Here is a 174,695-nt window from a genome sequence, read left to right as displayed (position 1 = left end):
TAAACAAGCAATCAATGCCGTACGTAACAAAATCATCAAAGTCCTTTATGCCTGCCTGGAAAAAGACACTATGTATTGCAAAAAGTATCATCAAAACTTGCAAGGACTATAGTAATCGGAGCAGCTCACTTCGTTCGACGGCTCCGAGGAGCGCTCCTTACTCCTTAGCCTTTGCCTCATCCTTAGCCTTACTCCTAAATCCTTAAGCCTAACTAACCTTACCTTCGCATCATGAGCGTACACAAGAAAGTGGAGGCCAAGCGGGTAACTACCCACACCCTCCAGGAGATGAAGGACGTTGGCGAGAAAATTGCCATGCTGACCGCCTACGATTACTCCATGGCCCGTATCCTCGACGCCGGGGGTGCCGACGTGCTCCTCGTGGGAGATTCGGCCAGCAACGTGATGGCCGGTCACGAGACCACGCTGCCCATCACGCTGGACCAGATGATCTACCACGCCAGCAGCGTGGTGCGGGCCGTGCAGCGAGCACTGGTGGTCGTGGACCTGCCCTTCGGCACCTACCAGGGAGACAGTAAGATGGCCCTAAAATCGGCCATCCGGATCATGAAGGAAAGCGGTGGCCACGCGGTAAAACTCGAAGGCGGCAGTGAGGTTGAAGACAGCATCAAGCGCATCCTGAGTGCCGGCATTCCGGTGATGGGCCACCTGGGGCTTACCCCCCAGTCGATCTACAAGTTCGGCACCTACACCGTCCGCGCCAAACAGGAACAGGAAGCCCGACGCCTGATGAAGGACGCCAAACTACTTGAGGAACTCGGTTGCTTCGCCGTCGTGCTGGAGAAGATTCCCGCCGACCTGGCCCGCAAGGTCAGTGAAAGCATCAGCATTCCCACCATCGGCATTGGCGGTGGATCGGACTGCGACGGACAGGTGCTGGTCACCCACGACCTGCTGGGCATCACCAAAGACTTCCACCCGCGCTTCCTGCGGCGCTACGCCGAACTCTTTGACGTGATCCAGGACGCCACGGAGCGCTACGTCAACGACGTAAAGTCCAAAGACTTCCCGAACGAGAAAGAACAATATTAGGGGTACGGCGATAGAGCATGGGGGCGTACCGGTTGGTAGATTCCGCCCCGTTAGTCTCAACGCCCCTGACCGTAATTGCGTTATTTGAATCTATGGTTAAGAAAATTATCCTCCTTCTGGTGGCCGTAGGTGTCCTCCTGTTCGGATACGCCTACTACACAATTTCGGCCTCTCCGGCGGTTCCGAATGACCTTGAGGGTCCGGTAACGATTGAGATCCCCACCGGCAGCAGCTACGAGGACGTCCTCGGGATACTGGCGACCGCCGGGATTGAGCCCGACCGTAAGCTCCTCGACCCCCTGGCCGAGCGGATGGCCTGGAAGCGACCGAAGATGCGCTCCGGCCGCTACAAACTGGAGCCGGGCATGAGTTATCTGGACCTGATTCGCAAGCTCCGCAACGGAAGCCAGGAGGCCGTCAAGGTGGTCCTCACCACCGAGCGGGAGCCCATGAACGTGGCCGCCAAGGTGGCCCGCTTCCTGGAGCCCGACAGCCTGGACTTCGTCCGGCTATTCCAGAACGAGGCCTACCTGGACAGCATCGGATTCTCCCCGGAGACCCTCCAGACCCTCTTCATCCCCAATACTTACGAATTGTACTGGAACAGCTCCCCGCGCGAATTCATCGCCCGGATGATCAAGGAGCACGACCGGTTCTGGAACACCGGCAACCGCCTGGAACGGGCCCGGGCGCTCAAGCTCAGTCCGGCCGAAGTGTACACCCTGGCCAGTATCGTGGAAAAGGAAAGTTTACGCCCCGACGAACGGCCCATCATTGCGGGCCTCTACCTGAACCGCATCCGCAAAGGCATGCGGCTGGAGGCTGACCCAACGGCGGTTTTTGCCACCCGGGAGTTCAGCGTCGGCCGGGTCCTCAACCGCCATACGCAGTTTGACAGCCCCTACAATACCTACAAAAATGCGGGTCTTCCGCCCGGCCCCATCACCATGGCCAGCGTGGGCAGTATCGATGCGGTACTGAATGAAGAAAAGAGCGACTACATTTTCATGTGCGCCAGAGGAGACGGTAGTGGGTACCACAATTTCGCCAAAACCATGGCGGGCCATTCCCGCAATATCGCCGTTTACGTGGCCAACCTCCGGGCCAGAGGCATCCGGTAAATAAACTACCTTTATTCTTTAGTTGTAGCACTCACCGACCCCAAACTGATTTAGCCATTATGAGAATTAGTCCGACGGCGCTTCCCAAGGCGCTATCCCTTACCCTACTTGCTGCTGATGATCCTGCGCACCAGGAAGACCTGAAGCCAGGCAGTTTTTTGCGGCAGCTGGGCGGAGCCGGCATTATGGTCCGTCTGCCCGATGACGCCACCCCCGCCAAGGCCAGAAACCTGGGGCACAGTCTGAGCCATCAGGAGGCCGAGTTTCTTGCGGCGAACCTCCAACTGACCGCTCAGGGTATCGCCCCCGAGCTCGTGGCCGACTTTATCGGAGGCCTCTGGTTGGGTACCTACCGGCCGGGGAAATGGAAATCCGATAAGAAAAGTCATGTTTTGGGCGAGGACGCAGGTGCCGTGTACCTCCCGGACGCCAACGATGAGCTGATCGCCGCCGCCGAGCGGGCGCTGGTCCTGGCGGACGTTCAGCAACGCATCATGGCCCTCGTTGATGCACCGGCCAACATCAAACGCCCGCAATTCCTCGCCCAGTGGGCCTTGGACTCCGGGCAACGCTACGGATATCACGTGCGGGTGCTCGACAAGGAGGCCTGTGAAGCCGAAGGCATGGGGGCCCTGCTGGCCGTCAACCGGGGCAGCGAAGACCCCGCCCGCTTCATCATCATGGAGTACTGCGGCGTGGGGGGTGGCTGCGAAGATGGCCCTACGGCCATCATCGGCAAGGGCATCACCTTCGATACCGGAGGACTCAGCATCAAGCCCAGTCAGAACCTTCACCTGATGAAGAGCGACATGGGGGGAGCCGCGGCTACTTTCGGGGCACTGGAGGCCTGCGCCCGGCTGGGGCTGCCCGTCCACCTGATCGGCATCGTGCCCAGCACCGACAACAGTGTGGACGCCCTGAGCATCAAACCGAGCGACGTCATCACGGGCTACAGCGGCAAAACCATTGAGATCATCGACACCGACGCCGAAGGTCGACTCGTGATGAGTGACGGGCTGAGCTACGCCAACCGGCACTACTCCCCCAAAACTCTCATCGACGTGGCTACCCTGACGGGAAGTGCCGTACGCACTTTTGGGTACGAATGCGCCGCTACGCTGAGCAAAAACGAGGAACTGATGCAGGAATTCCGGGAGGCCGGAACGGACAGCGGGGAACTGGTCTGGCCACTCCCCCCCTGGGACAGTTACCGCAGCAGCCTGGACAGTGACGTGGCCGACATCAAAAACTACAGCGGGCGTCCGATCGCCGGAGCCATTGACGCCTTCAAATTCCTGGAGTTTTTCACCGATGAGCACCCGCGCTACATTCACTTCGACATCGCCGGAGTAGCCCTCAAGCAGGGGCCTTTCGCCAAAGACCGTCAGGCTACGGGTTACGGTATGCGGCTGTTCGTTAGCTGGTTAGAGAAAAACGGATAACGAACCTCCCGGTGCATTTTTTTGCTGTAAAAAATAAAAAGTGCATCCCTATGGGACTATCAAAATCTACCCAGAATAAACTCTTCACCGCCGGCTACACGGCCAAGGGAGTTGTCTATTTACTCATTGGCTTTTTTGCTGTAGCCACCGTCATTGGTGCCGCCCGCTCTACGAGTGGGCCAAAGGACGTCATTGACTGGATTGGGGGGAACCCGCTCGGACAGTTTTTGCTTTTCCTGGTCGGTAGTGGCCTGCTGGCCTATTGTGCTTGGCGCTGGTACAAAGCCGTCAAGGATACCGAAAATGAGGGGTCCGACGCCAGCGGCACCATCAAGCGGATTGGCTGGGCGGTTTCCGGAACGGCCTACGGTATCCTGAGTGTCTACACCTTTAAAGAATTGTTCTCCAACGGCGGCAGCACCGGCGGCAAGGAAGACATGGTTGCCACCCTGCTGAACCAACCCTGGGGGCAAACGCTCGTTGCGGTGGTGGGCATCATCGTTGCCGGCGTCGGCATCTACCAGATTTACCGGGCAGTCACCGACCGCCATATGGACAACCTGGAGGGACAACATTTATCCTCCGAGCGCGAAGACTTGTTTCGGTATGCCGGGCGGGTAGGTCTAGCCGCCCAGGCAACGGTATACGCCGTGATTGCCTACTTCCTTTTCCGGGCTGCAGCGATGTCTGACGCCAGCCAGTTCAAGGGCATTGGGGAAGCACTTTCCTACCTCGAGAACGGCAGCTGGGGCGCAGCCCTGCTGGCCGTAGTGGGAGCAGGTCTGTTTGCCTACGGATTTTTCATGTTTGTGCGCGCCCGCTACGAGCACGTCTGATCCTGAAGAATTATTGACTGCTGGTCCAAGAGACATGACCACGCATAAAATAAGCCCATTGCCGCGGTGCGGCAATGGGCTATTCACTTTTGCAACCTCCCGGATGGTCCGGTAAGGGAAATTATTTTTTGTGGGTGTCGTCGCTTACGGTAAGCTTATAACGACCTTTGGCACGACGACGGGCCAGGAGCTTACGGCCGTTTTTCGTGCTCATGCGGCTACGAAATCCGTGCTTGTTTACACGACGGCGCTTGGAGGGTTGGAACGTTCTTTTCATGGTACTTTATTATTGGAGGTACCGGGGGTCCCGGACCGGAGGTTTTTAAAAGGAGGGCAAAGGTAAGACTTTGCCGGATATCATACAAATTTAGTATTTGCCAGATTAAGGCAAGCGGAAGATTGTACCTTGTGTACCTAATAACTAGTGAATCATCATCATGAGACTTTTCGTTTTTTGTCAGGCGCTACTCCTGACCCTGTTCCTTAGTAGTTCTGCCGAGGCACAATACGCACTCCCTCCGGCAACCTTTGAGAAGGTTCCCGTTCACACTCTCCCCCAACAAGATAATGACGCCCTGAAGCAGGCGGAGATGGCCAAACGTCGTCCGGGTCGCCCCGCAAAATTTGCCGTTTCCCTTCCGGTGGCCATCCGGCCCGGCAAGGTCGGACAGTGGACCAAGCAGGGCAGCACGAGCATCTGGCGGATGCGCGTACAGAGCGCCGGGGCAAAAACCCTGAACCTCGGGTTCTCGGAGTTCAACCTGCCTGCGGGAGCAGAATTTTATATTTCTTCCGCCACCGAGCGGTTTGGTCCCTTCACCGCCGCAGATAATGAGGTGCACAATCAGCTATGGACCCCGGTAATCATTGGTGATGAATTGCTGCTGGAGCTCCGCACGCCGGAACACCTGCGCAAGGGAGTACAACTCTACCTCACTTCCGTCAACCATGACTTTGTGGACATTACCAAGTCCGCCTCCGGCGCCTGTAACCTCGACGTAGTTTGCGGCGAAAATGATGGCTGGGGCATCGTTGAGCCTTACCGTGATATCATCCGCAGTGTGGCCGCCTACACCCTCAACGGTATTGATCAGTGTACGGGCTTTCTGATCAATAACGCCAATGAAGACGGACGGCCGCTGTTCATGACGGCTAACCACTGTAACGTTACGGCCAACAGCTCCCCCAGCCTGGTCGCCTACTGGAACTTCGAAAACAGCTTCTGTCGCCAGCCCAACTCGGGTGCCAGTGGCGGCAACGGCAACGGTCAGCGCAACGTATTCAATTCTGGCACGATCCATCTGGCCAGCTTCGCCAATTCGGACGTAACCATCACCGAGCTAGACGACCCCCTGAACCCCAATGCTGATGCCTTTTTCGCGGGATGGTCCAATGAAGCGGCGCTGCCCACGGATACCCTGATTGCCGTTCACCACCCCGGCGTGGACGAAAAAAGAATTTCCTTCTCCTTTCAGCAGGCGCGTCGGGTAAATAACGGAAACGGTCCTACGGTTGCCGACGGCAACCTTTTGGAAGTACCCTTCTGGGACATCGGCACCACCGAAGGAGGCTCTTCGGGATCACCGATTTTCGATAAAAACAAGCGGGTTCGGGGCCAACTTTTTGGTGGACAGGCAGCCTGCGGCAACCAGGCCTACGACGTCTACGGATACTTTCACGTAAGCTGGGAAGGTGGCGGCAGCGCCGGAACGCGGCTGCGCGACTGGCTCGACCCCTGCGGAACGGGTATGACGTCCATGGACGGCATTAACCAGTCGGACCTCAACACCATCGTTACGACGACGGACAACTGCCTGACGGCCTGCGCCAACACCGATCTTAACGTTCCCCTCACGCTCGGCACCGGATTCCCCGCCGGTAGCCCCGTGGTGGTCAGCAGTGCTCCGGACGTGTTCGGCACTTCCCTGTCGGCCAGTACCGCCGGCGGTGGAGAAACCATTACCCTCACGATCTCCGGCGACAATGGCACACCCACGGGTGTTTACTCCGTCGTTGTTACGGTGGGTAGTGGAAGCACCCAGGACGACATCACCCTGGTGGTCAACTTCACCAGCCAGGATTTCGCTGCGCCAACGCTGAGTACTCCCGCCAACGGAAGTACGGACGTTTCCCCCACTACGCTGCTAAGCTGGAGCCCCGTGGCAAACGCCGAGAGTTACGACATTGAACTGGCCGCCGACGAAAACTTTGAAACCATCCTGGGTTCCGGTTCCAACATTACGACCACCAGCGCCGGATTTACCAACCCACTCCCGGGTAACACGACCTTCTACTGGCGCATCCGTGCCGTGGGAGAGTGTGGTGCCAGTGAATGGTCCACGCCCTTTGTCTTCACGACGGCAGACATCTCCTGCGCCAACGCAGCGGCAACCGGACTTCCCGTCACGATTCCTTCCTCCGGAACACCTACCGTAGCGGCAAACCTGAACGTGGCCGCCAGCCTGCTCATCGAATCCATGGAGGTTTCCCTGGCAATCGCCCACTCCTTTGCGGGCGACCTGAGTGCGACCCTGACGTCTCCCGACGGGACTACGATCAACCTCTTCAACCAGGTAAATGGCGGCGCCTGTAGCGGCAGTAACCTTCAGGTCATCTTCACTGATCAGGCGGCACAGACCTCCACTGACTTCGAAAACGCCTGCACCTCCGACAATCCCGCCGTTTCCGGCACTTTCCAGTCGGCCGAAGCGCTCTCCGCCTTCAACGGAGAAAACGCCGTCGGCAACTGGGTCCTGAGGGTGACCGATAACGCAGACTTTGACGGCGGTTCCATCGTAGATTTTGAAATCCTGTTCTGCACCTCCGGTGGAGGCATTCAGGATTATGGCCTGACGACCTCCACCAGCGAGCTGGACGTTTGCCAGAATGAATTCCCCTCCGTGGAAATTCAGCTGGGTAACGCCTACGGAGAAAGCCCCACCGTCAGCGTAGACGCCGACGGGACTACACTCACCAACGTCACGACTGATTTCAATCCCAACACCTCCATCATGACGGTGAACATCGAGGGGTGGAATGGACTCAATCCGGGTAGCTACGACCTGACCATGACGGTAACGGCAACCGACGGTACGGTCAACAGCCTCGTTATTCCCCTACAGCTCGCCCTGGCTCCCGGGGTGGCTACGCTGGTGGGACCGGATAATGGTGCCCGGACCAGTCCGGAAGACGTCACCTTCGACTGGGACGCCGTGGGGGGCACCAATAACTATACGCTGCAGTATTCCTTCACTGAGGACTTCTCCACCATCGAATTCGAACGGGTCATGGGCCGTACGTCCTTTACCCTCGACTTACCGGAGAATACCACCATTTACTGGCGGGTACTATCCAACAACGACTGCGGTACGGCCATCAGTGAGGTCCGGGTTCTGGAGACCCGTCCCCTGAGTCTTCAGTCCTTTGGTGCCAACCGTTCCCTGAACATTTACCCCAATCCCGTGCGGAGGCTGCTGAACCTGGAAGCCAGCGGAAACTGGTCCAGCGATATTGACGCCACCTTACTGGACGCTACTGGCCGCCAGTTGAGAACCTTCCGCATCGCGAACCCCGCGGGCACCCTCACGCAGATTGACCTCGGACAACTCAGTGCGGGGGTCTACTACCTGCGCCTGACGAACGAAGGGGTAGAGCGGACCGAACGCCTCGTCGTGATGCCATAAACGACGGCATATCGTCCACTGATCTTCGAAAGGGCGGGGCAGTCATCTTGGTGGCTGCCCCGCTTTTTTATACTTTACAAATCCTTCCGTTTTCCCCTAAGGCCAACTGACCGCCCCAAAAATCCCCAAACCAATGACCCGCCACCTGATCCTGCTCCTGCTTCTCATCTTTTTTTCGGACCTCACCGCAACGGCGCAGGGTAGTATGAGCCAGGCCGTACGGGCCTTTGCCCTTGACGAAGACCTGGCCGGAGCGGTGGTGGCCATTGACGTGGTGGACGTCAGCACCGGACAGCGACTGGCCGCCCATCAGCCGGACCTGGCCCTGATTCCGGCTTCTACCCAAAAACTCATCACCACCGCCATCGCGATGGATGTTCTGGGAGCAGATCATACCTTTCGTACACGCCTGCTTTCCAGCGGCACCCTCGAAAAAGGGGTGCTTTCGGGAGACATCATCATTGAGGGGGGAGGGGACCCCAGTCTGGCCAGTCCCTATCTGGAGGGAGTTCCCAGACTCCCCGAGCTGCTGGATCGCTGGGTGGATAAAATCCGTAGGGCCGGCATCACCGAAGTCCGGGGAAGAATCATCGCGGATGACGCCTACTTCGGCACCGATGGCTCCGCTCCGGGGTGGCCGTGGGCGGATCTGGGCAATTACTATGGCGCGGGCGCCTACGGGCTTAACGTCCACGAAAATTTTTATTTCCTCGACCTGCTGCAGCGGTCTAGAGTCGGGGATCGTCCCGCCGTACAACGCTTGCGGCCAAGCGTCCCCGGACTGAGCCTCAGCAATGAATTACGTTCCGGGCCAAGGGGCAGTGGCGACCAGGCCTACATCTATGGGGCGCCCTACGGGTACGACAACTACGTGCGGGGGACCATCCCCGTCGGTACGGGAACCTTTACCATCAAGGGGGCCATCCCGGATCCGCCGTTGTTTCTCGCCCAGTTGCTGCGGGAGGCCCTGGCCGCGGAGGGTGTTGCCGTCCGCCTACCGGCGGTTACCACCCGGCAACTGGGGGCCGATGACCGTCCGTCCGTTAAGGTGCTGGATGAGCACCATTCTCCGAAATTGAGTAGCCTCGTTGACCGAACCAACCTGCGGAGTAATAATCTGTACGCCGAAGCGCTGCTGCGCGCGGTTAATAAGGAGCGGGGTCGGGAATTAGCCCTGTTGGCCAGCCCCGAATACTATCTTGAATGGCTGGAAGAGCGGGGGCTTCCCACCAAAGGACTACAATTTGAAGACGGTAGCGGCTTGGCGACCAGAAACTTTTTCTCGCCGGAGTTCATGACGGCCTTCTTACGCAGCCAGGCTGGGAAGTCCCGTTGGCGGCAGAGCATTCCGCTGGCCGGGAAGACGGGGTCCATGCGCTCCTACCTGAAGGGGACGGTGGCCGACGGCCGACTGTGGGCGAAAAGTGGCTCCCTGGGAGCAGTGCGTGCCTACGCCGGCTACATCCGAAGCGCCAAGGGGCGGGAGCTGGCCTTTTGCATCATGGTCAATAATCACACCATGGAGGGTCGTCCGTTACGCAACAAGATGCTCGCGCTGATGAAAGAATTATGCCAACTCGCCCCCTAGTAGTCTTCCCTTTAAGAATATCCTAGGATTCGTCCCGTACGTCTAAAAGTTGGGTTAAAAAGTCACCGATCGGGGAGCGGACAAATACCGGAACGGTTAATCACCCTATCTTACCCGCCAGTTAAAACCCGTTTCATGCGATTTTTTTTGTTGGCCATTCTTTCCTGCCTGATGATTGGGGCGTGCACGGAGCCTCCCCCACCACCGTCCGAAGACATTTTCGTGCCAACTTCAGATGAAGAAAATCGACAGCGCCTGATCTGGCAAAAGCCCGGTGCCGTCATCGACGCCATGGGCGACGTGGAAGAAAAGGTCATCGCGGACATCGGCGCGGGAGAGGGATTTTTCGCCCAACGCCTCGCCCAACTGGCCGACCGGGTCATCGCCATTGAGATTGACGAGCGCTACATCCAATATTTGGACACCCTCAAGCAATTTGAGCTCCCCCAGAAATTCCAGCCCCGGCTGGAACCCCGGCTGGCGACGGCCAACGACCCCAACCTGGAGGACCGGGAAGTGGACATCATCCTCATCGTCAACACCTTCCTGGAGATCAACAATCAGGTGGATTACCTGAAGAAACTATTCCCGGCCCTCCGGCCCGATGGCCGAATCGTCATCGTCGACTGGAAGAAAAAACGGACGGACATCGGTCCGCCTCAGGATAAGCGCGTTGCGCTCTATCAACTGGAAGAAATGCTCCGCAAGGCGGGCTTTCACCTGGTGAGCAGCGACGATCAGACGCTGGAATACCAGTACATCGTCGTAGCGGACAAGAAGGTTGAGAAGCGCTAATCCCGGTCCAGCCACTTGAGCAGCAGGGGGATCAGCAAGAGGTCGCTTACCACGGCACTGGCCAAAGTCAGGCTGATCAACAAGCCAATGGTAACGCTGGGTGGGTGGATACTGAACAGCATCACGAGAAAGCCAAAGAATAGCACCACCGAAGTGAGTACAATGGCTTTGCCCGCCTCCCGGTAGGTCTTGTGGATCGCCTCCGTGACGCCTACTCCCCTACCCCGAAGCAGTCGGTACTTGGCGAGAAAGTGTATCGTATCGTCTACGGCAATGCCGAAGATGATGGCAAATACGATACTGACGCCGGCCTCCAGTTCGATGCCCAGATAACCGAGCATGGCGCCGGCGAGCAGGAGGGGCAAAATGTTGGGTACCAGACTGACGACGAGCATCCGCCAGCTGCGGAAAAGCAGGGCCATCAGGCCACACACGATCAGTACGGCCAGTCCGAGGCCCTGCAAGAGGTTACGGCGGATATACTCCGCGTTTTTATCGATGATCAGCCCCGTCCCCGTGCTCCGGATATCGATCAGGGAGGTATCGATATTTTCGTTGATCCAGGTGTCGGTGCGCTGGAGGAATACCTTGATGCTGTCCGCGCCCAGGTCATCCATCCGGCTGGTGATCCGGGCCTTGGTCCGATCTTTACTCATCAGGACGTTCAGGTTCAGGGCGGGCACCCGGTCCGCCATGCGTTGGTAGCGCCGGTAGGTGGCGGGATCGTCGGGAAGTTCGTAGGCCTCCGGCCGGTTATTGTTGAACATCTGGTTGATGCTCCGGTAGACCGCCGAAATACTGGCGGTGCTCTGGACGAAGGGGAATTCTTTTACGTAATCTTCGATGGCCCCGATTTCCTGCATGACGGCGAAATCCGTAATCCGGTTCGTATCCCGGGCGGTGACGGCCAATTCGAAGGGGCGAAAGCCACTCAGTTCCCGCTCGAAGAAGAGGAAGTCTTCCGTGATCTTGCGGTCCCGGGGCAAGGTGGACTCGATGCGGTAATTGGTGGTAATCATGCTGATGCCAACCGCGCACAATACGGCAACCACGGCCGCACCAATTTTTATGGCACCTGGCCGCCGGCGCGTAAACTGATAGCCCGACTCCAGCAAGCGATCCCAGAACGCCTGTTGCCGCCCCAGCTTAACGATCTGATCCACGCTAAGAAAGCTCAGCAGGGACGTCGTGAACAAAATGACCGTGACGTAAGCCACCATCACGCCCAGGGCCGCGTTGATGCCGAAATTCCGGATGGGGTCGATCCGACTCGTCAGCAGGGTCGCAAAACCGACCGCCGTGGTGAGGGAGGTCAGCAGGGTCGCCAGACCGATTTCCTTGATGGCAATTTTGATGGCCGATTCCTTGTCCCGACCCGCCCGCAACTCGTCAATGTACTTGGACATAATGTGGATCACGTCGCTGGTGCCGACGATGATCATCAGCACCGGGTAGAGGGCCGCAATGGCATTCAGTTCCCGTCCGAGCAGGCCCAGCAGCCCCATAAAGAGCAGCAGGCCGAGACCGATGCTCGTCAGGGCCACGGCGATCCCGAGGGGCCGCCGGAAGAGCAGGAACATGATGAAGGCCACCAGCAATCCGGAGACGATGGCCGACACCGCCACTTCCCGCACCTGCATCTCCACCAGTTCCTTCTGAAAGTAGGCCGGACCGAGGTAATGATGATCGGGGAAATCGTACTGCTGGACCAGGTTTTCCAGCCCCGCCATCAAACTCCGACTTTCCTCCAGGCCAATCAAGCTCGGCGTCTTCAGGGCGATGACCAGGGCCGTTCCCCGTTTGTTGATCAGGTTGCCCACAAAGCGCTCGTCCTGCATGATTCTGGCGCTGTCGGAAGCGTAATAGGAGGGGTCATCCCGGTGAATGGCCGGAATCGTCGTAATGGCGAAGGGCGTTTTGACCGGGTAGCCGAAGGTCGTCAGGGACTGCATGCTTTCCACTTCGGGAAGCTCACGGGTAGCCAGGGCGAAATCGTGGGCCTGCGCCAGGAAGCTGCTGTCGAAGATGCTCGGCTCCCGCTCCAGGGCCACCAGCAGGAAATTGTCGTCTCCCTCAAACTCTTCGATGAACTCCAGGAAGAAGGCCAGGTCTTCGTCCCCGCGGGGAAAAAACTGCTGAAAATCGAAACTGAACTTCAGGTTGAAGCAGCCGTAAACCGCCGCGGCGGCAAAAAAGGCAAACAGGATTAGGACCGGGAGGCGGTACTGGCGCATGGGGATAAGGATTGGGTGAGCCACCGACTACGTCGGCCGCACAACTCCTCCCTAAAGCAGCGGTAGCGCAAATGGTTTTCCCGGCGGAAGACTTCCGGGCTATTTTTTACCTTTTCCGGACTGATCGCCCCCTTTTCCACCCCCGCGCTTGGGTCGGGGCTTCTTTTTGTACACCAGATGCATCCGGCTGGTAAGGGGATCGGCGGTATCTTCTTCGTAGCGTTCCCGGTTGAGGTAGGTCTCCCGGGCCAGGAAGAGGGCACTCAGGAATGAATCCGGACTGGCGGCGTTCTGCCCCACCAGATCGTAGGCCGTTCCGTGGTCGGGGCTGGTCCGGATGCCGGGCAATCCGGCGGTGAAGTTGACGCCCTTACCGAAGCTGAGGGCCTTGAAGGGGATCAGTCCCTGATCGTGGTACATGGCCAGTACGGCGTGGAATTTGAGGTGCTTTCCGCTGCCAAAGAAGCCATCGGCGGGGAAGGGGCCCATGGCCAGGATGCCTTCTTCCTTGGCGGCCTTCACGGCGGGACGGACGATGGTTTCGTCTTCCTTACCGATCCGTCCTTCGTCTCCGGCGTGGGGATTGAGGGCCAGCACGCCGATCACGGGGCGTTCGATGCCGAAATCTGCCCGCAGGCTGGCGTCCATGATGCGGAGCTTGTCCAGGATCCGGTTTTTGGTCACGGATTTCGCCACCTCCGAAACGGGGATGTGGTTGGTCACCACGCCCACCCGCAACTCGTCGGCGACCAGAAACATGAGGCTTTCCTTGACGTCCAGCTTCGCGGTCAGCATTTCCGTGTGCCCGGGATAGGGAAAATCGTCTTTGGGCATCACCGATTTATTGATCGGGGCGGTGACCAGGGCGTCGATGTTTTCCTCCTTAAGGTCCTCCACGGCGCGTTCCAGGGATTTGGCGGCGGCGCGGCCGCCGGCCTCGGTGGGTTGACCGGGGTTGAGGTCGATGCTGCCCTCCCAGGCCTCAATGAGGTTGATGCGGCCGTCTTCGGCCGCCTCTGGGTCCTGGATAATCTCAAAATTGAAGGCCCGATCCTCTTCCCCGCGGTAGTCCTTGAGGACTTGCGGGGTGGCGTAGATGACCGGAGTGACCAGGTCCAGCACCCCGGGTCTGCTCAGGGCCTTGACGACCACTTCCGGGCCGATGCCGTTCACGTCACCAATCGAAATACCAATGCGCAGCGGATCCATGCAACTAAGAGCTTGTTTGTTGGCGAAGGTAGCCCAACTATCGTAAGTTTGTGGCATGCGTCGTCATTACACCGTCATGCTTTCCCTTTTTGTGCTCCTTTTGGGCGGCAGCAGCTGTGGTGGCCCCGGCAACGAGGGCCTCAACGTGCGGCTGACGCTGGAGGAACGGGAGCAGGTGGACCGGATGGTCACCGCCCAGATGGACAGCCTCCGCCCCCTGATCGACAGCATCTGCCGGGTGACCTTTGACGACCAGGTGGCCCTGGCCACGGACAGCATCGTACAGCGACAACTGGAAGAAGAAGCCCGGCTGCGGGCCCGGATTCCCCAAACCCGCCGCCAATGATGCGCTCCGGCATTCATCCCGTCACCCTGGCGCTGATCCTACTGGTGATGGCCACCGCCTGCACGAACCGTTCCGTGGACTCCACCGCCCTGGTGGCCGAGAAGGTAGCCGAACGCGTCGCCGCCCTTTCGGACAAGCTGCGTAAGGACTGTCGGGAGGACGTAATCCAGACGGCCGCCCTGCGGGCCGACTCCCTGCTCATCGACCGTGCCCGCCGGATGCGCCGCATTGAGGGCCGTCCGCCAAAACCCACCCGGCCCGGGGCGCCGCCGGAGAAGGAGTTGTCCAATCCGCTGCCGCTGCGGCCGCTTTTCCCCTTCGAAATCCGCTTTGATCCCGAGTTGCGCGACAGCCTGCGGCTGGACAGCACTCTCCGCGACAGCCTGCTGCAACTCGGTATCCCCCAGGACAGCCTCCTGCCCATCATCCAGCAAATAATGCAGGATTCCACGATGGTGCGAGACTCGCTACCCTCGGTGGGTCCGTTGCGGGAGGAGTATTGAGAGGTTTTAGGATTGAGGACTTAAGAGGAAGGAATTGGTTTGGGCTAGGGACCGTGAAGCGCAGTGGAATACTTGGCTCAGCCGGTACAGGTACAAGGTCTAGCCTGCCTTAGCTCGGCCGACCACCCAGCTCGTGCTTCGCGTTTGGGCGGACGAGCGGGGAATCTCCCGGTCCTCGTAGCCGTCGCCGCTGGCCGCAGGTCGCGGTGCTGCTCCGAGGTCTCGGGAGAACGGGAGAACGACCCCGCGACACCTCGGAGCAGCTCACTGCGTTCGACAGCTCCGAGGAGCGCTACTTCCTTCTCTACTTATTTCCTTTGCCTAAACGACCGGCTTGCGGAGCAAGCCTTGTCCAAGGGTTTATCCTAAGCCTTAGCCTCCTCCTCAGCCTCCCTTCCTCCGGTCGGCGGACGAACCAGCTCGTGCCTCGCGGCTTGGCCGACAACCTGGCTCAACCTAAGTCCTGAAGCCTAAATCCTTCAACCTCAGCCTCCGCCTTAATCCTTAAACAACCCATACACCACCTTCCCCAAATACGCCCCTAACCCACTCTCCGCCAGCGCCAGGAAAGTAGTAAACTGGAGGAAGGTAATCGTACCTGGGCCCCGCAGGTTGAGTAGAAAAAGCAGCACCAGGGCATAGCCGATCACCAGCACGTAGGCCATGCGGGCGAAACTGGTGTTTACCCGTTTGTCTCCGGGCTTCAGGATGCCGCGGTGTTTGGTGGCATCCTGGACCATCAGCGTCAGGTGAGCGGCGAAGAGGGGCACCAACATGCCCACTACGGTGATGAATTGCTCGTTGGTGAAGGAGTTGGTACTCCAGAGCAGCGCGGCGAATCCGATGACCAGCCCCTTACCCAGGAGCAACATCCAGAACAGCCGTTTCTTCAGGCGATCTTCCGCCACGCCCTCGGGTTTCTTTTTTGCCGCGGCCAGCGCGGCGGCGTCGGGGAGCTGATCAATGAGGGTCAGTAATTTCAGGCTGATCGCGTTGCGGGTACGGGTCAGTTGTGCCGGATCGGCGGTGCCCATCACTTCCTGCTGGTGGTAGCCCGTGAGTTCTCCGGAATGGTTCAGTACCAGGCGGCGGTATTCCCCGTAGTCATCGCTGGCGGTGGCGTTGAGTAGTTTCTTACTGGCATCCTCCAGTCGGTTGGCCGCCACGAGGCGGCGGAGCTCGTCCTTAAATTCCTCCTGATTCATTATTGACAGTTGCGCAGCCGATTTTTCAGTTCCACGGTGAAGGCGTCAATGTAGCTTTTAATGGTCTCGTCGTAGTCCTTTTCCATACTGAGGTAGCCCCCCCGTTCTACGTTGGCGTAAAGTCCCGAGCCTACCTTGCCGTCAATATCTCCGGAAATGACGACGCCATTGGCGGATGGTAAATAGGTAAACAGGAAGGTCAGCAGCTCCCTTTTGGCCCAGGGACAATTGTAGCCACGCTTCTCCAGCCAGGGGCACAGCACGTTGGAGCCTTTAAGGACCTCCAGTCGCAGATCAATGATTTCGAAGCGAAGGTTTTCCTCGTCTTCCAGCACCCGAATCTCGGGCAATTTCCCGTTGTAGCCCGCATTCTCGTAGCGCTCGCGGGCGTAGTCCAGGATGCATTCGTAGGCTTTTTCCCGGTTGAGTTGCGCCTGGAAATCGGCGGTGCTGGGCGCCGCCCTTTCCCCAATGGCCCGGGGCATCAACTGAATTGGTTTGATGGGGGACTTTGGGTTGGACTCCTCCACCTGTACCCTACCGTCCTCGAAGTACGCTACCCGGGAAAAAAGGGGCTCCTTGCGCAGGTCGTAGGTATCGTACACCTGTACACTCAGGGCGGACTGCCGCACCTCCATCAGGTTGGCGGCCTTGTAGAACAGCTGTTGCTCCAGGCTGATCGCCGATTGTTCCTCAAAGCCTTCCTTGAGCGTTGTCCACTGATTGACGATCAGATCCAGATCGCTGGTTTTGAATTCCAGGTAAATGGCCAGTTCTTGTTCGCCGACGTCCAGTTCCCGGTACCGCAAATACTGTCCGATCCCCGTGTCGTCGAGCCATGCCTGGTAAAGGGCGGCCTGTTGCTCAAAAAAGGTGGAATCTTGCCGGAGGTCCTGATTTTTTTGGGCGCGAGCGCTGGTGCCAAGTAGCAGGGTGAAGAGCAGAAGAAGTGGGATGCTGCGCATGGTGGGTGGGTGTTGGTGTGATGAAATTACGGTTTTGGAAAGATATCCTTGTCTGTAGGGGATGTGACTGATGGCTACTCGCCGTGTTCGCGAGGCCCCAACGCGATGCAAAGCATCGGGTTGTGACCTCGCTCGGGTAGGAAGTCCCCTCCGGGGCCCCGTGCCAAACTTAGCGACTTAGTTGGCGTTGCGGGCGAGGCGGAAGCCGGCGGTATTGTTGCGTTGGGAGGGCCCGTTGTTAATACGATCAGCCACACGACAATACTGAGGGTTGCGGTACCAACTGCCGCCGCGAATAACGCGGAGAGAGCCCACTTTAGGCCCCTTAGGGTTTCTCCCCGGAGACTTGCCGTAATAATCCACGCCGTACCAATCCCAGCACCATTCCCACACGTTGCCGCTCATGTCCCCTAACCCTAGATTGTTGGCCCGCAGCATTCCCACCGGAGCCGTGCGGGCGTAGCCATCGGCCTCCCCGCTAATATTGGCGAACTGGGTCAGTTCCCCCTCGCTGGAGGTCCCCGCCCATTTTTCCCGCTTGCCGGCGCTGCGGGCCGCATATTCCCACTCCGCCTCCGTCGGCAGACGGTAACCGTCGGCCGTCCAGTCTGGGGTGACCGTGCTGCCACTCACCCGGTAGGCCGGCTTAAGTCCGTGCCGTTCACTCAGCCAGTTGCAGTAGGCCACTGCCCCGTACCAGCTTACCTCTACCACCGGGTGGTCGACCAGCTCTGCCTTGGGTACGTAGCTATTACCGGAGCCCGTTATACCCGCATCTTTGCTTCCAATTTCGTACCACTGAGTGCCACCCTGCTCCCGATTACCCAACGCGCTCAGGAACTCGGCGTATTCCCGGTTAGTCAATTCAGTCTTACTAAGGTAAAAATCAGATACCGTTACGGAGTGTAACGGTTTTTCATCCTCGTCTCCATCCCCAAACTGGTCCCCCATCTGGAAGGTGCCGCCGGGGATGAAGACCATGTTGTCGGGGGGTGGGTTACGAGTAGTAGTATTCCGTGCCGTACGATTTACAACCGGTGGTGGGGGTGGCGGCGGAACTATGCCCTTGGTCACAAACACAAAACTCCCCTCCTCGTGCCCGATCAGTCTCCCGTGGTGGGGTACCGGGCTGACGCGTTCCATCCGAGCCAAAAGGTCCTCGTAAGTAACCAGGCCATCGCCGCTACCGTAGGCAGCACGGAGAGTGTTTAGAAAACCCAGCGCGAAAGGGGAGCCACCAGACCGACTCGGCGTGCGTTCTTTAGCCCCGGAAGTTAGCAAGAGCCTAGATTTATTCCGTAGCTTCCGAGCGATCAGGTTTTGCCGCTCCGTATCCGCCGTCACGCCAGCCCGTGAAAAGGTCCTGCCCTTGAAGGCTATCTTGGCATCAATGGTGCCCGAATAGCAGGCGTCAATCGCCAGCAAAATATGCCGACAGGGTATCTCGGTCACAATGTTTCCGAGAGTTGTCAGGTCAATACTCCGACCAGCATAGGGCACGAAATACCCCTTCACTTCAAATTCATCGAATTCTCCGTGACCGGAGAAAAAGACGAGCAATTGATCGTCATGGCCAAAGGTCTTTCTCCGGTATTCGCGCAGCTTCTCGTAAATTTTGGTCCGGGAAGGATTTTTCACCACCTCCGTGGAAAAGCCATACATGTCCTTCAGCTCGGCGGATAGCTTTTCTGCACTGGCGATGGGGTCTGACAGATTATCGTATCCCGTGACCTGGGAGTAATTATCCACAGCAAAGAAGATGGCGTAGTCTTTGGCGGGCAGGGAAAATGCCAGGGCCATCAACGGGATCAAAAAACAAATTCTGGGGGAGATCATGGTGTGGAGGTGTTCCGGACAAAAATAGAAGAAAATGGAATATTTACCCGTCACCCGGGAACGGCCCCGGAATGAATGAAGGATTTAGCGTAGGGTAGTCCCATCAACGTTGAGCAGATCGGCAGCACTTGTCTTTTCCCTTCGCTGCCGGGAGCGCGATTCGACGTGCAACTTCTCCACCAGGAGGGGTTTACCTGTCTGGCCCCGGAGGGGTCCTCCTCCCTGAGTGTGGTCTGCAAGCCGATGCCTGGCATCGGCTCAGGGCCTCGCGACATTGACAGAGCCCCAAAACTCCCCAGCCCTATCCCGCCACCCGCCCAGCGCTGGCTACCGCCGCGCTCCGGCTCGGTCGGCGCCGGGCCGGCTCGTAGCTCATCGCGCTCACTTTGAACTGCGGGCGAGGCGGAAGCCAACGCTATTGCTGCGATTGGAAGGCCCGTTACTGAAACGATTGGCCGTGCGGCAACCCTGGGGGCTGCTGCCCCAGCTACCGCCGCGAATAACGCGGTAAGTACCCGTACTAGGTCCTCTGGGGTTACTGCCCGGTGATTTTCCGTAGTAGCCACTGGCGTACCAGTCCCAGCACCATTCATTTACGTTGCCGGTCATATCCGCCAAGCCATAATTTCCCTGAGGAAACTTTCCCACCGGACTGGTGCCGTGATACCCATCATTGTAGCCCGTGAAGATCACCGAGCCTTCTGACCAGTTGCCCGACTCATCCGCTACGTTACCGTTGGGTTCCCCGGTGCCCCAGGCATAGAGGTGGTCTCTGCCACCGCTGCGGGCCGCGTACTCCCATTCCGCTTCGGTGGGCAGGCGGTAGCCGTTGGCCCCCCAATCAGGCGTCACCTCATCACCCACTAGGGTGTACACTTCCTGCAGTCCATGTTCGCGGCTCAGCCAGTTACAGTAGCGTACCGCGTCGTTCCAGCTTACGTGAATCACGGGGTGATTGTAGTCGCTTTCCGGACGTTCCTTGAAAAAGGGTCCGTACCGCCAGTTGGTACCAGGCTGTTTTTCCCATTTTCCTCCCGTCCATTTGTAGCTACCCCCGTCACGCTCGGCCTCCGTTACGTAGCGGGTGGCATCCACGAAGGTGGCAAACTCAGCTACGCTCACCTCGGTGCGGGCCAGGTAAAAATCGGAAAGGGCTACGGTGTGGACCGGTTTCTCGTCATCCTCCCCCATCTCATCCTCTACCGTATCCCCCATCCGGAAAGTACCACCGGGTATGAAGACGAGAAAGTCCGGAATTTTTGTGCCTGTTCGGGTTGGGGCTGGAGCCGTCGGAATTTTATCCAGTGCCGTGCGGGCGGCCCCACGGTAGTGGCCATTGGGGAAGCTGTTCAGGTAGTACTGGTAGGCAGCCATACTTTTTTGCTGCCGGGCAAAATCCCAGGCCCGCTGGTCCTGGAGATCAATACTGGGACCGGTATTCTTACGAAAGAATAAGAACCGGGAAGCCGACTCATCCCCGCCAAACTCCCCGCCGCCGGGGATGGGACTGGCTTGCTTCAGGTAAGTCCCCAGCAGTACGTCATGGGTTAGATATCCCGTCTGGGAGCGGTGGCTGCGCAGGGCCAGCAGGAACTTCCTGGCTAGGGTGGAGTTATCGGGCGTCTCGTTGCCCTGGGCGTCGGAGGTGATAAATAGGCGGGCCCGATACGCCTGGTGATCCAGCAGAATCTGGTCTTTGGTGTTGTCCCCCTTCCGGGAGAAGTCCCGGCCATTTTTCCCGAAATCAGGGTCAAAGGTCGCCGAGTGGCAGGCATCTACCGTCACCAGAATATGCTGGCAGGCAAAGCCGTTGATCTCATCCCGCCAGTAATCGTATTCCAGTCCGGTGCGGTGCACAATACTGGGGTCTACGTCTCTAGGCATGAAGTAGCCATTGCGCCCCCTCATCGTGCCGTGTCCCGTAAAAAAGATCAGCAGCTGCCCCTTCTGGTCAAAGGCCCCGCTGGCAAATTTCGCCTTGTATTCCGCCAGTTTCTCCTCGATGGTCACCAGTGTTGGGTTCTCCACCACCTCGGTCCGGAAACCGTATTTGTCCCGCAGCTCCTTCGCAATTTCCCGTGCGTTCTGGATCGGGTTGCGCAGATTCGTCATCCGGTCGTAGTCATTGACGGCGAAGAAGAGGGCGTAGTCCTTGGCGGCGAGGGTCGCCGCCAATATCAGAAACACAAAACAGAAGAAAAATCGTGGAGAGGCCATGGTGTGGAGGTGTTTCGGACAAAAAAAGAAGAAAATGGAATATATCCTAGCGGCCAAAACGCCTCCTAATTTCACTTGCCCACTCCCGAGCGGGAGCATTTAAACACATTTGGGTAGCTGCCGATCCCTATTCTTTTCCCTTACTGCGAAAGCCAGTCGACGTGCAACGTCTCCACCAGGAGGGGTTTACCTATCTGGGCCCCGGAGGGGTCCTCCTCCATAAGCGTGGTCTGCAAGCCGATGCCGGGCAGCGGCTCAGGGCCTCGCGACATTGATAGAGCCCCAAAAACTCCCCAGTCCAATCCCGCCCCCACCGGGCGCTGGCTACCGCCGCGCTCCGGCTCGGTCGGCGCCGGGCCGGCTCGTAGCTCATCGCGCTCACTTTGAACTGCGGGCGAGGCGGAAGCCAACGTACCTGTTGCGATCGGAAGGCCCGTAATTGCTACGACGGGCCGTGCGGCAAATCTGGGGGTAGAAGTTCCAGCTACCGCCGCGAATAACGCGGAAAGTACCCGATCCCGGGCCTTTCGGATTACTGCCCGGTGATTTTCCGTAGTAGTCACTGGCGTACCAGTCCCAGCACCATTCCCAGACGTTGCCGCTCATATCCGCCAGGCCCAGGTTGTTCGCCCGCAGCATTCCCACCGGAGCCGTCCGGGCGTAGCCGTCGGCATCACCATCGTAGTTGGCAAACTGTCTCAAGTCTTGTTCACTGGAAGTCCCCGCCCACTTTTCCCGTTTACCACCGCTGCGCGCCGCGTACTCCCACTCCGCTTCCGTCGGCAGCCGGTAGCCATTGGCCGCCCAGTCGGGGGTGACCGCCGTGCCGCTTACCCGGTAGACCGGGGTCAGTCCGTGCCGCTCACTCAGCCAGTTGCAGTAGGCCACCGCCCCGTACCAGCTCACTTCCACCACCGGATGATCGTCCATACTCGCCTTGGGTACGTAACTGTTGCCGGAGCCGGTGATGCCCGCGTAACTACTTTCAATATCGTACCACTGGGCACCTCCCTGACGCTGGTTACCCACCGCACTCAAAAACTCCGCGTATTCCCGGTTGGTCAGCTCGGTGCGGCTCAGGTAAAAGTCGGAGACCGTTACGCTGTGTACCGGCTTTTCGTCATCCTCGCCATCGCCAAACTGGTCGCCCATCTGAAAGGTGCCGCCGGGGATGAAGACCATGTTGTCAGGTGCCTCCATTTCTATCTCATCCGGATCTACTTCTTCAATTGTAGGAGGCGACTGCGGCACCGAAGGGGGCGTCTCCTCCTTACAATTCATCATGAAGAGCTGCTCCCGCACGAGGTCTGCGTAAGGGCTATCGGGATAATCTTCGTTAAACTTCTTATAGGTACCACAATCACCCCGAGTCTTCGCGTTTTGCCAGGCGGCCAACATTCGCTCTTCTTTCTCGCATGAATTAATTTTCGTTCGGGCCATACTTGCGAAGTCCCCTCTGGGGTGTTTCTGTAAGTAGGTGCGGTAACCCGAACAGTTATCCTGTGCCTCCGCAATACGCCAGTCCGTTAAATCAGACTGCACTCCCGAAATATCACCCTGGGCCTGTTTCCGGAAAAACAGAAAGCGAGAAGCCGGTTCATCGCGACCAAAGTCGCCACCACCAGGAACCGGAGCAGCTGCCTTCAAATAACCCGCGTATAGCTCACTGGCAGAGAGGTAGCCGTTGGCGGTGCGGTGGGTCCGTAGGCCGAGTAAGAATTGCCGGGCCAGAGTGGAGCGGTCCGGCGTCTGGTCGTTGACCCCATCCGAGGTAAAGAACAGTCGGGCCCGGTAGCTTTGGTAATCCAGCCGTACCTGATCTTTGGCTTGATCACCCCGGCGGCCGAAGTTCCGATCGGTCTTATTGCGCCAGTTCGGATCGAAGGTGAGGGAGTGGCAAGCATCTACCGTCACCAGAATGTGCTGACAGGCGATTTGGTCAATTTCGTTACGCCAGTAATCGTATTCGATCACCCGTTCGTACAGCTTGCTCGGATTACCGTCTTTCGGAATGAAATAGCCGTTGTTCCCCCGTTGTACTCCGTGGCCACTGAAAAAGATCAGGAGTTGCCCCTTTTGATCAAAGGCCCCCGAGGCAAAGCGCTGCTGGTATTCCTGAATTTTCCCCGCAATCTCGGCAAAGGTAGGGTTCGGCACCACCTCAATCTGGAACCCATAATTGTCCCGCAATTCATCGGCGATCGCCGTAGCGTTGTCAATCGGGTTGGTGAGCTTTGTCATGTGCTGATAGTCCTCCACAGCAAAGAAGATAGCGTAATCCTTAGCGGGCAATACACCCACCAGCAGGAATAAAGCAAGGAAAAAGAAAAAGCGTGGCAAGGTCATGGCGCGGAGACGTTCCAAACAAATATAGTGGGAATGGAAGTATTTGCTCGCCCTCCGGAAACCACCTCCTAGTACTTGATTTTACCCCGAGTCGGAGCATTTGAACAAATTTTAGCGGGCTGCTGATCCCTATTCTTTCCCCTTACGGCGAAAGCCAGTCGACGTGCAACGTCTCCACCGAAGTAAACGCCGAAGGGCCTGTCCCCAAAAAATGAGCGGGTAGGACCTCGCGGTGCTGCTCATTAAAAATTACCCACCCTAGTAAACATTGCGGGCAATTCGAAACCCAAATAGGATACTGCCTGACAGGGGGTTGAAATCATAACGACTTGTCGTGCTACAATCCTGCAGGTAGTCCCAGTAGCTCCCCCCGCGCAAAGCGCGGTTTGTTCCCGTACTGGGTCCCCGGGGGTTATCTTGTGGAGACTGCTTATAATAATCCCCCGCGTACCGATCCCAGCACCATTCCCAGACGTTGCCAGACATGTCCGCCAGTCCCAGGTTATTGGCCCGCAGCATCCCCACCGGCCCCGGACCGGCTTCCTTGCCGCCATATTTGGCGAAATCCGCGATGTCTTCCTGACTGAAAGTACCCGCCCATTTTTCCCGCTGGCCGCCACTGCGGGCCGCGTATTCCCACTCTGCCTCGGTGGGCAAGCGGTAGCCGTTGGCGGTCCAGTCGGCCGTGACCGTAGTGCCACTGACCCGATACACTGGCTTTAGCCCGTGTTGCTCGCTCAACCAGTTGCAGTAGGCAATCGCCCCGTACCAGTTGACCGTGGCTACCGGATGGTCACCCATCCCTTCCTTTGGCGTAAAGCTGTTGCCCGATTCGTTGATGTTTGCATTTTCGGTGGTGAGACACCACTTCTTTCCTCCCTGCTCCTGGTTACCCACGGCACTCAAAAACTCGGCGTATTCCCGGTTGGTTACTTCGGTTAGGCCCAGGTAGAACTCCGTCAAGCTTACGGGGTGCACGGGCTTTTCGTCTCCAGATCCTCCACCGAATTGGTCGCCCATTTGGAAGGTACCACCGGGGATCAGGACCATGTTCTCGGGGGGTGGAATGACACTACTGCAGTTGAGCGCCCTTAGGCGATCCAGCAATAGCGACGCATAAGGACTTTCGGGATAATCAGCAAGGAACTGCAGGTAGGCTTCACAATCGTCCCGTCGCTTAGCGGTTTGCCAGGCGGTAAACATCCGCTCCTCCGCTTCACAAGGTTCCAGTTTTTGTCGGGCTGGCTCCACGAAATCACCGTTGGGGTGCTTTTCCAGATAGGCTTTGTATGCCGGACAGGAATCTTCGGATTGTGCCCGCTGCCAATCACTGAGGTCCGTCTTGATTTCCTCCGGATCACGCTCTAAATTTTGGTAGAAAAACAAAAATCGGGAGCCCGGATCATCGCTACCGAAATCACCCCCTCCAGGAACGGGGGCGGAGGCCTTGAGGTAATCCGCAAAAAGCACACTAGCCGATAGGTAGCCGTTGGCGCTGCGGTGCGTCCGCAAGCCATTCAAAAATTGCCGTGCCAGGGTCGAACGGTCGGGGGTTTCGTTGTTCTCTCCATCGGAGGTGAAGAACAGCCGGGCGCGAAAGCTTTTATGATGCAGACGCACCAAATCTTTGGCCTGATCCCCGCGTCGGCCGAAGTTGCGATCAGTTTTATTACGCCAATTCGGGTCAAAAGTGATGGAGTGGCAAGCGTCAATCGTGACCAGAATATGCTGACAAGCGATCTGGTCAATTTTGTTGCGCCAGTAATCGTATTCAATAACCCGTTCGTAAAGCTTGCTGGGGTCACCATCTTTGGGGATGAAGTAGCCATTGTTTCCCTCCTGTACCCCGTGACCACTAAAGAAGATCAGCAACTGCCCCTGCTGATCATATTCCCCGGAGGCGAAAAGCTGCTCGTATTCATGAATCTTACTCGCAATGTCCGCAAAGGTAGGATTGGATACCACCTCCGTACGAAACCCATAGCTATCCCGTAACTCGTCAGCAATTTTAGTGACGTTGTCAATCGGATTGGAAAGGGGAGCCATGTGCTCGTATTCCTCCACCGCAAAGAAGAGGGCGTAGTCAGTAGCCGTAACGGGCAGGGCCAGCAGTAGCCACGGGGCTAGGAGAAAATAAAACCGTAAATTCATTAGATAGGGGATAAGGCTACTAAAGATAGGGGATTCGCCGTACACCCTCAGTATATCAGCCTTTGGCGCGCGTCGACCTCGGCAAGTCCGGAGCTAAAACTATTACTTGGACGGTCCCAGCCCTTAGCGGTGGGTGTCGCTTGGATAATTGATCAATACAATCCCGGTGGCCCCTAATAACTTATGGGCGAGGGACCGTGAAGCGCAGCGGAATACTCGGCTCAGCCGGTACAGGTGCAAAGTCTTGCTTGCGGAACAGAATTTTAATTCGGCCGACCAAGCCGGTCCTTAGAAGAAAGGATGCTACATTTCGGGGCAAGGCATAGATATATGAAAACTTGAGGAACCGCCTCCAGTGGGAGGCATTTGACGTGGAACGTCTCAATCCGATTGGGCCCCGGAGGGGTCCTCCTCCATGAGCGAGGTCTGCAAGTCGATGCTCGGCATCGACTCAGGGCCTCGCGACAAAGAAAGTATCCAAGAACACTCCGGGCCAGCACATAGCCTTTTCTGCCTTAGCCTAAACGACCGGCTTGCGGAGCAAGCCTTTCCCGAAATCCCTCTCTCTGGATTTCGCTTTCCGGCTCCGAGGAGCGCTGCTTCCTTTTTCATTCTTTCTTCTTCCTCTTCCTTCTCCTCCACCTCAGCCCTATCCTTAATCCTGAAGCCTTCATCCTTAATCCTAAATTTTTTTAACCTTACTGTAACCTTTTCCGAAAACTACGGTACCCCCATCGAAACCACCGCAGAACAACCCCGTAAATGCGAACCGACGAAACCATTATGCAGTCCGTTGCCGACGGAGATCTCGCCCAGCTGGGGGAGCTCTACGGTCGCTACCGCGACCAGTTGTACGGTTTCCTGGTGCGCCGGACGCGGGACGCCGGAAACGCCGAAGACCTCCTCCAGGTCACCTTCGAGCGCATCCTGAAGTATCGCCAGTCCTACCAGTCAGAGAACAGCTTTCGGGCCTGGATGTATGCGGTGGCCCGTAACGCCCTGACCGATCAGCAAAAGCTGAATGGTCGGATGCCCCGACGCAACGGCGTCGACCTCGGGCAACTCCCCCTGGCCTCCCCCTCAGTCCAGACCGAGTGGATGGATCAGGAAACCCGCAACCAGGGCAAAGCCGCCCTGGCGGCCCTGCCGGCCAGCTACCGCGAGGTAGTGGACCTGGCGTGGAAACGCGGACTGAAATACCAAGAAATCGCCGAGGTTCTCGGCATCACGGAGGCTAACGTCAAGGTGCGCATGCACCGGGCCACGAAGCAACTCCGCGTGAACTACCAAAAATTAAACCACTGATGGACGTCTTTGACACCACGGATCTGATCGATTACCTCGGTGGGGAGCTCTCCACCGAACGCCACCGGGCCCTCGAAGCTCGGCTGGCTACCGACGAGGCACTGCGGGAGGAATTGGCCGACCTGCGGGCCCTGCAGTCCGACATCCGCGCCATCCCCGAGCCGCGGCCCTCGGCCGCGGCGGACACCCGCTTCGCCGAAATGCTGGCCCGGGAGCAGGCCAAACTGGCTACCACCAGCACTACTCCTAACCACGGGCAGCCCCCGGCCCGCGTACGCCGACTCCCCCAGTGGGCCGCGGCCGCCGCAATCCTCCTGCTGGCCTTCGCCGGGGGGTGGCTCCTGCGGGGTGCCGGACAATCCGATACCGAACGACAACTGGCCGCCGCCCGCGAACTGATGCTCGACCTGATGAAGGACGACCGCAGCAGCAAGCGCATGCAGGCCACTACCGTAACCCTTGACCTGCCCGTGGCCGACCCCACGGTCATCGAAAACCTCGCCTACCTGCTGCAAAACGACGAAAACCCCAACGTGCGCCTCGCCGCCCTCGACGCCCTGCGCCGATTTTCCGACCTCCCTCAGGTCCGGGAAGAACTGCTCCGGGCACTGGAAACGAGTCCGCCCGAAGTGCTCCGGTTCGAGCTGATCGAGACCCTGGTGCAACTGGAAGAAAAACGGGTACTCCCCATCCTCGAAGAAATGATTGACGCCGACAGCTTACCCCAACCGGTGCGGGACGCCGCCCAGATGGCCAGCTTCAAGCTGATTTAAACCGTGACCCTCGGTCACCCTCCTCAATAACCCCCCGTTCCCGAAAATTTGCGGGACGACAAAGTGAAATACCATGAAACTTCAAACGATTCTATTCTCCTGTCTTTTTCTCTTTTCCCTCGGCCTCGCGGCCCAGTCCGAATACAAGGTAGCCGCCTCCGGTAAAACCATTGAGTTCAGTGAACTGGACGATCTGACCATCGTCGGCGTCGCCGGCTCGGAAATGATCATCAGCCGCAGCATGGACGATGAGGGCGACAAAAAAGAAGACCCCCGCGCCAAGGGCCTGAAGAAAATCAGTGCTTCTGGCCGACAAGACAACACCGGTTTTGGCGTGTCCGTCCGCACGGAAGGGAACGTAGTCACGGTCGAGCAAGTCGGCAAAAGTAACGGGGCCATCGTGATTCAGGTTCCCAACTCGGCCGCCGTTAAGGTCAAGCAGTCCACCTACCGGGGGACGGACCTCAAGGTATCCGACTTCAGTGGCGAGCTGAACGTCAGTATGCACTACCATCAGGTGATGCTGGACAATTGCACCGGCCCCCTGGCCGTCAATACCATCTACGGCGGCATCAAGGCGATGCTCAACAAAGCCCCCACCAAGGAAATCCGCCTCCATTCCACCTACTCCAACGTGGAACTGCAGATGCCCAACAGCACGAAGGCCAACCTCCGACTGTCCACCAGCTACGGCAGCATGTACACCGACTTCGACGTACAGGTCAAGGGCGGTAGTGAGCTCGGCGACGATGAAGGCAACCTGACTGGCCTCATCAACGGCGGCGGAGAACTGATCTCCCTGCGGGCAACCTACAAAAACATCTACCTTCGTAAAGGGTAATACCCAGCGGGCACCGGGGGCATTCCCCCTGTCCCTGGTGCCTACTTGCTAATCCTCGACGGTTGATTGATTTCCGTCGGATTCTTTCCTCCCCGGTCGACGGATGATTATCCGTCGCAACCGCAAATAACCCAACCCATGTTTCGCCTCCTGTTCTCCGGCCTGCTGATGCTGGCCACTAGCTACTGCTTTGCCCAAACCGACCAGACCATTCCCCTGGAAGGTGCCACCAAAGTCCACATTTTTGCCGCCTTCAGTGGGGTAGAAATTACGACCAGCCCGGTTCGCGAAGTATCCCTCACCCACATCCTCTCCGTCGACGGAGAAGATCGCCCCGACCTCCGGGAACTGAGCGTTGAACGTTCGGGAAATACCCTGACCATCCGGGAAGTAAAACCCACGGCCAAGCTCATCAACCGGGAATCCGGCGGAGGTAACGTTACGACCTTCCACAGTGAAGACCGCAGCCAAAACTACTATCGATCGGGGCAGGACATGACCGTGGTGGAAGCCATTCTCAAGGTCCAGGTGCCAGCGGGCGTAGCGGTGACCGTAGAAACCGTCTACGGGGGCGTTAAAGCCACTAACGTGCGGGGATTGACCGAAGCGAAGGCCAAATACGGTGCCATCGACGTAGTCTTTACCGAAAGCACCCGCTTCGGCCAGCTCAAGCTGAACAGTGAGTACGGTGCCGTGGACCTGACGGTTCCCCGCGGTTTCAGCGGGGAGGTGGACCTCACCACCCAGTACGGCAGTCTACTGACGGACCTCGACATTGACGTCGACACGGAACGCAGCAAGGAAAAGAATTTTTACCAGCACGTAGTGGGAAGCGTTGGCGGCGGCGGTGCGCTGGTGCAGTGCAAAACCCCGTACGGCAATGTCTACTTGAGGGAAGCCCAGTAAGCACTTCCCACACCAACCCTATAAGGATTATTGGTCTCTATTAATTATCGGTATTTAGTTGTCCTCCTGGGCCTGGGTCTATTTCTGATTGCTGGAACCCGGTGGCCCAGGAGGTTTCGATTTTTCCGCTCGGCTAACCAGTCAGTGCGCCTCGCGCCTACCCGAACACACTTCTTCTCTCACGACCGGCCTGCGGAGCAGACCTCTTCCACGACCGAATCGTGTTTGCCCGACCAAGGAGGGCGCAGGGTTTTTATGGGAAGATATCCGGCGCCGTCATTGACTCGACGTGGAACGTCTCAACCATCGGGGTGCACCTCCCTCGGACCACGAAGCGTGCAACAAGCGCAGCGCGTTGCTCCTTTGTGTGTCCTTACCGGCTTAATTTACCCTTCTCTCACGACCGGCCTGCGGAGCAGACCTCTTCCACCTCCAGCTGGTGCTTGCCCGACCAAGGAGGGCGCAGGGTTTTTATGGGAAGATATCCCGCGCCGTCTTGGCTCGACGTGAAACGTCTCAACCATTTTGGGGTGCGCTGCCCCCGGACCACGAAGCGTGCAACAAGCGCAGCGCGTTGCTCCTTTGTGTGTCCCCACCGGCTTAATTTACCCTTCTCTCACGACCGGCCTGCGGAGCAGACCTCTTCCACCTCCAGCTGGTGCTTGCCCGACCAAGGAGGGCGCAGGATTTTTATGGGAAGATATCCCGCGCCGTCTTGGCTCGACGTGGAACGTCTCGACCGTTGGGGGAGCAAGCCTTTTCCGGTGTCTTCTCCTACACCGCAGCCTCCGCCACCTCGGCGTTGACCAGGCCATCTTCCCCGATCTCCCCCAGCTTCATGTCCACCAGGTGATTGATCCAGCTGTCTTCGGCGGGGAAGGACACCCGGACGTAATTATCCGTGAATCCCTGGAGAATGCCCTCCTCTTTGGATTTCTCCAGCAGCACGGGGCGAACGTCTCCGGCGTAGGCTTCGTAATGGGCGCGGCGCTTTTTCTCGCTGAGGATATTGAGCATTTTGTTCCGGCGCTTGCGTTCGGCCATGGGCACCGCGCCGTCCATTTCGGCGGCGGGGGTGTTGGCCCGCTCCGAATAGGTAAAGACGTGGAAATAACTGACGTCCAGCTCCTGCACGAAGCGGTACGTTTCGAGGAAATCTTCTTCCGTTTCTCCGGGGAAGCCTACGATGAGGTCTACGCCAATACAGGCATGTGGCATGACCTGCTTAATGTGGGCTACACGCTCGGCGTAGAGTTCCCGTTTGTAGCGCCGCCGCATCTGGGCCAGTTGCTTGTTGTTGCCGCTCTGGAGGGGCATGTGGAAGTGGGGCGCGAAGCGCTTACTCTGGGCGACGAAATCGATGATTTCGTCCGTGCACAGGTTGGGCTCGATGCTGGAGATGCGGAAGCGGGTGATGCCCTCCACCTCGTCCAACGCCCGGGCCAGGTCCACGAAGAGCGCCTCCTTACGGGGGCGTTGGCCTTCGATGACGGAGGTTCCGTTTCCGAAATCACCGATGTTGACGCCGGTTAGCACGATTTCTTTGACGCCGCGGGCGGCGATGGCCTCAGCGTCCGCTACGATTTGCTCCACGGTACTGCTCCGGCTTTTTCCCCGGGCCAGCGGGATGGTGCAGAAGGTGCATTTGTAGTCGCAGCCGTCCTGCACCTTGAGGAAGGAGCGCGTCCGGTCGCCAAAGCTGAAGGAGCTGATGAAGGTATCGGCTTCCTTGACTTCTCCGGCCCGCACCATACCCTTTCCGGCACCGGTACCGATGCCGTCGATGTACTCCAGGATGCGGAATTTCTCGGCCGCCCCGAGCACGAGGTCTACCCCTTCGATGTCGGCGATTTCTGCCGGCTTGAGCTGCGCGTAGCAGCCCACCACCACAATCTTGGCACCTGCGTTCGCGCCCAAAGCACGACGGACGATATTGCGGCACTTCCGGTCGGCAAAATCGGTTACCGAGCAGGTATTGATGACCACGACGTCCGCGCCCTGGCCAAAGTCTACCTCCTGGTACCCGGCGTCCGTAAACTGCCGGCCGATGGCCGAGGTCTCGGAGTAGTTGAGCTTACAGCCCAGGGTGTAGAAGGATACCGTGCCGATGGTTGCCATGTGGGGGAAGAATGAAGGAGGAAGTATAAAGAATGAAGTAGGAAGACAGAAGAATGAAGCGGTGACGGATACAGCCGTCGAAAGGGAAGAACTAACTTAACGCGCAGGAGTAAGGTCTGGTTTTGGCGGCGAAGCCTTTATGCGACTAGCACTTTGGGCAACGGCCCCGAGGTCCGTAACTCGTTGGGATCGTCGATTCAAAATGAATGCAACGGCGTGCGGGTGCAAAGATCGTTAGTATGGTCGGGGTGAACAAGGAATGTCAAGCCAACTTGGAGCGTACACTCTTAACTTCGGGCTAATTTTCCTTGAGTAACTTTGCGCGCCTATGTATAAAGGTAAGAAAGTCGTAGTGGTGATGCCGGCCTACAATGCCGCGCTGACCCTGGAGAAAACGTACGGGGAAGTCCCCCGCGATCTGGTGGATGAGGTCATCCTTTGTGACGACGCCAGCGGAGATGACACCTCGGCGCTCGCCAAACAACTCGGGGTGGACCACGTGATCACCCACAAAAGGAACAAGGGATACGGCGGCAACCAGAAATCGCTCTACAACAAGGCCCTCGAAATTGGGGCGGACATCGTCATCATGGTGCACCCCGATTACCAGTACACCCCCCTGCTGATCCCCTCCATGGTGAACATCATCGGCGAAGGGCTTTATCCCGTCGTGCTGGGGTCCCGCATTCTGGGCAAAGGCGCCCTGAAGGGAGGCATGCCACTGTACAAATACGTGGCCAACCGCTTCCTTACCGCCACCCAAAACCTGCTGGTCAACTACAAACTCAGCGAGTACCACACCGGCTACCGGGCCTTCAGCCGGGAGGTGCTGACGACCATCAACTTCAACGCCAACGACGACGACTTTGTCTTCGACAACGAGATGCTCTCCCAGATCATCTACCACGGTTTCGACATCGCCGAAGTGACCTGCCCCACCAAGTACTTCGAGGAAGCCAGCTCGATCAACTTCCGGCGCAGCGCCAAGTACGGCCTCGGCGTCCTGCGGGTCTCGCTGATGCACCGGCTGGCGAAGTGGGGGGTGGTGAAGCCGGGGATTTACCAGGATTGAGGATTAAGGCTTGAGGATTAAGGAAGAGATTGAAAACCCAACAGAGTGAAGAACACCTTCCACCACTTATTCATGGCACCTTTGGATGTACCTAAGAGTCGTCAGGAAATGATGGACCTGATTAAAATGACCATCGTTTCCCCAGAAATTGCATCCGAACTACCCGACTTGTCGGTGCTTGAATACGATGAACGGGGCCACTTAGCATCTGCTTATGAAGTAGATGACCTTATGGAGAAGCACTCGATATCACTAGCCGATGAAATTATCGGAATGCCTTATGAGGAACATCCCCCGCATGTCCCTCAAGTTTTAATTAAATCACCAGTACCTACTGGAATCACCATTGGAGGCACAAATGAAACCATCACTTTACCAAACTCAGGACCGATTAGCGTTCCTTTTCAGTACATCGGAAAAGTTAGGCGAAATACTCCGGAGCTTTTCTGGCTACCCTTTGAAGAGCTCGAAATAATTTATCCTCTACTCTCCACAATAGATGGCTATATCTTCCTTGACTATACCAAACCCGATGCCCCGGTATTACTTGAGGTAGCTGGAGCAATTTATAATGAAGACTACTACAAAGACTGGCCTATTTCCGCTAGACTCCAATACAAGGAGGTTCACCTACAATCAATCTCTCTGAAAATGGCTCAAGACGCTGAAGAAAGAGGAGAATACCTGGAAGAGTTTGGCAACCTTGGCATTCCCTACTGGCAACAAGACTATCAACTACCCTATTGTCCAAAATCAGGGAGGTTAATGAAACTCATTGCTTCCTTTACTACCTATGGGTCTATCCCTTTGTTACATAGCGATTACCAATTCAGTGACCCTTCTAAGAATAACAATATCGCCCACCTTTCCTTTTGGGGCAGCGGCACCCTGAACATTTTCATGGAGCCCGAAACCAAAATAGTGGGCATGATCGTACAGGGTAGCTAACCAGCAACTCAGTAACTAGCACCCAGCAACTCCTCAACCAGCAACCAGCAACCAGTACCTCCCATGATTCCACTCAAAGGTTTACTTTTCGACTTAGACGGCACCCTCGTTGACAACATGATGGTTCACCACCGCGCCTGGCAACGAAAGTTGCGGGAACTGGGCCTGGACTACAGCCTGGAGCGCGTGAAGGAGGAAATCCACGGCGTCAACCTGGAGATCCTGGAGCGACTCTTCGGGGATCGGTTTACGCTGGAGGAGTGCAAGCAGATTGCCTGGGATAAGGAAGCCGCCTACCGGGACATCTTCGCCAGCGAGCTGCACGACCGTACCGTGCCCGGCGCGCTGGACTTCATCCGGCGGGCGCACGAGTTGGAGGTGCCCATGGCCATCGGGACGGCCGGCCCGAAGGAGAATGCCTACTTCGTCTTAGATGGACTTGGTCTGACCGAACTGATGGGGCACGTCGTTCATTCCGGCATGGTGAGCCGGGGCAAACCGAACCCGGAAGTGTTTGCCCAGGGCGCGCACGCCCTGGGCGTGCCCCTGGAGGAATGCGTCATCTTCGAGGACAGCGTCACCGGTGCCCAGGCCGCCAATAATGCGGGCTCGCCGGTAATCGTGCTGACCACCACCCACCAGGAAGAGGAGTTCACCGCCCAGCGGGTGGATGCCTTCCGGCCCGATTTTCAGCAGCTGCGAGTCGTAGTCCAATCGGGAGCGTTCTTTCTTGAGTATTAGGTCCAATGGTCGGCAGGCGACACCGGTCGGGGCAACCTGCGGGGAAGCACGCCGTTAATTGTCCATGGTCTATACCTACACCGAACACCACACCACGGCGTATCTGGGGCTAACCGAAAAGGAGCCGAGTTTTAGTCGCTCCCTGGTCAGGGATCGGGGAAAGCCCTACCTCACCATCGCCTGGAATCGCGGCCCGGAGCAATCCGTGGTGGTTGATGAAGTGCGGTATACCCTGGAGGAGAACGACATCATTTTACTGGTCTACGGGGATACATTCACCTTCGAACGGGCCGAACAGATCACCGCCTGGCAATTCAACCGTGATTTTTACTGCATTGTGGATCACGATAAGGAAGTGAGCTGCGTTGGCTTCATTTTTTACGGCCTGCCGAGTCCGATGGTGGTCAAGCTCAGTCCGAAGGAGGTGCGGAGTTTTGACCTGCTCTATCAGGTCTTCCTGGAGGAGTTTGGCAACCACGACAACATCCAGGCGGAAATGCTGCGCATGTTGCTCAAGCGGCTCATCATCAAGCTGACCCGCATCGCCCGCGAACAGCACCTGGCCAACGAGATGCGGGACGAGGAGCTGGACATCGTCCGGCGGTTCAACCTGCTGGTGGAGCAAAATTTCCGGGAATTTCATCAGGTGCAGGATTACGCAAACATGCTGCACAAAAGTCCCAAGACGCTGAGTAATCTTTTCCGGCAGTCGGGGGCGGACAGTCCGCTGAAGATTATCCAGCAGCGCGTCGCCCTGGAGGGGAAGCGGTTGCTGTTGTATACGGATAAGGACGTAGCGGAAATCGCTTACGAAACGGGCTTCAAGGAGGCGAGCCACTTCAGCCGATTCTTTAAGAAATCAACCGGGCAGACGCCGGGGAACTTTCGGAGGAGGGAGTAGTGGGAGGATTTAGGCTTGAGGATTTAGGAGTAAGGCTGAGGTGAAGAAGGAAGATGAAAGAAGGAAGAAAAAATCAGCGCTCCTCGGATCTGTCGAGAGCAGCGAGCTGATCCGAGGTGTCGCGGAGTTAAGAAGAATTAGTTAGACAACTTGGTCGAGACGTTCTACGGTAAGTTCCTGCCCGAGACCTCGTAAAAGCAAAGACACCTACGAGGACCGGGCAGAGGTAGGTGTGGTTAAGGAGGGGAAAGCTGAAGAAGTTTCAAAAAATTTATTCTCCTCGGGCAACCATTCGGGTTGGTCGGCATCAAAGGGGCAAATCAGCTTCGCCGATGACCACGATGAACCGCCGCCGCTTTTTCCGGAACAGCCTGGCACCTGCGGCCCCTCGCCCCGAAAAAGAGTCCTCCTCCATTGCCCTACCTACCTTTTCAGGGTCGGGCCTGGCCCCCTACGCCGGTTCCTGGACGCGACAGGAGGCCGGGCACTTGCTGCGCCGTACCACCTTTGGCGCTCCCTACGCCATGGTGGGCGAAGCCGTGGATATGGGTATGGACGCTACGGTAGACCAACTCCTGGCCGATCAACCGCTGCCCGATCCACCGCTGACGACCAGTACCCGGGATGGCGGGTCGGCCGTGGGTGAAACTTGGGTGGACAAGCCCTACGGTGACGATCTGACGGCCTCCCAATTTAGTCGCCTCATCAACTTGTCGGCGTGGCTGACGGAACTCATGTACCAGGAAGGCATGAGCGTGCGCGAATCCATGACCCTCTTCTGGCACAATCACTTTGCCATTAACGTATTTGTGGAGCCCAAGTATGCCTACCGCAATGTGGCTACCCTCCGGGCACACGCGCTCGGCGATTTTCGGCAGTTGGTCAAGGACATTACCATTGACCCCCTGATGCTGGCCTTCCTCAACGGAAACGAAAATACCGTTGAAGCACCCAACGAGAATTATGCCCGGGAACTGATGGAATTATTTACCATCGGAAAAGGTCCGCAGGTCGGCCCCGGAGACTACACCAACTACACTGAAGACGACGTGGTGGCCATGGCCCGGCTACTGACGGGCTGGCGGAACTTCGGCGCCCTGCAACGGTCAACCGACGGAAGCTTCGGTTCCGTTTTCCGCCCCTTCCGTCACGACAACAGTACCGTAACTCTGAGCCACCGTTTTGGTAACCGCCAGGTGGCCAGTTCCGGCGAAGACACCTACGCGGACCTGGTGGACATCATTCTGGAACAGGAGGAAGTAGCGCGGTTCATCGTCCGTAAAATTTACCGCTGGTTCGTGTACTACGAAATTTCCGAACAAACGGAAGCCGAAGTCATCGAGCCCCTGGCCGCCGTTTTCCGGGACAATGATTATGACGTGAAGTCCGTGCTCAGCGTCCTGTTCCGGAGCGAGCATTTCTTTGACGTGCTGAGTCAGGGGCCCATGATCAAGCATCCGGTGGATTTTACGGTTGGTCTGTTTCGGCAACTTGAGATTCCGGTGGTCGGCAATCCCCGTCAGCGGGAGCAACTCTACGTTGGTATCATCAACTACGCCGACAGCATTGGCATGCGGTACTTTGACCCGCCCAGCGTAGCCGGCTGGAAGGCCTTCTATCAGGAGCCCCTGTATTACCGGACCTGGATCAACTCAACGACCCTGCCGCGCCGGCAGGAACTAAGCCAGGCGCTGCTCGCCACCAATCTGAACATCCGGGGCTACGGCCCGGTAAGCTTCCGGCTGCTGGACATCGTGGAACAGTTCCCCGAACCGGGAAGCCTTTGGCCCATGATCGAAGGCTGGACACAGCTGCTCCTCCCCCGCCCCATCACGGAAGGCCAACGGGAATTCCTCAAGGACGTGCTCCTGCCCGGTCTGCCGGATACGCAGTGGGCCGTGGAGTGGGCGGATTATCAATCCAACCCCGACGATGAGGCCATCGCGCAGGCCCTGGAAAACAAGTTGCGGGCCATGGTGCTCTCCATGCTCGAAATGCCTGAATACCAACTCAGCTAGTACCATGCCGTCCATCCCCGCATTCGATCCGAGCGTTTCGCCGCTTATCTTGAAGCGGATAAACCGGTAAGCCATGAAAAATCATCAATTCACCACCTATCGTACGGTACGGAACGGTCTGACGCCCTATTCGGGGCCCTGGACCCGGCAGGAAGCCGCACACCTGTTGCGGCGAACGACCTTCGGGGCGAGTTACGCCCAGGTGACTGAAACCGTCGCCAGCGGCCTCGCCGCTACGCTGGATGAACTCCTGCAGGACCAGCCGCTGCCAACGCCACCACTGATCGTCTCCGATCAGGACGGTGGGACCATCGGGGAGACCTGGGTAGACAAACCCTACTACGTGGAGGCGGGTATGGGGGGCGTCAACGCTCGGAACCAGAGCCTGACGGCCTGGATCAGCCGACTGATGACCGACGAAGCGTTCTCCATCCGGGAAACGATGGTGCTGTTCTGGCACAATCACTTCGCCATCCGCTCCATTCAGGAGCCCAAATACATTTACCGCAACCTGGACACCCTGCGCCAGCTGGCCCTGGGAAATTTCCGGGAAATGGTGAAGGCCATCACCGTTGACCCGGCCATGCTCCGCTTCCTGAACGGCAACGTCAACCGGGTCGGCTCCCCAAACGAGAACTACGCCCGGGAATTGCTGGAGTTGTTTACCATCGGCAAGGGGCCACAGGTCGGCCCCGGAGATTACACCCACTACACCGAAGACGACGTCCGGGAAATTTCCCGCATCCTGACCGGCTGGGTGGACTACGGTTACTTCAACACCCGCAACGGTGACTTTGGCAGCAGCTTCGTGCCGCAACGCCACGATACTGGTCGGAAGACACTGTCGCGTCGGTTCGATCTGGCCGTGATCAATAATGCCGGGGAGGAGGAATACGGTAACCTCATCGACGTCATTCTGGAGCAGGACGAGGTGGCGCGGTTCATCGTCCGCAAGCTCTACCGTTGGTTCGTGTACTACGAAATCACCGACGAGGTGGAGGCGACGGTCATTGAACCCCTGGCCGCCATCTTCCGGGACAACGACTACGAAATTAAACCGGTGCTGGCGGCTTTCCTGGGCAGTGAACACTTCTTTGACGTCCGGTCTCAGGGCCCCATGATCAAAAATCCGCTAGAATTTCTCTACGGAATGCTGCGCAGTCTGGAGTTGCCCTTCCGCACCAATACGCCGCTGCGGCAGGTAGCGGTGGACAACGCGGTGGCGCGCGCTGCGGGTGGACTGGGGATGTTCCACTTCAACCCGCCCGACGTGGCCGGTTGGAAGGCCTATTACCAGGCCCCGCTGTACTACCGGATGTGGATCAACTCCGTCACCCTGCGGGAGCGGGGGCGGATCGCCGACGTACTGGTCAACATCGGGGCCGACCTGGGGGAATTCGGTTTCTTCCGGGTGGAGCTGCTGCCGCTCATCAATCAGTTCCCTACGCCGGGGAACCTGACGGCCATGATCGACGAGCTGGCGGGGCATCTGTTCCCCCGCCCGATCACGCAGGCACAAAAAGATTACCTCAAAAACCTGGTGGTTCCCGGGCTTCCGGACTCGCAGTGGTCCATCGAGTACGCCGAATACCAGGCTAATCCCAACGACGAAAACATTATCGCGGCTCTGGAGACCAAACTCCGGCGCACGGTAGCGGCCATGGTGGCCATGCCGGAATTTCAACTCAATTGACAACCATGAAAAGAAGATCTTTCCTCCGTAAAGCTTCCCTGCTGCCGCTGCCGCTGATCCTGAACCAGTTCAAGCTCTCGGCGCTCTCCCAGCCCTTTCTGGCCGGAGAGATGAACGATGACGACCGGGTGCTGGTCCTCCTCCAGCTGAACGGCGGCAACGACGGACTGAATACCCTCATTCCGCTGGACCAGTACGACAACCTGGCGGCCGTCCGCAGCAACATCATCATCCCGCAGGGTGATCTGCTGCAGGTGGAAGACACGGCGGCTTTTCACCCCGCCATGAGTGGCATTCGTTCCCTCTACGACGAGGGGAAAGTAGCCGTTTTGCAGGGCGTAGGCTACCCCCAGCAGAACCGTTCTCACTTCCGGTCCACGGACATCTGGAACACGGCCTCCGACGCCGACACCGTGCTCACCACGGGCTGGCTGGGCCGCCACCTCGACGCCCGCTACCCGGGTTTCCCGGGTGATTACCCCTCGGTGGAGGAACCCAGTCCCTTCGCCATCGTGATGGGTAACTCCGTTTCCGAAACCTGCCAGGGCACCAGCGGAAACTTCAGCATCGCCATTGCGGACATCGACAACGTTGGTCAGCTGCCCTCCTTCGACGGAGGTGCCGACCTGAACACCCCCTACGGTCGGGAGTTGGACTGGCTGCGGATCACGATCGCCCAGAGTAACGAATACGCCACGGGCATCAGTGAGGCCGCCGAGATGGGCAACACCATGGTGCCCTACCCCGAGAACAACGAAGTCGCCGCCAAGCTGCAGAGCGTTGCCCGACTGATTTCGGGGGGGCTGCGCACCAAAGTGTACATCGTAGAGCTGGGCGGTTTTGACACCCACGCCGATCAGTCGGTAGCGGGAGAAACGGGCACGGGGGTACACGCCAACCTGCTCCGGACGCTGTCCGAAGCCGTGGCCGCATTCCAGGCCGACCTGCAGGCCCTCGGCCTCGAAGAGCGGGTGTTGGGGATGACCTTCAGTGAGTTTGGTCGGCGGATACGGTCCAACGCCAGTCAGGGCACCGATCACGGAGACGCCGCGCCGCTCTTCCTCTTCGGCAGCTGCGTGAGCGGGGGCATTACGGGAGAAAGCCCCGAGATCGACCCCGCCGTGGGCGTGCAGGAAGGCGTGGCCATGCAGTACGACTTCCGCAACGTATACGGATCGGTTCTCATGGACTGGTTTGGCGTCAGCGAAGAAGCCGTGGGGGAACTGCTGCTGGATGACTTCAGCTACGTTCCGGTACTTGCTGCCTGCAACGCCACGACGTCGATTGGGGCGAGGCCGCAGGTGCAGAGTCCAGACCTGACGGCAGCGCCCAATCCCTTCCGGGAATCCTTCACGGTGTCCTTCGTAACCGGCAACGAACGGGCTCGCCTGGCGCTCTTCAACGCCATGGGCCAGCAACTGCGGGTCGTTTCCGATCGGTCCTTCTCCGCCGGAGCGCATCAGCTCAACGTCGAAACCCACGGATTACCCGCCGGTGCTTACTACATCCACCTCACCCTATCAGGCGGCCGCCGCATCACGCGGCGGGTGGTCAAGCAGTAGGCACACCACTAATTAAGAGCTTGTTTGGAATTTAGTAATCGGCCTCCATTTGGCCTTTTTTGGCGCTAGCTTCGTTGGGGAAATCCTCATTTAGCGCTGCTAAACTCCGGGTTCCCCGCCTTGCTACCACCAAAAAAATCTCAAATTCGGCCAGACGACCAAAATCCAAACAAGCTCTTATATCATTATGCCCACTTGTGGAAGCTCCGTTGGCCAGTCGGCCAGCGGAGTTTTCTTTTAAAGTGGCCCCGCATCACCGTCGTAAAGCACCGATATTAACCCCATCTATACTTTAATGACTACCTTGTCGCCTTCCACGTTACGTTCAAGATATTTTTAATTAGTGTAGTAAGCTAGTTGCTCATGTTTGGATTTAACCATTACTCAATAAAAAAATCCACATGGCGGACAGCTTTAGTAAAAAAGAACGCGCAAAAAAGAAGCGCAAAAAGGCACAAGACAAAAAGGACCGAAGAGAAAGACGCAAGCAGGAGGGAAAGACCCAAATTGAGTTCATGTACGTGGACGAAAATGGCAACTTGACCACAGAACCTCAGGACCCATCAAAAAGGTCCGTCAAGCTTGAGGACGTCGAGATTGGTGTTCCGAAAAGTGAAGACACCGATGAATCTCGCTTTGAAAAACAAGGAAAGGTCAAATTCTTCAACGCAGAAAAGGGCTATGGCTTCATCCTCGACGTGGCCACCGACCAAAGCTATTTTATCCACGCAAATGACCTGGAGGTTGAGATTGATGCCGATGACGCGGTAACCTTTGAAGTAGGGAGTGGCCCCAAGGGGCCGATTGCGATTAAGGTAAAGAAGGTCGCGGAATAGCGGATCAACAGGGGGGAAGCACCCTTGAGTACCAACCTTCTGCTAGAATACTAACCCTGCCGCAGTCCATGCTGGTGGGGTGGCGGAGCCGTTCTTTGTCGGGAGAGAACCCCGGAAAACCGCCCCCCCTGTAAGGCATCACGTAGCCTGGAGAAAAGCTCCACTTGAAGCATTGTGGGTTAATCAACTGAACTTCCGTCTACAAGTAGGCTTAGTCGACGTGGTCAAATTTCTCAGCAAAAATTGTCACCATTTCACCCCCCATCAACCGGTAAGCTCAATCGACGAAAGCCCGGTTACCCGGCCCTACCCCAAGGAACTTTGCACCTGCGGTCCCTCGTCCGAATTCCCCCCAAAACCCTATTTTACCCCACGCCTTCGGCCCTCCCTTCCTAACCACACAACCCACCCAGCCATGCCCAGCCCCAAGCTGATCATCCTTTTCCTCCTTCTCTGCGGCTCCCTGCTGCTTTCCGCTCAGGATAAGCCCCCCTTCACCAGCATGGACGTTTTTGACCTCGAATGGGTGACCGCCCCCGCCATTTCCCCCAACGGCGACTGGGTCGTCTACCAACGCCGGGGCATGGACATCATGAAGGACCGCCGGACCTCCCGGCTGTGGCTGATCAAAGCCGACGGCACCGAACACCGAAAGCTCACCAGCAACGACGTCAATGAATCCGCCGCCGTGTGGTCGCCCGACGGCACCCGCCTAGCCTTCGTGAGCAGCGGGGAACACGGGTCCGAAATTTACGTCTACTGGCTCGCCGCGGGCACCATGGCCCGCCTGACCCAGCTCGAGCGCTCGCCCTCCGGGCTCAGCTGGTCCCCCGACGGTAAGCACCTCGCCTTCTCCATGCTGGTCCCCGGCCAGGAGTTGAAGCTGGTCAGCGGCCCCCGCGCCCCACAGGGGGCCGAATGGGCCGCCGCACCTCGGATCACCACCCGTGTGAAGCACGAAGCCGACGGATCGGGCTATATGGAGCCGGGCTTTGCCCACTACTTCGTCATTCCCGCCGACGGCGGGAGCCCCCGGCGGGTAACCTCCGGCAACTACCACCACCGCGGCGCCCCTCAGTGGACACCGGACGGGCAGCACCTCGTCTTTTCCGCCAACCGCATCGACGATTGGGAATACCGTTTCCGCAATTCGGAAGTCTACCGCCTCCACCTCGCCACCGGCGAGATCACGGCCCTGACCGAGCGCGACGGACCGGACCGCAGTCCGGCCGTATCCCCCGACGGTAAGCAAATCCTCTACCTCGGCTACCCGGACAAGATGCAGACCTACCAGATCACCCGCGTGTACCTGATGAACCTGGACGGCAGCGGGAAACGGGAAATCCCCCTCACCCTTGACCGGTCCGTGAGTGACCTGAACTGGAGTGCCGACGGCCGGGGCTTCTATTTCCAGTACGACAACGAAGGCTCCTCCCTGGTGGCCCACGCTACCCTGGAGGGTAAGCATACCGATCTGGTAGAAAACGTCGGGGGAACCTCCGTGGCCCGGCCCTACAGCGGAGGCTCCTATTCCGTTTCTAACGGCGGGAAGGTAGCCTACACCCTCACCAGTCCCTACCACCCCGCAGAGCTGGCGGTGCAGACTAGGGGTGGCCAACCGCAGCGGCTGACGCACGTCAGTCAGAGCTTACTGGACTACCGCAAACTCGGCCAGCTGGAAGAAATATGGTATACCTCTAGCGTCGATGGCCGCAAGATTCAGGGCTGGGTGGTGTATCCGCCGGACTTTACGGAGGGTGACTCTTACCCGCTGCTGGTCGAGAACCACGGCGGTCCTATCTCCAGCTACGGACCGCACTTCTCTCCCGAAGTGCAGCTCTACGCCAGTGCCGGCTACGCCGTTTTCTACCCCAATCCACGGGGCAGTACGAGCTACGGGGAGGAATTTGGCAACCTGCTCTACCACAATTATCCCGGCGAGGATTACAATGACGTCATGGACGGCGTGGACGAACTGCTCAAGCGCGCCTACTTCAGCGAAGACAGCCTCTTCGTGACCGGCGGCAGTGCCGGCGGCATCATGACCGCCTGGATGATCGGCAAGAACAACCGCTTCCGTTCGGCGGCCGTGATCAAGCCCGTGATGAACTGGATCAGTAAGACCCTGGTGGCCGACAACTACTACGGCTACGCCTACTCCCGTTACCCCGGGCAGCCCTGGGAGAACCCCATGGACTACTGGAAATTCTCCCCGATCTCCCTGGTCGCCAACGTGGAAACGCCCACCCTGGTGATGGTCGGCAGTGCCGACCTGCGCACGCCCCTCTCCGAAGCCAAGCAGCTCTACCACGCCTTAAAACTGCGCAAGATTGAAACGGCCCTGGTGGAGGTGCCCGGCGCCTACCACTTCATCGCCAACCGCCCCAGCCAGCTGATCACGAAGATCAACCACATCGTGGCCTGGTTTAACCGGTATCGGAAGTAGCTGGTTGCTGGGTAGGGAATGACTTTACAGCACCTCGAAGTGTGCGCAGCACCTTTGAGTGTGCGTCCGGGGGACCTAACCCAAGTTGCTGGTTGTCTAGTTGCTGGGCAGGGAATGACTTTACAGCACCTCGAAGTGTGCGCAGCACCTTTGAGTGTGCGTCCGGGGGACCTAACCCAAGTTGCTGGTTACTGGAGGCTTCATTGCTGGATAAACAATTCACCCTGCGCGCCATTCAGTCCGCGCCGTGGGGTAGTTTTTCTGGTTGAGGTCACGATTTTTTTGGCGAGGGATCGTGAAGCGCAGCGGAATACTCGGCTCAGCCGGTACGGGTGCCTTGCCTAGCCCGGGTGCCGTCTTTTTCGGAACGTCTTATTTTTGTTTTCAACTTCTGTGTACACCTAAACTATCGTCAAAAATGGAGCAACCTAATCTGACCAACCTCACGGACGAAGAACTGCGGAAAGAAGCCAAAAGGCTGAAAAAGAAGCCCGTCATTCACGCCTTTCTCATTGGCTTTTTGATCGGCATCATCGTCTTCAGCGTCGCGGTTAATTCCTTCGGCTTTTTGATGCTCATTCCGCTGTTTCTCATCTACCTGCTAACGCGTCCCTCCAAAGAAGATGAAGCGCTGCTGGCCCTGATCAAGGAGCGGAATTTGGATGCGTAGCTTTTCCCAACCAGCAACCAGCAACCGCGCCACCAGCAACTCCAATAAAGTCCCCCACCCGACACGCCAGTCCCGATGCGTCAGGCCGCTTTTTCCTACTTTTAGGGTCGCAAATCCCCCCATAACCAGTGATTAGTAAATCTAAGGCCGCCGTGATGGTCGGCTTGTTCAGTATTTTGTTGTTGTCCATGATGGCCTCCGTAACCCGCGCCCCCGGCGCGATGGGCGCCTACCTCAACGGGGTATTCCCCGACATTACGCCCGGCTTCGGCGGGGCCTGGTACCTGGAGAACAACCTGCCGGAAATCGATATCCTCGCGCCGCTAAAAGTCCTTGAATTCCCCAACTCCGAGGACGTGCTGATCCTCTGCAAGACGGGACAACTCTGGCGGGTTAACCTGGAAGCCCAGACGCAGGAGCTGGTGCTGGACATCACGGACCGCACCGTCAACTACAGCGAAGCCGGCGCTATTTCCATCGCCCTCCACCCCGAATTCGGCAACCCCGACTTCCCCGACAAGCAACTGGCCTTTATCTTCTACCGCTACAAACCGGAGCCGGAAGTTCACGACCACCTCGGGTACAACCGCCTCGCCAAATTCAGCTGGGACGAAGACGCCCAGCAATTCGACAAAGCCTCGGAAGAAATCCTGATTCAGCAGTACGATCGCTCCGCCTGGCACAACGGCGGCGGACTCTTCTTCCACGAAGGACTGCTTTATCTGGCCGTTGGGGATGAGGGCGAACCCGATCACCGGACTGAATCCAATCAAACGCTGGAAAGGGGGCTGTTTTCGGGCCTGCTGAGAATCGACGTCGACAACGACCCCACCCGCAGTCATCCCATCCGTCGCCAGCCCATCGCCAACGCCGCGCCACCCGAGGGGTGGCCCCAAGAAACCTACACCCAGGGCTACATGATCCCCAACGACAACCCCTGGCTCAGCGAAGCGGGGGACATCCTGGAGGAGTTCTACGCCATCGGCATCCGCAGTCCGTACTCCACCCACTTCGACCCCCAGGAAAATACCATCTGGATCAGCGACGTGGGCTCCAGCAAACGGGAAGAAATCAACCAGGTGGAGAAAGGAGACAACCTCCAGTGGAACTTCCTGGAGGGAGAAGACTGGGCCGGTGGCCGCCCCGACTCGCTGATCGGCAACGAAAAAGCCCCCCTCTTCCACTACGGTAATGACCTGGGCAACTGCGTCATCGGCGCCGGCATTTACCGCGGCTCGGAATTCATCTACCTCAACGGTCGCTACCTCTTCGCCGATTACGTGCGGGACAACATCATGGTCCTCCGCACCGATGTCAACAGCGCCCCCGAAGCCGAAATCCTGTTGACGGATTTCGGACCGGAGCCCGTCGACCTCCCCCAGTTCAGCAGCATCTCGGGGATGCACTACCTGTCCAACGGAGAAATCCTCGTCACGACCATCGCCTGGCCCTTCCGGGAAGGCGGACGAATATTGCACCTGCGGCAACGCCAAGCCGTTCCCGATCCTCCCGCAAAGCTCTCGGAACTCGGGGTGTTCACGGATCTGGAGCGCCTGGAAGTAGCGGACGGCATCATTCCCTACGAGGTCAACGCTCCGCTGTGGTCGGACCGCGCCATCAAGCGGCGGTGGATGGCCATCCCCAACGACGGGGAATTTAACCAGGCCAGCGAGCAGATTAAATTCAGCGAAGAGGAAGACTGGGAGTTCCCCGAAGGCACCGTCTTCATCAAGCATTTTGACCTGCCGACCTCCACCTCCAATCCGAACGAACGCGTGAAGCTGGAAACGCGCTTTTTCATCATGGCCAGGAACAACACGGCCTACGGTCTCACCTACAAATGGAACGAAGAGCAGACCGAAGCTTACCTCCAACTGGACAACTCCAGCGCGACTTACGACATCCAGGACGAGGGGCAGTCGGCGGGGACCCAACGGTGGGATTTCCCCGGTCGGGATCAGTGTATGTCCTGCCACAACTCCAACGCCAACTTTGTACTGGGCGTCAAAACCCACCAGCTCAATTCGGAGATGTATTATCCCTCGCTGGGCGTTTCCAAAAATCAACTCCAGTACCTGAGTGACCTCAACGTTATCGACCACGACGACAACGACTGGAGTGATTACCCCCGGGCCTACGACCTGAATGACTTCGTGAGTCTGGACCTCAGAATCCGTTCTTACCTCGACGCCAACTGCTCCTCCTGCCATCGTCTCGGGGGCATCAGTGGCGTCACGATGGACCTGAGGTTCCACACGCCGCTGGAATCCAAAAACATCATTGAACTGCCCACCCTGAGCCAGACCTCCGGTCACGACAACCTCCTCGTGGAGCCCGGCAATCACGCCGCTTCGGAGCTGTGGATTCGGGACCAGACTCGGGGAGACAACCAGATGCCACCCCTCGGCACCAACCTCGTGGACGAAGCCTACGTCGAGGCCCTCGCCGAATGGATCGATGCCATGGGAGAAGAGGAAGTGGACATCGAGCACTTCATCACCTTCCCCAATCCCAGTAACGGCTGGATGGTCGTGCGGGCCAACGCCAACTGGCAACTCCCGCTGCGGGTGGACGTCTTCAGCGCCGACGGCAAATTGGTCCACACCGAAGAGCACCGGGAACATACGATGCACCTGGGCCTGCAGCGCGTAGGATCCGGGGCCTTCATCATGAGCGTCACGGACGCGGCCGGGAATTCTCATGCCGAACGGATTGTGGTTCGGTAGGGTGTGGAGTAGCATAGCGGGGGGAAATTAGCCACAACGTATCGGCGTCTGCCGGATGCCTGCCACTATTCCTACGAGTTCCTGGGACGATTGGGCGCGGAGCGCAGGTGCAATGGAAAGAGAAGGAGGCAAAGAATAATTATCTTACCCGCGTTTTAGACTAGTAGTTACGCCCACTATGCCTGCATCCAACTCCCTGCGGCCTGCCCTTGCGGCGGGCTTGCTCCTGTGGTTATTCCTTCCTCTTTCCCTGGCCGCCACCGATACGGAACGTCCCGTAGCGCGGGCGATGGGCATCGACGCCGGTCCGGAAATTGACGGCGAGGTACGCCAGGACCCGATCTGGGCGAGTGTTCCCGCCTTCGGGGACCTGACCCAGGCCCAGCCCAGCTTTGGCCAGGCCGCCAGCGAGCCCACCGAGATTCGGGTGGCCTACACGGATGAAGTACTCTACGTGTCGGTGGTCTGCTTCGATACCGCCCCGGACGCCCTGGTCGTCTCCGACGCCCGGCGAGATGCCTCCCTGGACGACATGGATGCCTTCCTCTTCATTCTGGACACCTACAAAGACAACCAGAACGGCTTCGTCTTCGGCACCAATTCCGTAGGTATCGAATACGACGCCCAGGTGGACAATGAAGGGCAGGGCAATTTCAACGCCAACCGCCAGCAGGGAGGCACCATCGGGGGCTTCAACCTCAACTGGGATGGTGCCTGGGAGGTGAAAACCCAGGTCGGAGATTTCGGGTGGAGTGCCGAATTCGCCATTCCCCTGAGTACCATCCGCTTCCAGACGGGCAAGGACTGGGGCATCAACTTCCGCCGGAACATCCGTAAAACCAACGAAATTGCCTACTGGGCCCCCATGCCCATCGGTCTGGACCTGAACCGCCTGTCACTGGCCGGCACCCTGACGGGACTTGACCTGAAGAGCCCCGGCAACCTCAAAGTCATTCCCTACGTACTCGGTCAGGTAGCCCGGGACAACGAGGCCGCTAACCCCTCCACGGACTTCACCCCCGAAGTCGGTGGAGACATTAAATACAGCATTACCCCCAGCCTAACGCTGGACCTTACCTACAACACGGACTTCGCGCAGGTAGAGGTAGACGACCAGCAGGTGAACCTTGACCGGTTCAACCTCTTCTTTCCGGAGAAGCGTCCCTTTTTCCTCGAGAATGCCGGTCTCTTTTCGGTGGGGAGCCCCGGGGAAGTGGACCTCTTCTTCAGCCGGCGCATCGGCATCGCCGATGACGGCAGTCAGGTACCCATCATCGGTGGGGCCCGCCTTTCCGGCAAGCTCAACCGCACCAACGTAGGCTTTCTGTCCATGGTCACCGATGACGTAGATGCTGCGGGGATCGGGAAGAATAATTTTACCGTTGCGCGGGTAAACCACGAATTTCAGGGGCGGTCCGCCCTCGGGGCGGCCTTCATCAGCCGCACCGGCGTGGGCCACGCCGAAGACGACTTTAACCGCGTGATGGCGGTAGACGGCAAACTGGGCCTGGGAGATCGCGCCCGGATGAGCGGTTTTCTGGCCACCTCCAACGGACCGGGAGATGAGGAACAGCAACACGCCTTTAAGTGGGAAACCCGCTACAACTGGAACAATCTGGAGATGCGGCTGGGCTATACGGAGGTGGGAGAAGGCTTCAACCCAGAAGTGGGCTTCCTCCTGCGGGAAGCCTTCCGCAAACCCGAGGCCCTGGTGTTGTATCACCTGCGCCCGAAGAAAAAGAATTCCAAAATCCTGGAGCATCGCCCCCACATCTCCTACCGCTCCTACTGGGATTTTAACGGAAACCTGCAGACCAGCTTCCTCCACATTGACAATCACTGGGAATACAAAAGCGGCCTGGAGTTCCACACCGGGATTAACTTCCGCACGGAAGGCGTCGTCGATTCCTTTGAAATTTCTCCCGACGTCTTTGTCCCTCCCGGAACCTACGACCACGCCGAAGCGCAGTTGGTGTTTTTCACCAATCCCAGCAATCCGGTATCCATCAATCTACGGTCGGTCATGGGCGGCTCCTTCGGTGGAAGTCGCTACGTCAACAGCGGTACGCTGCGCCTTCGGTTCGGCGACAAGTTCAATTCTGAGTTTACCTACCTCTACAACATCTTCCGATTGCCCGGTGGCAACTTTAATGCCAACATTTTCCGCAGTCGGCTCTCCTACTCTTTCACTCCCAACCTCTTCGTGCAAAGTCTGATTCAGAACAACCAGGTGACGGACCTCTGGGCCGTCAACCTACGTCTGGGCTGGCTCCAGCGGGCCAACACCGGTCTTTTCATCGTTTATAACCACAACGTTCGGGAAGGAGGAACGCTCAACAACAGCATCGTTCTGAAGTTCTCCCGGATGTTTGACGTGCTGCGGTAACGGAAATACGGCGAAGGAACTTACCTTGGGAACAAACCGCTGCCATGTCCAAGACCCTCCTCTTCGTGATTGCCGCCCTCGGAATCCTCATTCTTCTGGGCACCATTGTCTACCAGGCCCGTACCGGGGAGAGTGCGTTGTTGATGGTGCCCGTTGGCCTGTTCCTGACGATGGGCGCGGCCATTGCCCTGATGCGGATGGGCAGTAAGCAGGAGCAGGAGTAATTGCCGGGCCAGAACACAATCCTTAGGGCGAGCGGCCGAAAGCCCTTATCTTCCCCCTCCACCACTGATCCTTTGCTATGCCTGCCGTTGGTCAAGGCGTTTTTCTAGCCGAACTTCCCCGTCACTTCCACACCCTGCGGAAGACCTTTCTGGCGTGGTCCGCCGCCTACCAGCGCCCCGAAGCGGAACGTTTGGCGCACTTTCGCCGGGCCCTGATTGGCTGGTACGAGGCACGCATCCAGCCGGAGAACCCCTACCAGGGAGACATCTTCAACTACGTCCAGGCCGTCACCGACCTCTACTTCCAGGGCAACCTGGGTTCCGCGCTGGCGGCCGCCGACCAGCGGCCGCTGGGACTGCTGGAAGAGGGGGTACAGAATCCCCTGGATTACCTCCCCCGCCCCATCCGGCTGAGTGAAACGCAACAGCTGATGCTACGGCAGTTCAACGAGATGGGCAAGGGGTGCCGGGACCTGATGCTGATGGCCGAATACCACCGGCTCAACAACGCCCGTATGGCCCAGGTGATGGGGATTGAGGGCCAGGTAGTGGAAATTGAGAGCCGCCGCCGGAAGTGCCAGATCATGGCCCGCGAATCCTGGCAGGCTGCGGGGATCGTGGACCCGATGTTCATCCCCAGTCCGGGAGACGAAGCCCTCATTGATCGCTACTTCCTCGGGCAGCTCGCCATGGGCGAGCGCTGGGAGGTGGAAGCCCGCCGGCCCGGGGATGACGTTTTCCGCCGGGCCATGGAAATCCGCGAAGACTGGGCGGAGGTGCTCGTGGTGGCCGGTCGGCAAGACCTCATGGAAACCCTGCTGCGCGAAGAAGAACGCTATGCCGTCGTGGCGACCCCGGCACCTGCGGCCACGCCCAAGGACGTCAAACTGAGTCCCCGCCGGCCCAACGGCATAAAACTCGGCAACCTGGAACTGCCCAGCCTCCAGACCCTGGTGGCCGTAGCCCTCTTCCTGGCCTTCGGCTGGCTCATCTGGGACACTTTCGGGGGCGGAGCACCCCAGCGAACCTACGTTGCGCACTTTGAACCCTTCCCCAACGTTTTTGAGCGCCGCGCCCCCCGCGACGCCATGGAAAAGGACCTGCAGGACATCCTGTATTACTACGACCGCAAGGACTACCGCAACGCCTACGAAGAACTACTTCCCGTCGCCCAGGCCTATCCGGCGGCACCGCTCTACCTGGGCGTTTGCGCCCTGGCGCTGGAGCAACCGAGCCGCGCCCTGGAGTGGTTCGAGCAAATTCCCCGGGGAGACTACTACCACCCCTTTTCCGAATGGTACGAAGCCCTCGCCTTCCTCGCCGAAGGTCGTCGGCCCGCCGCCCTGGCGATCCTCTCCGAGATCTCCGCCACCCCCAACCATCCCTACCGGAGAAAAGCCGAGCAGCTGCTGAATGAGCTGACGTGAGGTCGGTGGCGATTGACGACTGGCTTGGGGGGGCAAGGCTTTTCGGGGACCGCTCTTTTTCTCGTCGGACGATGGCATCGCCTGCGGCGATGCCATCGTCCGACGAATGCACCAGCGTTCATCTACTCTTTCGTGTAAGCCTCAGCCCCGGACAATGCTAACCGGAAGCTACCGTTAAAGCTTTCCGCTCGGCCGACCAGCCCGCTCGTGCCTCACGCCTGGGCGGACGAGCTTTCTTACCGTTTTTAGCGTAGCCTTAGCCTCAGCCTTCACGACCGGCTTGCGCTTGCCCGACCATTCATCGAGGGGGCGGGGAGCAAGCCTTTTCCGGAGCCTTCGCCTCTGGCTCGGCTCTTCTTCTTCAGACTAATATTACCTTTGCCGCATGAAACCGTCCATCCCCAAAGGCACCCGAGATTTTCTACCGCACGAAGTGCGGCGTCGGAACTACATTTTTGACGTGATCCGCAAGCATTTCCGGCGTTTTGGCTACCAGCCCATCGAAACCCCGGTGATGGAAAATCTGAGTACCCTGACCGGAAAATACGGTGAGGAGGGGGACAAACTCCTGTTCAAAGTGCTGAACAACGGTGACTTCCTGCGCAAAGCCAACGAGCAGGACCTGGCGAATCGCGACAGCAATAAGGTCGTCAGTCAGATCTCGAAGCGCGGCCTCCGGTATGACCTGACGGTGCCCTTTGCGCGCTACGTGGTCATGCACCAGAACGACCTCAGCTTTCCCTTCAAGCGCTACGCCATCATGCCCGTTTGGCGCGCCGACCGGCCCCAGAAGGGCCGCTACCAGGAGTTCTATCAGTGCGACGCCGACGTGGTGGGCTCCGACAGCCTGCTCTACGAAGCGGAGTTGACGCAGCTCCTGGACGGGGTCTTCGCGGAACTGGGTCTGAGTGTGGTGATCCGACTCAACAATCGCAAGATTCTGGCGGGATTGGCCGAGATCGCCGGACTGGGTGACCGCATGATGGACATGACCATCGCCATCGATAAGCTCGATAAGATCGGGGCCGACGGCGTGCGCAAGGAACTGGAAGAAAGGGGCGCGAACGCAGGTGCCGTGGACACGGTAATGCAATTTCTCGGGGTAACGGACCTGGAGAAAGTAGCCCCGCTACTCGCCGATAGCCCCGTCGGGATGCAGGGTATCGAGGAGCTACGGACCGTTTTTGATACCGTCCGCCAGCACACGGTCAGCAACCGGGTCGAATTCGACGTCACCCTGGCCCGCGGCCTGAACTACTACACCGGCTGCATTTATGAGGTGGCGGTCGATACCGACGTCCACACGGACGTCAAGATGGGCAGCATCGCCGGGGGCGGGCGCTACGCCGACCTGACGAGCATCTTCGGCATGAAGGACACCCCCGGGGTTGGCATCAGCTTTGGCGCAGAGCGGATTTATGACGTCCTCGAAGAAATTGATGGCTTCCCCGCCGACACCGCGCAGGACCTTGACGTCCTCGTGCTCGGTCTGGACGAGGACAGTCTCGCCCACGGCTTTGGGCTCGTGACCCGCCTGCGGCGGGCCGGCCACCATGCGGACCTCTACCCCAAGACCACCAAGCTCCAGAAGATGATGAAATACGCCGATCAGCGCAACGCGCCCCGGGTGCTCATCATCGGCAGTCAGGAGGTCGCTTCGGGACAATACTCCCTGAAGACGATGGCGACGGGCGAGCAAACGAAAGTCAGCGAGGCGGAACTGATGGCGTTGCTGGGGTAAATATCATTTCAAAAAAAAGCGAAGCCCCGCAGGATTGTCAATCCTGCGGGGCTTCGCTGTTGATGGAATCCGGCAATTACTTACTCTCCAGCTCCAGCATATCACCCAGGATGTTGATCGCCTCCCGGATGTACACGTCCTTGCTGACGTTCTTCTTGAATTCTTCGTTGCGCGCCACCTTGCTTTCGTCGATCTCGATTTCCTCCATGTCCAGCTCAAGGTTGTAGACGTAGGGGTTAACCACCTCGTCGAAAAGTCCTTTATACTGATCGGCTTCTTGCTGGGCAGCTTCGTCCATGGACTGGTAATCGGCCAGGCTGAGCGGGAAGGATTTGCGGTCGCTCTGACGCTTGACGCGCTTGGCATTTTCCTGAATCAGGCCAAAGGTTCCGTTGCTGGCCACCCGCGCGGCGGACCGGCGCTTCAGCTCTTCCATCTGACCAATCTGGTAGACGTCCTGTCCGTAGTCAGCGGGATCGATTTGCGTCCAGGCCAGGGGGCTGGTCTGCCGCTTTTCGCCGGTTTCGAGGAGGGAGCGGCTGTCCGGCAGGATGATGTCGGGCACTACCCCACGCAGCTGGGTGGAACCACCGTTGATCCGGTAGAATTTCTGCATGGTGAGTTTCAGCGTACCGAGGGGCTTGACGTCGGCCAGTCCGGCTACCGTCCGATCCAGGTCAAAGAACCGCTGCACGGTTCCCTTCCCGAAGGTAGACTCGCTACCCACGATGACGGCACGGTTGTAGTCCTGCAGAGCCGCGGCGATGATTTCACTCGCGGAGGCAGAACCCTGGTCCACCAGGACCACCAGTGGGCCATCGTACTGTACGCGGGGGTCTTTGTCGCGCAGGATCTGCTTGCGTCCTCCGCGTCCGGCCACCTGCACCACGGGGCCTTCGGGGATGAAGAAACCGGTCATGTCAACGACGTCCGAAAGGGAGCCACCACCGTTTCCGCGGAGGTCGAGGATGATACCGTCAACGCCCTTATCGTTCAGTTTCTCAATTTCTGTCTTCACGTCCTTGGCGCTGAAGCGGCCATCTTCGTTGTTGAAGTCGGCGTAGAAGCTGGGCAGGTTGATGTAGCCTACCTTATCGCCTTCTTCCTCACCGCCGATGATGAGTGACTTCGCGTAACGTTCGTCGATCACGACGATATCCCGCACGATGGAAATTTCCTGAATGGAGCCATCGGGCTTCTTCACCTTCAGGGTTACCGTAGTGCCTTTATCGCCGCGGATGTGTTGGACCACGTCCTCCACGAGCATATCCTTAATGTCGAGGAACTCCTCTTCATCTTCCTGGCGAACGGCCATGATCAGGTCGTCCACGGCCAGTTCTTTCTGCTTCCAGGCGGGGCCACCCACCACGATGGTGTTGACCTTGGTGTAGTCTTCGTCGTTGACCAGGGTAGCACCGATACCTTCCAGACGACCGCTGAAGCGGATGTCAAAGCTTTCCTTGTCCTTCGGACGCAGGTACTGGGTATGCGGGTCAAACATCGCCGTCAGGGCATTCAGGTACTGACTGCGCCGGATGGACAGTTTGGCTTCCCGCATCCGCTCGAACCACTTGTCGTAACGCTCGAGGGTTTTCTCCCGGATGTCGGCTTCAATTTCGGCCAGTGATGGCTGGGGCTCGCCGGATTCATCCTTTTCCAGTTCCTTTTGCTTGTCGACGATTTGGCGCAATACGTCCCGCTTCAGGTAGTCTTCCCAGTATTGCTTAAGCGCCTTGTCGTTCTTCACCCAGCCGGAGTCATCGTCCCGCATCTCGATTTCGCCCTTCTTTTTGAGATCGAAGGGCTGGTTCAGGATTTCCTGGTACCAAACCTCCGTCTTATCCAGTGAGGCCACCCAGTGGTCCTGGACCAAATCGAAGAAGTCGTACTGCCCGGCGTTGGCCTGATCGTCGATCTGCAGCCGGTGAGGGGCGAAGGCCTCAATATCTTCCTGGGTGAAGAACAGGCGGGCACCATCCATGTCGTTCAGGTAGTAATCGTAGGCGCGCTCCGAGAAATCATCGTCGATTTCCATCGGCTGGTAGTGGAAGCGCTCGAGATTACGGAGCAGAACCTGCACAATAACGGATTCTTTCTCACCCGGAGGCGTTCGTTCGGGGAGTACGGCGGCAATAAAGGCCGAAACGACGAACAGGGCGGAAAGCAGGAGGGTACCTCGGGACTTCATAAATAAGCTTTTTCAATGCGTGCCCCTGGGACCGGGGCGCTGACAAGATGAAGGCTGTCAGGATCTAACGTAGAACGGTGCCTGACATTATTCGGTTTGGGGCGAAGGGTAACAAATTTATGGTTTTGTCGGCGGGGACCAAAACCCCATTGCCCCCATGATCGGGTGATCTACAAAATAAATGTCTGGCGGGTGGACTATGTTGGGTGATCATCCCCCAATAATCGCCTTTTAACATTGCCTTAAGACCACCAGTTGGACGCTCCTTCGCCTCCTCCGTCACCGAAATTTCCGGCGAAAACGCCTGGGTGGGGGCACAATGGTCATTCAGCAAAAAACTGATGCAGGGGACGAGGAGCCCGATAAAAACCGGAAACCGTCTCGATAAAGGACGTCGGTGAGCGCCAATAGGTTGTTCGGCCGACGGAAGTCGGCCCAATCCATACGGTGAGTTTGATTAGCTTTGTCCGGAATTTTAAGAAGAACCCCGTGAAACACTCACTCCTCACCATCTTCTGCTGCTTCCTACTGAGCAGCGGCGTCTTCGCACAGGAAGAGATTACACTAAACTTAGTCGCTGAGTCCATTACCAGAGGCGAGGCACTCCGCCAAATCAACGATGGGCTCCCCGTGAAAATCTTCTTTCAGGAAGACCAACTCAGCGAGGCCCCAATCTCCCTGAACCTGCAGCAGGCGACGGTGCGGGAAGCGCTGGACGCTATTCTGGAGAATACGGTCCTGGACTTCGTGGATTATCGGGACCGGGTGTACGTCATCGGGCCCACCATCACCATCGGTACGGAGTTTGATGCGGCCTACTATGCCGCCGTCGCCGAGCGGCTTGCTGCCGGAGAACCGGAAGCTACCGCCGCCGGGGAAGACGGCCCGGCCTACATCGGAACCCTGGAGACGCTGGAGCCCAACGGTTTTGCGGTCATCAGCGGAATGATCGAGGATCAGAATTCCGGTGAACCCATCATCGGCGCCACGATCCAGGTTGAAAATACCACGACGGCCACCGTCACGGAAGTTGACGGCAGTTATGAACTCCGCCTCCGTCCGGGAGATTATACACTGATCATTTCCTACGTAGGCTTCGGTACGAACCGCAGAGACATCAAGGTCAGCGGTACCGGCACCTACGACATCAGCCTGGGGCAATCTTCCACTACCCTGCAGGAGATCGTCGTGACCGAACAGGCCGCCGACGCCAACGTCGGGCGCGTACAGGCCGGCGTGCAGCGCCTCGACCTGGCCCAACTCGAAAAATTGCCCACCTTCATGGGGGAAACCGACGTCGTGCGGGCGCTGCTGCTCAACCCTGGGGTGAGCTCCATCGGGGAGGGTGCCTCCGGATTTAACGTGCGGGGTGGAGAAATTGACCAGAATCTCCTTACGCTGGACAATGGCGTACTGATCAATTCCAGCCACGCACTGGGTTTCTTCAGCACCTACAACGCGGACGTCATCAAGAGTGTCGATCTGTACAAGGCCAACATTCCGGCGCGATTCGGAGGGCGCTTGGCTTCGGTGCTGGACGTACAGCTCCGGGACGGCAACTTCGACCACTTCCGGGTGAAGGCCGGTATCGGACCGGTAACCGGTAAGATCATGCTCGAAGGCCCCATCGTGAAGGACCGGAGCAGCTTCATCTTCGGGGCGCGTTCCAGCTACACCGACTGGGTGCTCAACTTCGCCAACGTGGAAGAAGTCAAGAACTCCTCAGCCTTCTTCTTCGACGGCAACCTCCGGTTTACCCAACGCGTCGGAAAGAACGGCACCTTCGTGCTCCAGGGGTACGGCTCTCAGGACGAGTTCACCTTCAACAATACTTTCGCCTTCGACTATCAGACCATGATGGGGCAGGCCACCTGGAACCAGATTTTCAGCGACAAGGTGTACGGTGAACTGGGGCTGGTGTATTCCGACTACACGAGCAGCCAGAGTGACCTCCGGGAACTGACCGGAGAGACGGTGAATAACGGTGTCCGGCAGCTTACCGTAAAGCCGGTCATCAACTTTGACCCCTCGGACAAATTGCAGCTGGAAGGCGGCCTGGAAATCAATCACTACACCATTAATCCGGGTGTCCGGGTGCGGTCCAACGCCGAGAGCCTGATCATTCCCCGGGCCCTGGAAGAAGAACAGGGACTGGAAGTCAATGCCTTCGGCTCCTTCGACTACGCCTTTTCCGACCGCTTCAGCATCAGCGCGGGGCTGCGGTTTACCAACTATCGCTTCCTTGGCCCCGGAACGGAGTTCCAGTATGAGGATGGCATCCCGGCCCGGAATCGCATCGTGGATTCGGTGCGCTTTGGCTCCGGGGAGACGATGGCGACCTACAACAGTCTGCAGCCACGGATCAGTGCCCGCTTCCGGGTCACCTCCCAGGCCTCCATCCGGGCCGGCTACAGCCGTACGGCCCAGTTCCTGAACCAAATCTTTGTGAGCGACTCCCCCACCCCGAGTTCACAATTTCAGCTCAGCACCCGCTACATTCCTCCTTTCCTGAGCCACAACTTCTCCCTGGGGTACTTCCTCAACCTGGAAGACAACAACGTGGAGCTGGGGGCCGAAGTCTACGGGCGCCAGATCGACCAGCTCTGGGATTACCGCGACTTTGCGGAGGTGATCGTCAACCCGAGCCTGGAAACCGAAATTCTCGTCGGGGAAGGACGCGCTTACGGACTGGAGCTGAGCGCCAAACGCAAGGTTGGCGAACTCAATGGCCTGGTCAGCTACACCCTTTCCTCCACCCAACGTAAAGTTCCGGGGATCAACGGCGGGGAATTCTACCGAAGCAACTTCGACAAACCCCACAACTTTGTCATGACCCTGAACTGGAACCCGAACAAGCGGAACACCCTAACGGCCAACTTCACCTACGGAACCGGACGGCCCGTGACGGCGCCGGTGGGTAACTACCGGGTGGAGAGTGGGCTTTTCGTTCCCGTATACAGTGAGCGTAATGAGGTCCGCATCCCGGATTATCACCGCCTGGACCTGGCCTACACCCTGGGCAAGGGCTACAACGAGACCAAGAAAATCCAGACCAGTTGGACCATTTCGCTCTACAACGTCTACGGGCGTAAGAATGCCTTCTCGGTGTTTTACACCCAGGGCCCTGACCAATCCAACGTAGCCAACCAGCTGGCGGTACTGGGTACCGTCTTCCCGGCCATTACGCTCAACATTGAAACCCGGTAATCACGGCCCTACCCGGGGCATGGCACCCGCACGCCGTGGCAAAAAATGCTCGTCGGCTAGCCGGACCAACGCTCCCCACTCCCCGTACCCATTCCTCCAATAAACCTCCATTTTCGTGAAATTCTTAACCTCCCTTCGCTTCCTGCTTCCCGGCCTGCTGATGGCATCGGCCCTGCTGAGCAGTTGTATTGACGAAATTGAACTGGGCCAGGGGCTACCGCTACCGGAAGGCATCGTGCTCCAGGGGCGCATCAACGTGGAAGACACCATTTCCGACGTGCGCATCACGCTGGAGGAGCTCTTCCGCTTCGAAAACTCCAACCGGCCAGCCCAGATCGTTACGGCGACCGTGCGGTTGATCAACGAAGACGAGCAATCCATCATCCTTCCTTTCCGGCAGGGAGCCTACGTGGCTTCGCTGGAGAACGATGATCCCGCCTTCACCATCCGGGAAGGGATGAGCTTCCGGGTAGAAGTAGAAACCCGCGAAGGACTGCAATTTGCCAGTCGTTCGGAAATCCTCCCCCAGAAACTGGAGGTTGAACGGGCCTACTGGGAACCAGGTACCGCCACCATCATCAACGCCATCGGCGAGCCACAGGACGTTCCGGGAGCATCGTATTTTGTGGACGCTCCGCTCCGTTACCCCGACGGCAGCTCGGCTTATCTGCGGTGGACCCTGGAGGAGACCTACCAACAGACCGACGAAAGCACGGACACGATTACGGGTCGAAAAACCTGCTACATCACCCTGCCCTTTGAGGCCCGCACCCTCAAACTGTCCGGCGACATCAACGAAAACGTTAGTGAAATTGACCGTTTTGGCCTCGGCACCAACCGCATCAGTTTCCGCTACGCGGAAGGTCATTACATGACCGTCCGGCAGGAAGCGCTCACCCGCAATGCCTTTGAATACTTTGATCAGATTGCCAGTATTGCCAGCACCGAGCTGAGCATCTTTGAGCCGCCCGGAGGCCCGGTGGTGGGTAATGTGTTTGACGTCAACGGAGAAATTAACAACGTTTTTGGCTACTTCTACGTGGCGCGGCAGTCCGTTGCGCGGGTGCCCGTGCGACCGGAGGAAGTGGGCAACCCCACCCTGGGCTGTCCGCTGGCTACCAGTATGCCCCCTCCCGTCAACCGTTGTACTGACTGTTTAATCGTCGATGGTGCCACCACCGTCCGTCCCCCCTGGTGGGAGTTATAAATGTCCCCCTTTCCGGAGTTTTCTTTCCCATCCAAGCTCATTAGTTATGCGTCGTTTTCTATTCTTATTGCTCCTGTTATCCCTCGTACTTCCCCTGAGCGCTCAGACCAGCCTGCAATTTGACCGCCCCTTCCACGTCGCCGGTGAAGTCACCTGGTTTACCGCTTACCTGGCCAAACCTGCGCCACCCAAAGTGCGGGTAGTCGTCTACGGAGCGGACGGAAAGGTGACGGACTACTTTTTCCTCAAGACCGACGACCAGGACCGTATTTCCGGGCACTTTCGCTTTCCGTACGGTGCCACAACGAGCTACTTCCGCTTCCAACTCCAGGCCCTGACCGCGGAGGACCAGTTGGTTTCGCTGGGCACTTTCCGCCACGCGGTTTACGCCGACAAGCGGGTGGAGGCCCAGACGGGGGCCGCCACTGCCGGGACGGGAACCATGCCCGCCGCAGGCGGGTTGTCCGTCAGCACCCAAAACGGTCAACTGACCATTGCCGGTCTCAACGGTCAGGCGTACAGCCTCAGCATCGTGAACGACGACGTGGTGCCCGAAAATTTCTCCAGCCACCTGCAGGTGGCCACCGGAAGCGCTACCCACCAGTGGAAGGATACCCTTTTCTACTCCGGTACCGTGTCGGATACCGTCGGCCAGCCGATTCAGACCAACCTGCTGCCCTTCTTCGATCCCGCCACCTACCGCTTGTTCTTCACCAAGGCCGATGCTGCCGGTGCCTTCCAGCTGGAACTGGCCGGCTTTGAAGACGTCAAAACCATCCAGGGCCACGACCTGAACAGTAACGACATCAAAGTTCGGCTGACCCTACCCGAACTGGCGCCCCTCACCGAGCGTCCCGCCATCACGGATGCGGTGGTCAACTACATCGACCTGAGTCGGCGCCGGAAGAAAATCTACCAGCTTTTTGCCACCGTAGAAACGCCGCTGGAATTCAGCGTCGCCGAACAAAAACGGAGGGTACTGGACCCGAACCGGGACTTTGACGTCCAGGACTACAAAGCCTTCCCGGACATGTACACCTTCTTCAAGGAAGTGGCCGGAGAACTCCGCATCAGAATTCGCAAGGGAGAATACATCAGCCGCCTGTACAATGCGCCCAACCAGCGGTTTTTCGGGGATACGCCCTTGTTTATCGTAGACGGCAAGCTCACCCGGAATTCGAACTACATCAATAAGATGAGTCCGGCGGAGGTGGAATACCTTTCCTTCTTCTACGACAACGGCGAACTAAGGCGGGACTTCCCCGCCCTGGGCAACAACGGCGTGGTGCAAATCGAAACCGTTCGGCCACCGGCCAACTTTCCCGCGGCGGACGCCGAAGACATTCTCACCATTCGTGGCCTGCAGCCCGCCGCCTCCTTTCAACCCCGGCAAGCGGAGGGTAACGTACCCGCCGTTTCTCCCCTGTTGTTATGGCAGGTAGGTGCGGGAGGAGAAGACTCCGTCACCCTCCCCCTTCCCACCACGGATGACTACGGCAACTACCGCATCGTGGTGGTGGCCCGTGATGCTCAGGGCGGTGTCCGCGCGGCCAGCTCCCGTTTTGAGGTAGCCGTTCGGTAAGTACTACTTTGCGTACCCCACCGTAAGGGGGCTTGCCTTATTTTTGCGGCGATAACCAGCGGCCGGGAAAGCATCCGGCCGTACAACTACTGGCCCCATCTCCGTTCGTCAAATCCTCATGCTCCTTGGGGGGCTTTTGCTCCTTCCGGCCCTGCTGATCAATTTGGGGGTCGTAGTCTTCATTGACGATGAGGCCATCCGCTCTTTGGTGGCTCAGGAAATGATCTGGAGCGGCAACTGGATTGCCCCCACCATGCACGGCGATGCCTACCTGAACAAGCCTCCCCTCTGGAATTGGCTGGTAGCACTGAGTTTTCTTGCCCACGGCGGGGCCAGCGAATGGGCCGCCCGCCTGCCGACCGTACTCGCACTCCTGGGCTTTGGGGCCACCACCTTTTTCTTCAGCAGCAAGTATTTTTCCCGGCACACGGCGCTGCTACACGCCCTGATGGTCGTCACCTGCGGCCGCATGCTGTTCTGGGATAGCCTGTTGGCCCTGATTGACGTCACCCTCAGCTGGGTCGTGTACACCCAGATTATGCTCCTCTACCATTACGGACGGCAGGGAAAGTGGTGGCGGGCCTTTGGTTGGAGCTACGCCCTCACCGCAGCGGGATTCATGCTCAAGGGGCTTCCCGCCATCGTATTTCAGGGCCTGACCGTATTGACCATCCTCTGGTGGACCAAACAGTGGCGGCAATTTTTCCGGGCCGCCCACCTACTCAGCGGACTGGGATGTCTGGCCCTGCTGGGGCTGTATTACTGGCGCTACAGCAATTACGTTGATCTGTCCTGGGTGGCCGAACGCCTCTTCATCGAAAGTGGCAAAAGGACGGCCATGGCCCAGGGGCTGGGGGCCTCCCTGCGTCACCTGGTGGAGTTCCCGCTGGAGATGAGTTACCACTTTCTTCCCTGGACCATCCTGCTCCTGCTCTTCTTCCGCAAGGGAAGCTGGACGGCCCTGAAAACCAACGATTTTGCGGCCTTCACGCTGGTCGCCTTTCTGGTCAACATTCCGGTATACTGGCTCTCTCCGAACGTATACCCACGGTACTTACTCATGCTCTTCCCCCTGCTTTTCGGAAGCCTGATTTTTCTCTATTCCCGGGAGGAGGAAAAGGATACGCAGGTCTACCGCGGATTCCGGTGGTTATTCCTGGGGTTGATGGCCATCTGTGCACTGGTCATTCCCCTGATCCCGCTAATTCCGGATACGGAAATGGTGAGCCACGCCTGGTGGAAAAGCTTTGTTTTGGGCGTGACCGCAGGTGCCGTGTGGTGGCTTGGGTGGCGAAGTCCACGGGATACCGTCCTGGCCTTTGCCGTCATGCTCCTGGTCATCCGGATCGTTTTTAATGTCTTCGTCCTTCCGCCCCGCGCAGCGGGCGATGAGCGTGGAAATGCCGTGCGGGATACCGCCCACGCGGTCGTTGACCAACACGAGAGCCAGCGCATGGCCATCTATGGCTTTACTCTCATCGAGCCCGCTACGGGTTACTACCTGAGTATCCGGAGGGGCCGGATCATCCCGCGTCAGTGGGAAAAGTTTGACGACACGACCGCCTACATCGTCAGTCCACTGCAGTACCCCGACCTGGAGGTTTCCGCTACGGACAGCCTTTATCTCCGGCACTTACGGGTTAACTACCCGGTCGGTCGGCTTCCCGACCCGCCCGCCGGGCGGGCGGCCCTTAATGGTGTACTACGCGACGGCATGGGGGCCGGCATCCCCGTGCGGGCAACCGAGTAGGCGGAACGCTAACCTTCCTAAGCCTGACGCGTTCCCGTAATTGTCGGGACCGGCCACGAATTCAGCGCCAACCGCATCATCGTTCCCGTAGCCTCCTTAACTTTGCAGCATGTTATTATCCATCGTCGTCACCGTATACAATGAGCGGGAAAATATCCGCCCCCTTATTGATCGTATCAATAACGCCCTCACGGGAATGGACTACGAGATTGTTTACGTGGACGATGGCAGTACCGATGGCACCCTTCAGGAACTAAAATCCATTGACGATCCTCGCCTGGTCGTGGTGGAGTTCCGCAAAAACTACGGTCAGAGTCTCGCCCTCATGGCGGGGATCGACGTGGCGCGGGGGCAGTTCATCGCCACCATGGACGGCGACCTGCAAAACGACCCCCTCGACATCCCCGACATGCTGGCCCTCGTTCGGGACGGCGACTGGGACCTGGTGGTTGGGGAGCGGGTTAACCGTCAGGACGGCATGCTGCTCCGTAAGGTGCCCAGCAGAATTGCCAACTGGATCATTCGCAACCTCAGCGGCGTCCACCTGCGCGACTACGGTTGCGCCCTGAAGGTATTCCGCAGTGAGATCGCCAAGGACATGGGCATCTACGGAGAGCTCCACCGATTTATTTCGGTTCTGGCCAGTCTGGAAGGCGCCAGAATTACGCAGATTCCCGTACGCCACCACGCCCGACAATTCGGGACGAGCAAATACGGCTTGGGAAGGACCTTCAAGGTCGTCAGTGATCTGCTGCTGATGCTCTTCTTCAAAAAGTACCTTCAGCGCCCCATGCACCTCTTTGCCCAGGCCGGATTGGCCCTGTTCGGCATCGGGCTACTGATCAACGTTTATTTGCTGGTCCTGAAGGTTATGGGGCAAGATGTCTGGGGCCGGCCCATCCTGATTCTCGGAGCCATTTTGGTGCTGGGGGGTATCCAGCTGATTACGGTTGGCCTGATCGTGGAGGTGTTGATGCGTACCTACTACGAAAGTCAGGACAAGCGCCCCTACCGCATTCGCCACATCAAACGAGGTGCGGCCGTTCGGCAGGCGGAGGCCAAGGTGTAACCTACTTCCGCTTCCCGCCCATTCGGCGGCGCGTCTTCTTATCGAATAAGCCGGAGGAGGCGCTTTTCCGGGGCTGCCCGTTTTTCTTGAGGGCGGGCCGCACGGTTTTTTCCACTGCGGCGCAGCCGGATTTGCGGGCGCAACCGGTGTTGAACACCAGTAGGCTGCCTAAAATCATTACGAAAAACAAGTAAACACGGGCCCGTTTCATCTGTTACTTTTGCATTAATGTGCCTTATTAACGCGAAAAATCGGGTTTTAGACACGAAAACAACGATTAAATTCATTTTTAGGCGGTAAATGTTGCAGACGTGGTCTGACCGACCAATCTTTGCCGCCTTTATAATTCATATCCAAAATCCTGAACCAATGAATAAAGGAGAACTCGTGGCATCCATTGCCGAAAAAGCCGGACTCACCCAGAGCCAGGCAGAAGCCGCCCTCAGCGCTACCCTGGATAGCATCCAAGGTGCCCTGCAGTCCAAGGACAGCGTAAGCCTGATCGGCTTCGGAACTTTTTCAGTAAGCGAGCGCCCCGCCCGCGATGGCCGTAACCCTCGTACGGGTGAGACCATCAAGATCGCTGCCAAGAACGTTGCCAAGTTCAAGCCTGGCAAGAAGCTCAGCGACAGCCTGAACTAAAAATTCCTCGATCGGCCATTGGTCGATCAGGATAAGACCAGGGCGATTCAACCGTTAAATGGTTGGATCGCCCTTTTTCGTTATCGTAATTCCCGCTCCGGGAGTGAACCGATTATCCGGCCAATACCTTATTCCCTTAGTAATATTGTTGTTGCTTTCCGCTTCAACGCGTTCCAAACCCATCACACCCCAATTCCGGGCTACTTTGCCCACATACCATTAACCACCCATTCATGGCAGACATCCAGGAACTTCAACGCATCGCCTCTCAGGTAAGACGAGACATCATCCGGCAGGTTTTTCTTTGCCAAAGCGGCCACCCCGGAGGATCACTCGGTAACGCCGACCTTTTTGTTGCCCTGTACTTCGACATCATGAAGCACGACCCTTCCTTCAACATGGAGGGCAAAGGGGAAGACGTATTCTTTCTCTCTAACGGACATATTTCCCCCGTCTGGTACAGCACCCTGGCCCGAGCGGGTTACTTTCCGGTAGAAGAGCTCAATACCTTCCGGGCCATTGATTCCCGCCTGCAGGGTCACCCCACCACCCACGAAGGGCTCCCCGGGGTGCGCATCGCCAGCGGTTCCCTCGGGCAGGGGATGAGCGTGGCCTGTGGTATGGCTTTGGCCAAGAAAATGGACGGGGACGACCGCACGGTTTTTGTGCTTACCGGCGACGGCGAACAGCAGGAAGGACAAAACTGGGAGGCCGCACTCTTTGCGCCCCACCACAAACTGGATAACCTCGTGGTCATCATCGATGATAACGGCCAGCAGATCGATGGCCCCACCAGTGAGGTCATGTACATGGGCGACCTGGGAAAGAAATACGCTTCCTTCGGCTGGGAGATCGTCGACATGGACGGCAATAACATGGCCGAGGTCGTGGAGACGCTCCGCAAGGTTCAGGGCCAACGCAACGGCAAGCCCACCTGCATCATTATGAAAACGGCCATGGGCAAGGGAGTTGACTACATGGAAGGCACCCACAAGTGGCACGGCAAGGCCCCCGACGAGGAACTGGCGCTCAAGGCGCTGGCCCAACTGGAGGAAACCCTCGGCGACTTCCCCGCAGAAGGCATTTAAGCCTCCCCTTCATCCTTCCCACATACCCAACTCCCAAAAGAAAAACAATGCTTTCCTTAGACCAACTTCAGCAAACAGATAAAAAAGCAACCCGTGACGGATTCGGCGCCGGCCTGAAGGCCGCCGGTGATCAGCACGATAACGTAGTCATGCTCACGGCCGACTTGCGGGGCTCCATGAAGTCCGAAGACTTCATCAATACCTACCCGGATCGCTTCATTCAGTGCGGTATCGCCGAAGCCAACATGATGGGCGTTTCTGCGGGCCTGGCAACCGCTGGCAAGATCCCCATGGCCACCACCTTCGCTAACTTCGCCACCGGCCGGGTCTACGACCAAATCCGGCAGTCCATCGCCTACTCCCACAAGAACGTCAAGATTTGCGCAAGTCACGCCGGCATCACCCTTGGCGAAGACGGCGCCACGCACCAGATTCTCGAAGACATTGGCATGATGCGGATGCTGCCCGGCATGACCGTTATCAACCCCTGTGACTACAACCAAACCAAGGCTGCCGTACAGGCCATCGCCGAACACCACGGACCGGTGTACCTGCGCTTCGGCCGTCCGGGATGGCCCGTCTTCATCCCCGAGGATCAGGAGTTCGTGATCGGAAAGGCCCTTCACCTCAACCAGGGTAGTGACGTATCTATTTTTGCCACCGGCCACCTGGTATGGAAGGCCGTAGAGGCCGCCCGCGAACTCGAGAAAGAGGGCATCAGCGTCGACCTAATCAACATCCACACGATTAAACCCCTCGACGAAGAAGCCGTCATCGCCAGCGCGAAGAAAACGGGGGCCGTGGTGACCTGCGAAGAACACAATAAGTACGGTGGTCTGGGCAGCGCCATCGCTGAGGTATTGTCTAAAGCCGTACCGACCCCCCAGGAATACGTAGCCACCAACGATACCTTCGGGGAATCCGGTAAGGTGAGCGATCTACTGGAGAAATACGGCCTGGGCACCAAAGACGTTATCGCCGCCGCCAAGCGCGCGCTGGCCCGCAAGTAGTCCCCCTGCTTTTCGAATGGTCAGGCTGATCGGCGTATCTTCCGATGAGCCTGACCATTCGATTTTCAAGAAACTTACTCCGGCATGGACTACACACCACCCATTAAGATCACCCTGGCCCGTAAGCCAACGGAGCTAAAGCAAATTCTTGCCCTACAGGCCGAAAACATCCCCGAGGTGTTGACGGAGGACGAACTGAAATCCCAGGGCTTCGTAACCGCCAAGCACGATCTGGCACTACTGACCAGAATGAACGAAGCGGCGGCGGCGGTTATCGCCAAGGACGGAAGGAAGGTCGTGGGGTACGCCCTGGCCATGACCCGGGAATTCGCCAACGAGATTCCCGTGCTGGAGCCCCTCTTTACCCGCCAGGACAAATTGACCTATCGCGGGCAGTTACTCGGGGAAACGGATTATCTGGAGATGGGACAAATCTGCGTCGCCGAAGGCGCCCGGGGACAGCGGCTGGCGGACCGGATGTACAAGTACATGAGGGTTTGCTATCATCCAAGGTTTGCCTATTGTCTTACGGCAATCGATGCTCGCAACACCCGCTCCCTGCGGGTGCACCAACGCATCGGCTTCGAAATACTGGACCGCTTTATTGCCGACGATGGTCACGACTGGATTCTGGTCATCTGGGACTGGCGCCCCAAGGAACCCTAGAGGTAGGCTGTTCTGTAAATTAATCATTGGGCAATCAAGTCCTTGAATTTTCTTGTAGCGGCAGGAAATTTCCTGCCGCTACCGTGCGTCCCACTGAACTGCCGCGATTCCGCAGGAATCGCTGATGAAAATTCACGGAACAGCCTAACCCTAGAGGTAAAACTCAACCAGCGGGACTGGTGTCCGTCGGGCCAGATGCCCAAACGCGGCACCCACCATAACTGATCCGAGCACTCCGTTTTCCTCCGCCACTACCTTGTCGGCCACCCCGGAGTATGCTTACCTTTAGCCGACGAAATTCCCCAATGGACGGTAAGATTGCCCTTCCCCTGTTACTTTTATTCTGGAGCAGCCTGGCCCTGGCGCAGGGTACCTTGCTGAACCAGGCCGGAAACTCGGATATCGAAATCGAGAACTGCGCCCGCATCAATGACGGGGAAGTGCAGTTTGGCCCGGCGCTATACGGTGACGACCTGGTTTTCGTCACCCGTCCCCGTCGGGGCAACGTGGACCCGGCCACCGGCAAAACCTTCTTTGAGCTTTTCCGCGCCCCCCTGAACCCCGACGGTGCCCCCGGCTACCCCAAGCCCTTTTCGGTTGAGCTAAACTCGAACTACAACGAGGGGCCCGTGAGTTTCTCCAACGACGACCGGGTGATTTACTTCACCCGTACCCTGCTCTCCGGTGGGACGACCATTGAAGACCCCTCCGGCACGGCAAACCTTGGCGTTTACTCGGCCTTCCGGGCCGAATACGACTGGGCCGCCGTACGCGCCCTGCCCTTCAACGGAGCGAACTTCAGCAATCAGCACCCCTCCGTGACGGCCAACGGCCGGCGCATCTTCTTCGCCAGTGACCGCAACGGCGGCTACGGCGGCTACGACCTTTTCTTCAGTGACTTTCGCGACGGACGGTGGGGGCCGGCCATTAACCTGGGGCCCGAGATCAATACCGAAGGAAACGAAGCGTTCCCCTTCATCCATCCTTCGGGTCGCTTATTCTTTGCCAGTAATGGCCACGGAGCGACCCCAGACTACGATCTCTTCATGATGGACCTCAGCCAGCGCCGGTGGGGAAAGCTCATCCGGCTGCCGGCACCGCTCAATTCCTCCGCCGACGAGGTAGGCCTCTGCCTGACGGCCGATGGCCGTCGTGCCTACCTGGTCAGCAACCGGGCGGGAGGTAAGGGGCAGGACGACATCTACCTGATCCGTATGCCCCGCGGACTCGCCACCCTGGAGGGGGCCAGCGTTGACGGAGAGACCCTGACGATCTACGACGGGGCCACCAGCCAGCGGGTGGCCGGCGCTCAGGTCTGGCTCTGTGAGGTCGACCCTGCGGGTCGCCTGCCGGCCGATTTTTACAGCTTTGAACTCCGGGAGACCGTAGGGGCCGGAGAAATTCTTCCGGTGGAAAAGGCCATCGGCAGCACGGGGGCCATCCCCCTGCGCTCCGATCAGGAGGGCAGCCTCCGGCTGGAGCTTAACCGGGGAAAGACTTACGAGGTCCAGGTGCTCAAACCGGGCTTCGCGCCGCAGCGCCTGCGCTTTCTGTACACCGAGGAGGGCCCCAGTCGACCACTGGTCGTGACGCTCTCCCCCAGCGATTGCGTTACCGTCAGCGGCCGGGTTCGGCTGGAGGGCAGCGCCGGCGCGGAAGGGGTAGCCGTGCAGTTTCGCCCCGAGAACTGTCCGGGTGCCAGCCTGAACACCACTACGGACCTGACGGGCTATTACCAGCTCTGCCTGCCCCCGAATTGTAATTACCTCATTTCTGCCGGCGGAAACGGGTACGCCACTGTCTCCGATCGGCTGCCCGCCACCGCCTTTGGAAACGCCAGCGCTCCGGAAGTCAACCTGGAGACCCAGACGGCCGGCAACGTTCGCCGCCGCAGCGGCGACCTGCTGAGCGCAACGCTCCCCCTTCCCGGCGTAAGTTACTTTGGCAATACGGCCGTCTTGCGGGAAGACGAGAGCAGGGACATCAATCTGCTGATGCGACTGCTGACCGACCGGCCGGACCTAAAAATGGAAATCGTTGTTCACACCGACGGGCCGGGGCCGGAGCAAACGCTGATGCAGTTGGGCCAGCAACGCGGAGATGCGCTGCGGCAGGCCCTGATCCGGCGGGGCATCAATGACCGTCGCTTGCGGGTACTTCCGGTGGGGCGGCAGTATCGCGTCCGGGAATGCAGCAGTTGTACACCGGAGGACTATGCGGCCAACAACCGGCTGGAGGTGAGGGTGATTGATTAGTGCTTATCTTTATCGGGCAAAATGTTCCCGGTGCCGCGCTTCCTTCTGCGCCCATGGCCAATTATTCCCTCCCCGAGGAACTCAACTTTCGTATTCAGGACCTTCCCCCCGCCGACCAACCCCGCGAGCGGCTACAACAATTTGGCGTCCGGCAATTGTCGGACTCTGAGTTACTGGCCGTCTTACTGGGTAGCGGCATCCCGGGGCTTTCCGCCCTACAGGTATCTCGCCAGCTACTGACCAGCGCCCACCGGGACTTACACCTGATGGCCCGCTTCTCCCTGCAGGATTTCCGGCGGCAACCGGGTATCGGGCAGGTCGGGGCCATGCGTCTGGTGGCGGCCTTTGAGCTGGCCCGTCGGCGGGATGCCGCGCAGATGCGTAAAGGAGCCAAGATTACCAACAGCGAAGATGCCTTTCACTACCTGCGGCCCGTCCTGGCCGATCTGAACCACGAAGAATTTCATATTCTGTGCCTCAACCGGGCGAACAAATTACTCGGCGCGCACCTCGTGAGCCGGGGAGGCACTACCGGCACCGTAGCGGACGCGAAAACGATCTTCCGTATGGCGCTTGGTCACGGGAGCATCACCTCGCTGGTACTCGCCCACAACCACCCCAGCGGGCAGGCCTTCCCCAGTGAAGCCGACGTTAGGCTGACCCGCAAGCTCTGCCTGGCGGCGAAAAGCCTGGATTTGCACATCCTCGATCACGTCATCATTGCCGGAAGGGATTACTACAGCTTCGCCGATAACGACGGACTGCCGGAATAATTACCCCTGGAGACCGTAAGGAAAAGAAGCGAGTGAGGGTGGCAAAATTAGTGCTTAACCCGTCGTTGCTTATCTTCGCGCTGCAAAACGCGAAAATTCGGTGGTTTAGGCACCGTAAATCGGTACTTAGACCCGCTAAACCATATATAATGGCCAGTTCTTCGGATATCCGAAATGGATTTACCTTCCGCCACAACCACGACATCTACACCATCGTAGAGTTCCAGCACGTGAAGCCCGGAAAAGGTGCTGCATTTGTGCGGACCAAAATCAAAAGCCTTTCCACGGGACGCGTCCTGGACCACACCTTCCCCGCCGGTCATAAGATCGAGGAAGTTCGGGTGGAGCGCCATAAAATGCAGTTCCTCTACAAGGACGACATGGGCTTTCACTTCATGAACGCCGACACCTACGAGCAGGCGATGATCAACGAAAAGATGATCGACAATCCGGGAATGCTCCGGGAGGGAGACACCGTGGACGTCTTGTTCAATACCGAAGATGACAACCCCCTCACCCTGGACCTGCCACAATATGTGGAAATGGAAGTAACTTACACCGAGCCGGGCGTGAAGGGAGATACGGCAACGAACACCCTGAAACCCGCGACGGTAGAAACGGGAGTGGAGATTCGCGTCCCCCTGTTCATCAATACCGGTGACATGATCAAAATTGACACCCGTTCTAATTCCTACGTTGAACGCGTAAAAAAGTAAGACTGCATGACCCAGAAAGAGATTCAGGATCTGATCAAGCTCGTGGCCAAAACGGAGCTTGCAGAGTTTAAGTACAAAAACAAGGAAATTACCCTGCACATCCGGGGTAAGTCTTACACTGCGGGAGTCCGCGAAACTACCGCCCCCTCGATCATCAACGTGCCCGGCCCCGCCGTAAGTCCGGGATTTGCTCCCGCACCAGCACCCGCCGCGCCGGCTCCCGCACCAACAGTCGCGGCACCTGCGCCCGCCGCCGCACCCGCTGCCGCCGCCAGTGATGAAAGCAAGTACGTGGAGATCAAATCTCCCATGATCGGAACCTTCTATCGCTCTTCTTCCCCGGACAAGGACGCCTACGTAAAGGTGGGAGATTCCATCAGCAAGGGAGATACGGTATGCATCGTCGAGGCGATGAAGCTCTTCAACGAAATTGAGTCCGAAGTGGCCGGAAAGATCGTTAAGGTGCTGGTCGAAGACGCCCAGCCCATCGAGTACGATCAGCCCCTCTTCCTGGTCGATCCCTCCTAAGCGAGGAGTGAACACCACGACCTGATTTCTTTTCAATTCGTCAAATTTTCGGTGTCGTGCTTTATCCATAAGGCACGTCCCGACTATTGAAATACTGCCCCCGTATGGCTGAGAAGTTCAAAAAAATCCTCATCGCCAATCGCGGCGAAATCGCGCTGCGCATTATCCGTACCTGTCGGGAAATGGGCATCAAGACCGTAGCGATTTATTCCACCGCCGACCGAGAGAGCCTCCACGTCCGCTTTGCCGACGAGGCGGTCTGTATCGGTCCGCCCTCCTCCACGGATAGCTACCTGAGCATCCCCAAGATCATGGCGGCGGTAGAAATCACTAACGCCGACGCCGTTCACCCCGGCTACGGCTTCCTGTCTGAGAACGCCGACTTTGCCGAGGTCTGTGAAGAGTACGGCATCAAGTTCATTGGTCCCCGCCCCGAGCAAATTCGGCAGATGGGCGACAAGATCACCGCCAAAGACACCATGATCAAGGCGGGCGTCCCCGTAGTACCGGGTAACGGAGAGCTCCTCAAGGGCCCCGAAGACGGCATGGCACAGGCCAAGGAGATGGGCTACCCCGTAATGATCAAGGCCACCGCCGGTGGCGGTGGTAAGGGGATGCGCATCATCAAGCGGGAAGAAGACTTCGTGGCGGCCTGGGACAGCGCCCGCGCGGAAGCCAAGGCCGCCTTCGGGAACGACGGTATCTACATGGAGAAATACATCGTAGAACCCCGCCACATCGAGATTCAGGTCATCGGCGACCAGTATGGGAAGGTCATTCACCTTAGTGAACGGGACTGCTCCGTGCAGCGCCGTCACCAGAAACTGGTGGAAGAATGCCCCAGCCCCTTCATGACCGACGAGCTGCGGGAACGGATGGGCGAGGCCGCCATCCAGGCGGGAAAAGCCATCAACTACGAAGGTGTAGGGACGGTAGAATTCCTGGTGGACGCCGACCGTAACTTTTACTTCATGGAAATGAACACCCGGATTCAGGTAGAGCACCCGGTCACGGAGGAGGTGATTGACCATGACCTGATCAAGGAGCAGATCAAGATTGCCTACGGAGAGCACCTCTCCGGCAGCAACTACTACCCCAAAGGACACGCCATTGAATGCCGGATCAACGCCGAGGACCCCTGGAATGAATTCCGTCCCAGTCCCGGTAAAATTTCCAGCTTCCACTCCTCCAAGGGACATGGGGTACGGGTGGACACCCACGTTTACGCGGGCTACACCATCCCTCCCTACTACGACAGTATGATCGCCAAATTAATCGTCAGGGCCCCGACCCGGGAAGAAGCCATCACCAAGATGGAGCGGGCGCTGGATGAATTCATCATCGAAGGCGTGAAAACCACAGTGCCCTTCCACCAGTGGCTCATGCAGCAGCCCGACTTCCGGGAAGGCAACTTCGATACGGGATGGTTGGGGCAACAGGAAATGCCCACCGGAAAATAATCAACGTGACTACGGGGACGCCCGGCGGTTGATCCACCAGGGATCGGCCTTACGAAAAATAGCCCTTTTTGCGGAGCATACGGATCGCCGTACCGCAAAAAGGGCTTTTCTTTTACCCCTACTGGCGGGTGAGCAAATAGGCGAACTCGTTCCCGAAGACGTCCCGGCTCTGCATCACGATTTCGTCGTCGGTAAAGGGCGGCTCAATGCGGAAAGTGCCCGTCAGGCCCGTAGCGGTATTGACCCAGTTGCCGTAGATAGCCCCGCCGGGCTCCTGGCCGACGTAGGCGAAGCCGCCTAGGCCGTTTAGGTAATCCCCGATCGTTCCGTCGGCCGAAAAGCGAACTAATGATAATTCGCTGTGATACCAGACGGTCCCCCCCAGTTGCTCCAGAGCCGTTTTCTGACGGGGAGCGGGGGTACGTTCCTGCACCCGTTGGGCCGGAGGCGGGGTCGTCTCCCGCTGAGCCGGTGCCGGAGTGGTTTCCCGTTGCGGGCGGGGTTCGGGCTCCACCTCCGTGGTGCTGGCGGGGGGCGTAGTGGTCACCGAAGCGGGAGCTTCGTAAGCCGATAGGGCTTGAGTTCCCGGATCGTCCTCTTCACCCTGCACCAGTAGGCCAATCACCACCAGGCCGCCGAGGGCGGCCAGCACGTAAAGTAATACCTGCCCCACGGAAGGGCCACTCTTGCCCGATGGCCCCCGCTGCGGCGTGGAGGCGTAGGCCGGTTGGGCCACGCGCAGGGGGTCCGGACTGGGGGGTGGCGGGGGCGGAACGTTGCGGCCGATCTTCAGTCCACGGGCAAATTCCAGCAGGCGCAGGGAGAAGGCACGGTCTTCGGCTTCGGCCACCAGCAAGCCGTTGATTTTCCGTTGCTGGATGTCGTTGAAATCCTGCATCAGCAACAGGGCCGCGTGGTAGTGGTCGGCACCGGAATCCTTCAGGCGCGGCAACTCTTCCTGCAGCAGCTCAATGGCCGAATTGATCTTGTTTTCGGCGATCAGTTCACTGACCTTCTCGTATAATTCTGAATTAGCGGGCATGGATAACAAATATAGTAGGTGGCACGCACACCGTGCTGGACTTTAATACCTCCATCTGCGGGTGCGTTACACTACTGCCGTTAAGTGATATTTTCCGGAAGTAGCCGGTGTCTACCCCACTTCCCGTCCGGCCATTTCCAACAGCTTCTTGGTGGCCTTGATGCCCTCATCCTCACTCAGTCCGCTGCCCTCATATTCGATGCCGATCCAGCCGGTGTAGCCCGCGTCCTTCACGATCTTAAGGATTCGGTGGTAGTCACTGTCGCGCTCGTAGCCGTCGGGACCAAAGTTGTGGGACTTGGCGGAAACCGCCTTGGCGTAGGGCATTAACTCGGTAATGCCCTGGTAACGATCGTACATTTTGGCGCAGCCGTCTTCCCCGCGCTCCATGCAGAAATTGCCGAAGTCGGGCAGCGTGCCGCAATTGTCCATGCCCGTAGCGGCAATGACGCCCGCCAGCCAGCTGCCGTCGCTGCTGTATCCCCCGTGGTTTTCCACGATGACGTTGATGTCGGCCTGTTTTCCGTATTCGGAGAGCTTGGCCAGTCCCTCCGTAGCGGCTTTGGCGACTTCTTCGGCTGTACCCTGCCCGGCGGCGTTCACCCGGATGCTGTGGCACCCCAAAAACTTGGCGGCGTCCACCCATTTGTAGTGGTTTTCCACGGCCTGCATTCTGGCGGCCGCGTCCGTGTCTCCGAGGTTTCCTTCCCGGTCCACCATGATCAGCAGGGACTGGACATCGTGGTCCGCCGCCCGCTGCTTCATTTCCCCGAGGTAGGTCATGTCTTGTGCCTTATCCGCGAAGAACTGGTTGACGTATTCGACGCCCCCGATATCGTAGCGCTCGCGGGCGATTTTGGCGAAGTCGAGGTTGTCCAGTTCTCCGGCAAAGAAGGTCTTGTGGAGGCTCCACTGGGCCAGGCTGATGTTGAACCACAGCTCGGCGGCCGCGTCGGCTTCCGTGGTCGCCTCGCTTTCGGCATCCGCCATTTCGGCTTCCGCGTTCGTTCCGCATCCCAGGTATCCGAGGGTGCCAATCAGGCCGAGGCCGAGGCCCGTTTTTGAGGTATTCCGAAGAAAAGTTCGTCTTTGCATGATGGGTGGTTTTTCGCAGTGCTTTAGTGCTGCATAAATATAGGACAAGCCCGCCACTCCGTTTCCCTGACTGCACCTCCGTGCTCTGCCCCGCCCTCATCAGGGCGAATGAGGTCGATCTCCCCTGGGAAGTTTTTCGGCGCCCGGAGGGTTTACGCGACTAGCCCCCGGCAACGGTCCCGAGTTTTGCTTCGCAGCTCCCTTCGGTGGTCGCTAAGCGCGTCGGGATCGCTGATTGTCTGACAATGCCGCGGCGTGCTTGTGCGACTAGCCTTTGGCAACGGCGTGCAGGTGCAACGCTTATTCCGGAGGCCAGGTAGTGGGATTGCGGGTGGCTGCCCGGTCGGGGGGCGGCTCCCGAATTAAAGACCGAAGCGTTTTTCCGGGAAACGGTAGGGAAAACTTTACGTAAGGTAGATTTCGGGAAGATTATGCCTCGCCCTCCCTCAGAAGCCCTTATCTTTAGGTCTGACTTTTGTTTACTGACTTCGTGACTAAATACGGAGCATTCCGTCCCATCGAGGGATTTTTTTTGTCGTTATGCGGCGCATAGCTGGACCGAACATCACACGCTTACCTCTCGTATTGAAAAAGGCAACCTAAAAGCAACTTGGCCGGGGAAATCCGTAACGGATGGACGCGCCAACGGATATACCCGTACCACACATCCCATCAACTGACACTATGCAAAGCAAGTTTACGTCTGGTTTCCTCTTTGCGCTATTAACGCTCACCTCCATAACCCTTTCCGCCCAGGATTCTGTAATCTGGCCCGGAGACATTAGCGATAACGGCAGCATCGATGGTATTGATTTATTGTATTGGGCGCACGCCTACGGCGCGCGGGGAGAAAAGCGCCCCGGAGCCTCCATTCAGTGGACCGCCCAGCCCATGGGATCCCCCTGGACGGATAATTATCCGGGCGACCACAATTTTGCCTACGGTGATATTGATGGTGACGGAACGGTCTCGGCCGCTGACCTAATTGGGCTCGTTGCCAACCAAGACCGCACCCGCGCTGGCGCCCAACCTGATCACATCTATCAGCTCCCCGACTCTTCGGGTAATCACGCTGCCACCCTCAGCCTCAACCCCGCCGGTATTCAGCTCACGGCCAGCGGTAATGAGCTCCTGCTGGACGTGGACATTGCCGGACGGGAATCCGAGGACTTTGCCTTCTTCCACGGCATCAGCTTTCACGCCAGTTTCTCTGCGGGTCTGCTGTCCGACTTCAGCACCGAAGCCCGCCGGATGGCCAAGGGCCCCAGTCAAAATGCTGCTGGCATCCTGGAGTGGCTGCGTATCGACAGCAGCGCCCAGCAGATGGACGTCACGATTACGGCCTACAATCACGAAAACCGGGTGCTGCTCGCTCCCATCTCCAGAATTCGCCTTCCGTTACCGGACAACCTGGACCTCAGCTCCCTGAACAATGCCTTCATTACCATTGACAGTCTGGTTCTTTATGACGCTGCCATGAACAGTTATCGGGTGGCCACCACCACGGTTGACTTATCCTCTGATGCGTCCTGTTCCTTCTCCGTCAGTCCTGTGTGTGGCATTGACGGAAATACCTACCTGAACAGCTGCTTTGCGGAAGCTGCGGGCGTCACCTCCTACACGGCGGGGGCCTGCTGGCACCCCGGACTGGACCCGGCTACCATGGACCCGGGAGCCAACTGCCCGGACGCCTACGCTCCGGTGTGCGGGTTCAACGGAGTGACCTACGCTAATGCGTGCGCGGCCGAGGCCGCGGGCGTCACCATGTATACCCCCGGGATCTGTAATCCCGAAGACCGTAGCTGCTACGACCCGAACCTCATCGTCGTCAGCAGTGGTACCAGCCTGAACCTCGCCAACGGCCAGATCAGCTTTCAGTGTACGGAGCAATACGACCCGGTTTGCGGTTGCGACGGCGCCACCTACGCCAATGCCTGTGCGGCCGAGGCCGCGGGGGTTCGGTCCTACACGGCTGGGGGCTGTAACACCGGCTGTATTGACCCGGGAGCCATCACGGACACCGACGATTGTGGTACCGAAACCAACTTTGTTTGTGGTTGTAACGGAACGACCTACATCAACGCCTGCTACGCGGATGCGGCCGGAGTGCAGTCATACACCACCGGTCCGTGTAACGGCTCCTCCGACTGGTGTGAGGAAGCCACCATCATTCATTGCGGTGACTATCTCCCCCACGAAACCACCGTTGGCGCCGGCAACCAGATCACCAGTTACCCCGGAGGCACCAGTGTGCAAATGCTGGGCCCCGACCGGGTATACACCTTCCAAAAAACCTCTGCCGGTGACCTCCAGATTGGCCTGGAAATCATGACGCCCGGACTGGACATGGATATTTTCCTGCTATCCGGAGATTGTAACAACTATCAGGTACTTGGCGCCAGTACGACCTCCAATACCCAGACCAACAATGAGGGCATTGTACTCGAAGATGCCCCCAACGGCACCTACTACATCGTGGTGGATCAGCAACATCCCGGTCCGGGCGGTAACTACCGCCTGGAGATCAGCTGTGGATACCTGGACTGCAGTGACCGGGTTCCCCTCAGTTGCGGGGTGCCCTACAATGGTAATAATGCCGGAGGGAACGATGACGTAAGCACCTACACCATCGGCAACACCCTTAACGTCGAAAATAACGGACCGGAAATCATTCACACCTTCACGACCACGGAAAGTGGACCGGTCAACATCCTGCTCAGTGGTCTTTCGGCCAACCTGGAGCTGTTCCTGCTGAGTGAATGTGACCGGGGCAGCGGGCTGGCCTACAGCCAAAACCCCGGAACCCAGGCCGAACAAATTTCCAAGGTACTACCCGCCGGAACCTACTTCGTGGTGGTTGACGGCTATAACGGAGCCATCTCCGACTACACACTCACGGTAGATTGTTCTTCCGACTGCCAGCTGAGCTACCAGGAAATCAGCAATACCGGCACGGGTTGCGGACAGACCTCCGGTAGCTATCAATTCCAGGTGTTTGGTGGCCACCCCAGTTACACGGCCCATTACGTAGGCCCGGTTTGCCGGAGTGCCATTAGCCATAACGGCGTATTCAATTTCACCCACCTTCCTCCCGGCACCTATACGGTTTACGTGGAGGACTGTAACGGCTGTCAACTGGAGTTTCAGTTTACGATCAGCGCCGGGACGGGAGGCCTCTCCGGTCATCTGGACCCCACCGACGCGGGTTGCGGCGTGGAGGGCCGGATTGGTGTTACCCTCAATGGTGGCACGGCTCCCTTCACGGTTTACCTAAGTGGAGCCGCCAACGCAACGCTGACCACCAGTCAAACCAGCTTTGGCATTGCTCCCCTGCCGGCCGGCACCTATACGGTCACCATTGTCGACGCCAACGGTTGCACCTTTACGGATCATGCTACCGTGGGGCAAGCCGGCGGCAACCTCGACGTGGAAGTGTGGGCAGAACCCGCGGGTTGTGACGGTAGCCTGGGAGAAATTGTGGTCCGTAATGACCACGGCGCCCTTCCTTTCCACGTGCAATTGTCTGGTCCTGTTTCCGGTTCCACGACCGTGAATGGCTATAATTTCCGGATTCGGAACCTGTTGCCCGGTGCTTACGTCTTCACCCTCACCGACGCACTCGGGTGTACCTTCCAGGAGCACGTGCTGGTGCCCGATGCCGGACTCGAAGCCCAGGTATCCACTACGCCCGCCAACTGCTCTTCTCCCGGTGCTGCCCGGGTGAACATCAGCAACGGCACGCCGCCCTATACCATCAATTACTTCGGCCCGCAATCGGGTACGGTAAATACTTCGGAGGCCATCACCGTCCTGAACGGATTGCCCGCCGGAAGCTATACCTTCTCAATTTGGGATGCGGCGGGATGCGACCGTTCCATTACTGCCTTTGTGGAAGACAACGGTGGAGCACTAGACTTTTCGATCAACCAAAGTCAGGTTGCCTGCGGGGACAATCCCTCCACCCTGAGTTTCATCATCAGCGGAGGCACCCCCAACTACACCATTACCTATACCGGAACGGTAGACGGTAGCATTGTTGTCGGAGGTAACGGTACCGGCACCATTGACCTGCCCCCGGGCAGCTACACCTTTACCGCCACGGACTTTAGTGGATGTTCATCGACTTACAGCACCACCATTAACGGCGGACTCGTGGAGGCTAACGTCCACAGCTACCTCTTCGCCAACGATTGTGACCAACTGGACAACATCCGCACGGACATCTCCGGTAGCACGGGCCCCTACACCGTCGAGGTTACGGCAAGCTGTCCTGGCCAAAACCGCAGCTTCTCCTCCATCGACGCGACCTTCGATCTCCTGAACCTACCCAACTGCACCTACACCATTGCCGTTACCGACGCCAATGGATGTACCGTCACGACCTCCGTTACGGTCAACGTCGATCCCGACGCCGGCCTGCTGGTCCTGACCCCGAGAAACGGTGCCTGCGACGGCTTGGGCAGGATTGACCTGGAGGTAACGGGGGGAGACGACCCCTACTTCATTAACTGGACGGGCCCCATCTCCGGAAGTGTAAACCTGGCCGCCCAGACCTACAGTGTACTGGATGCACCGGCGGGCACCTATACCTTTACCCTGACCAACGCCGACGGGTGTGAAGACACCCAAACGGTTACCCTCAACAATGGAGGAAACCTGGAAATCATTTCCAGCCTGGTCACCGATGACTGTGGAGCACCGGACCAAATCTGGAACGACATCGAGGGTGGCATCGGCCCCTACACGGTGGAAGTCATCAGACTGTGTGACAATGAAGAAATTGACGTGGAGGTCATCAATGCCGGCTTCGAAATTTTTGACGTCATTCCCTGTGATTACAAAATCATCGTAACCGATGCCTCGGGATGTATGACCATGGAAACGGTTACCGTCTACCCCTACCAGCTGTTTAACGCCATTCCCGCCGACGGAATCTGCGGACAAGACGGCAGCATCCGGGTATTTGTCATGAACAGCACGGCCGAAGGCCCCTACGACATCACCTACTCCGGACCGGTAAACGGGCAAGTTACCGACCAGGACGGTGACTACACCATCATGCCCCTGCCCGCCGGCACCTATACAATTACGGTAACGGACGTCAACGGATGTACCGAAACGGAAGTGGTTACGGTTAATGATCTCCCCAGTGATCTGGATCTGAGCACGGCACTGATCAATAATGAATGCGGCCAGTACAATCAACTCTGGAACGACATTTCCGGTGGGGTTGGTCCGTACACCGTGGAAGTCATCCGGCTTTGTGACAATACAGTCGATACGGTTTTCACCATTGAGGGTATCGAATTCGAATTATTCGACCTGGAGGAATGTGAATACAAGGTGATCGTCACCGACGCACAGGGGTGCATGGTGATGACCACAACTACCGTAGAAGGTGGTGACCCCAACCTGGTCAACGTCACTCCCGTTAGTGGTCCCTGTGGGGAAGACGGGCGCATTGACCTGAACTTCATCCGGGGCACTCCTCCCTTTGAAGTAGTCTACACCGGCCCGATTTCCGGCAACAACACCGTTAATGGCACCCAGCTGTCCATTAACGACGCTCCGCCGGGAACCTACACCCTGGTGATTACGGACGCCAACGACTGTACCGAGACGGAAACCGTCGTACTGGAAGAAACCACCAACGATCTGGAACTGAGTGCAGCCCTGATCTACAATGAATGTGGCCAGTACAACCAGATCTGGATCGATATTTTTAACGGTACGGGTCCCTACGCCATTGAAGTCATCCGACTTTGTGACGGAACCACCCTGATGGATTTCGTTACGGGAGACGTGGGCTTCGAGCTCTTTGACCTGCCCCCCTGCGACTACAAAATCATCGTAACCGATGCGGCCGGCTGTATGGTGATGGACACGGTAACCGTATTCCCCGCTCCGGTTGACCTGTACGACCTGACCGCCATCTCCGGAGAATGTAACGAGCTGGGCAGCTTCACGGTGGACATTCTGCGCGGAACGCCCCCCTTCACCATTGTGTACAACGGCCCCGTTTCCGACAGCATCGTGACCACGGACACCACCTACTTCCGGGACAACCTGCCCAGCGGAGACTACACGGTATTCCTGAGTGACAGTCTGGGTTGCATCGAAACCAACCAGTTCACCATCAACAATACGACTACGGACCTGGACCTGGTGACTTCACTGATCTTTAACGACTGTAACCAGCTCAACCAACTGTGGAATGACATTAACGGTGGAGTCCCTCCCTTCCTGGTGGAGGTTTTCCGCTTATGCGATGACGTCGTGGATACCACCTTCACGACCACCGAAAGAGAGTTTGAACTCTTCGACCGGATGCCCTGCGAATACAAAATCAAGGTCACCGATGCTACGGGATGCATGGACATGGAAAACATCGTCGTCCAGCCCACCAATGCAGACCTCTTTGACCTCCGTATTGACAACAGCTGCGACAGCAGCGGCTTTTACGTCGATTTTATTGCCGGGGCCCCTCCCTACCGGGTGGTCGTCTCCGGTCCGATTCAGGAGCAATTCCTCGACGTTACGGAAGACCTGTACATCCCCGCTCCCCCGGGAGATTACATGCTCCGTGCCTGGAGTAGCGATGGGTGTAACGAGATGACGTTCCGGGGGCTCGTCGGCGGTGGAACGGGTGACCTGCCCGAGATCAATTTCTCCTACGAAGCTGATGGCCTGGCGCTGCTGCTGGAGAACAACAGCTCTCCGGGCAACTACAGCTGGGACTTCGGCGACGGCAACACTTCCGAGGAAGAAGAACCCATTCACGTGTACGACAATTCCGGCACCTATAACGTCTGCCTGACGGCCGAGAACGACTGTGGCCCGCTGACCGTTTGCCGGGAAATTCAAATCAGTGACGCGGGCAGTCTTCAGCTCATCATCGGCGGGGGCAGTGGCTCCGTGGGTAATTCGGTAAGCATTCCCGTGGCGCTGCAGGGAGCAGATAATCTCGCTACCATTGCCGGTACCTTTAGCCTGGAATTACCCGATCTGGCAACGATCACCGGCGTGACTGCCGGCGCCATTTTACCTCAGTACAACCCCGACAACCAGAGCTTCACCTTTGTGGCTGGCGACGCCGAAGGCATTGACCTCCACGACAACGTTACCGTGCTGTTCTTCATTCAACTTGATTTAGGCACGACCCTGGGCACTTCCGAAATTCTGCTGGCGGATGCCCCGGTCAGTCTGGAGATCAGCTCCGTGACCGACGGCGTTCCGGTGCTGCGCGCCGTGAACTACCTGCCCGGATTCGTTACCGTAACGGAAAACAGCCTGGGAATCATCAGCTCCATGGCCTACACCATGGATGACGAGGTGATCGAGAATACCGAATTCCAACTCTCGGAGCCCGGTGGGACCTACGTGGCGACCCTCCCCGAGAACGAGGTAGGTATTCCCACTACGCTGACTGGCCTTGGCCTGGACCGGATGTACTACATCGAACCCGTCCGGGAAGGTGATCCGCGCAATGGGTTGTCCACCTTCGAAATCTTTTTGGGGCAGCGGTACCTGCTGGGATACGATGTACCCCAGATTTACCACCCCATGCAGGTGGTGGGGCTGGACGTTAACTGCAGCCAGAGCTTCAGCAACCTGGACCTCTTCCTGCTCCAGCGCCTCCTGATCGGGGACCTGACGGAAATCCCCGGCTGTCAGCCATGGGCCTTCGTCCCCCAATCGCATGAATTCCCCCAGGACTGGGATCGCAGCAACGTCTTCCCCGCCCCACGGCGGGCAGAATTTGTGCTGGAGGGAGATACGATGGTGATGTTCACCGGTATCAAAACCGGCGACATCCTGGCCGACGCCGACGTGGGTCGTGCTTCCGGCACGCTTCCCCTGCGTTACGAGCTGCCCCGCTCCGTCAACCGTGGTGAAGCCTTTGACCTCTTCCTCCACCTGGAGACCGCCGCCGACCTCGTGTCGCTGCAGGGCCAACTCGCCATTGCTCCGGGATATGAGCTCGTGGAAGTTGAGGGCATTGCCCTGGAAGAACCGCAATTTGGCCAGGATCGGACCGGCGACCTGATGGTAAGCTGGTTCAGTTCGGAGGGTACGCCCCGTCTCCTTAGGCCGGAAACCCCCGTCCTGCGCCTGCGCCTCCGCGCTCTGCGGGCCAGTCGCAACCCGTCTGAAGTAATCACCTTCCGCCAGGGCGGGCTTTCCGCCGAAGCTTACGACGGACAGTACCGACCACTGACTCCGGAATTAACGGAGATTCGTACGCCGGACGCGCTTGCATTCCGGGTGTATCCGGCGCAGCCCAATCCCGCGAAAGAATTCGTTGACCTCCGGTTCGACCTGCCCACCGAAAGTGCCGTTAACCTCCGGTTACTGGACGCGCTTGGCCGACCGGTCATGGAGCGGCGGCAGATGTTCTCCGCGGGAGCACACCAGATCCGGCTCGATCTCCTGGGCCTGCCGAACGGCGCCTACCACTACCTGATCTCCGCTGACCGGGAAAGCGTGAGTGGCAAACTGGTGATCAGCCGGTAATTCCCGCCGATTCCTACCAGAAAGAAGCACCGGGTATGCAGCGCATATCCGGTGCTTTTTATATTGTGGACCACGGCCGGCCGGATTTTACGCTGCACCTGCGCTCGCGCCCCGGCATCTATCCGCCACTCCGTGGGCAAATTTCCGTGGCCTTCCGCTACAAAATATTTTCCCGCTCGGCTCCCGGGCCCCTCCTCGTCCAAAACCCAAACTTATGCGCATCACCAAAATTCTTCGGTCTCAGGGAGAAAGACAATTGCTTCCCCGGAAGGCCAGCGGGGCCCCTCCGGGAAGTCTGATTTACACCGGCAAACAGGAGGTGGAGCAGGTGCACGTTCACCTGAGTGAATACGAGTTCGACTACTTCAACTCTCAGATGGTAGCCGACGCCATTCCACCGATAGATGACATTGAGGATAACATTACCTGGTACGACGTCCGGGGCCTTCACCGGGTGGACATCATCGAGGAACTGGGCAAGAAGTACAACATCCACCCCCTGGCGATGGAAGACATTCTGGACGTGCAGCAACGCCCTAAATTGGAGGTCTACGAGGATGGGGTGCTGATGCAGCTGAAGGCCTTCCTTTTCCGGCCGGAAACCCGTGACCTGGAGGTAGAGCAAGTGTCCATTTACCTCACGAAAGGAGTGGTGCTCACCTTTCAGGAAGACAGCGACGACCTTTTTGCGGAGGTACGCAGGCGACTGGAAACGGCGGGCGGCAGAATCCGCAAACGTCCCGCCGACTACCTGGCCTACGCCCTGGTGGACAACATTGCCGACCGCTACTTTACCGTGCTGGACAGCGTGGAGAGTAGTCTGGACCAACTGGAAGGGACCATCCTCACCGAGCCCCAGCCGGCAACCAAGCGGCAACTTCACGACCTGCGGCTGGCGATGCTCGCCATGCGCAAAAACATCAGTCCGCTGCGGGAAATGGTGCAGCAGTTTGCCCAGTCCGATCATCACCTGATTTCCGAGGAAACGCAGCTGTACGCCCGGGACCTCAAGGACCACATCATCCAAATTTCCGACCTGGTCGAAACCTACCGGGACGTAACCAATGGCCTGTATGACCTGTACGTAAGTGAGATCAGCTTTCGGATGAACAGCGTAATGCAGACCCTGACGGTAGTGTCGACCATTTTTATCCCCCTGGGCTTCCTGACCGGCGTTTACGGCATGAATTTCGTGCGCATCCCCGAATTGGAATACCGCTACGGTTACTTCGTTCTCTGGGGCTTCATGTCCCTGATCATTTTCGGCATGCTTTACTGGTTCCGCCGACGTAAATGGCTGTAGGGCGGAACGCAATTTTTTTGGCGGAGCAGGTGCCGGAATTTTGCCAAAAAGCAGCGTGCAGTACAAGGATTGCGAGCAATTCCCGTTCTTTGCAGCGTAAATCAAACCAACGATGAACAAACGCACGCTCACCGCCATCGCCATTATCCTGGGTCTTCTCTTCCTGGGATCTCTATTCTGGGGCCTCAGTAACAACAGTAAGCTTACCGAAGCCAACGCCCAGATGAGCGAGGAGGTCGATCAACTTTCCCTCCTTCGGGACAAGCTTACCCGGGAGGTAGACAGCCTCGGCACCGCCTACGAAGCGGCGGCGGCGGACAACGTCGAACTACAGGGGCAGCTGGCCGAAGCACAGGACCAGGCTAAACGCGCCCTCTACGATATGCGGCAGGCGCAAAAGTCACGCAGAAACGACAACGAGGTCGCCTACCAGATGCGGGTGCAGATTGAGGACCTGATCCAAACCCGGGCGACCCTGGAGCGGAGCATCAGTGAACTCAGGGCCGAAAACGATCAGCTGCGCAAGGACAACGTGACCCTGCGCCGCGACCTCAGCGAAGCCAAGACCCAGGCCTACAACTTTGAAAAGAAGGCCGATAACCTGGAGACCATGACCAAAAGCATGGAGGCCGAAATCGAACGCATGACCCTGGGCGCCTTTAAGGCGACCGCCATTCAGGTGGATATGTTCCGGGGCAACAAGGGAACGAAAGTAACCTCCGACGCCAGTCGGGTGAAGCGCATGAACGTCAGTTTTGACCTCGTGGACGTTCCCAGTGAATTCCTGGGCGTCCGCCCGATCTACCTCGTCCTGACCGACCAGTCCGGCACCCCCGTTGTTTCCCAGAACCCGGTCAGGGCCAAGGTCATCGTCAACGGCGCGGAAATGGATTTGATCGCACTGGAGGGCCGCGACGTTAACGTGGAGCGCACCCAGCGCATCAGCTTTACGCACGAATTGGACGTCAAATTAGCCGCCGGATTCTACCGGGCCCAGATCTTCACCGACCTGGGGCTCCTGGGGTCCGCCAACGTACAACTGCGATAGGACTCCCTGGCGGGGAATGCTTTTTTTCCGCACGGCCGGAGAGATGATTATCTCTGTGTAGCCGCACACCTACCCACATTTCTTAAGTTTCGGCAGTGTAAAAACTGTAGCAACTGGCGTGAATAACACTTTTTCAGGCCATTTGCCACTACCTTTGCACTCCTGATCAAAACCAAAAGTCACGATGGTATTTCTCGAATTTGAGAAACCCCTAGAAAAACTTTACGAGCAACTGGAGAAGCTTCAGCAGTTAGAAGAGGATGGGGTGGTAGACATGAAAGATACCATCCAGGACCTCGAGGCACGTATAAAACAGACACGACGGGACATCTACAACAACCTCACGGGGTGGCAGAAAGTACAGCTCTCCCGTCATCCCGAGCGTCCGTATACACTGTTCTACATTGAGCAGATGTGCCGTAAGTTTGTCGAATTGCACGGAGACCGCTACTACGGTGACGACAAGGCCATCGTCGGCGGCATTGGCAACATGGACGGCCAGACCGTCGTCATTCTCGGTCATCAGAAGGGCGTCAACACCAAAATGCGGCAGTACCGCAATTTCGGCATGGCGAACCCCGAAGGTTACCGTAAGGCGCTGCGGCTGATGAAACTGGCCGAGCGCTTCGGATTTCCGGTCGTTTGCCTGATCGACACGCCGGGGGCCTACCCCGGCATTGAGGCGGAGGAACGGGGGCAGGCCGAGGCCATCGCCCGTAACCTCTTCGAGATGGCGCAGCTGCGGGTGCCCATCATCTGTGCGGTCATCGGAGAAGGTGCGAGTGGCGGAGCCATCGGCATTGGCCTGGGCGACCACGTCATGATGCTGGAAAACACCTGGTATTCCGTGATCTCTCCGGAAAGCTGTAGTAGTATTTTGTGGCGTAGCTGGGATTATAAAGAGCAGGCCGCCGACGCGCTGAAACTCACCGCCGACGACATGGCCGAGTTTGGCATTATTGACGAAATCGTCAAAGAACCGCAGGGAGGAGCGCACGCCAATCCCGAAGACATGGCCAAGACGCTCAAGCGGCAACTGAAAAAGGCCATTGCCAGCCTTCAGGACCAGGACATCGACAAGGTAATCGAAAACCGCATTGCTAAATATGCCTCCATCGGGCAGGTAGCCAACGCGGACTAGGCGCCATGTCTTTTCTGAACGACATAAAGGACAAACTCTTCCTCCGCCGATTCAACCGGGACGCCGGTGAGAGTAAACAGCCGTCTTCCGCCGGGCAACCGCCCCACCCGGAGCGGGCCCACCGTATCGCCATTGTATTTCCGTCGGATACCTCGGAGTTCCGCAAGGACGTCGACAAATGGCGCGACCGGACCAAAAGCCCGAAGCGGAAAATTGAAGTCCTTGGCTTTTTCCAGCAGGACGTTGGTGGAGCCAGTTTTGACTTCAATGCCCTCAGCGTTAAGGACCTGAACTGGTACGGAATTCCCCAGGGGGATTCCGTAAAGGCTTTCCTGGATCAGTCCGTGGATATCCTGATCCGCCTCGGCCCGTCTTCCCATCCCGTGTTAGACTACCTGGCGGCGATCAAGCCCGCCGGCCTTAAAGTCGGCCCGATCGCCAACGGCCCCTACCCCAATCCATACCATTTACAATTCGATGCCAGTGAACAGGAACGTCCGCGGGACCAACTGATGGCCATCGAACGCATTTTCAGTTTTACGAATGCACCAGCAACTTCCTAGATTCAGCGGTACCGGCGTGGCACTGATCACGCCCTTTAAGGCCGACTTCACCGTGGATTATCCCGCCCTGGGTAACATCATTGACTACGTCATTGAGGGAGGGGTAGACTACGTGGTTTGCCTGGGCACCACCGGCGAAGCCATTACCCTCAGCGCCGAGGAGTGCCGCACGATCCTGGATTTCACCATCCGGAAAGTAGACGAACGCGTGCCGGTAGTGGCGGGGTTCTTCGGGGGGAACTACACGGATAAGCTCATCCGGGGCATCAAAAATTACAATTTCGACGGGGTGGCGGGCATCATGTCCAGCAGTCCGGCCTACAGCAAGCCCCCGCAGGAAGGCATATACCAGCACTTCATGCGGGTGGCGGACGCCAGTCCGCTGCCGGTGATCATTTACAATGTTCCCGGCCGCACCAGCAGCAATGTCCTGCCCGAAACCATCCTCCGCCTGGCGGAGGCCTCCGAAAATTTTGTCGCCGTTAAGGAAGCCAGTGGCCGCCTCCCGCAGGCGGTAGAAATCCTCAAGCACCGTCCGGAACGCTTCGGGGTACTGTCGGGGGAAGACCCCCTGACGGCCGCCATGATCGCCATGGGCGCCCATGGAGGTATCAGCGTAATCGCCAACGCGATGCCGCGGCACTTTAGCGAAATGATCAACGCTGCGCTCCGCAGCGACTTTGTGCGCGCCCGCCAGCTCAACTTCGATTTGCTGGACATCCACCCCCTCCTGTACGTGGAGGGCAATCCCGTGGGCATCAAGGCGGCCATGTCCATGCTGGGCCTTTGCGGTAACTACCTTCGGGTTCCCCTTGTTCCCCTGACGGAACCCCGGCGCGAGAAGCTGAGAAAATTAATGAGCCTGGTCCCCGATTTTGCCCTCTAGCCGGCTGATCACGGCCCCTTTGGGCTCCCGTCGGCACCCGCCCGCCGGGGCCACAGAAAATAAAAGGATCGGTTCGAGTGCACATCCTCCCCAACGGAGCGTTCCAAGGAAAACGACGCATATCCTTTCCGTAAATCCCGGATTGATCGGGTAATACGGACAGGGGTATTATCGTATTTTACCCATCCCCTCGAACTCCTTTTGCTATGCGCTACGCCAAAATCGCGGGAATTGTCCTGCTCCTCCTGGTCGTTCTTCCCTTACTGGTCGTTCAGTTTCTCGGCGGGTCCATCGCCCGGGGCGTGGTGAATTCGCTCAATAAGCGATTCCCCACCGAAATCCAGATCGACCGCTACGACATCGGATTGCTGGGCTCCTTTCCGAACCTGTCGGTAGACCTGGAGGGCGTTGAGGTGGAGGGAAGCGACGGCAGCGAATTGCTGCAGGCCGCCCACGTTCGCTGCCTGCTGGATCTCGGCAGCCTTTTCGGCAAAATCAGGGTCGAGGAAGTCGTCATCGAAGAAGGCAGTCTGCAGCTTTTTGTCGACGTCGACGGCAACGGCAACTATCAGATCATGGGCTACACCAGCGTGGGGGATGCCGCCCGGGCCGAAGAAGAAACCGATGCGGGGACGGAATTTGCCATCGCCGGAGCGCAGCTGTACAACGTCGACGTGGTTTATCAGGACGACCAGCTCAATACCGACGCCTTCTTTACCGTGGAGGAAGCAACCTTCAACGGCGACTTCGGATCGGACCTGTACCTTCTCACCACCGAAGCGACGCTGGACGTCAAATACATCGATCAGGACGGACAGCGGTACCTAGACCAACAGCGACTAAGCCTGGAAGCCGACACCAAGGTCAACAACGTGGACGGCAGCTACGTTTTTGCCCCCCTGAAGTGCGAGGCCGGTGACCTGGCCTTTTCCGTCGTCGGAACGCTCTCCCCCACCGAGGACGGCCTGGATATGGACCTACGGGTGGAAAGTGAGTCCGGAAATCTTGATGACGTACTCGCCCTGATTCCGCCGGCCTACGCCGGCAATTTCGAGGAACTGGAAACCCGCGGACAACTCAGCCTGGCCGGAACCATTACGGGTGCCTGGACCAACACCCGCTACCCCCGCATGAACGGAACCCTGAACTTCACGGACGGCAGGCTGGGCAGTCCGCGGATGAACCTTGGCGCCAAAGACCTCAACCTCCGGGCCAGCTTTTCCTACGCCGAAGGGCGGCAGCTCCAGACCTTCGCCATTGAAGAACTCACCGGGGTGTTTAAACGACAGCCCTTTACCCTGTCCCTCTACGTGGAAGATCTGGAAGACCCCAGGGTGCGCTTTACCGCCGACGGCAGTATCCCCCTGACGGCCATCACTGCCTTCATGGATCGGGAAAGCATCACGGATAGTGACGGCTTCGTGCGGATTGAAAACCTGCGCATCGAAGGGCGCTACGAGGACATGCTGCGCCCCCGGCGCATGGGATCCGTCTCCGCCGGCGGAAAGCTCTCTTTCGACGACGGGGAATTGACCATCAACGAAAGAGACCTCTACTTCCCCGGAGGAAGTCTGGAATTGAAGGATAACGAAATGGTGCTGGACAACTTTCTCTTCGAGGCCCCGGGTACCGAAATTGCCATTACCGGACAGGCGAAAAACCTGATTCCGGTCCTCTTTGCGGATTCCCTGAACTCCCAGGACGCGGAACTGGAATTTGAGGCCACCCTCACCGGTTCGTCCGTCGACATTGACGAATTGCTGGCCCTGGCCGGCCCCACCGACACGGAGCGGGAAGAAGCCGAGGCTTCCGGCACGACGGACAGTCTCCTGGCCAAAAGCATGGAGCGCCGTGCCACCATTACGGACCTGCTACGGGGGCGGTTTGAGGCGGAAGTAGACGCCTGGAACTACGCCGAGATTGAGGGTGAAGACTTCATCGGTCAGCTGATCTTCACTCCCCGGCAGCTCGACGTCCGGGGCATCACCCAGGCCATGGACGGAGAACTGAAATTGGACGGAGAGGTCTACTTCCAGGAAGTACAGTGGGTGGAGGGCCGCATTCGGGCCACGGGTATTGACGTGGAGAAATTCTTCCGGCAATCCGAAAACTTCGGGCAGGAGGTGATCACTGCCGACAACCTGGAAGGAGACATGGACGCAAGGCTCTACATTGAAGCCTACTTCGACGAAACCGGTGCCCTGGACTACGACAAACTGAAGGTGCTGGCGGGTATCGGCATCGAAGAAGGCGAGCTGAAGGACTTTGAGATGCTGGAGCAATTTGCCTTCGCCCTCAAGGCTGGCGACCTGGAACGGGTTCGGTTTACGCGACTCGAAAACTTCTTTGAAATCGTGGACCAGACCATTTACATTCCGGCCATGTTCATCCAGTCCAGTGCCATCAACCTGGAGATCAGTGGAAGTCACACCTTCAACAACTACCTGGATTACTACGTGAAGGTCAACGCCGGGCAGGTAGTCGCCAATAAGATCGGACGGCACGACGGCGACCTGGAAATTTTGCGCGCCCGCCGGAATGGCTTTTTCAACGTCTACTACACGATCACGGGCCCCCTGGAAACTTTCGTCACCGACAGCAACAAGCGGGCGGTTAAGGATGATTTCCGGCGCAGTGCTTACCGGAAACAGCGGGTGCAGGAAACGCTTGAACAAATGTTCTCGGAGCCCATTCAGTTGCTGGAAGACCTGGAAGCGACCGCCGACGCCGAAGAGGAGCAATAATGTAGCGGATTAACGTACGGAGGCACAACGGTTGGCCGTTATAGGTGTTCCACCTTAAAGTAACGTATGGTCGGGGTTCCCCGAAGACCCTCCCCGGTCCGGCCCTACGTTAGCGTCATCCCAGTGCATAATCTCCGAAACGTTTACCGGTGCAAAAGCTATTCATCAGCCTGATCGCATTATTTGGCCTCCTCGGAACGAGTATCCCCCTGAGTGCCCAGATACCCGCTCCGGACTTTCTCTGCACCCAGGCAGACGCCGGAGACGACGTGCTGAACTGGAACAATACTACGAGCAACTGCGGAGCCTTTGAGGCCATTGAAATCTTCCGCGCGGACACCCCCAACGGCCCCTTTACGTTGTTGGCGACCCTGACCGACCCCAACGCGGTGAACTACCGCGACGCCAACCCCGGAGGCCTGCTACGGTATTATTATCTCCGCTACCGCTACGATTGTCCGGGCGTCACCGTGGAGAACAGTGATACCCTGAACAACCGCATTCCCCTACCCCCCAGCATCAATTTCCTGAGCGTGGAGGCGGGAGGAATTCTCATGGACTGGGACGCCTCCCCTTCTCCGGAAGTGAATGCCTACATCATATTCGAGGTGACGCCTTCTTCCGTTACGCCCATTGATACCGTCTTTAACGCGACCAATTTTCTGATTCCGATCAATCCGGGCGATCCCCCGGCCGAGGAGCGGACCTTCCGGCTCGTGGCCCTTGACCCCTGCGGCAACGACAGTCCCCAGGGGGAGATCGTCAGCCCGGTCGGTCTGAGTGCCATGGGGGGCACGGGCTGTGAGAGTACGGTTACCCTTACCGTCGATCAGGCGTCCCTGGCGCAGTACGATCCGGCCTCGGCCCTGGAGCTTTTTGTATCGGTCAATGGAGGGCCCTTTAGTGCTGCGGGCACCTTCCCGCCCAACGCCACCACCGTAGACTACCAGAGTGCCAACGACGGGGAAAATCTTTGCTTCTACCTCACGGCCAATCAGGCCGTGGGTGGAGAAAGGGCCCGGACGGTCGAGGCCTGCACGACGGTTGCCATCGATCAGCCCGCCCGCCCCTTTGAGCTGTACGGCATTGAAGCGCAACCCACGGGTGGCCTTACGCTATACTTTCAGGACGATCAGGTGCAACCCACCAATGCGGAGGCGGAACTGCTGATTACGGAACCCAACGGGCAAACCTCGGCGCTCCTCCTGACCGGTTCCCTCTTCGGGACCGGCGGACGGGTGACCGTGGACCCGGCTCCGGCCTATTCCGACGAAGCAACCTTTCGGCTGCGGATCCTGGACAATTGTGGCCGGGAGGAAATCACCAATCCCGTTCGGCTCGTCTTTTTGCGGGGCCGGGAAGTATTTCCGGGCCAGAATTTACTGACGTGGAGCCCGCTACCCAATGAACTGGACGGAACGGTGACGTATGACCTATTCCGGGCGGAAGGTGATCCGGGCGCGGGCGCAGGTGCCATGTTCATTCCCCTCATCACCGGCCTCACGGCCAGTGATTACAGCGATGATTTTCTGTCTGGCGGGAATCAACTTTGTTACCAGCTGCGGATCAATTACCAGCCAACGGGAACGGGTCCGGTGCCTACGGTCAGCTTCTTATCCAACGTGGTTTGCGTCAGCCCGGATCCCTCGGTCTACCTCCCCAACGCCTTTAGCCCCAACGCCCAGCGGGCCGAGAACACGGTATTTCTGCCACAGTTCTCCTCCCCGCCCGAAACGGCCGGTTACGAACTGCTCATTTACGATCGGTGGGGAGGGCTGGTCTTCTTCACCCAGAACCCCGCGGAGGGGTGGAACGGCGAACACAACGGCCAGCTTGCTTCTTCCGGCACCTACCTGTTCGTTTTGCGTTATGTACTGAGCGACGGTCGGGAACGGGAGACCGGCGGAACGATAAATTTAATCCGGTAAGCAGGCACGCAACCTTTGGGTATGACTAAACGTTAACTGCGTGCGTCAATAAAAAACGGGGCAAAGTGTTGCGTATCGCAAAACTCCGTCCTACTTTTGCGCACCCGCTGGTTGGGTGGCCGAGTGGCTAGGCTCAGGTCTGCAAAACCTGCTACGGCGGTTCGAATCCGCTCCCAACCTCACTGAAGACCCGATACGGACGCCCGTATCGGGTTTTTCTTTTCTAAAAATTTCTCTGCACAAGAATAAAAAAAGCCGTACCTTTGCGCGGCTTTAGCCGCACCGTCGGCGAAAGTGGGGAAAGGCTGCCCCCGAAGCAGCTTGGTTAATTAACCTTTTAAAATTTATCATCCCTATGATGCAGGATGATGACAAGGATAAGACCATCGAAGGTCAATCCGAAGAAACTCCGGCGACCGACGCTACGCCAGAGACTCCCGAAACTGACAATGAGGAAACCGTACTCGAAGCCGCTGCCGAAAAAGCAGGTGAGGTAGTCGGTGCCGTAACCGAAGCCGCCGAAGCTGCCGCCGAAAAGGTGGAAGAGGTCGTTGAGGAGGTAACCGAAGCCGCTGCTGAAGTAGTGGAAGAAGTTACCGAGGCCGTTACCGACTCCAGTGACGACGCTGACGAAGACGACAGCGACGAAGAGGAGGAGGAAGAAGAAGTAAAATCTACCGCGAAAGTAATCCGTAAGGATGCCTCCAAAGTAGAAGTTGCTCTGACCGAAGAAGTCAAGGAAGAAGGTGTTGAAATCGAAGAAGAAGACACCAGCGGTGCTACCGGTTCTGCCCATGACGACTTCAACTGGGACATGACGGCAAAGTCCGACAGCCGTTACTCCGCCGAAGAACGTGCGGCCCTGGAGAAGCAGTACGCTGACTCCATGACCAACATTCAGGAAGCTGAGATCATGTCCGCCAAGGTGTCCAGCATCGTGGACGGCGACGTAATCCTCGACCTGAACTACAAGAGCGACGGTCTGCTGCCCCTTTCAGAATTCCGCGACCAGGAGCTGGAAGTTGGCGACACCGTTGAAGTGTACGTTGAGCAGCAGGAAGACGAAAAAGGTCAGCTCGTACTGAGCCGCCGCAAGGCCAAGCTCCTCCGCGCCTGGGATCGTATCCGCGATTCTTACGCCAACGGTACCGTGATCACCGGTAAGGTAATCAGCAAGACCAAGGGTGGTCTGATCGCCGACTGTGGCGGACTGGAAACCTTCCTTCCCGGTTCACAGATCGACATCAAGCCCATCGTGGACTACGATGCCTACGTGGGTAAGACCATGGAATTCAAGGTCGTCAAGATCAACGAGACGATCAAGAACGCCGTTGTTTCGCACAAAGCGCTCATCGAGAGCGACCTGGCCGAGCAGCGGGAAGCCATCATCGCCAGCCTCGAGCGGGGTCAGGTACTGGAAGGTATCGTCAAGAACATCACCGATTTCGGTGCGTTCCTCGACCTTGGTGGCGTAGACGGTCTGCTTTACATTACCGACATCAGCTGGGGACGGATCAACCACCCCTCCGACGTGCTCGAGCTTAACCAGAAGGTTAACGTTGCCGTACTTGACTTCGACGAGAACAAGAAGCGGATCAGCCTTGGCCTTAAGCAGCTTCAGCCCCACCCATGGGAGGTGCTGGACGAAGGCATCACCGAAGGCAGCGAGATCGAGGGTAAAGTGGTCAACATTGAAGACTACGGTGCCTTCCTCGAAATCCAGCCCGGTGTTGAAGGTCTGGTACACGTAAGCGAAGTAAGCTGGAGCAACCAGCCCATCAACGCCCGTGAGTACTTCCAGGTCGGCGAGACCAAGAAGGCCAAAGTGGTTACCATCGACCGCGAGGACCGCAAGATGTCGCTCTCCATCAAGCAGCTGCAAGCTGACCCCTGGAGCAAGATCGAATCCCTCTTCCCGCTGGAGAGCCGTCACACCGGAAAGGTCAAGAACCTTACTCCCTACGGCGTATTCGTTGAGCTGGACGAAGGAATCGGTGGCATGATTCACATCAGCGACCTTTCCTGGACCAAGCGCTTCGGGCACCCCTCTGAGTTTACCAAAGTTGGTGCCAACATCGACGTGGTGGTACTCGACGTAGACGAGGAGAACCGCAAGATGTCACTCGGCCACAAGCAACTGGAAGAGAACCCCTGGGATACCTTCGAAACGGTATTCCCCGAGGGCAGCTACCACGAAGCAACCGTACTCCGCAAAGACGACCGTGGCGCCATCGTACAGATGCCCTACGGACTGGAAGCTTACGCTCCCATCAAGTTGATGCGTAAGGAAGACGGTACGATCGCTGAGGTAGACGAAACGCTGACGGTGAAGGTGATCGAGTTTGATCGCGACGCCAAGCGTCTCACGGTCAGCCACAGCCGCTACGTTAACGACATCCGCCGCGAAGCCAAAGATCAGGTACAGCGCGAGCGTCGTGAAGAGCGTGAAACTACCCGCAAGGCCATCCAGAAAACCTCCGCGAGCATCGAACGCTCTACGCTGGGTGATCTGTCTGCCTTCGAGCAGCTCCGCGAGCAGCTTAGCGGTAACGAAGACGACGACAAAGAGTAGGCCCCCTACTCTTTCTCTAAAGACAGGCCGTTCTCCCTCCCGGGAGGACGGCCTTTTTTTGTCGGCATTTCACGTCGGCCCTGCTCGCCGGAAACTTTTGCTCCCCGGCACGGTTTAGCGCCAGGCTGTTTCGTGAATTAATCAATTGGCCATCAAACGCCTGATTTTTTTAGTAGCGGCAGAAAATTTTCTGCCGCTACGGTTTTCCGCGATTCTGCGGGAATCGCTTGATGGAACCGAACGGAACCGTCTATTTTTAGAGCATGTTTGAACTTCAGTGAATGAACTCCATTTAGCGGTGGTTGGGTTGGAAATATCCTAACCCCGGCTCAGTCTAGGGCACCGGTGTTTACGCCTTACCGGCACCAAAAAATGCTCCAATCTGACCAGAAGACCAAAATTCAAAAAAGCGCTTAGCTATTCCAGCGGGAAAGGATTAATGGCAAAAGGCCCGCCGGTTGTACCTTGGCGTGACGCCACGGAGATTCATCAACGGCGTTGCGGACCAGATTCTGGGGATTGTCCGGTTGGCGCTTAAGGGTTTATCCAGGCAACCCGAAATGAGTGCCGCCAGCTCCGACCACCCGTTATTTAATTACTTCAAGCGCGCCCCATCCGATGTCGCAGCCCGATTTCCATCATTACGCCCACGGCAAACTACTCCTGACTGGCGAGTACTTCATTCTGGACGGCGTCCCTGGTCTGGCCGTGCCCACCAGTCGGGGGCAGCACTTCCGTTTGTGGAAGGGGGCTGCCACGGAAGGAATGCTGCGGTGGCGGGCCTTCGACTCCGCGGGCCAGGCCTGGCTAGACACCGTAATCTCGCCAAACCAGTGGATGCCCGGGGTGGAAATTGACCCCGGATTTCCGCACGCCCTTACCCTCAAAGCCCTGCAAAGGGCGGAGCAACTACGGGCCGGGGCGACTACGGTACTGAACGGAGCCCGGGTAGAAACCCGGCTGGAATTTAACCGTCATTGGGGCCTGGGCAGCAGCTCTACCCTGATTGCGGCCCTGGCGGAATTATTTGACCTCGACCCTTACTCACTCCTGGAGGGCAGCTTCGGGGGCAGCGGCTACGACCTGGCCTGCGCCCGGGCCGAGGGTCCCATTATTTTTTCCCGCTCGGCGGGCTCCGTGGTGGTGGAGCCCCAGCAGTGGTCTCCGGACTGGCTGCAACGCACTTGCTTCGTTTACCGCAATCAGAAACAGGACAGTCGGGAGGGCATCCGGGCCTACCGGGCCGCCTCCATCCGGGAGGAAGATCGCCGGCGCATCGGGGAGATTACCCGGGCGCTCCTGCAAGAAGGATTGTACCTGCGCGCCGCCGCCCAACTGCTGCAAGAGCACGAGACCATTGTGGCCCGGACCCTGCAGCTGCCCACCCTGCAGGAAGCGCTGTTCGCGGACTTCCCGGGGCAACTGAAGAGCCTCGGGGCCTGGGGAGGAGATTTTTTCTGGGCACTGAGTGAGGAAAATCACGAGAAAGTGGCCGCCTACTTCAACGACCGGGGCTTCTCCACGGTTATCCCCTATAATCAAATGGTGCTGTAGACTAGATGCCCAAATGGAAAGAAGCGGTGATTCGCCGCATTACCCAACGGAGCCCCAACGTGCGTAGTTTCTGGCTTGAGCTTCCCGACCGGGAGGAACTGAACTATCGTCCGGGGCAATTCCTCACCCTCGATCTGCCGATCAGTGACCGCCGGCGCGAACGCTGGCGCAGTTACTCCATTGCCGACGCCCCCGACGGAACCAACCAGGCCGAACTCTGCATCGTCAGGTTGCCCGACGGCCGGGGCACGACCTACCTTTTTGAGGGCGCGGAGGTCGGCTCCACGGTGCTGACCAAGGAGCCCGGAGGGGTGTTCACCCTGCCCGAACGCCCCCTGGACTTTAGCGTAGTGATGATCTGCACGGGCACCGGCGTGGCGCCCTTCCGCGCCATGTTACAGGAGAGATTAGCCCGGGAGAAGAATGATTTCCACCTCATTTTCGGCTGCCGGACGGCCGAAGACATCCTCTACCGGGAGGAATTTGAGGCCATGGCCGAGCAGTACCCCAATTTCCGCTACACCGTTTGCCTGAGCCGGGAGGATCCTCCCGCGGATGGTGCGCTGGAAGCGCACCGGGGCTACGTGCACCAGGTCTATCGGGAGCAGTATGCGGACGTAAACGACGACATCCGTTTTTACCTCTGCGGGTGGAGCCAGATGGTGGACGAGGCGAAAGCCAACCTCCTGGAGATGGGCTATGACGAGCAACAAATTATTCTGGAGCTTTACGGATGATCCAGACCGCAACTTTCTACCCCACTGATTACCTTTGTGGGTAGACAGTTCGTCTATCCCGGGCCCATAGCTCAGCGGTTAGAGCAGCGGACTCATAATCCGTTGGTCGTAGGTTCAAATCCTACTGGGCCCACCAGCAAGCAGCGCCCCGTTTCCCTTCGGAACGGGGCGCTGTTGCGTTAAAAAAGTCACCCGTCGCAGCATAGCTCTGCGACGGGCACTCTAGAGATTCAGGGATTATTTTCGTTTGTATTTCCTTAGAAGCCCATGTCCTGGACTTCCACGCCCGTCAGGTCGAGCACTTTCTTGTCCATTTTATCGGCGCCGATTTTGATGTCGGTGAAGGTCATGATGAAGGTGGTCTTTCCGTCCGTGGTGGTGCTTTCGATGGGGAAGCCCTCGTAGGCCGCCGCAAACTTCTCGGGGCTGGGCAAATTGTTTTTGCCCGCTCCGGCCATGTTGGCAAAGTTGGAGAAGACGTCCTGGGCGTTCATCCCGACATCCTTCGTGATCCAGGAAGTGGTCGTGGTGCCTTCCTCCAGGTCCTTTACGATGTACTTTTCGCAGTTGTAGCCGTTGATCACTTTCCGCTCGCCGGTGGCGGTGATGCTGAAGCGTTCCTCCATGTCTTCCATGTCCCAAAGACGCGACTTATTCAGTTTGGGAACCCGCATCCGGAAGGCGGATTGCTCACCTTTTTTATCGGTGGTTACCAGGGTGGTTTTTCCGGTCTGGGTGTTGAAGATCATGCGGGAAGTAGCCTCGCTGGCCTGGTCAGAGGCCATTTCCAGCCCGAAAAGTTCTTCCGTGACGGCCATCCGCATGGTGGCCGTAGATTCTTTGCCGTTCTTCTTGATCTCCTTGGTGGTGATCAGCAAGCTGAAGGGCGTGGGATTGGTAAACGGTTCCCATTCTCCCTGCTCAAAAGCAGTAGTAGAAGATTGTGGTGCGGGGGCTTCCTGGGTGAACGGCTGGTCGGCGGGAGCCTCTTCGGTATTCTTTTTACGCTTCTTTTTGAACAGGCCACCGATGGCGTTCACGGCACCATCTACGGCCCGGTCTACCTGGCGGTCGACGTGACTGTTGGCCCGGTGTTCGGCCCGGTTTTTCACCCGCTCGCTGGTTTGGGCGGTCAGGGTGAGGCAGCAGATGGCCAGGGCCAGGGAAAAGAGAAGACGAAGTTTCATGATGATAGCATTGTTGGTTGAGAGCCCCGCCGGGGTACCTGGCGGGTGGTTACGCTGCTTTATGCAGCGACGGGAAGAGGCGTTACACCCTCCCCGAAATTTTTTCTTCTTTTTGGCGCAAGCGCGGGTGCCGTGTCAATTGGTAGGAGCAAGGAATCCGCAGGACACTCAAAGGAAGCGCCCGACTTCGTAAGGTCGGCATGCTTCGAGGTCCGGGTAACTTTCTTTTCCCTTAGCCTTAGCGACCGGCTTGCGGGAGCAAGCCGGGTCCGAAGCCCTTCCTCATTCTCCCTTCCTAGCCTCCGCCTCCTCCTTAGCCTTAGCCTTCTCCTCCTGAATCCTAAAGCCTTAAGCCTAAAGCCTCAGTCCTGCACCCCCGTTCTTCCCCACTTCCTTAGCTTTACGCACAAAAGCACATCTATGTATCGCTCAATTTGCCTGCTGCTGCTCGCCAGCTTATTATTTGCCTGTTCCGGCGAAGCCCCGGAGGTCAAGGACCCCTCCACCATGACCGAGGAAGAACTGCGGCAACACGCCGACAGCCTGGCTCACGCCTACCTGATTACCGACGGACACGTAGACCTTCCCTACCGCCTGAAGGTTAAGAACTTCAAACTCGACAAAGAATATCTGGGGATTCCCATCGAAACGAAGGAGGGAGACTTCGACTACGTCCGCGCCGTAGAGGGCGGACTGGACGCCCCCTTCATGTCCATCTACATCCCCAGTGGCCTGCAGGAAGAAGTTGGGGCTTCGCCCGCACTGGCGGACAGTCTGATCGACATGGTATCCGGCATCGCCTCGGCCCACCCCGACAAATTCCGCATCACGACCAGTCCGGAGCAGATGATCCAGAACTTTAAGGAAGGCGTAATGAGCCTCCCCATGGGCATGGAAAACGGTTCGCCCATTGAAGACCAGATCGAGCGGGTTGCCGAATACCACGCCAAGGGTATTCGCTACATCACCCTCACCCACGCCAAGGATAATCTGATCTGCGACTCCAGCTACGACACCACCCGCACCCACAACGGTCTCAGTGAGTTTGGCCGCGAAGTGGTGAAGGAAATGAACCGCGTGGGGATTATGGTGGACATCAGCCACGTCAGTGACTCCACCTTCTGGCAGGTGATGGAGATGACGGACGTCCCCGTCATCGCCAGCCACTCCTCCGCCCGTAAGTTCACCCCCGGCTTCGAGCGCAACATGAACGACGAAATGATCAAGCGCCTCGGCGAAGAAAATGGCGTGATCCAGATCAACTTCGGATCCACCTTTCTCGACGGAGCCCTGCGCACCCGCCGCGACAGCCTCCGCGGCGTACTGATGGAACGCCTCTCGGAGGCAGGACTGAGCTACACCGATGAAGAAGCCAAACCCATGATTGACGCCTTCGGGGAGGAATTCCCCACCCTCTACGCCGACGTGGAGACCGTTGCCGATCACATTGACCACGTCGTATCGCTGTCCAGCGTTGACAACGTAGGCTTCGGCTCCGACTTTGACGGAGTGGGAGATTCCCTTCCCACGGGACTCAAGGACGTCAGCGACTACCCCAACCTGATTTTCACGCTGCTCCAACGGGGCTATACCGACGAGGACATCGAAAAAATGTGCTCCGGTAACGTCATCCGCGTATGGCGGGCTGTAGAGGCCGCAGCGACCGCCTCCAAATAAACCGTAGCGTTTTCACTTTACTGATCACGGACCTGTCCGGCCAATCGAGGTGTTCCGAAAGCGAGCACCCGTAATCGATTTGCCGGGCAGGTTTTTTTATTACCATTCCCGGTGACCAAACGGCGCTATCGGGTACGGGTGGCCTCTGCGAAATTACCCCTTGACTTGTATTGGGTAAACCCCCTATATTGAACTATCCCACACATTCGCCAGGTTTTTCTGGTATTGCGTCGGGATACATTTTTGGGTTATCTAAAGTCGTTCGTATGAAGAAGCGTTACCTGTTATTAATCGTATTTATTTCCCTACTTGGTGTCAGCCTGCTGCTCCCGAACCTCTCGGAGGCCTACGGGTTCAGCGCCGATGCCACCAATTCCGCTCTGGGTATTCTCGTATTACTCCAGATCATCGTCATCGCCTTCCTGGGTTACTTCCAGTGGAGGGCCGAACGGGCGGAAATGTATGCGGACTAAACCGGTCCTTCCCTTCCACGGGAAAGCAACATTAAGGCAAACATCTCTCTGTGGTTGGTAAAACCTGCGGGTTTTACCTCCACAGGAGGTTTTGGTTGGTGCCCGGAGGCATCGTGGCATCTCTATGCCCGGGTCTGAATTTTAAATAAAGAACCCGATCCTTGCTCAAGGTTCCGGGGCAGACTCGCGATGTACCGGTGAAGGAAAAGGCGAACGGACGATGAGCCGGATCGGGCGCATAAATGTAAAACCCGGGGAGGCCCGATGGTCGACAAGATTCTCCTGTTTGGGGAAACTTTAGCAACTTATCTTAAGGCCGTCTTAAACCACATCCGTTTTGCCCGAACAGAAGACGTCCGCTGCCGGAGGCATCAACCGGAACCTGCGCTACCGGAGCCACCAACGCCCCGCTTCGGCCGACTCCCTGTTTGCGGAACTGACCGGCCCGGACAACCGCCGGGCCCTGGGTCAGGCCATTACCCTGCTGGAAAGTACCCGACCGGAAGACCGTACCATGGCCGATGAACTGATTGCCCTGGCGGAGGAGGCTACCCGAGACTTTCCGTCCGTCCGTCTGGGCGTGAGTGGAACGCCGGGGGTAGGCAAATCGACCTTCATTGAAGCCTTTGGTCTGGAGGTACTCCGGGCCGGGCACCGCCTGGCGGTGCTGGCCGTAGACCCCAGCAGCAGCCTCAGCGGGGGGAGCATCCTGGGTGATAAGACCCGCATGGAAGAGCTTACCCGGCAACCGGAAGCCTTCATCCGGCCGAGTCCGAACGGAGGACACCTCGGCGGCGTGGGGGCCGCCAGCCGGGCGGCCGTTTTACTGTGCGAGGCGGCGGGCTACGACTTCATCATCGTAGAAACCGTTGGCGTTGGGCAGGCCGAATGGCAGGTCCACAGTATGACCGACGTTTTCCTGCTCCTGGCGCAGCCCGCCGCGGGCGACGACCTGCAGGGCATAAAACGGGGCATCCTGGAGTTGGCGGACCACATCATCGTCAACAAAGTGGACAGCCTGCCCGATGCGGCCAAACAAACGGCCGCGCAAATCCGGCAGGGGCTGCACCTGGCCCCACCCCGCTCCGACGGATGGGCCGTAGCGATCGCCACGGCCAGTGCCCTGACGGGTGCGGGCATTCCCGAAGCCCTCGACCGCGTTACTAAATATGCGACCGATCGTCGTAAGGATGGCCGGTTGACCGACCGTCGGCGGGCGCAACGACTCCAGTGGCTGCGCGAAAGATGCGAGCAGGATTTGCTCCTGGAACTGCGGCACTTCCTGCGGGAGATGGAGCGAACATCCGACGGACTACAACACTTACTCGACCAACAAACCACCCTTTCCTCCGCCGCAGACGTTATTTTGGCGGAGTTTCTTAAACGTCAAAACCAGACACGACAATGAGATCTTTTGGAACCCTAGGCATAATCGTAGCCGTCTTGGCCGTATTGCTCATCGCCGGTTGCGGCAGCTACAATGGCTTCGTCACCGCCGAAGAGGACGTAGAAAAGTCCTGGTCAATGGTAGAAACCCAGTACCAGCGCCGCTCAGACCTGATCAACAACCTGGTCAATACCGTAAAGGGGGCCGCCGATTTTGAGCGGGAGACCCTCGAATCCGTGACCCGCGCCCGCGCGCAGGCGACCGCCATCAACATTAACGCCGGAGAACTGACCCCGGAAAAACTGGAGCAGTTTCAGGCGGCACAGGATCAGCTGAGTGCCGGTCTTGGACGCCTGCTGGCGACCGCCGAAAATTACCCTCAACTCACCGCTACGCGGGGATTCCAGGATTTGCAGGTGCAGCTTGAAGGCACGGAGAACCGCATCGCAACGGCCCGTGATCGCTTCAACGAGCAGGCCACCGCCTTCAACAAAAAAGTTCGCCGCTTCCCCGGCGCCATCTTCGCCACGGTGTTTGGCTTCGACGAGAAGCCGCAGTTCCAGTCTCAGGCTGGTGCCGAAAATGCTCCCGAAGTAAACTTCGATTAAGCGATGATGGTACGCTTTTTCAGTCCCGAGGAAGAGGCGCAGATTGTTGCGGCCATCCGACGGGCCGAATCCATGACTTCCGGAGAAATCCGGGTGCACGTGGAGGTGGGGGCTACGGCCCCCGCCCTCTCCGTGGCCAAACGGGTTTTTTATCAACTCGGCATGGAGAAGACCAAGGATCGCAACGGCGTCCTGATTTTACTGGAGGTAGACCGCCGGGAATTTGCCATCATCGGCGACGAGGGCATTGATCGGGTGGTCCCCGAAGACTTCTGGGATACCGAGCGTGATGTACTGCAGCAACACTTCCGCAGGGGAGAATTTGCCACCGGCATCGAAAAGGCCATCGAACAGGTGGGGACTAAACTCAAAAAGTTTTTCCCCTACCAGACGGACGATGAGAACGAGTTGCCGGATTCCATCAGCTACGGTAAGCCATAGGGCCGCCCATTATTTTTTGGGCGATGCCCGCAGGTGCCCAGTTTTGCCAAAGGCGCTAGGTTCCTGGCCATACCTAATTCCATGGCACCCGCGCTTGCGCCAAAAGCTGATTGGGAACTCGTAATGCCGGATGCTGCTCTCCATCGAGAAAATCTCCTTTCATTCGTCAACGCACGAAAGCACCGTAAACCATAAAGACCTACGCCATCAAAACTGTAAGCTCCATATTCCCCTCCTTCCTGGCTCAGCTGATGCTGGTGGGCCTGCTGCTTGGCTCCTCCGTGGACGGCTGGAGCCAACGCCCCATCCCCCCCAACCCGAATGACCTGGTGTCGGATTACGCCGGCATGATGAACCAGGGGGAACAGCGCGCCCTGCGTCAGAAGCTGGAGCAGTATGCCCGGGAGACCTCCACCCAGATTGCGGTGGTAACGGAGAATTCCCTGCAGGGAGAGACGGCTTTCGACCGTAGCCTGGCCATCGCTCACGGATGGGGAATTGGCGGCAGTGAACAAAAGGACAATGGCGTGCTCGTCTACATTGCCCGAAACGAAAGAAAAATTCAAATCCAGACCGGCTACGGTGCCGAAGGCTTTCTGCCCGACGTACTGGCCAAGCGCATCATCGACGGCATCATGACGCCGGCCTTCCGGCAGGGAAACATCTACGGCGGAATTAATGACGCTACGAATGCCATCATGCAGCTGGGTCAGGGAGAATATACCGCCGACGATCTTCCACAGAGTGGTGGCGGCCTCCCGCCCATCGTAGTGCTGGGCATCATCCTGCTCATCTTCATCGTGCTCTCCCGGTACAGCGACCAATCAAACGACGATGATGATGACGATGGCGGATACTGGCGGAACGGCCCCTACGACATGGACGACCGACCACGGCGGCGCCGCCGACGGCGCGGTGGCGGATTCGTCATCTTCCCCGGCGGCGGAGGCGGTGGCGGTGGATTCGGCGGCGGTGGCGGCGGCGGATTCGGTGGCTTCGGCGGTGGCGGATTCGGTGGCGGTGGTGCCGGTGGAGGCTGGTAATCCAGCTATCTTTGCAGGCTTTCCCCGATAGACGCAGGCCATTCCCCAATTCCGACTACCGTACCCAACGGTAAGTAGCCTTGACGAGGAAGGTATTCTGAATTTCGTTATTGAACAGGTCGTCCTGCAGGGCCCGAATAACGTTCTTATTGGGGTCAGCGCCCCCCGTAACGCCCTGCGACCAGACGAGAAAGACGGTCGAGCTCGGCCGGTACTCCCAGCGAATAACCAGGTTGGAACGGAACTGGAGGAAGTTGAAGTCCGGATTGCGGAAATCAAAGTCAACGTCATCGTCCGCATCGTCATTCACCCGGAAGCGGTTGGCGTTTTCGTCGTAGGAAATTTCGTCTTCCGCGAAGATGATGAACCGGTCATCAAAATCGCGCGCCAGCGGGTCATCCACGATTTTGAATTCGTCGTATACGCCCCGGGCGATGAAGGGCTGCCCGTAGTACTGGATGGTGAAGTCCGGCGTGAGGTTATAGGTAGCGCGTAGGGTAAGGCTGAGGGTTTGCTGATTGATGGAGCCGTGGAGGTAGCCCGTACGGTCACCATCGACCTGGGTGTCGAAGTACTGATCGCGCCGTTGTGACCAGCTGAAGTCCGGATTCACCACCAGGGAGAGCGCGTCGAAGGGTTGATAGGCAATATCTACGCCGACCGAAGATCCCATTACGTTACCCGAGTAGGCACGACCAGTATTACCGTAGAAGAATGCACGCAGCAGCTTGCGTTGATCCGTTCCCATACCGCCGCCGAAGGCGTAGCCCGGGGGACGCCAGAACAGGGGACCGCCACGCAGGGCGTTGCGACTGATGTCTTGCTGTTCCAGATTGACGAAGAAGTTGAAATTGGAGAAGTTCTTGAATTGTCCCCAGACGTTGGTGTTGTAGCGGCGGTTAAGGGATACGCCGCTCCAGTCCCAACCGAGATAGATATTCTGGTTCCACTGAAAGCGGTTGAAGATACCCACGGGGTTCCGCCAGCGCCTGGCCACCCAGGCGAAGTAGTTGATCTGCTCGGTATTGGAGAGGAAGCCGATGTCGTTTAGTTCCAGTCCGGGACTCCGGAACGTCCCGCCCATTTCGAATACCCAGTTACCGTCGAATTCTCCGATGGCCACCGTACCCCCGGTGCCGCTCAGGCTGGTCGCCGTGCTGTCCACCCGCAGGTGATCCGCATCGGGGCGCTGAAAGAGGCGCTCAAAGGCCGTTTGGGTGCGCAGGATGGCTTCTTCGGTGCCCTGCACGTTACTGAAAACCCCGTTTACCCGCAGCTGCCAGGCGCGGTCTTTCCAGCGGTGGACCAGGTCCACACCGCCGGAATAGGCACTCCGGTGGAGGAACTCCAGTTCGGGGGAGTTGATGTCCCGGTTAACAGAGGTAAACATTACTCCGATGCTGCTCTGGCGTTCGTTGAAGTCCTGCTGGACGCGGCCGACGTTGTAGCTCGTGAAGGGTTCGACCTGGGTGGACGTTTCCTGATTATTGTTCATAATCTTGGCGTGCTCCCGTTCCGTGAAGCTGGAGAGCAGGCCGATGGCCAGTCCGTCCTGGGTCTTACCGCTTACCTTGGCGGCTCCGAGGATGGTGGTATTCTCGGGCTGATTGACGTAGATACCGTTGGCGGGGTTGCCCCCCACAAAGCGGCTGGGGGAGCCGCCGATGCGGCGGCTGTAGAAGAGGAGGTCACGGTTGTACTGACCTCCGGCCTCTGCCTGGGTGAGGCGGTAATCAAAGATGTTCCGGCCCTCCACGAAGAAGGGGCGCTGCTCCCGGAAGAAAATCTGGAAGCCATCGAGGTTGATGGCTCCGGGGTCCGCTTCGACCTGGCCGAAATCGGGGTTGATGGTAAAATCCACCACCACGTCATTTGTTAGTCCGATACGGCCGTCGAGGCCGGCGCTGAGGCGGCTTTCGGTTTGTTGGTTGAAGGGATCATTTTCGTCGACGTCCCCTCCGGTCCGAACCTGGCCGAGGACGTAGGGTTGAATCTCCAGAGGTTTGCGGGGCTTGATGCCTTCGATTCCTTTCAGGGTGCCAAAGCGGCTGACCCAGCCAGGCTGGGTTTGCTTGATGGGTGACCAGGAGCTGCTCTCCTGTTCCCGAAAGAAATTACGGTTAACCTGCAGGCCCCAAACTTGTTTTTCGGCCTTACTGAACCGCAACTGGGAAAAGGGAATACGGGCTTCGGCCGTATACCCCAAAGAATCGATGTTGGTGCGGGTGAACCAGAAGGGGTTCCAGCTGGTGTCCCAGTTTTGCCCGTCGTTACTGATGAACTCATCCCCGCGCACTCCGCTGGCGGAGGCGGTGAAGGAAAAGCCCGTCCGCTTGTCGTTGAAGCTGTCGAAATTGATTTCCACCCAGTCGCCGGGGAAATCGTCACGACGGGAAAGTCGGGCCTCGATTCTCTCGGGGTCATCATCGAACGCCCGCCAGGCTACGTAGAGGTAGCGGTTATCGTAGATAATTTTGAACTGGGTTTCTTGGCTGACGGGTGCACTATCATCGGGTTGGCGCTGGTAAAAGTTACCGGCCCAGGGCACCTGATCCCAGGCGCCCTCGTCGATTTTTCCGTCAATAATTGGGGGATTCCCTTCAAGTCTTTTGGTGGTGTATTCCGGGCGTTGCTCCTGGGCCGAAAGGGTAAAGGCAAAGAGGAGCAGGAGCAGGGTGAGTGTGCGTCTCGTGGTCATTGGGGTGTATTCAGCAGTCTTAAACATGGCCTTAGCCATTCCTAAAGACTGCGGGGAATAATAAAGGTTGCACGATTGATGACGAGAGGTTTTGGCCGTGTTTGGCGTGGACCTTTTCTGCCCAGAGAAAAAACAAAGCAGCCCTACTGGCGGGGATTCGAAAAACATTCCGAAAAGCTTAAAAATTGCCAGCGGTGAGGGTGATAGCGTAACGGATTTTATGCGGAAATTTTGCGGTTTTTGGGGCTTCCGTCGACAGAGTCTACATGTAGACTCTGTCGACGGAAGTTTCAAAAATTTCTCGGCTCCTTACTCCCCCACCCTACACCGGTGCCGGCGGAGCCGATTTTTCCGCTGCGCTTCAAGCACCATCGCAAGTCTCTCCAATAGACGAGCTACCGAATCCGGGAGTGCCATCGGAATCGCGATGCTTTTCCAAAAGCGATTCCTATGGGTGATGTGATACCCTCCTAAATGTTGCTCCTCCTTTGGAGAAACCAGCCTGCGAAAACCATCCGTCCCCTGGAGCGTTTCACGGGCATGGCAACCATTACACACCTCAAGGCGGGTGATCCCGCACCTGATTTCACCGGCATCCTCCACGACGGAAGCACGGTTTCTCTGGCGGATTACGCCGGAAAAAAACTGATCATTTTCTTCTACCCCAAAGATGACACCCCCGGGTGTACGGCTGCGGCCTGTTCTCTGCGGGATAACTTCGGCGAATTAAAGGCCAAAGGCTACGAGCTGCTGGGGGTTAGTCCGGACAAGCCCGCAAAACACCAGAAATTCATCGATAAGCACAGCCTTCCCATGCCCCTCCTGGCCGATGAAGACCACGAAATGATGGACGCCTACGGCACCTGGGGCCCCAAGAAGTTTATGGGCCGCGAATACGATGGCGTATTACGGACCACCTTCGTGATCAATGAAGAAGGTATCATTGACCGGGTGTACACCAAAGTAAAAACCAAAGTCCACGCCGAGCAAATTCTGGAAGACGAGGCATAGTCTCCCTTGCCCTTGTTCCCCAGGCTCCGGTAGTTCGACCGACCAATTGAGGGAGGTTTGAATCGCCCGGCGCAGTGCGGGCAGTCGTGAACCTTTTCGGAAGGGTGTACCTTTGTTTACCGTCACCCCTCAATTTCAGCTTTTGATCAGTTACGTTGCCGAAGGTATTCGGGCCGGGTTATTACTGGCCCTCTTGGTTGGGCCACTGGTTGTCTTGTTGCTGCAGTTGAGTTTGCGGCGCGGAACGCTGGCCAGTTTTTCGGCAGCCCTCGGCATCTGGTTAAGCGATGCTCTTTTCATCTCCGCCACCCACTACGGCATGGGCGGCCTCGACGCCATTCTGGACCATACCTACTTCACCGAAATCGTCGGCACCCTCGGCGGCGTTACCCTGGTGACGATTGCCGTGGTGATGTGGATGCGGCAGCCGCCGGACCTGTCGGGCGACCGGGAAATTCCCACGAAGCGTGGCTTATTTGGTGCGTTGCTCCAGGGGTTTGCCGTCAATACCTTCAACCCCTTCACCGTTTTCTTCTGGTCCGCCTTCACCCTGACCCAGGTGCACGATCGTGACCTCACCGAGCCCCAGGCCTGGGCAATTTACGGGGGAATCCTGGTCACCATCATCATCACCGACTCCGCAAAAGTGCTCGGGGCCCGCAAGCTCCGTGACCTGTTGAAGCCCCGGATTGTTTTAAGGATTCAACGCCTGGGGGCGCTGGCCCTCGGGGCTTTCGGAATCATCCTGGCCGCACGCGTTTGGTGGTAGTGCCATTTCAGCAGTAGCTATTCGCTCCAGTATATTGGTCCCGATTGTCGAAAAGAGAATACTTATGATCAGGAGAACATTTCTGAAAACCGCCAGCCTCCTGGGAGCCGGCACGCTGGTATCCGCTAACTCTTGCAGCATGGAGGAAACGCCCAAGTTCAAAATGGGATATCAATTATTCAGCGTACACGACGACATGGTAAAGGATACGCTGGACACCTTACGCGCCCTGAAGGAGATGGGGTACGAAGACTTTGAAATTTATGGGTTTGACGACCAGGCGGTCTCCTATTACGGCATCCCCGCCACGGATTTTCGCGCGATGCTGGACGATCTTAACTTAACGGTGACCAGCGGGCACTACGGGTTTTCGCCAATCCTGATGGCCTCCGACGATGAGCGGAAAAGATTTGTTGATCAGTGTATCAGCGGCGCCAGGGTGCTGGGCGCGCCCTACATCACCTGGCCCTGGTTGGACCCTGAATACCGCAACATCGAATCCTACAAAATTCTGGTCGACAGGCTCAACCTGATTGGGGAACAAATTACCGCAGCTGGACTGGGCTTTGCCTACCACAACCATGGTTTTGAATTTGAGGACCATAACGGAGAAAACGGATATGACCTTATCATGCGCGGAACGGAGTCCGATTTGGTTAAACTCCAGATTGACATGTACTGGGTGATGCACTCCGCCCGCCGCACGCCCAAAGAGCTCATTGCGGAGCAACCCGGTCGGTTCGTCATGTGGCACATCAAGGACATGGACAAGATCACCCGGGATTACACCGAACTCGGAAACGGCTCCATTGATTACGTGGAAATTCTGCCCGATCCGGAGCTGGCCGGACTTGAATATTACTACCTGGAGCAGGGGGGCAATTTCACCCATAATGCCTTACGGAGTGCGGCCGATAGCGCCGCCTTTTTCCAGGCTAACCTTCAGCGATTCCTCTAAACGGCTATTCCTTGCTCATCTTCATGATGCCGAAATCAAACTTCAGTCCGCGGGTCATGATGATCCGCGTAAGGCTGTCCTCCTTGGAGATGGGCTGATCGCTGTTTTTCTTCTCCGTCAGCCGTTCCAGTTCCTTGAGATAGAACTTAAAATTTGCCCGATTAACGATTTTTTCGTTGACCTGACTGTTCCGATGACGGAGCATCCTCATACAATGAAAATGGTGATCGAGGCAATATAACTGGTAAAGGGAAGCCTGGCCCTGGTCGTTGCGCAGGTCAGCGATGAAGTCACAGACATAATCCAGATTGCCGATGGCAGCCCAGACGGTTTCAATGCGGCTGGGGACGGTCCGGTTTTCAAAGAGCTCCGTGGTCTGTTCCAGAAAAACCCTGGTTTTATCTTCTTGCTTTTCTAGTACGTCCGTAAATACCTGTCGGCGCCGATTGGCGAGGACATCCTGAAAGGTTTGCAAATTGGAAATTTCCAGGTAGTGGTGGGAAAATTCTTCGATGAGCACCTGCAGGTAGGCCGCCATGTAGGTAATGCTTACCTGTAGTTCGGGCAGGTGGGTGATGAGTTCTTCGTCCGCTACGTCAATCAGGTCCCGTTTCAGGTCCTGCAGCGCGATCATGCTCGGCATGATGCGGGTGCGCAGTTGCTCACCGTAGGTTCGCCCGGAGCGGTGCGCGCGAATCAGGATTCTCGCTAACTCAATGTCGTCGTGGACCTGCTGGAGTTTATTCCGTACCTCCCGGCGGAAAAGCTTGCGTTTGTTACTGCTCTCGCGAATGCTGCTCAACCGTTCCTTGACCGCATCCTCCTCCTTCTGGTATTCCTCGTGAAGGAAATTGTAGATGCCCCCCAGTGTACCACCAATGATGAGGGTCCCCATGATCGTTTGGCCCAACTCCATCAGGAAATCGGCCAGCTTGTGGTAAAATACTTGTTTTTCATGGCCCTCTTCAACCCAATAAAAAATCGACAGGGAGATAAGCAGGAAGACGGCGCAGAGTGCCGCTCCCGTTAGAAGAATCAGCCGGTAACGCTTAAAGAGCGTCAACACTTTTGATATCTTGTCTTTTGCCATCTGCCGTGTAATAAAATCCTTTTCAGTACCCAGTGGCCCTAAAGCCGGGTAAAAGATAGGCATTGTCGGGAGTTGAGCCGAGCCGTTCAGAACATTTTGAAAATACACTCGCCCCCTTTAGGTACCATTTAGCACACCAAATCCACCATTTAAGCATGCTTACCGTCCACCAACACCCTGACGTAGCCGCCAAATTTGCCGCCTATCCGGAAGAAGCACGACAGAAATTATTGGCCCTACGCAAATTGATCGTTGAGGTAGCTGATGAGCTGAAGCACATCGTGGAGATGGAGGAATGCCTGAAATGGGGAGAGCCCAGCTATCTGGTAAAAAAAGGGAGTACGCTCCGTATCGACTGGAAGCCCAAATATCCCGATCGGTACGCCATGTACTTTAAGTGCACCAGTCAACTGGTCCCCACCTTCCGGGAAATTTACGGAGACACCTTTACCTACGAGGGGAACCGGGCCCTGCATTTCCGCCTTGACGAGGCTCCGCCGGAAGCTCCCCTCCGGGAATGCATCGCCATGGCGTTAAGCTATCACCGGATCAAACACCTGCCAAAACTGGGAAAGTGAGGAACATGACCTTGAATCCAGCCCCGGCCCCTTCACGGCAACCTCTTCGTTCCAAATGGCAAGGCCACTTCCACAGAACAGGTGCGCCGTGGGCATCAACCAAAACCTAACTTTGGTGTCCTCAGTGTAAACCCCTTAACCTCCTTCCATGGCCAACAACAAATTACTCGTCAACGAACGCAAGGCGGACCTCGGCAATTTTATGGTGGGCCGCCTGCTCCCCTTCCGCAAAAAGCGGCAGGTGGGGCCCTTCACCTTCATCGACCACATGGGCCCCTCCACGCTCAGTCCGGGCAACTACTTTGACGTGGACCAGCACCCCCACATCGGACTAAGCACCCTGACCTACCTTTTCCACGGCGAGATTGAGCATAAGGACAGCATCGGTTCCCGGCAAATCATTCATCCCGGAGACGTTGGCTTCATGACCGCCGGACACGGGGTAACCCACACCGAGCGCACTCCGGCCGAGCGCCGGAAGGAATCCATGAAAATGCACGGCTACCAGGTTTGGGTGGCCCTACCCCGGGAAATGGAGGAGATGGAGCCGCAGTTCGAATACCATCCCGCCGCCGACATTCCCACCTGGATGCAGGACAGCCTGACGTTGAAGCTCGTGGCCGGGAATGCCTTCGGAAAGTCTGCTCCCCTGCAGGGATTTTCGCCCCTCTTCATGGTCGACATCCACGCTCGGGAAAAGAGCACGCTTAACCTGCGGAACCAACTTCAGGGCGAGGTCGCTTTCGTAATCGTGGAGGGAGCCATCGAGGAGGAAGACATGCGGGTGGAAGCCGGACAGATGCTCATCAGCAAAACGGACGAACAGTGCGAAATCACCCTGGAAGCCGGGGCGCGGGTATTGCTCTTCGGCGGTGCCCCGCTACCCGAAGAAAGGTATCTTCTCTGGAATTTCGTTTCCCACAGTAAGGAGCGATTACGGGAAGCCAAGGAGGACTGGAAAAACCGTGAATTCCCCGTAGTTGCCGGGGATGACACCTACATTCCCATTCCGGATCGATTTTAGGGCGATAACCGCAGGTGCAATGAATGGTCCTTTGGGCCAGGCGATCAGCCGAATAACTTTGCCTTCAGGTAACGCGCGTTCATCTCGGCGATATTCGCCACGGAAATGCCCTCGGGGCATTCCACTTCACAGGCCCCGGTAAAGGAACAGTGTCCGAACCCCTCCTCCTCCATCTGCTGCACCATATCGCTGACCCGGCGGTGTTGCTCGGGCTTACCCTGCGGCAGGGTGTTCAGGTGATTGATTTTGGCGGCGGTAAAGAGGGCCGCCGAAGAGTTTTTACAGGTCGCCACGCAGGCACCACACCCGATGCAGGCCGCCGCGTCCATCGCACGATCCGCCACCTCTTTCCCCACCGGGATGGCGTTAGCCTCCGGGGCCGTGCCCGTCTTGGCGCTGATGTATCCCCCCTGTCTGATGATCCGATCGAAAGCCGAACGGTCTACGATGAGGTCCTTAATCACCGGAAAAGCCGCCGCCCGCCAGGGTTCGATGGTGATGGTATCTCCGTCGGCAAAACTGCGCAGGTGCAGCTGGCAGGTGGTCATGTTTGCGTGCGGGCCGTGGGCCCGCCCGTTGACGAACACCCCGCACTGCCCGCAAATCCCCTCCCGGCAATCGTATTCGAAGGCCACCACCTTTTCGTCGCGTAGCACGAGCTGCTCGTTCAGGTGGTCGAGGGCTTCCAGCAAGGACATATCCTCATTCAGTCCGTCCACCTCATAATCCCTAAAGCCGCCCTTTACCCGCGCGTTATCTTGCCGCCAAATGCGAAACCTTACTCTCATCGTAAATTATTTATAGCTCCTCACCGTCGGCTGCACGAATTCAAAGTGCAACTCCTCCCGGTGTAATTTGAACGTCCCGTCCGCATATTCCCAGGCGGAAACGTATCCGTAATCCTCATCAACCCGGAGGGCTTCGCCCTCCTCCGTCTGGTACTCCTCCCGGAAGTGCGCCCCGCAAGACTCTTCCCGCTGCAGCGCGTCCGTGCACATGAGCAGCCCGAGCTCCAGAAAATTCGCCAGACGCAGCGCCTTTTCCAGCTCCGGATTAAGTTCCTCTCCGGTACCCGTCACCTTCACCGATGACCAGAAATCTTCCCGGATGGATTCAATCTGCCGGATGGCCCGTTCCAATCCCAGGCGGGTACGGCTCATGGCACATTCCCGCCACATCACTTTCCCCAGTTCCCGGTGAAAATGATCGACGGTCTTGTGGCCATTGACGTTGAGGATTCGGTTGATGTGCGCCCGTACCTCTTCCTCCACTTCCGCAAAGGCCGGGTGATCGGTAGTGATCTGCTCTGCTCCCAGTTCCGCCGCCAGGTAGTTATTGATCGTATTCGGAAGGATAAAATAGCCATCCACGCTGGCCTGCAGGAGAGAATTTGCGCCGAGGCGATTGGCACCGTGATCGGAAAAGTTACACTCCCCGATCGCGTACAGGCCGGGGATGGTGGTCATCAACTCGTAATCCACCCACAGGCCACCCATCGAAAAGTGGGCCGCCGGAGAAATTTGCATGGGTTCCCGGTAGGCGTCCACTCCGGTAATTTTCCGGTACATCGTGAAGAGGTTACCGTACCGGTCCCGGATGGTGTCCAGGCCGAACCGTTCAATGGCGTGACGGAAATCCAGATAAACGGCATTCTTCAGCCGCCCGACGCCATGTCCGGCATCGATGCGCTCCTTGGCGGCGCGGGAGGCGATGTCTCGCGGAGCCAGATTGCCGAAGCTGGGATAGCGGCGCTCCAGGTAGTAATCCCGTTCGTCCTCGGGAATGTCGTTGGCCCGCCGCGGATCGTCTTTCCGCTTGGGCACCCAGATGCGACCGTCATTGCGCAGGGATTCCGACATCAGGGTAAGCTTCGACTGGGCCTCGCTGGACTGTGGCAAAGCAGTGGGGTGAATCTGGGTGAAGCTCGGTGCGGCAAACAGGGCGCCGCGTTTATGGGCCTTCCAGATGGCCGAACCATTACAGCCGATGGCCAGGGTGGAGAGCCGGAACACCCGCGAGTAGCCTCCCGTGGCCAGCACCACTGCATCCGCCGCGTATCGCTGGATTTCTCCCGTTACGAGGTTCCGGGCGATGATGCCCCGGGCCTTTCCGTCCACCAGTACCAGGTCCAGCATTTCGGTGCGGGTGTGCATGGTCACCTTCTCCGCCCGAATCATTTTGTAGAGTTGGGCGTAGGCCGCCAGCAGCAACTGCTGCCCCGTCTGTCCGCGGGCGTAGAAGGTCCGCTGCACCTGCACCCCGCCAAAACTACGGTTAACGAGCACCCCACCGTATTCCCGGGCGAAGGGCACCCCCTGCTGGGTAAAGTGATCAATCAGGGGGGCCGACAACTCCGCCAGGCGGTAGGTATTCGCTTCCCGCGAACGAAAGTCACCTCCCTTCAGGGTATCGTAGAACATCCGCCAGACGCTGTCGCCATCGTGCTGATAGTTCTTCGCCGCATTGATGCCGCCCTGGGCGGCGACCGAGTGTGCCCGGCGGGCCGAATCCTGATAGCAGAAGCACTGCACGTCGTAACCCAGCTCCGCCAGCGTAGCCGCCGCGCCGGCTCCCGACAGGCCGGAGCCCACCACGATCACGTTCAGCTTCTTCTTGTTGGCCGGATTGATCAGCTTACTTCGCAGCTGGTAATTCCGCCATTTTTCTTCCAGTTTTCCCTCCGGAATTTTTGCATTTAACTTCTTCACGGGCCAGCTATTTGAAATATACAATGATGGGGATGACCCCAAAACCAACGGACATGATCAGGGCGTAAAACAACGATACCCTGGCCAGCACCCGGAGACCGGACCGGTGGTAAAAGCCCAGGGTTTTCAGCGAGCTTTTTAATCCGTGGTGCAGGTGGAATCCCAGGGGGATCATCAGCAGGGAATAAAATGCCACGTAGTAAGGGTTGTGGAAGAGGCTGCTGGTCACCGCGTACACGTCCACGTATCCCTGGGCGTCCAGGCCGACGCCTTCGCCCATGCCAAGCTTGATGCGAGCCCAAAAATTTGCCAGATGCACGACGATAAAGACCAGAATGAAAATGCCGATCAGCCCCATATTCTGAGCGGCCCATTGACTGTTTTCCCCGTGATGGTTGACGGCGTATGGCGTTGGTTTTGCCCGTCGGTTCCGAATCGTTACCAGCAGCGCGAAGACGACGTGCAGGATGATGGAGAGGTACAGCGCATAAGCGACCACCTTGATCAGGGGGCTTTCGCGCAGCAGCGTGGAGTAGGCATTATACATCCCCCGGGCCACCGCTTCGGGCAACAGGAGAATACAGTTCGCCGAAAGGTGAACGACGAGAAAAATGCAGAGGAACAGCCCCGTCAGGGCCACCATCCACTTCCGTAAAAAAAGGCTCATATGGGAATTTCTAAACGCGGAGTGTGTGGTGATTAACCGTCCCGAAAGTAGGCCCACCCTTGGAGGATATAGCGGACATCTACCAACGTCGGAAATGATATTTGTCAACGGCCACGACGATTATTTCATGTGGCGACGCAGCGCAGGTACCGTGTGATAGCATCTCCGAGCAATGCCGGTAAATCGTGCCACACCCAACGGCACGGCACCCGCGTCCTCGCCCCAGAGCAACAATGGTCGAGTTGCTTCTCGATGAAAAGCAACACCAGTTACTTAGCTTCCCTCCTAAAATTTAACCACGCCATGAAAATCATCCAGGGAGATTTGATCAAACTTGCGCTTGAAGGGAAATTTGACGTAATAGTACACGGCTGCAACTGTTTCTGCACCATGGGAGCGGGTATCGCAAAAGGGATTAAAGCGGTATTTCCGGATGCCTACTACGCCGACTTGGCGACCGAAAAAGGTGATCGCTCCAAACTTGGGACTTTCAGTTCCGCACAAATCAATCAAGGAGATCGAGTAATTACCGTAGTCAACGCCTACACACAATTCCACTGGCGGGGTCAGGGGAAGAAAGTCGATTACCAAGCACTCCGTCTGGCATTCCGCGCGATAAAGGAATCGTTTTCAGGTCTACGGATTGGCTACCCGGCCATCGGGGCAGGATTGGCGGGCGGGGACTGGGCAATCATCGAAGGCATCATTGAGGAAGAACTGTTGGGGGAAGATCACACCTTCGTCGAATTCACCGGCTAATCCAAAGATGAGTTGCTTTTCGGCGAAAAGCAACACCAGGTTATCTCCCCGATTAACCCGAACAATTTCGGCTCCTTAGCGGTCGATTTATTGATCGTATCTTCGCCGGCACTTGACGTAACCCCCACCGCAATACATGGTCTATTTAGAGCTTACCCAGGTTTCCAAAATTTACGGAGAGAAGGTTCTCTTCGATCGGGTGGACCTGCAGGTGGCCAAGAATACCAAGGTGGCCCTCGTGGCCAAGAATGGCACCGGAAAATCCACTCTGCTGCGGGTGGCCGCCGGCATTGATCTGCCGGAGGGTGTGGGCAGCAACGTGTACGTGCACAAGGAGGCCCGGATGGCCTACCTGCCCCAGGAGCCCGACTTCGGGGATAACGCCAGCGTACTCGATGCGGTCTTCGACAGTGACAACGATATGGTTCGGGCCGTGCGGGACTACGAGGAGGCCCTCTCCCGGACCGACGAGCCCGCCAAACTGCAGGATGCCCTGACCCGCATGGACCGACTGCGCGCCTGGGACATTGAGGCCCGCATCAAGGAGGTGCTCAGTAAACTGAACATCGACGACGTCCACCAGAAGATCGATACCCTATCCGGGGGACAACGCAAGCGCGTGGCGCTGGCCAAGCTCATCATCGATGAGCCCGACCTGATCATCATGGACGAACCCACGAACCACCTCGACCTGGAAATGATCGAGTGGCTGGAAGAGTGGCTCCAAAGTCCCAACCTGACCCTGCTGATGGTTACCCACGATCGCTACTTTCTGGAGCGGGTCTGTAACCGCATCATCGAGCTGGATGGGGGGAACATTTACCACTACACCGGCAACTACTCCCAGTTTCTGGAGAAGAAGGCGATTCGGGAAGAAACGGAAAGCGCCGAACTGGCCAAGGACAAGAAGCGGATGAAAAAGGAACTCGAATGGGTTCGCCGCATGCCCAGCGGCCGGGGCACCAAAGCCAAAAGCCGGCTTTCGGCCTTTGACGACCTGAAGAACAAGGTGGGCAGTTTCCGGGCGGAGGAAGAGTTGACCATCGAGATCAAGGGTCAGCGACTGGGTAGTAAAATCCTGGAGGCCCACAACATCAGCAAGTCCTACGGCGACAAGGTACTGGTGAAGGGTTTCAGCCATAAATTCCAGAAGGGGGAACGAGCCGGCATCGTCGGGAAAAACGGTGCGGGAAAGTCGACCCTGCTGCACATGCTCACCAAAGAGTTACCCCCCGATACGGGCAAAGTGGTGCACGGGGTAAACACTCATTTTGGCTACTACACCCAGGACGGGATCAACCTCAAGGACGACATGCGCGTAATTGAGGTCATCCGGGAAATTGCCGAGTTCATCCCGATGGAGAAGGGCATGAAACTTACGGCCCGCGGACTCTTGGAGCGCTTCATGTTCAACAGCAAGCAGCAGCAGGTTTACGTCAGCCAACTCAGCGGCGGTGAAAAGCGCCGTCTGTACCTGCTCACCATCCTGATGCAGAACCCCAACTTCCTCATTCTGGATGAGCCGACCAACGACCTGGACATCATGACCCTCAACGTCCTGGAGGACTTTCTGATGGACTTCCCGGGTTGTGTTTTGATCGTGAGCCACGACCGTTTCTTCCTGGACAAACTGGCCCACCACCTCTTCGTCTTTGAGGGCGACGGTAAGCTGAAGGACTGGAACGGCACCTATTCCGAATACCGGGAATACGCACGCCACCGCGAGCAAGAAGAAAGCGACAAGAGCACGGCCCCACCCGCTGCTGCGGCACCTGCGGCCACGCCCAACCCCGAAAAGAAAGAGCAGGTCATCACTCAGGAACAGCGCAAGGCCATCCGGCGGGTAGAAAATCAGATTTCCAAGTTGGAAGCCAGGAAGGCCGAGATCAGCGCGGCCTTCGAAGACGCGGCCTCCCTCGACCCGGAGAAGATCGCCGAACTGGGCAAGGCCCTCGCCGAGGTGAACGAGCAGATTGAGGAAAAGGAAATGGAGTGGATGGAGCTGGTCGGAGATTAATCCCGGCTTCCTACACAAAAGTCAATATCTTCCGGCATGAAGCGCTTTCTCCGATGGTTTTCTTCGGCGGGTACGGCCCTCAGTCTTCGGTATGCCATTCTGCTGGTGATCGGCACCACCCTGCTGGGCGCCATCGGCCTGGTGCTCATCGAGGATTACGGCTGGGTGGATGCGATCTACATGTCGATCATCACCATTTCCACGGTGGGCTTTACGGAAGTCGAGCCGCTCTCCTCCGCGGGAAAAATCTTCGTGAGCGGCCTCATTGTGGTCAACCTTGGGGTCGTGGCCTACGCCCTGGCGGCCTTTTCTTACTACGTCATCGAGGGCAATCTTTTTCACAAACTATTCCTTGAGCAAATGCAAGACCGGATTGACCGCATGGACGGGCACACGATCATCTGCGGCTACGGCAAATACGGCCGGGAGATCGCCAGTCATTTCCAGCAGCACGGGCAGGAATTCGTCCTCATCGACGAAAGCGAAGAAAAATTGAAGGGCCTGCTCGACGAAAAACCCGACGGGCTCTACATCGTCGGCGACGCCACCGATGACGAAGTACTCAAGTCGGCCGGTATTGATCGGGCCAACGCCCTGATTACGGCCCTCAACGACGATAGCGATAACCTCTTCATCGTGCTTTCGGCCAAGGAACTCAACCCCAAATTGCGGATTGTGAGCCGGTCAAAAACGGCCCGGAGCCGGAGAAAGATGATCAAAGCGGGGGCCAGTCACGTCATCATGCCCGAGCAAATCGGGGGTTTCTACATGGCTACCCTGATCTCAAAACCCGGAGCCGTCGAATTTTTCAGTTTCATCACTAATGAGCTGGCCTCCGACATTGGCTTCGAAGAAATCCGGTACGATCAGTTGCCGCGGGGGATGCAGAACAAGAGCATCAAGCGCATGGGGCTTCGCGCACAGACCGGCGTCAACATCATCGGCCACCGCAAAGAAGGTGGGCGGTACGTCGTGAATCCACCACCAGAAAGCACGCTTAGCCAGGGGGAGAGCTTTATCGCCGTGGGTAGCTACGAACAGATCAAAGCCCTGCGTAAAGTATTGCTATAACCCTGATAATGCTGTCGATCATGAGTCTTAAATTCCAACGCACCCTGAAGTATACGCTGATCGTGTTCGTAATTACGGGTTTGTGTTACTATTTTCTCATTCCGCTACTGGACGTATTCGAGCAAGACCTCACCACGCAAAAACGGGTAGTAAGCGCCGTGATCTTTGCGGTGATCCAGTCGGTGGCGATGGGGATTTTGCACTACCTCGTGATTAATAAGACGCCGGAGGAATAGGGGTTGATTTGCGAGACTGTTAGCTTTTTACTGTTGGATTAACCCCGCGAGGCCCTAGGTCGATGCGAGGCATCGACTGCAGACCCCGCTCGGGGAGGAAGTCCCCTCCGGGGCCATCCCGGTCAGCTAATTTTTTTGCAAAAGTGGAGACCGTATCCCTAAATTTACATAACAAGTTACGTAAATATGGATTTCTTTGCCCGCTCCGGTCCCTTCGCCATTGGTTCGCGGCTGCGTTTGCTGAGCGAGCGCCTGCAGCGCGACGCCGGGGAGCTTAACCTTCGCTACGGCAGTGACCTGAAACCCAAGTGGTTTCCGGTTTTCTACCTCCTGATGCAGGACGGCGCTGCGGACATTACCACCCTGGCGGAGTCCATCGGGCAAACCCATCCGGCGGTGGTCAAGGTGGTTAATGAGCTGGCGCGGGCGGGCCTCGTGGAGCGTCGTCCGGACCCAAAGGATGGGCGCCGGAGTATCGTATACCTCACCGCATCGGGATCTGCGACCATCCAGCCTCTGCAGCAAACCATCCGCGACGTAGACGCGGCGGTGGCGGAAATTGCCGCCGAAAGTTCCCACGATCTGTGGGGAGCACTGGGAGAATGGGAACGGCTACTTGACGAGAAGGCCCTACTCAAGCGGACGCTTTCCGTCCGGCGGAAACGGGCCCTGAGGGAGCTAACCATCAAGGCCTTTACGCCAGAGGATCAACCGGCCTGGCACGACCTCAACGAAGCCTGGATCAGTGAGTACTTCGTCATGGAGGAAGCAGACTACCATTCCCTACGAGACCCGCAAAGCTACGTCCTGGACCGGGGAGGGCAGATTCTGATTGCGCATTACCGGGGGCGGGCCGTCGGTACCTGTGCCCTGATCCCGATGGAAGATGAGCGTTTTGATTATGAGTTGGCTAAGATGGCCGTCAGTCCCGCAGTACAGGGACTGGGCTTCGGGGAAGCGCTGGGTCGGGCTACGCTGGAACTGGCCTGGTCGCTGGGGGCCAAGGTCGTTTATCTGGAGACTAATGACCGACTGAGGCCCGCCATCGCCCTCTACGAAAAGCTGGGCTTCCGGCACGTCAGCGGAATTGAAAGTCCCTACGAGCGCTGCAACGTCCAAATGGCCGTCCGTTCGGGAGAGTAACCGCGCGGAGCGGTGGGTGCTTGTTGTTAGGGCGAATTTCTCCGGCAGAAGATTAAAACAAGGACGGATTCGTCTAATTATTGGCTGCGTTTAACGATATTAGTTTACTTGTTTACTCCGTCATCAGATATTGGAGCCATGTATGATAACCACCCAGCCCTACGGAAAGAATTACGACGCGCCGCTTATGCTGCCCTATTCCTCGGCGTAGTCGCGGTGGGTTTCGGTGGGTACAAATTTCTGCAGGAGGGCCTCATCGAAGAAACCAAGACCGCCCTTTTCTGCGGCCTGATCCTGGTCGGTTCCGCCATGAACAGCCTAAGGAATGCAGCGATTAACGAGGCCGCCGAACTCGAATCCGAGTAAAGTTTCCAATTAATCTTTTGTCAACTCCTGGCCCAACTGCCCCAGCAGTTTCTTCATTTTCCTTTCGATGTACTTGTAGGGCATGGCTTCCTTTCCCGTGTAGATGAACAGTAGGGCGTGCTGCCGGGCATTTTCTTTGTCGCCCTTTAACAACTCCTGTTTGTGTAGCCGATAGGCTTCCCGCATCCGGCGTTTCAACAGATTTCTCGCCACGGCCCGTTTGAACCGGCGTTTAGGCACGACAAAAGCCGCCTGAAAGGGAAAGCTGCTCCGCGGAGTTTCGGTTTCGATGTACACCAACCGGAGGGGATAACTGCTCATCGCCCGCCCCTGTCGACCGAACAGTCGGTCGAACTCCTTACGGGACTTTAGGCGCTCGCCCCGATAAAACCGCTGGGAAGGTGACATTGGTCAGTTTTCGGCAAAGGTAAGCTACGTCCGCAACCAGGGGGTAGGCTGCTTGTTTATTAATCACCGGGTCGGAGTCCCGGCATCAGCCCCGGACGCCGATAATCTTAAAATTTACCGTCATGACCAACATGCCCACCAAAACTCCTAACTCCCTGCGTACGCCCTCCGATCTTGGGGAGGCCGCCGTTGAAAAATCCATTAGTGTCCTCAATCCCCTGGTGGCGGACGCCATTGCGCTGTGGTTAAAAACCAAGAGCTACCACTGGCACGTAGCCGGTCGGCATTTCCGGGATTACCACCTGCTGTTGGACGATCAGGCCGGAGAAATTCTTGCTTCGGTGGACCCGATGGCCGAGCGGGTACGCAAGCTGGGCGGGCAAACGGTCACCAGCATTGGCATGGTGAGCCAGCACCAGAGCGTCATGGACGTAGACGACGTCTCGCTTTCTGCCCGTGATATGCTCCTGGACCTGATGGAGGAAAACAAACGGATGGCCGCCGCCCTGAGAAACGCCCACGGCGTTTGCGATGAGGCCGGCGACGTAGGCTCCGCGTCCATCCTCGAAGACTTTATCGACCAGGCCGAAGAACGTACCTGGTTCCTGTTTGAAACCACCCGGGAGCAGTAAGCTTCCCGGAGATCGTGGCCATAAAAAAGGGCGGTGCCGAATATTTCGGCACCGCCCTTTTACGATTAGATTGACGTCACTAGACGTCTACGTTTGCGTACTTGGCGTTCGCTTCGATAAAGGCCCGACGGGGGGGCACTTCATCTCCCATCAGCATGCTGAAAACGCGGTCGGCCTCGGAGCTTTCCTCAATCGTTACGCGCTGGAGCATGCGGGTGTCAGGATCCATGGTGGTTTCCCAGAGCTGGGTGGAGTTCATCTCTCCCAGACCCTTATAGCGCTGCACCTTCACCGAACCATCATTTTCCGATTTACTCAGGCGGGCGATGGCCTCGCGGCGTTCTTCTTCGTTCCAGCAGTACTGGAATTGCTTGCCGCGGCGCACCTGGTACAGGGGTGGCTGAGCGATGTAGACGTAGCCCTCTTCCACCAGCTTGTGCATGTAGCGGAAGAAGAAGGTCAGGATCAGCGTCACGATGTGGCTACCGTCGACGTCGGCGTCACACATGATGATGATCTTATGGTAGCGGAGTTTTTCCAGGTTCAGGACCCGCTCTCCGTGTTCGCCTTCCTCGATCCGCACCCCGAGGGCCGTGAAGATATTTTTGATTTCCTCGTTCTCGTAGATTTTGTGCTCCATGGCCTTCTCCACGTTGAGGATTTTACCCCGCAGCGGAAGGATGGCCTGGAAGGTACGGTCACGCCCCTGCTTGGCCGTTCCGCCGGCCGAATCACCCTCGACGAGGTAAATTTCGCTGTCGGCGGGACTCTTGCTGGAGCAGTCGGCCAGTTTACCGGGCAGTCCGCCACCGGCCAGTACGTTCTTGCGCTGGACCATCTCCCGCGCCTTGCGGGCGGCGTGGCGCGCCGTGGCGGCAATGATTACCTTATCAATGATGCGGCGGGCCTCGGTGGGGTTTTCTTCCAGCCAGTGGCCCACGCTTTCGCCTACGGCCCGGCTGACGATACCGGTTACTTCACTGTTCCCGAGCTCGCCCTTGGTTTGCCCCTTGAACTGGGGTTCGGGCACCTTCACTGACACGACGGCCGTCAGGCCTTCCCGGAAGTCTTCTCCGCTGACCTTGAACTTCAGTTTCTTGAACATGCCGTTCTCGTCACCGTACTTGGTAAAGAGCCGGTTGACCGCCCGGCGGAAACCGTTGACGTGGGTACCGCCCTCGCGGGTTTTAATGTTGTTGACGAAGCTGTACACATTTTCCTGGTAGGTCGTGTTGTACTGCATGGCCACTTCCACCTCCACGTTGTCCTCCTTGGCCTTGACGTAAATGGGCTTTTCGATCAGATCAGGTTTCCCCTCGTCGAGGTACTGGACCATTTCCGCAAGACCTCCTTCACTGTAGAATTCTTTACGGATAAAGTTACCCTTGTCGTCCTTTCTGCGCTCGTCCGTCAGGCTGAGCTTCAGGCCGCTGTTCAGGAAGGCCAGTTCCTGCATGCGGGTGGCGAGGGTATCAAAGTTGTAGACCGTAGTTTCGAAGATCGTTGCGTCCGGCCGGTAGGTAATCGTAGTTCCCGTATGATCGGTGTCGCCCACGACGTGGACTTCGTTCTGGGGTTTACCCTCGCTGTATTCCTGAACGTGGATTTTACCGTCGCGGTGCACGCGTGCCTCCAGGTAGCTACTCAGGGCGTTCACACAGGATACCCCTACCCCGTGGAGACCACCGGATACTTTGTAGGTATTCTTATCGAACTTACCCCCCGCGTGGAGTACCGTCATCACGACTTCCAGTGCCGATTTTTTCAGCTTGGCGTGCATGCCGACCGGGATACCCCGGCCGTCATCCGTTACGGAAATGGAGTTGTCGGGCTTGATGACCACGTCAATGCTGCTACAGTAGCCGGCAACGTGTTCGTCGATCGAGTTATCAACTACCTCCCATACCAGGTGATGAAGGCCTTTGGTGTCAGTGCCGCCGATGTACATCCCGGGGCGCTTACGAACCGCTTCCAGGCCTTCCAGAGCGGTAATATTGCTAGCGTCATAGCCCGGATTTTTGGGCTGCTGATTGTTTTCTGCCATGGCTACAAAAGTACAAAAATCAGGCCGGAAAACCTAAGATTTCCGCCCCGGAACGCCCCGGCTAGAACCCGCATAAATCAAGGGCTCCCGGCGGGTTCTCCCGGCCCGAAAATACCGGGCTAATTTTCCGCCCGAAATCCGGTCAAAAAGGCAGTCTTTTTTTGCCGAAATACCCCCAATTTGTCAGGTAATCCAGCGCTGGTTTACCACTCCTGCAACAGCGAGCGGTAACGGGAGATCATCGCCTCCTCGCTGGCACCCTTCCGGTACATCCGGAAGACCATGAGATTGGCAATCTGGACCCGGAAATAGTTGTTCGCCCGATACTTTCTGGCCGACACCGTTACGGACCGCGGAATAACCCGAAAGGGGATTTCGCTGGCCCAAATGCGTTGAATGATGTCGTAGTCCTCCATGATTTTCATGGGGCGGAAGCCGTCCAGCTGCCCGAAGGCCGTGCGGGTGAGATAGAGGGATTGGTCACCGCCCCGGCAGGCCAGTCCCCGAAAGCGGGTGAAGAAGGCATTGATGGCCAGCAGCGGGTGAGCGGAGTCAAACTTGAACCGGAAACAGCCCGCCGGGTACCCCATCCGGACGCTTTCCTCGATGTCCAGCAAAAAGCCACCGGGAGGGCGGGTATCGGCGTGTAGGAAATGGAGTACCTCAAACTGATCGATCTCCCAGCGGGCCGCCTCGTTCATCTGGAAGGCCCGACCACAGTTCACGCAGGTCAGGTGTCGCACCTTGGGGTGACGGGCGAGGACTTCCGCCGTCCCGTCGCTACTGCCTCCGTCGGCCACGGTGATTTGTCCGTTTTCCGACAACTCCCGTTCCAGTAACGGCAGTAGTTGGCGGAGGTTATCCGCTTCGTTAATGACGGGAATGATGATGTGAAAGCGCATGGTCGAGGTAAACTGGGAAGTACAGTAAAAGGTACGAATTTAGGCTGCTTTTTGGATTCACTCTAGGCGGTAGTAAGCTGATTTCAAATAGGCGCCTTCCGGGAAATCGATCGGGTGATCCTGATCGTGAAAGGTACGTTCCACTTCCCGGAAGTTGCGTCCCGACTTCCGGAGTGTTTTTTCCACCACCCCAAAAAAGTCATCCGCGGGGACGCGAGCGGAGCAGGAAGCGGCCAGCAAGATCCCACCCGGCCGCACCAGCGGAATCGCCAGGGAATTGATCTTCTGGTAGGCCTTGAGCGCCCCGGCAATTTCCGTCGCCCGCTTGGCGAAACTTGGCGGATCGACGATGACCAGGTCAAATTGCTCGCCGGCGTCCAGCAGCTCCGCCAGGGCATCAAAAGCGTCCTCCACCCGCCCCTCGTGGCGGGAGAGGTCCAGGTCATTGAGTTCAACGTTGGCGCGGGCGGCCTCCATGGCGGGGCCGCTGATGTCTACGCTCACCACCCGCCGGGCACCGCCCGCCAGGGCGTGCACACTGAAGCCTCCCGCGTAACTGAATACGTCCAGCACCTGTTTCCCTTTGGCCAGCTCCCCCACCCGCTTGCGGTTGTGGCGGTGATCGAGGAAAAAGCCGGTTTTGTGCCCCGACAGCACACTGGCAAAAAAACGGACGCCGTGCTCCCGGAACACCACGTTCTCGTCCGCTAGTTCGCCCGCGAGAATTTGTCCGTCGCTATATCCCAGGGTGGCGGCGGAGGCGGCCACGTTTCTGGCCAGGCGAAGCACCGTCGTTTCGGCTCCGGTGGACGCCTGGATGGCCGGCAGGATCCAATCCAGGTAGGGAAACCAGACCGGCGTGTACAGTTTCAGCACGGCCACGCCGGCGTAGACGTCCACAACCAGTCCGGGCAGGCGATCATTTTCTCCGTGGAGCAACCGATAGCCGTTGGTGTCGGTAGCCAGCAGGTGGGTCCGCAGGGCCCGGGCCTCGGCGATGCGCTGGGCGAAGAAGTCCGCATCAATTTTCACCGACTTGCCCTGGTGCAGCACCCGGATGCGGATGGGGGAATCCGGATCGTAAAGTCCTATCCCGAGGAAGCGGTCTTTTCGTCGGTCAAAAATAATGGCCAGGTCACCGGCCGTCCCCTCCCCCTTGATGCGGGCGATCGCCTGGTCAAAAATCCAGGGGTGGCCGCTACGCAGGGCGCGTTCGCCGGGGGCCGTCAGGGTCACGGGAAGTCGTTTCGTCATGCCGGTAAGCTAGTGAATAATTGATTGGGCGCGAGCGCAGGTACCGCGCCTTCCCGCAGTAGCCGGGTTCCCGGGCAATTACCAGAAGCATGGCTCTATCCGGTTTACATGGCACCCGCACCCCGTTGCCCAAAATACCATGCCAACACCCTGGGGAATTGCGGAAGTCGGGAAATTCCAAAATACTTTACGGATTCCCCCGCAATTGCTTCCCGGACCTGTATTTTGCTCCTTCATCAATCCAGCAGACCGCCCATGCCCCCAACCGTTTTAGTCACCGGAGCCAACGGCCACCTTGGCCAGAATACGGTTCGCGCCCTGCTGGAGAAGGGGTATCAGGTACGGGCCTTCGTGCGCAAGACCTCCCACCTGGGTGGCCTTGCGGACCTGCCGGTTGATTTCCACTACGGGGACGTGCGGGACCATACCTCCCTCCTCACCGCCGCCGGGGGCTGCGACGCCATCATCCACCACGCTGCGGTGTATAAGATCTGGGCCAAAACCGTGGAGGAGATCATGGCGCCCTCCATCGAGGGCACCAAAAACGTCTTTCGGGCGGCCGCTGAGTCTGGCGTCAGCCGAATCGTCTACACCAGTTCCACCTACGCGATCGGGACGGCCACGGACCCGACAAAAATCCTGGACGAAAACGACTGGAACCAGCACGAGCACCTCCCCTACAGTGCGGCCAAAACGCGGAGCGAGCGCCTGGCCTGGGAGTTGTCGGACCAATATAACATCCCCATGATTTCGTTGTGCCCGGGTGCGGTGTACGGGAGATACGACTACCGGGTCACGCCCTCGAACCGGATGATTCTGGACATGATGAAGGGCCTTGGGCTGACCGTAAAGGGTCTACTCTCGCTGGTGGACGCCAGAGACGCCGGCAAGGTCCACGCCCTGGCCGTGGAGAACGGGGTGGTGGGTAACCGGTACGTCCTCACCGGGCCGACGGTGAAGATGAAGACGATTGGCGAGGAGGTCAACCGGGTGACGGGAAAGCGGGTCCTCCACCTCCCGTTTGGCCGGTCGGTGAGTATCCTGACCGGTCAGCTCATGGAGGTAGCCGCAAAATTCACGGGCTGGGACCCCGCCCACACCAGCGGTGAGGCCCGGGAGTTTAGTCACCGCTACGCCCGCTACGACAATTCCAGGACCGTGGAAGATTTCAGCTACACCTTCCGCTCCCTGGAAGATACCATTCGGGACACGGTCCGGTGGCTGGCGTTTGCCCGGGGCGTAAAGCTGAATAAGAAAGTCCGGTCGGGCCTGGAGCCGGAGGCGGAGTGGGTGCGTCCTCCCGCATAACCCGGCAAGCTCTGGTTGAGTGCACTTGGCAGCCTAAGGGTGCTAGGCGCACTATCATACCGATGGACAATAAAAGCCCCTCAATCCTCTCCGTAATCCGGTTCAAATCGTGATTTGCCCCTCCCCGCTTACCGGTGCCCCCTAGCTTAGCCGAAAAATAACCCCATGGCCAAGCCCATCACCCTACTGGTAATCCTCCTGGTGAGTTTTATTCCCCTTTTTTCACAATCCAGCCCGGAAACCGACCGAGAAGCGATCACTAAAATTCTGCGTAATTACACCGGTGAGGACTCTCCGGGACTGGCCGTCGGGGTCGTCAAGGACGGTCAGATTTTCTACGAGCAATACCTCGGTCTGGCCAACCTTGACCACAAGATCAGATTTGACGCGAGCACGCGGTCCAACATCGCCTCTACCGCCAAGCAGTTTACGGCCCTGATGGTCCTGTCGCTATCGCGGGAGGGGCAACTGAGTTTGGAAGACGACATCCGGCAGTACCTTCCGTCCCTTTACCCCGCGGTGAATGAAGCCATAAAGATCAGGCACCTGATTAACCACACCAGTGGCATCCGCGACTACGTCTTCCTACTGGAAATGATGAACAAACCCTTCTGGCGGCAGGTGGGCATGGGCAATAATGACGTTATTGAGCTGCTGGAGCAGCAGCAGGAGCTGGCCCACGCGCCGGGCACCACCTATGCCTACAGCAATTCCGGCTACACCGTCCTGACGAAAATCATCGAACAAGTTTCGGGGGAAAAATTCAACGATTACTCCAAGGCCTTCTTTGAGAAATTGGGCATGCACGAAACCGCCTTCATCCGTCGCTACATGGGCGTCATTCCCAACCGGGCGGATTCCTATTCCGACTGGGGCGACGGCAACTGGCTGAGCACGCCGGCGGTAACGAAATTCAACGGAGACGGCTTTCTGTACACCACCCTGAAGGATCAGTTGATATTTGAACTGGCCGTGCAACGGGCCTACCAGTCCAATGACGAACTTCTACTGCAGGCCCAGGGCCCCATCCCCAACAGCGAAATAACCACTTACGGCTTCGGTCTGGAACTAGACGGTCGTTTGGGTCGGCGCGCCCCCTACCACTCCGGCTCCACCTTCGGGTATCACTCCCACACTACGCGTTTCCCCCAGGAGAACCTATCCGTTTTTGTGATGAGCAACAACGGCAGGATCTGGAGCGGGGAGATTGCCGATGAAGTCGCGGCCGTCCTCCTCCCGGAGATGGAGGAGGAAATTGCCTACGACAGCCGACTCTACGAGGGCGTGAACGAAGACGCCCAAATTGATGCCCCGGGTCAGTACCTTTCCCCCACCGGCGACCTCATCCGGGTGGTACGGGAAGAGGGCCAGCTGTTCTGGAGGATGGCCAATTACAATCCTTACGAATTGGTCCGGGAGGGGCCGCAGCTCTTTTCGGCCGCGTACAACGAAAAATTCAAGATTCGCTTTTTTGGGGACGAGCTGGTCCGGTTTTACCCCTCGGGTAGAACCATCACCTACCGAAAACAGGCCGTCGTACCCGCCTCCTTCACGGACCTTGAGGGCTTTGTGGGGACCTACCGTAGCAGCGAACTGGACATGAGTTTTGAACTCCGGATGACCGCCGATAAGGAGCTCAAGTTGTTGTTCTCCAACCGGGATGACGAGCGAGACGTGGAAGTCCTGAACCGCAATGAATTGCTGGCCTCAAATTTCCGGATGAAGGTGGTGCGAGACCGATTTGATCGGGCCACCGACATCCTCGTGACCCTCAACGACCGGGCCAGGAACAACCGCTTCAAAAAGAAAACGAACCTCAAATTTCAGCCGATGATCGAAACGGAGAATGGCTCCATTCAGGTGACCACCATCGGGGGTAAGCACGGTGACGGTTCGCAAATTTTGCTGACCAAAAACTACCCTAACGGAAACGAAGTCTGGTTCAAGCAATTCGGGGGGAACGGCTACGACAAGGCCAGCTCCATTCTGGCCACGGAAGACGGTTACCTCATCATCGGTTCCACCAGTTCCTACGGAAACGGCAACTACGATATGTTCGTCATCAAGACCGACAAGGAAGGGCAGCAACAGTGGCAAAACACCTACGGTGGATTTTTCAACGAATACGGTTATTCGGCCGAAGCCACGGAGGGAGGCTACCTGATCAAGGGATCCGTCCAGCAGTGCACCTCCCGGGACGTGCTCACCAACGAATGCACCACCAACGTATGGTTCGTTTCCATTGATGAAAACGGCCAGGAGGTTGGCAGTGAGGTACTGGAGGAGATTGGGGGGAAGTGATGGTGTCGCAAGGCCCTAGCCCGTTCTGCGAACGGGCTGCAGACCTTGCTCCGCAGTGAGGAGCGGCCTTCCAGGCCGATAACGCGGGCAGGCTGGCATGGGACGAAAAGTATTGAGCGATCGATCGGTTGGCCAAGCAATTAAACCTAACTTGGCGGGGCGTCCCTTTCAATGTTGATTCCTGATGGCCGGTTCGTAAAGGATTCTGGGCAATAAAAAGAGCACGATGATATCTCCCCTGGGTCCAAAAGGTTTTGAAGTGATTGAAGACGTCTACTCCAAACAGGAAATAGACGAGATTTTACGGCTGATCCACTCTAAGGGACTGGAAAACAGGTATGGTGTACGGAATTTCCTGGCCGATCACCCTGAAATCGCCCAAAAGGTGTTTACGGACAATCTACTTGAGATTATCAAGCGCATTGCTCCGGACTGCACCAAGTCCATTAAGTCCATTTACTTCGACAAGCCACCAAGCGCCAACTGGATCGTGAACTGGCACCAAGATTTAACAATAAACCTGACAAACAGAAAGGAGGTTCCGGGCTTCAGGAACTGGAGGGTAGCCGGCCAAAGGACGGTAGTACAACCACCAAGAGCTTTTTTGGAAAATATCTTTACGGTAAGAATCCACCTTGATGATTGCCCCGAAGAAAACGGGGCGCTGCGGGTGATGGAAGGATCACATACTGGGGGTGTCATCCAAATCAAGGACTGGATGAAAACTCGGGAAGGTGTAGAGCGGATCTGTGAGGTGCAAAGGGGAGGAATTTTGGTAATGAAGCCCCTGATTTTACACGCATCAAGAAGGACGGAAAATCATAAAAGCCGCCGGGTGATTCATGTAGAGTTCACGGACCAAGAATTACCGGACGGGTTGCAGTGGAAGGAGGGCGTGGAAATTTAAGGGCTGCCATGGGGTAGCGGAAGATTCCCCCTGAATCAAGGAGAGTAAGGGCTTTACCGTACGTCAAGGTTAATTGGAAAGGTGCTTTCCCAGTCGCAACGCCCTAGCCCGTTCTGCGAACGGACCGCAGACCTTGCTCCGCAGTGAGGAACGGCCTTCCAGGCCGATGGGGAGGGTGGTTGGTATGGGGCGGAAAGTATGGGCTTACCCATGAGGAGGTTGAGTTTTTACATCCACTCTTCCGCAGTCGCAGGGCCTTGGCCCGCTCTCCGAACGGACCGCTGACCTTGCTCCGCCGTAAGGAGCGGCCTTCCAGGCCGATGGTGGGGAAACAGATTGGGATAGGAAGAGCGCGCATGGGGTTTAGTGGCTTTACCCCTATTTTACCGCTAGCAAAACCACTACCCCATGATTTCACCTCGCCTACCTTCAGGGAAGCGGCAACCCATGCGCCTGGCGTATCTGGTGTTTATTGTCCTACTCTCCACCGGACTGAATGGCCAAAACGCCGGCGACCAGCCTCGGCCGCGTATCGTGATTACTGCCGACCCGGAGTTGGACGACAATAACTCCCTGATCCGGTTTCTGCTCTACAGCACCGACCTTAATATTGAGGGGCTCGTCTACGCGAGCAGTCAGTTTCACTGGAGCGGGGACGGCAAGGGTACCAAGTGGTTTGTGCCGGGAAGGGAATACGACCGGTTCGGAATGGGGGTTTGCCCCTGCGAGTCGTGGCGATGGGCGGAAGACGAGCGGTTTATTCACGACGTCGTGGAGGCGTACGAACGGGTATACCCGAACCTAAAAAAACACCATCCGGGCTACCCCACGCCCGATTACCTGAAGTCAAAAATTCGGTACGGGAACATTGAGTTTGACGGGGACATTTCCAAAGATTCCCCCGGCTCCAAGTTGATCGAATCCCTGATTCTAGACGACAAACCCGGGCCGCTCTTCCTGGCCGCCTGGGGCGGCCACAGCACCATCGCCCGGGCCCTGAAATCGATCCAGGAAACGTACGAGTACACCACCGAATGGGAAGCTTTACGGCGGAAGATCTCCCGGAAAGTAGTACTGCTTCCCTCCGGCGATCAGGATGACACCTACGCCAGGTACATCAAACCCAACTGGCCGGACATCGAGTACCGACAATTCCGGGATGGCCCGAACTACGGCTACGGTGCCCAGCTAAACGCCTCGCCGGCCAACGCCGGGTACCTCACCCCCTCCTGGATGAAGGAGAACGTCAGGGATCGCGGCCCGCTGGGCGAATTGTATCGGGTATGGGGAGATGGCAAGCAGATGGTCGAGGGCGATAAAGTGGACTACTTCGGGCTATCGGGCCACTCTAACGAGGAACTCCGGGATATGGGGTACTTTGTCTGGATGCCCGTCCAGCCCCAGGGCTCCTGGCTGGGGGAAGGGGACAATCACACCTTCATGAACATGCTCGGAAATGGCCTACGCGCCTACGAAGATGCCGCCTTCGGCGGCTGGGGCGGACGTGGTGTCGTGGAGGAAGCCAGTAGCTCCGGGGCTTTCTCTTCCGAACTCAACGCCGACGAGATGGCCGACAATATGGAGGCTCTGAACCGTCAATTAAACGGAGATGAGTTGGCCTACCCTAATTTCTTTCCCCAGGCACAGCGCGACTTCGCCAATCGCCTGAAGTGGTCCGTCACCGAGACCTACGCCAACGCCAATCACGACCCGGAAGTCGGGGTCATGGGCCCCTTATCCCTGATGGCGAATGCCGGGCAAAAAATCCGTCTCCACGGACTCGCATCGGACCCCGATGGTGACGAGGTAACCGTCAGATGGTGGCAGTTCCACGTGGGCAGCTACCCGGGCAAGGTGGAAATCACCAATGCGGAGAACCTGAATGCGGACATCCAGATACCGGAAGACGCCAGGGGCGGACAAACCATCCACCTTATTTTAGAAGCCACCGATAAGGGAGTGCCAAGCCTCACGCGATACGCGCGGGTGATCATCACCGTGAGGGATTGATTCCCAACCACGATCATCAAGCTTCACCAAATTTGCGAGCATGAAAAAGAGCAGAAGAAAATTCCTGGAAACCAGCCTGGCCCTGGGCCTGGTGCCGATAATTGACGCCAGCCCCCTGAAAAGCCTGGCCCCCACCAAAGAAAGCACGGAAAAACTCAAGATTCTGATCCTCGGAGGAACCAGCTTTTTGGGTCCCCACCAGATCGCCTACGCCCTGGACCGGGGGCACGAAGTCTCCATCTTCACCCGGGGGAAAACCATCCCGAAAGTGCACCCCGAAGTCTTTTCCCGGATAGAACAGCTCGTGGGTGACCGGGAGGACAACCTGGAAGCCCTGAAAAACCGGAAGTGGGACGTCGTCATTGACAATTCCGGGCGCAAAACCAAGTGGACGGAGGATACCGCAAAATTGCTGGTCGATCAGGTTGATTACTACCTGTACACCTCCTCCATCAGCGTTTACTACCCCTTTACAGGAGAAGATTTTTCGGAGAAAAGGACGCTGGTCACCGAGATCCCCAGTGGGATTACGGAAGAAGAACGATTCACCTACGAATACGGCGTCATGAAGGCCACGTCGGAAATGGCGACCCTGGACGTTTTCGGACCGGAACGGTCCATCATCGTGCGGCCCACCCTGATCGTTGGTCCCGGCGATCGCACCGATCGCTTCCCCTACTGGCTGGCCAGAATCGAGCTAGGGGGAGAGATCATCATTCCGGGCGACCGGGACGAGGTGGTGCAGTACATCGACGTACGCGACCTGGCGGAATGGATGATCCGCCTGCTGGAGAATAAGGCCGCCGGCACCTACAACGGTTCCGGCCCCGGTTTCCCGATGACGACCAACGCTTTTGTCCACGGCATTCACGCAAGCTATAGTTCTCCGGTGAAATACGTACAAATTGATGACGTCGACTTCCTGCGGGAAAACGGCCTGTTCGCCATTCAGCCGTGGGTGATCCAACTGCCCGAATACGCCGGGATGTCCAAAAGTGACAACCAACGGGCCCTGGATGCCGGACTCACCTTCCGGCCGCTGTCCGAAACGGTTGCAGCCACGCGAGCCTGGTGGTATTCGGAAGCCGTTCCCCAGGAACGGCGCGACAACATTCTGGCGGGCGAGGGATCATTAATGCAGCGGGAAGCGGAGATCCTGAAGAAATGGAGGAGCTCTCGCCGTGATTGACCGCAATTTCCCCTTGCCCTGCCATACCTTGATGCTGAATACGATCATACACGGGTACCCTTTTCTGCCACACTCAACAAAAACACTCACCATGAAGCAAGCCATGCTATTTTCTCTCGTCATCCTACTCTTTGCCTGCGGCGATTCCGGTGACCAAAGCTTAACGGATAACGATCAGAGTAATCCGGGAAATGAAATGATGGTGGACGAAAAGGCCGAAGACCCCAGCACGGAAGCCGTCGACTTGAAAACGCTACTGAAGTTGAGCCCCCTGTCCGTATTTGACCGTACGACCGAAGGCCTCACGGCAGCGGAAAAGGAGTCCCTGATTAAAGCGGGAAAGTCCGAGTCCTGGGAAATCACGGAAACCACCAACACCCGGTTAGCCCTGAACAGCCTGGCTAATGACGCGGTGGAACTTCACTACTTCAAGCGGGAGCACTCTCCGGGTGGCGCGTTAGGCATTACCGTGACCAACGGACAAACCTCCACTCTACAACTATGGAATTACACCGATGGCCAGCTCGAAACCGGAGACCATCCGGGAGCCGTGAGTGCCAACGATTTTGTCCGGGAAGCGGACAAGCTACCAGATTCTTTTCAACCACAGCTGCAGTATAGTTTCGTCGACGACGAAAAGATCGAAGTCACTCTGAATACGTGGATGGTAGACGAGTTTGAGACACGTGAGGTCATCAATAAGGTGTACTTACGGTGGGACGGCGAAAAATTCATCAAGGAAATCGTGCAGGATAAACTGGCCAGCCAATCCGCCACCTTCCGGGAGATAAAAACCCCTACTTACGCCCCGTCAACTCTCAACCATGATGGGGAAATTGTGCTGCAGAAAGCCTGGGAGGATTCGAATGGTGAAAACATCGTGTTGTTTACTAAGGGTGAGGAAGAACTATTCGTCTATCACTACGCCGTAGCCGGAAGCCAGGCTAAACTACTGAGGAGAGTGTACGATGCTGAGAAAAGCTGTGAATTCGACCTGTTCCTCAGTTTCATCGAAAGTTCCATCAGCGTAACGGATCTGGACGAGAACAACCTTGGTGAAATCACTTTTGCCTACCGGAAAGCCTGTATATCGGATGTATCGCCAAAAGAATTAAAGCTGCTGACCCTGGAAAACGGGAACAAGTACATCATCCGGGGAACGACCACCCTTGAAGCACCGGGCATGAGGGTGGACGGCTCCAAAACCGTTGACGCCTCATTCAATGAGGCCCCCGCCAGTTTTCTTACGCACGCCGAAAGCATTTGGGAGAAGGTTCGACTGGAAAAAATAGGTGGCTAGAAATTACCATCATCAGGTCCCCCATGCACCCCAAAATCAAACCCCTAAAGGAAAAGAAGCTAGTCGGCATCCACGTGCGTATGAGCCTGGCCGAAAACCGCACCGGATGGCTGTGGAGCAGGTTTGCGCCCAGCATCAAGGACATCCCGAACCGGGTCAGTCAGGACAAGATTTCGATGCAGCTTTACGACGCGGATTATCACCGGAACTTCAGTCCCGAAAGGACATTCGAAAAATGGGCGGCAGTCGAAGTCAACAGCTTCGACGAGATCCCCCCGGGAATGAAGGCCTTTGTCCTACCCGGCGGACTTTACGCCGTCTTCGACTACCGCGGCTCCGGTGCTGATCCTGCCATCTTTCGGTACATCTTCGGGGAATGGCTTCCCCAGTCGCCCTATCGCATTGATGACCGCCCCCACTTTGAGGTGCTGGGAGAAAAATACCGGAACAACGACCCGAATTCGGAAGAGGAAATCTGGATTCCGATCGTGGAAAAAGGGTAAGACCACTCGGGACGGCAAACTACCCTTGATTCGCGTTTCCCCTCCGTTAGCCTACCCCAAAATGGTCCATCAGTCATTCCCGACAAAGTTGGCCCTGCCAAAAAATCTTCGGTTCACGAAGTTATTGAGGTTGGAACCGAACCGGTAATTGAATCCGAATCTGGAATCAATGGTGTAGGCTGAAGGTAGGGTAACCCTTCCGCTCAAAATATCCTGTTCGGTGAAATCTCCCGCCGCCAGGTAGATCTGGTCTTGCACGTAGTTACCCTCTACCCGCATGAAGAAAGAAAAATTCCCGGTGACCCGGACCTCCGCCCTAACGTTCACCCCCGTAGTCCAGGAACTGAAATCATCCAGGTAGTTCCGCAAACGATACCCTACTTCCAGGTTCCCCCAACGTTGATTGAGTCCCAGGCTGGCGCGCAAACTATGGAGGACTCTGGTTTCTTCCATAACCCCGTCAATCGTTTCTTCAACGTATTGATTATTCCGTACTTCTACGCCGTAATTCACCCTCAGAAATCTGGAGTTCTGCTCTGATTCTGGAAAAAAATTGTACTCGATCGCTGGCCTGAAACTCAGCTGAAACTGATAATTGAACCGCGTATTCTGAATACCCTCTATGTCATATCCGTAAGACCATTGGGGTGAAATGGACTTCACCAGCTGGTGACCAAAGCCAAATTCCGAGACATCAAAGCTGTTTTCAACTTCATCGATGATGGGATTGCCGTCTGCATCAAGAACGGGATTACCGTCTTCATCTACTCTTGGTTCTTTTTGAATCGTTCTCCTCAGCCTTTCCTCTATTCTCCCCGATAGATTAATTTTCCAATTATCCGTGATCCGATTGACGTTAATGTCCCCGCCAAGATTGATTTCCCGGCTTAGTTCCTCTAATTCAATGTTTGCGTCAGCCCCCACGTTAAACACCCAATAATTCCAGGGATCAACGGTTTCCAGTACTACTTCTTCCACGAGCTCATCACTCGTCTTCATGTCGATTTTCACCTCCTCTCCCGCTAAGGTTTTCGCAACGTAAGGCGCTAAACCCAATTTGATGAACCGGGTAAGTTTTTCCCGGACTTCAAAGTCAGTATCGGTCTGCTTGGTATTGACGTAGAGGGTGTCGCTTCTATTCGCATAGGAGTTTTGTTGACCGATAAACAAAAGTTGGTACTGCCTGCCACCTCCACCAGATCGGTTATCATTAATCAGCAGAAAGAGATCAGCCGTTTGGTTATCCCGGTAGAAGTCGACCGCCGTAATTTCCGTTCGGATGAAGTCCATATCACAGCCTCCATCCCGCCGATCACAACCGTTGATAAAGACCCTGAGTTTCGGGGGAACGGTGGAATCATCGACTAAGGTCTGACCGATAGAAGGAGTAGTAAAGGCAAAAAAGGTCAGCGTCAGTAAGAGTAAAGTTTTCCTCATTCATCCAGGGTTAATGCTCGTTGAGCCCATCCCTACCGTCGAAAGTGGGGAGCAAGTAATCAACCTTGAAATTGCGTTTTACCGTAATTGTTTGAACTCAATTACTCATTCCGCCCGAAAATCAACGGGAGAGATGTCTGATTCCGTGGTGCTCATCGGTAAGTAAGTGACCTAATTTTCAGGCACGAAATGGGTCGTCTTCCCGGGGGAAGGTCACGCAGGAAGGAAGAAATCTGGATTCCGGCAACCGAGAAAGGGGCAACACTGCTCAGGGCTACCGGAGCGGCTCCGGCCGCCCCACCCCGGGCAAGCGGGTTTCTCCCTACTCCCCTACGACCTGGCGGCCGATGGAGTCGTAGTAGAACCCGGCTTCCACCATGCGGCGGAGGTCGTAGAGGTTACGCCCGTCGAAGATGACGGGGTGGTTCAGGCTGCTCTTCATCCGGTCGAAGTTCGGGGTGCGGAAGACCGACCATTCCGTGACGATGGCCAGCGCATCGGCTCCTTCGAGGGCTTCGTACTGGTCTTCGCAGAAGGTGATCTTGTCGCCGTAGATGGCCTTCACGTTGTCCATGGCTTCCGGGTCAAAGGCCCGCACCTGCGCTCCGGCGCCCAAAAGACGGTCGATGGTGTAGAGGGCGGGCGCTTCGCGGATGTCGTCGGTATTGGGTTTGAAGGCCAACCCCCACAGCGCGATGGTCTTGCCCTTCAGGTCGTCGCCAAAGTAGGCCTCCAGCTTATCCGCGATCCGCAGCCGCTGGCGGTCGTTGACGGCCATGACGGACGTAAGGATGCGAAAGTCATAGTCGTGCTGCCCGGCCGTGTGGGCCAGCGCCTGGACGTCCTTGGGGAAGCAGGAGCCCCCGTAGCCCACGCCGGGAAACAGGAAGCGCTTGCCGATGCGCGAGTCGCTGCCCATGCCGCGGCGCACGGCGTCCACGTCGGCCCCGGCGATTTCGCAGAGGTTCGCGATTTCGTTCATGAAGGAAATCCGGGTGGCCAGGTAGGAATTGGCGGCATATTTGGTCATCTCCGCCGAGCGCACGTCCATGAAAATGATCGGATTCCCGGAGCGCACGAAGGGCTCGTACAGCCGGTGCATAATCTCCTGGGCCCGATCACTGTTGGTCCCGATGACCACGCGGTCCGGCTTCAAAAAGTCGTCCACGGCCACCCCTTCCCGGAGGAATTCGGGGTTAGATACCACGTCGAAGAGCGATTCGTCAAGCTTTTCGGCCAGGGCGGCGTGCACCCGTTCCCCCGTGCCCACGGGCACGGTGCTCTTGTCCACCACCACGGTGTAATGGGAGATCATACCTCCCAGTTCCTTGGCCACGCCCAGGATGTACTTCAGGTCCGCCGAGCCGTCCTCTCCCGGAGGCGTGGGCAGGGCCAGGAAGATGATTTCGGCGTGATCCACCGCCTCCTGCAGGTTGGTCGTGAATTGTAAACGCCCCTGCCGCTGGTTGCGCTCGAAGAGCACGTCGAGGTCCGGCTCGTAAATGGGCACCTCGCCGTTCCGCATCCGGGCCACCTTATCGGCATCAATGTCCACACAGATGACTTCGTTGCCCGTTTCGGCAAAACAAGTTCCGGTTACCAGGCCTACGTAGCCCGTACCAACTACGGCAATTTTCATAATGGCGTTATTTGGGGCCGCAAATATAGCCCTAATCCGGTGGAGATACCGGCCTGGAGCCAACGGCCTTCTTTGGGGTAAATTTCTTCCTTCCTAAGACGGGGGAAGGGCGGAGAATGTGGCTTGGGGGAAGGGGGAGAAGGAAGATAGAAGAAGGAAGACAAAAGAAGGAAGTAGCAGCGGGCCGAAGAGCTCGTCCGCCCAGGCGCGAGGCACGAGCTGACTGGTCGGCCGAGCGGGGGAGGACGGAAAAGGCTTGCTCCGCAGGCCGGTCGAGCATGGCTGAGGCTGAAGAGGAGATAGAAGGAAAAAGGAAAAAGCAGCGCTCCTCGGAGACGTTCTCGCACAGCGAGGCTTCTCCTAGGTGTCGCGGCAACAGTATTCCGACAAATTGCCCACAGTAAAAAACCCGCCAACACCTCGGAGCAGCCAACTCCGGGCCAGGCCCGTTGAAGACGGCTCCGAGGAGCGGCTGGTTAGTTGGCATAGTGCGAGGGCGCCGGCACGTGGAGCGAAGCGGAATACTCGGCTCAGCCGGTGCGGGTGCCATGGGTAAACCGGGAAGCCATGAACCCGGTATCGCTCTCTGCCACCAACTCCCCCGGGATGTTTAACGACCATTGGGCGAAAAGGCGGGTACGGGTGGCAAAATGCTGGCCATAATTCCCGTTATTACCACTCTGCATGCAGACCTATCTCTACTCCATCCTCCGGTCCTTTTCCGTGCAGCTGCTGTTGTTGCACCTGCGAAGCAACTTTCTGTTGCTCTGCGTGTGGATTATTGTGGCCACCATGATGGGGGGCTGGCTGGGATCCAGCCTCGGTCTGCAGTACCTGTTCCTCGACCCCGAGTACCTGAACCGGACCGACTTCTGGGCCTTCCTCATCGTCGGCGCGGCCTTCGGTTTTTTCACGATGAGCTGGAATCTGAGCACTTACCTGCTCGTCGGGGGCTACTTCAACTTTCTGGCGAGCCTCTCCCGGCCATTTTTCAAGTTCTGCATCAACAATGCCCTGCTGCCGCTGGTGGTTTTCTTCACGTATTGCGGCCTCCTCTTCCGGTTTTATGGCCCGGCCTACGGCAACCGCCCGGAGTGGAGCACCTTCCTGGAGGCGCTGTCCGGCCTGATCCTGGGGCTCATCATCAGCCTTTTCCTCTACGCCATCTACTTCAACCTCACCAACCGGGACATCAGCTACTACCACCGCCGGCACCGCGAGCCGCCCCCGAACATGGGTCCCAATCAACGGCAGTCCTCCACCCCCGGCTATCGCCCCTACCGGGCCTCCCCCCTCGCCCCGCTGCTGTCGGGGATTTATGACAATCCCTACGGCGTCCAGACCTACCTGAACGAAAAGCTCAAAACCCGGCTGGTGCGTTCCGTGGCGCACTACGAGTCCAACCTCCTCCGGGGCATTTTCCGGCAAAACCACCTCAACGCCATCTTTCTCCAGCTGGCGAGCGTCCTGACCCTGGCCCTCCTCGGACTGCTGATCGACCAGCCCCTGTTTCAGGTTCCGGCCGGAGCCAGTATTCTCATCTTCATGAGTCTGGTCATCTCCACCATCGGGGCCATCAGCTACTGGTTTTCGGAGTGGCGGGTCACCCTGCTGATCGTCATTCTCTTCGGGGTCAACTTCATCACCAGCACCCCCTGGCTGGAGCACGGCAACCAGGCCTACGGCCTGCGCTACGATACCCTCTCCCCCTACTCCGCCGAGCGACTCATGGAGCTTTACGCCAGCGATCAGGTGGAGACGGACAAGGCCCACACCATCCAGATTCTGGAAAACTGGAAGGCCAAACAGGAAAGTGACCGCCCCCCCCTGGTGATCATCGCCGCCAGTGGCGGCGGCCTGACCTCCGCCCTGTGGACCACCCACATCGCCCAGGCCATCGAGGGCTGCAGCGAAGGCAAACTACTGCGCAGTACCGCCCTGATGACGGGCGCCAGCGGCGGCCAGATCGGGCTGGCCTACCTGCGGGAAGCCTACCTGCAGGACCCGGAATTTTCCCGCAACGCCAATGACCGGCTGCAGCGCATCAGTCGGGACCTGCTCAATCCCATCGCCTTTTCCATCGTCAGTAACGACCTGTTTTTACCCTTTACCCGGGTGCGCATCGGCGATCAGTACTACCGCCGGGACCGTGCCTACAGCTTTGAACGGGAGCTGGCCCACAACACGGGCTACTTCCGGGAAAAGGTACTGGCCGACTACCGGGAGCCGGAAGCCTCGGCCGCGATCCCCATGATGTTCCTCACCCCCAGCATCGTTGATGACGGCCGCCGGATGGTCATCTCCCCCCAGGGGGTGAGCTACATGACGGCTCCGCCGCCGGCCATCGAGCAGGACATCAACCTGAAGCCCGACATGGTCGACTTCCGGTGGCTTTTCGCTCCCCAGGAGGCCGACAGCCTCCGCTTCCTCAGCGCCCTGCGGATGAACGCCACCTACCCCTACGTCTTACCGCTGGTGAAGCTCCCCTCCCGACCGGCTCTCCGCATCATGGATGCGGGCTACCGGGACAACTACGGCATCGCCTCCGCCAGTCGCTTCCTGACGACCTTTCAGGACTGGATTAAAGAAAACACCTCCCGGGTGATCATCGTCCAGATTAGCGCCTTCCGGGAGCAGGACCTGAGCCGTGAAGCCATGGCCAACAAAAAAGACGACCACCCCGGCGTAGTGGAAAATCTATTCAGTCCGGTGGGCGTCGCGGGTAATATCCTGAGCCTGCAAATTCTGGATCAGGAGGGTTCTCTGGCGGCCCTGAGTGAGATTTTCGGCCCCGATCACTTCAAGCTCTTCCGGTTCAACTACCAGCCGCCGCTGGATGATCCGCTGCGTACCAGCGTTTCCTTTCACCTCACCCGCCGGGAACAGCAGCAAATCCTCCGGAAAATTGACGCGCCCCAAATTCAACGGGACATCGATGCCCTGATCCAGTTACTGCGCTAGGGAACGGCTCCGTGGCAGACCCGAATTTCTCCCTGGTCGTCCTATATTTACGCCCTACATGACCGAGCCAATCAGCCGCATAAATCGTCTGGAGCGAGAGCTACACCTACGTCAACTGCAAGTACAACGACTGCTGCAGATCACCCAGGCCATCAACAACAACGTTACGGCGGATGATCTCTTCGACATGTACCGCGCCTTCCTCAGCAAGGAACTCGGCTTGCTGGAAATGGCCCTGTTCGTACGCGATAGTGAACGGGACAACATCTGGTTCATGGCCACCCATCTCGGCCTGGAGAACACCGACCCGCCCGACATCGATTACGGCGCGGCGCTGGCGGCCTTCAAGCGGCCGGGGCCCATCGAAGGGGCCTCCCACGCTTTCTTTCGGCAGTTCCGCCAGGTGATTCCCGTCCTGCATAAGGAACGCCCGATCGCCTACATTCTCATCGGCCGCTTCGTGGAGGAGGACGATATGTTCGAGCGCACCCAGATCATTACGACCATCACCAACGTGATCGCCGTAGCGATCGAAAACAAGCGGCTCTTCCGGCGGCAACTGGAACAGGAACGACTGGAGGCCGACCTGGACCTGGGCGCCAAGGTGCAATCCATGCTCATCCCCAAGGAGCTACCCAACAAGGATGCCTACGAGATCAGTACCATCTACCGGCCCAAACTGGGGGTAGGCGGAGATTACTTCGACTACATCGAATTTGGCGACGGCAAGCTCGTGTTCTGCATCGGTGACTTCACGGGCAAGGGCGTCAGTGCCGCCCTCCTGATGGCCAATTTCCAGGCCAATTTTCACACCCTGATCCGGAAGCACACGGACCTGAAGGATTTCGTCTCTGAGATCAACGACGCCGTGTATCGCATCACCAACGGGGAGCGTTTCGTCACCTTCTTCGTAGCGGAATATGACGTCGAGCGGCACTGCCTCCGGTACGTCAATGCGGGCCACCCTCCGCCGGTACTCATTCACGAACAGGGCATTAAATTACTGACCGAAGGGACGCTCGTCCTGGGCTCCATTGATGAATTGCCGATGCTGGAAGTCGGGGAAGTGGACCTGCCCACCCAGGCCCTGGTGGTTACGTATACCGACGGACTGACGGACCTGCAAAACCCCGCCGGGGAGACCTTTGATGAAGACATCCTTTATCAGTATTGCCGCCGTCAGCACGGGCGCTCGGCCGATTCTTTCAACCGGGCGCTGATTGCGAAGCTGGACGAATTCCGCCAGCACACCCCCTACCCCGATGACCTGACGGTACTCACGTGTCGTATTTTCGGGCAAATGGATGACCTGCATTGATCCATAGCTGGGGGCCACCCGTCGAAATTTGGGGAAAAGCAGAACGAAAGTTGTTGCTTAATCGTTACTTCGTGTGAAATGAAAGACAAAAACTTAGCCGCCGTCCTGGCATTTTTTGGGGGCTCAGTTGGCCTACATCGATTTTACCTGGGGCAGGTTGGCCTGGGTATCGTGTACATCTTCCTGATGCCGCTGGCTTTTTTCCTGGGTATTATCGACGCGATCTCTTTTCTGAGCATGGATCAGAAAAGCTTCGACATGAAGTACAACAAGGAGCAATACCGCCCCGTCGCCCCCTCCCGCCGCGACCAAAATCAACCGCTTTCCGACCGGGAGCGCCGCTACCAGCAGCGCCAACGCGAACGCGCCATGCGGGAAAGGAACCGTCGGCAGAGCAGCGGGCAGTCGCGCTCCGTTTCCCCGATGCCTTCTCCTTCCCAGCGCAACGCCGGCCGCTCGCCCGGCTACGCCGAGCGGGAAGCCGGACTCAAGTACTTCCGGGACTTTGAGTATGACCGCGCCATCATTGCCTTTAAGCGTGCCCTGGAAAAGAACCCCAAAGACATCGCCTCTCACTTCAATATTGCCTGTTCCTATTCCTGTGAGGAGGAAGCCGATAAGTCCTTCTACCATCTTGATCGGGCCGTTTCCCTCGGCTTTGACGACTTCAGCCGAATCCGCAATCACGACAGCCTCGCCTTCCTGCGGGTACAGCCGGAGTTCGAAGAATTTGCCCTGAACGGTTTCCGGCTGGTGCCGGACCGCACCAAGGAGGAAAGCCTGTTGGAAAGTCCGGTAAAGGTCGAGGAGACGACGTCCAGCGACCCCAGTCCGGAAAACGAAGACTTGCTGGAACAATTACAGCGACTCGCCACGTTAAAGGAAAAAGGCCTGCTTACCGAAGGGGAATTTGTTGCCCAGAAGAAGCGCCTGCTGGGATAATTTTTTTTCGATTACCTTTCCTCCCCATGACAGCCGAAGCATTAATATCCGACGCCCTGGTTCCCCTGCGCCCCACCGACACCGGAGAGGAAGCCCTGGGCATCATGAATGAATTCTACATTCGTCACCTTCCCCTGGTGCGGGAAGGCCAGCTGGTTGGCGTCCTGTCGGAGGATTCCATCCTCGACGCCGACCCCATGCAGGAAGTCGGGCAGTACCGGCTCCCCGCCCAGCCGCCCTCCGTTTTCCCCGACGATCACCTTTACGACGTAATGAAAATGCTCGTGGAGTACAAACTGACCGTCGTGCCCGTCATCGACCGGGAGGGCACCTATCTGGGGATGGTGACCAACGAAGACCTACTGAAGTTCTTCGGGGAGTCCAGCACCTTCCGGGATCCGGGATCCATCGTCATTCTGGAGATGGGCCGGCAGGACTACAGCCTGGCGGAAATTGCCCGTATCGTGGAAAGTGAGGGGGCCGTCATCCTGAGCAGCTTCGTTACCGCCAACGCCGACAGCAATCGGGTGGAGGTAACCATCAAGGTGAACAGCCAGAGCATTGCGGCCACCCTGGCCACCTTCGAGCGGTTCAACTACAACGTCAAGGCCAGCTTCAACGAAAAGCAGCTGCAGGAATCCCTGCGGGAGCGCTACGACAGCCTGATGAACTACCTCAACGTCTAGGCATAGGCTGTTCCGTGAGGTTTCATCAGCGATTCCTGCGGAATCGCGGTAGTTCAGAGGGGCAAATGGTAGCGGCAAGGCATGTGTTGGTTAGCACAAAGTTGTAACCCATGTAGTGGCGTTGAGTTACGACTGTATATTGCATTGTACTCTGTGCCCCATGAAGTATTTCCTTTGCTACCTTCAGGTGTGTCGGATCGTCAGTGAACCGTAGCCATTAGTCTAATGAGTTAATCACCTATTCTGAATTATTCCTCTTGAGGAAATTAGCAAATAATTGAGGTTAAATGGTGTTTCCTTTCCCCGAAAGGAAACCGAATCAGACTGGGATAACTAAAGGACCTTCCGCAAAAGAATGTGACAAATCGATCTTGTCTAATCTTACTTTCTTTGCTGGTGTGGTCGCCTTTCGGGGAAAGGCGACACCAAGCTTTTCCATAGGGTGGGTGATTTCGACCTTCAGGTGATCATACCTATCAAGACGCCCGGAACCTAAAAATTTAGACTACAATATTACTGGACGCAATTTATCCTCTAGAAGGTGTATAACTCTACGCCAACCCACACATGCCTTGCCGTTACTGAAAAATTCAATGACTTGATGGCCAAAGGATTAATTCACGGAACAGCCTCCGTCTAGGCAACAAGACCCATCGCCATCCCATAACCGCCAAGCTACGCACCGGCTAAGACGAACCTTCATGGCGAGGGGGTGGCAAATCCTTCCTACTGCTCAGGGTCCTGGCTCCCGGGTAATTTCACGGCACCCCGGCTGAGCACGAGGGTTCCATTTCATTGCACCTGTACCGGCTGAGCCGAGTATTCCGCTGCGCTTCACGCTCCGGCGCCCTCGCCTACTACTTCTTTCCGAAAAAAAGAGGGGCACCCCGTTAACCGGAGTGCCCCCTCACCATTTGAGACTAGTAGTAGAAAAGAAAAAACACTAATTAATTTCTATGTCACCGTAACTCGTGGTGACCGTAATCTTGCCCTGTCCGCTGCCGGACTTGGTGCCCGACAGGCGTTCGGTATTGCCGGATTTTTCGCTCTTTCGGTTGGACATGCTGCCCACGTTCACGTCGATGTCGCCGTAGCGGGAGGACAGGTCCACCGAGAACCCGGCGTTGTCCTCTACGTCGAGCTCAACGTCGATGTAGTTTACGTCGATCATTACGCGTTCAAAGCCGGCTTTGAGTTCGTCGACCTCCAGATCGCCGTAGCTGGCGTCCACTTCGAGTTCCTTGGTAATCTCCCCGAGTTCGAAGTCGCAGTAGTTACCGTCCAGGAAGATGCGTTCGGCGTAGTCCACCGAGAGATCATTATAGTTGCCGTCGAGACGTACTTCGCGGGCGGTGCCTACTTCAATCTCCTCGTAGCCGGCGTCGATTTTCAGGTCGCGGACCTTGTCGATCCGGGTTTCGCTGTAGCGGCCGTCGTAGCGTAGGTCGGTGGCCGTACGGATAACACCTTCACTGTAGCGGATTTTGAAGCGGCTTTCTGCCCCCAGCTCCTCCACGCGGGCCGAGCCGTAGGAAACGGAAATTTCGTTGCGCTTGGACAGGCGGCCGGCCTTCAGGTCACCGTAGGCGACGTACAGCACGGTATTGCCGGTCAGGTTGGGCAGCATGACGTCGCAGTACTTGGCTTCGGTGTTGAGGGATACACTGGCGGGCATCATCACTTTGTAGTAGATGCGGAAGTCGGAAGAATTATTGCCGCCGCCCATCAGCTTGTTCCACCAGTTGCCCCGGTTGGGGGAGTCCAGGGAAGTCGTTGCCGACACGTTGGCGCTGCTGCCGCTGAAGTCGATGGAGATACGGTCGAAAGTTTCGTTGGCGGCGTCTTCGTCGCGGGCGGAAACCTTGATGCGCACGTCAATCTTCACTTCGTTGCGATCCCAGGTTTCGACGTTGATCTCCCCGTATTTGTTGGCGAGTCGTACGTCGGCGTCGGCATCGACGTTGAAGGATTTGGAGATGTTACGCTCGAAGTCCTGCTTGAAAATCAGGGGAACATTACCCGCCCCGAGGGCGGAGGGCACCGCCAAAACGGCGAGCACCAAAAGGGGAATGAGAGAATTAAATTTCATCGGTAGTTTGTTGTTGAGTCGGTGATATTTCACCAGGAGGAAGGTGCTGCTGAATCCGCAGCAAAATGTCAAGTTTCGTTCGGTAAGTCTCAATCAGCTGGTTGACCAGTTCCGCGCGCTGGGAGATGGGAACTTCCAGTAAGGAGGCACGTATTTCGGCCGTATGCTTGTCAATTTCGTCCAGGTCCGCCCGGAGTTGTGGGTCCTGATTCACCTGGCTGACTTTGGTGAACTGGGCCTGAATTTCCTGTCGGTAGTAGGTTTCGGCCTCCACCAGTTCAGGGTCAATTTTTTCCAGTTCGTTTGCCACCAATTCTTCTTCGCTGACCAGGCTTTGCTGGCTCGTTCCCATCCAGTATCCGATGGACAGTACCAGCAGGAAGCTGGCGGCCAGGGACAGGATGCGAATGGCGCGAAGGCGAGACTTTGGCTGCACGGCGCGGACCGTGTTTCCGTCGACGGCAGCAAAGATGCGGCCCTCCAGCCGTGGAGGCGGCGTTACGTTATCGAATTCATCCCGGTTGGAGACGACGAACGTTTCCAGGGGATCACGTCCGTTGTCGTGGTCACCGAGTTGGTCGGCGATGCGTCCCCACAGCTCAGCGGCCGGCTCGGCATCGTCAAACTCCGCCCGGTTTTCACGGATGAAATTTTCTAGGTTATCGGTAGTCATCGGGATTAATTAATTGTTGTCGGTTAATAAAGCTGCAAGTCGTTTGCGGGCACGGCTGTATTGTGATTTACTCGTGCCTACGCTGATGCCCAGAATCTGGGCGATTTCCTCGTGGTCGTAGCCCTCGAAGAGGTAGAGAGAAAGAACCACCCGGTAGCCTTCACTCAGCTTCATGGTGGCATTTTTGATTTTCTCTACGCTCAGTTCCTGGGCGCCGAGCGCGGGTGCCGTGTCCTCCTCAGCGGCCGCGTCGTGACGGTTCGTGTCCAGATCGGTGGTCAGTAACCGTCGCTTCTTCAGGTGGTCGATGCAGCGGTTAATGACGATTCGCTTAATCCAGGCACTGATCGAAGCATCAAAATTGAAGGTTTCGATCTTGCCGAAGATGTCGACAAAGGCCACCTGCAGAACATCTTCTGCGTCGTGGGAATGTCGGAGCATCCGTAGGCACAAGTTGTACATGGGTTTGGCGTAGTGGCCGTAGAGCGCCCGTTGGGCGTTCCGGTCTTTACGCTGGCATCCCAGTACCAACTCGCGGTGTGTGTCGCGATAATCAGCGGAGGAGGGCATAGATTTTATGGTTGACTGTGCTCCCACTTTTGTTTTATTGCTCTATTTGTTAAGAAGGACGAAGCGAGCAATAAAGGGTTGCACCAACTGAGGTGAATTAATTTTCTCCCCAAGATAAGGGATCAGCCCACGGCTTCCCGGTGTTTATCCAGCTTAAGCAAAACGGCCAGCATGATCGTGAAGCACAGCAGGGAAGAGCCCCCCTTTGACATGAACGGCAGGGGGATTCCGATGACGGGCATTACGCCCATGGTCATGCCGATATTTACCACGACGTGAATCAGCAGAATGCCCAGAATCCCGTAAGCGTAGGCCCGCACGAAGGGGCGCTTTTGTCGTTCGGCGATCTGGCTGATCCGCCACATCAAAAACAGGAAGGTGAGGATGACTACCGTAGAGCCCAAAAAGCCCTGCTCTTCGGCGATGGTGCAGAAGATGAAGTCCGTGTTCTGCGCGGGCACGTAGTCAAAGCGGGTCATGGTTCCTCCCCAGAGCCCCTTACCCTTCAGGCCGCCGGCGGCAATGGCCAGCTTGGATTGCAATACATTGTAGAGCGCCCCCTGGCTGTCCATTCCTTCGGGTCGCAGCCAGGCGTTGAAGCGATCCTGTTGGTGGGGGCGTAGTACGTTAAAGAAGGTAAAGTTGGCCGCAAACCCCACCAGGCAACCCCAGATCAGAGCACCAGATACTAGGGCCGCCAACCGGCCATTCTGCCGGAGAGTATGGTAGGCCGCGTAGACCCCAAAAACCAGGGTCAGTCCGAGAATGATGCCCCAGACCGGAATCTCCATCAGATAAAGAACGATGGCCGCAGCGGTAAAGCAGGCGGCGCCCAGGGTCCACCACCTTTTTCTCCGGGGGACTAAAAGCCCCAGCACAAACAGTGCGATGCACAGGAGCCCCACCATTAGTATCGGAGGTGCCTGCAGGATACCCAGGATGAACATCCCGATGGTGAAGAACCCGAAAACCAGGAGGAGTGGCGACAAGCCCTCCCGGTACATGACCAGTAAAAAGGAACTGAACACCACGGCCGACCCCAGGTCGGGCTGGCCGAGGATCAGGACGGAGGGGACGGCCCAAAGGGCAACGCCTCCCAGCATTACGGAGAGCTTATTGATCTTTTCTCCCCACTGGCTCAGGTAGGCGGCCATGGCCAGACAGGTACCAAACTTCGCCAGTTCGCTGGGCTGAAAGGTGAAACCCGCCAGGCTGAACCAGGAGCGGGCGCCGTTGATTTCTTTGCCCAGCAGGGCCACCAGTACCAAAAGAATCAGGGTAATGGCGTAGATGGGATAGGCCCCTACGATCCAGAGTTGTCGGTCCGCAAAGTGATTGATGAAGAACCAGGCCCCCATGGAGATGATGAACCAGATGAACTGTTTGCCCACCGGCGTGAAGAGCATTTCGGCCAGGTCTTCTTCGTAGCCTTCGGGGGGACGGCCCGCCGAATGGATCATCATGAGCCCCAGGACGACCAGAAAGGCGTACCCGAACACCAGCGGATAATCAATCGAAGACTTATTGTAACCTGATCCCAACATAAAGATTAGTACATCCGGAGCAGCTCGCTCTCCTCTACTTCATCTTTAACGAGGTATACGCCCTCGAATTGCTTGCTCAGAGTGTACTTGAGCCTTTCGGCTTCCTGCTTGGTTTGAAAGGCTCCCGCCCGCAACTTGTAGTAGGGCTTGGCGTGCACCCAGTCTACGGGAACGCTGGGATAATTGACCTTAAACATGTTTTCTACCGTCTCCAGTCGACGGCGGTCGGTGGTGGCCAGGATTTGCACCCGCCATCCTTCCATCTTGGTCGTGGTTTCGTTACTGGTCTGGAATAATTCCAGCAGGTCCACCACTTTTTCCTCTTCCTTGATGGCGATACTCGCCTGGGCGTTGAGGCCGGTGTTGATCACGAGCAGGCAAAACAGGGAAAGAAGAAAGGTAAACGATTTCATAGCGAGAAATTAGCGCACCAGTGCGGGGCCCGAAGAAGTACCCAGACGATCGGCACCGGCATCCACCAGGGCCTTGGCGTCGGCGGGCGTTCGGATGCCACCGCTGGCCTTAATTTTAATGTCGGGATGCAAAATACGGCGCAAGTACTGGACGTCCGCCACCTTGGCTCCGCCTTGCGTCCCGGTAGACGTTTTAACGAAATCGGGTCTGATTTCATTACAAATATCGCAAACCTGCCGTCTTTCCTCTTCATTCAGCACGCCGATTTCAATAATCAGCTTACTGACCTTACCCTTCAGGCGGGCCGCGGTGGTGACCGCCGACAGATCGGAACGTACGTAGGACCAGTCTTCAGATTTGACGGCCGCCAGGTTGATTACCACGTCCAGCTCGTCGGCGCCTTCTTCCATGGCACGGCGGATTTCCTGGACCTTAACCGGCGTCTCGGCGTATCCGTAGGGGAATCCGATTACCGTGGCGACCTTCACCCGGGATCCCTGCAGGGCATTCCGGGCGTGGCCCACAAAAAAGGGAGGTACGCACACTGCGTAAAACTGATGCGCGATGGCTTCTTGGCACACGCGATCAACATCAGCGGTAGTCGTTTGGGGAGAGAGAAAGGTGTGATCAATGAATTGATGCAAAATCCAGCAAGTTATGCCCAGTAGGGTTGAAAAATGTTCAGTGGGGTAGCAAAACCAACGATAAAACCACTGTCGGTTATCCGTGGGATGGTCAGCCCCCGGCAATTCAGCCCGGGCAAAAAACACTCCTGGAAAGTAGACAGCCCCAACCACAACCGGAGTTATAACTGGGGAACTCGGTTATCGTTGGGGCTGCAATATACCGCAAGCCGGAGTGATTCTAGCTGCCCGGAGAACACATTCTGGCAGAAAGCGACACCGGACGCAGTATTTACTTACCGTGGCAGTGCTTATACTTTTTCCCGCTGCCGCAGGGGCAGGGGTCATTACGCTTTACTTTGGCCGTTTGCCGCTGAAAAGTTTCCACTTTTTGTCGCTGGCTAACGCCCTCTGCCGCCTGGCGGGCGGCCTGTTCCTCGGCACTTCGGTTGGTCTGGGTTTTCGTAGCTACCGGGCGGCGCGGCGCACGGGCTTCCTTGACGTCTTCCGGTTGCTGCAGCTCCAGGTCACCCTTGGCCAGGTAGGTCGTGGTCGCCTCATTAACCCGGCGGACCAGCCCCTCAAAGAGGTTGTAGGCCTCCATCTTGTAGATGACCAGTGGATCTTTTTGCTCAAAAGAGGCCAGACTGGTGGATGCCTTCAGTTCATCCATGGAGCGCAGGTGCTCCTTCCAGTTATCGTCGATAATGGCGAGGGTAACCGCCTGCTCGATGTCGGAGATGATGCTCCGGCCATTGGTCTCGACGGCCTTTTCGATATCCGCCGTGATCATCAACGGATGCGTACTGCCGTCCGTGAAGGGGATAATGATACGCTTGTACTGTCCGGGCTGTTCGACGGTGACCCGGCGGATGGTGGGCATTACCCGGTCAATGAGCAGGAGCATCTTGCGTTCGTAGAACGCATGGAACTGGTCAAGCAGCTGATCGGCCAGATCGTTGATGTTCCCCTCGTTGAAGTCCGGCGCTTCGATGCTGGGGTCAAAGCCGAGGAGGCGCTGACATTCGAAGCGGAAACTATCGTAGTCTCCCTGTTGCTTGTTGGCGTAGACGATGTCGTCGATGAGCCCTTCAAACATGTTGTTCAGGTCCAGCTTGAGGCGGTCTCCGGTGAGGGCGTTATTCCGTTTGCGGTAGATGGCTTCCCGCTGAATGTTCATGACGTCATCGTACTCCAGCAGTCGCTTACGGGTGCCGAAGTTGTTTTCTTCTACCTTTTTCTGGGCATTCTCGATGGACTTGGTCACGAGGCCAGCCTGAATCACGTCACCTTCCTGGTGGCCGGCGCGGTCCATCCACTTGGCGATGCGTTCGCTCTGGAAGTAGCGCATCAGCTTGTCCTCCAGGCTGACGTAAAACTGGCTGGAACCGGGGTCTCCCTGACGACCGGCACGACCCCGCAGCTGGCGGTCTACCCGGCGACTGTCGTGGCGTTCGGTGCCGATGATGGCCAGGCCACCCGCCTGCTTTACTTCGTCGCTGATCTTGATGTCCGTACCCCGACCGGCCATGTTGGTGGCGATGGTCACCTTTCCGGGGCGGCCCGCTTCGGCCACAATGTCGGCTTCCCGCTGGTGTTGCTTGGCGTTAAGTACGTTGTGATCGATGCCCCGGAGATTCAGCATCCGGCTCAGTTTCTCACTGATGTCTACGGAAGTGGTACCCACGAGTATGGGTCTGCCCGCCTCACTCAAGGCAACGACGTCATTGATCACCGCATTGAACTTCTCGCGGTCCGTTTTATAGATCAGGTCGTTCCGGTCATCGCGCTGAATGGGCCGGTTGGTGGGGATTACCACCACGTCCAGCTTATAAATGTCCCAGAATTCGCCGGCTTCCGTTTCGGCGGTACCGGTCATACCGGAAAGCTTGTGGTACATCCGGAAGTAGTTCTGCAGCGTAACGGTGGCGTAGGTCTGGGTGATCTCGCCCACCTTTACGTTTTCCTTGGCCTCCAGGGCCTGGTGCAGACCATCGCTGTACCGACGGCCTTCCATCATCCGGCCGGTTTGTTCGTCGACAATTTTGACCTGTCCTTCCATGACCACGTACTCACTGTCCCGCTCGAAGAGCGTATAGGCCTTGAGCAACTGGTGAATGGCGTGGAGACGCTTGGACTTCACGCCGAAGTCCTGGGAGACCTTGTTTTTGGCCAGGTCCTTCTCTTCTTTGGAGAGGTCATCCCGCTTATCAATTTCGGCCATGCTGTCGGCCAGGTTCGGCATGATGAAGAACTCCGGATCTTCGTTGTAGCGGGAAAGGTAAGCTACTCCGCGATCCGTGAGGTCTACCTGCCGGTTTTTCTCGTCGATGGTGAACAGCAACTCCGCGTCTACCTCCGGCATCCGCTTGTTGTTTTCCGCCATGTAGACGTTGTCCGTTTTCTGCAGGAGCACCCGCACGCCTTCCTGACTAAGGAATTTGATCAGCGCCCGGCTTTTGGGCAGCGCCCGGTGGGCGCGCAGCAGGGCCATACCCGCTTCTCCTTCTTCGGAGCCGATGGCGCCCTCCTTGAAGAGCTTTTTCGCTTCGGTGAGGAACTTATTGGCCAGCTTCTGCTGCTCGGCGACCAATTTTTCGATGTGGACTTTCAGGTCCACGTACTCCTGGTCGTCACTGCTGTTGGTGACGGGACCGGAGATGATCAGTGGCGTCCGGGCGTCGTCGATCAGTACCGAGTCCACCTCGTCAATCATGGCGTAGTGATGGTTCCCCTGCACCTTGTCGGTGGCCGAACGAGCCATGTTATCACGCAGGTAATCGAAACCAAACTCGTTGTTGGTGCCGTAGGTAATGTCCTTCCCGTAGGCGGAGCGGCGTTCCGGGCTGTGGGGACGGTGGTAGTCGATACAGTCGATGCTCAGCCCGAGGAATTCCATGAGGGGGCCAATCCACTCTGCGTCCCGGCGGGCCAGGTAATCGTTTACGGTTACCACGTGCACACCCCGGCCACTTAATCCGTTAAGGTAGGCGGGGAGCGTAGCCACCAGGGTTTTACCCTCACCGGTTTGCATCTCGGCGATTTTACCGTCGTGCAGGGCCATACCGCCAATGAGCTGTACGTCGTAGTGCACCATGTTCCACTTGATCTCACCACCAGCGGCCACCCATTCATTATTATAGATGGCTTCGTTGCCCTCGATGGTTACGTGCCCCTTCTTCGGGTTAGCGGCCAGGTCACGATCCGCCTCGGTGGCCGTCACGCGGATGGGGCCGGCGCTGAGTCGGCGGGCCGCTTCCTTTACGGTAGCAAAAGCTTCCGGCAATATCTCGTTCAAAACAACCTCAAGCTCCTGGTTGCGCTGCTCCTGCAGGCGGTCAACCTCCTTATAAATCAGGTCTTTCTGGCGAAAATCGGGTTCTTCGTTCCCTTCTTTTTCGAGTTTGACGATTTCTTCATCAATGGAGGACAAATATTCAGCGATGCGCCGACGAAATTCCGTCGTCCGTTCCCTCAATTCATCATTACTAAGCTTCTCAAGGCCAGCGTAAATACTATTAATATCTTCTACAATGGGCTGATACTTCGCTACGTCGCGGTCCTGTTTAGAACCGAATAATTTTTTGAGCGCTTTAAACATAACTTTGCTTTGACTGGTCAACTTTGCACCTGCGTCCTCGCCCCCGTTTTAATGAGTAGAAGGCCCCGTGGCTTTGGTTGAGATCGATAAATAAATATGGGCGGCCAATATACCCCGCTTCCGGGTCAGGGTTGGGCGAATACCGCGCCAAAGCTCCTTACCCGACAAATTGTCACGCGGACCACGCCTTCTCCTGACAGAAGAAGCAGGTCGGCCGGAAAACTTTGGGCAAAAGTACCGCAATTAACGCTACTCTCACGCCAAAGGACAACCAATTAACGTAGGTATGGTGCGGGGGGTTGTCTAGACCAAACCCGCCCGCGCCCGTTCGAGCATTTGCTGCCGTTCCTCCAGGCTTAATTCCAGGGGAAGCTGGGCGATCCCGATCAGCCGGCGCATAATTTCCACGTTACAGAAATCTTCCACGAGCTCCCAGGAAAAGTCCTGAGTAACGGGGGTGTATTCCCGTCGGATGACCTCCAACAGGGGCGGTGGCGTTTGGGCCAGCAGCAGGTGCGCCCGCAGTACTCCGAGATCAAATTCCGGGGTTCCGCAGAAGGAAAACTCCGCGTCAATGATCGTCAGTCGGTCGTCAATCCGGAGGAAGGAGCCGGGGTAGTAATCTCCGTGAAGCAGGCAGGGGCCCGGACTCAAATAGCGTTCCCCCAGGGCGGTGGCCCGATTTCTCAACCGCTGATCGTGCTGAAATGGCCGGGCGACGTCCGCCAATCCCGGATGAATGGCTTCCAGTGGAAACCCGTTATCCGGTCGGAACGGCAGGTCAAAAATATGGGCGTGATTCAACTCCCTCAGGGGCCGGTTCTCGGGGTAACCCATCGGACAAAGCTGGTGCAGGGTGGCTGCGTAGGTCGTTAGCGTCTTCAGGTCCTGCTCCGCCAAAGTTTCACCTTCCCGGTAGATAGCACTGAGGTCGGAGGCATCTCCGACGTCTTCCATGAGCAGGACGTAATTAGCGCTATCGGCACGTAACAATTCCGGACTGTGGCTTTCGAGAAACCGATCCCGGCTGATGGACATGAGGAAATCCCGTTCTACGTGAATGCGTTCAACCGGTGCGGGGATGTCGGGGAATTTGGCCACCCAGGGCCGGCTTTGCTTCAGGATGAAATGACGTCGGTCCGTAAACACTCTGAGGGTAAGGTTCATGTTTCCTTCCCCCGCCGAGGGTGCGGCCATAATCCGCTCGTTCGGCAGCAGATAATCAATGTGTTTCAGGTAGGCCTGTAAACGGTTGCGGTCATCCTGTTCCAAAAACCAGGAGCTGTTCGTTGCCGCCTCAAAGCGCTGTGCGTCCGTTGCCATGGTACAAAGAAAACAAACTCCCATGACGATGCCCACTCTTCACGGTCAAGAATAGGGTTCAGCTTTAGGAGGAGTGGGCCTCGGGGGCAAAAAAGCCCTCTCCGCAAAACGGAGAAGGCCCAAAAGGTTGCAAAATGAAAACGGCTAATTCTTGTACCGACAAAAGGTGAGGGAAGCCATCCGACTTCCCTCACGACAAAACTCACTCAAAACACATGTCAGTCGCTTTTGTCGTCGTCACTCGGGCCCGATTTCCGGCCTCATTGACCACCCAAAGATACGTTTGAATTGGAAATAATTAAAACATTTTGATTACTAAAATGCAGAATTTAGCCTTGTTGCATTAATTTGATTACACTTCCGGTTCGTGCCGATTTTAGCCATTCCGGAGAGCAACAATTCAGGGTTTACCGCCTTTTCTTAGGCATGCAGGAACGAGCGAATAAGGAGCGTATTTCTATTCTGGGAGCGGGCTGGCTGGGACTGGCCTGCGCCAGACGACTGGTGGCAGCGGGGCATTCGGTAAGCGGCAGTAGCCGCGGGGCCGAAACCCGGGAGGAACTCCGCGCCATTGGCGCCGTGGCCTATTCACTGGATCTACCGCAATCCGCGGAAAACGCATCTGAGTTGTTGGGGGACAGAGACGTGGTCATCCTCACCCTGCCGCCCGGTGGGCGGCAGTACGGCGCCGCAGCGACCGAGCGGTACCTGGAAAAATTAGGTATTCTGCTACCTCTACTGAAGCAAAAGCCCTCGCCCCGGGTAATCTACACCAGCAGCACCGGAGTGTACGGCGCCGCAACGGGCACCGTTGACGAATCCTCTCCCCTCGCCCCCGACACGCATTCCTCGCGGGCGGTGGTCGCCGCCGAAGTACTCCTACGGGAAAACCTTAGCGAGCTGACGATCCTGCGGCTCGCCGGCCTGGTGGGCCCGGGCCGGCATCCGGGCCGCTTTTACGGCGGACGTGACCGCCCCATTCCCCAGGCAGACGCCCCCGTCAACCTCGTTCATCAACTTGACGTCGTCCGGGCCATCGAAATGGTGATTGCCCAAAACTTGTGGGGGATGACCTTTAACGTTTGTGCCACCGCCCACCCCCAGAAGGGTGAATTTTACGGGGATGCGGCCAAAAGCCTGGGGTTATCGATCGCGGGCACGCTCCCCGGCGGAGAAAACGCCAAGGTTATTTCTTCCGACAACCTTCGGCGGCGGGGTTGGCAGCCCGCCTTTGATGCCGCAGAAGATTTGCTGCTTCCCGGCCAGATGTAAAGCCCTCCCGGAGCACCAAAATTTGGTGGTCAACCACTGAAAAATGCTCCGCAACTCACTTTTTTCGTCGGCATTTGTGACCAAAGGGACAACCATGCGTCAGAAGGTGCAGAACGGAGGCTGAAAAGCCTGCTATGACCAACAGGCCGAAGCCTTTTTCGTCTCGAAAGAGCTTTAGGTAATCCCATGAACATTTTTCGGCGCCCCTTCTTAGGAAGGAGGCGCTTTTTTATTTCCGGCACCTTAAGTGCTTGTTTGGACTTTAATAATCGACCTCCATTTGGCCTTTTTTGGCGCTAGCTTCGTTGGGAAAATCCTCCTTTAGCGCTGCTATACTCCGGTATTTCCCGCCTTGCTACCACCAAAAAATTCTAAAATTCGGCCAGACGACCAAAATCCAAACAAGCTCTAACCTTGTTCACGCCCCCCCGTTTGTGGGGAATCTTGTCCCTGCAATTAAACTTACCTTTGCGGCCACTTGACGATCATGCCCAGAGGATTACCCACCCGTTTGGCGCCCACAACCAAATGACCAGCCGTGAGATTTATACCCGCGTTTCTATTATTGGTAGGTTCCATTACCATGTCTGCCCAGCCCATGCCCTTCGACGAACGCATGGCCGATCTTGTTCCCAGCTCCACCGCCGCCAAGTTTGACCGCGGTATCGTCCTGGACGGACGGCTCGACGAGGAGGTGTGGAAAATGAGTACACCCGCGAAGGATTTTTGGGAAACCTTCCCTTCCGACACCACCAAGACAGCATACGACACCGAAATCTACTTCGGTTTTGACGACAAGAATTTATACGTCGGAGCCATCTGTTACGTACCGGGAACGGACTTTGTCATTCCCAGCCTACGGCGCGACTACCGCGCCGGTGGCAACGATAACCTGACCCTCGTCTTCAATCCCTTCAAGGACAAAACCAACGCCATTGTCTTCGGCATGAACCCCCTGGGGGTAAACCGGGAAGCGCTCATCTTTAACGGGGGCGAAAGTGGTGGTGACTTCCGGGAAGAATGGGACAACAAATGGCGCGGCGAGAGCTACATCGGCGAGAACTACTGGTCCTGTGAGCTGGTCATTCCCTTCACCAGTCTGCGCTTCCCCGACGGAGACACCCAGTGGTTCTTTAATTCCTACCGCTTCGATACCCAGTCCAATACCCGCTCTACCTGGCACCGGATTCCCCAGAACCAGATGATCATGAGTCTGGCCTATATGGGCACCATCGACTTCATCGGTGGAGCGCCCCGCTCCCAGGGTTCCAACCTCACCTTCATTCCTTACGTGGGCGGCAGCTACAGCCGGGACATGGAAAACAACACCCCGGCGGAGTGGACCAGCAACGTGGGTGGCGACGCCAAGGTCGGCATCGGCAGTGGCCTCAACCTTGACCTGACCATCAACCCTGACTTCAGCCAGGTGGAAGTGGACCGCCAGGTCATCAACACCTCCCGCTTCGAGATTTTCTTCCCCGAGCGGCGCCAGTTCTTTCTGGAAAACGCGGACCTCTTTGGTTCCTTTGGTTTTTCCCGGGTTAACCCCTTCTTCAGTCGCCGCATCGGCGTGACCCGCGACACCTCCACCGGTGAAGCCCTCCAGAACCCCATTTACTTCGGGGCCCGGCTGAGCGGTAAGGCCAATGATGACTGGCGCGTGGGGCTGCTCAATATGCAGGCGGCCGCCAACTTTGAAAACGGACTGCCGAGCTACAACTATACCGTGGCCGCGGCCCAGCGGCTGGTGGGTGCCCGGTCCAGCATCGGTGGCATTTTTGTCAACAAGCAAAACTTCGGTGACTTCACTGACAGCACCGAGACCAACCTCAATTTCAACCGCGTCGCCGGTATTGACTACATCCTGGCCACCAAAGACAACCGGTGGAACGGTAAAACCTTCCTGCACCGCAGCTTCTCGGACCGGGACAACGGCGACGACTACGCCCACGGCCTGAACCTGGAGTACCGGACCCGTTACTGGAACGTTGAATACGATCATTCCTACGTTGGTGAGGACTACAATGCCGAGGTGGGCTTCGTCCCGCGAACCGGCATCTTCACCACCAGTCTGGAAGCCCGGCGCATCGACTATCCCGAAAATCCCGGAGTGGTCAACAAGGGCCCCTTCGTCAACACCCGCTTGTTTTTTGATCCGGAAGCTGGTCTGACCGACCGCGATCTCTTCACGGGCTACGGCTGGAGTTACGGGAACACGGCGGAATTCAGCCTCTTTGGCGGATACCGCTACATTTTCCTTTTCGACGATTTTGACCCCTCCCGCACCGACGCCATGCCCCTGCCCGGCAACCAGGGCTACGGCACTTATCGTGCGGGCTTTGAGTTCCGGAGTGATCGCCGGAAAAAGCTCAGCGCCCGGGTGGAAGCCGTGGGCGGGCAGTTCTTTAACGGACAGAGCTACGAGCTTTCCGGGGGCATCAATTATCGCTACCAGCCACTGGGAAGCATCGACTTCCGGTTCAACTACACCTACATCGACCTTCCCGCCCCCTTTGCCCAGACCGGCCTGTTTTTGGTGGGGCCACGCATCGATCTGACCTTCACCAAGTCCCTGTTCCTGACGACCTTCCTGCAGTACAACGACCAGATCGATAACATCAACGTCAATACCCGCCTGCAGTGGCGCTTTGCCCCGGTATCCGACTTCTTCCTGGTCTATACGGACAACTACAACAGCCTGGATTTCAACGTGAAGAACCGGGCCATTTTCGCCAAGGTCACCTACTGGTTAAATATCTAGATTTGCCGCCCAAAATCATCATTTGGGCAACAAGTGCAGGTGCCAGGCTAATTTTCGGGAGCAACGTATTCCGGACTGAACCTACTTGTAAAAGTTAATGCTGTATCCCGTTCTCCAAACCAGGGAATCGGCGCTTAGGGCAAGGCGATCTACCCGCAGCCGATGTTCTCCCACCGGCAGCTCGTGGACGGGAACCATGTACAACAGTCCCGGCACCTGACGCCGGGGGTGTTCGTGGAATCGCGGAGCGATCTCCGTCCAAAGGGAGTCATTGACATAGAGGCGAAAAGACTCCGTCATGGCCGCCAGAATGGCGGGATAGTCGGCTTCCCGGCTGTAGGGGTCCCGGGCGTTGAGGAAGCCCCGCAGGACGAATCCGACCTGCTGACTGGCCACCAGTTCCGGATGCAGCTTTTGCAATACGGGGTCAAGGTCGCTGGGCAGATAGGGCACAAAGGCTTCCAGGTAGTTGTGCTCCGGATACTTACTGGCCAGGGTTACGTAGTCAATGCTTTGAATGGGGTCAGAAGTCTCATCGTCGTAGTGGACCGGGTTAATCCACTGCGCACCGTCACGGTGAAAATGTGGAAAGAAGGGGTGCCCCACGTAGTTGAAGCTCACAATCATCATGAATCCGATGATGATGATGGGTAGCAACCGCGCCAACCGCCGGCCAAACCGCTGGTCAATCAGGTTATGGTACAGTGGTCGGTAAAACCGCGACAGCGTAATCCAGCCCATGAACCGGTAAATGGGAAAATACCACCCCTGCGACCAGGACTTACGTTTGAAGAAGCCCAACGTAACGAAGTCGATGAAGTAAATGATTCCCAGGAGCGTCAGGAGTAACCCCATGATATTGCCCGCCAGGTCCAGGCCGGTGCCGGCAAACCAGTCCCCTCCGGACAGCACCCTCGCCCCCACCTGCAGGGCGGCACTGAAAAGGGCGTAGGTCGTCAGGCTCAGAAAGCAGAAAATGATCAGAAAGGCCACCGAGAAGATCACGCTGCAGTAGCGCTCAAGTCGTTCGATGTATTCATCAAAGGAACCAACGCGTCGGTGGAGCCAATCCCTGAACTTTGGCTGATAGTCCAGTCGCTCGTAGTCAATATCTCCGGAGACGTACCGCAGGCCGATGGCCGCGATCCATAGCCCCCGCAACAGGACGTGGAGCAAAAGACAGAAAAGGAGGGCCAGGTAGGCCGTCCTGAGGGTTTGAAAGATGACGACCAGGAAGACAAACGCCAGGGATTCCCGCATGAGCATATTGACCCGCAGGTTCCATTCCTCCATGGGTTCGAGGCCACCGAACAGCAGGAAAATTGCGAAACCGCTGATCAGCAATTCCAACTGCCAGCTGTCCTGCTGGATGTTGTCTAACCATTGCTTTAATGACTGGTTGTTCCGGCTATTTTCCTCCTGCTCCTGCATCCTTCATTACTTCTCCAGAGCCGCGACTTTTGCCATACGACGTTTTTGCCGTTCCAGCCCCTGGTATTCTGCCGCCAGAAAATTATCCACCAGCTCCTGGGCCAGCGCGATACCAATCACGCGACCGCCCAGGCAGATCATGTTCATATCGTCGTGCTCTACACCCTGCCGGGCGGAGTATGTTTCGGTGATGAGGCACGCCCGAACGTTGTTAATTTTGTTGGCCGCGATGCTGGCCCCGACCCCACTACCACAAACGGCGATGCCGCGCTCGACTTCCTCCGCGCCAACGGCGCGCGCCAGCGGGACGACGAAATCCGGGAAGTCGTCCTTCGCATCGTACGCGTAGGCCCCAAAGTCCTTGACGGTGAATCCCTTATTCTCCAGGTACTCCTGAAGCTGTTTTTTCAGTTCAATGCCTCCGTGATCTGTCGCAATTCCAATGGTCATCATTAATTTTTTATGCTCCAAAAGTAGGGCTCCGAATGAATCTTTCGGCCCTTATTGCTGAGTGTAGGGTGAATAAGTTCCCCAAAGGCCAAACAACAATAAGCTTGCGTGAATTGTAGGCCCTTTTTGTCAACCTTCATAAAAGTAAAGACCTTTCCATTATGGAACGTAGGTGAACACCCCTTTACGACCTTCCGCACCCATTTGGATTAACCACCCCTCCACTCCGGCAAACCTTCCACACCAATGTCAAACAGTTTAGATCCCCACGTGCTCGTCATTTTCGGCGCCTCTGGAGACCTCGCCCAACGCAAGCTGGTCCCCGCCGTCTATGACCTTTACCGTGGTGGCTACTTACCTGAAAAATTTGCGCTCCTGGGCGCTTCGCGCACGGACTTCACCGACGAAGACTTCCGTAAAAAGGTTGTTTTCAACAACGAGCACTTTGACCCCAAAGGAGAGAGTGAGGAGGTGGTGAAGAAGTTTGCGGAGAAGCTCTTCTACCAGGACCTGACGAGTTATGACGGCGATAAGGACATTAAGGCCCTCGCCAAACGCCTGAAGACCCTCGACAAGGAATTCAAGGTGGGCCACAACTATATCTTTTACCTGTCTACCCCCCCGAAGCTGTACCACACCATTCCCCAGGCGCTAGCCAAGGAAGGCTTGAATGACACTCCCGCCGGCTGGAGTCGCATCGTGGTGGAAAAGCCCTTTGGTTACGACATTGAATCAGCTAAGGAGCTCAACGAAAGTATCCAGAAATATTTCCCGGAGAACAACATTTACCGGATCGACCACTACCTGGGCAAGGAAACGGTACAAAATCTCCTCGTCACCCGCTTCGCCAACGGCTTTTTCGAACCGCTTTGGAACCGCAACTACGTACAATCCGTGCAGATTACCGCCGCTGAATACGTAGACGTGGGCAGCCGAGGCGGATACTACGACGGCAGCGGTGCGCTGCGTGACATGGTACAAAATCACCTGCTGCAGGTACTGGCCCACGTGGCCATGGAGCCGCCCATCCGGGCTGACGCCCATTCCATTCGCAACGAGAAGCTGAAGCTCTTTCAGTCCCTGCGCCCCATCACCAAGCGCGACGTCAAGGACCAGGTCATTCGGGCCCAGTATTCCGCCGGGAAAACCCGACTCGGAGAGGTCGTGGCCTACCGGGACGCCCCCGGCGTGCCGGACGACAGCCGCACGGAGACCTTCGTAGCCATGAAGTTCTTCATTGACAACTGGCGTTGGGCCGGCGTACCGTTCTACGTTCGGACGGGCAAATGCCTCCCCCGCAAACTGACCGAGGTGGTCATTACCTTCAAGAACCCACCCCAGGCCATCTTTGCGGATTACGACGATTACGCCATCAGCTGCGACAACCAGCTCATCATCCGGATCCAGCCCGACGAAGGCATGGAAATGGAGTTCGGCATGAAGGTTCCCGGAGAAGGATTCCGGGTAAAGACGGTCGGGATGGAATTCAACTATAGTGACCTGACCAAGAAGGACGTTCCGGCGGCCTACACCCGACTATTGCTGGACTGCATGAAGGGAGAACCCACCCTCTACGCTCGCGGCGACAGTGTCGAGGCCGCCTGGGAATTTGTCGATCCTATCCTGGAGGCCTGGGAGAAAAACGAAGTTCCGCTGTATAGCTACGAGCCCGGAAGTTGGGGGCCATTGCAGTCCGACGCCCTCTGGAGTGGCGAAGGTTGCGGTTGGCGCAACCCCGCCAAGGAGGTTCTGAAGTAGAGACCGGGCATGCCCTGTCTCCACCTGGCCATACCAATAATCTTTGCACCCGCCTACGGCCAAACTAATGACCTACTTCGCCACCGCATCGGGCATTACCCGGTGGTAACGATCCAGGGCGACGATGAAATAATCGTAGGCCATTGATGCCTCCACCTGATCGTAATAATGGTAGCGGGTGCAGCCCTGTCCGTAAGGAGTGCGGTGGATCAGTCGTCGCTGGCCGTCGCTGCCCCGGCGGTAGATGGCATAGTAGTGCGGTAAATCCTCTTTGGGCATTTCTCCCTGGACCTCCCAGACAATTAACCGCCCCTTATCCGTATTTCTCGGGCGAAAGACCTTCACTTCCACCTCCTTCACCCCTCCGGGAGCCTTCCGGGGCGGAAGGATGCTCAGGGTAGCGTATCGCTGGGCGAGCACCCCCACGAAATTCAGCTTATTGGCCAACACGGAACGCGTGCTGAAGTAGACGCTCCCCGCTACGGAAGGATACTGATCGTTGAAGTTTACCTGCCGGAAAATTTCCAGCGGATCATCCCAGGCCGCCTCCGGGTTATCTCCGACTTTATAGGCCGCCTGCCCGGACAACAGAGGAAAATCTCTTGGGGTATTATTGACCCACCAGCGCAGCAAAATATCGTAATCGGCCGGAGCGTATCCGCGGTGCCAGTACAGTTGGGGCAGCAGGTAGTCGACCGTGCCCCGTTGAGCCCAGGCCAGGGCGTCGCCGTACAGATCATCGTAGCTGCTGACGGAAGCACTGGTCGCGCTGCCCGTGGTGGGGTCTTGCGACCGGTTCCGCCAGACCCCAAAGGGACTCACCCCAAACTGCATCCAGGGCTTGCGGGACTTAATTCTTTGGTGGGTTTCGGCGATAAAGGTATTGACGTTTTCCCGCCGCCAGTCTCCGAGGCTTTTGCCGGCTCCGTAGCGGAGGTAGGTGGTACTGTCCGGAAAGGTGACGCCCTGCACCGGATAGGGATAAAAATAGTCGTCGAAATGAATCCCATCGAGGTCGTAATTGTCGACCAGTTCTTCGATTACCAGGCCAAGATGTTGTCTGACCTGCGGCAGACCAGGGTCGAGATATTGCCGGCCACCGTAGGCCCGGATCCAGTCCGGGTGCCGGTGGTAGAGGTGTTTGGCGGCAAAGCGGGTGCTGTCCAGCGTCATGGCGGCACGGTAGGGGTTCACCCAGGCGTGCAGTTCCACGCCCTGGGCGTGGGCTTCCTTGATCATGAAGGCGAGCGGATCAAAGTCGCTGGCGGGAGCCGTTCCCTGCTGGCCGGTCAGCCACTCCGACCAGGGGGCGTATCGACTCGGGTAGATGGCGTCACCCGCCGGCCGGACCTGAAAGAATATGGCGTTGATTCCCGCCCGACGCAGTCGGAAAAGCTGACTGCGGAAGTCGGCCATCAGCGTGGAAGCATCCGTCGTCGGCCGTTGGGGATAATCGATGTTCAGCACGGTGGCCATCCATACTCCACGCAGCTCACGACCGGGAGGATCGGTCGCCCGTGAGAAGTTTTCCGTACCCCCGTTCGCGTCTACTCGAAGGGAAAAGAGGAGGCAAAGTACTACACTGAGGATAAGCAAACGGGGGGGCGGCATTCTCGCCGATTTGTCTTCCATATATCTAATTACCGATAAAATGTGCAATAACAGACAATTTCGTCGGAAGAGGGCAAACCGATTTGTGATGGTTTTTTAGCTTTGCCGGCCAATAGTGCTCGGTTCTCATCATCAAACATGATATTTTATTTGCCCTACTTGCTGCAACGGGAGGGTGAAATCGGCCACTCCGCAACGGCCCCGGTTGACGCTCTGACGGCCGTTAACAACTTCCAGCGCAACGCTTGCGCGATAAACCTTCCAGACTAGTGATTTGATATGAAGTTAAGATTTACCTTACTCGCCCTGCTGTTTGCAGTAGGAGGTACTGTGCTTTTGGCGCAGGACACCGGCCTTTCGGCCATAAAATACCTCCAGAAGGAGTATCGGGGACTAGGTCTTTCCCCGGAAGACGTTTCCGAACTTGCGGTTACGGATGACTACCCCTCCCCCAGTGGAGTTCGCCACGTGTACGTCAACCAAACCCACAACGGCATCCTGATCCAGAACGCTCAGGCCATCCTTCACTTTCGGGGAGATGACCTGGTGTACCGCACCAGCAAGTTGATTCCGGACGTCCACAACAAGGTGAGCGGCACGGCACCTGCGCTCAGCGCCCAAACGGCCGTCACCACCGCCGCGAATCTTCTTTCCAGCAGCTTCGGCACCCCCACCCCCGCCGGCAACGAAGGCGCCACCAGCCTCTTCAACTGGGACGAGGTGTCCCGCCGGGCCATCCGAAGCCGACTGATGTACGTCCCCACCGAAACCGGTGAGCTCGTACTGACCTGGCGCGTGGCCATCGACCACACCCAAAGCGCCGATTACTGGATGATCTTCCTCGACGCCACTACCGGCAAGGAGGTCAAGCGCCACAACCTGACGCTTTACTGCAACTTTGGACCGGCTAAGGCCGCCCCGCACCGACACAACGGTAGTTGCACCACGAGCCAGCAGCCCGCCCTGCCCGTACACGAGCAGATGCTGGAAGCCGTCATTGCGGACGGCGCCACTTACAATGTATTCCCCTTCGGTGAGGAATCGCCCATCCACGGTGATCGGGAAATTCTGGTGGATCCCGCTGATACCATCGCTTCGCCCTTCGGCTGGCACGACACCAACGGTCAGCCCGGCCCCGAATTCACCATCACCCGGGGAAATAATGTGTGGACCTACCCCGACCGCGACGCCGACAACAGTCCCGACGCCGAAACCAACGACGGTGGGGCCGACCTGATCTTCAACGACTTTTTCGCACCCGAGCAGGGAGCGGACACCCTGCTGCCCGCGGCCCTGACCCAGAACTTCTACATGTCCAACATGGTCCACGACTGGGTATTCATGGCCGGCTTCGACGAGGCCGCCGGTAACTTCCAGCGCAACAACTACACCGACGAAGGGGAGGACCGGGACTTCGTGCTGGCCGAAGCCCAGGACGGCTCCGGCACCAACAACGCTAACTTCGCCACCCCACCCGACGGCCAGAACCCCCGGATGCAGATGTTCCTCTGGGAGACGGACGACCCTTCGGTATTCAACATTAATTTCCCCGAGAATCTTGCGGGCACCCGGAACACCGGCCTGGCCGGGTTTGGTCCCGTCATCGGTTCCGTTCCCGTATCCGGCCAACTGGCCATTGGTACCGACGGCAGCGCCGACCCCGAGCTGGGCTGTGAAGACATCACCAGTGACGTAGCGGGTAAAGTTGCCCTCATCCGGCGTGGGGAATGCTTTTTCGAACAGAAGGTGTTCAACGCCCAGGCGGCCGGTGCCATTGCCGTAGTGATCTGTAACCCGGAGAACACCATCATCGGTATGGCCGAGGCCGAAGATCCGGCTCTGTTTGACGTTACCATTCCTTCCGTGCTCATCACGGAGAACGACTGTGCGCCGCTCCGCGTCGCCATCAATCAGGGGGACAGCATCGCGGTAACGTTCCAGTCCCTGGCGCCTCCCCCCATCGTAGGTGACTTCGACAACGGCGTGGTGGCCCACGAAATCGGACACGGTATCAGCAACCGACTCGTCGGTGGCCCCAACAATACCTCCTGTCTGTTCAACGACGAGCAAATGGGTGAAGGTTGGTCGGACTTCTTCGCCCTCGCCTCTTCCCCCAAAACCCTGCTGGACAACCCCGACGGCAGCGAGCCCCGGGGTATCGGCAACTACTCCACCCGCCGGACGGTAGACGGAACGGGAATTCGCCGGCAGCGCTACTCCACGGATTTCAGCGTCAACGACTACACTTACGACTACGTCATCTGGAACGGTACGGCTCCCCACCCCCTGGGTGAAATCTGGGCGACCACCATCTGGGACCTCTACTGGGCCATGGTGGACGAATACGGTTTTGATGATGATCTGATCCACGGAACCGGCGGCAATAACCTGGCCGTTCAATTGGTCGTGGAAGGCATGAAGTATACCGCCTGCCAGCCCGGTCTGGTGGACGGACGTGACGGCATTCTGGCGGCCGATGAAATTGAGTTTGGCGGCGCCAACCAGTGTCTGATCTGGGAGGTATTTGCCCGCCGTGGCATCGGATTCTCCGCCACCCAGGGGAACACCAATGACCGGACGGACAACACCCAGGCGTTCGACATTGACCCCGCCTGCTCCAAGGCCGTCGTTTTGGAGAAGACCACCGACACGCCCACCATCAACCCCGGTGAGGGCGTAACGTACACCCTCCGGGCAACCAACTACAAGGAAGTCGACGCCACCGGCGTGACGATCACGGACATCATTCCCGCAGGCATGACGCTGGACGAAAACTCCATTCGGGGAACCGACGATTACACCATTGACGGTAATACCGTCACCTTTCAGGTTGGGGACATCAAGGCTGACGACAGTGAAACGATCATCTACTCCGTAAGCACCGACCCCGACCTGGCCTCCACCCGGTACTACTTCGATGGTGCCGAAGACGGCGACGACGACTGGGACCTGATTTCGCTGGAAGGTAATTTCCTCTGGGAAATTGCCGATACGACGCCTTTCGCCGGAGACTTCGCCTGGTACATCGTAAACGTGGGGTCGGTTCAAGACCAGGCCCTGGCCACTTTTGACCCCCTGCCCGTAACCGGTGATAACCCGATGCTGCGCTTTTTCACGCAGTACGAAACCGAAGCCGGTTGGGACGGCGGTATCGTGGAAGTCAGCACCGACAATAATACCTGGGTGAAAGTGGATGACAAATTCCTCCGGGGTGCCTACCGGGGCAACATCAGTCCCGACGGTAGTGCGGCCCTGCAGAACGTCGGATCTTTCTGGGGCGACTCCCAGGGCTACCGGGAAATTCTGGTGGACCTCAGCGAATTCGCTGGCCAGGACATCTACGTTCGCTGGCGTTTTGTCTCCGACGCCGCCGTTAGCGGCCGCGGCTGGTGGGTCGATAACATCGAACTGCTGGATGGCTATAACTACCAAAGTATGGCCACCCTCTCTTCTGCAGAAGGTGACGTAGCCATGGCGGACGTTCCCGAAAATGGCGTACTCGTAGAAAGCGCCGACGTTACCAACACGATCGATCCCGAACTGGGACAGACCGAAGTGAACGTCTTCCCGAACCCCGCCGAACAGTTCGTCAACGTCAGCCTGCGCGCCGAGCGGGCCGGAACGGCCACCGTGCAGTTGCTCTCCGTTGACGGAAGAATGCTGCACCGCGAAGTAATGTCCCTCGTTGATGGCCGGGCCCAAACCACCATCAACACCGCCAACTTGCCGGCGGGCGTTTACATCGTGCAGGTAACCGGCCAGCGGCAGGTATCTACCACCAAACTGACCGTCAAGTAAGCATTCGCCTTCAGACGAAGAAGCCGCAGTCGGAATCCATCCGGCTGCGGCTTTTCCATTCCATCGTCCGTACTTAAAGCGTCTTCAGGTATTCAACTACGGCCCAGCGCTCGGCTTCGGTCAGCTTGTCGCCGAAGTAGTGTCCCTGATTCCCGTACCCGGGCACACTGGAATCAAAGGTCCACTTTTTGCTTTTGGGCTCCGGATCGTACTTCCACCCCAAGCGTTCGTAGTCGTAGTCGCGGCTGTCTCCGGAGCGGGTCCAGCGTGTGGGCCGGGTGTCCGACTTCAGCAGTTCATACACCGTGGGGACCGAACCATTGTGCAGGTAAGGAGCGGTGGCCCAGATGCCGTCCAGCGGAGGGGCTACGTAACCGTCGGTGGGTTCAAAGCGGGAGGCGGGTTCGCTGTTGGCGAACCAACTTTGATTATACCATTCCACGATGCCACTCTGGCGGATGTAGTCGGCGTACAGCCGGTCGGTTTTGATCAGGTCAAGATGAACCACCTTGTTGGGATAAGTTTCTTCCGCTCCGTAGGTACCGTGGCAACCGGAGCAGTGTTCGTTGAAGAGCGGCGCTCCGGCGGCCGCCAGTTGCGGGTCAATTTCTCCGGGATAGGCGGGCGGTTCCAGGGTTTTCAGCCAGGCGTACACGTCACGAAATGCCTCCACCGACCGCCGACTGTGGCTGCTGTCCGGCACACCCAGCACACTGGCCTGCAGGAGGAGTTTGGTAAAGTCACCCCGTCCGATCCCGTTGTAGTACAGCGTGTTTTTTTTCCCGACGTGCCAGAGCGGAGGGGTATCCGTGGCGATGTTGTAATCCCACATTTCGTAGTGGGGTTCTTCCGTCCACGTCAGGTCTTCCGGGTTTCGGTGCATCATGCAGGCTTCCGCCAGGCGGAAGGCGGGATTACTTCCCGGTTGGGTGGTTTTGATCTTCGGCGCCATCACCTTGAAAAAATTCCCAAAGTCTTCAAAGGCGATCGTTTCGGGGTCATCTTTCTTGTATTTCACGCCCATCCCGAAGCGCATCAGGGAGCCCATGGCGACCATACTTCCCTCGTAGTCACTCCAGCTGTTCCCGAGTCCGAGTACCATTTCCCCCGCCACTTCACCAGCGTGGCAGGTGAAGCAATTACCGTTGGCCACTTCCGCACCATTGGGGGCGATGAAGGCGGTCATGAAGTACGGTAATCCGGCGTTCAGTTCATTACGCGGAAACAAGCTATCCTGGGGCATCTTCGGAGCCTGCTTGCGCATGATCTCCAGCGGGATGCCGCTACCGATGTAGTCGCCGTGGGCTAAAAAGTCCAGGCCCCGGGCGGGGTCACCGTCCGTTCGTTGCGGTTCGGCGGGCAGTACTTTGGTTTTCCAGGGCGTTTCCCCGACGGGCTCCACGTCCGCCAGGGGACGATAGGCATTACAGGCCATCAGGACTACCAGCAGGGTGAAGATGATGAGTAGGCGCACGGGATCAAGGGATAGTTTACCCCATGCTAACAACCGATGGCAAAATGTGTTTGTGAATCAGTAGCGGAAGTAGGGGGCGAGGCCGTGAAGCGAAGCGGAATACTCGGCTCAGCCGGTACAGGTGCCAGGAACTCGGTAAGGAGCCATTAAAATTAGTTGATCAGGCACCGTAAACTGGGGCTACGGTAGCGCCGGGTTCATCCGGCGAATAGTTGGCCATCGATGGCCGAATTCGTCGCTCCCCAAAATGCCCGCCGCTTACCCTCATAAGTGAAGTGCTCGTGCTTCGGCCGGCGTGGCTTGGTTGACTTTCGGGGAAAGTCACCACCAGGAAACCCAAAGATCGGGCATCTTGACCCTATCCAAAATCACTCATTTGACCCCTAAGCCCTGCAGGATCCCGACTCACGTTAGGTACACTTACGCGCCTAGACGGCAGCACCGGTGACCGACTCGATGAGTCCGGTAAAGATGGCGCGGCCATCGGTGTTGCCAACGATGCCTTCCGCGGCCCGTTCGGGGTGCGGCATCATTCCAAATACGTTACGACCGGCGTTGCAGATGCCGGCAATGTGCTGGGCGCTGCCGTTTACGTTGGCTTCGGGCGTAGTTTCTCCGGCACCATCGCAGTAGCGGAAGAGCACCTGATCGTTGGCGATGAGGTCCGCCAGAGTAGCTTCATCCGCGTAGTAACGTCCTTCGGCGTGGGCGATGGGAATGTTCAGGACCTGGCCGACGCTCAGCTTGCTGGTCACGGCCGTATTGGTCGTTTCCGTACGCAGGAAGATATTTTTGGCGATGAACTTCTGGTCCCGGTTGCGCAGCAGGGCACCGGGCAGGAGACCGGCTTCGCAGAGGATTTGAAAACCGTTACAGATTCCGAAGACGTAGCCACCGCGATTAGCAAAATCAATGACGGCCTCCATGATGGGACTGAACCGGGCCACCGCACCGGCCCGCACGTAGTCGCCGTAGCTGAAGCCCCCGGGGACGATGATGCAGTCATCCGTCGTAAACCCGTCCAGGTTCTTTTCCTTGTGCCACAGTTTGGTCGTCTCGCGCCCCATCAGGGTGCCGAGTACGTAAACCATATCATCGTCGCAGTTGCTGCCGGGAAATTGAATGACGCCGAATTTCATCCCTGGGATCATTTTGGTAAGCCGCAAAGGTAAGGAATAGTGGAGGAGAAAGGCTCGGGCCTGCAAGATTTAGGCTCAGAAAAAAAAGTTCTGGAATCCGGCTTTGCGGCCTCTTCCCCGATCGACTCCAATATAGTCGTAGTGTGGTGATCCGGTAGTGTTACTTCCTGTGGTACGCGATCACTTTGCACCTGCGCTGCGCCGCCAAGTATTCCACTTCACTTCACGCGGCCCGCCTCTTACTCCAGATGGTGACTTGTAAAATAATTCAGGCTCGCCAGGTATTCACCCCGCCGTCAGGCTACCGAAGGCAATCCCGTTGATGAGGGCGGCCCATAGCCCAATCACGATCACCACGTAAATGTAGGTGTTCATCCGCTTGCGTGGGGTGCCCGCCCGAAACGCCCAATGACGTAGAGGCTCCGAGAGCAGCAGGCCAATGCCGATGGTAACCAGCAACAGGCCGCCCAGTGAGAAATAGGGTCCCACTTTTTCCATCCGCAGATCTCCACCCGAGGATATCAGGTAATAAAGCGGACCAAGGTTATACAGCAACACCATACCCACGAAGAACAGGGTCTTGAAGGGAAAGCCACTGGCACTTTTCTGTTTTTCGAGGATGCGTTCGTCATTCGCACTCAACTCCGGGTTAGCCCCGGCGAGAAACCCGGTTTTACGGATGTCCGTGATGAGGGTTTCGGGGTCCCGGAAGGTCAGGAAGAGGATATCTGCGGGGTAATCCGGGTTGCGGTGGACGATCTTTACCCGTTTACCCAGTACCGGGAAGATCGTTTGCGGTTCCAGCCGGATAATGTCTTCCGGGCGAAAAACAAAGTGCCCGGAAAGGCCGGCGGCAATTTCCAGTTCCTGGTGGTTGACCGTCAATTTTACCAGGGGTGCGGAGGTATTTATCCGCCCGACCCGCAGCCCTCCACGGAGTTGAAGTTCTCGCATTGGCTAAAGATAATTATCGGGGCGCTATCCTCAGGTCGCCGGCACCTGCCGGCGACTCCACCAACCCAGCGCGATGCCCCCCAGCATAAACCCTACGGCAATGATTTGGGCCTGGCTCAGCTCGGCTCCCAGAATGTTGTAGCGATCGTTGACCCGAATGAACTCGATGAAGAAGCGCTCCACACCGTTCAGGAAAAGATACACGGCAAACAGCATCCCCGGCAGGTGGGTGATCCGCTTCCGGAGTCCCCAGAGGATGGCTCCGATGGTGAAGGCCATGAGGGTTTCGTAGATCGAGGTCGGGTACACCGCTTCGGCGAGTTGGGTACAGTATTCGAGCTCGCAGTCCGGGATGGGCACACCACGCTGCAGGACGTTATGGGGGAAGGTGGAACTCCACATCCAGTCGGGCAGGAACCACCAGTCGGGCTGGGGTTTGGCCACGATTCCCCAGTCTCCGTCTCCGCTAAGTTGGCAGCCCATGCGGCCGACGCCGTAGGCGACGATCAGGGCCGGGGCCACGGCATCCACGACGGGCATGATGGCAATTTTGTGTTTGCGCAGGTAGAGGCCCACGGCCAGCGCACCGCCGATCAGGCCGCCGTAGATCGCCAGTCCGTCACCACTCAGCAATACGCCCAGGGGGTCTTCGAAGAAGCGGGGCAAGTATTCGAGGATCGCGAAAAACTTGGCCCCCAGGATGCCGCCGATGGCGGCTCGCATCGTGATGGGTCCGATCCGCTCGCTGGGATATACCTCCACTTCTTTGGGCTCGGCCGTCTGCTGCCGCTGTCCGATCCGGTAATAGTATGCCACAAAGGCTGCGGCCACCAGGATGCCGGACCACCACCAGCCTTCCGTAGACAGGAAGACGCTGGCGGGACTTTCCTTCCAGACCGAGAAGTTCGCCAGCCCGTAGGGCAGCTTATAGCCCACGATAAAGCCGAAGATGCCGTTGAAGAGGTAATCCTGCCAGGTCACCGTATCGCCGGGCACGACCGTCGTTTTGGTGGGGGTCAGCTGACCGATGGATTCGCGGCGCTTCATTTCTGACTTCAGCAGGCGGGCCGCCACGATGAAGGCCAGCAGAAGGAAAAAACCAAAGGTTTTGAAGATACTGAGCCAATTGTCCTGCTCGGTGCCAATCAGTTCGTGAAGAAGGTAGGAGAGATCCGGATACATGGAGGCGAAATTAGGAAATAAAAGAAGGAGGCTAAGTACAAAACCTAGCCATCCTTCGATGGAAATGTCATCCAAATGGCTCTCGCAAAGAACCTCTAATAATGCACATCCCTAACAAGTCGTCCCTGAAAAAGCTACTCCTTGCAGGCTCACCACGTGGATAAGCGATTTTTCAGGTTAGGGTTTATCGTTCAGATCGGGAGTAGCCTCCGATTATGGCTTTTCTGCGGCACTACCCAGCCGC

The 174,695-nt window shown here is 57.5% G+C and carries 126 protein-coding genes and 2 tRNA genes; 88 read left to right on the top strand and 40 right to left on the bottom strand.

The features are described 5' to 3' along the window. Positions 1-231 precede the first annotated feature (231 nt). The 4 genes from panB to E1J53_RS17530 all read left to right on the top strand — a co-directional run bounded on the left by panB (position 232) and on the right by E1J53_RS17530 (position 4,452). Entirely contained in the window at positions 232-1,053 is an 822-nt protein-coding gene (panB, locus tag E1J53_RS17545; RefSeq protein ID WP_134271288.1) for a 3-methyl-2-oxobutanoate hydroxymethyltransferase, read from the top strand. A gap of 92 nt (positions 1,054-1,145) precedes the next feature. Beyond that, positions 1,146-2,174: an endolytic transglycosylase MltG gene (gene mltG / locus E1J53_RS17540; protein WP_134271287.1), complete on the top strand. Its 1,029-nt coding sequence runs from the start codon at positions 1,146-1,148 to the stop codon at positions 2,172-2,174. 59 nt (positions 2,175-2,233) lie between these two features. Continuing rightward, the gene (locus E1J53_RS17535; protein WP_134271286.1) at positions 2,234-3,616 is read left to right on the top strand and encodes a M17 family metallopeptidase; all 1,383 of its coding nucleotides are present in this window, start codon (positions 2,234-2,236) and stop codon (positions 3,614-3,616) included. Between the two features lie 50 nt (positions 3,617-3,666). Then, positions 3,667-4,452, top strand: a complete 786-nt coding sequence (locus E1J53_RS17530; protein ID WP_134271285.1) for a DUF1206 domain-containing protein — start codon at positions 3,667-3,669, stop codon at positions 4,450-4,452. 121 nt (positions 4,453-4,573) lie between these two features. On the opposite strand, the gene rpmH is transcribed toward E1J53_RS17530, so the two are convergent. Then, a complete protein-coding gene (gene rpmH, locus E1J53_RS17525; RefSeq protein WP_134271284.1) occupies positions 4,574-4,729 on the bottom strand; it encodes a 50S ribosomal protein L34 in 156 nt (51 codons plus the stop codon). A gap of 160 nt (positions 4,730-4,889) precedes the next feature. Between rpmH and E1J53_RS17520 the strand changes: the two genes are divergently transcribed. The 3 genes from E1J53_RS17520 to E1J53_RS17510 all read left to right on the top strand — a co-directional run bounded on the left by E1J53_RS17520 (position 4,890) and on the right by E1J53_RS17510 (position 10,518). Further along, a complete protein-coding gene (locus E1J53_RS17520; RefSeq protein WP_134271283.1) occupies positions 4,890-8,135 on the top strand; it encodes a proprotein convertase P-domain-containing protein in 3,246 nt (1,081 codons plus the stop codon). Positions 8,136-8,268: 133 nt separating this feature from the next. Continuing rightward, positions 8,269-9,723, top strand: a complete 1,455-nt coding sequence (gene dacB, locus E1J53_RS17515; protein WP_134271282.1) for a D-alanyl-D-alanine carboxypeptidase/D-alanyl-D-alanine-endopeptidase — start codon at positions 8,269-8,271, stop codon at positions 9,721-9,723. A 135-nt stretch (positions 9,724-9,858) separates the two neighbouring features. Beyond that, entirely contained in the window at positions 9,859-10,518 is a 660-nt protein-coding gene (locus tag E1J53_RS17510; RefSeq protein ID WP_134271281.1) for a class I SAM-dependent methyltransferase, read from the top strand. On the opposite strand, the gene E1J53_RS17505 is transcribed toward E1J53_RS17510, so the two are convergent. Continuing rightward, on the bottom strand, positions 10,515-12,752 hold the full coding sequence (locus tag E1J53_RS17505) for an RND family transporter (RefSeq protein ID WP_134271280.1): 2,238 nt from the start codon (positions 12,750-12,752) through the stop codon (positions 10,515-10,517). The two genes, E1J53_RS17510 and E1J53_RS17505, sit on opposite strands and share 4 nt — an antisense overlap. Before the next feature lie 99 nt (positions 12,753-12,851). After that, complete coding sequence (pdxA, locus tag E1J53_RS17500; RefSeq protein WP_253932006.1) at positions 12,852-14,018, bottom strand: 4-hydroxythreonine-4-phosphate dehydrogenase PdxA; 1,167 nt, start codon at positions 14,016-14,018, stop codon at positions 12,852-12,854. On the opposite strand from pdxA, the gene E1J53_RS17495 reads away from it, so the two are divergent. Beyond that, the gene (locus tag E1J53_RS17495; RefSeq protein WP_134271279.1) at positions 14,017-14,307 is read left to right on the top strand and encodes a hypothetical protein; all 291 of its coding nucleotides are present in this window, start codon (positions 14,017-14,019) and stop codon (positions 14,305-14,307) included. The genes pdxA and E1J53_RS17495 overlap by 2 nt on opposite strands. Then, entirely contained in the window at positions 14,304-14,810 is a 507-nt protein-coding gene (locus E1J53_RS17490; protein ID WP_134271278.1) for a hypothetical protein, read from the top strand. The genes E1J53_RS17495 and E1J53_RS17490 overlap by 4 nt, the downstream gene beginning before the upstream one ends. A 497-nt stretch (positions 14,811-15,307) precedes the next feature. Here E1J53_RS17490 and E1J53_RS17485 read toward each other — a convergent pair whose 3' ends face one another. The 6 genes from E1J53_RS17485 to E1J53_RS17460 form a co-directional block, all read right to left on the bottom strand. After that, positions 15,308-16,015 (bottom strand): hypothetical protein, encoded by a 708-nt coding sequence (locus E1J53_RS17485; RefSeq protein ID WP_134271277.1) that lies wholly within the window; start codon positions 16,013-16,015, stop codon positions 15,308-15,310. Then, the gene (locus tag E1J53_RS17480) at positions 16,015-16,980 is read right to left on the bottom strand and encodes a hypothetical protein (protein ID WP_134271276.1); all 966 of its coding nucleotides are present in this window, start codon (positions 16,978-16,980) and stop codon (positions 16,015-16,017) included. The genes E1J53_RS17485 and E1J53_RS17480 overlap by 1 nt, the downstream gene beginning before the upstream one ends. A 177-nt stretch (positions 16,981-17,157) precedes the next feature. Beyond that, positions 17,158-18,816, bottom strand: a complete 1,659-nt coding sequence (locus E1J53_RS17475) for an SUMF1/EgtB/PvdO family nonheme iron enzyme (RefSeq protein ID WP_134271275.1) — start codon at positions 18,814-18,816, stop codon at positions 17,158-17,160. 381 nt (positions 18,817-19,197) lie between these two features. After that, positions 19,198-21,033 carry an SUMF1/EgtB/PvdO family nonheme iron enzyme gene (locus tag E1J53_RS17470; RefSeq protein ID WP_173021545.1) on the bottom strand — a complete coding sequence of 612 codons (1,836 nt, stop codon included), beginning with the start codon at positions 21,031-21,033 and terminating at the stop codon, positions 19,198-19,200. Positions 21,034-21,411: 378 nt separating this feature from the next. Further along, positions 21,412-23,379 carry an SUMF1/EgtB/PvdO family nonheme iron enzyme gene (locus E1J53_RS17465; protein ID WP_134271273.1) on the bottom strand — a complete coding sequence of 656 codons (1,968 nt, stop codon included), beginning with the start codon at positions 23,377-23,379 and terminating at the stop codon, positions 21,412-21,414. 258 nt (positions 23,380-23,637) lie between these two features. Continuing rightward, positions 23,638-25,530, bottom strand: a complete 1,893-nt coding sequence (locus E1J53_RS17460) for an SUMF1/EgtB/PvdO family nonheme iron enzyme (protein ID WP_134271272.1) — start codon at positions 25,528-25,530, stop codon at positions 23,638-23,640. Between the two features lie 762 nt (positions 25,531-26,292). On the opposite strand from E1J53_RS17460, the gene E1J53_RS17455 reads away from it, so the two are divergent. The 4 genes from E1J53_RS17455 (at position 26,293) to E1J53_RS17440 (ending at position 29,355) form a co-directional block, all read left to right on the top strand. Then, entirely contained in the window at positions 26,293-26,835 is a 543-nt protein-coding gene (locus tag E1J53_RS17455; RefSeq protein WP_134271271.1) for an RNA polymerase sigma factor, read from the top strand. Continuing rightward, complete coding sequence (locus E1J53_RS17450) at positions 26,835-27,608, top strand: HEAT repeat domain-containing protein (RefSeq protein ID WP_134271270.1); 774 nt, start codon at positions 26,835-26,837, stop codon at positions 27,606-27,608. The genes E1J53_RS17455 and E1J53_RS17450 overlap by 1 nt, the downstream gene beginning before the upstream one ends. Positions 27,609-27,681: 73 nt before the next feature. Then, on the top strand, positions 27,682-28,449 hold the full coding sequence (locus tag E1J53_RS17445; protein WP_134271269.1) for a hypothetical protein: 768 nt from the start codon (positions 27,682-27,684) through the stop codon (positions 28,447-28,449). Positions 28,450-28,587: 138 nt separating this feature from the next. Next, positions 28,588-29,355, top strand: coding sequence for a DUF4097 family beta strand repeat-containing protein (locus tag E1J53_RS17440; RefSeq protein WP_134271268.1), 768 nt, complete (start codon positions 28,588-28,590; stop codon positions 29,353-29,355). A 774-nt stretch (positions 29,356-30,129) separates the two neighbouring features. On the opposite strand, the gene mtaB is transcribed toward E1J53_RS17440, so the two are convergent. Further along, positions 30,130-31,473 (bottom strand): tRNA (N(6)-L-threonylcarbamoyladenosine(37)-C(2))-methylthiotransferase MtaB, encoded by a 1,344-nt coding sequence (gene mtaB, locus E1J53_RS17435; RefSeq protein WP_134271267.1) that lies wholly within the window; start codon positions 31,471-31,473, stop codon positions 30,130-30,132. A 328-nt stretch (positions 31,474-31,801) separates the two neighbouring features. Between mtaB and E1J53_RS17430 the strand changes: the two genes are divergently transcribed. The 15 genes from E1J53_RS17430 (at position 31,802) to hisS (ending at position 52,864) form a co-directional block, all read left to right on the top strand. Beyond that, positions 31,802-32,545, top strand: coding sequence for a glycosyltransferase family 2 protein (locus E1J53_RS17430; RefSeq protein ID WP_134271266.1), 744 nt, complete (start codon positions 31,802-31,804; stop codon positions 32,543-32,545). A 45-nt stretch (positions 32,546-32,590) separates the two neighbouring features. Then, a complete protein-coding gene (locus E1J53_RS17425; RefSeq protein WP_134271265.1) occupies positions 32,591-33,493 on the top strand; it encodes a hypothetical protein in 903 nt (300 codons plus the stop codon). A 63-nt stretch (positions 33,494-33,556) separates the two neighbouring features. Next, a complete protein-coding gene (locus tag E1J53_RS17420; protein WP_134271264.1) occupies positions 33,557-34,234 on the top strand; it encodes an HAD family phosphatase in 678 nt (225 codons plus the stop codon). 64 nt (positions 34,235-34,298) lie between these two features. Next, entirely contained in the window at positions 34,299-35,135 is an 837-nt protein-coding gene (locus E1J53_RS17415) for an AraC family transcriptional regulator (protein WP_134271263.1), read from the top strand. 332 nt (positions 35,136-35,467) lie between these two features. Continuing rightward, a complete protein-coding gene (locus E1J53_RS17410; protein ID WP_134271262.1) occupies positions 35,468-37,153 on the top strand; it encodes a DUF1800 family protein in 1,686 nt (561 codons plus the stop codon). A gap of 73 nt (positions 37,154-37,226) precedes the next feature. Beyond that, on the top strand, positions 37,227-38,846 hold the full coding sequence (locus tag E1J53_RS17405) for a DUF1800 family protein (RefSeq protein ID WP_134271261.1): 1,620 nt from the start codon (positions 37,227-37,229) through the stop codon (positions 38,844-38,846). A gap of 5 nt (positions 38,847-38,851) precedes the next feature. Further along, entirely contained in the window at positions 38,852-40,408 is a 1,557-nt protein-coding gene (locus tag E1J53_RS17400; RefSeq protein ID WP_134271260.1) for a DUF1501 domain-containing protein, read from the top strand. A 401-nt stretch (positions 40,409-40,809) separates the two neighbouring features. Next, on the top strand, positions 40,810-41,244 hold the full coding sequence (locus E1J53_RS17395; protein WP_134271259.1) for a cold-shock protein: 435 nt from the start codon (positions 40,810-40,812) through the stop codon (positions 41,242-41,244). A 415-nt stretch (positions 41,245-41,659) separates the two neighbouring features. Next, a complete protein-coding gene (locus E1J53_RS17390) occupies positions 41,660-43,690 on the top strand; it encodes a S9 family peptidase (protein WP_134271258.1) in 2,031 nt (676 codons plus the stop codon). A gap of 418 nt (positions 43,691-44,108) precedes the next feature. Then, entirely contained in the window at positions 44,109-44,360 is a 252-nt protein-coding gene (locus tag E1J53_RS17385; protein WP_134271257.1) for an FUSC family protein, read from the top strand. Positions 44,361-44,488: 128 nt separating this feature from the next. Next, entirely contained in the window at positions 44,489-47,086 is a 2,598-nt protein-coding gene (locus E1J53_RS17380; protein WP_134271256.1) for a PQQ-dependent sugar dehydrogenase, read from the top strand. A 178-nt stretch (positions 47,087-47,264) separates the two neighbouring features. After that, positions 47,265-49,472, top strand: coding sequence for a carbohydrate binding family 9 domain-containing protein (locus E1J53_RS17375; RefSeq protein WP_134271255.1), 2,208 nt, complete (start codon positions 47,265-47,267; stop codon positions 49,470-49,472). A gap of 44 nt (positions 49,473-49,516) precedes the next feature. Beyond that, the gene (locus E1J53_RS17370; RefSeq protein ID WP_134271254.1) at positions 49,517-49,696 is read left to right on the top strand and encodes a hypothetical protein; all 180 of its coding nucleotides are present in this window, start codon (positions 49,517-49,519) and stop codon (positions 49,694-49,696) included. 77 nt (positions 49,697-49,773) lie between these two features. Continuing rightward, positions 49,774-51,123 carry a tol-pal system YbgF family protein gene (locus E1J53_RS17365; RefSeq protein ID WP_134271253.1) on the top strand — a complete coding sequence of 450 codons (1,350 nt, stop codon included), beginning with the start codon at positions 49,774-49,776 and terminating at the stop codon, positions 51,121-51,123. Positions 51,124-51,508: 385 nt separating this feature from the next. Further along, a complete protein-coding gene (gene hisS, locus E1J53_RS17360; protein WP_134271252.1) occupies positions 51,509-52,864 on the top strand; it encodes a histidine--tRNA ligase in 1,356 nt (451 codons plus the stop codon). A 76-nt stretch (positions 52,865-52,940) separates the two neighbouring features. Here the strand turns inward: hisS and E1J53_RS17355 are convergent, their stop codons facing one another. After that, positions 52,941-55,052, bottom strand: a complete 2,112-nt coding sequence (locus E1J53_RS17355) for a carboxy terminal-processing peptidase (RefSeq protein ID WP_134271251.1) — start codon at positions 55,050-55,052, stop codon at positions 52,941-52,943. A 489-nt stretch (positions 55,053-55,541) separates the two neighbouring features. On the opposite strand from E1J53_RS17355, the gene E1J53_RS17350 reads away from it, so the two are divergent. From E1J53_RS17350 to accC, 14 genes are all read left to right on the top strand, one after another. Continuing rightward, positions 55,542-58,259: a TonB-dependent receptor gene (locus tag E1J53_RS17350; RefSeq protein WP_134271250.1), complete on the top strand. Its 2,718-nt coding sequence runs from the start codon at positions 55,542-55,544 to the stop codon at positions 58,257-58,259. Positions 58,260-58,374: 115 nt separating this feature from the next. Beyond that, positions 58,375-59,466: a DUF4249 family protein gene (locus E1J53_RS17345; RefSeq protein WP_134271249.1), complete on the top strand. Its 1,092-nt coding sequence runs from the start codon at positions 58,375-58,377 to the stop codon at positions 59,464-59,466. Between the two features lie 46 nt (positions 59,467-59,512). Beyond that, positions 59,513-61,048, top strand: a complete 1,536-nt coding sequence (locus E1J53_RS17340; protein WP_134271248.1) for a hypothetical protein — start codon at positions 59,513-59,515, stop codon at positions 61,046-61,048. A gap of 136 nt (positions 61,049-61,184) precedes the next feature. Then, a complete protein-coding gene (locus E1J53_RS17335) occupies positions 61,185-62,798 on the top strand; it encodes a glycosyltransferase family 39 protein (protein ID WP_173021544.1) in 1,614 nt (537 codons plus the stop codon). A gap of 109 nt (positions 62,799-62,907) precedes the next feature. After that, a complete protein-coding gene (locus E1J53_RS17330) occupies positions 62,908-63,867 on the top strand; it encodes a glycosyltransferase family 2 protein (RefSeq protein ID WP_134271246.1) in 960 nt (319 codons plus the stop codon). Positions 63,868-64,236: 369 nt separating this feature from the next. After that, positions 64,237-64,509, top strand: a complete 273-nt coding sequence (locus E1J53_RS17320) for an HU family DNA-binding protein (RefSeq protein WP_134271245.1) — start codon at positions 64,237-64,239, stop codon at positions 64,507-64,509. 233 nt (positions 64,510-64,742) lie between these two features. After that, entirely contained in the window at positions 64,743-65,597 is an 855-nt protein-coding gene (locus E1J53_RS17315; protein ID WP_134271244.1) for a transketolase, read from the top strand. A gap of 47 nt (positions 65,598-65,644) precedes the next feature. Beyond that, positions 65,645-66,607 carry a transketolase family protein gene (locus E1J53_RS17310; protein ID WP_134271243.1) on the top strand — a complete coding sequence of 321 codons (963 nt, stop codon included), beginning with the start codon at positions 65,645-65,647 and terminating at the stop codon, positions 66,605-66,607. A gap of 84 nt (positions 66,608-66,691) precedes the next feature. Next, positions 66,692-67,273, top strand: coding sequence for a GNAT family N-acetyltransferase (locus E1J53_RS17305; protein WP_134271242.1), 582 nt, complete (start codon positions 66,692-66,694; stop codon positions 67,271-67,273). Between the two features lie 275 nt (positions 67,274-67,548). Continuing rightward, the gene (locus E1J53_RS17300; RefSeq protein WP_134271241.1) at positions 67,549-69,528 is read left to right on the top strand and encodes an OmpA family protein; all 1,980 of its coding nucleotides are present in this window, start codon (positions 67,549-67,551) and stop codon (positions 69,526-69,528) included. A gap of 53 nt (positions 69,529-69,581) precedes the next feature. After that, complete coding sequence (radC, locus tag E1J53_RS17295) at positions 69,582-70,301, top strand: DNA repair protein RadC (RefSeq protein ID WP_134271240.1); 720 nt, start codon at positions 69,582-69,584, stop codon at positions 70,299-70,301. Positions 70,302-70,450: 149 nt separating this feature from the next. Further along, positions 70,451-71,017: an elongation factor P gene (gene efp / locus E1J53_RS17290; RefSeq protein WP_134271239.1), complete on the top strand. Its 567-nt coding sequence runs from the start codon at positions 70,451-70,453 to the stop codon at positions 71,015-71,017. 6 nt (positions 71,018-71,023) lie between these two features. Continuing rightward, the gene (gene accB / locus E1J53_RS17285; RefSeq protein ID WP_134271238.1) at positions 71,024-71,545 is read left to right on the top strand and encodes an acetyl-CoA carboxylase biotin carboxyl carrier protein; all 522 of its coding nucleotides are present in this window, start codon (positions 71,024-71,026) and stop codon (positions 71,543-71,545) included. Between the two features lie 104 nt (positions 71,546-71,649). Then, entirely contained in the window at positions 71,650-73,005 is a 1,356-nt protein-coding gene (gene accC, locus E1J53_RS17280; RefSeq protein ID WP_134271237.1) for an acetyl-CoA carboxylase biotin carboxylase subunit, read from the top strand. Positions 73,006-73,123: 118 nt separating this feature from the next. On the opposite strand, the gene E1J53_RS17275 is transcribed toward accC, so the two are convergent. Both E1J53_RS17275 and E1J53_RS17270 read right to left on the bottom strand, forming a co-directional pair. Beyond that, positions 73,124-74,047, bottom strand: coding sequence for a hypothetical protein (locus E1J53_RS17275; RefSeq protein WP_134271236.1), 924 nt, complete (start codon positions 74,045-74,047; stop codon positions 73,124-73,126). 111 nt (positions 74,048-74,158) lie between these two features. Then, positions 74,159-75,037: a sugar phosphate isomerase/epimerase family protein gene (locus E1J53_RS17270; RefSeq protein WP_368671762.1), complete on the bottom strand. Its 879-nt coding sequence runs from the start codon at positions 75,035-75,037 to the stop codon at positions 74,159-74,161. A gap of 789 nt (positions 75,038-75,826) precedes the next feature. On the opposite strand from E1J53_RS17270, the gene E1J53_RS17265 reads away from it, so the two are divergent. From E1J53_RS17265 to E1J53_RS17205, 13 genes are all read left to right on the top strand, one after another. Further along, positions 75,827-83,656 carry a Kazal-type serine protease inhibitor domain-containing protein gene (locus E1J53_RS17265; RefSeq protein ID WP_173021542.1) on the top strand — a complete coding sequence of 2,610 codons (7,830 nt, stop codon included), beginning with the start codon at positions 75,827-75,829 and terminating at the stop codon, positions 83,654-83,656. A gap of 214 nt (positions 83,657-83,870) precedes the next feature. Continuing rightward, complete coding sequence (corA, locus tag E1J53_RS17260; protein ID WP_134271233.1) at positions 83,871-84,959, top strand: magnesium/cobalt transporter CorA; 1,089 nt, start codon at positions 83,871-83,873, stop codon at positions 84,957-84,959. 112 nt (positions 84,960-85,071) lie between these two features. Continuing rightward, the gene (locus E1J53_RS17255; RefSeq protein WP_134271232.1) at positions 85,072-86,007 is read left to right on the top strand and encodes a hypothetical protein; all 936 of its coding nucleotides are present in this window, start codon (positions 85,072-85,074) and stop codon (positions 86,005-86,007) included. Between the two features lie 184 nt (positions 86,008-86,191). Beyond that, complete coding sequence (locus E1J53_RS17250) at positions 86,192-87,148, top strand: acetyl-CoA carboxylase carboxyltransferase subunit alpha (protein WP_134271231.1); 957 nt, start codon at positions 86,192-86,194, stop codon at positions 87,146-87,148. A 5-nt stretch (positions 87,149-87,153) separates the two neighbouring features. After that, a complete protein-coding gene (locus tag E1J53_RS17245) occupies positions 87,154-87,711 on the top strand; it encodes a hypothetical protein (protein ID WP_134271230.1) in 558 nt (185 codons plus the stop codon). After that, entirely contained in the window at positions 87,692-88,597 is a 906-nt protein-coding gene (dapA, locus tag E1J53_RS17240; RefSeq protein WP_134271229.1) for a 4-hydroxy-tetrahydrodipicolinate synthase, read from the top strand. Before E1J53_RS17245 ends, dapA begins: the two co-directional genes overlap by 20 nt. A gap of 206 nt (positions 88,598-88,803) precedes the next feature. Next, on the top strand, positions 88,804-91,341 hold the full coding sequence (locus E1J53_RS17235) for an AsmA-like C-terminal region-containing protein (protein ID WP_134271228.1): 2,538 nt from the start codon (positions 88,804-88,806) through the stop codon (positions 91,339-91,341). Positions 91,342-91,490: 149 nt separating this feature from the next. Further along, complete coding sequence (locus E1J53_RS24710; protein ID WP_134271227.1) at positions 91,491-93,269, top strand: gliding motility-associated C-terminal domain-containing protein; 1,779 nt, start codon at positions 91,491-91,493, stop codon at positions 93,267-93,269. Positions 93,270-93,378: 109 nt separating this feature from the next. Continuing rightward, positions 93,379-93,449: transfer RNA gene (locus E1J53_RS17225), tRNA-Cys, on the top strand. Between the two features lie 175 nt (positions 93,450-93,624). Next, on the top strand, positions 93,625-95,841 hold the full coding sequence (gene rpsA, locus E1J53_RS17220) for a 30S ribosomal protein S1 (RefSeq protein WP_154640229.1): 2,217 nt from the start codon (positions 93,625-93,627) through the stop codon (positions 95,839-95,841). A gap of 618 nt (positions 95,842-96,459) precedes the next feature. Continuing rightward, positions 96,460-97,395 carry a GYDIA family GHMP kinase gene (locus tag E1J53_RS17215; protein ID WP_134271226.1) on the top strand — a complete coding sequence of 312 codons (936 nt, stop codon included), beginning with the start codon at positions 96,460-96,462 and terminating at the stop codon, positions 97,393-97,395. 5 nt (positions 97,396-97,400) lie between these two features. Next, complete coding sequence (locus E1J53_RS17210) at positions 97,401-98,132, top strand: ferredoxin--NADP reductase (protein WP_134271225.1); 732 nt, start codon at positions 97,401-97,403, stop codon at positions 98,130-98,132. Positions 98,133-98,192: 60 nt separating this feature from the next. Next, a tRNA-Ile gene (locus E1J53_RS17205) sits at positions 98,193-98,268 on the top strand. Positions 98,269-98,389: 121 nt separating this feature from the next. Here E1J53_RS17205 and E1J53_RS17200 read toward each other — a convergent pair. Further along, a complete protein-coding gene (locus tag E1J53_RS17200) occupies positions 98,390-99,319 on the bottom strand; it encodes a DUF4412 domain-containing protein (protein WP_134271224.1) in 930 nt (309 codons plus the stop codon). A 420-nt stretch (positions 99,320-99,739) separates the two neighbouring features. Between E1J53_RS17200 and E1J53_RS17195 the strand changes: the two genes are divergently transcribed. The 6 genes from E1J53_RS17195 to E1J53_RS17170 all read left to right on the top strand — a co-directional run bounded on the left by E1J53_RS17195 (position 99,740) and on the right by E1J53_RS17170 (position 104,948). Continuing rightward, positions 99,740-100,996, top strand: a complete 1,257-nt coding sequence (locus E1J53_RS17195) for a dipeptidase (protein ID WP_134271223.1) — start codon at positions 99,740-99,742, stop codon at positions 100,994-100,996. A 266-nt stretch (positions 100,997-101,262) separates the two neighbouring features. After that, a complete protein-coding gene (locus E1J53_RS17190; protein ID WP_134271222.1) occupies positions 101,263-101,469 on the top strand; it encodes a hypothetical protein in 207 nt (68 codons plus the stop codon). Positions 101,470-101,806: 337 nt separating this feature from the next. Next, positions 101,807-102,877: a methylmalonyl Co-A mutase-associated GTPase MeaB gene (gene meaB, locus E1J53_RS17185; protein WP_134271221.1), complete on the top strand. Its 1,071-nt coding sequence runs from the start codon at positions 101,807-101,809 to the stop codon at positions 102,875-102,877. Next, complete coding sequence (locus tag E1J53_RS17180; RefSeq protein ID WP_134271220.1) at positions 102,874-103,464, top strand: LemA family protein; 591 nt, start codon at positions 102,874-102,876, stop codon at positions 103,462-103,464. Before meaB ends, E1J53_RS17180 begins: the two co-directional genes overlap by 4 nt. Before the next feature lie 3 nt (positions 103,465-103,467). Continuing rightward, positions 103,468-103,905, top strand: a complete 438-nt coding sequence (locus E1J53_RS17175; RefSeq protein WP_253931992.1) for a TPM domain-containing protein — start codon at positions 103,468-103,470, stop codon at positions 103,903-103,905. Positions 103,906-104,162: 257 nt separating this feature from the next. Continuing rightward, complete coding sequence (locus E1J53_RS17170; protein ID WP_216650073.1) at positions 104,163-104,948, top strand: TPM domain-containing protein; 786 nt, start codon at positions 104,163-104,165, stop codon at positions 104,946-104,948. Between the two features lie 55 nt (positions 104,949-105,003). On the opposite strand, the gene E1J53_RS17165 is transcribed toward E1J53_RS17170, so the two are convergent. Next, positions 105,004-107,646 (bottom strand): DUF5916 domain-containing protein, encoded by a 2,643-nt coding sequence (locus tag E1J53_RS17165; protein ID WP_134271218.1) that lies wholly within the window; start codon positions 107,644-107,646, stop codon positions 105,004-105,006. A gap of 549 nt (positions 107,647-108,195) precedes the next feature. On the opposite strand from E1J53_RS17165, the gene bcp reads away from it, so the two are divergent. The 3 genes from bcp to E1J53_RS17150 all read left to right on the top strand — a co-directional run bounded on the left by bcp (position 108,196) and on the right by E1J53_RS17150 (position 110,384). Then, on the top strand, positions 108,196-108,657 hold the full coding sequence (gene bcp / locus E1J53_RS17160) for a thioredoxin-dependent thiol peroxidase (RefSeq protein ID WP_134271305.1): 462 nt from the start codon (positions 108,196-108,198) through the stop codon (positions 108,655-108,657). A 142-nt stretch (positions 108,658-108,799) separates the two neighbouring features. Next, a complete protein-coding gene (locus E1J53_RS17155; protein ID WP_173021541.1) occupies positions 108,800-109,426 on the top strand; it encodes a LysE family translocator in 627 nt (208 codons plus the stop codon). A 64-nt stretch (positions 109,427-109,490) separates the two neighbouring features. Then, positions 109,491-110,384, top strand: coding sequence for a sugar phosphate isomerase/epimerase (locus E1J53_RS17150; protein ID WP_253931988.1), 894 nt, complete (start codon positions 109,491-109,493; stop codon positions 110,382-110,384). Between the two features lie 4 nt (positions 110,385-110,388). On the opposite strand, the gene E1J53_RS17145 is transcribed toward E1J53_RS17150, so the two are convergent. Beyond that, positions 110,389-111,474: a hypothetical protein gene (locus E1J53_RS17145; protein WP_134271216.1), complete on the bottom strand. Its 1,086-nt coding sequence runs from the start codon at positions 111,472-111,474 to the stop codon at positions 110,389-110,391. A 155-nt stretch (positions 111,475-111,629) separates the two neighbouring features. On the opposite strand from E1J53_RS17145, the gene E1J53_RS17140 reads away from it, so the two are divergent. Next, a complete protein-coding gene (locus tag E1J53_RS17140) occupies positions 111,630-112,052 on the top strand; it encodes a DUF1801 domain-containing protein (protein WP_134271215.1) in 423 nt (140 codons plus the stop codon). Between the two features lie 148 nt (positions 112,053-112,200). After that, the gene (locus tag E1J53_RS17135; RefSeq protein ID WP_134271214.1) at positions 112,201-113,076 is read left to right on the top strand and encodes a pirin family protein; all 876 of its coding nucleotides are present in this window, start codon (positions 112,201-112,203) and stop codon (positions 113,074-113,076) included. Positions 113,077-113,120: 44 nt separating this feature from the next. On the opposite strand, the gene E1J53_RS17130 is transcribed toward E1J53_RS17135, so the two are convergent. Genes E1J53_RS17130 through E1J53_RS17120 form a run of 3 tightly spaced genes read right to left on the bottom strand, consistent with a single transcriptional unit; the run spans position 113,121 to position 116,451 of the window. Then, on the bottom strand, positions 113,121-113,864 hold the full coding sequence (locus E1J53_RS17130) for a succinate dehydrogenase/fumarate reductase iron-sulfur subunit (RefSeq protein ID WP_134271213.1): 744 nt from the start codon (positions 113,862-113,864) through the stop codon (positions 113,121-113,123). Positions 113,865-113,870: 6 nt separating this feature from the next. Beyond that, positions 113,871-115,784: a fumarate reductase/succinate dehydrogenase flavoprotein subunit gene (locus E1J53_RS17125; RefSeq protein ID WP_134271212.1), complete on the bottom strand. Its 1,914-nt coding sequence runs from the start codon at positions 115,782-115,784 to the stop codon at positions 113,871-113,873. Between the two features lie 7 nt (positions 115,785-115,791). Then, complete coding sequence (locus tag E1J53_RS17120; protein ID WP_134271211.1) at positions 115,792-116,451, bottom strand: succinate dehydrogenase cytochrome b subunit; 660 nt, start codon at positions 116,449-116,451, stop codon at positions 115,792-115,794. A gap of 303 nt (positions 116,452-116,754) precedes the next feature. On the opposite strand from E1J53_RS17120, the gene E1J53_RS17115 reads away from it, so the two are divergent. The 6 genes from E1J53_RS17115 to E1J53_RS17090 all read left to right on the top strand — a co-directional run bounded on the left by E1J53_RS17115 (position 116,755) and on the right by E1J53_RS17090 (position 122,043). Further along, positions 116,755-117,210: a macro domain-containing protein gene (locus E1J53_RS17115; RefSeq protein WP_134271210.1), complete on the top strand. Its 456-nt coding sequence runs from the start codon at positions 116,755-116,757 to the stop codon at positions 117,208-117,210. Positions 117,211-117,346: 136 nt separating this feature from the next. Next, positions 117,347-119,227, top strand: coding sequence for a ribosomal protection-like ABC-F family protein (gene abc-f, locus E1J53_RS17110; protein WP_134271209.1), 1,881 nt, complete (start codon positions 117,347-117,349; stop codon positions 119,225-119,227). Positions 119,228-119,263: 36 nt separating this feature from the next. Then, on the top strand, positions 119,264-120,298 hold the full coding sequence (locus E1J53_RS17105; RefSeq protein ID WP_134271208.1) for a TrkA family potassium uptake protein: 1,035 nt from the start codon (positions 119,264-119,266) through the stop codon (positions 120,296-120,298). A gap of 20 nt (positions 120,299-120,318) precedes the next feature. Further along, positions 120,319-120,534: a hypothetical protein gene (locus tag E1J53_RS17100; protein ID WP_134271207.1), complete on the top strand. Its 216-nt coding sequence runs from the start codon at positions 120,319-120,321 to the stop codon at positions 120,532-120,534. A 186-nt stretch (positions 120,535-120,720) separates the two neighbouring features. Beyond that, entirely contained in the window at positions 120,721-121,677 is a 957-nt protein-coding gene (locus tag E1J53_RS17095; protein ID WP_134271206.1) for a bifunctional helix-turn-helix transcriptional regulator/GNAT family N-acetyltransferase, read from the top strand. A gap of 138 nt (positions 121,678-121,815) precedes the next feature. Continuing rightward, complete coding sequence (locus E1J53_RS17090) at positions 121,816-122,043, top strand: hypothetical protein (RefSeq protein ID WP_134271205.1); 228 nt, start codon at positions 121,816-121,818, stop codon at positions 122,041-122,043. Between the two features lie 9 nt (positions 122,044-122,052). Here E1J53_RS17090 and E1J53_RS17085 read toward each other — a convergent pair whose 3' ends face one another. Beyond that, positions 122,053-122,451 carry a ribonuclease P protein component gene (locus tag E1J53_RS17085; RefSeq protein ID WP_134271204.1) on the bottom strand — a complete coding sequence of 133 codons (399 nt, stop codon included), beginning with the start codon at positions 122,449-122,451 and terminating at the stop codon, positions 122,053-122,055. Between the two features lie 122 nt (positions 122,452-122,573). Here E1J53_RS17085 and E1J53_RS17080 point away from each other — a divergent pair, with 122 nt between their 5' ends. After that, complete coding sequence (locus E1J53_RS17080) at positions 122,574-123,083, top strand: Dps family protein (protein WP_134271203.1); 510 nt, start codon at positions 122,574-122,576, stop codon at positions 123,081-123,083. A gap of 79 nt (positions 123,084-123,162) precedes the next feature. On the opposite strand, the gene gyrB is transcribed toward E1J53_RS17080, so the two are convergent. The 3 genes from gyrB to E1J53_RS17065 all read right to left on the bottom strand — a co-directional run bounded on the left by gyrB (position 123,163) and on the right by E1J53_RS17065 (position 127,283). Then, positions 123,163-125,127, bottom strand: a complete 1,965-nt coding sequence (gyrB, locus tag E1J53_RS17075) for a DNA topoisomerase (ATP-hydrolyzing) subunit B (RefSeq protein WP_134271202.1) — start codon at positions 125,125-125,127, stop codon at positions 123,163-123,165. A 203-nt stretch (positions 125,128-125,330) separates the two neighbouring features. Then, positions 125,331-126,029, bottom strand: a complete 699-nt coding sequence (locus tag E1J53_RS17070) for a glycosyltransferase (protein ID WP_134271201.1) — start codon at positions 126,027-126,029, stop codon at positions 125,331-125,333. A gap of 57 nt (positions 126,030-126,086) precedes the next feature. Further along, positions 126,087-127,283, bottom strand: a complete 1,197-nt coding sequence (locus E1J53_RS17065) for a class I SAM-dependent rRNA methyltransferase (RefSeq protein ID WP_154640226.1) — start codon at positions 127,281-127,283, stop codon at positions 126,087-126,089. Positions 127,284-127,538: 255 nt separating this feature from the next. Here E1J53_RS17065 and E1J53_RS17060 point away from each other — a divergent pair, with 255 nt between their 5' ends. The 7 genes from E1J53_RS17060 to E1J53_RS17030 all read left to right on the top strand — a co-directional run bounded on the left by E1J53_RS17060 (position 127,539) and on the right by E1J53_RS17030 (position 136,801). Then, a complete protein-coding gene (locus E1J53_RS17060) occupies positions 127,539-128,591 on the top strand; it encodes an NAD-dependent epimerase/dehydratase family protein (RefSeq protein WP_173021540.1) in 1,053 nt (350 codons plus the stop codon). A gap of 165 nt (positions 128,592-128,756) precedes the next feature. Further along, a complete protein-coding gene (locus E1J53_RS17055) occupies positions 128,757-130,892 on the top strand; it encodes a serine hydrolase (protein WP_134271199.1) in 2,136 nt (711 codons plus the stop codon). A 226-nt stretch (positions 130,893-131,118) separates the two neighbouring features. Then, the gene (locus tag E1J53_RS17050) at positions 131,119-131,799 is read left to right on the top strand and encodes a phytanoyl-CoA dioxygenase family protein (RefSeq protein WP_134271198.1); all 681 of its coding nucleotides are present in this window, start codon (positions 131,119-131,121) and stop codon (positions 131,797-131,799) included. 408 nt (positions 131,800-132,207) lie between these two features. Continuing rightward, positions 132,208-133,809 (top strand): DUF1593 domain-containing protein, encoded by a 1,602-nt coding sequence (locus E1J53_RS17045; protein ID WP_216650072.1) that lies wholly within the window; start codon positions 132,208-132,210, stop codon positions 133,807-133,809. 40 nt (positions 133,810-133,849) lie between these two features. Next, positions 133,850-134,998 carry an NAD-dependent epimerase/dehydratase family protein gene (locus tag E1J53_RS17040; protein WP_134271197.1) on the top strand — a complete coding sequence of 383 codons (1,149 nt, stop codon included), beginning with the start codon at positions 133,850-133,852 and terminating at the stop codon, positions 134,996-134,998. Between the two features lie 91 nt (positions 134,999-135,089). Continuing rightward, positions 135,090-136,298, top strand: a complete 1,209-nt coding sequence (locus E1J53_RS17035) for a M949_RS01915 family surface polysaccharide biosynthesis protein (RefSeq protein WP_134271196.1) — start codon at positions 135,090-135,092, stop codon at positions 136,296-136,298. Positions 136,299-136,321: 23 nt separating this feature from the next. Continuing rightward, a complete protein-coding gene (locus E1J53_RS17030; protein ID WP_134271195.1) occupies positions 136,322-136,801 on the top strand; it encodes a GyrI-like domain-containing protein in 480 nt (159 codons plus the stop codon). A gap of 69 nt (positions 136,802-136,870) precedes the next feature. Here the strand turns inward: E1J53_RS17030 and E1J53_RS17025 are convergent, their stop codons facing one another. Beyond that, positions 136,871-138,238: a hypothetical protein gene (locus E1J53_RS17025; RefSeq protein WP_253931981.1), complete on the bottom strand. Its 1,368-nt coding sequence runs from the start codon at positions 138,236-138,238 to the stop codon at positions 136,871-136,873. Between the two features lie 322 nt (positions 138,239-138,560). After that, a complete protein-coding gene (locus tag E1J53_RS17020) occupies positions 138,561-139,877 on the bottom strand; it encodes a UDP-glucose/GDP-mannose dehydrogenase family protein (protein ID WP_134271194.1) in 1,317 nt (438 codons plus the stop codon). Between the two features lie 684 nt (positions 139,878-140,561). On the opposite strand from E1J53_RS17020, the gene E1J53_RS17015 reads away from it, so the two are divergent. From E1J53_RS17015 to E1J53_RS17000, 4 genes are all read left to right on the top strand, one after another. Then, positions 140,562-142,838 (top strand): hypothetical protein, encoded by a 2,277-nt coding sequence (locus E1J53_RS17015; protein ID WP_134271193.1) that lies wholly within the window; start codon positions 140,562-140,564, stop codon positions 142,836-142,838. 58 nt (positions 142,839-142,896) lie between these two features. Further along, positions 142,897-144,156, top strand: coding sequence for a PP2C family protein-serine/threonine phosphatase (locus E1J53_RS17010; protein ID WP_134271192.1), 1,260 nt, complete (start codon positions 142,897-142,899; stop codon positions 144,154-144,156). 78 nt (positions 144,157-144,234) lie between these two features. Beyond that, on the top strand, positions 144,235-145,098 hold the full coding sequence (locus E1J53_RS17005) for an NINE protein (protein ID WP_134271191.1): 864 nt from the start codon (positions 144,235-144,237) through the stop codon (positions 145,096-145,098). Positions 145,099-145,124: 26 nt separating this feature from the next. Further along, on the top strand, positions 145,125-145,784 hold the full coding sequence (locus tag E1J53_RS17000; RefSeq protein ID WP_134271190.1) for a CBS domain-containing protein: 660 nt from the start codon (positions 145,125-145,127) through the stop codon (positions 145,782-145,784). 943 nt (positions 145,785-146,727) lie between these two features. Here E1J53_RS17000 and E1J53_RS16995 read toward each other — a convergent pair. The 8 genes from E1J53_RS16995 to E1J53_RS16960 form a co-directional block, all read right to left on the bottom strand. Then, entirely contained in the window at positions 146,728-147,873 is a 1,146-nt protein-coding gene (locus tag E1J53_RS16995) for a DUF4097 family beta strand repeat-containing protein (protein ID WP_134271189.1), read from the bottom strand. After that, positions 147,863-148,546, bottom strand: coding sequence for a hypothetical protein (locus tag E1J53_RS16990; protein ID WP_134271188.1), 684 nt, complete (start codon positions 148,544-148,546; stop codon positions 147,863-147,865). Before E1J53_RS16990 ends, E1J53_RS16995 begins: the two co-directional genes overlap by 11 nt. A 9-nt stretch (positions 148,547-148,555) precedes the next feature. Further along, positions 148,556-149,116 (bottom strand): RNA polymerase sigma factor, encoded by a 561-nt coding sequence (locus E1J53_RS16985; protein WP_134271187.1) that lies wholly within the window; start codon positions 149,114-149,116, stop codon positions 148,556-148,558. A gap of 122 nt (positions 149,117-149,238) precedes the next feature. After that, a complete protein-coding gene (gene rodA / locus E1J53_RS16980; RefSeq protein ID WP_134271186.1) occupies positions 149,239-150,660 on the bottom strand; it encodes a rod shape-determining protein RodA in 1,422 nt (473 codons plus the stop codon). Between the two features lie 5 nt (positions 150,661-150,665). Next, complete coding sequence (locus E1J53_RS16975; protein WP_134271185.1) at positions 150,666-151,073, bottom strand: SPOR domain-containing protein; 408 nt, start codon at positions 151,071-151,073, stop codon at positions 150,666-150,668. A 9-nt stretch (positions 151,074-151,082) separates the two neighbouring features. Beyond that, positions 151,083-151,718: a deoxyribose-phosphate aldolase gene (gene deoC / locus E1J53_RS16970; RefSeq protein WP_134271184.1), complete on the bottom strand. Its 636-nt coding sequence runs from the start codon at positions 151,716-151,718 to the stop codon at positions 151,083-151,085. A 271-nt stretch (positions 151,719-151,989) separates the two neighbouring features. Beyond that, positions 151,990-155,298 (bottom strand): preprotein translocase subunit SecA, encoded by a 3,309-nt coding sequence (gene secA, locus E1J53_RS16965; RefSeq protein ID WP_134271183.1) that lies wholly within the window; start codon positions 155,296-155,298, stop codon positions 151,990-151,992. Between the two features lie 303 nt (positions 155,299-155,601). Beyond that, positions 155,602-156,621: a phosphotransferase gene (locus E1J53_RS16960; RefSeq protein ID WP_173021539.1), complete on the bottom strand. Its 1,020-nt coding sequence runs from the start codon at positions 156,619-156,621 to the stop codon at positions 155,602-155,604. Positions 156,622-157,047: 426 nt separating this feature from the next. On the opposite strand from E1J53_RS16960, the gene E1J53_RS16955 reads away from it, so the two are divergent. Both E1J53_RS16955 and E1J53_RS16950 read left to right on the top strand, forming a co-directional pair. Next, the gene (locus E1J53_RS16955) at positions 157,048-157,893 is read left to right on the top strand and encodes an SDR family oxidoreductase (protein WP_134271181.1); all 846 of its coding nucleotides are present in this window, start codon (positions 157,048-157,050) and stop codon (positions 157,891-157,893) included. A gap of 583 nt (positions 157,894-158,476) precedes the next feature. Next, the gene (locus E1J53_RS16950; protein ID WP_134271300.1) at positions 158,477-160,654 is read left to right on the top strand and encodes a DUF5916 domain-containing protein; all 2,178 of its coding nucleotides are present in this window, start codon (positions 158,477-158,479) and stop codon (positions 160,652-160,654) included. Between the two features lie 81 nt (positions 160,655-160,735). On the opposite strand, the gene E1J53_RS16945 is transcribed toward E1J53_RS16950, so the two are convergent. Then, positions 160,736-162,085 carry a hypothetical protein gene (locus E1J53_RS16945; protein ID WP_134271180.1) on the bottom strand — a complete coding sequence of 450 codons (1,350 nt, stop codon included), beginning with the start codon at positions 162,083-162,085 and terminating at the stop codon, positions 160,736-160,738. Positions 162,086-162,091: 6 nt separating this feature from the next. After that, positions 162,092-162,535, bottom strand: coding sequence for an RpiB/LacA/LacB family sugar-phosphate isomerase (locus E1J53_RS16940; protein WP_134271299.1), 444 nt, complete (start codon positions 162,533-162,535; stop codon positions 162,092-162,094). A gap of 246 nt (positions 162,536-162,781) precedes the next feature. Here E1J53_RS16940 and zwf point away from each other — a divergent pair, with 246 nt between their 5' ends. Beyond that, positions 162,782-164,293, top strand: coding sequence for a glucose-6-phosphate dehydrogenase (zwf, locus tag E1J53_RS16935; protein ID WP_134271179.1), 1,512 nt, complete (start codon positions 162,782-162,784; stop codon positions 164,291-164,293). Positions 164,294-164,365: 72 nt separating this feature from the next. Here the strand turns inward: zwf and E1J53_RS16930 are convergent, their stop codons facing one another. After that, positions 164,366-165,904, bottom strand: coding sequence for a glycoside hydrolase family 10 protein (locus tag E1J53_RS16930; protein ID WP_173021538.1), 1,539 nt, complete (start codon positions 165,902-165,904; stop codon positions 164,366-164,368). 279 nt (positions 165,905-166,183) lie between these two features. Here E1J53_RS16930 and E1J53_RS24550 point away from each other — a divergent pair, with 279 nt between their 5' ends. Next, positions 166,184-169,702: a M36 family metallopeptidase gene (locus E1J53_RS24550; protein WP_134271177.1), complete on the top strand. Its 3,519-nt coding sequence runs from the start codon at positions 166,184-166,186 to the stop codon at positions 169,700-169,702. 73 nt (positions 169,703-169,775) lie between these two features. On the opposite strand, the gene E1J53_RS24705 is transcribed toward E1J53_RS24550, so the two are convergent. The 4 genes from E1J53_RS24705 to E1J53_RS16905 all read right to left on the bottom strand — a co-directional run bounded on the left by E1J53_RS24705 (position 169,776) and on the right by E1J53_RS16905 (position 174,451). Next, a complete protein-coding gene (locus E1J53_RS24705) occupies positions 169,776-171,176 on the bottom strand; it encodes a c-type cytochrome (protein WP_134271176.1) in 1,401 nt (466 codons plus the stop codon). A 428-nt stretch (positions 171,177-171,604) separates the two neighbouring features. Beyond that, entirely contained in the window at positions 171,605-172,315 is a 711-nt protein-coding gene (gene purQ / locus E1J53_RS16915; RefSeq protein ID WP_134271175.1) for a phosphoribosylformylglycinamidine synthase subunit PurQ, read from the bottom strand. A gap of 285 nt (positions 172,316-172,600) precedes the next feature. Next, a complete protein-coding gene (locus E1J53_RS16910) occupies positions 172,601-173,269 on the bottom strand; it encodes a hypothetical protein (RefSeq protein WP_134271174.1) in 669 nt (222 codons plus the stop codon). Between the two features lie 30 nt (positions 173,270-173,299). Then, entirely contained in the window at positions 173,300-174,451 is a 1,152-nt protein-coding gene (locus E1J53_RS16905; protein ID WP_134271173.1) for a prolipoprotein diacylglyceryl transferase, read from the bottom strand. Positions 174,452-174,695: the final 244 nt, after the last annotated feature.

This window comes from Lewinella sp. W8 (assembly GCF_004375085.3).
Taxonomy (GTDB): Bacteria; Bacteroidota; Bacteroidia; order Chitinophagales; family Saprospiraceae; genus Neolewinella.
Note: the sequence above shows the minus strand (reverse complement) of the source record. Positions and strands in the feature narration are given on the sequence as shown.

Coding starts and splice junctions, on each gene's coding strand:
- panB (WP_134271288.1), top strand. CDS start 232: ATGAGCGTACACAAGAAAGTGGAGGCCAAGCGGGTAACTACCCACACC.
- mltG (WP_134271287.1), top strand. CDS start 1,146: ATGGTTAAGAAAATTATCCTCCTTCTGGTGGCCGTAGGTGTCCTCCTG.
- E1J53_RS17535 (WP_134271286.1), top strand. CDS start 2,234: ATGAGAATTAGTCCGACGGCGCTTCCCAAGGCGCTATCCCTTACCCTA.
- E1J53_RS17530 (WP_134271285.1), top strand. CDS start 3,667: ATGGGACTATCAAAATCTACCCAGAATAAACTCTTCACCGCCGGCTAC.
- rpmH (WP_134271284.1), bottom strand. CDS start 4,729: ATGAAAAGAACGTTCCAACCCTCCAAGCGCCGTCGTGTAAACAAGCAC.
- E1J53_RS17520 (WP_134271283.1), top strand. CDS start 4,890: ATGAGACTTTTCGTTTTTTGTCAGGCGCTACTCCTGACCCTGTTCCTT.
- dacB (WP_134271282.1), top strand. CDS start 8,269: ATGACCCGCCACCTGATCCTGCTCCTGCTTCTCATCTTTTTTTCGGAC.
- E1J53_RS17510 (WP_134271281.1), top strand. CDS start 9,859: ATGCGATTTTTTTTGTTGGCCATTCTTTCCTGCCTGATGATTGGGGCG.
- E1J53_RS17505 (WP_134271280.1), bottom strand. CDS start 12,752: ATGCGCCAGTACCGCCTCCCGGTCCTAATCCTGTTTGCCTTTTTTGCC.
- E1J53_RS17495 (WP_134271279.1), top strand. CDS start 14,017: ATGCGTCGTCATTACACCGTCATGCTTTCCCTTTTTGTGCTCCTTTTG.
- pdxA (WP_253932006.1), bottom strand. CDS start 14,018: ATGCCACAAACTTACGATAGTTGGGCTACCTTCGCCAACAAACAAGCT.
- E1J53_RS17490 (WP_134271278.1), top strand. CDS start 14,304: ATGATGCGCTCCGGCATTCATCCCGTCACCCTGGCGCTGATCCTACTG.
- E1J53_RS17485 (WP_134271277.1), bottom strand. CDS start 16,015: ATGAATCAGGAGGAATTTAAGGACGAGCTCCGCCGCCTCGTGGCGGCC.
- E1J53_RS17480 (WP_134271276.1), bottom strand. CDS start 16,980: ATGCGCAGCATCCCACTTCTTCTGCTCTTCACCCTGCTACTTGGCACC.
- E1J53_RS17475 (WP_134271275.1), bottom strand. CDS start 18,816: ATGATCTCCCCCAGAATTTGTTTTTTGATCCCGTTGATGGCCCTGGCA.
- E1J53_RS17470 (WP_173021545.1), bottom strand. CDS start 21,033: ATGGCCTCTCCACGATTTTTCTTCTGTTTTGTGTTTCTGATATTGGCG.
- E1J53_RS17465 (WP_134271273.1), bottom strand. CDS start 23,379: ATGACCTTGCCACGCTTTTTCTTTTTCCTTGCTTTATTCCTGCTGGTG.
- E1J53_RS17460 (WP_134271272.1), bottom strand. CDS start 25,530: ATGAATTTACGGTTTTATTTTCTCCTAGCCCCGTGGCTACTGCTGGCC.
- E1J53_RS17455 (WP_134271271.1), top strand. CDS start 26,293: ATGCGAACCGACGAAACCATTATGCAGTCCGTTGCCGACGGAGATCTC.
- E1J53_RS17450 (WP_134271270.1), top strand. CDS start 26,835: ATGGACGTCTTTGACACCACGGATCTGATCGATTACCTCGGTGGGGAG.
- E1J53_RS17445 (WP_134271269.1), top strand. CDS start 27,682: ATGAAACTTCAAACGATTCTATTCTCCTGTCTTTTTCTCTTTTCCCTC.
- E1J53_RS17440 (WP_134271268.1), top strand. CDS start 28,588: ATGTTTCGCCTCCTGTTCTCCGGCCTGCTGATGCTGGCCACTAGCTAC.
- mtaB (WP_134271267.1), bottom strand. CDS start 31,473: ATGGCAACCATCGGCACGGTATCCTTCTACACCCTGGGCTGTAAGCTC.
- E1J53_RS17430 (WP_134271266.1), top strand. CDS start 31,802: ATGTATAAAGGTAAGAAAGTCGTAGTGGTGATGCCGGCCTACAATGCC.
- E1J53_RS17420 (WP_134271264.1), top strand. CDS start 33,557: ATGATTCCACTCAAAGGTTTACTTTTCGACTTAGACGGCACCCTCGTT.
- E1J53_RS17415 (WP_134271263.1), top strand. CDS start 34,299: ATGGTCTATACCTACACCGAACACCACACCACGGCGTATCTGGGGCTA.
- E1J53_RS17410 (WP_134271262.1), top strand. CDS start 35,468: ATGACCACGATGAACCGCCGCCGCTTTTTCCGGAACAGCCTGGCACCT.
- E1J53_RS17405 (WP_134271261.1), top strand. CDS start 37,227: ATGAAAAATCATCAATTCACCACCTATCGTACGGTACGGAACGGTCTG.
- E1J53_RS17400 (WP_134271260.1), top strand. CDS start 38,852: ATGAAAAGAAGATCTTTCCTCCGTAAAGCTTCCCTGCTGCCGCTGCCG.
- E1J53_RS17395 (WP_134271259.1), top strand. CDS start 40,810: ATGGCGGACAGCTTTAGTAAAAAAGAACGCGCAAAAAAGAAGCGCAAA.
- E1J53_RS17390 (WP_134271258.1), top strand. CDS start 41,660: ATGCCCAGCCCCAAGCTGATCATCCTTTTCCTCCTTCTCTGCGGCTCC.
- E1J53_RS17385 (WP_134271257.1), top strand. CDS start 44,109: ATGGAGCAACCTAATCTGACCAACCTCACGGACGAAGAACTGCGGAAA.
- E1J53_RS17375 (WP_134271255.1), top strand. CDS start 47,265: ATGCCTGCATCCAACTCCCTGCGGCCTGCCCTTGCGGCGGGCTTGCTC.
- E1J53_RS17370 (WP_134271254.1), top strand. CDS start 49,517: ATGTCCAAGACCCTCCTCTTCGTGATTGCCGCCCTCGGAATCCTCATT.
- E1J53_RS17365 (WP_134271253.1), top strand. CDS start 49,774: ATGCCTGCCGTTGGTCAAGGCGTTTTTCTAGCCGAACTTCCCCGTCAC.
- hisS (WP_134271252.1), top strand. CDS start 51,509: ATGAAACCGTCCATCCCCAAAGGCACCCGAGATTTTCTACCGCACGAA.
- E1J53_RS17355 (WP_134271251.1), bottom strand. CDS start 55,052: ATGAAGTCCCGAGGTACCCTCCTGCTTTCCGCCCTGTTCGTCGTTTCG.
- E1J53_RS17340 (WP_134271248.1), top strand. CDS start 59,513: ATGCGTCGTTTTCTATTCTTATTGCTCCTGTTATCCCTCGTACTTCCC.
- E1J53_RS17330 (WP_134271246.1), top strand. CDS start 62,908: ATGTTATTATCCATCGTCGTCACCGTATACAATGAGCGGGAAAATATC.
- E1J53_RS17320 (WP_134271245.1), top strand. CDS start 64,237: ATGAATAAAGGAGAACTCGTGGCATCCATTGCCGAAAAAGCCGGACTC.
- E1J53_RS17315 (WP_134271244.1), top strand. CDS start 64,743: ATGGCAGACATCCAGGAACTTCAACGCATCGCCTCTCAGGTAAGACGA.
- E1J53_RS17310 (WP_134271243.1), top strand. CDS start 65,645: ATGCTTTCCTTAGACCAACTTCAGCAAACAGATAAAAAAGCAACCCGT.
- E1J53_RS17305 (WP_134271242.1), top strand. CDS start 66,692: ATGGACTACACACCACCCATTAAGATCACCCTGGCCCGTAAGCCAACG.
- E1J53_RS17300 (WP_134271241.1), top strand. CDS start 67,549: ATGCTTACCTTTAGCCGACGAAATTCCCCAATGGACGGTAAGATTGCC.
- radC (WP_134271240.1), top strand. CDS start 69,582: ATGGCCAATTATTCCCTCCCCGAGGAACTCAACTTTCGTATTCAGGAC.
- efp (WP_134271239.1), top strand. CDS start 70,451: ATGGCCAGTTCTTCGGATATCCGAAATGGATTTACCTTCCGCCACAAC.
- accB (WP_134271238.1), top strand. CDS start 71,024: ATGACCCAGAAAGAGATTCAGGATCTGATCAAGCTCGTGGCCAAAACG.
- accC (WP_134271237.1), top strand. CDS start 71,650: ATGGCTGAGAAGTTCAAAAAAATCCTCATCGCCAATCGCGGCGAAATC.
- E1J53_RS17275 (WP_134271236.1), bottom strand. CDS start 74,047: ATGCCCGCTAATTCAGAATTATACGAGAAGGTCAGTGAACTGATCGCC.
- E1J53_RS17270 (WP_368671762.1), bottom strand. CDS start 75,037: ATGGCGGATGCCGAAAGCGAGGCGACCACGGAAGCCGACGCGGCCGCC.
- E1J53_RS17265 (WP_173021542.1), top strand. CDS start 75,827: ATGCAAAGCAAGTTTACGTCTGGTTTCCTCTTTGCGCTATTAACGCTC.
- corA (WP_134271233.1), top strand. CDS start 83,871: ATGCGCATCACCAAAATTCTTCGGTCTCAGGGAGAAAGACAATTGCTT.
- E1J53_RS17255 (WP_134271232.1), top strand. CDS start 85,072: ATGAACAAACGCACGCTCACCGCCATCGCCATTATCCTGGGTCTTCTC.
- E1J53_RS17250 (WP_134271231.1), top strand. CDS start 86,192: ATGGTATTTCTCGAATTTGAGAAACCCCTAGAAAAACTTTACGAGCAA.
- E1J53_RS17245 (WP_134271230.1), top strand. CDS start 87,154: ATGTCTTTTCTGAACGACATAAAGGACAAACTCTTCCTCCGCCGATTC.
- dapA (WP_134271229.1), top strand. CDS start 87,692: ATGCACCAGCAACTTCCTAGATTCAGCGGTACCGGCGTGGCACTGATC.
- E1J53_RS17235 (WP_134271228.1), top strand. CDS start 88,804: ATGCGCTACGCCAAAATCGCGGGAATTGTCCTGCTCCTCCTGGTCGTT.
- rpsA (WP_154640229.1), top strand. CDS start 93,625: ATGATGCAGGATGATGACAAGGATAAGACCATCGAAGGTCAATCCGAA.
- E1J53_RS17215 (WP_134271226.1), top strand. CDS start 96,460: ATGTCGCAGCCCGATTTCCATCATTACGCCCACGGCAAACTACTCCTG.
- E1J53_RS17210 (WP_134271225.1), top strand. CDS start 97,401: ATGCCCAAATGGAAAGAAGCGGTGATTCGCCGCATTACCCAACGGAGC.
- E1J53_RS17200 (WP_134271224.1), bottom strand. CDS start 99,319: ATGAAACTTCGTCTTCTCTTTTCCCTGGCCCTGGCCATCTGCTGCCTC.
- E1J53_RS17195 (WP_134271223.1), top strand. CDS start 99,740: ATGTATCGCTCAATTTGCCTGCTGCTGCTCGCCAGCTTATTATTTGCC.
- E1J53_RS17190 (WP_134271222.1), top strand. CDS start 101,263: ATGAAGAAGCGTTACCTGTTATTAATCGTATTTATTTCCCTACTTGGT.
- E1J53_RS17180 (WP_134271220.1), top strand. CDS start 102,874: ATGAGATCTTTTGGAACCCTAGGCATAATCGTAGCCGTCTTGGCCGTA.
- E1J53_RS17175 (WP_253931992.1), top strand. CDS start 103,468: ATGATGGTACGCTTTTTCAGTCCCGAGGAAGAGGCGCAGATTGTTGCG.
- E1J53_RS17165 (WP_134271218.1), bottom strand. CDS start 107,646: ATGACCACGAGACGCACACTCACCCTGCTCCTGCTCCTCTTTGCCTTT.
- E1J53_RS17150 (WP_253931988.1), top strand. CDS start 109,491: ATGATCAGGAGAACATTTCTGAAAACCGCCAGCCTCCTGGGAGCCGGC.
- E1J53_RS17145 (WP_134271216.1), bottom strand. CDS start 111,474: ATGGCAAAAGACAAGATATCAAAAGTGTTGACGCTCTTTAAGCGTTAC.
- E1J53_RS17140 (WP_134271215.1), top strand. CDS start 111,630: ATGCTTACCGTCCACCAACACCCTGACGTAGCCGCCAAATTTGCCGCC.
- E1J53_RS17135 (WP_134271214.1), top strand. CDS start 112,201: ATGGCCAACAACAAATTACTCGTCAACGAACGCAAGGCGGACCTCGGC.
- E1J53_RS17130 (WP_134271213.1), bottom strand. CDS start 113,864: ATGAGAGTAAGGTTTCGCATTTGGCGGCAAGATAACGCGCGGGTAAAG.
- E1J53_RS17120 (WP_134271211.1), bottom strand. CDS start 116,451: ATGAGCCTTTTTTTACGGAAGTGGATGGTGGCCCTGACGGGGCTGTTC.
- E1J53_RS17115 (WP_134271210.1), top strand. CDS start 116,755: ATGAAAATCATCCAGGGAGATTTGATCAAACTTGCGCTTGAAGGGAAA.
- abc-f (WP_134271209.1), top strand. CDS start 117,347: ATGGTCTATTTAGAGCTTACCCAGGTTTCCAAAATTTACGGAGAGAAG.
- E1J53_RS17105 (WP_134271208.1), top strand. CDS start 119,264: ATGAAGCGCTTTCTCCGATGGTTTTCTTCGGCGGGTACGGCCCTCAGT.
- E1J53_RS17100 (WP_134271207.1), top strand. CDS start 120,319: ATGAGTCTTAAATTCCAACGCACCCTGAAGTATACGCTGATCGTGTTC.
- E1J53_RS17095 (WP_134271206.1), top strand. CDS start 120,721: ATGGATTTCTTTGCCCGCTCCGGTCCCTTCGCCATTGGTTCGCGGCTG.
- E1J53_RS17090 (WP_134271205.1), top strand. CDS start 121,816: ATGTATGATAACCACCCAGCCCTACGGAAAGAATTACGACGCGCCGCT.
- E1J53_RS17085 (WP_134271204.1), bottom strand. CDS start 122,451: ATGTCACCTTCCCAGCGGTTTTATCGGGGCGAGCGCCTAAAGTCCCGT.
- E1J53_RS17080 (WP_134271203.1), top strand. CDS start 122,574: ATGACCAACATGCCCACCAAAACTCCTAACTCCCTGCGTACGCCCTCC.
- gyrB (WP_134271202.1), bottom strand. CDS start 125,127: ATGGCAGAAAACAATCAGCAGCCCAAAAATCCGGGCTATGACGCTAGC.
- E1J53_RS17070 (WP_134271201.1), bottom strand. CDS start 126,029: ATGCGCTTTCACATCATCATTCCCGTCATTAACGAAGCGGATAACCTC.
- E1J53_RS17065 (WP_154640226.1), bottom strand. CDS start 127,283: ATGACGAAACGACTTCCCGTGACCCTGACGGCCCCCGGCGAACGCGCC.
- E1J53_RS17060 (WP_173021540.1), top strand. CDS start 127,539: ATGCCCCCAACCGTTTTAGTCACCGGAGCCAACGGCCACCTTGGCCAG.
- E1J53_RS17055 (WP_134271199.1), top strand. CDS start 128,757: ATGGCCAAGCCCATCACCCTACTGGTAATCCTCCTGGTGAGTTTTATT.
- E1J53_RS17050 (WP_134271198.1), top strand. CDS start 131,119: ATGATATCTCCCCTGGGTCCAAAAGGTTTTGAAGTGATTGAAGACGTC.
- E1J53_RS17045 (WP_216650072.1), top strand. CDS start 132,208: ATGATTTCACCTCGCCTACCTTCAGGGAAGCGGCAACCCATGCGCCTG.
- E1J53_RS17040 (WP_134271197.1), top strand. CDS start 133,850: ATGAAAAAGAGCAGAAGAAAATTCCTGGAAACCAGCCTGGCCCTGGGC.
- E1J53_RS17035 (WP_134271196.1), top strand. CDS start 135,090: ATGAAGCAAGCCATGCTATTTTCTCTCGTCATCCTACTCTTTGCCTGC.
- E1J53_RS17030 (WP_134271195.1), top strand. CDS start 136,322: ATGCACCCCAAAATCAAACCCCTAAAGGAAAAGAAGCTAGTCGGCATC.
- E1J53_RS17025 (WP_253931981.1), bottom strand. CDS start 138,238: ATGAGGAAAACTTTACTCTTACTGACGCTGACCTTTTTTGCCTTTACT.
- E1J53_RS17020 (WP_134271194.1), bottom strand. CDS start 139,877: ATGAAAATTGCCGTAGTTGGTACGGGCTACGTAGGCCTGGTAACCGGA.
- E1J53_RS17015 (WP_134271193.1), top strand. CDS start 140,562: ATGCAGACCTATCTCTACTCCATCCTCCGGTCCTTTTCCGTGCAGCTG.
- E1J53_RS17010 (WP_134271192.1), top strand. CDS start 142,897: ATGACCGAGCCAATCAGCCGCATAAATCGTCTGGAGCGAGAGCTACAC.
- E1J53_RS17005 (WP_134271191.1), top strand. CDS start 144,235: ATGAAAGACAAAAACTTAGCCGCCGTCCTGGCATTTTTTGGGGGCTCA.
- E1J53_RS17000 (WP_134271190.1), top strand. CDS start 145,125: ATGACAGCCGAAGCATTAATATCCGACGCCCTGGTTCCCCTGCGCCCC.
- E1J53_RS16995 (WP_134271189.1), bottom strand. CDS start 147,873: ATGAAATTTAATTCTCTCATTCCCCTTTTGGTGCTCGCCGTTTTGGCG.
- E1J53_RS16990 (WP_134271188.1), bottom strand. CDS start 148,546: ATGACTACCGATAACCTAGAAAATTTCATCCGTGAAAACCGGGCGGAG.
- E1J53_RS16985 (WP_134271187.1), bottom strand. CDS start 149,116: ATGCCCTCCTCCGCTGATTATCGCGACACACACCGCGAGTTGGTACTG.
- rodA (WP_134271186.1), bottom strand. CDS start 150,660: ATGTTGGGATCAGGTTACAATAAGTCTTCGATTGATTATCCGCTGGTG.
- E1J53_RS16975 (WP_134271185.1), bottom strand. CDS start 151,073: ATGAAATCGTTTACCTTTCTTCTTTCCCTGTTTTGCCTGCTCGTGATC.
- secA (WP_134271183.1), bottom strand. CDS start 155,298: ATGTTTAAAGCGCTCAAAAAATTATTCGGTTCTAAACAGGACCGCGAC.
- E1J53_RS16960 (WP_173021539.1), bottom strand. CDS start 156,621: ATGGCAACGGACGCACAGCGCTTTGAGGCGGCAACGAACAGCTCCTGG.
- E1J53_RS16955 (WP_134271181.1), top strand. CDS start 157,048: ATGCAGGAACGAGCGAATAAGGAGCGTATTTCTATTCTGGGAGCGGGC.
- E1J53_RS16950 (WP_134271300.1), top strand. CDS start 158,477: ATGTCTGCCCAGCCCATGCCCTTCGACGAACGCATGGCCGATCTTGTT.
- E1J53_RS16945 (WP_134271180.1), bottom strand. CDS start 162,085: ATGCAGGAGCAGGAGGAAAATAGCCGGAACAACCAGTCATTAAAGCAA.
- E1J53_RS16940 (WP_134271299.1), bottom strand. CDS start 162,535: ATGACCATTGGAATTGCGACAGATCACGGAGGCATTGAACTGAAAAAA.
- zwf (WP_134271179.1), top strand. CDS start 162,782: ATGTCAAACAGTTTAGATCCCCACGTGCTCGTCATTTTCGGCGCCTCT.
- E1J53_RS16930 (WP_173021538.1), bottom strand. CDS start 165,904: ATGCCGCCCCCCCGTTTGCTTATCCTCAGTGTAGTACTTTGCCTCCTC.
- E1J53_RS24550 (WP_134271177.1), top strand. CDS start 166,184: ATGAAGTTAAGATTTACCTTACTCGCCCTGCTGTTTGCAGTAGGAGGT.
- purQ (WP_134271175.1), bottom strand. CDS start 172,315: ATGAAATTCGGCGTCATTCAATTTCCCGGCAGCAACTGCGACGATGAT.
- E1J53_RS16910 (WP_134271174.1), bottom strand. CDS start 173,269: ATGCGAGAACTTCAACTCCGTGGAGGGCTGCGGGTCGGGCGGATAAAT.
- E1J53_RS16905 (WP_134271173.1), bottom strand. CDS start 174,451: ATGTATCCGGATCTCTCCTACCTTCTTCACGAACTGATTGGCACCGAG.